This window comes from Breoghania sp. JC706, assembly GCF_037026715.1.
Lineage (GTDB): Bacteria > Pseudomonadota > Alphaproteobacteria > Rhizobiales > Stappiaceae > Breoghania.
Window position 1 is genome coordinate 1 of sequence record NZ_JBANCG010000003.1, and the last position, 230686, is coordinate 230686.

At 64.6% G+C, this 230686-nt stretch carries 186 protein-coding genes, 3 pseudogenes and 1 riboswitch (1 of these 190 cut by a window edge); of the genes and pseudogenes, 118 read left to right on the top strand and 71 right to left on the bottom strand.

Features of this window, described 5'->3' with window-relative positions; all coding sequences use genetic code 11:
- Positions 1-188: 188 nt before the first annotated feature.
- The 5 genes and pseudogenes from V2L18_RS06005 to V2L18_RS06025 form a co-directional block, all read right to left on the bottom strand.
- Positions 189-365, bottom strand: coding sequence for a hypothetical protein (locus V2L18_RS06005; protein ID WP_336177024.1), 177 nt, complete (start codon positions 363-365; stop codon positions 189-191).
- Positions 366-482: 117 nt separating this feature from the next.
- A pseudogene (locus V2L18_RS06010) lies at positions 483-1139 on the bottom strand (IS3 family transposase); the annotation flags it as partial.
- Entirely contained in the window at positions 1072-2541 is a 1470-nt protein-coding gene (locus V2L18_RS06015) for an MATE family efflux transporter (protein WP_336177026.1), read from the bottom strand. The pseudogene V2L18_RS06010 and the gene V2L18_RS06015, both read right to left, overlap by 68 nt.
- Before the next feature lie 74 nt (positions 2542-2615).
- Positions 2616-3431 carry an oxidoreductase gene (locus V2L18_RS06020; protein ID WP_336177027.1) on the bottom strand — a complete coding sequence of 272 codons (816 nt, stop codon included), beginning with the start codon at positions 3429-3431 and terminating at the stop codon, positions 2616-2618.
- Positions 3432-3833: 402 nt separating this feature from the next.
- Positions 3834-4439, bottom strand: a complete 606-nt coding sequence (locus tag V2L18_RS06025) for a TetR/AcrR family transcriptional regulator (RefSeq protein WP_336177029.1) — start codon at positions 4437-4439, stop codon at positions 3834-3836.
- Between the two features lie 84 nt (positions 4440-4523).
- Between V2L18_RS06025 and V2L18_RS06030 the strand changes: the two genes are divergently transcribed.
- From V2L18_RS06030 to V2L18_RS06075, 10 genes and pseudogenes are all read left to right on the top strand, one after another.
- Positions 4524-5633, top strand: coding sequence for an efflux RND transporter periplasmic adaptor subunit (locus tag V2L18_RS06030; protein WP_336177030.1), 1110 nt, complete (start codon positions 4524-4526; stop codon positions 5631-5633).
- Positions 5633-8695: pseudogene (locus V2L18_RS06035) on the top strand (efflux RND transporter permease subunit); the annotation flags it as partial. The gene V2L18_RS06030 and the pseudogene V2L18_RS06035, both read left to right, overlap by 1 nt.
- A 697-nt stretch (positions 8696-9392) precedes the next feature.
- The gene (locus tag V2L18_RS06040) at positions 9393-9992 is read left to right on the top strand and encodes a DUF2285 domain-containing protein (protein ID WP_336177031.1); all 600 of its coding nucleotides are present in this window, start codon (positions 9393-9395) and stop codon (positions 9990-9992) included.
- A gap of 63 nt (positions 9993-10055) precedes the next feature.
- Positions 10056-10577: a thermonuclease family protein gene (locus V2L18_RS06045; RefSeq protein ID WP_336177032.1), complete on the top strand. Its 522-nt coding sequence runs from the start codon at positions 10056-10058 to the stop codon at positions 10575-10577.
- Positions 10578-10904: 327 nt separating this feature from the next.
- Positions 10905-12992, top strand: a complete 2088-nt coding sequence (locus tag V2L18_RS06050) for a ParB N-terminal domain-containing protein (RefSeq protein WP_336177033.1) — start codon at positions 10905-10907, stop codon at positions 12990-12992.
- A gap of 110 nt (positions 12993-13102) precedes the next feature.
- Positions 13103-13720 carry a hypothetical protein gene (locus V2L18_RS06055; RefSeq protein WP_336177034.1) on the top strand — a complete coding sequence of 206 codons (618 nt, stop codon included), beginning with the start codon at positions 13103-13105 and terminating at the stop codon, positions 13718-13720.
- Positions 13717-13929 (top strand): DUF6117 family protein, encoded by a 213-nt coding sequence (locus V2L18_RS06060; protein WP_336177035.1) that lies wholly within the window; start codon positions 13717-13719, stop codon positions 13927-13929. Before V2L18_RS06055 ends, V2L18_RS06060 begins: the two co-directional genes overlap by 4 nt.
- Positions 13930-14017: 88 nt before the next feature.
- A complete protein-coding gene (locus V2L18_RS06065; protein WP_336177036.1) occupies positions 14018-18337 on the top strand; it encodes a strawberry notch family protein in 4320 nt (1439 codons plus the stop codon).
- A 3-nt stretch (positions 18338-18340) separates the two neighbouring features.
- Entirely contained in the window at positions 18341-19354 is a 1014-nt protein-coding gene (locus tag V2L18_RS06070; RefSeq protein ID WP_336177037.1) for a toprim domain-containing protein, read from the top strand.
- Positions 19355-19591: 237 nt separating this feature from the next.
- Positions 19592-20539 carry a DUF2493 domain-containing protein gene (locus V2L18_RS06075; protein ID WP_336177038.1) on the top strand — a complete coding sequence of 316 codons (948 nt, stop codon included), beginning with the start codon at positions 19592-19594 and terminating at the stop codon, positions 20537-20539.
- 81 nt (positions 20540-20620) lie between these two features.
- Here the strand turns inward: V2L18_RS06075 and V2L18_RS06080 are convergent, their stop codons facing one another.
- Together V2L18_RS06080 and V2L18_RS06085 are read right to left on the bottom strand one after the other, a co-directional pair.
- Positions 20621-21937 (bottom strand): hypothetical protein, encoded by a 1317-nt coding sequence (locus tag V2L18_RS06080; RefSeq protein WP_336177039.1) that lies wholly within the window; start codon positions 21935-21937, stop codon positions 20621-20623.
- Positions 21938-21992: 55 nt separating this feature from the next.
- The gene (locus tag V2L18_RS06085) at positions 21993-22526 is read right to left on the bottom strand and encodes a DUF6650 family protein (protein ID WP_336177041.1); all 534 of its coding nucleotides are present in this window, start codon (positions 22524-22526) and stop codon (positions 21993-21995) included.
- Between the two features lie 984 nt (positions 22527-23510).
- Between V2L18_RS06085 and V2L18_RS06090 the strand changes: the two genes are divergently transcribed.
- The 6 genes from V2L18_RS06090 (at position 23511) to rlxS (ending at position 28279) form a co-directional block, all read left to right on the top strand.
- The gene (locus tag V2L18_RS06090; RefSeq protein WP_336177043.1) at positions 23511-23849 is read left to right on the top strand and encodes a DUF736 domain-containing protein; all 339 of its coding nucleotides are present in this window, start codon (positions 23511-23513) and stop codon (positions 23847-23849) included.
- Between the two features lie 333 nt (positions 23850-24182).
- Entirely contained in the window at positions 24183-24395 is a 213-nt protein-coding gene (locus tag V2L18_RS06095) for a hypothetical protein (RefSeq protein ID WP_336177045.1), read from the top strand.
- A 164-nt stretch (positions 24396-24559) separates the two neighbouring features.
- Positions 24560-24799: a helix-turn-helix domain-containing protein gene (locus V2L18_RS06100; RefSeq protein ID WP_086466653.1), complete on the top strand. Its 240-nt coding sequence runs from the start codon at positions 24560-24562 to the stop codon at positions 24797-24799.
- On the top strand, positions 24796-25299 hold the full coding sequence (gene lepB, locus V2L18_RS06105) for a signal peptidase I (protein WP_336177048.1): 504 nt from the start codon (positions 24796-24798) through the stop codon (positions 25297-25299). Before V2L18_RS06100 ends, lepB begins: the two co-directional genes overlap by 4 nt.
- The gene (locus V2L18_RS06110) at positions 25287-25934 is read left to right on the top strand and encodes a lytic transglycosylase domain-containing protein (protein WP_336177049.1); all 648 of its coding nucleotides are present in this window, start codon (positions 25287-25289) and stop codon (positions 25932-25934) included. Before lepB ends, V2L18_RS06110 begins: the two co-directional genes overlap by 13 nt.
- 365 nt (positions 25935-26299) lie before the next feature.
- Positions 26300-28279: a relaxase/mobilization nuclease RlxS gene (gene rlxS, locus V2L18_RS06115; RefSeq protein ID WP_336177050.1), complete on the top strand. Its 1980-nt coding sequence runs from the start codon at positions 26300-26302 to the stop codon at positions 28277-28279.
- 11 nt (positions 28280-28290) lie between these two features.
- On the opposite strand, the gene V2L18_RS06120 is transcribed toward rlxS, so the two are convergent.
- Both V2L18_RS06120 and V2L18_RS06125 read right to left on the bottom strand, forming a co-directional pair.
- On the bottom strand, positions 28291-30342 hold the full coding sequence (locus tag V2L18_RS06120; RefSeq protein WP_336177052.1) for a UvrD-helicase domain-containing protein: 2052 nt from the start codon (positions 30340-30342) through the stop codon (positions 28291-28293).
- Positions 30335-32371, bottom strand: a complete 2037-nt coding sequence (locus V2L18_RS06125; RefSeq protein ID WP_336177053.1) for an AAA family ATPase — start codon at positions 32369-32371, stop codon at positions 30335-30337. The genes V2L18_RS06120 and V2L18_RS06125 overlap by 8 nt, the downstream gene beginning before the upstream one ends.
- Positions 32372-32504: 133 nt before the next feature.
- Here V2L18_RS06125 and V2L18_RS06130 point away from each other — a divergent pair, with 133 nt between their 5' ends.
- The 13 genes from V2L18_RS06130 to V2L18_RS06190 all read left to right on the top strand — a co-directional run bounded on the left by V2L18_RS06130 (position 32505) and on the right by V2L18_RS06190 (position 44769).
- Positions 32505-34541, top strand: a complete 2037-nt coding sequence (locus V2L18_RS06130; protein ID WP_336177054.1) for a conjugal transfer protein TraG — start codon at positions 32505-32507, stop codon at positions 34539-34541.
- Positions 34542-34657: 116 nt separating this feature from the next.
- The gene (locus tag V2L18_RS06135; RefSeq protein ID WP_336177055.1) at positions 34658-35059 is read left to right on the top strand and encodes a CopG family transcriptional regulator; all 402 of its coding nucleotides are present in this window, start codon (positions 34658-34660) and stop codon (positions 35057-35059) included.
- A complete protein-coding gene (trbB, locus tag V2L18_RS06140) occupies positions 35056-36021 on the top strand; it encodes a P-type conjugative transfer ATPase TrbB (RefSeq protein ID WP_336177056.1) in 966 nt (321 codons plus the stop codon). The genes V2L18_RS06135 and trbB overlap by 4 nt, the downstream gene beginning before the upstream one ends.
- Before the next feature lie 11 nt (positions 36022-36032).
- The gene (locus V2L18_RS06145) at positions 36033-36341 is read left to right on the top strand and encodes a TrbC/VirB2 family protein (protein WP_085126703.1); all 309 of its coding nucleotides are present in this window, start codon (positions 36033-36035) and stop codon (positions 36339-36341) included.
- On the top strand, positions 36341-36610 hold the full coding sequence (locus tag V2L18_RS06150) for a VirB3 family type IV secretion system protein (protein WP_336177058.1): 270 nt from the start codon (positions 36341-36343) through the stop codon (positions 36608-36610). Before V2L18_RS06145 ends, V2L18_RS06150 begins: the two co-directional genes overlap by 1 nt.
- Positions 36604-39087, top strand: coding sequence for a conjugal transfer protein TrbE (gene trbE / locus V2L18_RS06155; protein WP_336177059.1), 2484 nt, complete (start codon positions 36604-36606; stop codon positions 39085-39087). Before V2L18_RS06150 ends, trbE begins: the two co-directional genes overlap by 7 nt.
- Positions 39084-39797, top strand: coding sequence for a P-type conjugative transfer protein TrbJ (gene trbJ / locus V2L18_RS06160; protein WP_336177060.1), 714 nt, complete (start codon positions 39084-39086; stop codon positions 39795-39797). The genes trbE and trbJ overlap by 4 nt, the downstream gene beginning before the upstream one ends.
- Positions 39798-39818: 21 nt before the next feature.
- On the top strand, positions 39819-41162 hold the full coding sequence (trbL, locus tag V2L18_RS06165; protein ID WP_336177061.1) for a P-type conjugative transfer protein TrbL: 1344 nt from the start codon (positions 39819-39821) through the stop codon (positions 41160-41162).
- Between the two features lie 3 nt (positions 41163-41165).
- Positions 41166-41885 carry a conjugal transfer protein TrbF gene (gene trbF / locus V2L18_RS06170; protein WP_336177063.1) on the top strand — a complete coding sequence of 240 codons (720 nt, stop codon included), beginning with the start codon at positions 41166-41168 and terminating at the stop codon, positions 41883-41885.
- Positions 41882-42880, top strand: a complete 999-nt coding sequence (gene trbG / locus V2L18_RS06175) for a P-type conjugative transfer protein TrbG (protein WP_336177064.1) — start codon at positions 41882-41884, stop codon at positions 42878-42880. Before trbF ends, trbG begins: the two co-directional genes overlap by 4 nt.
- 12 nt (positions 42881-42892) lie before the next feature.
- Positions 42893-44113, top strand: a complete 1221-nt coding sequence (locus tag V2L18_RS06180; protein WP_336177066.1) for a TrbI/VirB10 family protein — start codon at positions 42893-42895, stop codon at positions 44111-44113.
- An 11-nt stretch (positions 44114-44124) separates the two neighbouring features.
- A complete protein-coding gene (locus V2L18_RS06185) occupies positions 44125-44448 on the top strand; it encodes a DUF2274 domain-containing protein (protein ID WP_336177068.1) in 324 nt (107 codons plus the stop codon).
- Between the two features lie 3 nt (positions 44449-44451).
- Positions 44452-44769 (top strand): DUF736 family protein, encoded by a 318-nt coding sequence (locus tag V2L18_RS06190; RefSeq protein ID WP_336177069.1) that lies wholly within the window; start codon positions 44452-44454, stop codon positions 44767-44769.
- Positions 44770-44925: 156 nt separating this feature from the next.
- On the opposite strand, the gene V2L18_RS06195 is transcribed toward V2L18_RS06190, so the two are convergent.
- On the bottom strand, positions 44926-45216 hold the full coding sequence (locus V2L18_RS06195; protein ID WP_336177071.1) for a helix-turn-helix domain-containing protein: 291 nt from the start codon (positions 45214-45216) through the stop codon (positions 44926-44928).
- A gap of 58 nt (positions 45217-45274) precedes the next feature.
- On the opposite strand from V2L18_RS06195, the gene V2L18_RS06200 reads away from it, so the two are divergent.
- The 7 genes from V2L18_RS06200 to V2L18_RS06230 all read left to right on the top strand — a co-directional run bounded on the left by V2L18_RS06200 (position 45275) and on the right by V2L18_RS06230 (position 52613).
- Positions 45275-46015, top strand: a complete 741-nt coding sequence (locus V2L18_RS06200; protein ID WP_336177072.1) for a hypothetical protein — start codon at positions 45275-45277, stop codon at positions 46013-46015.
- A 385-nt stretch (positions 46016-46400) separates the two neighbouring features.
- Entirely contained in the window at positions 46401-47627 is a 1227-nt protein-coding gene (locus V2L18_RS06205; RefSeq protein ID WP_336177074.1) for a PfkB family carbohydrate kinase, read from the top strand.
- Complete coding sequence (locus V2L18_RS06210; protein WP_336177075.1) at positions 47606-48244, top strand: 7-cyano-7-deazaguanine synthase; 639 nt, start codon at positions 47606-47608, stop codon at positions 48242-48244. Before V2L18_RS06205 ends, V2L18_RS06210 begins: the two co-directional genes overlap by 22 nt.
- A gap of 376 nt (positions 48245-48620) precedes the next feature.
- Positions 48621-49499: a type IV toxin-antitoxin system AbiEi family antitoxin domain-containing protein gene (locus tag V2L18_RS06215; protein WP_336177076.1), complete on the top strand. Its 879-nt coding sequence runs from the start codon at positions 48621-48623 to the stop codon at positions 49497-49499.
- The gene (locus V2L18_RS06220) at positions 49492-50406 is read left to right on the top strand and encodes a nucleotidyl transferase AbiEii/AbiGii toxin family protein (RefSeq protein WP_336177077.1); all 915 of its coding nucleotides are present in this window, start codon (positions 49492-49494) and stop codon (positions 50404-50406) included. The genes V2L18_RS06215 and V2L18_RS06220 overlap by 8 nt, the downstream gene beginning before the upstream one ends.
- Before the next feature lie 102 nt (positions 50407-50508).
- Positions 50509-50736, top strand: coding sequence for a hypothetical protein (locus V2L18_RS06225; RefSeq protein ID WP_336177078.1), 228 nt, complete (start codon positions 50509-50511; stop codon positions 50734-50736).
- A 29-nt stretch (positions 50737-50765) separates the two neighbouring features.
- Entirely contained in the window at positions 50766-52613 is a 1848-nt protein-coding gene (locus tag V2L18_RS06230) for a recombinase family protein (RefSeq protein ID WP_336177079.1), read from the top strand.
- Here the strand turns inward: V2L18_RS06230 and V2L18_RS06235 are convergent.
- The 10 genes and pseudogenes from V2L18_RS06235 to V2L18_RS06280 form a co-directional block, all read right to left on the bottom strand.
- A pseudogene (locus tag V2L18_RS06235) lies at positions 52570-53727 on the bottom strand (Zn-dependent hydrolase); the annotation flags it as partial. The gene V2L18_RS06230 and the pseudogene V2L18_RS06235 sit on opposite strands and share 44 nt — an antisense overlap.
- A gap of 98 nt (positions 53728-53825) precedes the next feature.
- The gene (locus V2L18_RS06240; protein ID WP_336177080.1) at positions 53826-54554 is read right to left on the bottom strand and encodes a GntR family transcriptional regulator; all 729 of its coding nucleotides are present in this window, start codon (positions 54552-54554) and stop codon (positions 53826-53828) included.
- A 34-nt stretch (positions 54555-54588) separates the two neighbouring features.
- Positions 54589-55902 carry an aspartate aminotransferase family protein gene (locus V2L18_RS06245; RefSeq protein WP_336177710.1) on the bottom strand — a complete coding sequence of 438 codons (1314 nt, stop codon included), beginning with the start codon at positions 55900-55902 and terminating at the stop codon, positions 54589-54591.
- Between the two features lie 29 nt (positions 55903-55931).
- Positions 55932-56948 carry a phosphotransferase gene (locus V2L18_RS06250; RefSeq protein ID WP_336177081.1) on the bottom strand — a complete coding sequence of 339 codons (1017 nt, stop codon included), beginning with the start codon at positions 56946-56948 and terminating at the stop codon, positions 55932-55934.
- 198 nt (positions 56949-57146) lie between these two features.
- On the bottom strand, positions 57147-58583 hold the full coding sequence (locus tag V2L18_RS06255) for an amidase (protein WP_336177082.1): 1437 nt from the start codon (positions 58581-58583) through the stop codon (positions 57147-57149).
- 19 nt (positions 58584-58602) lie between these two features.
- On the bottom strand, positions 58603-59949 hold the full coding sequence (locus V2L18_RS06260; RefSeq protein WP_336177083.1) for an aspartate aminotransferase family protein: 1347 nt from the start codon (positions 59947-59949) through the stop codon (positions 58603-58605).
- A 53-nt stretch (positions 59950-60002) separates the two neighbouring features.
- On the bottom strand, positions 60003-61697 hold the full coding sequence (locus tag V2L18_RS06265; RefSeq protein WP_336177084.1) for an ABC transporter ATP-binding protein: 1695 nt from the start codon (positions 61695-61697) through the stop codon (positions 60003-60005).
- 2 nt (positions 61698-61699) lie between these two features.
- Positions 61700-62539, bottom strand: a complete 840-nt coding sequence (locus V2L18_RS06270) for an ABC transporter permease (RefSeq protein ID WP_336177085.1) — start codon at positions 62537-62539, stop codon at positions 61700-61702.
- Positions 62536-63507: an ABC transporter permease gene (locus V2L18_RS06275; protein WP_336177087.1), complete on the bottom strand. Its 972-nt coding sequence runs from the start codon at positions 63505-63507 to the stop codon at positions 62536-62538. Before V2L18_RS06275 ends, V2L18_RS06270 begins: the two co-directional genes overlap by 4 nt.
- Before the next feature lie 66 nt (positions 63508-63573).
- Entirely contained in the window at positions 63574-65121 is a 1548-nt protein-coding gene (locus V2L18_RS06280; protein WP_336177088.1) for an ABC transporter substrate-binding protein, read from the bottom strand.
- Positions 65122-65324: 203 nt separating this feature from the next.
- Between V2L18_RS06280 and V2L18_RS06285 the strand changes: the two genes are divergently transcribed.
- The 13 genes from V2L18_RS06285 (at position 65325) to V2L18_RS06345 (ending at position 80494) form a co-directional block, all read left to right on the top strand.
- Positions 65325-66308: a glyoxylate/hydroxypyruvate reductase A gene (locus V2L18_RS06285; RefSeq protein ID WP_336177090.1), complete on the top strand. Its 984-nt coding sequence runs from the start codon at positions 65325-65327 to the stop codon at positions 66306-66308.
- 279 nt (positions 66309-66587) lie between these two features.
- On the top strand, positions 66588-67631 hold the full coding sequence (locus V2L18_RS06290; RefSeq protein WP_336177092.1) for a C4-dicarboxylate TRAP transporter substrate-binding protein: 1044 nt from the start codon (positions 66588-66590) through the stop codon (positions 67629-67631).
- A 201-nt stretch (positions 67632-67832) separates the two neighbouring features.
- The gene (locus V2L18_RS06295; protein WP_336177093.1) at positions 67833-68342 is read left to right on the top strand and encodes a TRAP transporter small permease; all 510 of its coding nucleotides are present in this window, start codon (positions 67833-67835) and stop codon (positions 68340-68342) included.
- Positions 68342-69679: a TRAP transporter large permease gene (locus V2L18_RS06300; protein ID WP_336177094.1), complete on the top strand. Its 1338-nt coding sequence runs from the start codon at positions 68342-68344 to the stop codon at positions 69677-69679. The genes V2L18_RS06295 and V2L18_RS06300 overlap by 1 nt, the downstream gene beginning before the upstream one ends.
- Before the next feature lie 7 nt (positions 69680-69686).
- Positions 69687-70502: an IclR family transcriptional regulator gene (locus V2L18_RS06305; RefSeq protein WP_336177095.1), complete on the top strand. Its 816-nt coding sequence runs from the start codon at positions 69687-69689 to the stop codon at positions 70500-70502.
- A 42-nt stretch (positions 70503-70544) separates the two neighbouring features.
- Positions 70545-72629 carry a 3-hydroxyacyl-CoA dehydrogenase NAD-binding domain-containing protein gene (locus V2L18_RS06310; RefSeq protein ID WP_336177096.1) on the top strand — a complete coding sequence of 695 codons (2085 nt, stop codon included), beginning with the start codon at positions 70545-70547 and terminating at the stop codon, positions 72627-72629.
- Complete coding sequence (locus V2L18_RS06315; protein ID WP_336177097.1) at positions 72626-73807, top strand: acetyl-CoA C-acyltransferase; 1182 nt, start codon at positions 72626-72628, stop codon at positions 73805-73807. The genes V2L18_RS06310 and V2L18_RS06315 overlap by 4 nt, the downstream gene beginning before the upstream one ends.
- Before the next feature lie 2 nt (positions 73808-73809).
- Entirely contained in the window at positions 73810-75006 is a 1197-nt protein-coding gene (locus V2L18_RS06320) for an acyl-CoA dehydrogenase family protein (RefSeq protein WP_336177098.1), read from the top strand.
- Position 75007: 1 nt separating this feature from the next.
- Complete coding sequence (locus V2L18_RS06325) at positions 75008-76120, top strand: acyl-CoA dehydrogenase (protein WP_336177099.1); 1113 nt, start codon at positions 75008-75010, stop codon at positions 76118-76120.
- Positions 76117-76536: a PaaI family thioesterase gene (locus V2L18_RS06330; RefSeq protein WP_336177101.1), complete on the top strand. Its 420-nt coding sequence runs from the start codon at positions 76117-76119 to the stop codon at positions 76534-76536. Before V2L18_RS06325 ends, V2L18_RS06330 begins: the two co-directional genes overlap by 4 nt.
- Positions 76537-76627: 91 nt before the next feature.
- Complete coding sequence (locus V2L18_RS06335) at positions 76628-78157, top strand: class I adenylate-forming enzyme family protein (protein WP_336177102.1); 1530 nt, start codon at positions 76628-76630, stop codon at positions 78155-78157.
- 250 nt (positions 78158-78407) lie between these two features.
- Entirely contained in the window at positions 78408-79409 is a 1002-nt protein-coding gene (gene dgcN, locus V2L18_RS06340) for an N-acetyltransferase DgcN (protein ID WP_336177103.1), read from the top strand.
- Positions 79410-79639: 230 nt separating this feature from the next.
- Positions 79640-80494, top strand: coding sequence for a D-amino-acid transaminase (locus V2L18_RS06345; protein ID WP_336177104.1), 855 nt, complete (start codon positions 79640-79642; stop codon positions 80492-80494).
- 42 nt (positions 80495-80536) lie between these two features.
- Here V2L18_RS06345 and V2L18_RS06350 read toward each other — a convergent pair whose 3' ends face one another.
- The 13 genes from V2L18_RS06350 to V2L18_RS06410 all read right to left on the bottom strand — a co-directional run bounded on the left by V2L18_RS06350 (position 80537) and on the right by V2L18_RS06410 (position 92965).
- A complete protein-coding gene (locus tag V2L18_RS06350; protein ID WP_336177105.1) occupies positions 80537-81436 on the bottom strand; it encodes a flagellin in 900 nt (299 codons plus the stop codon).
- An 11-nt stretch (positions 81437-81447) separates the two neighbouring features.
- Entirely contained in the window at positions 81448-82824 is a 1377-nt protein-coding gene (gene flgK / locus V2L18_RS06355) for a flagellar hook-associated protein FlgK (RefSeq protein WP_336177106.1), read from the bottom strand.
- Between the two features lie 40 nt (positions 82825-82864).
- Positions 82865-83353, bottom strand: a complete 489-nt coding sequence (locus V2L18_RS06360; RefSeq protein WP_336177107.1) for a hypothetical protein — start codon at positions 83351-83353, stop codon at positions 82865-82867.
- A gap of 11 nt (positions 83354-83364) precedes the next feature.
- Positions 83365-83625 carry a hypothetical protein gene (locus V2L18_RS06365; protein WP_336177108.1) on the bottom strand — a complete coding sequence of 87 codons (261 nt, stop codon included), beginning with the start codon at positions 83623-83625 and terminating at the stop codon, positions 83365-83367.
- A gap of 2 nt (positions 83626-83627) precedes the next feature.
- A complete protein-coding gene (flgE, locus tag V2L18_RS06370; RefSeq protein WP_336177109.1) occupies positions 83628-84887 on the bottom strand; it encodes a flagellar hook protein FlgE in 1260 nt (419 codons plus the stop codon).
- Between the two features lie 10 nt (positions 84888-84897).
- Positions 84898-85563, bottom strand: a complete 666-nt coding sequence (locus tag V2L18_RS06375; protein ID WP_336177110.1) for a FlgD immunoglobulin-like domain containing protein — start codon at positions 85561-85563, stop codon at positions 84898-84900.
- 186 nt (positions 85564-85749) lie between these two features.
- Positions 85750-86217, bottom strand: coding sequence for a periplasmic heavy metal sensor (locus V2L18_RS06380; RefSeq protein ID WP_336177111.1), 468 nt, complete (start codon positions 86215-86217; stop codon positions 85750-85752).
- Positions 86218-86237: 20 nt separating this feature from the next.
- Positions 86238-86777, bottom strand: coding sequence for a hypothetical protein (locus V2L18_RS06385; RefSeq protein ID WP_336177112.1), 540 nt, complete (start codon positions 86775-86777; stop codon positions 86238-86240).
- Between the two features lie 192 nt (positions 86778-86969).
- The gene (locus tag V2L18_RS06390) at positions 86970-87380 is read right to left on the bottom strand and encodes a flagellar export chaperone FliS (RefSeq protein ID WP_336177113.1); all 411 of its coding nucleotides are present in this window, start codon (positions 87378-87380) and stop codon (positions 86970-86972) included.
- Positions 87381-87382: 2 nt separating this feature from the next.
- On the bottom strand, positions 87383-89074 hold the full coding sequence (fliD, locus tag V2L18_RS06395; RefSeq protein ID WP_336177114.1) for a flagellar filament capping protein FliD: 1692 nt from the start codon (positions 89072-89074) through the stop codon (positions 87383-87385).
- A gap of 145 nt (positions 89075-89219) precedes the next feature.
- Positions 89220-90782: a flagellin gene (locus V2L18_RS06400; protein WP_336177115.1), complete on the bottom strand. Its 1563-nt coding sequence runs from the start codon at positions 90780-90782 to the stop codon at positions 89220-89222.
- Positions 90783-90941: 159 nt separating this feature from the next.
- Positions 90942-91664 carry an RNA polymerase sigma factor gene (locus V2L18_RS06405; RefSeq protein ID WP_336177116.1) on the bottom strand — a complete coding sequence of 241 codons (723 nt, stop codon included), beginning with the start codon at positions 91662-91664 and terminating at the stop codon, positions 90942-90944.
- Between the two features lie 260 nt (positions 91665-91924).
- Positions 91925-92965, bottom strand: a complete 1041-nt coding sequence (locus tag V2L18_RS06410; RefSeq protein ID WP_336177117.1) for an AraC family transcriptional regulator — start codon at positions 92963-92965, stop codon at positions 91925-91927.
- Between the two features lie 256 nt (positions 92966-93221).
- Here V2L18_RS06410 and V2L18_RS06415 point away from each other — a divergent pair, with 256 nt between their 5' ends.
- The 8 genes from V2L18_RS06415 to V2L18_RS06450 all read left to right on the top strand — a co-directional run bounded on the left by V2L18_RS06415 (position 93222) and on the right by V2L18_RS06450 (position 102819).
- Positions 93222-94646, top strand: a complete 1425-nt coding sequence (locus V2L18_RS06415) for a tryptophan 7-halogenase (RefSeq protein WP_336177118.1) — start codon at positions 93222-93224, stop codon at positions 94644-94646.
- Positions 94646-96220, top strand: a complete 1575-nt coding sequence (gene peaA, locus V2L18_RS06420) for a quinohemoprotein amine dehydrogenase subunit alpha (protein ID WP_336177119.1) — start codon at positions 94646-94648, stop codon at positions 96218-96220. The genes V2L18_RS06415 and peaA overlap by 1 nt, the downstream gene beginning before the upstream one ends.
- 11 nt (positions 96221-96231) lie before the next feature.
- Positions 96232-97668 carry a quinohemoprotein amine dehydrogenase maturation protein gene (gene peaB, locus V2L18_RS06425; protein ID WP_336177121.1) on the top strand — a complete coding sequence of 479 codons (1437 nt, stop codon included), beginning with the start codon at positions 96232-96234 and terminating at the stop codon, positions 97666-97668.
- Positions 97665-97997 carry a quinohemoprotein amine dehydrogenase subunit gamma gene (qhpC, locus tag V2L18_RS06430; RefSeq protein ID WP_336177122.1) on the top strand — a complete coding sequence of 111 codons (333 nt, stop codon included), beginning with the start codon at positions 97665-97667 and terminating at the stop codon, positions 97995-97997. The genes peaB and qhpC overlap by 4 nt, the downstream gene beginning before the upstream one ends.
- 34 nt (positions 97998-98031) lie before the next feature.
- Positions 98032-99138, top strand: a complete 1107-nt coding sequence (gene peaD / locus V2L18_RS06435; protein ID WP_336177124.1) for a quinohemoprotein amine dehydrogenase subunit beta — start codon at positions 98032-98034, stop codon at positions 99136-99138.
- 341 nt (positions 99139-99479) lie between these two features.
- Positions 99480-101270 carry an ABC transporter ATP-binding protein gene (locus V2L18_RS06440; protein ID WP_336177125.1) on the top strand — a complete coding sequence of 597 codons (1791 nt, stop codon included), beginning with the start codon at positions 99480-99482 and terminating at the stop codon, positions 101268-101270.
- Positions 101267-101959: a S8/S53 family peptidase gene (locus V2L18_RS06445; RefSeq protein ID WP_336177127.1), complete on the top strand. Its 693-nt coding sequence runs from the start codon at positions 101267-101269 to the stop codon at positions 101957-101959. Before V2L18_RS06440 ends, V2L18_RS06445 begins: the two co-directional genes overlap by 4 nt.
- Positions 101960-102015: 56 nt before the next feature.
- Entirely contained in the window at positions 102016-102819 is an 804-nt protein-coding gene (locus V2L18_RS06450; RefSeq protein WP_336177128.1) for a DUF72 domain-containing protein, read from the top strand.
- Between the two features lie 22 nt (positions 102820-102841).
- Here the strand turns inward: V2L18_RS06450 and V2L18_RS06455 are convergent, their stop codons facing one another.
- Positions 102842-103402, bottom strand: a complete 561-nt coding sequence (locus V2L18_RS06455) for a nuclear transport factor 2 family protein (protein ID WP_336177130.1) — start codon at positions 103400-103402, stop codon at positions 102842-102844.
- A gap of 138 nt (positions 103403-103540) precedes the next feature.
- On the opposite strand from V2L18_RS06455, the gene V2L18_RS06460 reads away from it, so the two are divergent.
- The 13 genes from V2L18_RS06460 to V2L18_RS06520 all read left to right on the top strand — a co-directional run bounded on the left by V2L18_RS06460 (position 103541) and on the right by V2L18_RS06520 (position 117893).
- On the top strand, positions 103541-104407 hold the full coding sequence (locus tag V2L18_RS06460; protein WP_336177132.1) for a GntR family transcriptional regulator: 867 nt from the start codon (positions 103541-103543) through the stop codon (positions 104405-104407).
- Positions 104408-104466: 59 nt separating this feature from the next.
- The gene (locus V2L18_RS06465; RefSeq protein ID WP_336177133.1) at positions 104467-105705 is read left to right on the top strand and encodes an ABC transporter substrate-binding protein; all 1239 of its coding nucleotides are present in this window, start codon (positions 104467-104469) and stop codon (positions 105703-105705) included.
- A gap of 40 nt (positions 105706-105745) precedes the next feature.
- Positions 105746-106693: a branched-chain amino acid ABC transporter permease gene (locus V2L18_RS06470; RefSeq protein WP_336177134.1), complete on the top strand. Its 948-nt coding sequence runs from the start codon at positions 105746-105748 to the stop codon at positions 106691-106693.
- A gap of 5 nt (positions 106694-106698) precedes the next feature.
- Complete coding sequence (locus V2L18_RS06475) at positions 106699-107676, top strand: branched-chain amino acid ABC transporter permease (RefSeq protein WP_336177135.1); 978 nt, start codon at positions 106699-106701, stop codon at positions 107674-107676.
- On the top strand, positions 107669-108427 hold the full coding sequence (locus tag V2L18_RS06480; protein WP_336177136.1) for an ABC transporter ATP-binding protein: 759 nt from the start codon (positions 107669-107671) through the stop codon (positions 108425-108427). Before V2L18_RS06475 ends, V2L18_RS06480 begins: the two co-directional genes overlap by 8 nt.
- Positions 108420-109136 carry an ABC transporter ATP-binding protein gene (locus V2L18_RS06485; RefSeq protein ID WP_336177137.1) on the top strand — a complete coding sequence of 239 codons (717 nt, stop codon included), beginning with the start codon at positions 108420-108422 and terminating at the stop codon, positions 109134-109136. The genes V2L18_RS06480 and V2L18_RS06485 overlap by 8 nt, the downstream gene beginning before the upstream one ends.
- A complete protein-coding gene (locus tag V2L18_RS06490; protein WP_336177138.1) occupies positions 109136-110425 on the top strand; it encodes a 3-isopropylmalate dehydratase large subunit in 1290 nt (429 codons plus the stop codon). The genes V2L18_RS06485 and V2L18_RS06490 overlap by 1 nt, the downstream gene beginning before the upstream one ends.
- Positions 110422-110904 carry a 3-isopropylmalate dehydratase gene (locus V2L18_RS06495; protein WP_336177140.1) on the top strand — a complete coding sequence of 161 codons (483 nt, stop codon included), beginning with the start codon at positions 110422-110424 and terminating at the stop codon, positions 110902-110904. The genes V2L18_RS06490 and V2L18_RS06495 overlap by 4 nt, the downstream gene beginning before the upstream one ends.
- A gap of 106 nt (positions 110905-111010) precedes the next feature.
- Positions 111011-111880 (top strand): isocitrate lyase/phosphoenolpyruvate mutase family protein, encoded by an 870-nt coding sequence (locus V2L18_RS06500; RefSeq protein ID WP_336177142.1) that lies wholly within the window; start codon positions 111011-111013, stop codon positions 111878-111880.
- A complete protein-coding gene (locus V2L18_RS06505) occupies positions 111877-113613 on the top strand; it encodes a hydantoinase B/oxoprolinase family protein (protein WP_336177143.1) in 1737 nt (578 codons plus the stop codon). Before V2L18_RS06500 ends, V2L18_RS06505 begins: the two co-directional genes overlap by 4 nt.
- Positions 113610-115658 (top strand): hydantoinase/oxoprolinase family protein, encoded by a 2049-nt coding sequence (locus V2L18_RS06510; protein ID WP_336177144.1) that lies wholly within the window; start codon positions 113610-113612, stop codon positions 115656-115658. Before V2L18_RS06505 ends, V2L18_RS06510 begins: the two co-directional genes overlap by 4 nt.
- Before the next feature lie 212 nt (positions 115659-115870).
- Entirely contained in the window at positions 115871-116485 is a 615-nt protein-coding gene (locus V2L18_RS06515) for a cysteine hydrolase (RefSeq protein WP_336177145.1), read from the top strand.
- 1 nt (position 116486) lies between these two features.
- Positions 116487-117893: an FAD-dependent oxidoreductase gene (locus V2L18_RS06520; RefSeq protein ID WP_336177146.1), complete on the top strand. Its 1407-nt coding sequence runs from the start codon at positions 116487-116489 to the stop codon at positions 117891-117893.
- Here the strand turns inward: V2L18_RS06520 and V2L18_RS06525 are convergent.
- Positions 117851-118564 carry a hypothetical protein gene (locus tag V2L18_RS06525; protein WP_336177147.1) on the bottom strand — a complete coding sequence of 238 codons (714 nt, stop codon included), beginning with the start codon at positions 118562-118564 and terminating at the stop codon, positions 117851-117853. The two genes, V2L18_RS06520 and V2L18_RS06525, sit on opposite strands and share 43 nt — an antisense overlap.
- 501 nt (positions 118565-119065) lie before the next feature.
- Between V2L18_RS06525 and V2L18_RS06530 the strand changes: the two genes are divergently transcribed.
- The 5 genes from V2L18_RS06530 (at position 119066) to V2L18_RS06550 (ending at position 126980) form a co-directional block, all read left to right on the top strand.
- On the top strand, positions 119066-120757 hold the full coding sequence (locus V2L18_RS06530) for a type I secretion system permease/ATPase (RefSeq protein WP_336177149.1): 1692 nt from the start codon (positions 119066-119068) through the stop codon (positions 120755-120757).
- 67 nt (positions 120758-120824) lie between these two features.
- Positions 120825-122144 (top strand): HlyD family type I secretion periplasmic adaptor subunit, encoded by a 1320-nt coding sequence (locus tag V2L18_RS06535; RefSeq protein WP_336177150.1) that lies wholly within the window; start codon positions 120825-120827, stop codon positions 122142-122144.
- Positions 122145-122589: 445 nt separating this feature from the next.
- Positions 122590-123606, top strand: coding sequence for a LysR family transcriptional regulator (locus tag V2L18_RS06540; protein WP_336177151.1), 1017 nt, complete (start codon positions 122590-122592; stop codon positions 123604-123606).
- A gap of 687 nt (positions 123607-124293) precedes the next feature.
- On the top strand, positions 124294-125538 hold the full coding sequence (locus V2L18_RS06545) for an MFS transporter (protein WP_336177152.1): 1245 nt from the start codon (positions 124294-124296) through the stop codon (positions 125536-125538).
- Between the two features lie 146 nt (positions 125539-125684).
- Positions 125685-126980, top strand: coding sequence for an MFS transporter (locus V2L18_RS06550; protein ID WP_336177153.1), 1296 nt, complete (start codon positions 125685-125687; stop codon positions 126978-126980).
- 485 nt (positions 126981-127465) lie between these two features.
- On the opposite strand, the gene V2L18_RS06555 is transcribed toward V2L18_RS06550, so the two are convergent.
- A complete protein-coding gene (locus V2L18_RS06555; protein ID WP_336177154.1) occupies positions 127466-128461 on the bottom strand; it encodes an enoyl-CoA hydratase/isomerase family protein in 996 nt (331 codons plus the stop codon).
- Between the two features lie 940 nt (positions 128462-129401).
- Between V2L18_RS06555 and V2L18_RS06560 the strand changes: the two genes are divergently transcribed.
- Positions 129402-130196, top strand: a complete 795-nt coding sequence (locus V2L18_RS06560) for a transporter (RefSeq protein WP_336177155.1) — start codon at positions 129402-129404, stop codon at positions 130194-130196.
- 415 nt (positions 130197-130611) lie between these two features.
- Here V2L18_RS06560 and V2L18_RS06565 read toward each other — a convergent pair whose 3' ends face one another.
- The 6 genes from V2L18_RS06565 to V2L18_RS06590 all read right to left on the bottom strand — a co-directional run bounded on the left by V2L18_RS06565 (position 130612) and on the right by V2L18_RS06590 (position 136985).
- Positions 130612-131256 carry a 3-oxoacid CoA-transferase subunit B gene (locus V2L18_RS06565; protein WP_336177156.1) on the bottom strand — a complete coding sequence of 215 codons (645 nt, stop codon included), beginning with the start codon at positions 131254-131256 and terminating at the stop codon, positions 130612-130614.
- A gap of 10 nt (positions 131257-131266) precedes the next feature.
- Positions 131267-131917, bottom strand: a complete 651-nt coding sequence (locus V2L18_RS06570) for a 3-oxoacid CoA-transferase subunit A (RefSeq protein WP_336177157.1) — start codon at positions 131915-131917, stop codon at positions 131267-131269.
- Positions 131918-131919: 2 nt separating this feature from the next.
- Complete coding sequence (locus V2L18_RS06575) at positions 131920-133086, bottom strand: thiolase family protein (protein WP_336177158.1); 1167 nt, start codon at positions 133084-133086, stop codon at positions 131920-131922.
- A gap of 39 nt (positions 133087-133125) precedes the next feature.
- Entirely contained in the window at positions 133126-133971 is an 846-nt protein-coding gene (locus tag V2L18_RS06580; protein WP_336177159.1) for a 3-keto-5-aminohexanoate cleavage protein, read from the bottom strand.
- A 737-nt stretch (positions 133972-134708) separates the two neighbouring features.
- Positions 134709-135722, bottom strand: a complete 1014-nt coding sequence (locus V2L18_RS06585; RefSeq protein WP_336177160.1) for a LysR family transcriptional regulator — start codon at positions 135720-135722, stop codon at positions 134709-134711.
- Positions 135723-136091: 369 nt separating this feature from the next.
- The gene (locus V2L18_RS06590) at positions 136092-136985 is read right to left on the bottom strand and encodes an alpha/beta hydrolase-fold protein (protein ID WP_336177161.1); all 894 of its coding nucleotides are present in this window, start codon (positions 136983-136985) and stop codon (positions 136092-136094) included.
- A 158-nt stretch (positions 136986-137143) separates the two neighbouring features.
- On the opposite strand from V2L18_RS06590, the gene V2L18_RS06595 reads away from it, so the two are divergent.
- Together V2L18_RS06595 and V2L18_RS06600 are read left to right on the top strand one after the other, a co-directional pair.
- Positions 137144-138229 carry an iron ABC transporter permease gene (locus V2L18_RS06595; protein WP_336177162.1) on the top strand — a complete coding sequence of 362 codons (1086 nt, stop codon included), beginning with the start codon at positions 137144-137146 and terminating at the stop codon, positions 138227-138229.
- A complete protein-coding gene (locus V2L18_RS06600; protein ID WP_336177163.1) occupies positions 138226-139008 on the top strand; it encodes an ABC transporter ATP-binding protein in 783 nt (260 codons plus the stop codon). The genes V2L18_RS06595 and V2L18_RS06600 overlap by 4 nt, the downstream gene beginning before the upstream one ends.
- Positions 139009-139253: 245 nt before the next feature.
- On the opposite strand, the gene V2L18_RS06605 is transcribed toward V2L18_RS06600, so the two are convergent.
- The 12 genes from V2L18_RS06605 to V2L18_RS06660 form a co-directional block, all read right to left on the bottom strand.
- Positions 139254-140033 carry a 2,3-dihydro-2,3-dihydroxybenzoate dehydrogenase gene (locus tag V2L18_RS06605; RefSeq protein ID WP_336177164.1) on the bottom strand — a complete coding sequence of 260 codons (780 nt, stop codon included), beginning with the start codon at positions 140031-140033 and terminating at the stop codon, positions 139254-139256.
- Positions 140026-143943 (bottom strand): amino acid adenylation domain-containing protein, encoded by a 3918-nt coding sequence (locus tag V2L18_RS06610; RefSeq protein ID WP_336177165.1) that lies wholly within the window; start codon positions 143941-143943, stop codon positions 140026-140028. Before V2L18_RS06610 ends, V2L18_RS06605 begins: the two co-directional genes overlap by 8 nt.
- A gap of 260 nt (positions 143944-144203) precedes the next feature.
- Complete coding sequence (locus V2L18_RS06615) at positions 144204-145097, bottom strand: isochorismatase family protein (RefSeq protein WP_336177166.1); 894 nt, start codon at positions 145095-145097, stop codon at positions 144204-144206.
- 4 nt (positions 145098-145101) lie between these two features.
- Entirely contained in the window at positions 145102-146739 is a 1638-nt protein-coding gene (locus tag V2L18_RS06620) for a (2,3-dihydroxybenzoyl)adenylate synthase (protein ID WP_336177167.1), read from the bottom strand.
- Positions 146736-147971 carry an isochorismate synthase gene (locus tag V2L18_RS06625; RefSeq protein ID WP_336177168.1) on the bottom strand — a complete coding sequence of 412 codons (1236 nt, stop codon included), beginning with the start codon at positions 147969-147971 and terminating at the stop codon, positions 146736-146738. The genes V2L18_RS06620 and V2L18_RS06625 overlap by 4 nt, the downstream gene beginning before the upstream one ends.
- A 65-nt stretch (positions 147972-148036) precedes the next feature.
- Positions 148037-149170, bottom strand: coding sequence for a YncE family protein (locus V2L18_RS06630; protein WP_336177169.1), 1134 nt, complete (start codon positions 149168-149170; stop codon positions 148037-148039).
- 53 nt (positions 149171-149223) lie between these two features.
- Positions 149224-150354 (bottom strand): ABC transporter substrate-binding protein, encoded by a 1131-nt coding sequence (locus tag V2L18_RS06635; protein WP_336177170.1) that lies wholly within the window; start codon positions 150352-150354, stop codon positions 149224-149226.
- A 318-nt stretch (positions 150355-150672) separates the two neighbouring features.
- Positions 150673-151335, bottom strand: coding sequence for a class I SAM-dependent methyltransferase (locus V2L18_RS06640; protein WP_336177171.1), 663 nt, complete (start codon positions 151333-151335; stop codon positions 150673-150675).
- Positions 151336-151397: 62 nt separating this feature from the next.
- A complete protein-coding gene (locus tag V2L18_RS06645) occupies positions 151398-153614 on the bottom strand; it encodes a TonB-dependent siderophore receptor (RefSeq protein WP_336177173.1) in 2217 nt (738 codons plus the stop codon).
- 212 nt (positions 153615-153826) lie between these two features.
- Positions 153827-154057, bottom strand: coding sequence for a DUF2188 domain-containing protein (locus V2L18_RS06650; RefSeq protein WP_336177174.1), 231 nt, complete (start codon positions 154055-154057; stop codon positions 153827-153829).
- 134 nt (positions 154058-154191) lie between these two features.
- Positions 154192-154905, bottom strand: a complete 714-nt coding sequence (locus V2L18_RS06655; protein WP_336177175.1) for an endonuclease/exonuclease/phosphatase family protein — start codon at positions 154903-154905, stop codon at positions 154192-154194.
- A complete protein-coding gene (locus V2L18_RS06660) occupies positions 154902-157094 on the bottom strand; it encodes a VTT domain-containing protein (protein ID WP_336177176.1) in 2193 nt (730 codons plus the stop codon). Before V2L18_RS06660 ends, V2L18_RS06655 begins: the two co-directional genes overlap by 4 nt.
- Before the next feature lie 314 nt (positions 157095-157408).
- Here V2L18_RS06660 and V2L18_RS06665 point away from each other — a divergent pair, with 314 nt between their 5' ends.
- Genes V2L18_RS06665 through V2L18_RS06675 form a run of 3 tightly spaced genes read left to right on the top strand, consistent with a single transcriptional unit; the run spans position 157409 to position 160663 of the window.
- Positions 157409-157909, top strand: coding sequence for a MarR family transcriptional regulator (locus V2L18_RS06665; protein WP_336177177.1), 501 nt, complete (start codon positions 157409-157411; stop codon positions 157907-157909).
- Complete coding sequence (locus V2L18_RS06670) at positions 157899-159548, top strand: MFS transporter (protein ID WP_336177178.1); 1650 nt, start codon at positions 157899-157901, stop codon at positions 159546-159548. The genes V2L18_RS06665 and V2L18_RS06670 overlap by 11 nt, the downstream gene beginning before the upstream one ends.
- A gap of 5 nt (positions 159549-159553) precedes the next feature.
- On the top strand, positions 159554-160663 hold the full coding sequence (locus V2L18_RS06675) for an HlyD family secretion protein (protein WP_336177179.1): 1110 nt from the start codon (positions 159554-159556) through the stop codon (positions 160661-160663).
- Between the two features lie 98 nt (positions 160664-160761).
- On the opposite strand, the gene V2L18_RS06680 is transcribed toward V2L18_RS06675, so the two are convergent.
- On the bottom strand, positions 160762-161325 hold the full coding sequence (locus tag V2L18_RS06680) for a type 1 glutamine amidotransferase domain-containing protein (RefSeq protein WP_336177181.1): 564 nt from the start codon (positions 161323-161325) through the stop codon (positions 160762-160764).
- Between the two features lie 189 nt (positions 161326-161514).
- Positions 161515-162447: a LysR family transcriptional regulator gene (locus V2L18_RS06685; protein WP_336177182.1), complete on the bottom strand. Its 933-nt coding sequence runs from the start codon at positions 162445-162447 to the stop codon at positions 161515-161517.
- Between the two features lie 218 nt (positions 162448-162665).
- Here V2L18_RS06685 and V2L18_RS06690 point away from each other — a divergent pair, with 218 nt between their 5' ends.
- From V2L18_RS06690 to V2L18_RS06715, 6 genes are all read left to right on the top strand, one after another.
- Positions 162666-164711: a hydantoinase/oxoprolinase family protein gene (locus tag V2L18_RS06690; protein WP_336177183.1), complete on the top strand. Its 2046-nt coding sequence runs from the start codon at positions 162666-162668 to the stop codon at positions 164709-164711.
- A gap of 27 nt (positions 164712-164738) precedes the next feature.
- Positions 164739-166454 carry a hydantoinase B/oxoprolinase family protein gene (locus V2L18_RS06695; RefSeq protein WP_336177184.1) on the top strand — a complete coding sequence of 572 codons (1716 nt, stop codon included), beginning with the start codon at positions 164739-164741 and terminating at the stop codon, positions 166452-166454.
- Between the two features lie 361 nt (positions 166455-166815).
- Positions 166816-167796, top strand: coding sequence for an ABC transporter substrate-binding protein (locus V2L18_RS06700; protein ID WP_336177185.1), 981 nt, complete (start codon positions 166816-166818; stop codon positions 167794-167796).
- Between the two features lie 180 nt (positions 167797-167976).
- On the top strand, positions 167977-168783 hold the full coding sequence (locus tag V2L18_RS06705; RefSeq protein WP_336177186.1) for an ABC transporter ATP-binding protein: 807 nt from the start codon (positions 167977-167979) through the stop codon (positions 168781-168783).
- Complete coding sequence (locus tag V2L18_RS06710) at positions 168783-169610, top strand: ABC transporter permease (RefSeq protein ID WP_336177187.1); 828 nt, start codon at positions 168783-168785, stop codon at positions 169608-169610. The genes V2L18_RS06705 and V2L18_RS06710 overlap by 1 nt, the downstream gene beginning before the upstream one ends.
- A complete protein-coding gene (locus V2L18_RS06715; protein WP_336177188.1) occupies positions 169607-170380 on the top strand; it encodes an ABC transporter permease in 774 nt (257 codons plus the stop codon). Before V2L18_RS06710 ends, V2L18_RS06715 begins: the two co-directional genes overlap by 4 nt.
- A gap of 253 nt (positions 170381-170633) precedes the next feature.
- On the opposite strand, the gene V2L18_RS06720 is transcribed toward V2L18_RS06715, so the two are convergent.
- The 7 genes from V2L18_RS06720 to glpD form a co-directional block, all read right to left on the bottom strand.
- A complete protein-coding gene (locus V2L18_RS06720) occupies positions 170634-172355 on the bottom strand; it encodes an ABC transporter substrate-binding protein (RefSeq protein WP_336177190.1) in 1722 nt (573 codons plus the stop codon).
- A gap of 87 nt (positions 172356-172442) precedes the next feature.
- Positions 172443-172715, bottom strand: a complete 273-nt coding sequence (locus V2L18_RS06725) for a DUF2160 domain-containing protein (RefSeq protein ID WP_336177192.1) — start codon at positions 172713-172715, stop codon at positions 172443-172445.
- A gap of 1 nt (position 172716) precedes the next feature.
- Positions 172717-173493, bottom strand: coding sequence for a carbohydrate ABC transporter permease (locus tag V2L18_RS06730; protein WP_336177712.1), 777 nt, complete (start codon positions 173491-173493; stop codon positions 172717-172719).
- Between the two features lie 71 nt (positions 173494-173564).
- Positions 173565-174440 carry a sugar ABC transporter permease gene (locus V2L18_RS06735; RefSeq protein WP_336177194.1) on the bottom strand — a complete coding sequence of 292 codons (876 nt, stop codon included), beginning with the start codon at positions 174438-174440 and terminating at the stop codon, positions 173565-173567.
- Positions 174440-175516: an ABC transporter ATP-binding protein gene (locus V2L18_RS06740; RefSeq protein WP_336177195.1), complete on the bottom strand. Its 1077-nt coding sequence runs from the start codon at positions 175514-175516 to the stop codon at positions 174440-174442. Before V2L18_RS06740 ends, V2L18_RS06735 begins: the two co-directional genes overlap by 1 nt.
- 21 nt (positions 175517-175537) lie before the next feature.
- Positions 175538-176626: an ABC transporter ATP-binding protein gene (locus V2L18_RS06745; protein ID WP_336177196.1), complete on the bottom strand. Its 1089-nt coding sequence runs from the start codon at positions 176624-176626 to the stop codon at positions 175538-175540.
- A gap of 94 nt (positions 176627-176720) precedes the next feature.
- Positions 176721-178286: a glycerol-3-phosphate dehydrogenase gene (gene glpD, locus V2L18_RS06750; protein WP_336177713.1), complete on the bottom strand. Its 1566-nt coding sequence runs from the start codon at positions 178284-178286 to the stop codon at positions 176721-176723.
- 425 nt (positions 178287-178711) lie between these two features.
- Between glpD and V2L18_RS06755 the strand changes: the two genes are divergently transcribed.
- On the top strand, positions 178712-179479 hold the full coding sequence (locus V2L18_RS06755; protein ID WP_336177198.1) for a DeoR/GlpR family DNA-binding transcription regulator: 768 nt from the start codon (positions 178712-178714) through the stop codon (positions 179477-179479).
- Positions 179480-179955: 476 nt separating this feature from the next.
- On the opposite strand, the gene yegS is transcribed toward V2L18_RS06755, so the two are convergent.
- Complete coding sequence (yegS, locus tag V2L18_RS06760; RefSeq protein WP_336177199.1) at positions 179956-180864, bottom strand: lipid kinase YegS; 909 nt, start codon at positions 180862-180864, stop codon at positions 179956-179958.
- Positions 180865-181063: 199 nt separating this feature from the next.
- Here yegS and V2L18_RS06765 point away from each other — a divergent pair, with 199 nt between their 5' ends.
- From V2L18_RS06765 to V2L18_RS06795, 7 genes are all read left to right on the top strand, one after another.
- Positions 181064-182143 carry a phosphotransferase family protein gene (locus tag V2L18_RS06765; RefSeq protein WP_336177200.1) on the top strand — a complete coding sequence of 360 codons (1080 nt, stop codon included), beginning with the start codon at positions 181064-181066 and terminating at the stop codon, positions 182141-182143.
- 12 nt (positions 182144-182155) lie between these two features.
- On the top strand, positions 182156-182923 hold the full coding sequence (locus V2L18_RS06770) for an SDR family NAD(P)-dependent oxidoreductase (RefSeq protein ID WP_336177202.1): 768 nt from the start codon (positions 182156-182158) through the stop codon (positions 182921-182923).
- Positions 182924-183459: 536 nt separating this feature from the next.
- Entirely contained in the window at positions 183460-184200 is a 741-nt protein-coding gene (gene otsB, locus V2L18_RS06775; RefSeq protein WP_336177204.1) for a trehalose-phosphatase, read from the top strand.
- Positions 184201-184321: 121 nt separating this feature from the next.
- The gene (locus tag V2L18_RS06780; protein ID WP_336177206.1) at positions 184322-186106 is read left to right on the top strand and encodes a glycoside hydrolase family 15 protein; all 1785 of its coding nucleotides are present in this window, start codon (positions 184322-184324) and stop codon (positions 186104-186106) included.
- Between the two features lie 275 nt (positions 186107-186381).
- Complete coding sequence (locus tag V2L18_RS06785) at positions 186382-187773, top strand: trehalose-6-phosphate synthase (protein ID WP_336177208.1); 1392 nt, start codon at positions 186382-186384, stop codon at positions 187771-187773.
- Between the two features lie 282 nt (positions 187774-188055).
- Complete coding sequence (locus V2L18_RS06790) at positions 188056-189435, top strand: DUF1800 domain-containing protein (protein ID WP_336177210.1); 1380 nt, start codon at positions 188056-188058, stop codon at positions 189433-189435.
- Between the two features lie 4 nt (positions 189436-189439).
- Positions 189440-190678, top strand: coding sequence for a DUF1501 domain-containing protein (locus V2L18_RS06795; protein ID WP_336177212.1), 1239 nt, complete (start codon positions 189440-189442; stop codon positions 190676-190678).
- Positions 190679-190954: 276 nt separating this feature from the next.
- Here V2L18_RS06795 and hppD read toward each other — a convergent pair whose 3' ends face one another.
- Positions 190955-192049, bottom strand: coding sequence for a 4-hydroxyphenylpyruvate dioxygenase (gene hppD / locus V2L18_RS06800; RefSeq protein WP_336177213.1), 1095 nt, complete (start codon positions 192047-192049; stop codon positions 190955-190957).
- A 208-nt stretch (positions 192050-192257) separates the two neighbouring features.
- Here hppD and V2L18_RS06805 point away from each other — a divergent pair, with 208 nt between their 5' ends.
- The 12 genes from V2L18_RS06805 to V2L18_RS06860 all read left to right on the top strand — a co-directional run bounded on the left by V2L18_RS06805 (position 192258) and on the right by V2L18_RS06860 (position 204312).
- Positions 192258-192725, top strand: coding sequence for an Lrp/AsnC family transcriptional regulator (locus tag V2L18_RS06805; RefSeq protein WP_336177215.1), 468 nt, complete (start codon positions 192258-192260; stop codon positions 192723-192725).
- A gap of 338 nt (positions 192726-193063) precedes the next feature.
- Positions 193064-193474 carry a hypothetical protein gene (locus V2L18_RS06810; protein WP_336177218.1) on the top strand — a complete coding sequence of 137 codons (411 nt, stop codon included), beginning with the start codon at positions 193064-193066 and terminating at the stop codon, positions 193472-193474.
- Between the two features lie 40 nt (positions 193475-193514).
- Positions 193515-194327 carry a molybdate ABC transporter substrate-binding protein gene (gene modA, locus V2L18_RS06815; protein ID WP_336177220.1) on the top strand — a complete coding sequence of 271 codons (813 nt, stop codon included), beginning with the start codon at positions 193515-193517 and terminating at the stop codon, positions 194325-194327.
- Positions 194328-194334: 7 nt separating this feature from the next.
- On the top strand, positions 194335-195030 hold the full coding sequence (modB, locus tag V2L18_RS06820; protein WP_336177221.1) for a molybdate ABC transporter permease subunit: 696 nt from the start codon (positions 194335-194337) through the stop codon (positions 195028-195030).
- Positions 195030-196148 (top strand): molybdenum ABC transporter ATP-binding protein, encoded by a 1119-nt coding sequence (modC, locus tag V2L18_RS06825; RefSeq protein ID WP_336177223.1) that lies wholly within the window; start codon positions 195030-195032, stop codon positions 196146-196148. Before modB ends, modC begins: the two co-directional genes overlap by 1 nt.
- 204 nt (positions 196149-196352) lie before the next feature.
- Entirely contained in the window at positions 196353-196946 is a 594-nt protein-coding gene (locus tag V2L18_RS06830) for a hypothetical protein (protein WP_336177225.1), read from the top strand.
- Positions 196933-198138 carry an ATP-binding protein gene (locus V2L18_RS06835; RefSeq protein WP_336177227.1) on the top strand — a complete coding sequence of 402 codons (1206 nt, stop codon included), beginning with the start codon at positions 196933-196935 and terminating at the stop codon, positions 198136-198138. The genes V2L18_RS06830 and V2L18_RS06835 overlap by 14 nt, the downstream gene beginning before the upstream one ends.
- A 265-nt stretch (positions 198139-198403) precedes the next feature.
- The gene (locus tag V2L18_RS06840) at positions 198404-199750 is read left to right on the top strand and encodes a sigma-54 dependent transcriptional regulator (protein ID WP_336177229.1); all 1347 of its coding nucleotides are present in this window, start codon (positions 198404-198406) and stop codon (positions 199748-199750) included.
- A 524-nt stretch (positions 199751-200274) separates the two neighbouring features.
- Positions 200275-201279: a DctP family TRAP transporter solute-binding subunit gene (locus V2L18_RS06845; RefSeq protein WP_336177231.1), complete on the top strand. Its 1005-nt coding sequence runs from the start codon at positions 200275-200277 to the stop codon at positions 201277-201279.
- Positions 201280-201580: 301 nt separating this feature from the next.
- On the top strand, positions 201581-202219 hold the full coding sequence (locus tag V2L18_RS06850; protein ID WP_336177714.1) for a TRAP transporter small permease: 639 nt from the start codon (positions 201581-201583) through the stop codon (positions 202217-202219).
- Positions 202220-202224: 5 nt separating this feature from the next.
- Positions 202225-203835 carry a TRAP transporter large permease gene (locus V2L18_RS06855; protein ID WP_336177232.1) on the top strand — a complete coding sequence of 537 codons (1611 nt, stop codon included), beginning with the start codon at positions 202225-202227 and terminating at the stop codon, positions 203833-203835.
- Between the two features lie 237 nt (positions 203836-204072).
- On the top strand, positions 204073-204312 hold the full coding sequence (locus V2L18_RS06860) for a hypothetical protein (RefSeq protein WP_336177234.1): 240 nt from the start codon (positions 204073-204075) through the stop codon (positions 204310-204312).
- 27 nt (positions 204313-204339) lie between these two features.
- Here V2L18_RS06860 and V2L18_RS06865 read toward each other — a convergent pair whose 3' ends face one another.
- Both V2L18_RS06865 and V2L18_RS06870 read right to left on the bottom strand, forming a co-directional pair.
- A complete protein-coding gene (locus tag V2L18_RS06865) occupies positions 204340-204822 on the bottom strand; it encodes a hypothetical protein (protein WP_336177236.1) in 483 nt (160 codons plus the stop codon).
- Positions 204822-207137 (bottom strand): MMPL family transporter, encoded by a 2316-nt coding sequence (locus V2L18_RS06870; protein ID WP_336177238.1) that lies wholly within the window; start codon positions 207135-207137, stop codon positions 204822-204824. Before V2L18_RS06870 ends, V2L18_RS06865 begins: the two co-directional genes overlap by 1 nt.
- Positions 207138-207654: 517 nt before the next feature.
- Here V2L18_RS06870 and V2L18_RS06875 point away from each other — a divergent pair.
- Positions 207655-207858, top strand: coding sequence for a cold-shock protein (locus tag V2L18_RS06875; RefSeq protein ID WP_336177240.1), 204 nt, complete (start codon positions 207655-207657; stop codon positions 207856-207858).
- Between the two features lie 447 nt (positions 207859-208305).
- Here the strand turns inward: V2L18_RS06875 and denD are convergent, their stop codons facing one another.
- Positions 208306-209289 (bottom strand): D-erythronate dehydrogenase, encoded by a 984-nt coding sequence (denD, locus tag V2L18_RS06880; protein WP_336177242.1) that lies wholly within the window; start codon positions 209287-209289, stop codon positions 208306-208308.
- 184 nt (positions 209290-209473) lie between these two features.
- Positions 209474-209718: riboswitch (cobalamin riboswitch) on the top strand.
- A gap of 60 nt (positions 209719-209778) precedes the next feature.
- Here denD and V2L18_RS06885 point away from each other — a divergent pair.
- Positions 209779-210483, top strand: a complete 705-nt coding sequence (locus V2L18_RS06885) for an energy-coupling factor ABC transporter permease (protein WP_336177244.1) — start codon at positions 209779-209781, stop codon at positions 210481-210483.
- Between the two features lie 170 nt (positions 210484-210653).
- Here V2L18_RS06885 and V2L18_RS06890 read toward each other — a convergent pair whose 3' ends face one another.
- Together V2L18_RS06890 and V2L18_RS06895 are read right to left on the bottom strand one after the other, a co-directional pair.
- Positions 210654-212480 carry an IlvD/Edd family dehydratase gene (locus V2L18_RS06890; RefSeq protein WP_336177246.1) on the bottom strand — a complete coding sequence of 609 codons (1827 nt, stop codon included), beginning with the start codon at positions 212478-212480 and terminating at the stop codon, positions 210654-210656.
- A gap of 909 nt (positions 212481-213389) precedes the next feature.
- Positions 213390-214157: a gamma-glutamyl-gamma-aminobutyrate hydrolase family protein gene (locus V2L18_RS06895; protein ID WP_336177248.1), complete on the bottom strand. Its 768-nt coding sequence runs from the start codon at positions 214155-214157 to the stop codon at positions 213390-213392.
- A gap of 237 nt (positions 214158-214394) precedes the next feature.
- Between V2L18_RS06895 and V2L18_RS06900 the strand changes: the two genes are divergently transcribed.
- The 7 genes from V2L18_RS06900 to V2L18_RS06930 all read left to right on the top strand — a co-directional run bounded on the left by V2L18_RS06900 (position 214395) and on the right by V2L18_RS06930 (position 225265).
- On the top strand, positions 214395-215495 hold the full coding sequence (locus V2L18_RS06900) for a TRAP transporter substrate-binding protein (RefSeq protein WP_336177250.1): 1101 nt from the start codon (positions 214395-214397) through the stop codon (positions 215493-215495).
- Positions 215496-216030: 535 nt separating this feature from the next.
- Positions 216031-217131: a TRAP transporter substrate-binding protein gene (locus V2L18_RS06905; RefSeq protein ID WP_336177252.1), complete on the top strand. Its 1101-nt coding sequence runs from the start codon at positions 216031-216033 to the stop codon at positions 217129-217131.
- Positions 217132-217614: 483 nt separating this feature from the next.
- Positions 217615-218715 carry a TRAP transporter substrate-binding protein gene (locus V2L18_RS06910; protein ID WP_336177254.1) on the top strand — a complete coding sequence of 367 codons (1101 nt, stop codon included), beginning with the start codon at positions 217615-217617 and terminating at the stop codon, positions 218713-218715.
- A 247-nt stretch (positions 218716-218962) separates the two neighbouring features.
- Positions 218963-219904 (top strand): TRAP transporter small permease subunit, encoded by a 942-nt coding sequence (locus V2L18_RS06915; RefSeq protein ID WP_336177255.1) that lies wholly within the window; start codon positions 218963-218965, stop codon positions 219902-219904.
- 56 nt (positions 219905-219960) lie between these two features.
- Positions 219961-222624: a TRAP transporter large permease subunit gene (locus V2L18_RS06920; protein ID WP_336177256.1), complete on the top strand. Its 2664-nt coding sequence runs from the start codon at positions 219961-219963 to the stop codon at positions 222622-222624.
- Between the two features lie 491 nt (positions 222625-223115).
- The gene (locus tag V2L18_RS06925) at positions 223116-223670 is read left to right on the top strand and encodes a TRAP transporter small permease subunit (RefSeq protein ID WP_336177258.1); all 555 of its coding nucleotides are present in this window, start codon (positions 223116-223118) and stop codon (positions 223668-223670) included.
- Positions 223670-225265, top strand: coding sequence for a TRAP transporter large permease subunit (locus V2L18_RS06930; protein ID WP_336177260.1), 1596 nt, complete (start codon positions 223670-223672; stop codon positions 225263-225265). The genes V2L18_RS06925 and V2L18_RS06930 overlap by 1 nt, the downstream gene beginning before the upstream one ends.
- 200 nt (positions 225266-225465) lie before the next feature.
- Here V2L18_RS06930 and V2L18_RS06935 read toward each other — a convergent pair whose 3' ends face one another.
- Complete coding sequence (locus V2L18_RS06935) at positions 225466-225645, bottom strand: hypothetical protein (protein WP_336177262.1); 180 nt, start codon at positions 225643-225645, stop codon at positions 225466-225468.
- Between the two features lie 385 nt (positions 225646-226030).
- Here V2L18_RS06935 and V2L18_RS06940 point away from each other — a divergent pair, with 385 nt between their 5' ends.
- Complete coding sequence (locus tag V2L18_RS06940) at positions 226031-229507, top strand: indolepyruvate ferredoxin oxidoreductase family protein (protein ID WP_336177715.1); 3477 nt, start codon at positions 226031-226033, stop codon at positions 229505-229507.
- A gap of 533 nt (positions 229508-230040) precedes the next feature.
- Positions 230041-230686, top strand: partial view of an AMP-binding protein gene (locus tag V2L18_RS06945; protein ID WP_336177263.1) — the 5' end (the start) only. It continues 1403 nt past the right edge of the window; 646 of the gene's 2049 nt are visible here — the first part of the coding sequence; its start codon is at positions 230041-230043; its stop codon lies off the right edge, out of view.

Sequence of the window (230686 nt, forward strand, 5' to 3'; positions counted from 1 at the left end):
CTTTTGTTATAACACCATAGAATGTGAGATATAACAATCACTTAGGCCGCCGAAAGGCGGCCTTTGCTGTTTTCTAGGTGCTTTCCGGCAGCCTCGACGTCGCTCCCGTCATAAGGATCCGCAAAAGTTCGGCGGTCCTGGATCTGACAAGCCATGCGGGTGGTCTCTATTCTTGACAGTTTGATCGATCACTCAGTCACCGCCCGGTTGCGGGCGATGACTTCATCATGGGTGAACTTGCCGCTCGCTGCCGTGGCTTCCTTGAGAACGCTGTCGCAATTGCCAGGCGCGCGCGTCCGGTTGGCCGATCGTAGCGCTGATTTTAATTCATCTGCCGTCAGTTTGACCTGCCACTGAACTTTCATCCAGCCGTAACCGGAGTCCTGTTGGTGTTTACGCCGATCGGCGCATGTTGAGCAAAGAGGTGGCCCCCATTGATTGGACAGTTTGGCGGCTTTGTTAAGCTGTTCCCGGTTTGATGATCATGCCGCCAGCGCCGTCTCCATCCCCCTGTCCGGGGCATGCCCCGGACAGGGGGATGGCGTGATCTGATGATAGGCCTCATCTGGCGTCTGTCCAGCCAGTGCCGAATGGGGCCGTCGCATGTTGTAATAGGTCATCCACCGGTTCAATCCCGCCCGGAGGTCCGATCCCGTTTCGAAGGCGTGGAGATAGACGCATTCGTATTTCACCGATCGCCAGAGCTTTTCGATGAACACATTGTCCATCCATCGGCCCCGGCCGTCCATGCTGATCTGGACCTTGGCGTCCAGAAGGACACCGGTGAACCGGGGGCTGGTAAACTGACTGCCCTGATCCGTGTTGAAAATCTCCGGTTTCCCAAAGCGGGTCAGGGCCTCTTCCAAGGCCTCGATATAGAAGTCCGCCTCCATGGTGTTGGATAGCCGCCAGGACAGGACTTTCCTGGTCGCCCAGTCCATGATCGTCACGAGGTACAGAAAACCCCGCCGCATTGGGATATAGGTGATGTCGGAGCACCAGACATGGTTGGGTCGGGTGATCTCCATGTCCTTCAACAGATAGGGATAGGTGGGATGGTCCGGAGGGGGATCACTGGTCCTCGGCTTCTGGTAAATGGCCGACAGCCCCATCTTCGCCATCAGGCGTGAAACCTGTTTGGGCGAGCGGCTTGTTTGCAGAGCGACGACCCCAAGAATTTAGTACGGCGGCGGCCGTGAGTGCGCCATAGACGACTGCCGCTAGGGCGACGATATGGAACAGAACCGAGAGGCTGGAACCGAACCAGTTAACCGCCGACCAGCCGAGGAAGGCCGCAATGATCATGCGCGCGGTACCTGCCAGGACGGGAAGCAGGACGTGTTTCGCTCCTTGGCTGGCAAAATAAAGCACCAAGCCCAATCCGACGGCGCCGTAAACCGGCGCGACATTCCGCAAATAGGTGGTACCCATCGCCAACACCTGAGGATCATCGCTGAACAGGCCGATCCAAATATGCGGGAAGACCAGGGCGGCGAGGCCGATGAGCTCAGTTACTCCAAAGGCAAGGATGGCTCCGATCCAGGCAATGTGGCGCGCCCGAACTATCTGCCCGGCCCCGATATTGATGCCGACCATGGTCACGACGGCGGTGCCGAGGCCGAAGAGAAGTGGAATCTGAATATAGTCGAGACGTGAGGCGATGCCGTATCCGGCGATGGCATCCGCGCCGAAGTGACCGACAGCGGCCGTCACGAAGATGACCGTAAGATTGACCTGAACCGCGCCGACCGCGGACAGGAAGCCTACGCCAAGGATTTCCTTGAATAGGTGCCCGCGGAGCGGAGTGATCTTGAGTCTCAGGGGACTGCGTGGTGATCGCAGATAGAATATAAAAGTAAGCGTGGCGACTACATAGTAGATGACTACCGCAGCCCCGCCCCCCGCGACACCGAGCCGTGGAAAGGGCCCCCAACCAAAGATCAGCACGGGAGACAAGGGGAGAAGGATCGCAGCGCTCGAGAGGACTACGAGCGCCGGCACGGTTACATTTCCAGCACCACGAAGGGCGGACGATAGCAAAGCCGTGATCCAGATTGGGATGGAGCCCGCGAACACGACACCTGAATAGATGAGCGCTGCCGTCAGCGTTGGCCCCGCTCCACCCATTGACCGATAGAGGATCGGGCTGCAAAGAATGGCTGCTGCCGTGAAGAGGAGCCCCAACGCGCAAGCGAGGACAATCGCATGCCAGACCATTCCATCGGCATCGGCATTGCGGCCGGCCCCGATAGCCCGCGCAACGGCTGAGGAAACGCCCCCGCCGATGCCACCGTTCGCCATCATCTGCATGAGCATCAGGATCGGGAATACCAATGTCACACCGGCGAGCGCATCCGTTCCAAGAAAACTGATGAAATAGGTCTCTGCCACCCCTACGAGCGTTTGGACAACGAGCACTATGATCGTCGGCAAGGCGAGACGAAGCATTGTTGGTATGATCGGCCCTGCGAGAATGCCGGGCAGGGCCCCGCGTACGGGTGTCGGGCCGATTGAGGCGGCCCGGCGGGAGACAGTGGTCATGGGGCTCTATCCTTCACAAGGCCAAATACCGACGAAGTCGTTTCCGAGGGAAGGACTACGACTTTGTGATTTGGTCAGGCCGGTAGCTGAAGCATCTTGCGAAGGCTCTTGTCGAAACCGGATTCAGGGACGAAGCGGCGCAGAATGCTGACTTTACGCGCCAGTTTTCCTGCCGGGTAGCGCAGTTTCGGTTTGGGATCTGTCGCTGCTTTCAGGATGGTTTCAGCAACGACTTCAGGTGCGTCGCCTTGCTTTATCGCTTCCGCCACAACACCGGTCATGCCCGCGCGCGCGGGCTCATAAGTCTCGAGCAATTGATCCGGCTTGACGAGATTTTCATCGAAAGCGGTGCGTGTGTAGGTCGGCTCGACAAGGGTGACGCGAATCCCGAGTGTGCGCAGCTCATGGTCAAGCGACTGGGAGTAACCTTCCACGGCATGTTTGGTTGCTCCATAGAGCGCGAAATAAGGAGCCGGAATGAAGCCATAGACCGAGCTCAGATTTATAATTCTGCCTTTCCCGTGGCGACGCATGACCGGCAACACCGCATTGGTCATACGGATAACGCCAAACACGTTGACGTCGAACAAGGCTCGAGCCTGCGCAAGCGAGGACTCCTCCGCACCGCCGAATAGGCCTACGCCGGCATTGTTGACTAGGAGGTCGATGCGTCCGGCCTCAGCCAGCACCTCCTCGACCAGCTTCGCCACGGACGTCTCATCGGTTACGTCGCAGGTCAACATAGCGACGCTGTCTGGTCCTGTGGACGCCGCGCGGCGGCTGGTCCCAAAGACGTGGTAACCCGCCGTCTGCAGAGCTTTGGCCGCAGCGTATCCGATACCGGAGGATGCTCCCGTCACAAGGGCGATGCCGAGATTGGTCTTTTTCATGGGGCTCACGTCTTTCTCTTGCTGGATTGTGTTTCGAAACAACGACGGCCGGTCGACGGCCACAGAACTCGGTGGATAGAACGAAAAAGATCACTGCCCAGGCGCTGGCACGTCGTTTCGGCGGTGAACGAACACGTCGGGGTCGTTGGAGATCGCGTTGTTTTCTCTATCAACCGGCTCTGGTTCGCGATGAAGTTGATCCTGTCGCCCGCGATCCGGACGTAGCCAGGAGTTCGACCTTGCCATTCTCCGGAGGAAGCAAAGCGATCGGCTGTATTTCCGCCATCAACGGGCGGCGAATGCTCCCGCCCCTAGCTTCGCAACAAGATCAAGCTCAGAAGTAGTCCGCAGATGCGGCGATCGACCCGGCGGGATTGCGAGCGCTCGTTGGCGAACTCATTGTCATTGGCGCAGTCCCTCATTTGCATCGTCCGACGGCGAGCACGCCAGGACACTTTCGGCAGCTGCCTGCAGGAACCGCCGCGACAGCCGTTCGTCGTTTACGGCGCGCGCGAGGAGCACCGCACCGACCATCGTCGAGAGAACAGTCATGGCCTTGCTGCCGGGCTCCTCGCTGTCGACCTCGTCAATCCAGCTGCCGAGCATCTCGAGATATTCCCTGATCCCGGCTTCGAATGACGCCTTCACGTCGGCGCCCTGCCGGGCTGCGTCGGAGCCGAGCGCAACGACCGGGCAACCGTCCATTCTTTCCGCGCAGTGCCCCATGCTGAGATAGAAGGCGACGATTGCGCCCAATGGGTCTTGCGGACTATCCGCGGCTGCAGCCAGCCATCGATGAAGGGCACTCTCCAATGCCCGCCGGGATGCGTGCGCCACCAGATCATTTTTCGATGCGAACTGCTTGTAGAACGCGCCCTGGGTCAGCCCGGCCCCTTCCATCAAGTCCTTGAGGCCAATGCCGTCAAAGCCGCGTTCCCGAAAAAGGCGACTTGCCACGTCGATCACGGCTTGGCGGTTCTCCTCGGCTTTAATGCGGCTCACGCGCATGGCTGATCTCCTTTTGGATTGCGTTCGTAATCTATATAGGCTATATAGAGGTCGAACGCAATCTATTTTGGACGAGGCTTTGGCATGAAAAAGAGACGCGTCGTTGTGCTGGGCGGCCTCCTGATCGCGGTGTCGGGGGCTGCTGCACTCGCCATATTTTCCATTTCCGCAAAGGAAGCGGCCGTGGCAAACGACCCAAGACTTGAGCCGTCGCTCGTCAAGCTGGTAAGCGCAATGCGGGTGACCGGATCCGAACGCAGCTTCACGGGCGTTGTCGGAGCAAGGGTTCAGAGCAATCTCGGCTTTCGTGTTCCTGGCAAGATCATGGAAAGGCTTGTGGATGTCGGACAGGAGGTCAATGCTGACCAGCCGCTGATGCGGATTGATGCGACCGACCTTCGGCTTGCGCTCACGGCGAAGCACAATGCCGTTGTCGCAGCGCGGGCTCAGGTCGTTCAGTTGGAACCTGATGAACGCAGATACGCCAGGTTGCTCCATGACGGCTGGGTTCCCAAACAACGCTGGGAGCAGGCGAAGGCGGCATTGGATACCGCCAAGGCGCAGCTCGCCGCCGCCGAGGCCGATGCGAGGGTCGCCGAGAACGAGGCGACCTACGCCGTCCTGGTGGCTGATGCGGACGGAACGGTGGTCGAGACGCTTGGTGAGCCGGGACAGGTCGTCTCCGCCGGCCAGACGGTGGTGCGGATCGCCCAGGCTGGCCCCCGCGAAGCGGTGGTCGCACTTCCTGAGACGATCCGGCCGGCGATTGGTTCGGTGGCTGAGGCCAGTGTGTATGGGGGAGGTGAGCATCGCTATATGGCGCATCTCCGGCAACTCTCGGACTCTGCCGATCCGCAGACCCGGACCTATGAGGCCCGCTACGTTCTCGACGGCGAGGCCGCGTCGGCTCCACTTGGAGCTACGGTGACCGTTCGGCTTGCCCGCCAGGCCAAACAGCCGGAAGTCCAGGTGCCGCTGGGTGCCGTGCTCGATGACGGCGAGAAGACCGGCGTCTGGGTCTGGAACAGCACCACCTCAACCGTGCACTTTAAACCTGTCAAACTGGTTCGCCTGAGCGGCGAAGCCGCTGTGATCTCTGGGCTGAGTTCGGGTGATCCGGTTGTTTCGCTCGGCGCTCATCTCCTGCAGGAAGGCGCTCGCGTGAGAACTGCGTCTGAAAGCGGCGGTAACTGATGAACCTCAATCTTTCTGCGATCGCAGTTCGAGAACGAGCTGTCACCCTGTTCTTCATCCTCCTGCTGGTGGCAGCTGGAGCTTACGCCTTCATCATGCTTGGACGGGCGGAGGACCCCAATTTCACCATCAAGACGCTGACGATCACGACGGCGTGGCCGGGTGCTACGGCGCGCGAGATGCAAGACCTTGTCGCCGAACCGCTAGAGAAACGGCTTCAGGAGTTGACTTGGTACGACCGGGTGGAGACAACCACACGGCCGGGTTATGCGTATATGACTGTTACGCTGAAGGACAGCACCCCGCCATCGGTCGTGCAAGAGGAGTTCTACCAAGCCCGCAAGAAGCTTGGAGACGAAGCACGTAACTTGCCGTCGGGCGTCTTCGGCCCCTTCGTCAATGACGAATACTCGGACGTCAGCTTCGCCCTTTACGCGCTCAAGGCGGAGGGCATGCCGATGCGTGAGTTGGTCCGGCAGGCAGAGGTGATCCGCCAGGACCTCCTGCACGTACCCGGTGTCAAGAAGATCAACATTCTCGGTGAACGTCCCGAGCAGATATTCGTCGAGTTCTCCTACGCCAGGCTGGCGACCCTCGGCGTGTCTGCGCAGGATATTTTCGCGGCCTTGCAGCGGCAAAACACCGTTACACCAGCCGGCTCGATCGATACCAGGGGACCGAGGGTCTTCATTCGAGTCGACGGCGCTTATGACAGCGTTCAGGCAATCGCCGATACGCCGATTGCTGCTCAGGGGCGGACGCTGAAACTTTCCGACATCGCCGAGGTGCGCCGCGGCTATGAAGACCCTCCCACCTACCTTATCCGCCGTCAGGGCGAGCCCACCATCATGCTCGCTGCAGTGATGCAGGAGGGCTGGGACGGTCTTGCACTTGGTAAGGCGCTGGAGGACAGGACGGCGGCCATTGCACGGACGTTGCCGCTCGGGATGACGCTCGACAAGGTGACCGACCAAGCTGTCAACATCACCTCGGCGGTCGATGAATTCATGATGAAATTCGCGATGGCGCTCGGCGTCGTGCTGCTGATCGCCCTAATTAGCATGGGCTGGCGTGTCGGCATCGTCGTGGCGGCCGCCGTCCCGCTGACGCTTGCAGTCGTGTTCCTCATTATGCTGGAGACCGGCCGGTTCTTCGACCGCATCACGCTCGGCGCTCTCATCCTGGCGCTCGGCCTGCTCGTGGACGACGCCATCATCGCCATTGAGGTGATGGTGGTGAAGATGGAAGAGGGCATGGACCGCATCAAGGCGGCGGCCTATGCGTGGAGCCATACCGCCGCGCCGATGCTGTCGGGTACGCTCGTGACGATCGCCGGCTTCCTGCCGGTGGGGTTCGCACGCTCGACTGCCGGCGAATACGCTGGCAACATCTTCTGGGTGGTGGGCTTCGCCCTCATCGTCTCCTGGCTTGTCGCCGTGATCTTCACGCCCTACCTGGGTGTCAAGATGCTGCCCGCGATCGAGCCGGTTGAGGGTGGTCACCAAGCTATCTACGATACGCCGAACTATCGGCGCCTGCGAAGGCTCATCGTCTTCGCCGTGCGTCACAAGTTCCTGACCTGCGCCATCGTGGGGATCGCCTTCGCGCTCGCTGTCGTCGGCATGAGCGGCGTCAAACAGCAGTTCTTCCCGACATCCGACCGTCCTGAAGTGCTGGTCGAGGTCCGGCTGCCGGAAGGCACCAGCATTGAGACGACCACCGCCACGGTCGAGAAACTCGAACATTGGCTGGAAGGTCAGCCCGAGGCCGAGATCGTCACGAGCTACGTTGGTCAGGGTGCCCCCCGCTTCTTCTTCGCAATGGCGCCGGAACTGCCTGATCCTGCCTTTGCCAAGATTGTCGTCTTGACCCCGGATGCCGAGGCGCGCGAGGCGTTGAAGCACCGGCTCCGGGAGGCGGTAGCACAGGGACTCACGCCTGAAGCTTACGTGCGCGTCGCGCAGCTTGTGTTTGGTCCATATACGCCGTTTCCGGTCGAATTCCGGATCATGGGGCCCGATCCCGAGCAACTCTACGGCATTTCCGAAAGGGCTCTCGACATCATGCGGGGCGTTCCGGACGTGCGCCAAGCCAACCGTGACTGGGGTAATCGCACGCCTGTACTTCGCTTCGTCCCCGATCAGGATCGCCTCAATCTCATTGGTCTCTCACAGGCGGAGGTGAGTCAGCAACTCCAGTTCCTCCTTACCGGTATTCCAGTTACTCAGGTCCGTGAGGACATTCGCAATGTTCCCGTCGTGGCGCGTAGCGCCGGTGGAGAACGGTTGGATCCGACGCGTCTGGCGGATTTCTCCCTTATGAGCCGGGATGGTCGCTCGATTCCGCTCGATCAGATTGGCCATTCTGAAATCCGTCTGGAAGAGCCGATCCTGAAACGCCGCGATCGAACGCCCGTCATCACGATCCGCTCGGATATCAACGAGGCGACCCAGCCGCCGGAGGTTTCCAAGGAGATCATGAAGGCACTTCAGCCGCTGATCGCGTCCCTTCCGGCCGGCTATCGCATCGAAACGGGTGGATCGATCGAGGAGGCCAGCAAGGCTAATACAGCGTTGGCACAGGTTTTCCCGGCCATGATCGCCGCCACGCTGATCGTCATCATGCTTCAGGTGCGGTCCTTCTCAATGATGGCCATGGTGATGTTGACGGCGCCGCTCGGTCTCGTCGGTGTCGTACCGGCGCTACTCATCTTCAACCAACCCTTTGGGTTCAACGCGATCCTGGGTCTGATCGGACTGGCAGGCATCCTGATGCGCAACACGCTCATCCTGACCGAGCAGATCAAGGAGAATCGGGCGGCTGGATTTGACGACTACCACGCCGTCATCGAGGCCACGGTGCAACGCACGAGGCCTGTGATCCTGACCGCACTTGCTGCCGTGCTTGCCTTCATCCCCCTCACGCACTCCGTTTTCTGGGGATCAATGGCCTATACCCTCATTGGTGGTACGGCGGCCGGAACCGTGTTGATTCTGTTGTTCCTTCCGGCACTCTATGCCACGTGGTTCCGGATTAAGCCAACCGTGAATGACATCCATGAGGGCTCGATGAATGAGCCGGAATTGCTGACGGCTGCTGCTGCCGGTCATGTTTCTATCGCCGGAAGAGATGGTTCAACTTCCCGCTCGCTGATGTCGCCCGAAGATCCGAAGCACAAGATGAATGACCCCAACGTTTATCGTTGAAGTCCATGCCGCCAAATTCGGTATGACCTATTCGATCAATCGCAAGGACTGGCATTGCGAACCAATGTCATGAAGAAAGAATAAAACGCTGTGAATTACATGGGATTATCGATGATTTTCGGTGAGAGGAAAGAAAAAACATAGGACGGAAGACCTTGATCACTTTAGGAGTCTTCCTGCAGATGATGTTGATTTGACGCAAGGTTGCTCGTTCCGTGCGCCGCGCTACGGTCCATTAAATGGCCACGCCGCGATTGTTGCGGCCAGATGGTCTCGCGGGAGGAGGAAAGCTCCATGTCCAAGGAGAAAACCGTCCCCGACATAGCTCCACGTGCCGGTCGACTCAATCCCGACAGTTACAGATCTTTAGGTGATCTGGATCGGGCCGGCTGGGCCTGGGAGTGGCTCAAACGTAATCCCGATTTCGCCACGGCCGCCGGTTGGCTTCCTCAGTTGCCGCCGCCAGGTCTTCCCTCCACTACCGAGCGTCGGCTGAAGGCCGCTCAACCTCGAATCCTCTGTATCCAAAATTCGGGGCCGTTCGAACGATGGGGTGTTCTCTTTCTCCACTGGCATTGCTCTGTCGGCTGCGGATGTCTTTTGGCTACCCGACCGCAATCCGTCTGTGCTCATCGTGGAAGCGCGGCCAATTGCACCCGGTCACGCCGACGCCTTCGACATTCGACGCCTTGCGTCAATGGCGACCGTGTTGTGTTGTGGCGGATTCGAGCACGTGCTTTTCAGCGATGGCTTGCGCCATCTCCAACTGATGGTAACGGCAGGCAGTGTTCTCGACGGCCCTGTGTGCTTCCGCTACTTGCTGTCGGGGCGCCAACAGATGGAGGCAAAGGTCCTGGCGCTGCAGCGGTTGTGTGGGCTTTGCCGCCTCGGCCGTCTACCGCGTGGCCTCTTTCCGCCGGAGCAGCGGGCTAGGCGGTGGGCAATGATGCTGCGCGCCTGGGACGGAGAAATGGCGGGCGCGAGCCGGCGGCAGATGGCGGCCACGATTTTCGGGGAGACAGCGGCGCAGGAGCTCTGGGAGTCCGGTTATCGCTCCCGCATGCAACGGCTTGTTCGCGAGGCAGAGCAGATGGTCAGCGGCGGCTACCTGGGACTTCTGGAGCGGTCAACGGAGGGAAAGGGAGGCTTCTGACGGGTGAAGGGTTGGAGCCGGCAAGAGAATTCCGACTCCCCCGCAGCCAGTGAGGAGACTTTCATGTTCCAGTTCGTTCGTCTGGCCGCCGTCATCGGCATTGTATTTTTCGCCTGCCTGTCCTTCTGGCCCGCGCTCGACGCAGAGCATTCCGGCCCGGTCAATGTGATCGACGCCGACACAATCGAAGTGGGCGGTGAGAAGCACCGCTTCTACGGCATTGATGCTGTAGAGATCGACCAGCGTTGCCGTCGTTGTGATAGCGCGGAATGGCCTTGCGGCAGAGAGGCTGCTGCTGCGCTCACCAAATTCCTGGAAGGCCGAAAAGTCAATTGCGAAGTCTGGCAGGGAACGACGCGCGATGCCCATGGCCGGTTCGTGTCTGTTTGCTACGCCGATGCCGACGATATCAATAGCTGGGTAGCGAAGAACGGCTGGGCGGTTGTCGATCGCGAAGCCAATCGTCTCTATAACTACACAAGCGACGAGGGCTCGGCCCGGTTTCTGCGTCGCGGCATCTGGGACGGAACCTTCGATCCATCTGCCGAATGGCGGCGTCAGCAGCAGGTGGGAAGGCGGCCGTGAATACTCTGTTTCCCCCGTCGGCCGGCGCATCCCCTATCAGGCTGCGAACGTTTTCGGTCAGCGCCAGCGTCCAATCCGTCGTCCTTGCGCTGATAGCCGCCTAAGGTGAAATCAGCCCGATGCTCGACGTCACATCTTCGCTGTTGGCGCCGAACCGGAACCTGAGCCATGAGATGCGTTCTCCTACGCTCAATTGGTTGCGGTCGCGCGCGCCTTCGCAACCTGGAGGAAGCGGCGGGGGCCTGAGAGGGAGAGGGAAGCGGGTGTCTTCGTGACGAGCTTGGTTGGGGAAAGACGGCTTTCTCCGGCTCGTCACGGAGAACCGACATGGCAAACCCCAGAAAAATCTCCCTCTCCCAGTCCCGGGACATTTCGTTCGACAAACTGGTGCTGTCGAGCCGCAACGTCCGGCGGGTGCGGGCTGGCGTATCGATCGAGGAACTGGCCGAGGACATCGTCCGGCGCACGCTGTTGCAATCCCTGAGCGTGCGGGCGGTGATCGGCGAGGACGGTCAGCCCACCGACAAATATGAGGTGCAGGCCGGCGGACGCCGCTACCGGGCGCTGGAGCTGCTGGTCAAGCAGAAGCGGCTGGCGAAGAATGCCCCGATCCCCTGCGTCGTGCGGGAGGACGGTATTCTGGAGGAGGATTCGCTGGCCGAAAACTGCCAGCGCGTATCGCTCCACCCGTTGGATCAATTCCGCGCCTTCCAGTCGCTCAAGGAGCAGGGCCTCGGCGAGGAAGAGATCGCCGCCCGCTTCTTTGTGACGCCGCAGATCGTCCGGCAGCGGCTGAAGCTGGCCAGCGTGTCGCCTAGGCTGCTGGAAGTCTATGCCGATGACGAGATGTCGTTGGAACAGCTCATGAGCTTCACGATTTCCGACGACCATGCCCGGCAGGAACAGGTCTGGGAGACCGTGCAGCGCGGCTACAACAAGGAGCCTTATTACATCCGCAAGCTGCTGACCGAGAACACGGTGCTGGCCTCAGACAAGCGCGCTCGCTTCGTCGGGCTCGCCGCCTATGAGGAAGCCGGCGGCATCGTGCTGCGCGACCTGTTCTCGCAGAATGACGAAGGCTGGCTGCAGGATGTGGCGTTGCTGGAGCAGCTTGTCACCGAGAAGCTCGTGGCCGAGGCCGAGTTGATCAAGGCCGAAGGCTGGAAGTGGATCGAGGTCGCTCCGGACTTCCCCTATGGTCACACCGCCGGCCTGCGTCGCGTCATGGGCGAAATGGAGCCGTTGTCCGACGAAGAGCATGCCCGCCGCGAAGCCCTGCGGTCGGAGTTCGAAGAAATCGAGCAGCGCTATTTCCAGGAAAGCGACGAGGATCTGCCCGAGGAGATCGACCGGCGTCTCGCCGAGATCGAGGCGGAGCTCGACGCCTTCGAGGAGCGGCCGGTCCGCTACGACCCCGAAGAGGTGGCGCGCGGCGGCTCCTTCGTCTCCATCGACAGCGACGGCCGGCTGAAGGTCGAGCGCGGCTATGTCCGGCCCGAGGATGAGGCGCCGGTCGCGGACGACGGGGGTGATGCTGGCGAAGCAAGAGGCAATGTCGATGCAGCATCACCAAATTCCGTCGAAGGCGCGCATTTCGCATCCAGTCAGAATCCGACGAACACGAGTTCCTCCGACGCCGACGCGGATGGTGAGGAAGACGGCCTGAAGCCGTTGTCCGAGCGCCTGGTCATGGAACTGACAGCGCACCGGACGCTCGCCCTGCGCGATGCATTGGCGGGCGATCCAGACATCGCCTTCCTCGCCGCGCTCCATGCCCTCGTGCTTCAGACCTTCTGGCGTTATCCGACCGTGAGTTGCCTGGAGATTCGCGCCGAAAGCCCGACGCCGACCGTTCAGGGGCCGGGACTGAAGGAATGCCCGTCGGCGAAGGCCATCGACGAGCGGCACGCGAATTGGGAGAAGCAGCTTCCTGACGAGCCGGAGCTGCTCTGGGAGTTCCTTTGCGATTTCGACCATGACAGCCGCATGGCGCTCTTCGCCCATTGCGTTTCGCTCACCGTCAACGCGATGCATGAGTCATGGAACCGGACCCAGGGACGCCGGCGTCACGCCGACCAGGTCGCCTGCGCGGTTTCACTCGACATGACTGCCGCCGGGTGGAAGCCGATGGCGGAGAACTACCTCAATCGCGTGCCGAAGGCCCGTATCCTCGAGGCGGTCACCGAGGCCAAGGGCGCCGGTATGGCGGAACTGATCGAAGGGCTGAAGAAGTCCGACATGGCCGAGCAGGCCGAGCGGCTTCTGGCCGATACCGGCTGGCTGCCCGAGCCGCTGCGCACGCCCGGCGTCGAGACAGCTTCGCATGCCGGTGAAGGCGCTGGGGCCGAGCCGGACGATCAGGCCCAGGGAGGGCCGGCTGCCGATCTGCCGGAGTTCCTCACCGCCGCTGAGTGATCGCTCCGGCTGTTCCCGTCCATCCCATCCACATGAAGCCCGGCCCCGCGCGGCGTCAGCCCGCGCAAGTCGAAAGACTGGCCGGGCTTCGCTTTTTCTGGAGACGTCACGTGCAACGCGAACGCATGATTTTCCGTAACGAACGCCCCGTCCACACGCCCTGGGGCGTCGCCGATTACGCCCGCGAATACGCCGAGGGCATCGTCTTCTACAGCACGCCGTCCCATGGCGGCTTCAAGCTTTCCGCCGAACGCCTGGCGCAGATGCATACCGCCCTGCGTGAAAAGGACGGGTGGTTCGAAGAGGATTGCGCCTGGGCCAAGGTCGCATTTGCTTTTCCCGAATGGTTCACCGATGCGCAGCACGAGGCCGCGATCCGGACACTGAAGGATTGGTGCCCGGATGAATATGAGGCGGTCACCGGCGAAGCCCTCGCCCCCGGCGAATCCCACATCAAGGACCAGCGCCTTTTCCACGAATGCCATGCGCAAGACTGGGTGGTGATCAGCGCCATCAGGTCGGACCAGCATCCCGGCATGGTCGAGTGCATCGCCACAATAGGCGGCCGATGCGGGCAATGGGGCAAGCCCGATTCCGCTGAGCGGCGCTATCTTGTGTCCAATCAGGAATACGACCAGCGCGGCAAATTCGGCTTCGTCATCGATCCCGATCGCCACGCACTCTGCGACGGCCCCTCAAACTTCCTCTCAGGGAGGGCGGCGTCATGATCCCCGACCACATCCGCGCCAATTTCCAGACCCTCATGCACGCCGCCGAGAACGGCGACCTGGCGCTGATGGAGTGCGCGGACGCCGAAACCGGCGCGCCGCGTTACGTCATATGCGCCGTCGGCCGCAACGGCGGCGAATACCTCTTCACGCCCTTCGGCCATCTGGCGGAGGGGAATCCCTACGAGGCTTACCACCGGCCAGAGTGAGAGCAGACCGGGAGGAGGGTGGGCCGGGAGCGGGCAAGAGAGAGCCTGCCCCGGCCTATTCCTGAAACCTCAATCCCGGAGCAATCTCATGAATCTGATGACGCCAGCGGCGGCGGTGACGGCCGCCGCACCCATCCGTACGCCCGAAGAAGAGGCCGCCTGCATCCTCAAGGCGGCGGAGCGCATTCTCACCGGTCTCGAACGCGGCATTTTCATTGAGGCCTGCGTCCTGCGGCAGGCGATGGAGAAGGCGTTCGGCGGTTCCGACGCCGAGGGCTTCTGGACCTGGAAAGCCGCATACGAAGCTTGCGAAGCCGCGCAGGTGCTGTTCCTCCGCAAATATGGTTGCGCCATGCGCGAGAAGGCGGGCTCACCCGTGGCGATGTTCGCCATGCTTTCCCGCATCGCCGGGCTTCTTCCCACCCACACCCGCCGCACGCAGGAGTCCGAGGAGTTCCAGCAGTTCAGCACCCCTATGCCGCTTGCCTATGTGGCCAGCATCGCGGCGGGCCTCACCGGCGATGATGCGGTGCTGGAGCCATCGGCCGGCACCGGGTTGCTCGCCGTCTTCGCCGAGATCATGAGCGCGCGGCTGGCGCTCAATGAGATCGCCGAGACGCGGGCCGCGCTTCTGCGGCGGCTGTTCCCGGACAGCCTGGTCAGCACCCATGATGCCGCCAGCATCGATGACCGGCTGGCGGACGATATCGCGCCGTCGGTCGTGCTGATGAACCCGCCTTTCTCGGCGGCGCTCCACGTGCAGGGGCGCGTCTCCGACGCGGACTTCCATCACGTGCGCTCGGCGTTGGCGCGCCTGCCCGAGGGCGGTCGCCTGGTCGCCATCACCGGGCACAATTTCCCCGTCGATAAGCTGAACGGCGCGGTGCGTTTCACCTGCGTTGTGGACGGCTCCGTCTATTACAAGCACGGGACCACCTTCGACACGCGCCTCACCGTCATCGACAAGTCGCTTGAATCGGCTTCGTCGCCGGTATTGCCGCGCGCGGAGAACGCCGCCGACTTGCTCGCCCGTGTCATCGAACATGTGCCGCCTCGCTTGGAGGTGTACGGTGAGATCGGGCTCGGTACAGCGGCGAAGCCCGCGGTTGTGCGCAAGGTCGCGCCAATCGCGCGCAGGCCGCAGCCCGTCATTTCTACGGCGCCCGATGCCGTCGAGCTCACCTATGAGCCCATCGAATGGAAGCCGGCCGAGGGCGCCGACCTGACCGACGCGCTCTACGAGGGCTACGCCTTGCAATCGATCCATATCCCAGGCGCCAAGCCGCATCCTACGAAGCTGGTGCAGTCGGCGGCTATGGCCTCGGTGGCGCCGCCGCACCCTTCCTATCGGCCGCATCTTCCGGTGAATATAATAAAGAGTAGCGTTCTCTCCGACGCTCAGCTTGAGAGCGTTATCTACGCCGGCGATGTGCATTCCGGGCATCTCGTGGGATCGTGGACGGTCGATGAGACCTTCGACAATATCCATGCCGCTACGGAAGGCGCCGAGAATGCCGTGCGTTTCCGCCGCGGCTGGTTCCTGGGCGACGGCACCGGCTGCGGCAAGGGCCGGCAGGTCGCGGGCATCATCCTCGACAACTGGATCAAGGGCCGCCGGAAAGCGCTGTGGATCTCGAAATCTGACAAGCTGATCGAGGACGCGCAGCGCGACTGGTCGGCGCTCGGCATGGAGCGCTTGCTGGTTCAGCCGCTGTCGCGTTTCAAGCAGGGAACGCCGATCCGGCTGACCGAAGGCATCCTCTTCGTCACATACGCCACCCTGCGTTCCGCCGAACGCGAAGGCAAAGCCTCGCGTCTTCAGCAGATCATTGAATGGCTGGGGGCTGACGCCGGCTCCCACGCCTGCGCGGGGGCAGGCTCGGCCGGGGAGAGCTTCGATGGCGTGATCGTCTTCGACGAAGCCCATGCGTTAGCGAACGCCGCCGGCGGCAAGGGCGAGCGCGGTGAGCAGCTCCCCTCGCAGCAGGGCCGCGCTGGGCTGCGCCTGCAGCGGGCGCTGCCGGACGCCCGCGTGGTCTACGTCTCCGCCACCGGCGCCACCGATGTGCGCAACCTCGCCTATGCCGAACGGCTCGGCCTGTGGGGCGGTGAGGATTTCCCGTTCGCCAATCGAGCCGAGTTCGTGCAGGCGGTCGAGGCCGGCGGGGTCGCGGCCATGGAGGTGATGAGCCGCGATATGAAGGCCCTCGGGCTCTACACGGCGCGTTCCCTTTCCTACGAGGGAGTCGAGGTCGACATCGGCGAGCACGATCTTAGCCCCGCGCAGGTCGCCATCTATGACGCCTATGCCGAAGCGTTCCAAGTGATACACCAGAACCTCAACGCCGCGCTCGAAGCGTCGAACATCACCGGATCGACCGGCACGCTCAACGGCCAGGCCAAATCCGCCGCCCGCTCGGCCTTCGAGTCGGCCAAGCAGCGGTTTTTCTCGCATCTCCTGACGGCCATGAAGTGCACGACGCTGATCAAAAGCGTCGAGGCGGATATGGAAGCCGGCCATGCTGCCGTGATCCAGCTCGTGTCCACCGGCGAGGCGGTGATGGAGCGCAAGCTCGCGGAAATCCCTGCCGAGGAATGGAGCGACCTGTCGGTCGATCTATCTCCTCGCGAGATCGTCGGCTCCTACCTGAGCCATGCCTTTCCCACCCAACTCTTCGAGCCCTATACCGACGAGGACGGCAATCTGCATTCCCACCCTGTCTTCGACGAATCCGGCAACCCGGTGCAATGCCGGGAGGCGGTCGCCGCGCGCGACCGCTTGATCGAGCAACTCGCTATGCTCGATCCGGTGCCCGGCGCGCTCGATCAGATTGTGCAGCATTTCGGAACGGATAAGGTCGCCGAGGTGACCGGCCGCTCGCGTCGGATCGTGCGCAACGGCGATCGCCTGTGCGTCGAGAACCGTCCGCCCTCGGCCAATCTCGGCGAGACGCAGGCGTTCATGGACGATGAGAAGCGCATCCTGGTCTTCTCCGACGCCGGCGGCACGGGCCGTTCGTACCATGCCGACCGGGGCGCGAAGAACCAGCGCCTGCGCGTCCACTACCTGCTCGAAGCCGGCTGGAAGGCCGACACCGCCATCCAGGGCCTCGGCCGCTCCAACCGCACCAATCAGGCGCAGCCGCCGCTGTTCCGCCCCATCGCCACGGACGTGAAGGCCGAGAAGCGCTTCCTCTCCACCATCGCGCGGCGGCTCGACACGTTGGGCGCAATCACCCGCGGGCAGCGTCAGACCGGCGGTCAGGGCCTGTTCCGAGCCGAGGACAACCTCGAAGGCGATCAGGCGCGGGCGGCGCTCAGGCAATTCTACATGCTGCTGGTGCAGGGCGGCATCGAGGGCTGCTCGCTCCAGCGGTTCGAGGAAGCCACGGGGTTGTCGCTCACCTTCGAGGGCGGGACACTGAAGGAGGACCTGCCGCCGATCACGACCTTCCTCAACCGCCTGCTGGCGCTACCCATCGCCCTGCAGAACACCGTGTTCACGGCCTTCGAAGAGCTTTTGAACGCTCGGATCGAAGCAGCCATTGCAGCGGGCATCCATGATGTCGGGCTGGAGACGATCCGCGCCGAAAGCCTGATCGTCACCGACCGGCGTACCGTCTGGCAGCATGACAGCGGAGCCGAGACGCGGCTGTTCACCGTCCAGCGGAAAGATCGCAATCAGCCGCTTTCCGTCGATGAAGCCTTAACGATCCGCGATGGCAAGCTCCTGGTCAATGAGCGCTCGGGCCGGGCTTCTGCCAAAACCTCCGCGCCGAGCCTGATGCACGACGATGGTAGCGTGGAACGCCGCGTGCGGCTGATCCGCCCCATGCAGCGCGACACGATGAGCGTCGATGACTTCGCCGCCACGCACTGGAAGGAGGCGGAGAGGGAAGAGTTTATCGCCGCATGGGAAAAGGAGATCGCCGGAATCCCGGAATTCTCGACGAGCACGTTCCACCTCGTCACCGGCCTCCTGCTGCCGATCTGGCGGCGTCTTCCGGAGACCAACGCCCGCGTCTATCGCCTCCAAACCGATGACGGCGAGCGCATCATCGGCCGCATGCTGTCGCCCGTCGAGGCGGAAGCGGTTTGCCGCAATCTCGGCATCGATGCGCCGCAGATGTCGGCGGCGGATGCCTGGGGCCTCGTCAACGACGGCAAGGTCACGGTGCATCTCGTCGACGGTCTCAGCCTGCGCCGCGTGCGGGTGATGAACGAACACCGCATCGAACTCACCGGCTTCACCTCCGGCATGGTCGATGCCTTGAAAGCGCGCGGTCTGTTCAGTGAGATCATCTCCTGGAAGCTGCGGCTGTTCGTGCCCGTGGGCGAATCCGGCAAGGCGATTTTCGAGAGTCTCACCGACCGTTGGCCGCTCACCGAAATCGTGGATCGGGGGTGACATATGTCCCGCGCCGCCGATCTGGCGCGCCGTCTCGGTGAACAGGCCGAGGCGGTGTGCCGCTATTACTTGCCGAACGGTCGCCGCCAGGGCCGATACTGGATCTGCGGCGATGTCATGGGAACGCCGGGGCGGAGTCTTTATGTCCGCCTTTCCGGCGAACGTGCCGGGAAGTTTTGCGATGCCGCTGATGGAACGCATGGCGATCTTCTTGACCTCATCGCCCTCAATCATGGCCTCGGCTTCCGTGCCGCGCTCGATGAAGCGCGGGGATTCCTAAGCCTCCCGGTTCCGCCGATCCGCCAGGTCGCCCCGCCCGCGCCGACGAACTCTTCCGAAGCGGCGCGGCGGCTCTTCGCCGCGTCGAAGCCCATCCGGGGCACGCTGGCGGACCGCTATCTCCAAAGCCGTGGCATCATTCTGCCTACGGACGTTTCCGTCCTGCGCTTTCATCCGCACTGCTTTCATCGCGGGCCGCAAGGCCGCGAGACATGGCCGGCGCTCATCGCCGCCGTCACCGATCTCGATGGCGCCATCACCGGTGCGCATCGCACCTGGCTTGATCCTGGCGGCGGCAAGGCGCCTCTCGATCAGCCCCGCCGCGCCATGGGGCATCTCGCCGGAAACGCGGTCCGGCTCGGCGTTGCCTCCGACGTCCTGACGGCGGCGGAAGGCATCGAAACGGCGCTGGCGCTCAAGACCGTGATGCCCGCCATGCCGATCGTCGCCGCACTCTCCGCCGCACACCTCGCTGCCCTGATCCTGCCGGCCGGGCTGCGCCGTCTCTATGTCGCCCGCGACAATGACAAGGCCGGACGTTTCGCACTGGAACGATTGCACGCCCGCTCCACAGCCGGCGACATCGACATCCGCGCGCTCGCCCCGAGGACGGAGGATTTCAACGCCGATCTCCTGACGCTCGGTTCAAACCGGCTCAGGGCGTGGCTCGCCGAGCTGCTCGCCCCGGACGATGTTCAGCGCTTCCTTGTCGCGGGCGGGCGGACACGATGCGTGTGAAGGTCGTCAGGGTCGGATGGCGATGGGCGAGCATTGGGCCGGCCTCCCGGTTCGGAAGGGGCCGCGCCACGGCCTTTCCAAGAAAGGGATCTGCCAGCGCCGGTCGGCTTTGCAACGGCCTGACGGCCGTCCTCCACTTCGTTGTGGCCCGGCGGGTGCAAAGCCGCCCCTTGGCGCTGGCGGGCGATCCCCGGAAAGGCCGCGACGGACGCGGCCTCGGAACCGGGAGACAGCCCCATGCTGCACAACCTCTTCACCGACGACGCGATCGAACCTCATCACGCGGCATCGCCAACCGCCCATGTCCTCGACGAAATGGCGCTTCACGGCACCCGTCCCGGCCCGGACGATCCGGAGCGCCTGACCATGCCCGAAGCCGACCGTGCCGAGCAGGAGATCGAGGCCGCCGCAGCCGCCCTCATTGCCCTCATGGCCGATACGGCGCTGAATGACGATCTCGATGACGTCCTCTGGGGCTTCGCCAATCTCTTCCACCGCCGCGTCGGCTGGCTCGACCGCTTGCTCGACGACAACGAGATGACGCAGCGGCGCTTGGCAAGCGAGCAGGACGGCTCGGAGGTCAAATCGGTCGAACTCGAGCGCCTGACTGCCCGCGGCGAGGCATTGCTCGACCGCCGCGCCGCCTTCGAGAACCTCCGCGACCTTGCCGCCACTCAATTCGAATCCGCGACCGGTTCCGCCTGGCGGCCCCGCACTGGCTCGATGACGAACCGGCGGACGATGACAGCGGCCATGATCGACAGCCGCGACTTCATCGCCGCCAAGCGGCGGGCCGAGACCGAACCGCTGCTGCCCACCGGTCCGCGCATCGCGTTCACCGGCGGCGTCGACTGCAATGATCACGCCCGCATCTGGGATGCCCTCGACAAGGCCCGCGCCAAGCATCCCGATATGGTGCTCATCCATGGCGGATCGCCGAAAGGCGCCGAAAAGATCGCCGCCTGCTGGGCTGGCAATCGCGGCGTGGCGCAGATCGTCTTCAAGCCTGATTGGACCCGCCATCAGAACGCAGCCCCCTTCAAGCGCAACGACCAAATGCTCGAAGCGCTCCCCATCGGCGTCATTGCCTTCCCCGGCTCGGGAATCTCGCAGAACCTCGCCGACAAGGCGCGGAAGATGGGGATCGCGGTATGGCGGTTCGACAAGGGCGAGGGTGGCGCGTGACGCGCCGCCCCATTTCTCATGCAAGTTTTTGTCCTTTGAATGCCCGCGCCGACAGGTCTGCTCCTGAGGGCCGAAACCAGCTCAGTTGCTCCGCAACCCTTCTTCCGGCGACCAAGTTCTATGTCCGACTATTCGCCGTGGCGGTGGGCTGCCCAGCAATGCCAGACCATCCCGATATAGAGCGTAGGCGTATCCAGATTCGGGCGAAACATCGCTCCCTTCGTCTCGATCCACGGCGAAACCGGCGTGTTCGATACGTGGAAGTTCGAGGACTGCTGGCGTGTTCTCTCGCCCGCTGCGGATGATGGCGCTTAGAGAGTTGAGAAACCGTTCAGCAGACTTTTCCTCCATGACGAACCATCCCGCAAAGCCATAGCCGCTTCGTCGTAGCAAGCGCCGTCGCCGGAAATGCTGCCACCATCTCGGATCATGCCAGAGGTCGTCCGGCCAGTGGGGATAGTCGTGGAATGGCCGGAGGGGTTCCGCGCTGGCGAGAAAAGTTCGACCCGCGTATGGAATTGCCAGGAAGCTCAGCGGTGAAGCGACATCGGGGCGCTCCCCTCCAGCGCGAACCCAATCGATCCAAGCCACAACGCTCGGCGCATCCACAAGAGAGAAATTGGCGCGATGCGTCGCGAGCGCGAGCGAGGTCGGCGTCGACTCCGGGCTCGAGCCTGGGGGCGGTTCCGTAGGAGGCGACCGCTTGCCACGCGGCTTGGAAATGCGCGTCTCGGCAGCATGCAGAAAGGCGCCCGCTGACCCTGGTCTTGAGCCGAACGCAATCGAGTAGCCGTGAATGACCTTGCCGTGGGGTGATTCTGCCGCCAGATGGGGCTTCACCTGCTTGCTGTACTTGCGCTTTGCCTGTCCGGTGATGGTCGCGGCCGAGACGTTGGCGGCGAACGATCCACGCGCTTCCGCCAGCACTACACCGCGATCCGTAACTGCACCATCTCCGTAGATGAAGTCGGCATGCGGGGCGAGTGCACTCGAAAGACAGGCAGCGTTGTCGCGCCATGTATAGCCGAGCGCATTCATGAGCAAATCGGTGACGCCAGCGCCGACGCGCCCGGCGAAGGCAGTACGTTCCGCATCGGCCAGCGAATTAATGTGCTGTGTGAGCGCGAATGCGGCGCCGTCTTCAATCAGCCATTCCACTTCAGTCAGGGCGCTGTCTCCCCACCGCGACAGCATTTCCGGCGGTGCATCCCGCAGCGTTGCTGTTCTTGCGATCGATGCCGCAAGAGCCGTCGGGCCGAAGGTCAGGGTCTTGCACATGCCGGGGGCATTGAAGCCCACGGAAATTGGGCTTGGGTTATTCCGATGGCGCGTGTGTCCCGTGATGCCGACCGATTTTTCGGATCGCCAGACCGCAGCGGAGGTCAAGACATCGCTCATGAGATGCTTCCGGCCGACAGCTTGCCCCGTCCGCTCCGCGTCTGTCGCAGCACCTTCATGATGCATCGTCTGCCGAAGGTAGGATCAATGCGAGTTCGCCCTCGATATCGATGCCATATTGATAGGCAAGCGCGGCGACATGGGTGCCAAATGTCGCCCGCAGTTCACCAAGAGCGACGAAAAATGGCGGGCTGCCTTCTTCGTCGCCGAAACGCCCTCTGCCATACCAGGGCGGCAGGTTGCGGAAATCCGGATGCGGCTCCTCGAGGAACTTTCGACAGGCGGCGCGCATAGCCCGGACGGAACCGGCGGCACGAGCGGTTTCAGGCAGTGCCTGCAATGTCTGTGTCAGCAGCTCGCGCATCTGCAGCACAGAAGCAGTCACTTGTGAGACGACTTCGAGATGGTGTGGGACGAAGAGAACGCGCCGGTCTTCCAGCGCGGTCAGCAACCCCCGGATAATCTCTCGTTCGTCAGCGGGAGGCGTCCACTGAACGCCAAAAAATGGCAGCGAGAACCCGGTTAATCGATGGGCCAGCGATTTCGCCGCTATCTTTCCCTTCTTCGTGATGTCATCCGATTTGCTCACGCCCAGGCCCCCAATTGTTCGACGGTTCTACAATAACCCAAGATTGAATCTACCATCGTTTGTGAAATTTGCGGCACATCAAACCAGCCGAGGGCATCAGAGAAACCTTTGTCGCGGCAACCGTAATCGGGTGAGAAGGGTGCCGGAAGATGTGGCGCCCGCGCGGGGACAAGCCCCGCGCGCCGGGCTCTCGTGAACCGAACCGCCTTCGGCGTTTCGGCCTTCGGCTTCGATCCCTGGCGCGAACGCCCGCTCCGCGGGCGGGTGGCGGTCCAACGACAGGCCAAGACGCGGCCCGCCGGACGCGATGGTGACGAGGCCTGGAGGGGAGAATGCGGCGTTGGCCATGGCTCCCGAGTGCAGGTTGGAATGCCATCCTTCCTGTATCTCCGGCTGCGATGGGCGTGCGTATGCGGTTGAAGAGGGGCGCGCACGCAGGCGGTCGGATTGGTCTCGCTGCCTGCGGCTACAGTGGCGCAGCGGCGCTAGTTTCATCGGTGCAGCAATGCCATCAACGGCGTGCAGTGGGAGCTTTGGACATGCCCGGGGCGCGGTCGAAGGCTGAAGAGTTGGCGGTTTTCGTGTCGTTGTAACCCCGGCCAATCCATCGTCCGATGCGGTGAACTGGCGGCGCGTAAGGCCATGGCGCTCCTTCGCCGGCTGTTCATCGAGGCAGTCACCATCCCTGCATGTCTCTCATCGCGTAAATCCCGCGCCGGTCCGTTCAACCCGCCGGCCGGGAAAATTTCCCCTGCCGCGAAAAGTGCTCCGCTGACGCTGCGCCCCTTCGGGTGACGGCGAAGCCGTCAACTTTTCCCGGCATTCCTCGCGCCCGCTTCGCTCCAAATTTTCCCTCCCGGCGGGTCCTCCACTTCGTTCCGGCCCTTCGCTCACGCTGCGGGTGAACCGGCCCGCCTATGCGGTCTTTCCGCTGGAGCCATCGCAGGGATGGTCCCTGCGACGAACAGCGAAAGGATCATCACCATGGCCATCACCCTCGGCGCGTTCACCAAGCAGAACGACGGCAGCTTCACCGGGACCCTCAAGACCCTCAACGTCACCGCCAACCTCGTCATCGTCCCCGTGGACAAGATGTCCGAAAACGCCCCCGACTATCGCGTCTATGCCGGCAACGGCCAGCGCTACGAGGTCGGCGCCGGCTGGAGCCAGGTCGCCAAGTCGAGCGGCGAGACCTACCTGAACCTCAAGATCGCCGCGCCGGAATTCGGCCCCAACTGGGTGCGCGCCCGTCTCGTCAAGCTGGAGACGCCGATGGAGGACGGCACCTCGCACCTCGCCCTGTGGGAGCCGCGCGAGCGCTGATCCCGCCCACTCCCGAAGATCCCGCCGGAGCGCATCCGGCGGGGCTTATCTTCATGCATTCCGCCGCGTTGGACCGCCGCAATCCAAACGGTGTCGGCGCTGGTCGCGCCGACGGGCTTTCCGTCTCGATCTTCCCATTCTGCCATCCGGCGCGACGAGCCTGTAAAGGATCGCGGGCACCCTCCAAAATACTCCGTTCCGCTGGCGCTCCACTCCGCATTTTGGCTCCTCCCGCGCCCGCTTCGCGGCGGCTTCGCCGTCCTTGACAGGCTCTATCCGGATGACCGGGGACCCCGTTCTCGACGGGAGAACGGCTCAATCAAGGAGGTTCCCATGTCCATCCAGATCAATTTCACCCACGACATCCGCGTTAAGTATCGCGGCCATTTCTACGCTGAGGACGAGCTGCGCGAGAGCATCTGGCTCGTCAATATGGAGCTGCGCAACGGCCTGCCGCAGCGCGAGCGCATCGAGGCCAAGCGGCAGATCGCGGAAATGGAAGCAGCGCTCAAGGCGCTTGTGACGGCCGAGAGAGCGGGGCGTTGAGCCCCGCTTTTCGCGGCGTTTTCGAGCCGGACGCCGCTTTCCTGTTCCTCATTGCCGAAGGGGGATCGTTTTCGGCACCCCCCGTTTTCCGATCCTGAGCAAGCGCGCTCCCCGCCGACATCCTTCGCCCATTCGCGTCGAACTTCGCCGAAAGGAGGCAAAGGATGATCGATCACACATCGAGAGCGGCCGAAGCCCGCAAAGGCTCGCCGTTCCTCTCCACGCGGGAGGCCGCATTCTATCTCGGCCTCTCCTTCCGCACCCTTGAAAAGATGCGCCTGACAGGCAACGGCCCGCGCTTCCGCAAGCATGGCCGCTTTGTCCGCTACCACATCGCCGACCTCGATTCCTGGTCGGAAGGACGGCGGCATTCCTCCACATCTGATGAGGGAGAACGCGGATGAAAAGGCCCGCTTTTCTTCCTCTCGCCGCCACGCTCGCGGGCATCGCGCTCGTCGGCTTCTCCGCCATCGCGCATCCCCAGCCACACGTTGTCTGGAACGCTTCCGCCAGCGTGGCCGTAGGTCTTTATCGCGTCATCTCCGGCGCGCCAGAACGCGGCGACTTCGTCCTCGTCCGCCTCCCGAAGTCCATCGAAAAGCTGGCCGCTATTCGCGGCTATCTGCCCGCCGGCGTGCCGCTCATCAAGCGCATTGCCGCCGTCGCCGGCGATGATGTTTGCGCCTTCGACGGGGCCATCATCGTCAATGGCGAAATCGTTGCCCGCCAGCGCAAGGTGGATCTGGCAGGACGTTCTCTGCCGCGCTGGAATGAATGCCGGGAACTTGTCCAGGGCGAATTCTTCCTCTTGGGCGACGCCCCGGACTCCTTCGACAGCCGCTATTTCGGGCCGGTGACGAGCGCCCGCGTGATCGGGAGGCTCGCCGCGCTATGGATCGACTGAGCCCCCTTATCTTCGCGGCGGCTGTTATCGTCACGCCCGCCGAGGCCGCCGCTGTCGACCAGTTTCAGGGGCACATTGTCGAAGCGTCGCAGCGTTTCGGCATTCCCGTCAGATGGATCGAGGTGGTCATCATGGCCGAGAGCAGCGGCGACCCGAAGGCCGTCTCACCCAAGGGCGCCATGGGCCTGATGCAGCTCATGCCGGAGACCTGGACCGAGTTGCGCGATCAGCATGATCTCGGCGCAGATCCCTTCGATCCGCGCATCAATATTCTCGCCGGCACCGCCTATCTCAAGGCCATGCAGGACCGCTTCGGCTATCCGGCGCTGTTCGCCGCCTACAACGCCGGACCGGGCCGCTACGAGGCCCATCTGCGGACCGGAAAGCCGCTTCCCGCCGAGACCCGCGACTATGTCGCGCGCATCACAGAGATGCTCGCGGGTGCGGCCCTTCTCGCTTCGGACGGAACGAATTTACTGCCAACCGACACGCAGAATCCCGATCAAATCGCCTCCGGGCATCGGCTCTTTTTTTCGCTCTCGCCTACGAGAAACGAGGCCGCAAGTCACGAAAATTCTATCCCGAATGGCGAGCTTTTCGTGCCGCTTTCAACGCGAAAATCGGATGAAAAATGAGGCGAGAAATGCGTCGCCGGAGTCCATTTCCCATACGTTTCTCGCTGCTTCGTTCGCCCGGCGGCAAGGTTTCGCCACTGCCGGGCTTTCTCGCTATCGGTCGATGTGATCGCAGATGATCGTGGATGGTCGCAGACAGACTGATGGGAGCCGCGTAAGGCAAGATGAAGCTCCGGCACCATCCGCGTTGTCGCGGATCGTAAGCCTTTGTCTGCACATCGGTTTTTCCGTAGGCGGATGGTGCTATGCACCTCCGCGGTGGTGCCATGGGAGCCGCAACGCCCCGGATTTCCTGGGGTCGATTGGCACCAACTTTCAGAGGCTCGTTTCGTCGCCATTTTATTGGGGCCTATGAGGAGCAGACAGTGTTCGACGACGACGATTTCAAACCCAAGCTCGGCAAGATCCGCTCGCGCGGCTCGAAGGGCGGCCGCAAGTTCCTGCATCAAGTTTTGGCTGCATCGAACCTTGCGCGTGGCGGGGCGGGCGGCGCACGTAAGTCACGCTTCACCGGCAGTCGCATCGGGCGCGGCGCAGGCGTCGGGCGCGTACTGGCGAACCGAGACCGTTACGCCGCCTTCCGCCAGCGCCGCGTCATCATCAAATCCCGCATCGTCAAGCTGGCCGGGAAGGGGATGGACGGGGCACGGGCGCATCTGCGCTATATCCAGCGGGACGGTGTGACCCGCGAGGGGGAACCGGGCGAGCTTTACGGCACCGAGCAGGACCGGGCGGACGGAAAAGCCTTCCTGGAGCGCTCGGAGGGCGACCGCCATCAGTTCCGCTTCATCGTCTCGGCCGAGGACGGCGCGGAATACGACGACCTCAAGCCGCTCGCCCGCCGCCTGATGACCCGCATGGAGGAAGATCTCGGTACCAAGCTCGATTGGGTGGCGGTCGATCATTACAACACCGGTCATCCGCACACGCATATCCTGGTGCGTGGTCGGGACGACCGCGGCAAGGATCTCATCATCGCCCGTGATTACATCACCACCGGCATGCGCGAGCGCGCAGCCGAGATCGTCAGCCTGGATTTCGGGCCGTGGTCGGATTTCGAGATCGAGGGCCGATTGCACCGCGAGGTCGAGCAGGAGCGCCTGACCAGTATCGATCGCCGCCTCATCCGCGACATGGACGATATTGATCTCATCGCCGCGACCGACCGCGACGCCTTCCAGCAGAGTCTGCGCGTGGGCCGGCTGCAGAAGCTGAAGCGGCTGGGCCTGGCCGAGGAACTTCGCCCCGGCCAATGGCGGCTGGAAGTGGGGCTGGAGGATACGCTCCGCCGCATGGGCGAGCGCGGCGACATCATCAAGACCATGCACCGCGAAATAGCCGGGCAAAACATCGCCCGCAGCCCCGGCGATTACGTGATCCTCGACCCAGGAGACCCGACCGCGAACCCCATCGTCGGGCGCGTGGTGGCGCGCGGGCTATCCGACGAACTCAAAGACCGCCACTATCTGATCGTCGACGGGGTGGATGGGCGGACCCATTACGTCGACATCGGCACGGGCGAGGCGACCGAGCCGACACCGGACGGCAGCATCGTGCGCGTGACACCGAAGAACATCGAGCCTCGGCGAGTGGACCGAACTGTCGCCGAGGTCGCCGCTGCCAACGACGGGCACTACACCATCGACCTGCACCTCGAGCACGATCCCCGCGCCACCGAGGAATACGCCGAGACCCATGTGCGGCGGCTCGAGGCCATCCGCCGCGCCACCGGTGGCGTTGCCCGCGAGCCCAACGGTACCTGGATCATCGAGCCCGATCATCTCAACCGAGTGGTGGAATACGAGCGGAGCCTGGCTCGCGCCGCGCCGATCATCGTCGAGAAGCTGTCCCATCTCACGCTCGACCAGCAGGTGGGCGCCGGCGGCGCCACCTGGCTCGACCGCGACCTCGTCTCGGATCATCCCGAGCCCAGCCGCGACTCCGGTTTCGGCCGGGAGGTACGTGAGGCCCAGGCGCGCCGCCGGCAATGGCTGATCGCCGAGGGCCTCGCTCATGAGGAACAGGATCGGATCGTCTATCGCGCCAACATGCTGGCGACCCTGCGTCGGCGCGAGCTTACCCGTGTTGCCGGTCAGCTCTCCAACCAGCTCGGGCTTTCCTATGTCGAGACCCGCTCAGGCGAGCCGGTGGAAGGGACGCTTCGCCGCTCTGTTGAACTCGCCAGCGGCAAATACGCCCTCGTCGAGAACAGCCGCGAATTCACCCTCGTGCCCTGGCGGCCTGTCCTTGAACGCCACATCGGCAAGCAGGTCTCCGGCGTCATGCGCGGCGACGACATCTCCTGGACCATCGGGCGGCAGCGCAGCGGGCCGAGCATCTCGTGAGATCTAGCCAGTCATTTGGGCTGCTTCGCTATGCCATCAACGATCTCAACCATCTGCCAACCACGGGCAGTCAAGGTCTCCTTATGCTGAGTGATGTCCTGGTCGTCGCCGAGCACGAAACGCGGCACGGCAAGGCAAACCAGATGGCTCGGGCGAGTCATGGCAACATATGTCTGCAACAGTCGGGTCCTGTCGCGTTTGCCAGCGCCCGTTCCATTGACGTTGTTCCCGAGAAGCCAAGGTAGCATGCGCGCAGATGAGTGGTCGTGCCAGTGAGTGCTGAGGATCAATGTTGCCAAATGGGTCTGGCCCTTCACTGAGTGAATTGACCCGAGCCGGATATCGACATGTCGACTTCCTTCCTCAACGCGGTAGACGTTCGGGCTGGTGTCGCTTGCGGAAATTGGGGCACCGCCGCCCGGCGCAGCAGGATCCGCCGACCATGCGAGAAAGGTGCCTGCGTTATCTTCAAAAACGTCCTCGTTACAAAGCGCTCGGCATATGCCGAGAATGTCGCCCTGCATACTGTCCCAACACTCCTGGGTCAGCGGTAGTCGGTCGATGATAAGCGCTTTGACCAAGCGGCGGTATGCTGCAAGTACGGTGCTATTGGCGACCAATGCGTCCGTGATCGTACGGTGCGTCCGTGCCTTCCGCTTGAGCTGTCCGGCATCTCCGATGCGGCCCGCGAGGCGAATAAGGCCCGATGCAAGCCTCTCTACCGCAGGCGCAAGGTCGCTCTCATTACGCACGGCGGCCCGAGCTGCACGTATGTATTGGACGAGGGAACTTGGATGGGGCTCCTTTCGGGAAATCTCGGCCGTGTAGCCGCTCCAATAATGCGGCACCGACTTGGGGAAGTGCTGATGCCCCGGTGTCACCTCTGATGCGCCCTGGTGAACAGCTCCCACGGCCGTGACGGGTCCCTTTGCCAAGTCGGCATCGTCAAAGGTCGCCAGGACATGCTTGCCGTAGGCATTGAGCACCCCAGCCGTGCCGGCGTCGGGAAAGACAAAGATGGTATGCCTGCATGCAGTCGGCGTCCCGCCGATTGCCTTTGGCCCAGCACCGCAAAGGCCGGTCGGACTGACTGGCATCACCGCAAATGGTGACGCCAGCACTGCGATTTCCGGGCCGAAGCGGTAGCTGTTGGGGATGCTCAGGTTGCGTGCGGCATCTGAATCAGGGAACGAGTCGCTCTCATCGGGCTCGGCTTCAGCGTCGTCGAAGATCGCCTGATTGGGATCGCCGACCCGCTGCACGACGATATCAGCCGACGTGCGGGGAAAGATGGCGTGCAACATTGCGCCCTGGAGCTCGAAGGTGTCCTGCATTTCGTCGAGAACGACGAGCGGGAACCGCCGCCTCAACCATGAGGCCACGTCAGGACAATCCTCCAGAAGCGCCCGCGCCCACACGAACATCTCATCGTAGCAGAAGTATCCCGCTTTCGCGGCGGTCTCGATGGCATGCTTCGCTAGACCAAAGCTCGGTGCCGTTGAGCCGGCCGGAAACGGCTTTCCGCCAAGATCGAAGGTCAAATCGCGCGCACAAATACGCAAACGATCGAAGCCGCTGTACTTCTGTGCCAGAAAGTTTTGTACCTTCCAGTAGTCCGAGTTAGAAAGGGTGCCGCGCCGATAAGCGGTGGTGACATCGTTATCGATGGTCGGCGAAGGATAACCGTTTGAATCGAGCCATGGCAGCGCCAAGAAACGGTTTACAAAGCCATGTATGGTATCGATGAAGTGCGGGTAGCCGAGCAATCTCTGACCAACGATGGTGCTGCCAAGCCGGCTCTGGATTTCCTCTCGTGCGACATTTGTGTGTGAGAGGACACAGATGCCTTTGGAGCGATGAGGCCACTTGCGCGCCAAAATGGCGAGCTTCGCGACGATCAGAGTTGTCTTGCCGCTTCCCGGGCAGGCGGATACGTCCAGGGTCGTGCGGGACCGAAGAAAAACACGGCGCGGCTCATCCAGCGCGTCCAGACCCATCAAGGCGCGAACCCACTCGATATCCTCCTCAGTGATCTCGGGAATCAGTGGCGAAGCGTCAGGCATTCCCGGCAGCCTCCTGTGGAGCCGGTGGCAGAGGTGGCGTTGCGCCACCCCTCACATGCACGATCGCCTCGACGATGTAGCGGGGGAGCTTAGCTTCAAATGCGGCCCTGTCGAATGCCGGGGTATCTCCCTGCTTGGATAGCATCTCAGCCAAATACTGTGCTGCTATGGCCTTGGAAGCACCGCCAGAATGGAAGATCTGATAGACCCGCGTGCCCAGTACCGTGTGGTCGCCATTGGCCGCGGTCTCAATTTCCTCGAAGGCAGCTCGGGCGGCCGCTTCGACATCAGCGCGTTGCTTCTTCTCCTCATTGAGCGGGTCATCGTTTAAAGCGAGGGACGCAGCCACGTAGACGTCCGCCGCAAGGCCGCAGAACGCGAGATCGTATTCCAGCGTCCAATAGTCGGCGACAAAGGTCTTTACTGATTGACCGTCAGCGGATTGCAGACGAGCGCGCCACTCTTGCAGCGCCTGTTCCTGAGTCTTACCATTCCCACCGAAGTCGCGCAGCGCTTTCCATCGGCGCTTAGAACTGGACCACTTCTCGTCATCGTCGCCGGAGACCAAGCCAAGGATGGTCGGGGCGCAGTCCGGCATGACATCCATGTCCGCTAGGCAAGCTACGGGAATGGACAGTACCGGCGCCTCATTAGACCGACGCTGAAAGATGCTGCTAAACCGCCTGAGTCCCCTGCCGCCGACATTGACGATGGAGATACCGTGTTCGGTGAGGTCAGTGCCTAGCAACTTAGCCAGGACAGGGAGAAGAATAGCCTCTGCGTCACCCTCCACGACAATGACACCATGGGCGAAAAACAGGTTGGCCTTCGTCACGTCGAGGAAGCGCTCTAAGAAGCGGTAGTCACCCTTGTCGAGCCTCGTATGGCCTTCCGTAAGAGGGAAGGCGCGGCCCCCATGCATGATCACGATGTTCTGGAGCGGGATCTTCGATGCAAGATTTGGACTATGGGTCGAGAGGATGACTTGGACGGGGTGCTGCGAGTCCTTAACCCTGCCTGCGGCAGCTTGCGTCAGAAATTCCATGAGCCGAAGCTGACGCTGTGGATGGAGGTGCGCTTCGGGTTCTTCGATCAGCAAGAGCGGCAGCCCTTCCGGCTCCCGGGCGAGAAGCAGGAGTTCGCAGGCCATGTACAGGAGATTGTTGGAGCCAAGTCCGTACCGTCCTCGCGGGCTTCCTGTCGTCGCTTCGAGCAGTCCCAGTTCCAGGCGTTCCAGAATCTGTCGGAGGCGCGCTTTGTCTGTTCCGCCCTCCATGAGATCGATCTTGCCGCGAAGGCTGTCTCCGGTGAGCGACAGCGAGGAGAGATACTGGGTGTTGATCGCTTTCTCGGCGCTGCCGATTCCCTTGTGCTTCTTCACGCTGTGGCGCAGGTAGTCCGACAGCCCAAGGAGACTCAGTTCGCCAACCGCAGCGGCATCTGCGGGTAAAGCGTCAACATCGAAGGAATCACCCAGTCCAATTTCTGGCACATTGGCGAGGATCTGGGACAGTCGGGAGCCTCGGCCTGGCGACATCTCCCGCTCGGCATCACGCAGCGGCCGGAGATAGGCACTCGCCAGCAGTTCACGAACGGAGGCTTCCAAAGCGGGTCCGGCACCGTCGATGCCGCTGCGAACTGAAACGTCGATCCATCGCCGGACACCCGGCGTGTCGCTGAGCCTCTTGGCCACCCAGTTTACCAAGAGGAAGACTTGCCCGCTTTCATAGGAGAGATACTCGGCGAAGGCGCCCTTTTCATCATCGTCGAGCCCGCTGATCTTACAGCGGATGAGTATGTCGGCTGCCTGAGTACCTGAAGGATCTATATGAAAATCCTCCGGTTGGACGCGGATGAATTCCTGGTCGCGAGTCAGTAAGGCATATCGAATAGCATCGACTATTGCCGATTTTCCGCTGTCATTCCGTCCTACTAGTGCTGTTACACCGTCGTTGAACACAATTTTAATTTTAGAATCACCGTCTCCAAATTGGCGAAAATTACGAATGACAAGCTCGGAGAGGTGCATGTTACTTCGACCTATTCAGGAAAAGCTGCGAAGTCCGTAGAGAGAAGTATCAAAGGGTATATAAAGGCTATAACAGATTTCGTCCCTTCGAGCGAAGCTCGTTCCGTGTGCCTCAAGCAGCGGAACGACGCCCATGAGCCCCACCAAGCTTCTGATCGGTCAGATCGCCTTTGTGTTCGCCATTGTCATTCTCGGCGTATGGGCGGCGACGCAGTGGTGTGCGGACATGCTGGGCTATCAGGCGCAGCTCGGCAGCCCCTGTTTCGTGCTGTTCGGCTGGCCGGTCTACGAGCCGTGGAAGCTGTTTCCGTGGTGGTACCACTACGAGGCCTATGCGCCGGAGGTATTCGACAAGGCCGGGATGCTGGCGGCGGGCAGCGGCTTCATGGGCTGTGCGGCGGCGATTATCGGCTCACTGTGGCGCGCGCGGCAGAGCCGGCTCGTCACCACTTACGGGTCGTCGCGCTGGGCCGTGAAGGGGGAGATCGAGAAAGCGGGACTGTTTCGTCCAGTGGGCGTGTTCCTCGGCCGGCTGAAGGACCAATACCTGCGCCATGACGGGCCGGAGCATGTCATGGCCTTCGCGCCGACGCGCTCGGGCAAGGGCGTCGGCCTCGTCGTCCCGACCCTTCTCACCTGGACCGGCTCTGCCGTCATCCACGACATCAAGGGCGAGAACTGGCAGCTTACCGCCGGTTGGCGCTCGAAGTTCTCGCATTGCCTCTTGTTCAACCCGACCGATCCGAGATCGGCGCGCTACAATCCGCTGCTGGAAGTGCGCAAGGGGCCGGACGAGGTGCGCGACGTCCAGAACATCGCCGATATCCTGGTCGATCCCGAGGGTGCGCTCGAGCGCCGGAACCATTGGGAAAAGACCAGTCACGCCTTGCTGGTCGGCGCCATCCTGCACGTGCTATATGCCGAGGAGGAGAAGACGCTGGCGCGCGTCGCCACCTTCCTGTCCGATCCGCGCCGGTCCTTCGCGGCAACGCTGCGGCGAATGATGGCGACCAACCATCTCGGCACGCCAGAAAACCCGAAAGTCCACCCCGTCGTGGCCTCGGCCGCGCGCGAGGTGCTGAACAAGTCGGAGAACGAGCGCTCGGGCGTACTCTCCACCGCAATGTCCTTCCTCGGCCTCTATCGCGACCCTACCGTCGCGGCGACAACCTCAGCCTGCGACTGGCGCATTGCCGATCTCATGGATGCCGAACATCCGGTCTCGCTCTATCTGGTCATTCCGCCGTCCGACATTTCCCGCACCAAGCCGCTGGTGCGATTGGTCCTGAACCAGATTGGCCGGCGGCTGACCGAACGACTTGAGGGTGATCCGAAGAAGACCCGCAGGCATCAGCTCATAATGATGCTCGACGAGTTTCCGGCGCTGGGGCGGCTCGACTTCTTCGAGACCGCGCTCGCCTTCATGGCCGGCTACGGCATCCGCGCCTATCTGATCGCACAGAGCCTCAATCAGATTTCCAAGGCGTATGGCGAGAACAATGCCATTCTCGACAACTGCCATGTTCGCATCGCCTTTTCGTCAAACGATGAGCGGACGGCGAAGCGCATCTCCGATGCCCTCGGCACAGCGACCGAACTGCGCGCCCAGCGCAACTATGCCGGCCACCGGCTGGCGCCGTGGCTGAGCCACGTCATGGTCAGCCGGCAGGAGACGGCGCGTCCGCTGCTTACGCCCGGCGAGGTGATGCAATTGCCGTCCGCGGACGAACTCGTACTGGTGTCCGGCCTGCCGCCGATTCGGGCGAAGAAGCTCCGCTATTACGAAGATCGCAATTTCACGCAGCGTGTTCTGTCGGCCCCACATCTTTCCGAAGATGGCTACGAGGATAAACCGGCACCGCGCGCCGACGACTGGAGCGGCCAAGTGCGCGATACCGACGACCGCCTGATGCCTTCCGACGAGGACGGTACCAGGCGCGGTTCCCTTGGCGAGGAAGGCGGGCTTCAGCAGCAGCGCCACCCGGGCTTGGCGGAGGAAGAGACCGCGAAGCCCGTCGACCCCGGGCAGCCGGATCTGCCGGGGCTCGATGTGGACGAGTCGGATGTCGTCGCCGACAAGCGCGCCCTGAATCGGCTGTCGAAACCGGCGCGCGTCTATGGCGTCAACGAAGCGCTGGGGCCGGAGAAAGATATCCTCGAAGGATTCTGATCCCGCGCAAGCATCCGCATGTGATCGCATTCCATCGTACATAAAGGCCGTAAGAGATTCCGGCGGATCCGGCGATCCTTGTCCTGACTTTTTCAAGACTGTCAGGGCAACACTGCATGAAGCCGCGCCACAACATCTACATCGACGAGGAGACGAGCGCCGAGTTGGAAGCGCTGGCGGCCAAGCCCGGCGCCTCCAAGTCGGCCATCATCACCGACGCGATCCGCCATTACATCCGTCACCGCGGTGCCCATGCGCTCGATGAGGCGTTGAGGATCCGCCTCGACCGGCTGACACGCGAGAACAACCTCATCCGGCGCGACATCGATGTCCTGACCGAGAGCCTCGCCTTCTTCGTGCGGCTCTATCTCACCTTCAACGCGCACACGCCGATCCCGGACAAGGCGACGCAGGCGGTCGCGCAGGAGCGTTACCAGAAATTCGTCGAGCAGGTCGGCCGCCAGATCGCCGGCGGCAAGCGCTCGCTCGGCCCTAGGGACGAGGAGGAAAACCCATGAGCACGACTGCCGAGGAACGCCGCCGCGCCATGCTGAAGACGGCGATGGGGCCGACGATTAACGAGGCCCTTGGCGATGCCGCCGTGATCGAGGTGATGGTCAACCCCGACGGCAGGCTCTGGATCGACCGTCTCGGCGAGGGACGCAGCGATGCCGGCCTGCGTGTTCACCCCTCCGAAACCGAGCGGATCATCCGCCTGGTCGCTTCCCATGTCCGCGCCGTGGTGCATGCGGACAATCCAATTGTCAGCGCCGAACTGCCATCGGGAGAGCGCTTCGAGGGCGTGCTGCCCCCGGTCGCATTGGCGCCGTGCTTCGCCATCCGCAAGCCCGCCGCGAAGATCTTCACCCTAGCCGACTACGTCCGTGCCCAGATCATGGTCCCGATCCAGGCCGAAGCCCTCAGGCAGGCGGTGCGGGAGCGGAAAAACATCCTGGTCGCCGGCGGCACCTCCTCGGGCAAGACCACACTCGCCAATGCGCTGCTGGCCGAGATCGCGAATTGCGACGAACGGGTCATCCTCATCGAGGATACGCGCGAGCTGCAATGCGCGGCGGCGGACTGTGTCGCGCTGCGCACACGGCAGGGCGTCGTCTCCCTGGCCGATCTCGTCCGCTCGACGATGCGCCTGCGCCCCGACCGGATCATCGTCGGCGAAGTTCGGGGCGCCGAAGCGCTCGACATGCTCAAGGCGTGGAACACCGGTCATCCCGGCGGCATCGCCACCGTGCATGCCAATTCCGCCCACGCCGCCCTCTACCGGATCGAGCAGCTCGTCCAGGAGAGTGTCACCGTCATCCCGCGTCGCCTGATCGCGGAGGCGATCGATCTCGTGGTGTTCATCGCCGGGCGCGGCTCATCCCGCCGCATCGAGACCATCGCCGAAGTCACCGGCCTCGACGCCAACGGCGATTACGCGGTGACCACGCTTTCCATGCCCCAACTGCAATCGCTCTCATGAAAGGACATCGCATGCGCAAAAAGCTCCGATTTCTGTCGGCTACCGCCCTCACGTTTCTGCTCACGGCCCCGGCCTATGCGGCGGGCTCCGGCATGCCGTGGGAAGAACCGCTCCAGCGCATCCTGGAATCGGTTCAGGGGCCGGTGGCCAAGATCGTCGCGGTGATCATCATCATAATCACCGGCCTGACGCTGGCCTTCGGCGAGACCTCGGGCGGCTTCCGGCGGCTGATCCAGATCGTCTTCGGCCTCAGCATCGCCTTCGCGGCGTCGAGCTTCTTCCTCTCCTTCTTCTCCTTCGGCGGCGGGGCGCTCGTCTGATGGATGCTGCTCGCCACATCGAGGGCTTCGAAATCCCGGTCCATCGCGCGCTGACCGAGCCGATCCTGCTCGGCGGCGCGCCGCGCGCGGTCGCCATCCTCAACGGCACGCTCGCGGCCGCCATCGGCCTCGGTCTCCAGCAGTGGATCGCCGGGCTCGGCCTGTTCGTCGCCGGGCACACCTTGGCGGTGTTTGCGGCCCGGCGCGATCCGGACTTCCTGCCGGTGCTCGCCCGCCACCTGCGTCAAAGGGGGTGGTGGCGATGCTGAATCTGGCCGAATATCGCAATGGGGCCGACCGGCTTGCCGATCTGCTGCCCTGGGCGGCGCTGATCGAGCCCGGCATAGTCCTCAACAAGGACGGCAGTTTCCAGCGCAGCTTCCGCTTTCGCGGCCCCGATCTCGAAAGCGCGACGGAGGCCGAACTGGTCGGGCTCTGCGCACGGGCCAACAATGCGCTGAAGCGCCTTGGCTCCGGCTGGGCGCTCTTCTTCGAGGCGGAGCGGCTTGAGGCGCAGGATTACCCGCGGTCCAATTTTCCGGACGCGGCTTCGTGGATCGTCGACGAGGAACGCCGCGCCGCCTTCGAGGAAGGCAGGCAAGGCCGTCACTTCGAGAGCCGCTATCACCTTACTCTTCTATGTATGCCGCCGCCCGACGCGCAGGCCCGCACCGAGAATGCGCTGCTGGATTCCGGCCGGAAGGGGGAAGGGGACGGCGGCGCCCGGAACTGGCGGCAGGAGCTGGCCCGGTTCCGGGACGAGACCGAGCGGGTTCTGGACTTGCTTAGCGGCTTCCTGCCCGAGATCCGCGCGCTCGACGATGCCGAGACGCTGACCTTTCTGCACGGGGTCATTTCGACGAAGCGCCATCTCGTCGCCGTGCCCGAAACGCCGATGTATCTCGACGGCGTGCTGGTCGACACGCCGCTGACCGGCGGCCTGGAGCCGATGCTCGGCGACTGGCATTTGCGGACGCTGACGATCCTCGGCTTTCCGAACGCGACCCGCCCCGGCATCCTCGATGCACTGAACCATCAGGATTTTGCCTATCGCTGGGGCACACGCTTCTTGCCCCTCGACAAGACCGTGGCGACGAAGGTGCTCACGCGGCTGCGCCGGCAGTGGTTCGCCAAACGCAAGTCGATCACCGCCATCCTGCGCGAGGTGCTGACCAACGAGCCTGCCGCACTGGTCGACAGCGACGCCGACAACAAGGCGCTCGATGCCGACGCCGCATTGCAGGCGCTCGGCAGTGATCATGTCGGTTTCGGTTATTTGACGACGAGCATCACCGTCTGGGACGAGGACCGGGAGGCAGCGGAGGAAAAGGCCCGCGCCGTCGAGCGCATCGTCAACGGCCTCGGCTTCACCTGCACTCGGGAAACGGTGAATGCCGTCGAAGCCTGGCTCGGTTCACTGCCGGGCCATGTCTACGCCAATGTCCGGCAGCCGCTCGTCCACACCCTGAACCTCGCCCATCTCATGCCGCTCTCGGCGGTGTGGGCCGGACCGGCGCACAACGCCCATCTCGCCAAGGTCACTCAGACAGAATGTCCGCCGCTACTCTATGCGGAAACCAGCGGCTCCACACCGTTCCGCCTCTCCACCCATGTGGGCGATGTGGGCCACATGCTGATCGTGGGTCCGACCGGCGCAGGCAAGTCGGTGCTCTTGTCGCTGATCGCACTGCAATTCCGGCGCTATGCCGGCTCTCAGGTCTACATCTTCGACAAGGGCAATTCGGCGCGCGCCGCCGTGCTCGCCATGGGTGGGGAGCATCATGCGCTCGGGGCCGCCGCTGATGACATCACGAACGCGCTCGCCTTCCAGCCGCTCCGCGACATCGACGATCCGGCGACGCGAAGCTGGGCGGCGGAATGGATCGGCGCGCTGCTCGCCCATGAGAATGTCACCGTTACCCCGGAAGTGAAGGAGGCCGTTTGGTCGGCGCTGGGCAACCTCGCCACCGCGCCGGCTGAGGAGCGCACGCTCACCGGCCTGTCCGTCCTCGTCCAGGCGAACGCACTGAAAGCGGCGCTCCAGACCTATACGCTCGACGGCCCCTTCGGCCGGCTGCTCGACGCCGCCGACGATCGGCTGGCGCTGTCCAACGTCCAGTGCTTCGAGACCGAGGAGCTGATGCATGAGGCCGGCGTCGTCCTGCCGGTGCTGACCTACCTCTTCCGCCGTCTGGAGGAGAGGTTCGACGGGCGTCCCACGCTGCTCATTCTCGACGAGGCCTGGGTCTATCTCGACAATCCGCTCTTCGCCGCCCGCATCCGCGAATGGCTGAAGGTCCTGCGCAAGAAGAGCGTGTCGGTGATCTTCGCGACGCAGTCGCTGGCGGACGTGGCCGACAGCTCCATCGCGCCCGCCATCATCGAGTCCTGCCCGCAGCGCATTTTTCTTCCCAACGACCGGGCCATCGAACCCCAGGCACGGGCGGCTTATGAGCGCTTCGGCCTCAACGAGCGGCAGATCGAACTGATCGCGCGGGCAACGCCAAAACGGCACTACTACCTGCAATCGCGCCGCGGCAACCGGCTGTTCGAGCTGGGCCTCGGCCCCGTGGCGCTGGCGCTCTGTGGCGCCTCCGATCCAGCCTCCCAGACCCTCATCGATACGATCCTGGACGAGCATGGCCGGGAGGCCTTCGCAGTCGAATTCCTGAAGGCGCGCGGCCTCGATTGGGCCGCTGACATCATCGGCCAGTTCTCTCCCCAAACACAGGAGCCAACACCATGAAACGCATGCCTCTCGCGGCGCTTGTCGCCGCATCTCTCGCTATCGGCCTGCCGCAGGCGGGCCATGCTGCCTGGCCGGTCTTCGATGCCACCAACTACGGTCAGAATGTCCTGCAGGCGGCGCGCGCCCTGGAGCAGATCAACAACCAGATCCAGCAGATCCAGAACCAGGCGGTCATGTTGCAGAACATGGCAAAGAACCTTCAGCGGCTGGACTTCTCCTCGCTCGGACAACTCCAGGGGGCGCTGAACCGCATCGACGGGCTGATGATGCAGGCCGACGGCCTCAGCTTCGACCTCAGCCAACTCGAAGGTCAGTGGCGGCAGCAATACCCCGATAGCTACGATGCTTCTATTGGTGTGAACGACATGGCGAACGCCGCGCGCGAGCGCTGGCAGAATGCCATGAACGCTTTCCGCCAAACCATGCGGGTGCAATCGCAGATCGTCGAGAATGTGCGCGCCGACGAAGGGCTGCTCACCGATCTCGTCAATCGAAGCCAGGGCGCCGTCGGGGCGCTGCAGGCGCAGCAGGCCGCCAACCAGCTCATTGCCCTCTCGGCCAAGCAGCAGATGCAGATCCAGACGCTGATGGCCGCCCATTACCGCGCCGAGGCCGAAGACGCCGCGCGCAAGGCGCAATCGGAAGAAGCGGCGCGCGAGACCACGCGCAGGTTCCTCGGGTCCGGCTCCGCCTATTCCGGGAACTGACGGGCGGGGAGGCGACGCGCGATGAATGATCTCGGCATTATCGACCGGTTCATGGAGACCTTCGGCCGCTATATCGACAGCGGCTTCGGGCTCCTATCGGGTGACGTCGCCTTCCTAACCACCATCCTGATCGGCATCGACATCACGCTGGCGGGCCTGTTCTGGGCGCTGGGTGGCGAGGACAACATCATCGGGCGCCTCATCCGGAAGGTGCTCTATGTAGGCGTCTTCGCGCTGATCCTCAACAACTTCCAGAACCTTGCCGAGATCATCTACAGATCCTTCTCCGGTCTCGGCATACAGGCCGCGCCCGGCACGCTCGCCGCCGACGATCTGCTCAAACCCGGCAAGATTGCCGCAACCGGCTATGAGGCGGCGTATCCGCTCATCGATCAGGTCGGCAATCTCGTCGGCTTCCCGGAAATCTTCGGCAACGCGCTCACTGTCTTCGTTCTCCTGCTGGCCTGGTTCCTCGTCCTCATCGCCTTCTTCATCCTGGCGATCCAGCTCTTCATCACGGTGCTCGAGTTCAAACTGACGACGCTCGCCGGCTTCGTCCTGGTGCCCTTCGCGCTCTGGAACAAGACGTCGTTCCTCGCCGAACGGGTTCTCGGCAACGTGATTTCCTCCGGCATCAAGGTGATGGTCCTCGCCGTCATCGTCGGCATCGGCTCGACACTGTTCGCCTCCTTCGCGGGCGGTCTTCAGGGTCAGGAACCGGACCTTGCCGCCGCCATGTCGCAGGTGCTGGGCGCCCTTGCGCTGCTCGGTCTCGGCATCTTCGGCCCCGGCATCGCTTCCGGCCTTGTTTCCGGCGCGCCACAGCTCGGCGCCGGTGCCGCCCTCGGTGCAACGGGCGCTGCAGTGGGCGCGACCATGCTCGCCGGTGGCGCGGCGCTTGCCGGCGCGCGCATGGCCGCTGGCGGCGGTCTTTCCGCCATCCGTGCGGGCACGGCGATGGGGGCTGCGGCATCCTCCGCCTACCAACTGGGGCAGGCGACCTCGGGTGCATCCGGCATGTCAGGCGTCGCGGCCGGTGTCGGTGGCATGACGCGCGCTGCCGGCGGAGCCGCCACAAACGCCGCACGCCAAGTCGCGGGTCGCGCCACCTCCTCTCTGAAAGAAAGCGCCGATGCCGGACGCCGTGGCGCCTGGACTGCCACCGGCGGCACGCCGACCGCCGCCATGTCGGAAGCAGCTGCCGCATCGGCGAGCGCCCCCGCCAACGCCGCGCCTGATTGGGCAAATCGCCTGCGCTCCGAGCAGACGGCGCGCGCCCATCGGCACACCGCCACCCAAGCCATCAAGGACGGTGACCGACCCGGCAACGGCGCCAATCCCTCCCTCAATGACAAGGACGACTGACCCATGTTCTTCCGACGACCGATTCAGCGATACGGCACGACGCCAGAGCCCGTCACTCCCTATCAGAAGGCCGCCCAGCTCTGGGACGAGCGCATCGGCTCCGCCCGCGTCCAGGCGAGAAACTGGCGGCTCATGGCCTTCGGCTGCTTGGCGCTTTCTGTCGGTCTTTCCGGCGGATTGCTCTGGCAGTCGCTGCAAAGCCGTGTCACGCCCTATGTGGTCGAGGTCGACAAGTTCGGCGAAACCCGCGCCGTCGCGCCGGCGATCCAGAATTACCAGCCGGCCGACGCCCAGATCGCCTGGCACCTCGCCCGCTTCATCACCAACGTCCGTTCGGTTTCCACCGATCCGGTGCTGGTGCGCCAGAACTGGCTTTCCGCATACGATTTCGCCACCGACCGCGCGGCGCTGTTCCTGAACGATCACGCCAAGAAGAATGATCCCTTTAGCGCGATCGGCACCCGCAGCGTCTCGGTCCAGGTGACGAGCGTGGTACGGGCCTCCGACGCCTCCTTCCAGGTCAAGTGGACCGAGCAGGTCTTCGAGCGCGGCAGCCTCGCCCGAACCGAACGCTGGACCGCGATCCTGACGGTCGTGATCCAGACCCCGCGTACCGCCGAGCAGCTCCGCAAGAACCCCCTCGGCGTCTTCGTCAACGCCATCGACTGGTCGCGCGAACTCGACGCCGCCGCGCCTTCATTGTCCAAGGAGTCCGTAGAATGAGAAGTCTGTTGGTCATATCCGTTTCGGCGCTGGCCTTGTCCGCCTGCGCCACAAAGCCTTTGCCGCCGGCGATCAGCTACGACTCCGACGACTTCAAGCCGGCCGTCATCGAAAGGGAACCGGCCGAGCCGGTGAAGATCGTCGAAGTGCCGAAGGTTCTGCCATTGCCGGGCCAGCTTCAGCCAGAGCCCGGCGAGGTGACCGAGGACAAGCGCCCGCCGACCCAGCGGGTCGAGGACGCCAATAAGGCGGCGACGCAGGAGCCGACGAAATACGGCTATGTCAACGCCATCCAGGTCTATCCCTATACGGAAGGGGCGCTCTATCGCCTTTATGCGGCGCCCGAGCGGGTGAGCGACATCGCCCTGCAGCCGGGCGAGAAACTCACTTCCGTCTCTGCCGGCGATACGGTGCGCTGGGTGATCGGCGACACCGTGAGCGGCACGGGCGACAGCGAGCGCACTCATGTGCTGGTCAAGCCCTTCGCGCCGGGCCTCAAGACCAATCTCGTCATCACCACCGACCGCCGCGCCTATCACCTGCAACTGGAGAGCACCGAGAAGACCGCCATGGCCGCGATCTCCTGGACCTATCCGTCCGATCAGCTTCTTGCCCTGCGCCGGCAGAACGCGGCCGCCGAGGCGGCCTTGCCGGTGGCTTCCAATGTCGCGCTCGAGAACATCCGCTTCCGGTACGCCATCACCGGCGACAACCCGCCCTGGAAACCGCTGCGCGCCTTCGACGACGGCCACAAGGTCTATATCGAGTTCCCCCGCCGCATCGACCAGGGCGAAGCGCCGCCGCTTTTCGTCGTCGGCGCCGACGGTGGCAGCGACCTCGTCAACTACCGCATGCGCGGCAACTACTACATCGTCGACCGCCTCTTCGCCGCCGCCGAGCTACGCCTCGGCGCCAAGCCGCAGCAGGTGGTGCGGATCTCCCGAACCGACGGGACACCACGGCGCACCGCGCTGTTTTCGCGCACGGGCCGGTAGGGGGGAGGGGCTATGACGGATACCGCCGCACCCACGCCAAAACCTTCCGGTTCGTCCAAGCGCGATCCCGGCAAGCTGGACCTGCGCGCTGCGCCGCGCCGTGTCGTGCGTTTCAGACGCGGTCTTGTCATCGGCGTGGCCGCGCTCGGCTCTGGCGCCATCCTCGGGGTGACCATGATAGCGCTGCAAGGCCCGGCCCTTCGCATTCAGGACCAGGCCGAGGAGCTCTACAACACCGAACGCAAACCGACCCCGGACGGCCTTGCCGCGCTGCCCGGCGATTACAGCCAGGTTAAGCCGGAAATGCCGCAACTCGGTCCGCCGCTGCCGGGCGATCTCGGCCGGCCGATCCTTGAACGCCAGCGGCAGCTTGGGATTGCGCAGGGAGGATCGGAATTGTCCGCCGAGGAGCAGCGCCTCGCCCAACAGGCCATTCAGGCGAAGGAGGCCGGCGTCTTCTTCCGTATCGAGAACCGGCCGCGGCAGGACGCGCCGGCAGTGACGGGCCAGTCCCAGCAAATGGCAGCGACGGAGACCGGTTCGCCCGATGCCAACCGCCTGGCGCTCGACCCGGAGCGCGACCAGAACAACCAGCAGCGCAAACTGGATTTTCTGAATCAGCGCGACGGCGGCGGCATCTACAATCCCCATGCTCTGCAGACGCCGGTCTCGCCCTATCAGGTGATGGCCGGCAGTGTGATCGCCGCGAGCCTGATCACCGGCATCAATTCCGACCTGCCGGGCCTCGTCGTCGCCCAGGTGACCGAGAACGTCTACGACACGGTGACCGGCCGCACGCTGCTCATCCCGCAGGGTTCGCGCCTGATCGGCACCTATGACAGCGTGATTGCCTTCGGCCAGTCCCGTGCGCTGCTTGTCTGGCAGCGCATCATCCTGCCCGACGGCTCCTCGATCGAGATCGACAATCTGCCCGCCACCGACACCGCCGGCTATGCCGGGCTCGAGGACGAGGTTGACTACCACACCTGGCGGCTCATCAAGGGCATCGCGCTCGCCACCCTGCTCGGCGTCGGCACGGAAACGAGCCTGGGCAGCGACGAGAGCGACCTGGTCCGGGCCATTCGCGAGTCCACTCAGCAGAACGTCAACCGGGCCGGCCAGCGCATCACCGAGAAGAACCTGAACATCCAGCCAACCATCACCGTCCGTCCCGGCTGGCCGCTCAGGATCGTCGTCCACAGGGACATCGTGTTGCGCCCCTACCAGGGCTGAAAGGACCGATCATGGCCAATTTGAAACTCGGAAAACTGCCCGACCGCACGCCGGCGAAGATCACCATCACCGTCGGCGCCGACCTCAATCAGGCGCTCCGGGACTATGCCGCCCTCTATCGCGCCACCTACGGTGAGGCCGAATCCGTCGCCGAGCTCATTCCCTTCATGCTGGAGGTCTTCCTCGACAGCGACCGCGCCTTCGCCAAGGCGCGCAAGGATGGGTTGCCGGAAACGGACACCGACAGACCGGCCCGCCGCGCCCGCTCGGCCCGCGCAGGCGATACCGAAGCGGCGTCGCCCGCTGTCTCATCCCCATCGCAGTTCGAGGAGTGACCCATGCAAATCGGCAGCTTCACTTTGTCCAATGACGGCGGCTGGACCGGTTCAATCCGCACGCTCACCATCGACGCCAAGGTTCGGCTCGTCCCCAATGACGACCGTACCCACGACAACGCCCCGGCATTCCGCGTCCTCGTCGGCAACGCCCGCATCGGTGACGCCTGGGATGCCCGGACGACGGGCGATCACCCGAAATACTATCTCCGCGTCCGTCTCGACGACCCGAGCCTTTCGGAGCCCTTCACCGCCGCCTTGTTCCCCTCCGAGGAGGGGGATCGGGCGCAACTCGTCTGGAACAGGCGGCGCGACGGATGAGTCGCTCTGATTTGCTCGATTCCGAAATCGTGCGCAAAAGACCTCAGATGGCGATGGCTTTCGCGAGCCCCCTGCGAAGGGCAGTCATACAAACGCTAGGATAAAGCAGCACGTTTCAATCCTGGATCATCTTGTGTGGTATGCATAAAAAATGCATTATAATTCGGCCACGATGCGGGCGATAAGCGCCTTGAGTTCGTCTGAGTGCGCAATGGCCGACACGATCTGGTCTTGGGCCTTTGCCGGAGGACGCTCGGTGTCTTCGATGAAAGCGGTGATGCGAGAAAACAGAGGTTTTCTAGGCCTCTGCCCGCCTTCTATGCGTGAAATGTTGAATTGCTTGGTGCCAAGGCGGTTGGCGAGCTCCGCCTGAGTCAGCCCAGCCTTCTGCCGCGCCCGCCTCAAACGCTTAGGATAATCGCCGCTGTTCCATTCGCTTGCACTCATAAAGAAAGCATATAATATGCGTAAATGCATTTGGCGAGATGAAATGTGTGAGCAGAGAGTGGAACACATCGCTCAGTACAGGCTGTTGGCATTGTCCCATCCTGATGAGGAGGTCATGCCGGGTATAAGGTTTGGCCGGGAGGACGAATTGCTCACGCCTGCGTATTGGGCCATGCGTTGCGTCACCGCAGACCCCACCGACATAGATTTCGTAAACCACCATGGCACCCTTGAGGAAGAAGTTGGGTTCTGCCTGCTGGGCGGCTTCGGTGTGACATTTGAGGTTGCCACCGCATTCTTCGAACGCTTGCGGATCAATGGCGTCTTCGAACCGGGCATTATCGTTTCAGAAACCGATCTCTTCGCTATGCTCGACGAACCTGCGGCGATCTGTGGGCGGCCCCACCGCTACCGGTTTCCAATGCAGCGGGCCCGCCGGGTTCACCGCGCAATGGCGGGTCTTGCGACGATGGAGTTCGATGAAGCCGACCCAATCAGGTTTCGGGACCAGATTCAGGGTTTAGAGGGTGTAGGACCAAAGACTGCCAGTTGGATTGCGCGGAATTGGCTGGACACCGATTCAATCGCGATTCTAGATATTCATGTTCTACGGGCAGGGTGGCTGCTCAATCTGTTTGATAGGGATTGCCGTCTGCCACGCGATTACGTTGATTTGGAGGAAAAATTTCTGAATTTTGCCAAAAACTTGCGTGTTCGAGCGTCGGTGCTCGATAGTGTTATGTGGTATGATATGCGCACTTTCGGATCGAATTTGGCGCGAGAGACACTGGCGGCGTGAGCAGCGCAACGAAAAGGCCTGGATGAAACTGTAGAGGCGAAACGATGGGCGGAAGCGGATCGAGTGGTGGATGGACGCCGTCGGGCTCAACAGGCAGCGGACCCGACCCGTGTGATCTGCGGTTCCAGACTGATCTTTTCGGGCCGGTGGCTTCGGTTGTCCAAGGACTCAGCGTGGGCGACCGCCTGTCGGTCCAGCTCATAACGCAAGGTCAATCTCAGAGCGTCGCCGCATTGACGCAATCGACGGGAGCGGTTGCGGGTACGATTACCGGAGCGCGCCAACTCGGCGCCCTGATCAATTGTCTTGCACAACATGCGTATGAAGCGGAGGTGACGGCGATTTCGGGATCGCGGGTGACCGTCGTCGTCGAGCGAGTCTAACGGTGATCGTTGCCGGGGGCTACTACCGCGAGATCTGCGTATCGCCACAGCACGACGAGTTATTTGGCTCCGGGGGACGTGCCGCGTTTGCCATCGCTTCCGCGGGCACCGACGTCGATTGGCATTACTATTGCCCCGAGCCCCAGCAACAGATCGTTCCGGTCGCTCTATCAAACCCGCACCTACGGCATCATCCTCATGCATCCGACATTCTGGTGTCCTTCACCTATTTCCATCCATTGTCGGAGCCTGAATATCGGCCGAGCGACCTGCCCAAATTCGACGACATCGTTGTGAAAGGGGCGAGCATTCTACGCTTCGGTTTCATGGAGGGTGACGCCATAGTCCATGGTGACAAGGTGGTGTTCGATCCTCAAAGTCCGAAGAAGCCGGTGTCTTTCAAAGCTAACGGGTCGACAGCGAAGTCCCTGGCAATCGTTTTAAACGCACAAGAAGTGCGGGTACTTGGTAAAGACGAGGACGAGTCAGAAGCCGTCCGAAATATTCAGCAATCGGAAGATGCTGCTGTTGTCCTCGTTAAGTCCGGCCCGCAAGGATGCAGGGTCTATGTCGATGGTGCGCTTCGAGGGACGGTACCGCCGTATCGCACTGATCGCGTATACAAGATTGGGTCCGGCGACATCTTCAGCGCCGCTTTTGCATTTCATTGGGGAGAGCAAGGGATGGCTCCCGACCAAGCAGCCGATGCGGCTTCCCGCTGCGTCGCGCGCTACTGCAGCAGCCGAGCGCCAAATGTCCGTCTTGACGACGAGACGAAGGGATTGGAGCCGATTGCGGTGAAAGATGAGAAGGCCAAGGTCTACATCGCCGGGCCGTTTTTCACCATGGCCGAGTTGTGGCTCGTGGAACAGGCGTGCCGCTCTCTCAATAGTCTCGGCGTCTCATTTTTCTCGCCATACCACGAGGCTGGACTTCTCCGTGACTATACGGACGACCAAGTGCATCAGAAGGAGATCGAACGGGTTGTCGAGACGGACCTCAAGGGTCTCAGCGAGTGTAAAGCGGTCTTCGCCATTCTTGATGGATGCGATCCCGGCACTGTCTTCGAGATCGGTTGGGCAGTGCGGCACAACATCCCTGTTATTGTGCTGTCGCAGAATCCGAAGCCGGCCGATCAGACTATGATTCGTGGCTCGAAGAACTGTTTGATCACTGACGATTTTGCGAGCGCGATCTATCGTGTCGCTTGGGCAGCCTGGTCGGCATGAGAGCGCTTCTTTTTTCGGGTGGCGTGGAGTCCACCTGCCTTGCGGTGATGACGAGACCCGATCTTGCTGTAACCATCGACTATGGGCAGGTCTGTGCGCCGGGCGAAATCCGTGCCGCCAAACACATTGCGTCTTTGATCGGCATGTCTCACAGAGTCATAGAAGTCTCGCTTGGCCATTTGGGATCCGGCGAGATGACCGGCGTTCCATCTGCCGCCGCAGGCCGGGTTCCCGAGCATTGGCCGTTCCGCAATCAGATGCTCCTCACCGTCGCAGCTATGGCGCTGGCGAACTGTGACTTACGGGAATTGATCATCGGGACGGTGCTCACGGATCGAGTGCACAATGACGGTACCCCCGATTTCTTGAGCGCCATGGAGCGTCTCCTCCAGACTCAGCTTGTTGATTTCAGGCTGAGCGCGCCGGCGTCGACCATCACGACCGATGATTTGGTCCGTAAATCAGGCGTGGATCGGAACGTACTGGGTTGGACATTTTCATGCCACCGAGCCGAAGTCGCCTGTGGCGCATGCCGAGGTTGCAACAAATCCTTGGAGCTGTTTACTCGTCTCGATCGTGAGGATGGTGCCGCATTTGCTACGAAAGACCTTGGCTGAATCTGAAGCGTCTTCGCGAACAGTCCTAGGTTGACGTTCCTATGCTTATGACTCTCGCTTCCTCTATTGGCGCCTCGCCAACGTCGGTAGGGGGCGCGAGCTTGCCAGAGCCCATCAGCCCCGCCCTGTTCCCATCCGACGAAGGCGACCGGGCGCAACTCGTATGGAACCACAGGCGCGATGGATGAGCGGCTTCGATGTGCTCGAGTTCGAAATTGTTCGCAAAAGGTCCGCATCGTTCATCGCAGTCGCACCCACCCCAGTCTGCAACAGGTCATTTCGAAATGATCCGTTTTTAATGGTTGTAAGCCATCGAAACTCGATAAATGGAAAGTCTGCATTGCGTTCGTTTTGATGGTATGTAAATTTGATGGTTATGAGCCATCAAAGAACACCAAGGCTGAAGCCCTTCCTGGAGCGGGTCCCCCCCGGCTTCTTCGTTGATGCAGCATGGCTGAAGCGCTTCGGGATCGATCCCAAGTCGATCCACGACTATGCCGAGAGGGGCTGGCTGGAGCGGGTGGTGCGCGGGGTCTACCGCCGCCCGCTGCCCCATGCCGATCAGGCAGGGCGCCCGCTTGTCCGACAGGAGACCGACTGGCAACTCCCGCTGCTGTCGATCCAATGGATCATGGAACATGACGTCCATCTGGGTGGCTTGAGCGCGCTCGGCTTCCATGGGCTCGCCCACTATCTGTCGCTTGGCGGCGGGGAGCGTGTCTATCTCTATGGCGAAGTTCCCTCCTGGCTGGCCCGCCTTCCGGGCAAGGCACAGTTCGTCGTTCGCTCGCGCGTCTTGTTCGGTGACGACCTTGCCGGCGTCGAGAATGCCGAGCACCAATTCGAGAGCGCGCCGGGGGTGGAGGCGGGACATGGCCCGACCGTGAGCCCCTGGCGCTGGCCGCTCAAGGTTTCGTCACCCGAGCGCGCCATCCTCGAAGCGCTCGACGAACTGCCAACCCACGCGACCTTCGACAATCTGGACATGATCTTTCAGGGTCTGACGAACTTGCGTCCCAAGCGCCTGATGACCCTGCTGCGCGCTTGCCGAAGCATCAAGGTCAAGCGCCTGTTTTTCGTGTTCGCCGACCGGCATGCCCATGCCTGGGTGAAGCATCTGGACAAGAGCGCCATCGATCTCGGATCCGGCCCGCGCGCGCTGGTGAAGGGCGGAAAACTGCACCCGGCCTACCGGATCTATGTGCCTGAGGCGCTTCTGCCTGCGGACATGGACGAGGACGTGAGCCATGCGTGAACGCTATGTCGAGCAGGTCCGCTTGCTGATGCGCCTCCTGCCGGCCATTGCGGCCGAGGAGGTCTTTGCGCTCAAAGGCGGCTCGGCCATCAATCTCTTCTACCGGGACATGCCGCGCCTGTCTGTCGATATCGATCTGACCTATGTGCCGATCGAGGATCGCGCCGTCTCTCTTCAGCATATCGATGCCACGCTCGACCGGATCATCGACTCATTCGGTCGCAGCAACAGGGATGTGCGGCTCCAGCGCATCGCCGGCGGCGGGAACTTGGAAACCCGCATCATGGCCTCGCGCGGTGCGGCGAGTGTGAAGATCGAGACCTCGCCTGTCATGCGCGGAACGGTGCTGTCGCCGGTGCCGATGAGGGTTTCGGACGCGGTGGAGGAGGCCTTTGGGTTCGCCGAGATGCCGGTGCTCGCCTTCGAGGACCTCTTTGCCGGCAAGCTGCATGCCGCCCTCGACCGCCAGCATCCGCGCGATCTCTACGATGTCCATCTGCTCTATGAGAATGAGGGGCTGACGGACGATTTGTTCCGGGTCTTCTTGGCCTATGTCTGCGCGTCAGGCCGTCCGCCGCATGAACTGCTGGCGCCACCGGCTATCCCGATAGAAGAACTGTACACGGAGGAATTCGTTGGGATGACGCGGGAAGAGATCGCGCTGTCCGATCTCGAAGCGGCGCGGACGCGCCTGATCGCAGATGTCCGAAGCCGTCTGACCGACAACACAGCGGCATTCCTGATGTCGCTTCATAACGCCGAACCGAATTTCGCTCTCATCGACCTGCCTCAGGCGGAACAGCTCCCCGCCGTCCAGTGGAAGCTTCTCAACCTGCGCAGGCTCAAGGCGGAAAACCCGGCCAAGCATGCCGAGCAGGGAGAAATGCTGAAGGCGCTGTTTGCCTAGAGGGGGCGTGGGCGAAGACCAGGGTATATAACGGCCATAAGAATTCGGCTGCTTTTGCGCGATCCTTATCCGGTATGCATCAATACCGGAAAGGTTCGGCCCATGAAGGAAAAGGAGGACCAGGCGACCGCGGTCATACCGCCCCCGGCGAACGATAACGGGCCAGAGCAAAGGGCGGGGGAAGAAGCGGAGCGGCACCTGGACACCATCGCGCGGGCCATCGGCCGCCATATTGCCCGCGAGCACATCAGGGCCTGGGAGCAGGAGCAGCGGAAGCGGGCAGCCAACGAAAACCGGCCAAAGGAAGAGGGGCGGGAACCGGACGGGTGAAATCCGCCCTTGAGAGAAAGGAAAGTCTTATGACCCGCGTCGCGCTATACGCCCGCTATTCCTCGGACAATCAGAGCGTTTCCTCCATCGAGGATCAGTTCCGCATTTGCCGGGAGCAGGCGGCGCGGGAGAAGTGGAAAGTGGTAGGGGCCTACAAGGACGCCGCCATTTCGGGCGCGAGCGTCACTCTGCGGCCGGGCATTCAGGCGCTCTTGCAGGACGCGCAGGCGGGCAAGTTCGAAGCCGTGCTGGCGGAGGCGCTGGACCGCATCAGCCGCGACCAGGCCGATGTCGCCATTCTCTACAAGCATTTCAAGTTTGCCGGAGTGACTCTCGTCACGCTTGCCGAGGGCGAGATCTCCGAGCTGCATGTCGGTCTCAAGGGCACCATGAACGCCCTGTTCCTGAAAGACCTCGCCGCCAAGACCCATCGCGGCCTGCGCGGTCGCGTCGAGAAGGGAAAGGCGGGCGGCGGCCTCTGCTACGGCTATGACGTCGTGAAGCGGCTCAACGGCGACGGCGAGCAGGTGCGCGGCGAACGGAAGATCAACGAGGCCGAGGCCGAGATCGTCCGCCGCATCTTTCGCGAATTCGCCGCCGGCAAGAGCCCCAAGGCTATCGCCGCCGATCTCAACCGCGATGGCATTCCCGGCCCAAACGGCAAGGCCTGGGGTGACACCACCATTCGCGGCCATGTCTGCCGGGGCACCGGCATCGTCAACAACGAGCTCTATGCCGGTGTGCTGGTCTGGAACCGGCTGCGTTACATCAAGAACCCGGCGACGGGAAAGCGCGTTTCGCGCGTCAATCCGGAGTCCGAATGGATCAGGACCGAGGTGCCGGACCTGCGCATCGTGGACGAAGATCTATGGCAGGCGGCGCGGCAGAGGCAGGAGGAAATCGCCAAGCAGTTCGAGAATGTCACCAAAGGCGTGCGCGCCTACCGTGCGAAACACGTCAACGAGCTGCGCCGTCCGGCCTTTCTGTTCTCGGGCCTGCTCAAATGCGGCTGCTGCGGCGGCAATTACGGCATCATCACCCGTGACCGCTATGGCTGTCTCAATCGTTATCGGCGGGGTACCTGCGACAACGGGCATACCATCCGTCGCGATGACATCGAGCAGCGCATTCTCTCCGGCCTAACTGAACGGCTGGTTTCGGCCGAGCGGGTCGCCAAGGCCGTGCGCGCCTATGCTGAAGCGCTCAACAGTCAGAACCGTGAACGCCGGGCGCAGGCGGAGCTTGACCGCAAGGCGCTGGAGAAGATTGAACGCGGCATCGTCGGCATCATGGCAGCGATCGAGGACGGCATGTATCAGCCGGCCATGAAGGATCGGATGGAAGAGCTGGAACGCCAGAAGGCGGATGTCCTGGCGCGCACAGAACAGGCGCCCGAGGATGTCCCGGACATTCACCCCAACATCGCCGAAATCTACAAGGCCAAGGTGACACAGTTGAGCGAGGCTCTGGCCGATCCCGAACTGCGCGATCAGGCCGCCGAGGCGTTCCGCGCGCTGGTCGACGAAGTGATGCTTGAGCCCGGCGACAAGCGCGGCGAGGTCAACGCCACCTTACGCGGTGAGGTGATGAACATCCTTGACATCGCTTCCGGGCGTAAAACCCGAAACAGATCCCAAGTTATAACAAAAGACGTTGCGTGCCCCCGCAACCAAATTATAAAAAAAGCCCCCAAGCAGAAATGCATGGGGGCTTCTTGCGTTAAACAATCCAGAAAAAAACCAAAATGTCCGCCTAGGCAGAGCCAGCTTCCTCCGCCGCGAGCCGAAGAAGCACATTGGCCCCCGCGGCCGCATGCTCAGGCGTGCACCATTCCTTCTCGCTGTGCGAGATCCCGTCCCGGCACGGCACAAAGATAAGCGCTGTAGGGCAAAGGCTGTGAAGGGAAAGCGCGTCGTGGGCGGTGAGCGTCGGCAATTCGCGGGCTCCGAGACCGAGTTCGTCGGCAATCGCCAGCACCTTCTGTCGCAGCGCGGGCGAAAATTCAAAGGCCTCGCGAAAATGGCGATGCTCAAGCTGCACCGTGAGGCCCGTTTCCGTCGCTATCTTTGAGGCCGCCTCCTCAATGCGTGTCATGATCCGTCGCCGCCCCTCTTCTTCCATGTGCACCACAGCATAGGCAAGTTCGGTGCGGTGCGGGATGTTCACCCGATTGTTTGGCCAATTGCTGATGGTGGAGGCGCTGACCATGCCGCCGGGCTCTTCCGCAGCACCGATCTCATCTATGGCGAGGATCAGCTTCGCAGCTCCGGCGAGCGCGTTGCGCCGCGCGGTCATCGGTGTCGTCTGTGTATGTCCGTTTTCACCTTTCACGGTTACATAGCCCGAACACATGAAAGAGGTGCGGCTGACGGCGGCGATCTGTTCGCCGGCGCGCTCCAGTTCCGGCCCTTGCTCAATATGGAGTTCCAGATACCTATGGACGGCCCTGCCGCCGGCCGCTACGGGCCCCGCCTGGCCCGTGCGGACAAGTTCCTGCGCGAGCACGGTGCCAGCTGGATCCGTGCGCGAGAGCGCTTCTTCGATGGGGAGTGTTCCGGCGAAAACGGCCGAACCCATGACGCCGGGCTGGAAACGGGCCCCTTCCTCGTTGGTCCAGTCAACGATCTCGATCGGATGGCGCGTGGCGATGCCGCCGGCGTTGAGGGCTCGCACGACCGCCAGCCCCGCCAACACGCCCAGAACACCGTCGAACTTCCCGCCCGGCATCTGCGTGTCGAGATGGCTGCCGATCATGACCGGAGCCAGTGTCGGATCGGTACCCTCGCGCCGGGCGAAAATGTTCCCGATGGCATCGGTTGTCACCGAGAGACCCGCCTCCTTGGCCCAAAAGCGGAAGAGCGCGCGCGCCTCGCGGTCCGCGTCGCCAAGCGCCGGACGGCAGGAGCCTCCGCCGTCGGTCCCGCCGATCGCCCCTATGGTCATCAGGTCCGACCACAGGCGTTCGGCATCGATATCGGGAAGGGGCGTCATGCTGGGATCCTCCAGGCAGGTCCGGACCGTTGGTCTAAGACGGGGCGGTGGGGACAGGATGGACAGGGCAAAAGGCGGGTGTGCGCAATGGCGCGCGATCACGGGAGCGGAATGAGCAGGCCTTCCAGATCGAGGTCGTCTTCCTGAAGCAGGACTTCCGGCGCGCTGGATTTCATGAAGTCGATGACGTGGGAAATGTCGTCCAGGTGCTTGCGCAGCAAAGCGTGCGCCCGGTCGCCGTCGTTGGATTTCAAAGCGTCGTAAAGGGCCCTGTGTTCCACCTCGATCTCCTGCGTCAGGCCGGTCTTGTCGAAGGCGCGGTAGCGCACGCGATCCAGTTGGCCGGTGGCGTTGTGAACGATCTGCCAGATGTCGGGAAAGCCCGCGACACGGCACATCAGCCGATGGAAATCGGTGTCGACCTGCAGCGCGCGGTCGTAGTCGCCGCGCCGGTTGGCATCCGCTTGCAGATAGAGCAGCAGCTCGAAATCCCGGTCGTAGTCCGGCGTATAGGCACGTGCGGCCAGCCGCACGATTCGGAACTCGATGCTGGATCGCACGAGGTGGCCCTGCAGCACGCCGCGCAACGATATCTTGCTCACGTAAGTGCCGCCGCCGGGGACGACGGTGAGCAGTCCCTCCTGGGCCAGCCGCAGCACCGCCTCTCTCAGCGGGGTGCGCGAGATGTCGAGTTGCGCACAGAGTTCCTTCTCCGCAAGAGTGGAGTCCGGCGGGAGTTTCATGGTGATCACGGCCTCGCGCAGGAAGTCGTAGGCGAGTTCGGCCTTCGGCTTGCCGCGTGCGGCGGTTGCGAACGTCCCCGTCATGTGTGGGTTCAGCGCTCCTTTCAGCATGGGCTCCTCACGGCAGATCCGACAGGACGGCGCCTAGAACATCCAGGAAATGGTCCGCATTCTCACGGGAGAACGGCAGCGGCGGGCGGATCTTGAGGATGTTGCCGGCCGGTCCGGAGGCGCTGATCAGAACCCCGCGTCGTCGCATCTCGTTGACGACATCGGAGGCGAGTGCACCGTCGGGCTCCCTGGTCGTCCGGTCCTTGACGAAATCCAGCGCGACGAAAAGCCCGCGGCCGCGCACGTCACCGATGCGCTCGTCGTTCTTCTGCAGAGCCCGCATTCCGGCAAGCATCGCCTCGCCCGACCGCTTCGCGTTGTCGATCAACTGCTCGTCCTCGATCACGGACAGCACCGCCGAGGCAGCTGCGATCGAAACGTGGTTCGCTCCGAACGTATTAAAATACCGGATCTTGCGGCCAAAATCCTCCTGGATGTCCGGCTTCATCACCGCTGCCGCGATGGGCATGCCGTTGCCCATCGGTTTGCCCATGACGGCGATGTCGGGAACGATGCCATGGCGCATGAAACCCCACATGCCGTCGCCGAGCCGTCCGAATCCGGGCTGCACCTCGTCGGCGATATAGAGTGCGCCGGCCGCACGCACGGCCGCTCGCGTCTCTTTCAGAAAGCCGGCCGGATCGCTGAAGATGCCGTCGGTGGAGAAGATGCTGTCGGCGATGAAGGCAGCCGGTTTGATGCCGCGCCGGGTGAGGAACGCGATTGCCGCGCGCACGTCGCGTGCCATCGCCGCGCCGATATCCGGCTCGCTCGAACGATAGCTGTCCGGGGCGGGTACGGTCACCACGTGCTGGCCGAGCGGCATGTTCTCACCGAGGGAAGGCGAGATCTCCGCGGCCGCGCGCGTCACGCCGTGATAGGCGTTCTCGGTGACGATGATGCCGGTGCCGCCGGTGGCAAAGCAGGCGATGCGCAGCGCCAGATCGACCGCTTCGCTGCCCGTGCAGGTGTACATGACGCGCGAAAGCTCGGCCGGGAACGTTGCGAGCAGCCGCTCCGAATAGTCCAGCAGCGCCGCGTCGAGATAGCGCGTGTGCGTGTTGAGCACGGTCGCCTGGCGGGCGATCGCCTCCGTCACACGCGGATTGCAATGGCCGACGCTGGGCACGTTGTTGTAGGCGTCCAGATAGGCCTTGCCGTCATGGTCGTAGAGCCACACGCCTTCGCCGCGCACTAGATGGAGGGGCTCCTTATAGAAAAGCCGATAGGACGGGCCGAGCAGCGCCTGGCGCCGTTCGACAAGGGCGCGTTCATGCTCGGGAAGGCTGGCAGCCGTCGCGGCGTCGAAACCGTTGATCATGGCCGATTGAGACTTGGTCATCATGGAGCTCATTCGAATATGGCGGCGCAGCGTGCGGTGAAGGCGGCTTGACCGAAATCGCGCATGCGGTTCAGGCTTCGGCGCACCAGACCGTGCTTGCGCAGAAGCCGCTCGGCCTGATCGGGGAAGAGGCTTGCCCGCCACGACGGGATGGCAAGCCGCATCACCAGTCGCGCCAGCATGCAGGGATAGAGGCTCTCGATCTCGGGCCGCGTCAGGGATGCGACGCCGGCGTACCCGTCGAACATATCGAACACCGCATCCACCGGCTCGCTCTCGTTATCGAGAATGTAGGTGGCGGCAACCGCCACGTCGAAGGCGCGCGGCGCGTGCACCATGTCGCCGAAATCGATGATTCCGCTCACCCGGTTCATGTCGGCGGGATCGATCAGGATGTTTTCGGAATTGAAGTCGTTGTGGATCACCTGTGCCGGCAACAGGGAAAGGCGCGGCAGGACCTGTTCTTCGAAAAGGTCCAAACAGTCTGCCAGCAGGGCCCGCTCGTCGCCGTCATCGAAACAGCCAAAGACCGCCCGCAATTCCGGCGAGTGGGTCATGTCCCATGTGATCTTGTGAGCGCTTGAGGGATGCTCGAAACTCGCCAGTGCCTGCTGCATCCGCGCAATCATGAGGCCGATATTGCGCCGCTGGGCTGCGGAGTGCCGGGCGGTGCTCAGTGCCTGGCCGGCCAGGAACGTCACCACCCGCACGGCCCGCGTGCCGCCATCGGGGGCGGGAATGCGGATATCGGGCGCGCCGTTCAGCGCAGGCACGATGCGCTGGACCGGAATGCCGGGATCGACCCGGGCCACGTGCAGCAGCGCTTGCGAATGCATGCTGGTCGTCGCGGGCAGTTCGCCCGGGTTCAGCACCTTCACCAGCACGGTCCGACCATCTTCGAGCGTTAGACGGTGGTTGGAGTCCTTTTCGCCCCACAGCCATTCCGCCTTGCCATGCAGCCCGAAATGCTCGCGGGCGAGTTCCTCGATCCCGGCGTCTGAGAGGACCGGCGAGGCTGTCTGCAATTCGGCTCCGAGGCCGGCGGAGGGAGAGGAAGGACTAATGCTTGCATCCATTGCGTTGAGAGCCTTGGCCCGTCGTCTTGGGTGTGGATTTCCGGGCCGGAGGCGGCTGCCGCCATCCTCCGGCCATCGAGGTTAAGTGTTCCGCTTTCAGGTGCGCAGCTTTACAGCCTGGCGCATCGTGCCGGAATACGATGCGCTCTACATTTCGCGCGGTTCGCCGATCCGGGGCTCCGGATGGGTCGCCTGATAGGCCGCGGCCATGGACAACAGTCGGGCGTCATGAAAACTCGGTCCGACGAACTGCAACCCGATGGGCAATCCATCCGCGTCGAAGCCGCAAGGCACCGTCGTGGCGGGCTGGCCGGTCAGGTTGAAGGGGTAGGTGAAGGGCGACCAGTCGGACCAGTCTCGCCCCTCGCCCCCGCCGGGAAAGTCCACGCCCGCCTCGAAGGCGGTCAGCGGCATGGTGGGCAAAACCAGAGCGTCGTAGCGCTGGAAGAACAGCTCCATGTGCACCGTCAGTTCGGCGCGCGCCTGACGCGCTGCGAGGTAGTCGAGCGCCGAATAGCTCGCCCCTTCCGCGCAGATCTTCAGAAGGCCGGGATCCATTTTCGCCTTCTGCTCATCGCTCGGATTGAACGCGGCAAGGGCCTTGGCCTGGGCGGCGTACCAGAGTGTCAGCAGCGTTTCCTGCGGGCAGGCAAAGCCCGGATCGACCTCTTCGATGGTGGCGCCCATGTCCGCCAGCCGCTTCACGGCGCGATCCACGGCTCTTGCGACCTCAGCGTCGACCTCGGCGTAGCCGAGCGTCCGGCTATAGGCGAGCTTCATGCCCTTCACGCCCGCACCTTCGCGGACCACCTTGCGCCAGTCCGGCACGGGGGAGGGGCAGTGGCCGTAGAGCGCGCGTGGCGACCAGCCGGTGGTGGCGTTGAGGAAGAGGGCTGCATCCTCCACCGTGCGCGTCAGAGGTCCGCGGTGCGCGAGTTCGAACAATGCGGAAGGCGCGTCGGCGGGGATCCAGCCGAAGGTCGGCTTGATGCCGAAGACGCCGCAGAATGCGGCCGGGATGCGGATCGAGCCGGCACCGTCGGAACCCTCGTGCAGCACACCCATGTTGAGCGCGGCGGCGACCGCCGCCCCACCCGAAGAGCCGCCGGATGCGCGGCCCGTGTGCCAGGGGTTGAGCGTGTTGCCGGTGGCGGGCCCGTGGGTCAGGCCCTTCCAGCCGAATTCCGGCGAGGTGGTGGTGCCGAGGATGGTCGCTCCTGCCGCCCGCAACCGTTCGACGATCTCGATCTCGCGGGTTGAAGGCTCCGTGCCGCCCAGGATGGAGCCGCGCCGCCAGGGAATGCCCTTGACGGCGGTCAGCTCCTTGATGGTGGTCGGCGCACCGTCGATCGGGCTCAGCGGTTCGCCCTTGCGCCAGCGCTCTTCAGAGGCCTTGGCCTCCGCGAGTGCCGCATCCGCCACCACATAGGCGAAGGCGTTGACGCTCGGGTTGAAGCGCTCGATGCGGTCGAGCGCAGTCCGGGTCGCCTCCACGGGGGAAGCCTCGCCGGAGGCAAAAAGCTCGGAAAGCTCGGCCGCCGACATCTCGCCGAGGTCGGTCTTGGTTCGTGTTGCAACACTCATGTTAGCTGTCTCCTCACCTTCAGTTCGCCGTGAGGTTGTCGAGTGCGCGGCCAACGGCTGCGAACATTTCGTCGATCTGTTCGCCGGTGATGATGAGCGGCGGGCAGAAGCAGATGGCTTCACCGATATTGCGGGTGATGACGCCTTCCGCCTCGCAGGCGAGCTGGAGAGCGGCGGCGGCGTCGCCGGGCTTGCCGTTGGCCAGCGGCTTCATTTCCAGCGCGCCGATCAGGCCGATGCCGCGCGAGGAATGCGCGAGCGGATGCTCGGCGAGTTTCGCAAGGCCGGAGAGGAACTTCTCTTCCAGCGCGGCGGCGTTGGCGACGAGCCCGCGCTCGATGATGATCTTGACATTGGCAAGGCCGACGGCCGTGGCGACCGGGTGGCCCGACGCGGTGAAGCCGTGGCCGAAGGAGCCGATGCGCTCCGATTCATCGGCGATCGGCTGGTAGAACTTGTCGTTCATCAGGATCGCGGAAAGCGGCAGGTAGGAAGAGGAAATCTGCTTGGAGAGGACCAGCACGTCCGGTTCGATGTTGAGGCGCTCGCAGGCGAACATGGTGCCGATACGTCCGAAGCCGCAGATCACCTCGTCGGCGACCAGCAGGATGTCGTTTTTCTTCAGGATCTTCTGTACGCCTTCCCAGTAGCCGGCGGGCGGAACCAGCACGCCGCCCGCGCCCATCACCGGCTCGCCCCAGAAGGCGGCGATGGTGTCGGCGCCCTCGCGCTCGATCAGATCCTCCAGATCCTTGAGCAGGCGGGCGGTGAACTGTTCCTCCGTCTCGCCGTCCTTGCCGTAATGGACATAGGAGGGGCAGGAGGTGTGGATCATGCGGTCGAGCGGCAGGTCGAAGCTTTCATGGTTGCGGGTGATGCCGGTGATCGAGCCCGCGGCAATCGTCACGCCATGATAGCCCTTCTCGCGACCGATGATCTTCTTCTTGTCCTTCTTGCCCAGCGCGTTCGAGCGATACCACACCATCTTGCAGGCAAGATCGTTGGCCTCCGACCCGGAGGAGGTGAAGTGCACCTTCGACATCGGCACCGGAGCCAGCTTGATCAGCAGTTCGGCCAGATCCACGGAGGGGCCGTGGGTCTTGTAGGCGAAGGTGTGGTAATAGGGCAGCTTCTCCATCTGCTGCTTGGCCACCTCGGCAAGGCTTTTCTCGCCGAAGCCGAGGGCAACCGACCACAGACCCGCCAGCGCCTCGATGTAGCGTTTGCCATTGTTGTCGGTGACGTAGATGCCTTCGCCGGATTCGATCACAAGACCGCCCTCGCGCTCGTATTTGCGCAGGTTCACGTTCTGGTGCATCTGGTAGGCGACGTCGCGGGCTTCCACAGAGTTCGGCATGACGGTCATGAATTTCTCTCCGCTTATTGGTTCGGCCTTGCGGCCGCAGACTTGTGTCAGGTTCAGGCAGATGTTGCGGCGGCCATGCGGGCTTCGGTCGCGCGTCCGGGAATGGCCTCGATGAGGTTGCGCGTATAGGCGTGCTGCGGGTTCTCGAAGATGGCCTTGGCGCTGCCCATCTCCACCGCCTCGCCCTTGCGCATGACGAGCACCCGGTCGCAGATGTTGGCCGCGACCCTGAGGTCGTGGGTGATGAAGACGAGCGACAGGTTGAGCGTCCGCTTCAGGTCCGCCAGCAGATCGAGCACCTGCGCCTGGATGGAGACATCGAGTGCCGAGACGGCCTCGTCCGCGACGATGATCTCAGGTTTCAGGGCAAGGGCACGGGCAATGCCGATGCGCTGGCGCTGGCCACCGGAGAATTCGTGCGGGAAACGATCCGCCGCCTTGCCGTCGAGGCCCACCAGCTCCAGCAGTCGTTCCGCTTCCTTGTGGGCGGAGGCCCGGTCCGTGCCGAAGGCGATGGGGCCAGAGGCGATGATGCGCCCCACCTTTTCGCGCGGGTTGAGCGAGGAATAGGGGTCCTGGAACACCATCTGGATGCGCTGACGCATGGCGCGCAGTGCCTCTCCCTTGAGCGTGGCGATATCCTCGCCATCAAGCAGAATGTGGCCGCTATTGGGATCCTGCAAGCGCACGAGGCAGCGCCCGACGGAGGATTTGCCTGATCCGCTTTCGCCAACGATCCCAAGCGTCTCGCCGCGCTCCAGCGAGAAGGAAACCTCCTTGACCGCATGGATCTGGCGCTGCTTGCCAAACAGGCCGCTGCCCAGGAAATAGGTCTTGGAGAGTTTTTCTACCTGCAGCAGGGGGCCGGTTTCGTGGCTTTCCAGCGTCGTCCGCGGTTCGGCCGTGCCGGTCGGAATGGCGGCGATGAGCTTGCGTGTGTAGGAATGGCCGGGCGACAGCAGCACCTCGTCCGCCGTTCCCTGTTCCACCACCTGTCCGTGCTGCATGACGGTCACCTGATCGGCGATTTCCGCCACCACGCCGAAATCGTGGGTGATGAACATCACGGCCATGTTGTGGGTGGCCTGCAGCCGGCGGATGAGCTCAAGAATCTGCGCCTGGGTGGTCACGTCGAGGGCTGTGGTCGGCTCGTCCGCAATCAGCACTTCCGGCTCCAGCGCCAGCGCCATGGCGATCATCACGCGCTGTCGCTGGCCGCCGGAAAGCTGAAACGGATAAGAACTTGCCGCCCGCGCCGGATCGGGCAGGCCAACCTCTTCAAGCAGTTCCAGCGCCCGCTGCCTGCGCTCCCAGGGCGTGAGCAGGCCATGTGCCTCGAACACCTCCTCGATCTGGGCGGAGACTTTCATCAGCGGATTGAGCGCCGTCATGGGCTCCTGGAAGATCATCGCCACGCGCCGTCCGCGGATGTCGTAGAGCGCATCTGCCGACAGATCGAGCAGGTTCTCCCCGTCCAGCAGAATGCGCCCCTGAGCGACGCGCACTGTCTCAGGCAGCAGGCCCATGAGCGCATTGGCGGACATCGACTTGCCCGAGCCGCTTTCGCCCACGATGCAGACGATCTCGCGCGGGTGGATGTCGATGCTGACGCGGTCGACGGCGAAGGCCCGGTCGGCACCTTCCGGCAGGGCGATGCTGAGCTTTTCGATACGCACGATGGGCGTGCCATCGGGACGTTTGAGACTGCCCGGATGGATCACCGGTCTTTCGCGGGAGGTGGTGTTCATGCCTACTTCCCCTTCCGGCTGAGGCGTGGATTGAGTGCGTCGTTCAGCCCTTCGCCGACCAGATTAAGTGCCAGAACGGTGAGCAGGATCGCAAGGCCGGGGAAGAAGCTGACCCACCAGGCCTGACGGATCACCGTGCGCCCGGCGCCGATGATGTAGCCCCAGGACATGACGTTGGCATCGCCCAGTCCCATGAAGGAAAGCGCACTTTCCACCAGGATCGCGGCCGCCACCATCATGGAGGCAAGCACGATGATCGGCGACAGCGTGTTGGGCAGGATCTGGCTCCAGATGATGGTTAAAGGCTTCTGCCCCGACAGCACTGCGGCATCGACGAAGTCGCGCGACTTGAGCGCCATCACCTCGCCGCGCAGCAGGCGTGCGACCGGTGGCCAGGACACGATGGCGATGGCAACCACGATGGAGGTGATGGAGGGCTGGAAGATCGCGACCAGCACGACGGCGAGCGCGAAGCTCGGCACGCTCTGGAAGAGTTCGGTGAAGCGCATAAGGACGTCATCGACGATGCCGCCGAAATATCCCGCTAGCGCCCCGATCGGTATGCCGATGAGAAGCGACACCACGGTGGAGACAAGCCCCACCAGCAGCGACACGTAGGCGCCATGGGCGAGGCCCGACGCGAGGTCCCGGCCCATCGTGTCGGTACCCAGGAAGTAGGTGGCGTTCTCGAACGGCGGCAAGAAGGGCCGCTGCACCATCGCCCAGGGCGATTTGGGGAAGAGGAATGGTGCCGCCACGGCGAGCAGGACGATCAGAAACAGGATCACGAGCCCGGCGACGGCGCCGCGATGTTTGGAGAAGCGTTTCCAGAAATCGGTCATGACGTCACCCGGATGCGCGGATCGACGAAGCGGTAGAGCACGTCCGTGATCAGGTTGAAGAAGAGGACCATCGCGGCGGAGACGATGAACACGCCGAGAAGCAGGTTGTAGTCGCGCTGCGAGAGGGCCTCGAACATGAGCCTGCCGATGCCGGGCCAGGCGAAGACGGTCTCGATCAGCACGGCGCCGCCCACCAGCTGGCCCGCCTGCAGGCCGGCCAGCGTGACCACCGGCAGCAACGCGTTGCGCAGCACATGCCGGCGCTGGATGACCCGCGGCCGCAGGCCCTTCGCCTTGGCCGTCTTGACGAAATCCATCTGCGAGACTTCCAGCATGGAAGCACGGGTCATGCGCACGTAGATGGCCATGAAGAAGAGCCCGAGCGTTGTGGCGGGGAGCACCAGGTGGCGGGCGATATCGAGCGCACGTGCAAAGCCCGCATAGCCGGCGCCCACGGTCTCGTAGCCGAAGCCGGGCAGCCAGCCGAGCTCGATGGAAAACAGCAGCACCGCCATCAGTGCCAGCCAGAAGAGCGGGGTCGCGTAGAAGATCAGGGCGAAAAGCGAAATCAGCGTGTCGGAGAGGCGGCCCTGACGCGCGGCTGCCATGGCACCGGCGAGGACACCGAGACCGAGCGAGATGGCGAAGGCGGTCAGCGACAGCAGCAGAGTGGCCGGCAGTCGTTCCATGATCAGGTCGAGGACGGGAAGCTGCTGGCGATAGGAATAGCCGAGGTCGAGCCGCACCACGTGGGAGACATAGATCCCCAGCTGGACGTAGAGCGGCTTGTCGAGGCCGAAGCGTTCGCGCAGCTGTTCCAGGAACTGCGGATCGGCATCGCCCGCTTCGCCTGCCATGACGGCGGCCGGATCGCCCGGTGCGGCATGGATGAGGAAGAAGTTCGAAACGGTAATAACGAGCAGGATGAAAACGGCACGCACCAGCCTGCCGGCGAGGAAACGGGTCATCTCGATCTCCGGATCACAGAGTCTGACGGAGGGAGAAGAGCGGGCGCGTGCCCGCTCTTCGTTGCGTCACTTCTTGATCCAGGCGTCGCGCAAGGAGTTCGGCAGGCCGGATGCGGTCGAGATCAGGTTTTCCACGTTGCACCGGTAGGTCGTGGGGAAACCCAGCTCCAGCAGCCATGCCACGGGCACATCCTCGCGCAGCTTGACCTGCACCTTGTCGTAAAGCTCCTGGCGTTTGGCTGCCGGGAAGGCAACGGCCGCCTCGTCGAAGAGCTTGTCGACCTCGGGGTTGGAATAGCCCTCGACATTGTTGAAGGGATTGCCCTTGGCGATCTGCGAGGACTTGTAGTTGCGGTCCACGCCGATGGCCGGGTCGCCGTTCTGGTAGAGGTAGGTGAAGGCGATGTCGTAGTCCCACTGCGACGTCTTCTGGTTCCAGCCGGCGACGTCGGTGGATTCGATCTCGACGGGAATGCCCACCTCGGCGAGGTTCTGCTTCACGGCCTCGGCCCAGCGCTGCCAGGTTTCGCCATAGGGCAGCGGCAGCAGTTTCAGCGGCTTGCCGTCATAGCCCATCTCCTTCAGCAGCGCCTTCGCCTTTGCCGGGTCATGCGGGTAGCTGGGCCCGACATCGTCATAGAAGGGCAGCTTGGACGAGATCGGTCCCGTGGCGACCTTGCCGTAGCCGTTCCACAGCACGTCCTTGGCGAAGTTGCGGTCGAGCGCAAACATCACCGCCTGGCGGAACTTCACGTTGTCCATGGGGGGCTTGCGGTTGTTGAGCCACAGCCAGGACAGCGGCGCGAAGTATTCCCAGCCCTTTTCCGTGGTGCAGGTGTTGTCGAGCTTGGACAGACGCGGAATGTCGAAATTCTCGACCGAGCCGCCCGGCAGCACGCTCACCTGGCCGGTTTCATAAGCCACCGCGCGCGAAGCCGCGTCCGGGATGACGTGATAGTAGAGCTCGTCGATATAAGGCTTGCCGGGGAGATAGTAGTCCTCGTTCTTCACCAGCTTGATGTAGCTGCCGCGCTTCCACTCGGCGAACTTGTAGGGGCCGGTGCCGATGGGCTTTTCGTTGGCCGGATTGGTCTGGTAGTCCGTGCCCTCGTAGATGTGCTTGGGCACGATGGGCATGGTGTAGAAGGCGAAGCCGCGGATGAAGGCCTCAAACGGCTCCTTCAGCGTGAAGACCACCGTGTGATCGTCAGGCGCTTCCACCTTGGCCACATGACTCATCAGGTTGCGATGGCGCGGTTGCAGCTTCATCAGGAAGTCTTCGACGGAGAACATCACGTCAGCCGATGTCATCGGCTTGCCGTCATGCCACTTCACGCCGTCCTGGAGGTGGAACGTGTAGGTCAGGCCGTCTTCAGAAATGTCCCAGGACTTTGCCAGCGAGGGCATCGGCTTTAGGTTTTCGTCGTAGCGCAGCAGGCTCTCGTAGATGTTGCCGCCCACCAGCAGCGCCGGGCCGTTGGTGGTGATGCCGATCATGACGCTGGGCGGTTCGGGCTGGACGATCAGGTCCAGTTTGCCGCCGCTCACGGGGTCCGCCAGGGCTGCGGAAACCGTGAGAGCAAGGGCGAATGGTATCGATAGCAGTCGTCGCATGCACTGTCCCTCGTGGCTCGGTAGGTGATTGTCATTGACGGCTGTTCTTGCTGACAGCTCGCGATATATCGATATATCGGTTACAGCTTGACGCCGGCTGTCCCGACCTGTCAAGCATGATGGGAAGATGAATCTGCCCACCAAATCATCTCGCCTAAAAAACGATCACTGTGACCAGAGAAAACCATCCGGCTGCCAAGCGAATGACCACAAAGACACCTCCGGCGACGGCTTCGTCACCTCTGAGCAAGGCGCCCTCGCGGCCCGTCGTTGCCCTGCTCAGCACGCATCTCGACATGGATTTCATGCGCGGACCGCTCCAGAAAAAGCTGCCCGAGGCCGAGATCCGCAAGTGGCCCGACGAGGATGTGAGCGATGCCGATTTCGCCGTGTGCTGGCGTCCGCCGCATGGGGTGATGGCTGGCATGCCGCGGCTGCGCCTGCTCCACAGCATCGCCGCCGGCGTCGACAACATCCTGGCCGACCCGGAGCTTCCCGACCTGCCGGTCTGTCGTGTGGTCGACGAGAATCATGCCCGCGGAATGGCGGAATACGTGCTGTGGTCGGTGCTCTACTTCCACCGGCGTTTCGATTCCGTTCTGCGCCGGCAGGCGGAGGGCGTCTGGGCGCCGCCGCGACAGCGTGCGGCCGGGGAGGTCACCGTCGGGATCATGGGCTGGGGCAATCTGGGGCGGTCCGTTGGCGGCGCCCTGCGTGCCTTCGGCTACAACGTTCGTGGCTGGGCGCGCACGCCGCGCGAGGTGCCGGACATTGAGTTCTTTGCCGGCGTGAGCGAGCGGGAGGCTTTCCTGAGGGGCACCGATATCCTGATCTGTCTGCTGCCGCTGACCGATGAGACCAACGGCATTCTCAATGCCGGGCTCTTCGCCAGCCTGCCGGAAGGCGCTGCCCTGGTGAATATCGGCCGCGGAGAGCAGCTGAACGAGGCGGATCTCCTGGCCGCTCTCGATGCGGGGCATCTGCGCGGGGCGGTGCTCGATGTGTTTGCGCAGGAGCCGCTTCCGCCGGAAAGCCCGCTTTGGGCTCACCCGCGGGTGGTCGTCACCCCGCACATCGCCTCCACAGCGGACCCCCGCACCATCGCCGATCAGATCAGTACCAACATTCGCCGCATCCTTGCCGGCGAGGCTCTCGTGAACGAGGTGGATCGCCGCCGCGGTTACTGATCGCGGGAACGACTGCCGACACTGCAAGCAGAATGCAAAACGGTTCGGCCCAGAAGGCTGGGCCGTTTTTTTGTTTTGGACCGGCCGCCGACGGACGGTGGCTGCAAGATCCGCAATCGTCAAACGGGCGTTGAAGCTATCCGTCCGCGTCCCCCCTGTCGCTCCCGTGGACCTGTCGCCCTCCCCCTCCTCGCAGGAAAGTTCTTGCGTCCCGGTCGCGATTTGAAACATAATAAGTGGAATAGAATTCCGCATAATGGAATTAACTCGGGAGGAAACATGAAGCCCTTGGCAATCGCGGCGCTTGCCGCGTTCATCGCATGCCCAACGCTGGCGCAGGCGGAAACGACGCTGATTCTTGGTGAGGCCGGTCCCAATCGCGGGGCCCGGGCCGAGGCGTTGAACTGGTTCGTCGACAAGACGACCGAGCTGTCCGGCGGCGATCTGAAGTTCGATGTCCAGTGGGGCGGGGCGCTGTTTGGGGCCGGTGCGGCGCTGAACGGTGTTGCCGACGGGGTCGCCGATCTCGGCACCGTCATCTCCGTCTATTTCCCGCAGGAAATGGTGGCCTACGGCATCGCCGACCTTCCGCTCAAGAACGACGATGCCTGGGCGGGCATGAAGGCGACCGACGAACTGATGCGCACCAACGAGGCGATCAAGGCGAACCTCGCGGACAAAAATCTCGTCTATATCGGGACGTTCACCACGTCCGCCGTTCACATCGGCTGCAAGGGCACGGCGATCCGGACCGCCACGGATATCAAGGGCCTCAAGGTGCGTGGCGTCGGTGCCTATGGCGATGCCTTCAAGGACCTCGGTGCGAACATCGTGCCGATGTCGGTCTATGACGCCTATCAGGGCCTCGACACGGGTCTTCTCGACTGCTCGCAGGGCTACAGCTATGCGACCGTCGCGCTGAAGCAGCACGAAGTCCTCACCAGCTACACGCTGCTGAACTGGGGGCAGGTGGGCGCGCTCGGTATCCTGATGAACAAGGATGTGTTCGACAGCCTGTCGGCGGAAAACCAGAAGGCGCTCATGACCGCCGGTGCCGGCCTTTCCGACGAGTTGGGTCGTCTCATCACGGCCGACAACGAGAAGGCCATCGAGACCATGCGGGCAGCTGGGGTCGAGATCATCGAACTTCCCGACGTGCAGCGCGAGATACTGATCAAGGCGGGCGAGAAATACGTCAATGCCTGGGTGGCGCGTGCGGATGCGGCCGGCCTCGACGGAGCGGGGCTCCTGAAGGAATACAAGGGCCTGCTCGCCAAGTACGAGGCCGAGCGCGACGAGAAGGGTTATCCCTGGACGCGCTAGCGGAATGGGGGCCGTTTCGCGGCGGCTCCCTCATTTCCCATCGGGCGTTCCTCTTGCCGCATGCGCCGCGAGCCCTCGCCGCGCCCGGCAAGCGGGCGCCGTCACTCTCCTGAACATCGGGCGGATGTCGTCGGCTCCTCAAGGGCCGGAACGGATCGACACGATCGCATCTGCCCGCCCGACCGCACCGAAGGTGTCGCCATGCTGCGCCGGATCGAGCTTCTGCTTGTCGATCTCTCCATTTTCTCAGTGCTTGCTCTCGGCGTGCTGATTACCGCCAACGTGCTGATGCGGGCCCTGTTCAATACGGGCCTGCCCGATTCAACCGTCATCGTCGCGGAGCTGATGGTGGCGGCCGTCGTCCTGCCGCTCGCCGCCACCACGGCCAAGCGCGCCCACATCGCCGTGGAGTTCATCTCCAACCAGCTGCCGCCCCGCGTCGCGGACGGGCTTGTCGTGTTCGGCTCGCTCTTCGGCCTGCTGGCGCTGGCGCCGCTGATCTGGGCGGGCTGGCGCGAAGCGATAGACGCCTTCGAGAAGGGCGCCTTCTTCTTCGGCGAACTGCATCTGCCGAAATGGCCGGGCCGGGCGATCTTCGTGATCGGCATGTCGTTCTGCTGGCTGCGGCTTCTCGTGATGGTCGTGCAGGACATCCGGACCATCGCCACCGGCGGCATCCTGCCGGTCAACGACACGGAGGAGGAAGTCTGATGGACGGAACCACCGTCGGGCTCATCGCCTTCGTCGCGCTGATCGTGCTTCTGGGATTGCGCGTTCCCATCGCCTTTGCGCTTGCCGGTGTCGCGACACTCGGCACCTTCGCCATCTTCGCCTTTCGCACCGGCGTGTTCATGCCGGAGCGCGCGATCCGGCCGACCACGAGCCTGGTCTTCTCCAACAGCTTCGATCTGATCCACAGCTATGACCTGTCCATGATCCCGCTCTTCGTGGCGCTCGGGCACCTTGCCTACAGGGCCGAGATCACCACCAAGATCTACCATGCGGCGCGGGTCTGGCTGGCGGCGATCCCGGGCGGGGTGGCAATGGCGTCGGTCGTCGGCTGCGGCGGTTTTTCCGCCATCACCGGCTCCTCCATCGCCTGCGCCTCGACCATGGGTCAGATCTGTGCGCCGGAAATGCTGCGCATGGGGTACGACAAGCGCCTGGCGACGGCGTCTGTCGCTGCTGGCGGAACGCTGGGAAGTCTCATTCCGCCCTCCGTACTCTTCATCATCTACGGTATCTTCACCGAGACCTCGATCTCCTCGCTGTTCCTGGCCGGCATCCTTCCGGGTTTCATCTCCCTCCTCGGCTTCGTTCTCGTCATCTGGATCTGGGTCAAGCGCGATCCTTCCGCCGCGCCGGTCAAGGACGGGGTGGTCTCCATGCGCGAGCGCTGGCATGCCGCGCTGGAAGCCTGGCCGGCGGTGCTGCTCTTCGTCATCATCGTGGGGGGGATCTACGGCGGCTTCTTCACCGCGACGGAGGCCGCGGCGGTGTGCGTCTCGGTCACGCTCGTCATCGGTTTCGCCCAGCGCCGGCTTGGCGTGCGCTCGGTGATCGAGGCGCTGCGCAAGACGGCGATCCAGACCACGTCCATCTTCATCATCGCGGCGAGCGCCAAGATCTTCGTCGCCTTCGTCGCACTGTCGGGCGTTGCCGGCGACATCGTCGGCGCGGTCCAGGCGATGGAGCTGAACGTGGTCATGCTGATGATCGCCATCGCGGCGATCTACCTGCTCCTCGGCATGTTCCTCGATCCGATCGGCATCATGGTGCTGACCCTGCCATTGCTGGTGCCGCTGGTGGAGGGCTACGGGCTGGATCTGATCTGGTTCGGCGTTGTGGTGATCAAGCTTTTGGAAATCGGGCTGATCACGCCGCCGGTCGGTCTCAACGTGTTCATCATCGGCTCCGTCGTCGGGCGCGAGGTCCCCATCGATCGCATCTTTGCGGGTATCGTGCGGTTCCTGGCCATCGACTTCATCGTTCTCGCGCTGATCATGGCCTTCCCGATCCTGTCGCTTCTGATCCCGAATTCGATGTGAGCCATCCATGAGCCAGCAACCCGACACCACAGACCGGCGCTTCGCCACGACCCTCGCCCGGGGGCTGATGGTCCTGCGTGCCTTCCGCGCGTCAGACGACGGTCTGGGAAACGCGGAGATCGCCGAACGAACCGGGATCCCCAAGAGCACGGTCTCGCGCCTGACCTTCACCCTGCAGACGCTGGGATACCTGACCCATGCGCGCCGGCACGACCGCTACCGCCCCGGGCCGGCGCTTCTGGCGCTCGGCAACGTGGCGCAGGCGTCCATTTCCTTCGTCGATCTGGCCGGGCCGATCATGCAGCGGCTGGCCGACGAGACGGGAACGCTTTCGCTTCTTCTCGTCCGCGATGAGATCAAGCTGCTGATCGTCAAGACCTGGCGCCCCAGGGGCGTGTCGTCGCTGTGGCTGGAAGTCGGCCACCGCATCCCGCTGCACGGCTCCTCCTCCGGCCATGCCCTGCTTGCTGCAATGCCGGACGACCTGTTCGAGCGGACGGTCGCCAACGCGGCGGGTGACCGCGGGCTGACGCCGGAACGGGCGGCCGAGGTGCGGCGCGAGTCCTACGACCAGCTCGTGGCGCGCGGCTTCTCCATCACCGCGCCCAGCGACTATTTCGCATCCAGCATCCATGCGGTTTCCAAGCCCTTCTTCAGCCGCGATCTCGCCGAGCCGGTGATCTTCACCAACGGTGCCTTGCCGCAGGATCTGAGCGTGGAACGCATGGAAAGGGAGGTCGGGCCGAAGCTGAACGAAGCCGTGAAGGAGCTTGAGCGGATGATGGGGCAACCGCCGTCGACCACGGTACGAAGCAATTGGTAGTCCTCCTGAGGGAGGGCCTGGGAAACGGGAAGACAGAGCCGAATGACGGACGTTGTACGATATGAACGCGATGGGGCAGTGGCGGTGATCACCGTTGCCAATCCCCCGGTGAACGCGCTTGGCCGGGCGGTCCGGCAGGGGCTGTGGTCGGCGATCGACCGCTTCGCCGAAGACGATGCGCAGATCGCGCTGATCGTGGGAGACGGCAAGCTGTTCATCGGCGGTGCCGACATCTCCGAATTCGGCAAGCCTCCGCTGGAACCCTTTCTGCCCGACGTCTGCACGCATATCGAGCGCGCGCCGAAGCCCGTGGTCGCGGCCATTCACGGCCCGGCGCTCGGCGGAGGATGCGAGGTCGCCCTGGGCGCGCATTACCGGCTGGCGATTGCCGGCGCCCGGTTCGGCTTTCCCGAGGTCAAGCTCGGGCTGATCCCCGGCGCCGGCGGCTCGCAGCGGCTGCCGCGCCTCGTCGGCGTTGCCGCATCGCTTGAGATTATTCCCGCGGGCGATCCGATCTCGGCGGAAAAGGCTCTGGAAATCGGGCTCGTCGACCGTGTCGCGGACGGAGGTCCGCGTTCCGCCGGCCTTGATTATGCCCGCGAGCTTCTGGCGCAGAACGCGCCGGTGCGCCGGGTCGGCGAGATGCCGCATCCCGCTGCCGACGAAGCGGCCTTTGCCGATGCGCGCGCGCAATGGACCCGGAAGGCCCGCGGCGAGATCGCGCCGCTAAAGGCCATCGACGCGGTTGAGTTGGCGACGCGCCTCGATCTTGATGAAGGCGTGGCACAAGAGCGCCGGCTGTTTCTGGAGCTGATGGAAACGCCGCAGCGCGCGGGCCTGATTCATGCCTTCTTCAACGACCGCAAGGTGTCCCGTCTGCCTGAGATCAAGGACGTTGCTCCGCGCTCCTTTGCGAAGGTGGGCATCATCGGCGGTGGCACCATGGGCGCCGGCATCGCGACCTCGTGCCTGCTCGCTGGTCTGACCGTCACGCTGGTGGAGCGCGACGAGGCGGCCGCCGACAAGGCCCGCGCGACGATCACCGGCAATCTGGATGTGGCGGTCAAGCGCGGCAAGCTTTCGCCGGAAAAACTCAGCCCCACGCTCGATGCTCTTTCGACAGTGACCGACTACGCGGCGCTTGCCGATGCGGATCTCGCGATCGAGGCGGTGTTTGAGGACATGGCCGTCAAGCGCGAGGTCTTCGGTCGGCTCGATGCGGTGATGAAGGCGGGCGCGGTGCTCGCCACCAACACCTCCTATCTTGACGTGAACGAGATCGCGGCGGCGACATCGCGCCCCGCCGACGTGATCGGGCTGCACTTCTTCTCGCCCGCCCACGTCATGAAGCTGCTGGAGGTCGTAGTCGCGGACGCAACGGCGCCGGACGTGACGGCGACCGCCTTTGCGCTTGCCCGGCGGCTCGGCAAGGTCGCGGTCCGCGCCGGCGTTTGCGACGGCTTCATCGGAAACCGGATCCTCTTCACCTATCGCGGTGCGGCCGACCGGATGATCCTGCAAGGCGCCTCGCCCTGGCAGATCGATGAGGCGATCAAGGCCTTCGGGCTGCCTATGGGGCCCTTCGAGATGGCGGATCTTGCCGGGCTCGACATCGGCTACATGACGCGCCAGCGCAAGGCCGCGACCCGCGATCCGCGCGATGTCGTGCCCACCTGGGCGGACGAGATGTACCACCGGGGCTGGCTCGGTCGGAAAACCGGCAAGGGCTTTTACCTCCACGAGGGCGGCAAGGCCGTTCCCAACAAGGATATCGAACCGCTGTTGGAGGCGGCGCGCGAGGGCCACGTGCAGCGCACCTTCGATGCGGCCGAGATCCAGCGCTTCTACATGGCCGCGATGGTGAACGAGGCGGCGAAGGTGGTCGAGGAGGGCATCGCGCAGCGCCCGCTCGATGTCGATGTGACGCTGCTCTACGGCTACGGCTTCCCGCGCTGGCGCGGTGGGCCGCTGCACTGGGCCGACAGCGAAGGCCTGCCGGCCCTCGTTTCCGACATGGAGACCTGGGCTGAGGCCGACCCGTATTTCTGGCAGGTCTCGCCGTTGCTGAAGCGGCTCGTGGCCGAGGGCCGCACCTTCGCCAGTCTCAACGAGGAGGAGGGGAAATGACGCGCGCCGTTATCGTTTCAACCGCACGCACCGCGATCGGCAAGGCCGCGCGCGGTGCTTTCAACCGGACCCACGGTGTCACGATGGCGGGCCACGTCGCCCGCCACGCGGTGGAGCGCAGCGCCATCGATCCGACGCTCATCGAGGATTCGATCTGGGGAACGGGCTATCCGGAACACGTGACCGGCGGCAATCTGGGGCGGCAGGTCGTGGTGCGGGCCGGGCTTCCGGTGTCAGTCGCCGGCACCACGGTCAACCGTTTCTGCGCGTCAGGACTGCAGGCCATCGCCATGGGCGGGCAGATGATCGCCGGCGAAGGGGCACGTGCGGTGCTGGTCGGCGGCGTGGAGAGCATTTCGCTGAACCAGCCGACTCCGCGCCATTCCCGCGAGGGCTGGATCGAGGCGAACAAGCCCGATCTCTACATGACCATGATCGATACGGCCGACCGGGTAGCCGCGCGCTACAACGTCAGCCGCGAGGCGCAGGACGAACTTTCGCTCGCCTCCCAGAAGCGCACCGCCGCGGCCCAGGCCGCGGGCGTTTTCGACAATGAGATCGTGCCGATCGACGTGGAAAAGGCCGTGACCGACAAGGCGACCGGCGAGACCTCGCTTCAGGCCGTCACGATCGCGCAGGACGAATGCAACCGTCCGTCCACCACGCTGGAGGGACTCGCGGGACTCCAGCCGGTGATGGGGGCAGACCGGTTTGTCACGGCGGGCAACGCCTCGCAGCTCTCCGACGGCGCGGCTGCGCTCGTCATGATGGACGAGGCGGAGGCGGCGAAGGCGAACATTGCGCCGCTTGGCCGCTATCTCGGCTTCGCGGCCGCCGGCTGCGAGCCGGACGAGATGGGCATCGGACCGGTCTTCGCCGTTCCGCGCCTGCTCGAACGTCACGGACTGACGATCGACGACATCGACCTGTGGGAGCTGAACGAAGCCTTCGCCAGCCAGGTCATCTATTGCCGTGACCGGCTCGGCATCGACGATCAGAAGCTGAACGTCAACGGCGGCTCCATCTCCATCGGCCACCCGTTCGGCATGACCGGTGCGCGCATGACGGGCCATCTCTTGCTGGAGGGGCGCCGCCGCAAGGCCAAGTACGGCGTCGTGACCATGTGCGTGGGCGGCGGGCAGGGTGCCGCCGGCCTTTTCGAAATTTTCGGAGACTGACGATGAACCTCAATTTCACCGCAGAGCAGGCGGCCTTTCGCGATGAGGTCCGCGCGTTTCTGGACGCCGAACTGCCCGCCCGCCTCGCCAACAAGGTGGCGCAGGGCAAGCGCCTTGCGAAGGCCGACTACGAGGAATGGCACGCGATCCTGAACGCGCGCGGCTGGCTTGGTGTCAACTGGCCGAAGGAATATGGCGGCACGGGCTGGGATGCCGTGGAACGCCATATCTTCGAAGAGGAGACCACGCGAGCCCATGCGCCCCGCATCCTGCCCTTCGGCCTCGCCATGCTCGGGCCCGTGCTGATGAAATTCGGCAATGAGGCGCAGAAGGCGCACTACCTGCCGCGTATTCTCAACGGCGACGACTGGTGGTGCCAGGGCTATTCGGAGCCGGGCGCCGGGTCCGATCTGGCGAACGTCCAGACCACGGCCGTGCGCGATGGCGACCACTACGTGGTCAACGGACAGAAGACCTGGACGACGCTCGGCCAGTACGCCAACAAGATCTTCTGTCTGGTGCGCACGTCCAAGGCCGGCAAGCCGCAGGAAGGCATCAGCCTTCTGCTGGTGGACATGGACACGCCGGGCGTGGAGGTTCGTCCGATCGTGCTGATCGACGGCGAGCCGGAGGTGAACGAGGTCTGGTTCAGCAATGTCCGCGTGCCGGCGGAAAATCTGGTCGGCGAGGAGAACAAGGGCTGGACCTACGCGAAGTACCTGCTCACCCACGAGCGCACGAATATCGCCGGTGTCGGTTTCGCGCGCGCCGGGCTCTCGGCCCTGAAGCGCATCGCCGGCGAGCAGATGGACGGCGGGCGTCCGCTGATCGACAACCCCTTCTTCGCTGCGAAGGTGGCGCAGGTCGAGATCGACCTGATGGCCATGGCCACGACGAACCTGCGCACGATCGCGGCCGCGCAATCCGGCCAGGCGCCGGGGGCGGAAAGCTCGATGCTGAAGATCAAGGGCACCGTCATCCGCCAGCAGATCAACGCGCTCGCCCGGCAGGCCGTCGGGCCCTACGCCGCGCCGTTCGTTTCCGAAGCGCTCGATGAGGGGGCGAATGTCGAGCCCGTCGGCCCGGCCTACGCCATGCCGGCGACGCAGGCCTATTTCAACAACCGCAAACTGTCGATCTATGGCGGCTCCAACGAAGTGCAGCGCCAGATCATTTCCAAGGCGATCCTGGAGCTCTGAGATGGATTTCAAACTGACTGAAGAGCGGCAGATGCTGCAGGACGGCATGCGGCGCTTGCTTGCAGACACGGTCACCCACGAAGGCATGATCGCGGCAAGTGAAACGCCGGCAGGCTATGATCCTGCGCTCTGGCAAGCGCTCACAGAAATGGGCGTGCCCGGCGCGATGTTTGCTGAAGAAGCCGGTGGCTTCGGCGGCATGGGCTTCGACATCATGGTCGTGAGCGAGGAACTGGGGCGGGCAGGTGCCGTGGTGCCGCTCATCGAGAGCGCCATCCTCGCCGGCGGCATTCTCGCGGATGCCGGCCGTTCGGCCGAGGTCGAGGAAATCATCGCCGGGCGGTGCTTCGCCTTCGCGCACGGCGAGCCGGCGTCGCGCTACGATCTTGCCCACGTCGAAACGCGGGCCGAGAAGACCGCCGACGGCTGGCGGCTCGCCGGTGCCAAGGCTGTTGTCCATCATGCGCCGGCCGCCGACATGTTGGTGGTTTCCGCCCGCACGTCGGGCGATGTCGACGACGAGGACGGCATATCCCTGTTCCTCGTGCCTGCCGATACGGCGGAGATGCGCGATTACCCGCTCTACGGCGGCGGCCGCGCGGCGGAAATCCGTCTTGACTGCACCGTCGCGTCGGACGCTCTCCTGGGAGAGGAAGGCAAGGCCTTCGCCCTGATCGAGCGGGCCAACGCGCGGGGCTGCGCCGCGCAATGCGCCGAGGCGCTGGGCCTGATGGAGACGATCAAGACGCTGACGGTCGATTACCTGCGCCAGCGCCGCCAGTTCGGCCAGCCTATCGGCAAGTTCCAGGCGTTGCAGCATCGCATGGCCGATGTCCTGATCGAGATCGAGCAGGCCAGAAGCGCGGTCATCAACCTGTGCGGGCATCTGGAGGCGTCGAGGGCAGAGCGCGAGCTGCAGGTCTGCGCCGCGAAGAACCTGATCGGCCGTGCCGGCAAGCTCGTGGCGGAGGAAGCCATTCAGATGCACGGCGGTATTGGCATGACGCAGGAATACGCGCTGGGGCATTTCGCCAAGCGGCTCACGATGACGGACCATCGCTTCGGCGATACCGACTATCACCTTGAGCGTTTCATCCGGCTGAGCGCCCGATGACCGAGATCATACGCGACGAGACCGGAACCCAGCGTACTCTGGGTTATGTCCTGGAAATCGGCCATGCGGATGGCGGCGCGCGCTGTCATCTCGACGTGGGCGAGGAGCACGCGAACCGCCACGGCGTGCTCCATGGCGGGATTGCGACCGCCATCCTCGACAACGCCATGGGTGCGACGTCGTCGCTCAGCGTGGATCCGCGTGGCAGGGAACCGTTCATGACGATCACCATGTCGACCCAGTTTCTGGCGCCTGCCTTAACCGGCAAGCGGGTGACCGCGCGAGGCCGCATCACCGGCGGCGGCCGTTCGCTTCTGTTTGTGGAAGGCGAACTGGTGGATGAGGATGACCGTCTGATCGCGACCGCCACGGGCGTCTTCAAACGCGCCCGCCGTGGTCAGGACGGTGTGGCATGAGATGCCCGGCCTTTTCCTGCCGGGCTCTCGCAACCGATCGAAGTCTTCGGATGTGGCCGAAGCGGCGCAGGATGCGTCGGGGAGGAAATCAATGACATTCACCCGTATCCACCAGCTTGCGGAACAGCACCTGGCGATTCGTCCCGATGCGCCCGCGATCAAGGATTGCGACGGCACCGTCTACAGCTGGGCGCGATACTGCGCGCTGATCGACGAGGCGGAAGCGTTGCTGCGCGCCAATGGCGCGGTTTCCGGCGAGCGCGTGCTCGTGGTGGGCGAAAACTGTCTTGCAATGCCGGTGCTGATGCTGGCCTGCTCGAGGATCGGCGCCTGGGCCGTGCCGGTCAACGCGCGCATGTCGGCGGGCGAGATCGCGCGCATTTCATCCCATGCCAACCCGGTCCTGACGCTCTTTACCTCGAACGTCTCCGCCGAGGCGCGCGCGCATGCAGGCGAGGCGGCGGCGATCGAGACGGGGTTCGGCGCATTGCAGATGTCGCAAGGCGTCAGCGATCCGGAGGTTGGCGGCGGGGCGGACACTGCCCCCGCCATCCTGCTCTATACGACCGGCACCACGGGTGATCCGAAGGGGGTCATGCTCAGCCACGGCAACCTTCTTTTTGCAGCGCGGATTTCCGCTGAATTGCGCGATCTCTGCCCGCGCGATCACGTCTACGGCGCCCTGCCGCTGACCCATGTGTTCGGCGTCGCCTCCATGCTGATGGCGTCCGCTCATGCCGGGGCGATGGTGGAGCTTGCCACGCGCTTTTCGCCGGTCAAACTGTTCGAGGCCCTGCGAAACGGCGCAACGGTTATGCCGGCGGTGCCGCAGATGCACGCCCTCCTCATGGCCCATGCGGAGGCGCAAGGACTGACGAAACTGGGCTCCACGACGCTGCGCTACGTCTCGTCGGGCGCCGCGCCGCTTGATCCGACCTGGAAACGCAAGGCCGAGGCCTTCTACGACCTGCCGCTGCAGAACGGCTACGGCATGACGGAAAGCACGGCCGGCATCAGCGGTACGCGCAACAGGATCGGCGATCCGGATATCAGCGTCGGCCCGCCGCTGCCGGGGGTGGAAGTGAAGCTCGATACGACCGGCGGAGAGGATCCGGGCGTCGGCGAAGTCCTGACGCGCGGCCCGCATGTTATGCTGGGGTATTTCCGCAATCCGGCCGCGACAGCGTCCGTGATGACGCCGGACGGCTTCCTGCGCACGGGCGATCTGGGGCGGTTTGACGACGAGGGCCGCCTGCACATCGTGGGGCGGGCGAAGGAGCTGATCATCCGCTCCGGCTTCAATGTCTATCCGCCGGAAGTCGAGGCGGCGCTCAACGACCATCCCGCCGTCATCCAGTCCGCCGTCGTCGGCCGGGCGGTCGATGGCGACGAGATGGTGCTGGCCTTCGTGCAGACCAACCCGGCCAGCGATGTCACGGAAGAGGATCTGCGCGCCTTCGCCGCCGAGCGGTTGACCGGCTACAAGCGTCCCTCGCGGATCTTCATCGTGCAGGCCCTGCCGGCGGCCGCCACCGGCAAGATCCTGAAGCACCAGCTTCTCGACCGTTTCGAGGATATCGTCGGTACGCAGGCGCTGGAGCTTCCCGGGCACGGTTCATGACCTGACCGCTTCGGCACTTCCTGAGGCTCAACGCAAAGGAACCCCCGGTCAGACGCGGCCGGGGGTTCCTTTGTTTGCGGTGCAGGTCAGTTGGGAACCGATTTCTCCAAAGGCCATCTTGTCCCTTTCGTTCGGCTTGGGCATTGTCTCACCATGTCGCGTTGCGAGGTTTGCGCCGAAAGGCCCTCGAATGGCGCGAAACCTGCATGCCGGCGCGTCGTCCGGTCTCCTCCAACAGAGCTCTTCTTCCATGATCGAAACTCCCTATCTGCTGTTCCTGGGCGATGCGCCCGATCCCCTTGCTGCGAAGGTTGCCCAGGGCATCAGGGACTGGCGCCCCGACCACGCGCTCGGGCAATTGCGGCTCGATGGCTGCAAGGCCGACATGCGCTTGCCGGACATGACGATCGCGGAGGCGGTGGCCGCCGGGGTGAAGACGCTGGTCATCGGTGTGGCGAACCGCGGCGGGGTGATCTCGCCCTCGTGGAAGTCGGTGCTTCTCGAGGCGCTCGACGCCGGTCTCGACATCGCTTCCGGGCTGCACAATCTTCTGCGCGACGAGGCTGATCTGGCGGAGAAGGCCAAAGCGCTCGGCCGCACGCTGCATGACGTGCGCGTGCCTTCCGTGCGCTACCCGATCGCCAACGGCAAGAAGCGGACCGGCAAGCGCGTTCTCGCGGTCGGGACGGACTGCTCGGTCGGCAAGATGTACACCGGACTGTGCATCGAAAAGGCGATGCACGCGCGCGGCCGCAAGGCGACCTTCCGCGCCACCGGCCAGACCGGCATCCTGATCACCGGCGACGGCGTGCCGCTCGATGCGGTGGTGGCGGACTTCATGGCCGGCTCGATCGAATACCTGACGCCGGACAACGAGCCCGACCACTGGGATGTCATCGAGGGACAGGGCAGCCTCTTCCATGCCTCCTATTCCGGCGTGACGATGGCGCTCATCCACGGCGGCCAGCCGGATGCGCTGGTTCTGTGCCACGAGCCGAACCGGCCGCACATGCGGGGTCTGCCGGAATACAAGCTGCCGAGCCTGGAGGATGTTCGCGACGTGGCGCTGCGTCTTGCGCGTGTCGTCAATCCGGCGTGTCAGGTGGTTGGCGTCTCGCTCAACACCTCCGCACTGTCCGATGATGCCGCACTCGCCCTGTGCAATGCCACCGAGGCGCGGCTCGGCCTGCCCACTGTCGACCCGTTCCGCCACGGTGCGGATCGGCTCGCCGAAGCGCTCGAAACTATTTGAAGCCACGGGGTGCTCCGGAACGCGGTTGGTGAAATGCGCTCGGATTGAAACCATCCGAGCGAAAGGAATATGGTTGAACAACCGGTTCCAGCCAGCCGATTCCGGCGCGATTTTCTGCCGCCTGCCAGGCTTGTCCGGGCGGCGTGCGCCAATGGCAGGCGGGACGTCTGCCCGCCTGCCTCGCGGAGCGCGATCGTCCTCCGCCTTCTCTTGATCCTTGAGGTTCCTGAATGCGTACGGTCTATGTGAATGGCAACTATGTGCCGGAAGACGAAGCCACCATTTCGGTCTTCGACCGCGGTTTCCTCTTCGCCGATGCCATCTATGAGGTGACGTCCGTCCTCGACGGAAAGCTCATCGATTTTTCCGGCCACATGGCACGGCTGCATCGCTCGCTCAGTGAACTCCGTATGTCCCTGCCTATGAAGGATGCGGACATGCTCGCCATTCACCGCGAACTGGTGAGCCGCAACGCCATCACGGAGGGGCTCGTCTACCTGCAGATTTCGCGCGGCGCCGCCGACCGCGACTTCCTCTTTCCCGGACCCGACGTGCCGCCGACCGTCGTCCTGTTCACGCAGGAAAAGAAGGTCGTCGACAGTCCGCTTGCAAGCCGTGGCCAGAAGATCATCACCGTGGACGATCTGCGCTGGCGGCGGTGCGACATCAAGACCGTGCAACTTCTTTGGGCCTCGCTGGTGAAGAATGAGGCCAAGGCGAAGGGCGCGGACGATGCCTGGATGGTGCGCGAGGGTCTGGTGACCGAAGGCTCGTCCAACAATGCCTATATCGTGACAGGCGACGGCACGATCGTGACACGCGACATCTCCAACGACATCCTGTCGGGGATCACGCGCACGGCCGTTTTGAAATGCGCGGAAGAGATCGGCGTCAAGGTCGAGGAGAGGGCCTTCACCGTGGCCGAGGCCAAGGCCGCCAGCGAGGCGTTCTCGACATCCGCGACCGGGTTCGTCAATCCGGTCGTGCAGATCGACGGTACGCCGGTCGGAGACGGCAAACCCGGGCCGGTCGCCAGGCGTTTGCGCGAGATCTACATCGAAACGGGCCGCGCCGCCGCCATCTGAGCGGCGCAGGCCGCATTTCGGCGGCGCGGGCCTTGCCGCGTCCTACAGATAGTCCAGCAGGCTGAGGCTGGAGAGCTTGCCGACCGCGGCATAGCTTGCCTCAAGTTGCGTCTCGTATTGTGCCACCGCAACGGCGACGCTTGCGAGATCGGCTGAGCGCGTGTCGTCGATCGATGTCTCGGTCAGAGCTATGAAATTTTCCTGCTCTGTTTGCGCGTTCTCCAGTGCAGAGGCCGACAGGCTGAGCCCGCTCTGGATAGCGATCACCGCATCCTGGGCGTCGACCAGCATTTCGGAAATGGCTGTCAGGTCGTCGCTTGTCAGTTCGTCCGCGTCGGCGATGTAGGACAGCGCGCGGATCGTCTGTTCGAAGGCGTCGTTATCGGCCGTGACACCGTAGGCGACCTTGCGATCCGATCCGACCTGCACGGTGATGATCGTGTCGTCGCCGGTGTAGTAGCTGGTGTCGGCCGTATCGAGATCGGATCCGCCGGTGTAGCTGTCGAGATCGACCGGTGCTTCCTGGGTGTTGCTGCCGGCGAAGAGATAGCGCCCTTCGTACTGCGTGTTGAGGAGCGACTCCACTTCCTCCAGAAGGCTCGCGGCGAGATCCTGCAGGGTATCGATGTCGGAGGTGTCGACGGAGGCTGCGGACACCTCGGTGCGGGCCTGGGTCAGGGCATCGACGATGCTTCCGGTCGCCGAGTACATCACCTCGACGCGGTTGGTCGCCTGTTCGGCGGCCGAGGAATAGGAGTTGGCGCGCGCCAGCGACACCTCAAGATCGACCAGCTTTCCCGCATCCGTGCCGAGCCCGCCGTAATCGGACGAGATGAGCCCGGAGGCTTCCTGCGTCTGCTTCTCCGCGAGCTTTGCCTGGGTGGTCAGGGCGTAGTTCAGCAGTGAGTTCGACAGGGCGAAGGTGGCGACACGCATGACCATTCTGCGTCTCCTTACGAAACCGCCGCGAGCAGCGCTTCGTACATTTCCTGGATCGTGCTGAGGAGCTGTGCGGACGCGGAATAGAGCGTCTCGAGTTCCGATATCCGCTCCGTTTCTTCATCGACGTTGACGCCGTAGAGCGAGGAAATGCTGTCCGAAACGGTCTCCAGCGCCGTGGTCGCGGTATCGAGCTTCGAATTGGCGCTGGTTGCCTGGGAGACCACGTTCGTGAGGATGTCGCTGGCGTAATCGGCAAACGTCGTGGTGGTCGCGCCAAGGTTGCCGGCGGCAGAGAAATCGGTGTCCCCCTGAACGACATCGAGCAGCGCCTGCGCGGTTTCCGCCTCGTCGCTCGTTCCGAGAATGCCAGTCGGAGTGGCGAGGATGGTGTCGCTGACCGCAATGTCGGAGGCGTCGGTGCCGGTGAGAAGATCCGGGCTGATGGCATTCAGTTCCTCGATCAGGCTGCTCGCCATTTCGTCGAGCGTGTCCTGGACGGCCGGCAGTGTCTCGTCGCGCAATGTCAGTAGCGCGCCGATCGTGCCGTTGCTGATGTCTTCGGTGATGTCCGAGCCATCGACGCTGACGCCGGAAAGACCGGAGGACGTGCCGTCGTAGCTCCTGTCCGATGTAACGATGCTGGAGGTGTCGAATTCCAGATAGTGGGCGGAGTTGCCGACGAGGACCTGGCCGGACGTGGTGTAGACCTTCATCGTGCCGTCGTCGGAGATGAAGCTGGTAACGCCGAGCTGCTCGGACAGCGTCACCAGGGCCTGGTTGCGCTGGTCTTCGAGATCGGCTGTCGACACGCCACGGGCGGAGGCCGCGAGGATCTGGTCGTTCAGGTCGGCGATCGTTGCAATGGCGTCGTTTGCCGTCGATACGGCATCGCCGATCGCGCTGTCGGCGTCCTCTCGCAAATCCTGCACGCTGGCGGACGTGCTGCGCAGCTGCGTGGCGAGGACGTCGAGTGCCGAGACCGCTGTCGCCGCGAGAGTGGTGCTCTCCGGGGTGTTGACCAGATCCGAAAGCGCCGTTTCCAGCGCGGCGACCTGGTTGGCGAGCGACGTGCCGGTTTCGTCGCTGTTGGACGTGGTTCCCAGTGCCGTCTGAAGCTGGTCGAGGTAGTCGGCCGTCGCCGTGGCCGCGGCCGCATCGGACGTGGCGTCGGCCAGATCGGAAATGAGAAGCTGGGAGACCTTCGACGTCAGCCCCGTGACCTCGACGCCGGTGCCGACGCCGGAGGTCGTGGCGGTGGAGACCGTCGCCTGTTTGCGCGTGTAGCCTTCGGTGTCCGCATTGGCGATGTTGGCAGCGGTTATGGCCAACTGCGACTGCGTTGCCGAAAGCGACCCGGTGGCGATGCTGCTTGCGACGTTCAGCGACATGTCTGCCTCTTCTCAGGCCCGGTTGAGCGTTCGGGTCGTTTCAGACTTCCACACCCGGACGCAGCGAGACCGGCCGGGCTGTATAGGACGGGCGCTCGTAACGCGCATTGCCGCCATAGGCGGACGGCCGCGTCGTCTCCTGCCGGATCGCCCGCATAATGGTTTCCACCCGGTGCCGACTTGCCGCGATGGCCTTTTCCAGACGCGTGCCGTTCTCGTAGAGGGCGGCATTCAGGGTACGGCCGCGCTCGAGCAGGGCGGAGGCGAGTTCCGGCGTGGCGGAAGAGACCATCGCCTGCTGCAGTCGCACGTTGCTGAACAGTGAGCGGAATTCGTCGGCCAGTTCGTGCTTGCGCTTGACCATGTCGCCGAGCGGTATCGGCATACCTTCCGCCAGGTGGCGGTTTTCCTGATCCATCAGTGCGAGCAGCGCATCGGCGAGCGAGATCATGTTTGTGATTGCCGTATCCACATCCTCCCGCGAGGGAGCGGGCGTTTCGGCAGGAGACGGGGGTTCGGAACCGCTCATCGGTCTTTCCTTCAGCGACGGGGATTGGCGGTCATGGCAGCCGTGCGGGCATAGGATCCGGCGGCGGCGGTAGCCGCGTGCAGGCGCCGGATATCCGTGCCGACTTCGGCCTTGCGTGCCTCGAGTGCCGGACGGAGGTCGGCCAGCGATTGACGCAGGACGAGAAGGGCGAGCCGACCCCCCGATCGCTCCTTGCCGTTGCGGATGGCATCGAGTTCAACCATTCGCTGGCGCAGGGATTCAAGCAGGGGGTCGCGCTCGCTCTTGATCATGATCAGCGCACCGCGCTCATCAGCGTGTCGAACATGTCGGCCGCCGTGGACATGATCTGCGAAGCGGCGGAATAGGCCTGCTGGGCCGACAGCATGCGGCTGAATTCCTCACTGGTATCGGTCGTGCTCGATTCCAGGTAGCCGCCGTTGATGGTGCCGGCGCTGCCCGTGCCGGCCTGCTGGATGATGCTGGTGCCCGAGGAATTCGTGGAGGCATAGACGCCGCCGCTCATCTCCTTCAGTCCGTTTTCGTTGCCGAAGGTGGCCACGGGGATCTTGTAGATCGTGCGGCTTTCGCCGTTGGTGTAGCTGGCGACGACAGAACCATCGTCTGCGATTTCGATGCCGGAGAGCGAGCCGTAGGCGAGGCCGTCCTGGCTGATGGAGTCGATCGTGATGCTCGGGTCGCTGGAATCGGAGGAGAGCTGGGTCAGCCCGTCAGACTTGCCTGCCGTGCCGAGGTTCAGCGTGATGGTGCTGTCGGCCGCTCCCGTCGACCAGTCCGAGACGGTGATCGTCGCTGGATCGGGGTTGGTGGAGGCAAGAGAGCCGTCCTCGTTGAAGGTGATTTCGATCGCCGTGGTGGAGGTGTCGCCGCCATCGACGCCGGTCGACGAGATCGTCGGGTCGGAGAAAGACATCTCCCAGGTGTTCTCGGCGGTCTTCTCCCAGGTCACCTCCATCGTGGAGCTTGTGCCCAGTGAATCGTAGATCTCCACGGTGGTGGTGAAGGTGTCTCCCACCTCGGCGTCGGCCGGCAGGTTCGCCTGCATGTCGATCTCGGTCGTGGCGCCGACGGAACTCTGGTAGGCATCGGTGTCGATCGCCACGAGCGAGCTTTCGCTCGTGCCGCCGATGATGTTGCCGTCCTCGTCGGTCTCCCAACCCATGAGGTAGTAGTCGCCGTTGACGAGGTACCCTTCGTTGTCGATCTCGAATTCGCCGTTGCGGGTGTAGTAGGACGAACCGCTGCCGTCGGTCGTGGTGGACACCACGAAATAGCCTTCGCCGTCGATCGCGAGATCCGTGTCGGAGGACGTCGCGGTCAGCAGACCTTGCGCGGAATTGTTCGACCGCGTGGAGCTGGTCACGCCACCGCTCGAACTCGCACCGGAACTTGCCACCAGGCTCTCGAACGAGGTCGAGTTGGCCTTGTAGGCAGTGGTTCCGGAATTGGCGAGGTTGTCGGCGATGTTGGAAAGCGCCTGGCTCTGGGCGTAGAGCGAAGAGACCGCCGAATTCAATGCACCTGCAATACTCACGGCCTGCTCCTTAGGACTGGATACTGAGGATGTTGTCGACCTGGATTTCGGCATCGCCGATCTGGAGAACGGTTTCTCCGGACGAGGAATCGATGCCTGTGACGATCCCGGTCACAGTGGTCGTGCCGTCGATGGCTTCGCCGTCGGCGTCTGTGGCACTGACCGAGATCGTGTAGGTGCCGCCGTCGGCGAGCTGGGTGCCGTCGGTCGTGGTTCCGTCCCAGGTGAAGGTGTGGGAGCCGCTGTCTGTCTCGCCGTCACCGGTCCATACGGTGTTGCCGTCGGAATCCGTGATCGTGATCGTCGTGCTCTCGGCGGCTGAATCGAGCGTGTAGCCCCAGGTAGCCGAGCCATCCTGCAGCGTCGTGGTGTTGCCGTAGGCCTCCACCGTGGTGCCCAGATAGCCGAGCCCGGATCCGGAGATCATGCTGCTGACAGAATCGACCAGCGTGCTCAGCTGGTCGCTGATCGAGTTCTGGGTGTCGTAGCTCGCATAGGAGACCATCCGATCGAGGTACGTATCGGTATCGGTCGGATCGAGCGGGTTCTGGCTCTGAAGCTGTTCGAGCATAAGCTCGAGAAAATCTTCACTTGATAGGCCAAGTGTCGAAGAGCTCGATGAGGAACTCGCCGTTGTGGTCGTCGCGCTGTAGCTGTTGACCGTCGAAATAGTCATTTCCGCACCGCCGATATTCGCTGTGACGAATTGGCGGGCGCTCGATCTTTTCGTGCGAGAGATCGGGCCGCCCGTTCTGTTTAAGAAACGGACGGCGAGCGGAGATCAGGCGAAGTAATTTTTAGAAATTACAAGGAAAATATTGCCGATGAAAAGATTTTACCTAGGCAAAAAATGTCATGTCTTTCACCGTGGGGGCGGACCCGGGGGGCCGAAGGGGCCATTCTCGATGATCCGGCCAACGGCGCGGCGGTCTTCCCGGCTGAGTTTCTGAAGTGCTTCCGAGGCGTTGCGAAGGGTCCACGTGTCGAGGTCGGCGCGCGCACCCGTCATGTCGCCGACGGCAGCGTCAAAAGCCTGCTTGTCGAATTCGGGCGCCTCAAGCGCCTCGATCATTTTTTCCCGGGCCTGGCGGGCACCCGACTCCATCTCCTGGAAATGCGGACGCGCGTTCTCGATCAGGGCATGGATCTGCGCATAGCCGTCCGCTGACAGCCGTTCCTTCATGACGCGGTCGATGCCTGCAAGCGGTTCGGGAGGTGGCGGCGGCCGGTAGAAGCTGCGGCTGGAAATCCACCCCGCGAGAAACAGGTTCAACGCGACAGAAACGAAAAGCAGGTTTGCAAGTAAAACGACGAGGCGTCGTCTTGTCATGATCAGTGTTCCGCCTCGGTTCAGGTGCGGTCGAGATAGGAGAACAGGGATGCCATCACATTGTAGGACGACGAATCAACGCCTTGTTCATTGAAGATGTAGCCGGCACCGAGGCCAGCTGCAAAACATATGGCAAGGGTCGCGACGGGCCTCACGAGGCTGCCGGATCCAAAAATGGGAGACAGCAACTCGCGATACCATCTCGCGGGCGCCTGGATCGATGAACGGGATGCGGCGGCAATGACCGGGGCCGCCCCGGGCGCACTCGGCGGCGCCGAGCGCGGTGCAGCAGAGTGCAGACCGGCGGGATTGACAGCAGCCGCAGGCGCGTTCGTCTCGGTCATCGCACGGGCGACGATCCGCCCGGCGAGGCCTGCCGGCGCCTTGACCGCGGGGGTGGCGGCGAACAGGCCGTCCAGGGCCTTCGCCTCTTCCAGAAGCCGGCGCGCTTCAGCGCTCTCCGTCAGGAGGGCCCGGGCCGCCGTGGCCACATCCTCCGGCCAGGTCGCGATCCGGGAACCGTCCTGGTCAAGCCGGTTTTCGAATTCCTCGAGATTCATGGGTTCCCTTGCACCAGCGCCAAATGAGCAGACAGAGCCTTTGTATCTGATAGATACAAACTACATCTCGGGCGAAAGTTAGTCCATGTCAGGGCAATAGCGACCATCGGAGCCAATTCGCATGAGCGAGCGTCGACGCTCGCCACATGCGTTCGGGCGCTCGATGGTCGGGAATCTCGAATGAGCCGCTTCTTATTCCGCCGCTTCTGCCGGCGTTCCACGCGGCAGCAGGGTCGTCATCGTCGCCCAGGCGTCGCGCAACTCGATCAGTCCCTCGCCGAGCCGGTGAAAACGCTCTGCCGCGTCGGGCTTTCCCACAGTCTGCGTCAGAGCCCGGATCACGCTGGAGTAGGTGTCCAGGAGTTGCCGCGCGATGTTGCCGCCCGCGTCCAAGTCGAGGGCCTGACGAAGCCCGCGCAGGATGCTCACCGCCCGGAGCATCTGCACCTGGGCTTCCTCGTAGTACTTATTCTCGGTCGCATCCGCTGCCCGTTGTGCGGCATTGATCGCCTCGTCATAGAGAAGGACGACAGCGGTGACGGGGGGGACGGTCGTCGTTGCCTTGCGGTAGGCCGAGATGGCCTGGTTCATCATGACGCTCATGGTCAGTCGTTCCCGAGATTAAGGATGGCTTCGATGTAATCGAGAGAAGATTCGGCTTCCTCGATCGCGGCCTGATAGGCGGCATAGCGCTCGGTCAGCATTTCCTCGTAAGTCTCCGCACGGTCGCGGATGTCGTCGGCCTTTTCCTCCAGATCCTCATTGGTCTCTGTCAGGCCTTCGATCAGGTCGGTGAGGGTACTGTCGTCCTCGTCGGCCACCGTGTCGGTGGTAACGAACAGGTTTTCCGCGATTCCGGAGGTGAAGGTAAGGTCCACGGTCTGGGATTCGTCTCCGGTGAAGACGAACGTGATGCCCTCGTATTCGGTGCCTTCCGCGCCGATGATGCGTGCGCCGTCCACGGTGAAGAGCGTGGTGTCGCCATTCACCGAGACCTCCGTGACATCTCCGTCCTCGCCCACCGTGATGTCGAGGGTGAGTTCGGAGGGCATGCTCGTATTGCGGCGCAGAAGCGAAATGTCGCTGGATGAACTGCTCATCTGGAAGGTGAGCAGGGACTCCACCATGTCCAGGTCGTCGAGCAGCGCACTGTTGAGCGTCGACTCGTCGTATTCCAGATAGTTGTTCTCGTCGTAGGACAGCCCGAGAAACGCCATCGATTCGCTGTCGATGATCGTCGACAGATCGTCGGCAATCGAGGAATTGGTGGAGCGCAGCGTCCCGTCCGCAAAGAGCGTCGCGTCGTCGGAAGCAGTGCCGGCGGAACTCACCTCCTGCTGGGTCAAGGCCCATTCGCGATAGGCGTTGTAGGCGTCCACCAGCGCGATGATCGCCTCCTTGATGGTGCTCACGTCGGATGAGACTTCCACCGAAATCGAAGCGTCTTCGCCGGTCTCCTGGTAGAGATTGAAGGTCACGCCATCGAGCACGTCGTCGATCGTGTTGCTGGAGCGTGTGATGGTGATGCCGTCGAGCGTGATGATGGCGTCCTGAGCGGCCTGGATCTCGTTGGCGTAGTCGCCGTTTTCGTCGGTGATGCCGAGCGCCTGGGCTATGTCGGTGCCATCGCCCGCCGTCATGACGATTTCCTGGCCCGTCTCCGTTCCCGAGAGGATGAGCTGATAGGTGTCGTCGGACACCTTGAGCACCGTGGCCTGCACGCCGGTCGTCTCGGATTGGTCGTTGATCGTGGAGGCGATCTCCGCGAGGGTCATGTCCTCGGTAATGTCGAACTCGACCGCTTCGCCGTCCTCCAGCCCGATCGTCAGGCTGCCTTCGAGGCCGAGTTCCTCGGTGCTCGATTCGTATTCCGAACTCGCAAGTTTCTCGACCTTGGCGAGTTGCAGGATCTGGAGATCGTAGGTGCCGACGTTCGTGTCGTCGTCCACGGTCACCACGACGGCGGACTCCGCGTCCACGTCGCCGACCGCGGTCAGATAGGCCTCGCGGTCCGCGAAGACGTCGTCATCGTCAAGGGTCGAACCCGTGGAGCCGCGCAGCGCCGTAGCCGCGTCGTTGATGTCCTGCAGGAGATCCTGCATTTCCTCGTAGGCGGCGATCTTCGTCTCGTTTTCGGTGATCTTGACGTCGATCGCGTCGGCCGGTGCGGTCTTGGCGGCGACCGCGACCTCGATCAGCGCGTCCCAATCGATGTCGGCAGCATCCGAAGAATAGGAATAGGTCGAACTCGAGACCGTCGTCGTGGTCGTCGAGGTTGTGCTGGAAACATCGCTCATGGCCGGGACCTCGCGTTATGCGAACCGGACCGCGCGGCAACGCATGGCCGCGCGGTCGGGGCTTTGTCTGGAGCGGCCGGGTCTTCCGGGACAGCGACGGTTTCGGGGCTGTCGGTATGTCCGTGGAAGACCCGGCCTCTTCTGCTTACTGCAGAAGCGACAGCAGGTTCTGCGGCATCTGGTTGGCCTGGGCGGCGGCGGCGACCGCGGCCTGGACCTTCACCGAAGACGCGGACAGAGACGCCTGCTCGGAGGCGATGTCGACATCGCTGATGGCCGATTCCGCGGCTTCCAGGTTTTCGATCGAGGTGTCGATCTGGGCGGAGCGGAATTCGAACCGGGACATGGTCGCACCCATCTCGGCACGGGCGTTGGAGACCGTATCGATCGCGGTGTCGAGGAGGGAAAGGGCCTCTTCGGCGCCGGCCTGGGTGGAGACGTCGAGATCGGCGATGCCCAGATCCGTCGACGTCAACGACTGGATGGTCAGCGTGATCGTGTCGGAGGCGTCGGAGCCGACGACGATGTCGGAACCGGTCGTGTCGGCGTCCGTCGCGGTCCCGGTGGCCGAAGCGGTGGCTGTGGTCAGGCCCAGATCGGAGAGGGCGAAGTCATCGGTGCCGTCAAGGCTGCCGGTGAGGTTGTCGATGGTGACCGTCGCCTTTTCGCCCGACGTGCGGCTGGTGAAGGTCAGTGCTCCGGTATCGGCGTCGAGGCTTGCGGTGACGTCGTAGTTGCCGTCCTCGATCAGCGCCGCATTGATGGAGCTGACAAGTTCGGAGGCCGAATAGCCGACATCCTCTCCTGTGTCGTTGGAAAGTGTCACGGTCGTGCCGTTGACGTCGAAGGAGACTTCCTGGCCGTCGGAGAGCGTCAGCGCATCGCTTGCCGAGTACGTTTCGGTGCCGTCGCTGTCGGTATCGGTGAGGCCGAGAGTCGTCAGATCCGCGGAAGTCAAGGTGGTGTTGCTGCCGCCGGCCGCGACGTTGTCTATCGTGATGTCGGAACCGTCGACGGCGGTCAGGGTCAGGCCCGAGCTGTCGACACTTGCCGTTACGCCCGTGGTTGTGCTCTGGGCATTGATCGCGTCGACGATCTCATCGGCCGAGATGGAGGTGCCCGTTGCCGTGAGGGATATGGTCGTGCCGTTGACGTCGAAGCTCAGGGTGTCGCCGGCGGTCGTGGCGATTGTGGAGGACGAGGTGAGCGAGCTTGTCGCCGTGGTGGCGCCAGACAGCGTCGAGGTGACTTCGGCCGCCGTCTTGACCGTGTCGTCGGAGAAGTCGGAGGTTCCGTCGAGCAGGGACTGGCCGTTGTAGCGGGTGGAGGTCGAGATGCCGTCGATTTCGTCCACGAGCTGGTCGAATTCCGCCTCGATGTAGGTGCGCTCCGTGTCCGTCACCGTGCCGGAGGCCGACTGTGAAGCCAGCGTCTTCATGCGCTCCAGGATGTCGGAGATGTTCGCGGCGCCGCCGTCGGCCGTCTGCAGGATCGAGATGCCGTGCGAGGCGTTGGTGGAGGCCTGCTCCAGAGCCGAGACGTCGGAGGAGATCTTGGTGGAGATCGCCAGGCCCGCGGCGTCGTCGGACGCCTTGGTGATGCGCGAACCGGAGGCGAGCTTTGCCAGCGATTCCGACTGGTCGGAGGAGTTGATGTTCAGGTAGCGGACCGCGGTATTTGCGGCGGTATTCGTCGAAATGACGGGCATGGTGTTCTCCTGATTTCTTCAAGATCAGCGCCCGCTGCCAGGCGCGACACTGACGCGCTTTCCTGCGCGCATGCCTCTACAACGGTGGCACAGGCGAAAATCAGGCGATTTGTTCTTCGATGTGCTGACTTTTTTCGTTAGCGGAACGTAAATCAAGAGTTAATCATTAGTAAACAGCGAGAGGACATCTCTCCCGCTGTTGCGCAGGATATGCTTGAGTTTCTGCCGTCCGCGCTTGAGGAGCGACTCCACCGCGAAGATCGTCGTGTTCATGACCTCCGCGATCTCCGCATTGCTCAACGCTTCGGTGTAGGAAAGAACCAGGGCGACGCGCTGCTGTTCCGGGAGGCGCTCCATGGCGACGGCGAGCTGCTCGGTTGCCTCGTCGCGCAGCAGGCTCTGCATCTGGTCGCAATGGTCGTCCGCCACCTCCGGCAGCACGTCCATCGCCTCAACTTTCGGCTTGCGCAGCATGTCGATGCAGCGATTGGTGACGACACGGTACAGCCAGGTCGAGAACTTCGCCTTGCCCGGCTGCCATTCGCCGCGACGTGTCCAGACCTGAAGAAAGGCGTCCTGAACGACATCCTCCGCGTCGGCAGGCGAGCGCAGGATGCGCAAGGCGACGGCATACCCTCTGTCGACGTGACGCTCCACGAGCAGCCTGAAGGCCGCTTCGTCGCCAGAGCCGATGAGGCGCAGCAGCTCATCATCGCTTGCCGCCTGCATATCGCGTTCCGTTTTCTTCGCCCGATCATGGGCGACCGGCTTGTCCATCTCTATGGCCGGACATTCGGCCAGTTCAGAGGTTGCCGTCGCGAAGGCCATATTCAGGATCTCCCCGCCTGCCGCAGTCTCCACCGACACTTCAGTGGAGTTCATCTCTGAAACGGGCGCAGGATAGAAATCAGGCTGTAAAAATTCGGTATCGGAAGATTTTTATTGAAAATATATTAGGAATAATCTGCCTATTGCTAGGAAAAAATTGCCTATCTATAATATATGCAAGAATACGAGAAAGTATATTTCTGATTTCTCCTAGAATTTTGTATTGACCGTAGCGACGGGGCGCACGGCAAATTTCGCCTGCCGCACGCCTGACCCCGGGCGAAAATAAACGAAAAATAATCTGCGGCCACCCCTCAGAGGGGATTTGCAGGATCTTGCGAGGGGAGCTGAAAAAGCCGCCTGTAGCGTTTTGGCGTCAGGCCGGTGCGACGCTTGAAGGCGCGTTCGAAGGCCGTCTGGTCGGAATAGCCGAGCTCGAAGGCGATTTCCGCGAGCGTGTGGGAGGACGCGGCCAGAGCCTGTCGTGCCACGCGGAAGCGGCAGTCCTCCAGAAGGGCGGAAAAGCGCGTTCCCTCCGAAAAAAGGCGGCGGTGAAGGCTGCGTCGGGAAAGGCCGAGGTCCCGCGATATCGTCTCCTGATCGGCGGCGCCGGTCCCCAGACCCGCATAGATCGCCATGCGCGTGCGTTCGGTGAGCGAGGTCGTACGGGTCGTGTCGGCGAGACGGCGCGTGAGATTCTCGAGGCATCTGCGGTGAAGGCCGCCGTCATGGCGCGTCATCGGGGCATTGAGGACGCTTTCGGGAAAACTTAGGGCGTTGGTTTCCGCCTCGAAGACGCAGAGGCAGCCCGTTGCCTCGCCCCAGGCGGAGAGCGTGCGGGCGGTTGCATGCTCAAAGCAGACGAGATCAGGCGTCCAGTCCGGGCCGGCACCGCGGCGGATGAGTTCCCGCAATACGGAGAGCGTGAATTCCGCATCCTGCCGGCGTGGCCATATGTCGGGATTGAGGATGCGGTAGCTGAGCGTCGCCATGCCGTCTTCGACCTCAAGCTGCATCTCGGTTTCCGACTGCACGAAGCGGATGAAGCGCACGAAGGTCCGCAGCGCCGCGCCAACCGTCGGCGCGCTGACCAGCGCCTCGCCGAGATCGCCAAGGTCCGCGAAATCGAAATGGCGGCCCGACTGCCAGCCGATCCCGGGCTGGGCCAGGGCTGAGGCACCGTCCTCGTAGATCGCGACGAAGGAGGACAGGGGGATCTCGGTTCGCCGGTTTTGCCACGCGCAAACCGGCACTCCGCTGCGGCGGCCGAAATCAGCGGGTTCGAGGCCCCGCTCGTCCAGCAGGCTCTGCAATCCGCTCAACGCGCCTGAGACGATGGTCGCTCCCCCCGGCATGGCGTCTTCCCTATCGGGCTGCTTCCGCAACGGCTACACTGCCGTGTCGCTGCTGCGGGAAGTGGCATGGCGAAATACAGAGCAAAGCAAAACTTAACGTAGCGCGCAATCTGCCGCCGCGCGTTTTTGTCCCTGCGTCAAATTGGCCGAAAATGTCGAGAAGCCGCCTGCGCATCTGCCCTTAGATGGCGGATGGAGAAAGAACTCCGGCCCGAAACCGTGAAAACACGGGCGGCACCGGAGGAGGGAACAGGCTTTGACGACTTTCCACGAGGTGGCCGTCGTCGGTGGAGGCCCCGCCGGCGCGTTCGCGGCCTGGCAGCTTGCGCGCGCCGGTATCGGCGTGGCGCTGATTGATCCGCAGGGCACGGATATCGCTGCCGGCCAGCCGGAGCACCGGGCTCAGACGCGGCTCGAAGGGCTTGGCGATCGCGTGGCGCATCTGCTGGCCGCGAAGGGGCTTGGCCGGGTGCTGGAGGCGGCGACGGCCCCTGTCCGGCGCTCGTTGCGCTGGGCAGGTCTCGCCCAAAGCGCCAATCGCGAAAGGCTGGTGGACCGGCATCTGTTCGACGCCCTTCTGCGGCACGAAGCGGTTGCGGCCGGAGCGGTCTTCCATCGCGACCGGCTGGCGGGCACATCGGTCCTTGCGGTTCGCGAAGGCGTGCGGCTCTCGCTTGCCAGCGGCAAACAAGTTTGCGCCCGGCTGATGATCGATGCGCGCGGCCGGCAGGCCCGTGCCGGGCGGCGGCTGATGGGGCCGCAGACCCTATCCATCGCCGGCTTCGTGACGGGCGGCCGCCCCACGCTGAACGATGCGGTCGGTTCCGACGAGGCGACCGCTCATGTGGAGGCGACGCCCCAGGGGTGGGTTTGGGACGTCACGCATCCCCGTCTCGGCCGGTGGGTCCAGATTTCCATCGATGCGGGAGATCTCCAAGGTGCCGGGCAGGCCGGGCTTGCGGAGCGTTTCCGGCGCTTTCATTCCCAGGAACAGTTCGAAGGCCGATACGAAGCCGGCCGATACGAGGGCTGCGTCATCGACGGGCCGCTGCGGGCGCGAAACTGCGGGCTCGTCCTGTCCGCAGGCAGCCTGACGCCGCCGGTCATCCCCATCGGGGACGCCGCCGTCGCAATCGATCCGCTGTCCGGTCACGGCCAGTTCTGGGCGCTTTCCTCCGCACTTTCCGCGCTGCCGATTGTGGCGCAGTTGCTTGACGACAGGCAGGACGAAAGCGGGCTTGCCCGGCGTTTCTTCGAGGACCGCGTGGTCGGCACCTTCTGGCGGCAGGCGCGCGTGGGGCGCGATTTCTATCGCCTCGAGCGGGACCTCGCGGAGCATCCGTACTGGGCCGCGCGCGCCGGCTGGCCGGATGCCGAGCCGTCCCATCCGCAGGTAGCTGCCGCCCGGCTGGAGCGCCGCGTCGTCGTGGAGTCCGGCCGGCTTTGCGAGCGCGAGGTGCTGGTGACGCCGATGGATCCCGACGGTGTCGCCTTCGTCGCGGGCATCGCGGTCGGCGATCTGGTGCGCGCCGGCAGCGCGGGGGAGGGCGTGACCCTTCGCCCCGAGGCCGCGCGCGCGCCGCAGCCCGTCATCGGCTGGCTGGAGAGCCGGGGGCTCAGCCCCGCGTCCAACGAGATAACCACAAGCACAAGAAGCACCACCACGAGGGAAACCGCATGATGAAACGACTTCGAGCCGGCCTGCCGGCCGGTGCCGTGGGGTTGATGCTGATGATGCCGGGCGCCGCCCTGGCTCAGGCGGATGCTCCCGATCCCGCAACCCTTCTCGCCGATACCTGTGGTGCCTGCCATGCGGCGGATGCCTCCGGCGCGCTTTCGCGCATCAACGGCCAGCGCAAGACGCCGGAAGGCTGGCTGATGACCATCGTGCGCATGCGCCTCTTCCACGGCATGGTCATCGATCCCGCCACGCAGGCGACGCTGGTGCACTATCTCGCCGATACGCAAGGGCTCGCACCCTCGGAAGCCGAGGACTTCCGCTACATTCTGGAGCGCGAGCCGGCGGTGGTGGAAAAGGTCGAGGCGCCGCTTGCGGAGATGTGCGCGCGCTGTCATTCGGCCGCCCGCATCGGCCTGCAACGGCGCACGCGGGAGGAATGGAACCTCCACATCGATTTCCATGTCGGGCAATGGCCGACGCTGGAATACCAGGCGCTGGCTCGCGACCGCGACTGGCTGAAGATCGCACGCGAAGAGGTCGTGCCGCTGCTGGCGGAAAAATACCCCTTCAAGGCGGATGCCTGGGACGCCTGGAAGGATGCGGCAAAGCCCAAAGCCACGGGCGGCTGGGTCTTCACCACGCGCCTGCCGGAAAAGGGTGAGGCCTATGGCAAGCTGGAGGTTTCCGGTTCCGCGCAGCCCTTTACCGTCTCCGGCACACTGAAGACGGCGGAGGGTGAGGAAATGCCGGTTTCCGGCAAGCTCAACGTCTACACGGGCTACGAATGGCGCGCGAACCTCACCATCGGCGATACGGTCTATCGTCAGGTGCTGGCGATCTCGCCGGACGGCACGACACTCACCGGCCGGCAGTTCCTGCATGACGAGGACAGCCTCGGCGGGGCGTTCAAGGCGGTGAAGGTCGGCAGCGGCGCGCTCATCGCAGGCACGGTTCCCTCCACATTGCCTGCGGGATCCGAGGCGCGCGTCCAGATCGTCGGGGCGGGGCTTGAAAGCGCATCGCTTTCCGGCGCGCTGGAGGCCTCGGGTGGTACGGCCAACGATTACGGCGTGGCGCTCGATGTGGCGCCGGCCGCCGACACGGATGGCGCGGTCAGCGTGGCCGCGGGCGATGCCGGGCTCGAAGGCGTACTTTCCGTCTACAGCCACATCGATAGCCTGAAGGTCGAACCCGCCTTCGCCATTTCCCGCGTCGGCGGGGACGGCGGATCGGCGCCTCGGGTCAAGGCGCGGTTTGCGGCCATCGGCTTCTGGAACGGACCGGACGGAAAGCCCGGCACGGAGGATGACGTTCGCATCGGCGAAGTGCCGGCGTCTTGGTCGGTCGCGCCCTTCAACGAGGAAGCAGAAAAGCTTGAGGACGTGAAATACGCCGGCGACATGAATGCCGATCTCGGCATCTTCACGCCGTCTGTCGCCGGCCCCAACCCGGAGCGACCGTTTTCCACCAACAACGCGGGCAATCTGGAAGTGCTGGCGACGAGCGGCGAGGTGTCCGGCGAGGGACAGCTCATCGTCACCGTCCAGCGCTGGAACGATCCGCCGATCCACTGAGGGAGCGAGCCATGGGATATCTCCACTATCAGCCGCAGAACGCGCATCGCGTGGCGGTCGACGGGCGCAACCTGCTGTTCCACGTGCCCACCACCTCGCTGTTCGAGATCGACCGGCTCGATCATGACGTGCTCGATCTCTTTGCCGACCGGGTGCGGATCAGCGAGCAGGACGTGCGCGACCGCTTCGAGGGTCGTGTCGATCCCGCAACCCTGACGGAGCGCATCCGTGCGCTTCTCGATCTCGATATCGTCACCGACGGAGGGCCGGCGAAGGCCGAACGACCGCCGATCCATATCGAGAACTTCCCGCTCACCACGGTGGTGCTCAACGTCAACACCGGCTGCAATCTCTCCTGCACCTATTGCTACAAGGAGGATCTCGATACGCCCTCGAAGGGCCGACGGATGGCGTTGGAGACGGCGAAGGCCTCGATCGAGATGCTGCTGAAGGAAAGCCCCTACCGCGACAGCTACAACGTGGTGTTCTTCGGCGGCGAGCCGCTTTCCAATCTCCCGCTTATCCGCGAGGTGGTCGAATTTGCGGAGCGGAGCTTCGGGGAGCTTGGCAAACGGGTCGATTTCACGCTGACGACCAACGCGACGTTGCTTACCGAGGAAATCGTCGACTGGCTCAACGCCCACCGCTTCGGCCTCACCGTCTCCATGGACGGGCCGAAGGCGCTGCACGACAAGAACCGCAAGACGGTCGGCGGCAAGGGCACCTATGACGTGGTGGCGGCCAAGTCCCGCATGCTGTTGGAGCGCTATACCTCGCGTCCCGTCGGCGGCAGGGTGACGCTCACCCACGGCGTGACGGCGGTCTGTGAGATCTGGGACCACCTGAAGAACGACATCGGCTTTCACGAGGTCGGCTTCTCGCCGGTGACCTCCGGGCCGATCGCGCCGTTCAACCTGACGGGCGATGAACTCGTCACCGTCTTCGACGAAATGAAGCGGCTCGGCCGGCACTACCGCGACGAGGCGCTCCAGGGCCGCAACATCGGCTTTTCCAACATGCACCAGCTCATGAGCGATCTCTACGAGGGCCGTTCCAAGGCGCTGCCCTGCGGGGCGGGGCTCGGTATGCTGGCGGTCGATCACGAGGGCGGGCTCAATCTCTGCCACCGCTTCACCGGCTCCGACATGGAGACCTACGGCACGGTCGAAAGCGGCATCGAGAAGGAAAGGCTCGCCCGTTTCATCGAGGACAGGGCCGACCGCACGGAAAAGGGCTGCGCCACCTGCCGTATCCGCAACATCTGCGCGGGCGGCTGCTACCACGAGAGCTATGCCCATTATTCCGATCCGATGAAACCGACCTACCACTACTGCGACCTGATGCGCGACTGGGTCGATTTCGGCATCGAAGTCTACGGCGATCTCATCGCGAAGGCCCCCGCCTTCTTCACCGATCACATCATGCCCCGGAGGGCCTACGGCAAATGAGACACCTGAAGCCGCTCAACCAGAAGGCCGAACGCGTCGTGAGCGCGGTCGCGCAAGACAACATGGACGAGGTCCGCGCCATGCAGACCATCGTCGCCGGTTGCGCCTCGACGCTCGATCCGGGCTGGGAGGTCGATCCCTTCGGCGGGGTCGCGGCGCTGTGCCAGCCGATGGAGGCCGATCTCTACGGCTGCTCCGATCCGTGCTGGTGGCCGGCGCAGGTGCCCGACACCATCAACTCCTACAAGGACTGGAACGGCGATGCCGATAACGCGGCCAAGGACTGGCGCTCGCTCGGCACTGTCTTTCCCTCCGACAGCGAAACCTGAAGCGACGGCCGTCGCCACCTACAGGAGCAAACGCATGCGAAAGCGCATTGTAACCTTCGGGGCAAGGTTCGGGCTGGCCGGCCTTCTCGCCCTCGCCGGGGGGCTTGCCGCGTCCGCCAAGGACATGATCGTCACCATGGCCAAGCCCGATCAGCTTTACGTGATCGACGCGAAGGCCCGCACGGTCGACAAGGCCTGCACGCTCGACTTCAACATCATCCCCGGCGTCATCGCCATGTCGCCGGACAATACGATCGCCTACGTGCTCGGCAACCGCTGGGAGGATGTCTTCGGCATCGATCTTTCAACCTGCGAGACCGTGTTCTCCGCCCACCAGTCGGACGGGGAGGTGCGCCGAAAGTCGATCGCCTCGCTCGCCGTCTCCAAGGACGGAAAGCATGTCTTTACGGTGCGCAACCCGGTGAAGCTGCTGGCCGACCGCTATCAGGTGATGGAACCGGAATTCGCGGTCTACGATACGTCGTCGGGGCTCAATGCCGAGCCGGTGAAGACATCTCCCGCCCCTCGCCGCATGACGGTGATGGCTACGGGGGAGGACGGAACCGTCTATGCGGCGGGCCGCGAGATCTACGCGATCGACCCGGACACGGGCGAATTCACGATCAAGATCGCCAACAGGTCGTGGGACCGGCCGACCTATTCGGGACCTGACGTGCTGGCCTTCTGGCCGATCGGCACGCAGGCGAACGAGTTCCTGTTGCTCTATTCCGCAGCGAAGTTCACTGACGCCACCAAGTCGGAAATGGCCGATTTCGTCTGGGGTTACGAGAGCGTGGACCTTGCGACGGGCAAGAGCGAGATCGAGGATTTCGCGTCGTTTGAGGTGATCATGTTCTCCGCCGTGCGCGATCCCAACGACAAGTCGAAGCTCTACGGCGTCTACACGCAGCTCTCCAAGTACGACGTGGCGAAAAAGGAGCTGATCAAGCGGGTGGACCTGCCGCATACCTACTACTGCGTGAACATCTCGTCCGACGGCAAGGAAATCTATGTCGGCGGCACCAACGACGACATCGGCGTCTACGACGCGGAAACGCTGGAACGCCTCGGCGAAATCCGCCTGCCCTCGGGCGGTGACATGGCCGCCGGCACCATGCACGTGGTCAGGATGGGGAGTTAGGGGGGCGCTTCACGACTGCGAACTCAGCTGCGGGACCTGCCGCCGGCACGATCCGTCCCCCTCCCCCTTGAGGGGAGGGGTTAGGGGTGGGGGTAGGCGACTTGCTCCGAACCTGCCGCCTTACCCCCACCCGAACGCCCGAAGCGGTCGTTCGACCTCCCCTCAAGGGGGAGGTGAGCCGTGGGGCTGACTTCGTTTCTGCATCAGCATGCACGGAAGGCGCCGCGACGCTCGGAGCGAGCGCCTTGCGTCCCCCTCCCCCTTGAGGGGAGGGGCCAGGGGTGGGGGTAGGCGGCTCGCTCCGAACCTGCCATCCTTCAAACACAAACCGACGAGGCCGAATGACGAACGCCATCCCCGCCACGTCCGAACCCGATGCCGCCGCGGCCCGAGGGTCGCGGCTTTCGCTTGGGCGCCGTCTGCTTGGCCGCCTTTTCGGGGCCCGCGAGGCGACGTGGCTGGCGCCGCTTCTTGCGCCCTATCGCTTGCCGCTCGGTGCGCTGCTCGCGCTGTCGCTTATCTCCGCCGGTGCCGCGCTTGTTCCGCCATGGCTGACGAAACTTGTCATCGATCACGGGTTGATGGCGGGCGACAAGGCCGCGCTCGTCTTCTATGTCGGCCTGATGTTTGCCGTGGGTCTGGGCGCGCTGGCGCTGGGTGCCGTCAATTCGCTCGTGCATCTGCGGTTCTCGGTCCGGCTTCTCGCCGATCTGAGGCGGGCGGCGGTGGCCCGCATCCTCGCCCAGTCCCCGCGCTGGCAGGCGCGGCAGAAGATCGGCGAGCTGATGAGTCGGCTCGACGGCGATGCCGGCGAAGTCCAGCAATTTGCCTTCGCGGCGCTTGTCACCGGAGCGGGAAGCCTGCTGCGGCTGGCCGGCGGGCTCGTCATGCTGTTCGTGCTCGCCCCGAAGCTTGCCATGCTGGCCTTGGCACTCGCCCCGATCGAACTCGTGTTCTTCGCCAAGGCCCGGCCGATCACGCACGCGCGTGCCCGCGACGTGCGCGCCGCGCGCGGCGTTCTTGCTGCCGGACTTGCCGAAACCATTACCGGGCTCGGCGCGCTCAGGGCGCTCGATGCCACGCGCTCCGCCGCAGCCATGATCGAGGAACGCCAGCAAGGGCTGGTGCGTGCGCTGATGAGCGCGCAGATGTGGGGGGAGGCGACCCGCGCCGTGCCGATGGTGCTGACCGCGATCGTGCGCGGGGCGGTGTTTCTCGTCGGCGGGCTCGCCGTCATCGACGGCACCATGCCGCTCGGTTCGCTGATTGCATTCACCGCCTATCTCGGCTTTCTGATCGGGCCGATGCAGTCGCTGATCTCGCTGTGGCACGGCCAGGCGCGGATGAAGGCGGCGCTCGACAGGCTCGACGAGATCATGAGCGCAGCGCCCGATGTGCGGGATCCGGCCCGCCCGCTTCCGCTTCCCGCAGGCGGGGGCGCGATCCGGATCGAGGCGGTCGCCTGTGGCCCCGCCGCCTCGCCGATCCTGGCCGGGGTCGATCTCGACATCGAGGCCGGGGCCAAGGTGCGCCTCGATGGACCCTCGGGCATTGGCAAATCGTCGCTGTTGTCGCTTCTGCAACGCCATGATGACCCCTTCGGTGGTAGAATCTGCCTCGACGGCATTTGCCTGCGCGACTTGAGCCTCCAGGATCTGCGCTCCGCCGTCGTGCTGGTGCCGCAAAAGGGTCACGTCTTCTCCGGAACGCTCGCGCAGAACCTGCGCCTGGGTCTCCCGGAAGCGAGCGAGGAGGCCATGATGGACACGTTGCGGCTGGTCGAACTGGAAGAGCGGTTCTTCGATCCCGAAGGTCTGTCGGGCGGAGACGGGGGCGCTGCCCGCGGCCTCGATACGCCGCTGGGAGAAGGCGGGCTCGATCTCTCGGGCGGCGAACGCCAGCGGGTGTGCCTTGCCCGTGCGTTGCTCCGGCCTTTCCGCGTTCTCATTCTCGACGAGAGCCTGTCGGAAGTGGATGGCGAACGTGTCGGCCGCATCATGGCGCGCATCGACGCGCGCTTTGCTGGCAGGACGCGCATCGTCGTCACCCATGGGGAGCCCTCGCGATACGGCGCCTTCGACGAGGTCGTCGATCTCGCCGCCTTCGCGACGGCGAAAGGAGGTGCGTCATGATCCGGGTCGCTCTTCTTGACGGCGCGCTGCCGTCCGCCTTTCCCGATCTTGCCGCCCAGCGGCGCTTTGCGAAGGCCGATGGGGCGATGTCGGCGTCCGTCCACGCGCTGGCCATGGCGACGACCATCCACCGGCACGCGCCGCATGTGAACTTCGTCAACGGGATCATCTTCCCCGGGCGGCTGGTGACGTCGGTCGCCGTCCTGTGCGATGCACTGGAGTGGATCGGGCAGGACCCGCCGGAGATCGTCCATTGCTCCTTCGGGCTCGTGCGTGCCTCGCTGGAACTGGAAATGCGGGTCCGCGCGCTGGAAAAGGCCGGCTCGCTGATCGTCGCCTCGGCGCCCGCGCGCGGCGAGCCGGTCTATCCGGCCACCCTTGAGGGCGTGGTCTCCGTGCAGGGCGATGCACGCTGCAAGCCGGAGGACGTGGCGCGGCTCGACCTGCCGGGTGCGATATTCGGGGCCTGCGTCCTCTCGCCCGAGGCGCCGGACATTCGCGGCGCAAGCATCGCGGCGGCTCATGTCTGCGGCATGCTTGCCGCCGACTGGGCGGGCGGAGCGGCGGAAACCCTGCGTGTCTTCGCGCATCGGACCCGCTATCACGGATGCGAGCGGCGGATCGGGCAGGCGGTCCCGACGGGGTCTCGCTGGAAAACGGGTGGCCGGCCGGGCGTTCCGCAGGCATGATCTGCCAGCGGCGCCTCGCGGTGCCGCGCGTATCAGGCAGAAGGAACGGCGCGCGCATGACGAACGGCAATGAGGGCGACATCCGGATCGGCATCGGCGGCTGGACCTACGAGCCGTGGCGCGGTGTGTTCTATCCCGAAAAGCTCGCTCAGAAGCGCGAACTCGAATATGCCGCGCAGCATCTCACCTCCATCGAGATCAACGGCACCTATTACGGCAGCCAGAAGCCGGCGAGCTTCATCAAGTGGCGCGAGGAAACGCCGGAGAACTTCGTCTTCTCCGCCAAGGCGCCGCGTTTCGCCACCAACCGGCGGGTGCTGGCCGAGGCCGCGCCGTCGATCGAGAAGTTCTTTTCAAGCGGGATCATGGAGCTTGGCGACAAGCTCGGCCCCATCAACTGGCAGTTCATGAAGACCAAGAAGTTCGACGCGGACGACTTCGAGGCCTTCCTGAAGCTGCTGCCGAAAACGGTCGAGGGGCGCGAGATCCGGCATGTGGTGGAAGTGCGCCACGACAGCTTCTGCGCACCCGATTTCGTGGCGCTGGTGCGCGACTACGGCGTTGGCGTGGTGGTCGCGGCGGATTCGGAATTTCCTCAGATCGCCGATATCACCGCCCCGTTCGTCTATGCCCGGCTGATGGGCACACGCGAGGAGCATGAGGCGGGCTACGCACCGAGTGATCTCGATGCGTGGGCGAAGCGCGCCGGGACATGGGCAAGAGGCGAGGTGCCGGAGGGGCTTGCGACGTTCGCGGAGCCCGTGCCGAGCGCGCCTCGTGATGTCTATCTCTATGTGATTTCCGGCCACAAGGTGGCAAACCCGGCCGCCGCGATGGAACTGATCCGGCGAATGGGGTGAGGCGGACGCAGGAGAGGCGCCGCTATCCCCTCGTTGCTTCCGCCAGATCGTTCCATACCTGCTGATCCGTCAGCTTGCCGTCCTCCACCGTGAACCGGTCGATGAAGCGGATGCCGGAAAAGGGCGTGCCGTCGGGCCATTCGCCCGCAAGCGTGCCCCGGCAATAGACCGTCACGCCGCTTTCGCCGAAGGCCTCCTCGAAGTCCTCGTAGGTCTTGGTCACGAAGCGGTAGCGCGACTTTGCCCACTCCACGAGCTCCTGCGGCCGCGAGAATGTCGCCCCGCCCGGGAAGGTCATGCGGAAGCCGTCCGCCAGATGCGCGCTTGCGCCCTCAAGATCGCGGCTCTCCATCTTCGCCAGGTAATCGCGCACGATATCGACCGGTGCTGGCAGCGGGGCGCCGGGCGTGCGGGCAACGCGACCGCGCATGTAGCTTGCCGGCTTCACCTCCTCGATGGCGACGGTGATCCCGTTAAGCGGAGCCGCGATCGTGGCGCGGACCGCATCGGTCAGCCGCGTGGCAAGGCGGCGGCGGGTGTCGTCGTCATAACCCTCGATCAGTGTCATCCGGATAATCGGCATGCGGTGCGCTCCATTTTCGCGGGGTTCCGGCAGGTCGTGCGTGTTTTTACGTCGGGTCGCGCGGAATTATCTTGACATAATGGTATAAACATAATCCATTAGATCACGAAACGGCAGCGGGGTTCGAGGGTGTCGGGCATGCGGCAATCGGATGACGGGACGGAGACCGGCGGCGCGGATCGTCAGCCGGCGGGCAAGGGTCGCTCGGTCGGCCTGCTCTCCACCCAGTCGCGCGTGCCGCTCTACCACCAGATCTTCCTCATCCTGCGCAATCGCATCTACGGCGGCGAGATCATGCCCGGCAATCTGGTGCCGGGCGAGCAGGAGCTGGCGGCCGAGTTCGAGGTGTCGCGGATCACCGCCAAGCGCGCGCTCAACGAGCTGGCGGATGCCGGGCTGGTGGTGCGCGAGCGTGGACGCGGAACGCGGGTCATCCATCGCCCGCCGGTGCCCGCCGTCGCGTCTTCCATCGAAGGCTGGCTTGAGAACATCACGCTGATGGGAACCGCCACGGAAGCGCGGGTTCTCGAATTCGATCACGTCCATGCCAACGAGGACGTGGCGCACGCGCTGGAGATCGAGGCCGGTTCCGACGTGCAGCGCGCGGTGCGCGTGCGTACGCTCGACGGTGAGCCGATGTCCTATCTGATCACATACGTGCCCGGCGATATCGGCCGGCAGTTCGATCGCGATGATCTCGACCGGTCTCCGCTGCTCAGACTTCTGGAAATGGCGGGCATCGAGGTGGCCTCCGCGCGCCAGCAGATTTCCGCCATCGTCGCCGATACGGCCGTGGCCAACGCTCTTTCCATTCAGGCCGGTTCGCCGTTGCTGGAGGTTCTGCGCGTGGTGCGCGACGCCTCCGGGCGGCCGGTCGAATACCTCCGGGTTCTCTACCGCCCGGACGTCTACCGCTTCGACATGTCCATGCGCCGCGTGCGCGAAAAAGAAGGCATGCGCTGGGCGACAACCACACCGTCTCCGGTCCCGGCCGGCGACGCATAAAAATCATAGGGAACACCGGGAGACATCGGGCCATCAAGGTCGCATTTCGGGAGGTCAGCATGACTGACAGCAAGGGTAAGCGTAACGGCGGCCTCGGTCGTCGCGAATTTCTGGCGACCGGCGCGGCGGCGCTCGGTCTCGGCGTTACGGGCTTTCCGGCGGTGCTGCGCGCGCAGCCGGCATCGGTCAAGGTGGGGCTGATCCACCCCGTTTCGGGCTTCATCGCGTTTTCCGGCACCCAGTGCCGCGCGGGCGCCGAGATGGCGATCGCCGACATCAATGCCGCCGGCGGCATCAAGTCGCTTGGCGGCGCGAAGCTGGAGGCCATGCTCGGCGACAGCCAGGGCAAGCCGGAAGTCGGTGCCTCGGAAGTCTCCAAGATGGTCGAGGGCGGGGTGCACGGCATCGTTGCCGGCTATTCCTCGGCGATCTCTCTTGCCACCTCGCAGGAAGCGGCCAAGTCGATGACGCCGCATATCGTCGACGTCGGCGTGTCCGACCAGATCGTCGATCGTGGTCTCAAGAACACGTTCCGCTTCGCGCCGGGCTACGGCACCATCGCCAAGTTCGCGGTCGACAACCTCGCCGGCATCAACCAGATGTCCGACGACAAGGCCAAGACGGCGATGATCATCCACGAGGAGTCGCTGTTCGGTACCGGCACCGCCAACCTTCTGCAGAAGAAGCTGCCGGAGATCGGCATCGAGGTGCTCGATGTCATCAAGCACGCCAATCCGACGCGCGACTTCACCAACATCGTGCTGCAGATCAAGTCCAAGAAGCCGGACCTGATCATCCCGGCCAACTACTACAACGAATACGTGCTGCTTGCCCGCACCATGCGCCAGCAGCAGGTCAAGGCGAAGGGCATCTATTCGGTGCTCGGCGGCGCGGCCTCCAACTACAAGTTCGTCAACGAGTTCCCCGAAGCCGCGCAGGGCATCATGGATTGCAACCACTGGTTCAATCCGAAGTCCGAGATCGCGCTCCAGCGCAAGGCGGCGGCGGAAGCCAAGGGGCTCGTCTACACCTACGAGGTGTTCCTCGCCTACAATGCCGTCGTGGCGCTGGCCGACGGGTTCGAGCGTGCCGGCTCAACCGAGCATGACGCCGTCAACGAGGCGCTCGCCGCCTCAACGCTCGACATGTCCTACATGCCCTACGGTCCGACCAAGATGATCAACGGTCAGAACGTCGGCGCCCGGCCGGTCAATACCCAGGTTCTCGACGGCAAGATCGAGGTGATCTTCCCGCAGGCGTTCGCGTCGGCGAAACCCGTCTTCCCGATGAACTCGTAAAGCCCGGCGGACGCGGGACAACGGACCCAACAAAGAAGACGTGGTCCCCATTCACCTGAAGCCGGACGGCGGAATGCCGCCGTCCGGCGCCTTTTCCCAATTCATCGTGAGTGCCATGCCTGACCTGGCGATCATCATTCCTTCGGTCCTCAACGGACTGACCACGGGCGCGCTCTATGCGCTGGTGGCGCTCGGGCTCACCCTGATCTACGGGGTGCTGCACATCATCAACTTCGCCCACGGGGCGTTGCTGATGCTCGGGCTTTACGCGGTCTACTATCTCAACACGCGTTTCGGCATCGATCCGTACGTCTGCCTGCTGATCGTTCCGCCCGTCATGTTCGCGCTCGGCTATGTCTTGCAGCGTGGCATCATCGGGCGAGCGAGCCACGGCCGCGACGAAAACATCCTGCTCGTCACGCTCGGGCTCTCCATCGTGATCGAGAACCTCGCGCTGTTCTTCTTCAAGTCCGACACGCGCATCATCGACACGCCTTATTCCTTCGAGGTCATTCAGATCCTCGGCGCCTTCGTTCCGGAACCGAAGGTCTTCGCCTTCCTCGGCGCCTTCGTCACGGCGGGGCTTCTTTGGGCGCTGATGACGTTTACCGATCTCGGCCGCGCCATCCGTGCGCTCGCCAAGGAACGCAAGGGCGCGACGCTCGTCGGCATCAATGCCGATCACGTCTACGCCATGAGCTTCGGCCTCGGCATCGCCTGCCTCGGCGTAGCCGCCTGTCTGTTGCTGCCGAGCTACTATGTCAGCCCGCAGGTCGGGCAGGGCTTCGTCCTGATCGCCTTCACCATCGTGGTGCTCGGCGGCATGGGCTCCTTCGTGGGCGCCCTCATCGGCGGGCTCTTCATCGGCGTCGTGGAGGCGCTGAGCGGCCTGTTCCTGGGCGAAAGCCTCGGGCAGATCGGCATCTTCGCGATCTTCATCCTCGTGCTCATCTTCCGCCCGACCGGGCTTCTCGGACACAAGGTGTGACGGCGATGCGAACCCTCATCATTCTCGCCGCCGTCTTTGCCGCGCTCGCTCTGGTGCCGCTTTTCGTCGTCTCCGACGTCTGGCTCAACATCGCGATCATGGTGCTTTATTCCGCGCTACTCGGTCAGGCCTGGAACATGCTCGGCGGCTATGGCGGCCAGTTCTCCTTCGGCCACGCCGCCTTCTTCGGGACGGGTGCCTACACGGTCGCGGTCCTTCAGGTGCAGTACGGCATCAACCCGTGGGTCGGGCTCTTTGCGGGTGGACTGGCCGCGGTCGTTGTCGCGGCGATCATCGGCTATTCCACGTTTCGCTACGGCCTCAAGGGCTCCTACTTTGCGCTGGTGACGCTGGCCTTCGCGGAGGTGCTGCGCATCCTGTCGAATTCGGTGCCCATCACGGGCGCGGGCGTCGGCCTGCTGATCCCGCTCCAGGTCGCCCCGTCCAATCTGCAGTTCGCCGACAAGGGAAGCTATTACTGGCTCGTCTGGGCGATGGCGCTCGCGGCCTTTCTGGTCGCCTGGTGGATCGGCAACTCCCGCTTCGGCGCGCAGCTGATGGCGGTACGCGACAACGAGGACGCGGCCCGTGCGCTCGGCGTGCGCGCCTATTCCGTCAAGCTGCGCGCGATCATGCTGTCGGGCTTCTTCTCCGGCCTCGGCGGCGTCTTCTACGCGCAATATTTCCTCTACCTCGATCCGCACATCGCCTATGGCGCGTCGGTCTCCATCGAAAGCCTGCTGGTGCCGATCATCGGCGGCATCGGCACGCTGTTCGGCCCGCTGCTTGGCGCCATCGTGCTGCATGCGATCTCCGAATTCTCGCGCGATCTCATCGGCGATATCCCCGGCATCAGCCTGGTTCTCTACGGCACGCTCCTCGTCGTCATGGTGCTGTTCCTGCCGCGCGGGCTCGCCGGATTGTTGATCCGCCGCAAGGCCGCGCCGCAAACCCCGAAAAAGACGGAGGCCGAACATGCCTGAGGCGATGCTCGAGGTCTCCGGGATCTGCAAGACCTTCGGCGGCGTGCGCGCCTCGCGCAACGTGTCGCTGTCGGTGCCGGAAGGCAAAATCACCTCGCTGATCGGCCCGAACGGCGCCGGCAAGACCACGCTGTTCGCCCAGATCACCGGCTTCCTCAAGCCCGATTCCGGCTCCATCCGGTTCCTGGGCGAGGACATCACCGGCGCCTCGCCCGAGGATATCGCGCAAGCCGGCATGATCCGCACCTTTCAGGTGGTGAAGCCGTTCGCCGGCCAGACTGTGCGCGACAACATCGCGGTCGGCGCGCATCTTCGCATCCGCTCCCGCCGCGACGCGCTCGCCAAGGCGGAGGAAGTGGCGAGCGAGGTCGGCCTCGGCGACCGACTCGATCAGGACGCCTCCTCGCTCACGGTCGCCGGTCGCAAGCGGCTGGAGGTGGCCCGCGCGCTTGCCACCGAGCCAAAGCTGATCCTCTTCGACGAGGTGCTGGCCGGTCTCAACCCGTCCGAAATCCGCGATGTCATTCCCGTCATCCGGGCGGTGAAGGATCGCGGCATCACCATTCTCCTGATCGAGCACGTCATGCAGGCCGTGATGAGCCTTTCCGAATACACCTGGGTGCTCAATCAGGGCGGGCTGATCGCCGAAGGCGAGCCTCGGTCCGTGGTCTCGGACCCTCACGTGATCGAGGCCTATCTCGGCAAGGGCATGGCGCAGCGCATCGCCGCCCGGGAGAAGACCGATGCCTGACAAGCTTCTCGAAATATCGGGCCTTCGCGGCGGCTATGGCGCGGTGGAGGTCCTGCGCGGCGTAGACCTGGACATCGCCAAGGGCGAGATCGTGGCGCTGCTCGGCTCCAATGGCGTCGGCAAGACCACGCTTTCCTCCATCCTCACTGGCCTCGTGCCCTGCTGGGACGGCACGATCCGCTTCAAGGGACGCGAGATCCAGAAACTGTCGCCGCGCGCGATCATCGACATGGGGCTCATACATGTTCCTGAAGGCCGGCACATCTTCCCCAACCTGAGCGTTCGCGAAAACCTGGAACTCGGCTCCTACCGGCGCGGCCGGGCCAACCGGGCGAAGAACATGGAGCATGTCGTCTCCGTCTTCCCGCGTCTGTCGGAACGCTTCGATCAGAAGGCCGGCACGCTGTCGGGCGGCGAGCAGCAGATGCTGGCCATCGGCCGCGGCATGATGGCGGAGCCGGAGCTTCTCATTCTGGATGAGCCGTCCATCGGCCTCTCGCCGCTGCTGGTGGAGGAGATGTTCGAGCTGATCACCACGCTCAACGGGGAGGGGCTGACCATTCTCCTCGTCGAACAGAACGTGCTGCAATCCATGGAGATCGCGAGCCGCGCCTTCGTCATCGAAAACGGATTGATCACGCTTTCCGGTACGCCGGCGGAGCTGATGGACGATCCGGAGCTGCAGCGCTCCTATCTGGGGCTTGTGTGATGGCCAAGAAACCAGCAACGACGCTCGCCCAGAAGATCATCGCGCGCGCGGCCGGACGGGAAGCCGTCGCGCCCGGCGAGGTGGTCACGGTCAATGTCGATCTGGCGATGATCCACGATTCCGGCGGCCCGCGCCGGGTGGAACCGATCCTGCAGGATCTCGGCGTCGGCCTGTGGGATGCCGGCAAGGTCGTGCTGATCTCCGATCATTTCGTCCCCGGCGATACGGACGAGGGCGCGCGCATTCTTGAGCTCACCCGCCAGTGGGCGCAAAAGCGCAAGGTCGCCTTCCATGACGGCCTCGGCATCTGCCACGTGGTGTTGCCGGAAAGCGGGCGGCTGAGGCCCGGCATGCTGGTGGTGGGTGGCGACAGTCATTCGCCGACCGGCGGGGCCTTCGGCGCCTACATGTTCGGCATCGGCGCGACCGAGATGGCGGGCGTTCTGGCGACCGGCGAGATCTGGCTGAAGGTGCCGGAAACGATCCTCGTGGAATGGCGCAATCGCCTTCAGCCGGGCGTTCTCGCCAAGGACATCATGCTGGCGCTGTGCGGAAAGCTCGGCATGGACGGCGGGCAGTATCAGGCCGTGCAATATGCCGGCGAGGCGATCCGCGCGCTTTCCATGCAGGAGCGGATGACGCTGTCGAACATGGCCGCCGAACTCGGTGCGCAGGCCGGTCTCATCGAGCCCGACGAGACGACGGCCGCTTTCCTCGCATCGGTCGGCGGGGATGCGGGCGACTGGCAAGGGCTGAAAACCGATCCGGGCGCGGAGCTTCTCGCCCATCACGTTTTTGACGCGGCAAAGCTTGAGCCGCAGGCGGCCGCGCCCCATTCGCCGGCCAACGCCGCGCCCGTCACCGAGATTTCCGAAACGCCCATCGAGGTCGCCTATATCGGCGCCTGCACCGGGGCGAAGTACGAGGACCTGAAAGGTGCGGCCGCGATCCTCAAGGGGCGAAAGCTCGCCCCGGGCGTCGCGCTCTCCGTCGCGCCCGCCTCGCGCATGGATCAGGACCGCGCGGAAGCGGAAGGCATCATGGCCGTCTTCGAGGCGGCGGGCGCGAAGATCCTGCCCAACGCCTGCGGCATCTGCGCGGGCTACGGCACCGAACGCCTCGGCGAGGACGTCGTCGCGATTTCGTCGACCGCGCGCAACTTCAAGGGTCGTATGGGGGCTGCGTCCTCCAAGGTCTGGCTCGGCTCGCCGCTCACCGTCGCGGCCTCGGCCATCGTCGGGCGCATCGCAGATCCGCGACCTTTCCTCGATGAAGGAGCGGAAGCATGAGCGGGCGCGTCTTTCTCTTCGGCAACGACATCGACACCGACCAGCTGGCGCCCGGCGAATACATGAAGGGCGGCATCGAGGCGATCGCCGCCCATTGCCTGGAAGGCATCCGGCCGGAGTTTGCGAAGACAGTGAAGCCCGGCGACGTGGTCGTGGCGGGCACGAATTTCGGCATGGGCTCCTCGCGCGAGCAGGCGGCCGAAGCGCTGAAGCGGCTCGGCGTCGCCGGTGTCGTCGCCCGTTCCTTTGCCGGCATCTTCTATCGCAACGCCATCAATCTCGGCCTGCCCGTCATGATCGCGGAAGATCTGTCGGGCGTGGAGGATGGTGCGGTGGCCGATCTCGACATCGAGGCCGGAGAACTCCGGCTTTCCGGAAAAGCGGTTCCGCTGGAGCCCTTGCCCGAAAATCTGAAGGCCATGCTCGCCGATGGCGGGCTCGTGCCGCACCTGAAGAAGCGCTTCGCAGCGACAGCCTGATCGCGGCGCCGATCGCGCGTGAAATCCGGGCCGGGAGAACCGGCTCTAATAGTGGAAGACGATCGGCCGTTCCTCTCCGCGGACCGATCCAACAGGAGGCAGGCTCATGAGCCTCAAACGTCGGCTGAGCGAGGAGAAAATCCTGCTCGCCCCCGGGGTCTACGACGCCCTGACCGGTCTGATCGCCGAACAGGCGGGGGCGGAAGCGGTCTATCTCTCCGGCGCGTCGATCGCCTACACCCGCTTCGGCCGTTCCGATATCGGGCTCGTCTCGATGGCGGAGGTCGCCGACACGATCGCGGCCGTGCGCGACCGGATTTCCGTGCCGCTCGTCGTCGATGCAGACAACGGCTTCGGCAACGCGCTCAACGTCCAGCGCACGGTGCGTGTCTTCGAGCGCATGGGCGCCAACGCGCTGCAGCTTGAGGACCAGACGCTTCCCAAGCGTTGCGGTCATCTGGACGGCAAGTCGGTGATCCCGGTCGCCGAGATGGCTGGCAAGATCCGTGCGGCGTGCGATGCGCGCGCCTCGGAGGAAACGCTGATCATCGGTCGCACCGACGCCATCGCGGTGGAAGGCTTCGAAGCCGCTGTCGAGCGCGCCGAGGCTTATGTTGAGGCCGGTGCCGACATGCTGTTCATCGAGGCGCCGCAGTCGATGGCCGAGATCGAGGAGATCCTGAAGCGCTTCAAGGGTCGCGTGCCGCTGATGGCCAACATGGTGGAGGGCGGCAAGACACCGATCGTCAACGCCGCGGATCTGGAACGGCTCGGCTTCTCCTTCGTGATCTTTCCCGGCGGGATCGTCAGGGCGCTGGCCGTCACCGCGCGCGACTACTACGCCAACCTGGTCGCAAACGGCTCCAACGAGAAATTCCGCGACCGGATGTTCGATTTCGCCGGTCTGAACGAGGTCATCGGCACGGCCGACCTGCTCGCCACCGGCAGGCGCTACGACGGAGAGGGCGCGCAATGAGTATCGATCCCGTTACCCTTGCCATCCTCAAGGGCCGGCTGGAGCAGATCGCCGACGAGATGGACGCGACGCTGTTCCGCTCCGCCTTCAACCCGATCATCGCGGAAGCGCACGATGCCTCTCACGGCATCTATGACGCGGCGACCGGCGAGACGCTGGTGCAGGGCAAGTCCGGCCTGCCGATCTTCGTCGGTGTGATGGCGTTTGCCGTCAAGGCCGTCATCGACAAGGCCGCGAAGCAGGGCGGCGTCCACGAGGGCGACGTCTGGATCTTCAACGATCCGTACGAGGGCGGCACGCACCTGTCCGACTTCCGGCTCGTGAAGCCGGTCTTCCGCGATGGCAAGCTCTTCTGCTTCCTTGCCTCCGTCGGTCACTGGCACGACGTCGGCGGCAACGTGCCGGGCAACTACAACCCGGCGGCGACCGAGTGCTTCCAGGAAGGCATGCTGATCCCGCCGGTCAAGCTCTATGACCGGGGCGAGTTCCGGCAGGACGTGGTCGATATCCTGTCGGCCAACTCCCGCCTGCCGCTGTCGCTCTACGGCGATCTGAACGGCCAGATCAACGCGCTGAACCTCGGCGAGAAGCGCATGGCCGATCTTCTCGACGAATACACAGATGCCACCGTCGCGGAATGCCTGGTGGAACTGAAGGCCCGCGCCGCGCAGATGATGCGGGCGCAGATCGCCAGCCTTCCCACCGGCACCGTGTCGGCCGAGGACTTCCTCGACAATGACGGCAATTCCGACGCGCCGCTGAAGATCGCGCTCGATCTCACCATCGACGGGGAGCGCATGGTGATGGACTTCTCGCGCTCCTCGCCGGCCTGCATGGGGCCGGTGAACATCTCGCGTGCCACCACCATCGCCGCCTGCTACGTCGCGCTGAAGCACGTCTTCGGCGACGTGCCGGCCAATGCCGGCGTGCTGGAGCCGGTCGATTTCGTCATCGACGAAGGTTCGCTTCTGTCCGTCAAGGCCCCCAAGCCGGTGGGTGGCTACACCGAGACGATCATGCGGCTTATCGATGTGGTCTTCGAGGCGATCGCGCAGCTTGCGCCGCAAGACGCCATGGCGCCGGCCTACGGCACCATCAACGCGCTTTCGCTCGCCGGTCACCGCGAGGACGGCCGGCGTTGGGTGATGTTCTCCTTCTTCGGCGGCGGCCACGGCGCGCACGGGGCGGGCGACGGTCTCAACCACGGCAACGCGCCGATCTCCACCGCGACCATCCCGCCGCTGGAAATTCTGGAAGCCGCCTATCCGGTGCGTTTTACGCAATGGTCGCTGAGGCCGGATTCAGGCGGCGCCGGGCAATATCGCGGCGGGCTCGGCGCCACGTACGAGATCGAGCTTCTGGAAAAGCACGCCGACGTGTTCCTGTTCGGCGAGCGCGGCAAGTTCGCGCCTCCCGGCATCCTTGGCGGCGGGCCGGGTGCGAAGAATGCCTTCCATTATCAGCAGAGCGACGGCGAACACGTCCCGCCGATGGTCTCGAAAATCGTCGGTATCGGCATCGATCGCGGCCAGCGGGTGCGCCTCGACAGCCCCGGCGGCGGCGGCTACGGCGATGCCCATGACCGGGACCCGCAAGCCGTGGCCCGCGATGTTCGCCTCGGCTTCGTCTCGCGCGACCGGGCTGAAGCCGACTATGCCGTCGTGCTGACGGCCGACGGCTCGGTCGATCTCGCTGCCACCCAGTCCCTGCGTACCCAGGAGGCTGCCCAATGAGCGGTCCCTCTTATGTGATCGGCGTCGATGTCGGCGGCACGTTCACCGATGTGTTCATTCTGGACGAGACCACCGGCGAGGTGGTGATCACCAAGATCCCGTCCACCCGCGGCGACCAGTCGAAGGGCTTCGTGGAAGGCATCGGCCGCAAGGTCGACGATTTCTCCGCCATCTCCACCGTCGTTCACGGCACCACGGTCGGCACCAACGCGCTTCTTGAGCGCAAAGGGGCCCGCACCGGCATCATCACCACGGAAGGCTTCCGCGACGTTCTGGAAATGCGCCGCCGCGACCGGCCGACGACGTGGGGCCTCAAGGGCGCGTTCACGCCGGTGGTGGAGCGTCCAGACCGCGTGGAGGTGTCGGAACGCGTCCTTGCCGACGGATCGGTGCTTCAGGTCGTGGACGAGGACCATGTGAAGGCGCAGGCGAAAGCACTGGCCGACGCCGGCTGCGAGGCGGTCTGCGTCTTCTTCATCAACGGCTATGCGAACAACGACAACGAGCGCCGGGCGGTCGAAGCCGTGCGGTCGGTCTGGCCGAATTCTTATGTCACGGCGGCAACGGAAATCCTGCCCGAGATCCGCGAGTTCGAGCGGCTGTCGACGGCGACCCTCAACGCCTATCTGCAGCCCGTCGTCTCCTCCTATCTCGACCGGCTGGAGAAGGGGCTTGCGGCCGAGGGCTTTGCCGGCGACATCCTGATCGTGCAGTCGAACGGCGGCGTCATGTCGGTGGAGACGGCGAAGGAGTATCCGGTGCGCACCGCGCTCTCGGGACCGGCCGCCGGCGTCATCGCCGCGACCGCCATCGCCGAGGCCGCGGGTTTTGAGAACATCATCACCTGCGACATGGGCGGCACGTCCTTCGACGTCTCGCTGATCGCCGGCGGCGAGGCGGCGCTTGCTGCCCAGACCTCAATCGAATTCGGAATGGTCGTCAGAACGCCGATGATCGAGATCACGACCATTGGTGCTGGTGGCGGGTCCATCGCCTCGGTCGACAAGTCCGGCCTTCTGCAAGTTGGCCCCGAATCCGCCGGCTCCGATCCCGGCCCGGTGTGCTACGGGCTCGGCAACGACCGCCCGACCGTGACGGACGCCAACGTCGTGCTCGGCCGCATCAACCCGGACCGGCCCATCGGCGGCAAGCTTTCCCGGCTCGACATCGACGCCTCGCGCGCCGCGATCGAGACGCACATCGCCAAGCCTCTCGGCCTCGGCATCGAGGAGGCGGCGGAAGCGATCCTGAAGCTCGCCAACGCCAAGATGGCTGGCGCTATCCGCCTTGTCTCGATTGAAAAAGGCCACGATCCGGCGAAGTTCTCCGCTATGCCGTTCGGCGGCGGCGGATCGCTGCACACCGGCGCGCTCATCAAGGAGGTGGGGCTGGCGTCCGCGCTCGTGCCGCGGTTCCCGGGTGTCACCTCGGCCTTGGGCTGCGTCGTCGCGGACATGCGCCACGACAGGGTGCAGACGGTCAACCGCACATTGGACGAGATCGACGCCGAGGCCCTCGGCCGCGACATGAAGGCGGTGGCGGACGAGACCGAGACTCTGCTTCGGAACGCGGGCATCGCGTTTTCGTCTATCGATCGGCTCTACGAGTTCGACATGCTCTATGTCGGTCAGACGCACACGGTTTCGGTCTCCCTCGACATGCCCACCGGCGGGCTTTCGCGCGAGGCGATCCGCGAGGCGTTCGAGGCGGCCTACCGCGAGGCCTACGGCCGGCTTCTCGACGGCATTCCGATGCGGGTGATGAACTACCGCATCGCCGTCATCGGGCGCCGCCCGCAACTCGACATGGGCGTCTTCGCTCCCGTCGATGGCAAGCCGGCGAAAGATTGCCGGATCGGCACGCGGCAGGTCTATGTCGACGGCGCCTTCCACGAGGCGGGCGTCTACGAGCGGCTTCAGCTGGAAGTTGGCGCGATCATCGAGGGGCCGGCGCTGCTGGAACAGGCGGACACCACGATCTTCGTCGATCCGGGGCTGATCGCGAAGGTAGATCAATTCGGCAATCTGGTGATCAAGGCGGAGTAGGCGCGCGAGCCGGGAGATCCCAACCCCCACCCGAACGACCGAAGCGGTCGTTCGACCTCCCCTCAAGGGGGAGGTGGGCGCAAGAGTTGGCTGCATCCGTCCCCCTCCCCCTTGAGGGGAGGGGTTAGGGGTGGGGGTAACGACGTTTCCGCAATCTCCGAACTGGTCTTTTCGACTGCAGAGAGCCAACACGCTCAAACGGGAACAAATCCATGTCCCTTGAAAATCTTGAACCCGCCCGAACCGGCCTCGTCATCGTCGATCTTCAGAACGACTTCGTTCACAGCCAAGGCGCCTATGCGCGCGGCGGGGCGACGTCCGACATGATCGCGGCGCTGCCGGCACGCGTGAAGCCGGTGGCTGATGCCCTTCGCGCAAAAGGCGGATGGGTCATCTCCACCCAGTTCACGCTGGTGCCGGGCAAGGACGGCGAGCCCTTCATCTCTCCGCATCTGAAGGAGCTGCGCCCCTTTCTGAGGAAGGGCGACTTCTGTCCGGGGGCGTGGGGGCACCAGCTTCTCGATGAACTCCAGCCGGCCGATCTCTCTGTCGAAAAGGTCGCCTATTCCGCCTTCTACATGTCGCGGCTTGAATGGGTCTTGAAGAAGGCCGGCATCGACACGCTGATCTTCTGCGGCATCGTCACCAACGGCGGCGTCGCCTCCACCCTGCGTGATGCGCATGTGCGCGACTTTTCGACCGCGATCCTCACCGACGGCTGCGGCGCGTTCAAGCAGGCGACGCACGAGGCGGCGATCGCGGATCTTTCCACCATCGCGAAGCCCATGACCTGCGCCGAGGCCGTGGCACTCATCGAAAGCCGCTGACATGAACCCGCGCATCTCCCGCGAAACGCCGCCGCGCCTCGATGTGGAAACCGACGTGCTCGTCGTCGGGGCGGGTGCCTGCGGTCTGGTCGCAGCCTTGAGGGCGCGCGATGCCGGCGCCGACGTGATCGTGGTCGAACGCGATGCCTCGCCCTCCGGCTCCACCTCGATGTCCTCAGGCTTCGTGCCCGCGCCCGCCACCCGGTTCCAGCAGGCGATCGGCGTCGCGGACGACACGCCGGAGCGCTTTGCCGCCGACATCATGGCGAAATCAAAGGGCCAGTCGGAGGCGGGCCTTGCGGGTCTTGCGGCGAAAACCATCGGTCCGGCGCTGGAATGGCTTGTCGATGCACACGGTCTGGAATGGATCGTGCTCGACGATTTCCTCTATCCCGGCCACACCCGCCACCGCATGCATGCCGTTCCGGAGAAGACCGGCGAGGCTCTGCTTGCCCGCCTGCTGGCTGCCGTCGAAGCCGCTGGAATTCCGGTCGTGACGGAGGCGCGCGCCACGACGCTCTTTGCTAATGAGGAAAACGGCATCGAGGCGGTGGAGATCACGCGGCCCGATGGGGCGAGCGAAATCATCGGCTGCAATGCGCTGGTGCTCGCCTGCAATGGCTTTGGCGGCAACCGCGAGCTCGTCGCAAAATTCATTCCGGAAATCGCCGGTGGGCTCTATTACGGCCACGAGGGCAACGAGGGCGATGCGATGCTGTGGGGCGAGCAGTTGGGCGCCCGGCTGCAGCACCTTTCCGGCTATCAGGGGCATGGCTCGCTCGCCCATCCGCACGGGATCCTGATCTCCTGGGGGCTGATGATGGAGGGCGGCTTCCAGGTGAACAGCGAAGGCCGCCGCTTTTCCAACGAGCACGGCGGCTATTCGGAACAGGCGGTCAACGTGCTGGCCCAGCCCGGCGGCATCGCCTGGAACGTCTACGACGACCGCATTCACCGTTTCGCACTCGGCTTTCCCGACTATTGCGATGCGGTCGATGCCGGCGCGATCCGCGAGGGCGAAAACGTCGCCGAACTCGCCGCCGTAACCGGTCTGCCGGCGGATGCTCTTGCCGAAACCTTCGATGCGGTCGCGCGCTTCCAGCGTGGCGAGGTGGTGGATCCCTTCGGGCGCGACTTCACGGGCAAGCCTGCGCTCGCGGCACCCTTTTATGCGGTGAAGGTCACGGGCGCGCTGTTTCATACCCAGGGCGGTCTGATGATCGACGACGAGGCCCGCGTGCTCGACACTGAAGGCCACGCATTCGCGAACCTCTTCGCAGGCGGTGGGGCCGCCTGCGGCGTGTCGGGGCCTGAGGTTTCGGGCTATCTGTCGGGCAACGGTCTTCTGACGGCGATTGCCTTCGGTTATCTCGCGGGAAATTCGGCTGCGGCGAAGAAGGCGTTGTAGATCGCATCCATGTTCGCGCGCGTCAGGGCATGCAGCGCAAGGCCGGCCGCCGGATCGCACCGTCGGCTGGAGCCGGCCAGCGCGTGGAACAGGTTGACGGCGACCGCACCGGCGCACGGGTCGGCGTCGATCAGGATCGAGGCCTCCGCCACCACCGCGCCATTGCCCGACCAGGACTGCGACAGCCCGGCGATCTTCTGGTCGCCCACCGCCACATCGAAGCGGCCGGGGCAGAAGGCGCGGCCGACCTCACCGATGACACTGGAAACGCCCAGGCTCGCCAGCGCCATCTGGATGAGGTTGGCAAGGCCCCAGTGAAGAGCGTCGAGGCTCAGGTCCGGATCGCCCTGCTCGCCGATCACGGAGATCTGCAGGGTGCCGGGGCCGACCGGCCATGCCCCGCCTCCGCCCTTGCGCGCCACCACCGGCCAGCCGTCGTGTTCCAGACGCTGACGGGCCATTTCAAATCCCGGCAGCCGTGTCTCCTCGGCGGCGACGGACAGCGCCCGCGATGCCCGCCAGAAAACGATAGCCGGCGGTCGCCGTCCACCCGCGACATCCCCCGCAAGCGCTTCGATGGTGCGGAAACGCTTTTGCGCATCCACAGGCTCAAGGAGCGTCAGGACGGAACTGTCTGTTTCGGAGGCGAGGGCGGCGGACGAGTGGGTCATTGGTCATCGCTACCGGCAAGGGCCGGTCTCTTTGCTGATTGACGAAAACACGAATTCCGGCGCCGGGGTTTTCGTTGCAACGGTACCCGCAAACGATACCTGCCAACGGTGCCCCGAAACGTCGTGATCGTTGTTTCGTGCCATAGCAGATTCGTCCGGGGGCAAACCCGCTGCGCCGACAGGCAAATTGTCGTTCCCCTGCGGGGGCGTAGCGTCTTCGGGATATTGTGCGTCCCACGCGGGCAGCAAAAAACGGGGGATGAATGTGCAGACGCGCGGGCATGGCACGCCGTGAGCGCGCTGCGGTTGCACCGGGCAGCGTCCGCGCTCGCAGCCAACCCCCAAAAGTCGCTTCCTCCTCGTCAGAAACGATTTATCTTGTGCTGATACGATGGGAAACAATCCGGGGCCGTCGCGCCATCGGCGGGGTGTTGCAGTCGAAACTGAAGGATGCGGATGAGCGCAGGTCGAGCTTTTGGAACGGCCCGGTCGGACAATCCCTTGCGGGAGGCTTTGTCCGCCCTGCGCGGCGCCTTTGCCGGAGTGGGCGTGTTCTCGCTCGCCATCAATCTCCTGATGCTGACTGGCCCGCTGTTCATGCTGCAGGTCTATGACCGGGTGCTGACCAGCCGGTCCGTGCCGACCCTCGTCGCCCTTTCGGTGCTGATCTGCGGGCTGTTTCTGTTTCTGGGTGTGTTCGAGGCGATCCGCACCCGGGTTCTGTCGCGGGCCGGCTACTGGCTCGACGACCGGCTCGGTGCCCTGAATTTCCAGACATATGTCGCCCGCGGCATCTCGGGTAAAAGTCCCACTGGCCGGCCGATCCAGGATCTGTCCGTGTTGCGCTCGTTTCTCGGCAGTCCGGGCCTTGTCGGCCTGTTCGATCTGCCGTGGATGCCGCTCTACCTGGCGATCGTCTTTCTCATCCATCCGCTTCTGGGTCTTCTGGCGCTCGCCGGCGCGGTCTTCGTCGCGATCCTCGCGCTCGCCAACGAATTCCTGACGCGCAAGCCGCTCGCCCAGGCGATGGCGCTTGAGGTGAGCGAGGGAAATTTCGCCGACCAGAGCCGCCGCAACGCGGAAACGATCCTGCCGATGGGGATGCTCGGCCACATCGGCAGGCAATGGCAGGAAATCCATGTGCAGGGCATGGAGCGCGCGCAGGCGGGGACTGAGCGGGCGGAGGTTTTTGCCGCGACGTCCAAGGCCAGTCGTCTTCTGCTGCAATCGGCCATCCTCGGCCTGGGGGCTTGGCTGGCGATCCTTCAGGAAATCACGCCCGGCATGATTGTCGCCACCTCGATCATTTCCGGGCGGGCGCTTGCGCCGGTCGATCAGGTCATCGGCCAGTGGCGGTCGATCCTGCGCGCGCGCCAGAGCTACGGCCGCCTGAAGGCGCATCTGGCCGGCGCAGCGCCGCGCGAGGCGCCGATACAATTGCCGGAGCCCCAGGGCCACCTGCAGGTGCGCATCGCCAACCAGTTCGTGCCGCTTTCCTCAGGTGCGGCGGTGGAGGCGGGCAACCGGCGCCGGGTCATCCTCGCGCAGGTGAATTTCGATCTGGAGCCCGGCGACGGGCTCGGCGTGATCGGGCCGTCCGCGTCCGGCAAGTCGACGCTGGCGCGGCTCCTGGTGGGGGCATGGGTGCCGGATGCGGGAACCGTGCGCCTCGATGGCGCCTCGCTCGATCAATGGGACCGCGAGGCGCTCGGCCGTCATATCGGTTACCTGCCGCAGGCGGTGGAACTGCTGCCGGGCACGATCCGGCAGAACATCGCCCGCTTCGATGCGGCCGCGGAGGACGCGGAGATCGTGCGCGCTGCACAGATCGCAGGCGTCCACGACATGATCCTCAGACTTCCCGACGGCTACGCGACCATGGTCGGAGACCGCACGGGGCCGCTTTCGGGTGGTCAAATCCAGCGCATCGGCCTTGCGCGTGCGCTTTACGGCCGGCCGCGACTGGTGGTGCTCGACGAGCCCAACGCCAATCTCGATGCCGACGGCGACGCGGCGCTCACGGCGGCGATCGAGGCGATGCGCGCGGACGGGGCGGCGGTCGTCGTCATGGCGCATCGGCCCTCGGCCATCGCCGCGGTCAACAAGGTGATGATGCTGGCCGGCGGCACGATGAAGGAATTCGGCAACAAGGCGGACGTGTTGCGCAAGGTCACGCGCATGGCCGCCGGTTGAACCATCGGCCCTACACGCCGCCGAAACAGGCCCTCGCAGGGGCTCGCAGACAGAGCCGGAGAAAGATATGGCACACGAGAACGGCCGACGGCCCGTTCGCACGGGCTACCGGATGGTGATGGTCACCGGTCTTGCCGCCGCGCTTCTGCTTTTTGGCGGCGGCTTCGGCTGGATGGCGGTCGCCCAGCTCTCCGGCGCGGTGGTTGCCAACGGCACGGTCATCGTGCGCGGCAAGCCGAAGTCGATCCAGCATCTGGATGGCGGCATCATCGAGGAGATCGCGGTCGACAACGGTGACCTGGTCAAGGCGGGCGATGTCCTGGTGCGCCTCGACGAGACGCTGCTGCGCGCCAATCTGGAGATCTACCGCAATCGCCTGCGCGAGGCCTCGGCCCAGCGCGCGCGGCTGGAGGCGGAGCGGGACGGGCTCGACGAGATTGTCTTCGACGATGCGTTTTATCGGACCTATGGCCTGGGGGATCCGGCAAACGACGTTCACCGGCGCGGCCAGAGCAAGCTGTTTGCGGCCCGCCGCGTCACGCGTACCGGCGAGATCGAGCAGCAGCGGGAAAAGATCAACCAGTACGGCAACCAGATCGCCGGGGTGAGGGGCCAGATCGCGGCCAAGCAGGAACAACTTGCCCTCATCGAGGAGGAGCTCGCGGGCCTGCGCACGCTGGAGGCGCAGGGACACACGTCGAAAACGCGCGTGATGGCGCAGGCGCGCGCCCGCGCCGCGCTGATCGGACAGCTTTCCGAGCACACGGCCGATCTTGCGCGCATCGACAATTCCATCCGCGAAACCGAGATCTCGATCCTGCAGATCGAGCGGGGCTTCCGCGAAGAGGTTCTGTCCGACCTGCGCGAGGCATCCTCCAAGGTGGACGATCTCGTCCAGCAGATCGTCGCCACCAGCAAGCAGATCGAGCGGGTCGATATCCGTGCGCCCATCGACGGCATCGTGCATGAACTCAACGTGCACACGATCGGCGGGGTCGTGCCGCCCGGCGGCACCTTGATGCAGATCATCCCGGTCAGCGAGGGGCTGGAGGTGGAGGTTTCAGTCCAGCCCCGGTTCATAGACCAGCTTCACCCGGGCCAGAAGGCGACGATCCGTTTTCCCGCCTTCAACCAGCGCACGACGCCGGAAATCTTCGGGCAGGTCGCGGTGATCTCGCCTTCCAGCGTCGTCGACGAAAAGACCGGGGCCACCTTCTATCGGGTCGAGATCACGATTTCCGAGACCCAGCTGGCGCGGCTCGGGAGCCTGCAGCTGGTGCCCGGCATGCCGGCGGAAGCCTTTGTGGAAACCCGGCCGCGCACGGTGCTGAGCTATCTCTTCAAGCCGCTCGCCGACCAGTTCAACCGCGCGCTTCGCGAAGAATAGGCGCAGTGCAAAGCCTGAGGTCTGGGAACGTGGCGGCGCCACGCAGGCATCCGGCCGGCCCCAATCCACCGGCTCCGCCGTCAGCTTCCGCCTTCACCGCCGTCCGGAAGGCCTGCCTGCAAGATCCGGGCTGCGTCGGATGAAACGTCACTTTAGATGAACTCTTGTCTTCCGCCCGTCGGTTGTTCGGAGCCGCTTTGTGAGATGTGCCTGTTCTCTGAAATGACCTTGCGATAAATTTTGTCTTTTTCCAGTAGGTGTGGCGAAATTTACAGAAATTTTGATGGTCTTTATTCGTCCCCGCGGACCGCGACTTAAAGGTCGCACTAGGCTCGTGTTCAATTCACGCCGCATCTGTGTTTATATCCGCTCGCAACTGAGACATACGCAAGTATGAACATCGATAGCTTCGGCTTCGCAATGCTGGCGAGGGGAGATCGGCTCTATGGAATTGAGACTGTTCCGCGAGTTCGAGGTTCTGGCCGAACACCTGAATTTCAGTCGGGCGGCCGAGCAGTTGAACATGACCCAGCCGGTGCTCAGCCGTCACATCAAGTATCTTGAGGAGCAGTTTCAGGTCCGCTTGCTCAACAGGAACACCCACAAGGTGGAACTGACGCTCGCCGGCAGGCTCATGCTGGAGGAAGCCAAGAAAATAATCGCCCAGTTCGACTCCCTGACACTCGCTGTGCGCGCGGCGAAGGGACTGGGCAACGGCAAGCTCTCCGTCCTCTATCTCGGCGAGGCGACGCGCAGCTTCCTGTCCTCGTTCCTGGGGACGTTCCGCAAGGCTTACGGCGAGATCGCCGTGGAATGCTGTGACAGTGAACTCGACGCTGTTCCCGAGGCGATCAGGAAGCATACCTGCGATCTGGCGTTCGTCATCCGGCCTCACGGTGTAAAGGAGAGCATCGCCTCCGTAAGGCATCTTCATTTGTTCGAGGACCGCATGTGCATCGCGGTCAACAAGAAGCACCCTCTGGCGCGCCACGCCAGCGTGTCCATCCATGAAGTGGCGAAATGGCCCGTGATCGCGACCAGTCGCGAAATCGCACCGCGTTCGGGCGAATGCAACGCCCACTTTCTGGAGCGCTACGGCTACAAGGACAGGATCGAGATCGAGTGCCCCAATCTGAAGACCTGTTGCTTCTATCAAGATATCCATGAAGACGCGGTCGTCGTTCTGCCGCGGCATTGCTCCGACCTGATGTCGCCCAACTCCACGCTGGTGTGGCTCGATGAGGCAGACTGCAAGTTTGACATCGACCTGATCTGGGAACGGGACAACCGGAACCCGTGTATCGACGTGTTCGTCAAGGAGTTCCGGGAATTCGCACAGCAGCACAGCCTCGCTCCGCGGGGCGAATTTCCCGCCGGACGGGCGCTTGTCCTTCACGGGGCCTTCCCGTCCGGGGGCATCGTGCCCATGCGCGGGGCCAACACGCTTGTCGGGCGCGCCTGATAGCATCCAGGTGGCCGGCTGGGGCGCATCCGTTTCGGCAAAGAACGCTCCGCGCACTGTCTTGTCCGCAGCGCCGCCATGATCGGCATGGAACAGAGACACTTGTCCGATTTGGCGTTTTTCTCAGGGGTTCCGCCCCGTCCTCGGTGCACCGCTATGTTGTATTCGGTTATGTCCAGTGTGAATATCCATTTTTGGAAAAAGAATTACCGCCGAAATAACGCGCATATATAATAAAAAATAAGAAAAGGCGAATCCGGAATATCTAATACAGAGGCGCGCCATGGGTTGTCCGGTCTGTTCTTGAAGTTGCCTCGTTGAAGCTTCCGGTATTCTCGAAAAGGCTGGTTTGCGCTGTATGCGCGCTCCCGCGGATATGGAGGAAGGACAAGCTGTCATCGTGGTCGCTGCCGGTCCTCGGATCGCAGCCCGTGAGGCCACCCGTTTCGCATGCCTTGCATCGGGTGGAACCTTACCGATGCGGAACGGCCGCGGCGTCGAACAGCGCAGGAGCGCAGCCCGGCATTCCCCCGAACGCCCGCCTGTTTCCGGCGCCGCCAGAGGCGATGTGCGTCGTTCGCGAAAGGGGCCACTTCTTCGTACCAATAATAAAAATGGGCCGCAAAGATGGAAACGCAGGTAAATGTGGCAAGTGCCTCGAATTGTCCCGTTGCCGGAGAAATGCCGGTGGACAGGAAGAGCAATTTCGGTGGCCGAGGATGGACGATCGTTTTCATCGAGGCGGCGCTGCTATGGATAAGCAGCGGCTCCGTCGTTCATGGCATGAACATCATATTGCCGGCGCTGTCGGGGGCATTCGGGCTTGACCACACGGTCCTGCTGGCGTTGGCGACGCCTGCCACGTGGGCGTCCATCGTGGCAGGCTACGTGGGTGCGTATGTGTGCGAAAGGCGCGGTGCGAAGTTCCTCATCCTGACGAGCCTGTGCGTCGGCGGCGTGAGCTTCGGTCTGCTCGGCACCTGGACGACGACCACCGGCTTCTTCGTCCTCTTCTCTATTATCTGCTTCTTCGACACGTGCTTTGCCTATATCGGCGGACCGGCGCTGCTCGCCACCTGGTTTCCCCGCAAGAAGGGGCTGGCGCTGGGGTGGGCCACCATGGGGCAGACCTTTTCCACCGCTACCTACGTGCCCTACCTCGCCTTCATGTTCGCGACCTTCGGCGTGGCGCGCGGGTTCTGGGGCATTACCGCGCTGATGGCGGTGATGTTCGTCGTCGTCCTGTTCTTCGTGCGGGACAAGCCGGAAGACTTCGGGTGCGCGCCGGACAATCTGCTGATGAGCGCGGAGGAACTGGAGGAGAGCCGGCGCGAACAGGAAACCTACACCGCCGAATTCACCACATGGCAATTGCTGAAGATGAAGGACGTCTGGTTCATGGGCCTTGCCTTCGGCGGCGTCTACGTGGTGGTCGTCGGGCTGCTCAGCCAGTTCGTCCCGCGCATGATGGCGACGGGCATCGATCAGGAAACCGCGATCATCTACATGTCGATCGCGGCGATGGTCGGCGTTCCCGGCGCCTACCTGTGGGGGTGGCTGAGCCAGCGCATCGGGGTCAAGTGGTGCTCCATCGCCTATCTCTCCTGGTACGCCATCGCCCTTGTTCTCAACATCGTCGCGATGAACGAGGTCACCCTGTGGATCTCCCTGCTGATGATCGGTGAGGCGCTCGGCGGGGCCACCAATCTCTCGATGTCGATCGTTGCGGAGAAGTTTCCCCGGCAAGCCTTCGTCAAGGCCTGGGGCGTGGTCCAGCCGATCCAGTCGATCATCCGCAGTTGCGCCTTCGCCATCCTTGCCTTCGGACTGACCTATCTCGGCGGGTTCTCTGGCGCCTACGCCGTCCTGCTGGCCATCGCGATCGTGTCGATCATCCTGATCTGGCTGGTCGATCTCGAACCGACGACCTGAACGCCTTTTGTTTCAATCACCAAGCGGCTTTTGCCCGCGCACCCGAGGTGCGCGGACGCCCGGAGTGCGACCTCAATCCGGGCTTTGGAAGGCCTGACCGTTCAGCACGTAGCACCTTCAGAGGTGCCGATTATTGGAGAACGTCGATGACAGACGAGGCAAGTACACTTTCCGGGGGCGTTCCGGAAAAGCGTGCGGTCGACACCAAGAGCAACTTCGGTTTCTGGGGGTGGTCGATCGTCATTATCGAGGCATTCATGCTGTGGGGCAGCGCGGGCGTGCAGGTCCACGGTCTCAACATCATGGTGCCGACATTGTCGGAGCATTTCGGCATTCCGCGCACGACGCTGCTGTTCTGGGCGACGCCCGCCTCCTGGGGCTCGGTCATCGCCGGCTTCGTCTGCGCCATGATCGCAGACAAGTTCGGCGCGAAGATCACCATCGTCATGAGCCTGATCATGTGCGCCCTGTGCTTCGGCATGCTGGGCACGTGGGGCACGGTGCCGGGCTTCGTGATCCTGTTCTTCGGCGTGTGCTTCTTCGGTTCAGGCTATGCCTATGTGGGCGGCTTTGCGCTGATCGCCAACTGGTTCCCGGGAAAGAAGAACCTGGCGCTGGGCTGGGTCACCATGGGGCAGACCTTCTCAACGGTGGTCTTTGTGCCGCTGCTGGCGTTCCTGTTCGCCAATATCGGCGTGCAGGCCGGTTTCTGGGCGATCTCGGCGCTTCTCGGCGTGCAGCTCGTCATCGTGCTCGCGATGGTCAAGAACACGCCGGAAGAACGCGGGATGACCCCGGACAACATGCCGGTCGTGGCGCCGGCGTCCGACGGCGGCAGCGGAGTTGCGGAAAGCAAGGCCTGTCCCTTTACCATGGGCCAGCTTTTGAAGATGAAGGACGTCTGGTTCATCGCGCTCGGGTCGGGCGGCATTTTCGTGATGCTGGTCGGCGTTCTCAGCCAGTTCGTTCCGCGGCTGATGACGCTTGGCTATTCGCTCGACAAGGCGATCCTCTATCTCTCCGTTTCCGCCCTTATCGGCGTTCCCGGTGCCTACATGTGGGGCTGGATCGGCCAGAAGTTCGGCACCAAGAACGGGCTCCTGTTCTACACCCTGTGGTGGCTGGTGGCCGTCATCCTCAACATGTTCGAACTGAGCCCGGTGGTTCTCTATCTCTCGCTCGGCATGCTGGGTCTCAGCTTCGGCGGGGCGAGCAACCTGACCACGGCAATTGTCGCGGAGAAGTTCCCGCGGGCGGCCTTCGTCCGGGCTTTTGCCCTCATTCAGCCGATCCAGGGCATCCTCCGGTGCTGCTCCTTCGCCATTCTGGCCTTCGGGCTCACCTATCTCGGCGGATACATCGGCGCCTATGCGTGCCTTGCGGCCGTGGGCGTCGTCACCCTGGTGCTGTTCTGGATCATGGATCCGACCCCGGTGGCCTGATCCCCGGAAGGTCCGGTTCGCGCCGGGCCTTTCCCCATCGGTCCTGCGGACCGATCCCTCCGATCCGACAAAGACCGCTTCCCGGCCGGACCTCGTGTCCGGCCGAATGCGTTTGCAGAGGCGGAATGTGCTCAAGGTATTGGTCTGGAGCGATTTCTCGTCGTTCAGAGGGTTCCGTCTGGACGGAGAGCGCTCGAGACGATGCGCTGCTCCCGGCACAGGGAGGGGGCTTGCGGTCGCCCGCCGTAAAGAGGCCGCTGTCGGCTAAATCCGGACCGCGCCTTGACGCATATTCCGCCGCTTCCTCCGCCCTCATCGCCTGGCGCAGTCCCGGTGATCCATGGCCGTCGGATCGGGCACCGGCCTCTTTGCGCTTCGGCGGCGGCTTCGTCCAGGCAGAAAAAAGGCCGGCACGCCTTTGATGCGTGCCGGCCCTTCTGTTTGCACGAAAGGATGGAGAGGGCGCGTCCTCTCCGCGCCTGTCGTTACTTGATTTCGTCTTCTTCCTGACCGCCGCCGATGCGGGGCCGGACGACCTTGCCCTTCTTCTCGGCAGCCAGAACGAGCGCGGCTTCTTCCTTGGCCCAGTCCCAGTAGCCGATCTCGTGCGGGGAATGCTCGGTCGCGGTGACGAACATCTCCGTGGAGAAGGCATTGCGCAGCTCGTTGGCGATGTCTTCCTTCCAGGGCTTGCGGATCTGCTGGGTGGTGATGCGGCGCGTGACGCGCGTGCCGAGGCTCATGATGAGTTCGGCGATCTCGTGGGCGCGCGTGTAGCAGGCTTCCGTATCCGTGCAGATCTCGTTGACCATGCCGAGCTGCAGCGCCTTGCGGGCGGTGATGATCTCGCCGGTGAGCTCCGCATAGGCATAGCGCTTGCGGCCCATCAGCTCGCGCCACGCGATCTGGACGCCGTCGCCGGGCACCATGTTGACACGGTAGTGCATCTCGGTCGTCCAGGCGTCCTCGGTGCACAGCGTGATGTCGGAGAACAGCACGAGATCGGAGTGGAAGGCGCCGCCGTTCCATACGCCGATGGTCGGAACCTCGATGTCGAAGACCTGGCCTTCGATGTCATTGGTACCGTCATAGTACTGGTACTCGTACATCTTCCAGGCTTCCTGCGGGGCCGAGGCGAACTCGGTGGAAGGCAGCCACTCGCCGTTCTTGCCGACGCGGCCGATGCCCTTGAAGAGATCGGGGCCCGTGCCGCCGAGGATGATGACCTCGTTGTCCGGATCCCGGCCGGCCCAATCGAAGAAGTAGTGCAGACCCTGGTGCAGCGGCGCGCCCCACTGGATCGGACCGCCATTGGTGTGCATGCGGGCTTCCAGAATGCCGTTCGTGCGCTTCATCTGGAAGCAATGCTTCAGGCGCTCGGAATATTCCTCGAAAGGCATGTGCGGAATGGTGCCCAGTTCTTCGTGGGACATTTCCTTCCGCTTGCCGGCGTCGGATTCGAAATTGGCCTTGATCGCCATATTGTACTCCTTTTCAAGCACACCTCGCGAGATAACCTCAACGACATGCGCCATCCGCAATTGGCTTCTCTTTTTTGCGATAAGCGATCGTCTTCGCGGCTTATATACTTTTGCGAATTGATGCTTATTCGAGTGAATAGCTATCACCGTCGATCTGTTTGAGAGAAATTCTGTTTCTATATTTCGATTATGCCATCCACGCATAAGCTGAAAGACGGAGCCTGCCAGGGCATGAAAGAAGCGGCGTGCGCCTCCCGCGCAATGCCGCCGGCAAGGCAAGGGACCGGGCGCGTGTTGTCGCGAAGCGAACGAGCGTGGTTTGCGAGACGGATCCGGATCCCATCCGTGGTTATTCGCTGTCAGCATTAGCAAAATACGGAAATAGTATTAGCCATAATATATTTCATTGTTACGATGTCATTTGCGAACTGTATCCGCAGTAAATTCTCTTACTGAATCGTAATTTATTACGTTAATATCAATATTCTCATTTTACTATATCTGATTTATGATTATTTCTTGAATAATATTGTCTGTAAAGAGCCGAAGTGGGGAGAAATGGAGGCGATTCGACGTAATGGCGAATATTTCTTTCGGTCGAAAGCACGCGAATACAGTGGTGCGACGCGATGGATAACGGCGTTTGCACATGTGCGTTCTTTCGTCCGCAAGCGTTTTTCGCAGGAACGGAGCAAGGGGCCCGCGAGAGAACCGGTCGCAACGACAAAAGACGCGGACCGATAACTGGTCAGTCGGGAAGGCTCGGAGCCCCGAGGCGTTCGCGATCCAGAAATCCAATCCTTCATAGGTGACCAACCTCCAGTAGAGAGTGCAAGTGAACATGCAAAATCTCAGGGTGTTCGGCGTATATGCGTGCCTGGCGGCGGGCGCTGCGCTGCTTCCGATGTCCTCGGCGAATGCTGCGGAACGATTGACCCCGATGCAGCCCGGCGCTTCGACCGGCAACCCGGCGGCGGCCCTGCCGCCCGACGGGCTCTATTTCTCGGTCGACACGTTCGTCAACAACGGGTCTCTCCGGGGCGACGACGGCAAGAGACTGAAGCCGGCCGGCCGGTCGATCAACACGATGAATATCGGCGTGACGCCGACCTTGTTGTGGGTTCCCGGCTGGGAGGTGCTCGGCGCGCGCTACGGCATGGCGGTCACCCAGCCGTATCAGCACACCGAGACCACGGGCTCCGAAGTCACCGATGCGCTGTTCAACCTGATCCTGACGCCGGCCATCCTTTCGTGGGACCTTGGAAACGGCCTGTTCGTCGGCGCCGGCATGAACATCTATGCGAAGACTGGTGATTTTGACCGCTACGCCAACGAATTCTGGACGTTCGAGCCGAACCTGGCCGTCAGCTACCTCGGCAACGGCTGGAACCTCACGCTGAACAACACCTTCGATTTCAACACCAAGAACGAGGCGACGGACTACCAGACCGGCAGCTTCTATTATCTGGACGCAACGGCGACCAAGCGGTTCGGCCGCTGGCAGGTCGGCGCCGTCGCCAATTACACCCAGCAGCTGGAGAAGGACGAGCAGTACGGCGTGAAGCTCGACGACTCGCAAGTCATGCATGTCATGGCCGGGCCGTACCTCAGCTACGACTTCGACAAGTTCACCGTGTCGGCCCGCTATCTCCAGAACATTCACACAGAAAACGACATGGGCGTTTCCTTCTTCCATATCGGTGTGGGCGTTCCGCTCTATCGTCCGGGCAAGTAGGCGCCTTTCGGGGCAACGGGATATCGCAAAGAGGGAACAACCTGCGGGCCGCCGCCTTCGAAAGGAGGCGGCGGCCCGTATTCTTGTCGCTTGCCGGCTTGTTTGGGGCGCTCTGCCCGCGGCGCGGTGCCCGTCCGCTGCCACGGGCGTTCTCGCATCCCGGTTTTATGGCCCGGTTTCATGGAGGGCCGTCGCGCCCAATGGTCGTCTCTGCGCACGACACGAAGACGGAAACGCCACCGACGCGGTTTTCGGAACCGGGCCGGTGGCGTCTGCCAAGAGGCAAAGGCCAGCAATGGAAGCGGGGACGTTCGCGACGGGCCCGTCCCTTCTTGCGCACGCCCGCGTCAGTCCGGGCGCGATCGTTGCAGGTGCGGTTCCCGGCGTTTCCGCGAGGAACCGCGCCCGATCTCCGTCACTCGGCCATCACGCCGAGCTCGCCCGCGATGATGAGCGTGGGTTCCACCTGCTTCTGGATGTCCTCTGGCGTGAGCCCCTGCAGCACCTCGCGCAGCAGCAGGCCTTCCGGCACCACGTCGATCACGCACTGGTCGGTGACGATATGGCTCACGCACTCCCGGCCGGTGAGCGGGAAGACGCATTCGTTGAGGATCTTCGGATCGCCGTTCTTGGAAACCAGATCCATCGTGACGATGACCTGCCGGGCGCCGTTGACGAGATCCATCGCGCCGCCCATGCCCACCGTCTTGCCGGGCAGGGCCCAGTTGGCGAGATCGCCCTTGACGGAAACCTGCAGTCCGCCGAGCACGGTTGCCGCCAGACGTCCGGAACGCACGATGGCGAAGGATTCGGCGCTGTCGAAGGCGCATGCGCCGGGCACCGGTACGAACCGCATGGCGTTGGCATTCGAAAAGCTCTCGACGTTCTGCAATCCCTTGGAGGCGGCGCCGACGCCTATGAGGCCGTTCTCCGTGTGCAGCATGACGCCTTCCGGCGCGTAGTTGCCGCAAAGGCTCGGAATGCCGATGCCGAGGTTGATGAGGTCGCCGGGCTTGAAGTACTCCGCGACGCGCTTGGCCATCCTGTTACGCTTGTCCATCTGGCTTCCCCTACCTCGCAAGGATCATGTCGACGAAGACGCCCGGCGTGACGATATGGTCGAGACCGACCTCGTCGAGTTCGACCATCATGTCGGCCTCCACGATCGTCAGGTCCGCACATCTGGCGACGAGCGGATTGAAGTTGCGCGACGTGCCGCGATACGTGAGGTTTCCCAGAGGATCCGCGGTTCTCGCTCGCACGAGGGCGATCTCCGCGCGCAGCGCCGGCTCCAGCAGATACTTCTCGCCATTGACCTCGATGACTTGCTTGCCTTCCTCGGCGATCGTGCCGAGGCCGGTCTTGGTCAGCACGCCGCCAAGGCCCGAGCCACCGCAGCGAAGCCGCTCGGCGAAGCTGCCCTGCGGGATCAGCGTGACGTCGATCTTGCCGGCCTCCTTCAGCGGCACCGTCTCGGTGTTCATTCCGATGTGGGAGCAATACACCTTGTCGATGCGACCCTCGTGCACAAGGCGGCCGATCGTCAGGTTGGCGTCGCCGGTGTCGTTGGACACCAGCGTCAGGTGGCGGGCGCCGCTATCGATGACGCATTCGATGAGTTCGTTCGGCGTGCCATGATTGGCAAAACCGCCGATCGCGATCGTCTGGCCGTCCTTGAACAGCGCCACGATCTCTTCACGTGCGCGGAGTTTTCCCAGCATGTTCAATCCCTCGTAAGAAGCACGGCCACGCCTTGGCCGCCGCCGACGCAGAAGGTGATGACGGCGTTGCGAAGATCGGACCGGTGCATTTCGTAGACGGTCTTGGCGGTCAGGATGGCGCCCGTGCCGGCGAGCGGGTGGCCGAGCGCAAGGGCGCCGCCGTTCGGGTTGACCTTGTCGAGCGGCAGCTTGAGATCGCGGATGCAGGCGAGCGACTGCGAGGCGAAGGCCTCGTTGAGCTCCCACAGGTCGATGTCGGAGACGGCGAGCTTTTCGCGCGCCATCAGCTTGCCGACGGCGGCGATGGGACCGACGCCCATGATGTTGGGATCCACGCCTGCCGCCACATAGCTGCGGAACACCGCCAGGATCGGCAGGCCTTCCGCCTCGGCCATCTTGCGTTCCATGATGACCATGGCGCCGCCGCCATCGCTCATCGGCGAGGAGTTGCCCGCCGTGACGATGCCGTCGGCGATGAAGCAGGGCTTGAGCGCGGCCAGCGTGTCCGCGGTGCAGTCGGGCCGGACGGATTCGTCACGGTTGATCATCACGCTGCCCTTGCGGCCCTTGACCTCGATTGGCACGATCTGTTCGTCGAAGAGGCCGGCATCCCACGCCTTGGTGGCGCGGGCGTGCGACAGGGCGGAAAACTCGTCGAGCTCGCGGCGGGTGAAGCCGTACTTCTTCGCGACGTTTTCCGCCGTGATGCCCATGGTGACATGGCCGATGCGGTCGGGCGCGGTGTGGATGTCGACGAATTTCGGCGGGGCGACGGAATAGGCCGTCTCGCACTTCTCCAGCGCGTAGGGGCGCCGGGAGTCGCTTTCCACGCCGCCGGCGACGATAACGTCGGCAAAGCCGGCCATGATCTGCATGGCGCCGAAGGCAAGGGCGTTCAGCGAGGCCGCGCACTGGCGGTCGAGCGTGATGCCGGGCACGGAGATCGGCAGGCCGGCCTCAAGCGCGACCATGCGGCCCATGTTGTTGATGTCGTAGTTCATCAGGTTGCCGAAGATGACGTCTTCGATCCGGGCAGGATCGATCTTCGCGCGTGCAACCGCCTCCTTGACCGCGGCAGCGCCGAGGATGTGTGCCGGCACCGGCGCGAACTGGCCGCGGCAGCGGCCGACCGGGGTGCGGACGGAGGATACGATGACGGCTTCTCTCATCGAGAAAACTCCAGAAAATTCAATGCAAGGACGGGGAAGTCAGCGAACGAGCGGCTTGATGCCCAGGATTTCGCGTGCCTGCGCCGGGCTGGCGGGTTCCTTGCCGAAGAGCCGGATTGCGTCGGCGGCCCGTTCAACCAGCTGCAGGTTGGTAGCCTTCACGCCCTTGGAGAAATAGACGTTGTCCTCCAGGCCAACGCGGATGTTGCCGCCAAGCGCCAACGCGGCGTACATGATCGGCAGGTGGTCCTTGCCGATGCCGAAGGCCGACCAGGTCGAGCCGGCCGGCAGCTTCGACTTGAGGTAGAGCAGGTTCTCCACGGTGGCCGGCATGCCGCCGAGCACGCCCAGGCAAAACTGGTAGTGGCCGGGAATGGAAAGCTTGCCTTCCTTCATGAAATAGCCGGCGACGCCGAGCATGCCGGAATCGAAGATCTCGATCTCCGGCTTGATGCCTCGGTTCATCAGCACCTGGCCGAGCTCGCCGAGGAATTTCGGAGAGTTGGTGAAGACGCCGCCCGGCATCCAGTTGAAGGAGCCTGCGTCGTAGGAGGCCATCTCGATCCCGTCGAGCGTCGCGACATGCTCCATGCGCTGCGCGTCGGTGGCGCGGTTGTCGCCGGACGTGGTGCAGTTGATGATCACGTCGCAGTCCTCGTGAGCGCGGATCAGGCGGATCGTTTCCTTGAACTTCGCCGGGTCCATCGTGCCGATGCCGTTGTCGTCACGCATGTGCAGGTGCACGACTGCAGCCCCCGCCTTCCAGCAGGCATAAACGTCCCGGGCGATTTCTTCGGGCGTCAGCGGAATGTTTTCGTTGATGTCCTTGGGCGTCACGGCGCCGGTCAGGGCGGCGGAGATGATGACCTTGTTTTCGACAGTCATGGTTTCCTCGATATTGGTGTCGTGGGATCTCGATTTCGCGCGGTCTTGGCGTCACGCGGTCCGCTCTTGGCGCGGATCCGGGGCCGCTTGATCGGTTCGACGTTGCGCCAGGCGGCTGGCGGGGCGGGCAAGCTGCGCGAATTGCTGTGGTCGGTCCGAAGAGAGCGCCTGCGCGTTCTGTCGCCGGCAGCGCCGCGCATGGGTCCGTCGTACTGCCCCGCAGGCAGCGCCCCAGGAACAGGCTCCTTTTCCCGACACGCCTCCATGCCGCGCTGCTCGACTTTGCGGCTCCTGCAAGTTTTTCGTGAAAAACGAGTAAGAGCTTTATTTTACAGGCTGGATCTGGTTCTTGTGATGTTTCCGTAAGTCTTTATTCAAAGAACAGGGTTCTTTATGCATGATAGATACGAAATCTGACTACGGTAATTCTTTTTCCGTAAATGGATATGCTCGCAGGGCATAACAGGATGCGTGCGAATCCAGCTATGCCGTGGCGTGCCGGAGCGCCGGACCGTCGTCGTCTTGCGGGCGCCGTACGAGATCGCAACGATCAGGCCAAGGTGCGGCTGTTCGCAAGAGAGGTGGCCGCAAGCGGGAGGCGGGTTTGGGGAATGGGTGCATGGAGCCGCTTAGAATACGGGCATGCCAGCGCATCCCGCCCGGGGCGGCTCGAACACGGTGCGTCGGAGGCTGGGGCCTGTCGCGACTTCATCAGGCGGAGGGTGTTCCGGCCGGTATTAGGCGCGCCCGGCTGCGACGTTGAAACGGCGCGGGGGCTGGGGTGCAGGCAGATGGGCTTCGCCGGACCCGAGCGGTGCGCCGGTCGGCGCCGGGTTCTGAGCGGCGAAGTCATGGTCTTCTGAGAATTCGCGGAATTCCCTGACGAATATGTCGATGCAGGGATTGCGGTTCTCCCGTCCCCAGATCAACTCGATGTCGAATTTGCAGTCCGTCTCGACAAGCGACACCATCGTCGTGTCTTTCGACAGGAGTTCCCGGCGATGCAGGGGAAGAAGAGCGACGGCTTCTTCGTGAATGTCGAGATAGAAGCAGCAGGTTTCCAGGTTCGGGCATTCGACCGCATACGTGCCCTTGAACCCGTAACGCTCGAGGAAGTAGGCGTTGCACTCGCCCGACCGCGGCGCGATCTCGCGTGACGTTCCGATGATCGGCCATTCCATCGCTTCGCGGATCGAGACGCTGGATCGGCCGGCGAGCGGATGCTTCCTGTTGACTGCGATGTACAAGGGATCTTCGAACAGCGGGAGACTGTGCACCGCCGGAATGCTTTCCTTCACGCCGTGCGGCCGCACGACAAAGGCCAGATCGCAGGTGTGTTTCCTGATCGCCTCAGGTACGGCATCGAGCTGGCTGTCGCAGCACTCGACCGTTATATCGGGAGAGGTCTTGCGGAATGTTCCCAGAAAGAGCGAGAGGAAGCTGCGCGTCGCCTCGCCGAGATAGAGGACGGAGAGTTTGCCGTTGCCCAGTCCCTTGACCGCACGCACCGCCTGGCTGGAGGCTTCGAACTGGGCGATGATCTTCCTCGCCTCCTCCTGCATGATCCTGCCGGCGAGCGTCAGTTCCACCTTGTGGGTGTTCCTGTTGAGCAGGCGGACCTGAAACTGCTCCTCAAGGTACTTGATGTGACGGCTGAGCACCGGCTGGGTCATGTTCAACTGCTCGGCCGCCCGACTGAAATTCAGGTGTTCGGCCAGAACCTCGAACTCGCGGAACAGTCTCAATTCCATAGAGCCGCTCTCCCCACGTCGCAGCTGCCAGGGCGCGAATCCCTTCAAGGCGCGCCGGATCCTCCAATCCGCGCCGATTTAAGCACATTGTCGATCTGGTGTGCCAATTAATTCAATGCGGCAAGGGCTTTTACTTCTTTGGACAAGATTGATGGTCTCATGTTGCGTAATAGTTTTTGTGCATTGGCGAAAACTAATCGGTCGATTTCTAATTCTTTTAGATATCTCCGAGGCGGGGGTGGTCCCGCGATTGTCTTGAGATGTCAGATCCGGATGCATGGAAGCTGACGTAGGGAAAGTGGCGAGGCGTTGCGCCCCACCGTGCCTGCGACTCTTTGGGCGCGTCCGTCGGTAGCGTCCCGCGCGCCGTCACCCAGCCACGACGGGTCGGAGCACGAAGCGGAAGGCCTTGCTGATGGCCGGTGCCAGAACGGTCGCATGATCCTCGCCCTCAAGGAGGGTCAGGCTCACCTCGGCTTGCGGATAGGTATCGGCGATGACCGGCACCACCTCGCTCGGGTTGTGGCACATCCGCCGCCGCAGCTTGCGGGTCCGGAAGATCTCGCGGTCGGGGTGGGCGAGATGCCAGGGGGCGATATCCTCTTCAAGTCGGCCGGCGAGCAGCATGACCCGGAGCCCCGCCTCGGGCAGGCGGGCGGCGGGGGCGGCCTTGCGCGCCGCGTATTTCTCAAGAAGCGTTTCCCTGTTCCACCACAGCGACGGGCTGACGGCGATCCAGCCGTGGAAAAGCTCCGGCCGCCCGGCCAGAAGCTCCAGCGCGAAGCCGCCGCCCAGCGAATGGCCGAACAGGATCTGCCGCGCCGGATTTATGGCCCGCATCCGCGCGATCAGCGGCTTCAGATCATCCTCGATGAAAGCGGCGAAGGCGTCCGCGCCCCCGACCGGAACCTCCGCGCGCACGTCGGGATCCGTTGACGGCCCGGAGGTGAAATCCAGCATGCGCCGGTTCACTTCGAAATCGGCGGTGCCCGGATAGCCGATGCCGACGATGACGGCCGGATCGATATTGGTGTAGCGGACCCGCTGGTTCACCCGCCGCATGCTTTCGCAGAGCATCGCGAAATCCGCATTGGCATCAAGCAGGTAGATGATGGGATAGCCTCCCTCGGGAGCCGGTGCTGTCGGCGTCGACAGGAACACACGGTAAGGCGCTCCGGTGGCGCTCGCCGTCACGTCGAAGGTTTCCGCGCCTTCCACCGTCACCGGTTTCGTTTGCGGCAGACTTTCAGCGGCGGCTTCCATGATCTCTCCGAATTGCGGCGTTGCTCTTTTGGCGCGGGCACCATAACGATCCGCCCGATGTCGCGCCATAAAACTTGACTGTAAATATCATCTATTGCATCACCGGCACGAGCGGACCGGGCCCTTTCCCGGGAACACATTTTCGCGAAAGGTGCGGGATGACGAGCCGCGAGCTGCCGGGAAACCCTGAGGAGGGAGCGGGGAATGCCCGCGCCCTGATCGCCGGCTACGACACCCGCATCAAGCGCCGTCTGTTCATTCTCGCCGCGCTCGCGTTCGCGCTTTTGGCCGCCTTCGTGCTCGATCTCGTCACCGGTCCGTCGAGCATGAGCATGGGGCATGCGCTGAAGGGCCTTTTCGGGTTGGCCGATCTGTCGCTGCCCCAGCGCATCATCATCTTCGATGTCCGCGTGCCGGCGGCGCTCACCGCCATTCTCGTCGGCGCCGCCCTGTCGCTGGCCGGCGCGGAAATGCAGACCGTCTTGAACAATCCGCTGGCGAGCCCGTTCACGCTCGGGGTGTCGTCGGCCGCCTCGCTGGGGGCGGCGCTGGCTCTGGTGCTCGGTCTCGGCATTCCCGGCGTGCCGCCCGACTGGATCGTCTCCGGCAACGCCTTCGTGTTCGCCTTCGCCTCGGTGCTGCTCTTGCAGGGCATGGCACGGGCGCGCGGTGCGGGCGTTGAAACGCTGGTGCTCGTGGGCATCGCCATGGTCTTCACGTTCAACGCGCTGGTGGCATTGGTGCAGTTCGTCGCCAGTCAGGACGCGTTGCAGCAGCTCGTCTTCTGGACCATGGGAAGCCTCGGCCGGGCAAGCTGGGACAAGCTGGCGATCCTTGCGCTCCTTCTGATCATCCTGCTGCCGCTGTCCTTGAGGGATGCGTGGAAGCTGACCGCGCTCCGGCTCGGCGAGGACCGGGCGCGCAGCTTCGGCATCAACGTCGTGCGCCTGCGCTTCGTCTCGCTGCTACGCGTCAGCCTGCTGGCCGGCACTTCGGTCGCCTTCGTCGGAACCATTGGCTTCATCGGGCTCGTCGGCCCGCACATCGCGCGGCTCCTGGTGGGCGAGGATCATCGCTTCTTCCTGCCGACCGCCGTTCTCACCGGAGCGCTTTTGATGTCGCTCGCCTCCGCCCTCTCCAAGGTGCTGGCCACCGGTGTCGTGCTTCCCGTCGGCATCATGACGGCGCTGATCGGCGTGCCGTTCTTCGTTTTCCTCATATTTACGAGCCGCGAGCGCGCATGAGCCCCTCCCGCCTGACGATCCACGGCCTTTGCGCCGGCTATCGCCGCCGTCGCATCATCGAAGCCTTGAGCGTTCCGACGATCGAAGGCGGCTCGGTCACGGCCCTGCTCGGCCCGAATGCGGCGGGCAAGACGACGCTTCTGCGCGCGCTCGCGGGGCTGCTGCCGATGACGGGCGGGCTCGATCTTTGCGGCGAAGATCTGACAAGGCTCTCGGCGTCCGAACGTGCCTCGCGCGTCACCTACATGCCGCAGAGCCTGCCGCAGCGCGTGGCGCTCACGGTGTTCGAGGCGGTGCTGGCCGCGCTCAGGGCGTCCCCGCTTGCCGGAATGTCGCCCGAGGACGCACGCGCTGAGGCGATGCGGGCGCTCGACCGGCTCGGCATCGCCGATCTCGCACTGTCCTCGCTGGATGAGCTTTCCGGCGGCCAGCGCCAGCTCGCGAGCCTGGCGCAAGCCATCGTGCGTTCGCCGCAGGTCCTGCTGCTCGATGAGCCCACCAGCGCGCTCGATCTCAAGCACCAGCACAAGGTCATGGCGCTGGTGGAGGAGGTCGCGCGCGAACGCGGCATCGTTGCCATCATCGTGCTGCACGACATCGCGCTCGCCTGCCGCTGGTGCAAACGGGTGATGGTGTTCTCGAAAGGCACAGTGGTCGCCGACGGCACGCCGGAGGAGGCGGTGACGCCCGGGGTGCTGGCCGATGTCTATGGTGTTTCGGCACGCGTTGAACGCTGCTCGCGCGGGTTCCTGCAGGTGAGCGTCGACGGGCCGGCTTGAGGGGGGAGGCAGCGGTTTGCCATGAGTTCACGGCTTGCTCCCCTCTCCCCCCTTGCGGGGGAGATGTCACGCCTTCACGTGACAGAGGGGGGTAAGGCCGCTTGTTCCGAACCTGCCGCTTTACCCCCCTCTGTCGGCTGGCGCCGACATCTCCCCCACAAGGGGGGAGAGGGGAGCAAGCGGTGGGCTCACGGCTTTGCATTGACCTTCTGGCCGTCGCGTCCTGACAGTCGGGTAAATTCCCCTCACGCCCTCAGCGTCGCGCCGCCGTCCACGTAGAGGTCGGCCATGGTGATGTGCCCGGCGCGTGCCGACAGCAGGAACACCACGGCCTCCGCGATATCCTCCGGCGTCGCGATCTTTCGAAGCGGGATGCCGGTCTTGTAGACCTGCGGCTGGCCCGCGATCACGGCTTCCGCGCCGCTCTCGTCGGCCCACATGCCCGTCTGCATAGGCGTCAGCGTGGAGCCGGGCGCAACCACGTTGCAGCGGATGCCGTATTCGGCCAACTCCAGCCCGAGGCAGCGGGTGAACATGGTGGCCGCCGCCTTGGAGGCCGCATAAGCCGCCATGGAGTGGCGGGGGATGCCGGCGGCGTTTGAACTCACGGTCACGATATCGCCCTTGCGGCGCGGGCTCATCACTCGTGCAAGCGCGCGCGACACATGGAAAACACCGCCCGTGTTGACCGCGAAGACCCGCTGCCAGTCCTTATCTTCCGTTTCCATGATCGACGTGGTGGAAAGGATGCCTGCGACGTTGACGCCGATGGAGACCGGCCCGATGTCGCTTTCAATGCGCGCGACCAGCGCATCGACGGCGGCGCTGTCGGTAACGTCCAGATCGACATTGGTGATCCGCGCCCCGTTGCAGTCTATCGCGAAATCCACCGCCGGGGCGGCCTCAATGTCGGCGGCGACGACGCGCACGCCTTCCTCAACCAGAAGCCGCACCACGGCAGCACCTATGCCGCCGCGCGCACCCGTCACCAGCGCCACGCGCCCCTTCAGTCCGTTCTCACGCATCGCTTGTCTCCGCGTCCTCGCGTTCTGCCCGTTCAAGCCGCGCTTTCAGTTCCGGCGCTATGATCGCGGTTGCCTGCGGGCCGGTCAGGTAGCCGTGCAGCGACGACACGTCGATGATGTCGAGCCCGTCCGCGTAAGGCGTCCAGCTCTGCGGCGAGAGCCCGCTCGTCCCATGGTCGAGGGCCGCCCGGAAATGGGTGAGCCGGCCGGAAAACCGGTCATGATGATGGCCGCGCACCAGCCGGTTGTTGGTCGAAACCACGCGCATTACCCCATCGAGCGCCTCGTCCGGCAACTGCCCGAGCGGGCTTTCGCTCGCTTTCAGAAAATCCATCACGGCCGGGCGTGTCAGCGCGAGGCCGTTCGCCACAAGCTGATCCGGATCGTGGCCGGCGATGGCGAGCAGCGCCTTCAGTTCCGCCCCCGGCCCCGGATCGGGTTCGTCGCGCCAGCAGTCGCACGGATAGGCATCGAGAAGGGCGACGACGCCCAGCCGCGCGCCGCGCCGTTGCAGGCTTGCCGCCACGGCCTGCGCGAGAATGCCGCCGACGGACCAGCCGGCGATGTGGATCGGCCCGGCGGGCGCGTGTTGCAGGATCTGATCGGCATAGTCCTGCGCCATGGCGGCGAGGCTCACCGGCGCCGGGCAATCGGGCGAAAGCGCACGCGCCTGAAGCGCCAGAACCGGACGGCCGAGCGCGCGGGCGAGCCCGCCATAACACCACGAGATGCCGCCGGCCGGATGGATGACGAAGACGGGCAGGCCGTCGCCCTCGGTGAGCCTGATCAGCGGTTCCAGTCCGCTCACCCGTTCCTCTGCGGCATCGATCACGGCGGCGAGCCTTGCCACGCTCGCATTGGCGAAAAGCGCGCCGAGCCCCGGATCGCGGCCGAATTCCTCGCGGATGCGGCGCATCAGGTCCACCGCCAGCAGCGAGTGGCCGCCGAGCGCGAAGAAATCGCCATCGGCGGCCGGGGGCTCCTTCAGTTTCAGGACGTCGGCGAACAGCGTCGCGAGGCGTATTTCCGTCTCCGTCTCCGCCGCCCGGCCCTGAGCCGCCGCGATATCGGGGGCGGGCAGGGCGGCGCGGTCAAGCTTGCCGTTCGCCGTCACCGGCAGGGCGTCGAGCGCGATGAAGGCCGCGGGCACCATGTAGTCGGGAACGAGTGCGGCGACATGGGCCGCGAGCCCGTCCTCGTCGTAGCTTTCGCCCGGCACCACATAGGCGAGGATGCGCGGGCCGAGGCCATTCTGGTCGCTCGCGATAATGCCTGCCTGACGCACAAGGCCCGAGCCCGTCACCGCCGCCTCGATCTCGTCGAGCTCGATGCGCAGACCCCGGATCTTCACCTGGTGATCGATCCGGCCGAGGAACACGACCGCCCCGTCGTGCCGCCGGCGGGCAACGTCGCCGGTCTTGTAGAGCCGTTCGCCGGCCTGGTTCGGATTGTCGATGAAGCGTTCGGCGGTCAGGTCCGGCCGCCCGAGATAGCCGCGCGCAAGCTGGCGGCCGGCGAGATAGAGATCGCCGACGACGCCCGGCGGCACGGGCCGCATGCGCGCATCGAGCACATGAAGCGCGGTGTTCCACACCGGCCAGCCGATGGGCACGGGCCGAGAGGGATCATCGGGCGCCGCCGGCCAGTAGCTGACATCGACAGCGGCCTCCGTCGGTCCGTAGAGATTGTGCAATTCGCCAGAGATGGTCTTGTGGAACCGGTCGCGCAGGTCCGCCGTCAGTTCCTCGCCGGAGCAGAAGACACGCGCGATCTCAAGCCCCTTTGCCGACGGCTCCGCCAGGAACGCCCCCAGCATGGAGGGGACGAAATGGCAGGTGGTGATCCGCTCCGTGCGCAGGATTTCGGCAAGCGCGCGCGGGTCCTTGTGAGCGTCCGGCGGAGCGACGACCAAGGTTGCGCCGGAGAGGAACGCCAGGAAAAATTCCCAGACCGAGACGTCGAATGTCATCGGCGTCTTCTGGAGGATGCGGTCGGCTGGGGAAAAGCGGTAGTGCGTTCGCATCCATTCCAGACGGTTGACGATGGCGCGGTGCTCGACCACGACGCCCTTCGGCTCGCCGGTGGAGCCCGACGTGTAGATCACGTAAGCCGGATTGTCGGGCGCCGCGTCTGCGGCATTGTCCGGCGCTGCCTCTGTTTCTTGAGGCCACTCCTCGGGTGGCAGGATCAGGGAGGCTGGCAACCCGGTATCGGCAAGCGCGAGCGTTGCCACGGGCCCAGCGGAGGCGAAGATGCGCTTGAGCCGTTCCGCCGGATGTGTCGTGTCGACAGGCATGTAGGCGGCACCGGAACGCAGGATCGCGATCAGCCCGACGATCAGCTCGACGGAGCGCGGCAGGGCGACGGCGACGATCTTCTCCGGACCCGCGCCGATCGCGCCCAGCTTGCAGGCGAGGGCCGCGGAGCGGGCGTCCAGTTCTGCGTAACTGATCGATGTGCCGGCAAAGGAAACGGCGACTGCCTCGGGCGTTTCGGCAAGACGGCGCTCGATGAGCTTCGTGAGCGTCGTCTCCTCGATGGTGTGGGCCGTGGCATTGAGGCGCTCGAGCCAGCGGGCTTCCGCCGTGCTCACCGTCGCCACCTCTGCGAGCCTTTCCGCATCCGCTGCCCTTATCAGGAAATCCTCGAGGCGCGGGGCATGGGCGGAGATGTCCGCCTCGTCGTAAAGCGCCGGGTTGGTCTCGATCTCCAGCCGCATGCGCCCGGTCGCCGGATCGCCGCGCAGCGAGATCGTCAGGTCTTCCACCGGGCCGGTGCCGAGGATGACGAGTTCCGAGATGAGCCCGGCGAACTGCGGCGTCTCGTCGAAGGGCAGGATGTTGACGAGCGGTCCGTGCAAGCGTCGGCCGGTGCCGACGAGGCGCAGGTCGCGGGCGATCTGTTCGCCGCGATAGCGTCCGTGCCGCCGCCCCTTCATCATGCGCTTGGCCGCATCGTTCAGCACATCGGCAAGCGGTGCGCCCTCGTCCAAGCGCAAGCGCAGCGGCAGCACGTTCATCACCATGGAGGCGGCGCGCGCGGCTTTCGTGCCGAAGCGGCCCATGTGAGGGACGCCGAGCACCACCTCGTCCGCCCCGATGTGGCGCGCGCAATAGGCGCCGATGAGCGCGGTCGCGGCATCGGGCCACGGCAGTTGCGCACGTTTCGACAGCCGCATCAGCGCATCGGGCAGCGCGCCATCGAGATCGCGCGACAGGCGATGGATGTGCGGCGAGGCGGCGACATTGGCGCCCGCGAGACTTGCAGCCTCGATGCCCGCCATCTCGTCCGCCCAGTAGGCGCGGTCCTTCGCATGGCGCTCTGACGCCCGATAGTCGGCATCTTCCTGCAGCACGGCGGAAAACGGGCTGAGCGGCGCGCCCGGTTCGCGCCCGGCCACGAGCGCGGAATAAAGATCGGCGATCCGGTCGCACAGCGTCATCGTACCGACGCCGTCGATGGCGATATGGTGGATGCGCTGGTACCAGAAATGACGGTCCGGCCCGACCTTCGCGAGGACCTGGCGGGCAAGCGGATCGCGGGTCGGGTCCAGCGGGGTCGCCATGTCGGCCCGGGCGAGCGCGATCGCTGCGGCCTCCGGGGCCGGCTCAGCCGTCATGTCGAGGCACTCGAGGGCGGGCAGGCGGTTCGGATCGATCTCCAGCGTGTCGTCGCCCCTCTCGTCGGGCTGGATGCGGATCGCCAGCGTCTCCGCCTCGCGCTGGGCCTGCATCATCGCCTGTGCGAAGGCGGCGGCATCGAGCGGGCCATCGAGGATGATGAGATGGCCGGTATTGAAGGTCGGATTGTCCGCATCGATGCGCTGGGCGAACCACATGCCGCGCTGCGCCTCGGTGAGCGGATGGCGTGCCGACGCCTCGGGCTGCGCCGTCACTGCTGTCGCCGTCATGGTTTCGGGCCTCTCCCTCGTGAGCCTCGATCAGGTAGTCGATGTGCCGCGCGCCTCCGGTTCGGCGCGTAAGATGGGGCTCGGAATTTGAAGCTTGTCACTTCCGCGAAGGCGGGAATCCAGAAACCACTGGGTCGGGTTTCTGTGCCGGGAGCCTCCGACCGCACGGGATACTGGATCCCCGCCTTCGCGGGGATGACAACCGAGCGTGGTGCCGGCGTCGTGCCCATCCCCTGCGGATGCTACCTCGACGCATCCCCTCAGGCCGCCATCTTCGGCAGTCGCCGTTCCACCGCGGCCCACCAGCTCGAAAGCGTCGGATCTTGCGCGAATTCGGCGAAGTCGAGATCGAGCCCCAGGTCGCGCCAGCCGGTCACCAGCGTCATCGCGCGCATGGAATCGAGCCCGAGGTCGATCAGGTTGTCGTCGTCCGCGATTTCGTCAGGATCCTCGTGGATCATCGCGGCGATGTCGGCGCGCATGCGCTCCCGCGTCAGCACGTCACCGAGAGCGGGGGCAGCGCCCAGCGCCGCCAGCATCGCCTCCGTTGTCATCGCCACGCCGCAGCGCCCGGCGACCCAGCGCAGTGCCATGTCATGCTCGGCGCGCGAGAAATCGGCCATCGCGTCGGCGACGACGAAGGTCTCGAAATCGCGCTGGAAGGCTTCCGACGCCGTCATCAGGCAGCCGATATGGGCGTAGATGCCGGTGACGATCAGCTGGTCGCGGCCGCGCACCCGCATCAACGGCTCGAGGTTCGAGCGCTGGAAGGCGGAATAACGGTGTTTCACCAGCACGCGCTCGCCGGCCTTGGGGCGAAGCTCGTCGATGATCGCCGTCTCGCCGGGATCGTTCGACATGCCCGGACCCCACAAGTCGGCCTGCAGGCCACGGTCGCGGCGATCCTGATCGCCGGTCTGGGCGGTGTAAAAGACGGGTATCTCGAGCGCGCGGGCGTGCTCGATCAGCCGCGCCATGTTGGCGATGGCGGGTGCGATAGGTGCCTCGCTGCGGTCGAAGGCGCGCACGAAATAGGTCTGCATGTCGTGGACGAGCAGCGCCGCACGCCCCGGCTCCACCCGCCACGGTCCACGCGGCTCGGGTATATCGCCCGCCGCGGGCAGTTCATAGCTTGCGATCCTGGGAAGACCCATCGGTTCAAACTCCCTGCTTGTCACGTTGTGCTTCCAGGAACTCCGCCCGCAGCCGGGCGCGCAGTTCCTTGCGGCTGACCTTGCCGACCGCCGTCGTCTCGAAACGCTCGACGAACACGATCTGGTCGGGAACCTTGAAGTCGGCGAGCCCCCGGGTGCGCATGAAGGCCTTGATCGCGGCGCTTCTCGGCTTTTCGCCGCGTGGGATAATGAAGGCGCAACTGCGCTCGCCGAGATAATCGTCGGGAATGGAGACGACGGCCGCGTCGAAGACGTTCTCGTGGGCGAGAAGATGGTCCTCGATCTCTTCGGCCGAAATCTTCTCGCCGGCGCGGTTGATGTGATCGCCGGCGCGCCCCTGCACGACGAGATTGCCGTCGGCCCGGCGCACCACGATGTCGCCGGTGCGGTAGTAGCCATCGGGGGTGAAGGCGCGCTGGTTGGCGGCCGGCGCGTTGTGATAGCCGCGAATGGTGTAGGGCCCGCGCGTCAAGAGATGCCCGGGCGTGCCATCGGGGGCGGGGACGCCGCGATCGTCCAGCACCAGCACCTCGTCGTCGGGGCTGATGGGTCGGCCTTGCGTCTCCACGATCACCTCTTCCGGATCGTCGAGCCGGGTGTAATTGACGAGCCCTTCGGCCATGCCGAAGACCTGCTGGAGCGTGCAGCCGAGCACCGGCCTGATGCGCCGCGCGATCTCGGGCATCAGCTTCGCCCCGCCAACATGCAGCACCTGCAACGATGAGAGGTCGCAAGCCGTCGCCTCCGCCGCCTGGAGCCACAGGAGCGCCAGCGGCGGCACGAGGCCCGTCACCGTCACGCCCTCGCGCTCGATCAGCGGAAAGGCGCGCTCTGGCGAGGGCGAGGGGCTCATGACGACGCGCGCACCGACGTAAAGTGCGCCGAAGAAGCCGGGCGAACTCATGGGGAAATTGTGCGCGGCCGGCAGAGCCACCATCAGCACGTTCGCCTCGTCAAGACCGCAGATCTCTGCGCTCGCGCGGAAGGAATAGATATAGTCGTCATGCGTGCGCGGGATGAGCTTCGAAAGCCCCGTCGTGCCGCCGGAAATCTGCATGAAGGCGACATCGGAAGACGCGGCATCCTCCGCTGGCAAGAGGTCCGGGGCGGCCTTGAAGCCATCAAGGGCAACGAATTCCTCCGCCGCGCCGACGACGACCACGTGGCGCAATGCCGGCACCTCGGCCTGCACGGCTCGTGCAAGGGCGCGGTAGTCGAACGCGTCCCAGCGGTCCTTGATGACGTAGGCGGCGGCTTCCGCCGTTTGTGCGAAGTGGCGGATCTCCGTCAGCCGGTGGGCGGGCAGGGCGAAGACGGGGATGAGCCTTGCGCGAAAGAGCCCGAAGACGACCGACAGGAATTCCGCGATGTTGGGAAGCTGGACCACGACGCGGTCGCCGGGTTGAAGGCCCAGAGCGAGGAAGCCCGCCGCGATTGTTTCGGCGCGCGCCCGGAGCTCGCCATAGCTCCAGCGCGTGTACTCGTCGACAACCGCGATACGGTCAGGATGCATCGCGGCGCGGCGGTTCAGAAACGACGTGAACGTCTCGCCGGTCCAATAGCCCTTCTCGCGGTAGCGGCGGGCGAACTCCTCCGGCCAGATCTGCGTCGCGGGGGTCATATCGCCATGTCTCCCTCTCCGCGTCCCGGTTCCGCGATGCCGAGCGCGGCGAGCATCGCCTTGAATTTTACCGATGTCTCGTTGGTTTCCGAGGCCGGATCGGAACCAGGCACGATGCCGGCGCCCGCATAGAGCCGGGCCGTGCGGCCGGAGATTTCCGCGCAGCGGATGGAGACCGACCAGCGCCCATCGCCGGCCGCGTTGCACCACCCCACGGCGCCTGCGTAGAAGTCGCGGTCGTAGCCCTCCAGCCTGTCTATGGCGGCAGCCGCCTTCGCGCGCGGTTCCCCGCAGACGGCGGGCGTGGGGTGAAGGGCGGCGACGATATCGGCCGACGAGATCGCCGCGTCCTTCAGCCGGCCCTCGATGCGCGTGCCCAGGTGCCAGAGGCTTGCGGTCGCACGCAAACACGTGCCTTCCGGGGTTGAAAGATCGCGGCAGAAGGGCGCGAGCGTATCGAGGATCGCCTCCACCACCAGCGCATGCTCGCGGTGGTCCTTGTCGGACGCCATCAACGCCTTCGCCGAGGCCTCGTCGTCGCCCGTGTCGGCACGTCGCGGAGCGGAGCCGGCGAGCGGGTGGGAAAGGACGCGCAGGCCCCGCTTTTCGACCAGCAGCTCCGGCGTCGCGCCGATCAGCGTACGCGATGCGCCATTACGCTCGGGCAGGGGCGTTGCGAAGGTGGTGATGCTGGTGTCGCCGGCAAGGCGCGCGAACAGGGCGCGCAGGTCGAAGGAATGCTCCGCGGCGACAACGAGGCTGCGTGACAGCACGATCTTGCGCAAGGCCCCGGCGGAGGAGGCGATGACCTCCAGTCCGGCATCGACCGAACGGGCATAGCCGTCGGCATCCGGTTCGCCGGCGATCACGCACCGGCCGGCGGATTGGGGAGCCCGATCGCGCACCGCGGAGAGTTCCAGCACGTCGTGCGGATCGAAACGGCCCTGGATGCGCATTACCTGGCGCGGCTGGACGAGATGGGCGCTCGCCTCACGGGCAAACGGCACGGCGCCGAGCAGCAGGTCGGGTCCTTCGGCCTGTTCCTCGAAGAAGCGGGCCGTGCGCGCGCCCAGCGTCTCCAGCGGCCCCTGCGGGAGCACCGCGCGTTCGCCGTGGCCGATCACCGTCTCGGTGGTTCCCACGAGCGCGAAGGGCAGGGGGTGGCCCGGCGCATCGGCGGGCGTTGCGTCGTTGAAACCGCGCCAGAAGGGTTGGGTTGCCATGGTCGTCATTCCCGCATCTTGAAACGACGACCGCGGGCGGCGTCCCTTGAGGACCCACCCACGGTGTCGGGGCCTCAGGGTCGGATGAGCGAAACCGTGTCGCCGTTGGGATCTTCCACCGGCGGAGCGTCGCGCGGGCGCGGCGTCGTCTTGTTGGTGACGTAGACGCGGCCGGATTTGCGGTCGACGGCGACGGTGTTGGGCGCGCTGCCGGTCTCAAGGCTGGCGAGAACCTTCAGCGTTTCCGCATCGATGACGCTCACCGTTCCCGCGCCGCGATTGGCGACGTAGATGTGGCTATCGTCGAAATTGACGCCGAGCGCGCCGTCACCCGTCTTCACCGTGTCGAGGAGCTTGCCGTTGTCGGCATCGAGCACGGTCATCGTGCCGGACTTCTGGTTGGTGACGTAGAGCCGGCCGCGCTTCGCGTCATAGGCGACGTTGGTCGGGAATTCGCCTCCGGAGGCGTAGCGCGCCGCAACCGCGCCCGTTTCCGTGTCGAGTGCGATCACCTCGTTCGAATAGAGAAGCGTGGTGAAGAGCCGGTGGTTCGCCGGGTCGAGCGCCAGCCCAGTCGCGCCGGGATCGAGATCGTCGAAGGTCGTTACCAGCGTGTTGGCCGCGCCGTCGATCACCCAGATCGCGCTCTTGTCCTCCTTGCGGCCGACGACCGTCGCGTAGATCCGGTTCGATGCCTCATCGACCGCGATCTCGCGCAGGTGCGCCTTGTTGCCGGTGGCGATCGGCTTGATCAGTTCGCCGGCTTTCGCGTCCACCGCCGCGACCGCGCCAAGCCGCGTGCCGGTGGCATAGAGCGTGTTTGTCTTCGTGTTGAGCGTGATGCCGAAGGCCGGTACCTCGGCCATGTCGATCGTGCTCGTGATCTCCAGTGTTTCAGGATCGAGCACGAGGATCTTCGAGTTGTGCTTGCCGCGCTCGCCGGCGGTGGCGACATAGACCGGGCCGTCCGGGGCGACGGTGAGTTCGTAGACGTTGGTCCCGGCGGGCACGGTCTTGACCACAGCGGGGGCCGCGTCGGCGGCGGAGGCCAGCAATGCCAGCGCGCCGACGAGGGCAAGCGGGCGGAGGACGTCCTTCAGAATGCCGAGCCCCGGATTGCCGCCCTCGGCGTCGGGGCCGGCTGCGTTCGGGGCCGTTGCCATCGTCGTGGACGGCGGGGGCGTGTCGGCGGAAAGTGGCGTCCGCATCGGGTACTCCTGTCAGATATCACGGGCGGCGGCGCGGTTCGGGAGGGCTTGCGCTACTCGCTCCAGTAGACGCCTTCCAGCGGAACGCTGAGGAGGCGCGCATTCATCGCGTCGCGGGTCTTTGCGACGTCGATGTCGGAAAAGAGATCGGGGTGGATCCACTTCGCCAGCAGCTCGATCGTCAGCACGTCGAGGGGCGAGGAAAAAAGCTGGTGGGAGAGCGCATGGACGTTGCCGGCCGTCACCGCCGGCAGCTCGGAAAAACCGGTGCGCGCCAGCACTTTGGCGAGCGTTTCGGCGGTGCGTTCGGGATCATAGTCGGGGCCGACCAGCACACCGGCGCGCTTTTCCATGTAGGCGCCGCCGGTGGCGATGTAGATTTCCGGCTTCGCCTCGATGACGTATTCCAGGCTGATCTTGCCGAACGCGCGGTCGATCACGTCGGCGCCGATGTTGTGGCCTCCGGCGAAATCGATCATCGCGCCGATGCTGCCCGTGCCCGGCGAATTGCAGCAGTCGGTGGAGGTGGAGGCGTGCGCCTCCAGAAACACCTTCGGCCGTCCCGCGTCCGGGCGGCTTGCGAGCCGTTCGGCGATTGCGCGGTAGCGTTCCTGCCGGAAGGCGACGGCGGCTTTGGCCCGCGCCTCGTTGCCGGTGAGCGTGCCCAGCATCAGCAGCGTCTTGTCGACGTTCTCAAGCGGGTCGGCGACGTTGTCGGCTATGGCGACGGGAATGCCGGCGGCCTCGATCAACTCGATCTCGCGCGCCGACGGCTTCGACATGAGCGAGAAGACGGCAAGGTCCGGTTCGGCCGCCAGTACCTGTTCCACCGACAGCGTGCGTGATGAACTCGCCGTGTGTTTCAGCGTCTCGATTTGCGGGAAGCGCTGCCTGAAGCGGGCGTAGATTTCCTCGCCCAGCCGGTTGCTGTCATGCGGCCAGGCGACGACGAGCGAAACCGGATCGTCGCAAAGCATGGCGAGGTCGAGGAAGTAGCGCCCGTCGTCGATGAGGATGCGATGTGCGGGCGCTTCCAGACGGATCGTGCGCCCGGTGACGTCGGTCGCGACGATCTCGGCCTTGGCAGGTGCGGCTGCTGCGAGCAGCGCGGACGCGAGCAGGAACAGGGCTGAAAGGCCGGCCGTCCGCCCTCTTTCCGCAAAACGCGGACGTGCAAGGCGCATGCGCATCATCATTCCTCGTCTCTAAAACTTGACTTTTTAACTCATGAATATGAACATTCTAATCGCGCTTCCGCATTGTGCTGTCAAGCGTGCAATGCGGTTTTGGAAAGTTTTTCTCCTTCAGGAAGCCGTAAGAGTGCAAAAATTGTTTAGAAATATTCAAATATATATGGGTCAACAAACGAAATTTGACTTATTGTCATTCCAGTAATTGACGGAAATCCGCCAATTACTGGAATTGAAATATGAGAGCTTCACCAGAAATTGGCATAATTTAGGCATTTCAGAAATCGAATACACGAAATTGAGCGCGCGCGATCAGCGCCGCCGCAGAAACGTCATGCCGTCGCCGAACGGGATGAGCGACATGTCCACCCGCTCATCGTCGCGGATCTTGATGTTGAGCTGGCGCAGGGCGACGGTCTCGGGCCGGTTGTCGTCGGCATCCGCCACCGAGCGTCCCCAGAACATGTTGTCGAAGACGATCAGCCCGCCGGGGCGCACCAGCTTCAGGCAGCGCTCGTAATAGGCGTCGTAATCGTTCTTGTCGGCGTCGATGAAGGCGAGATCGAAGGTATCCGCCTCGCCGTTCGCGATGAGCCGGTCAAGGGTCGCGACCGCCTCGCCGAGCTGGAGATTTATCTTGTCGGAAAGGCCGGCGCGCGCCCAGTAGCGTCGCGCGATGGCGGTATATTCCTCCGACATGTCGCAGGCGACGACCTCGCCGCCCTCCGGCAGGGCGGCGGCGACCGAGAGCGCGCTGTAGCCGGTGAAGGTGCCGACCTCCAGCGTCCGCTTCGCGCCGATGAGCTTTGCCAGCAGCGCCAGGAATTCGCCGCAGGCCGGCGAGACCATCATCATGCCGTTGGCCATCGCCATCGTCTCGGCGCGCAGGTCCTTCTGGATCTGCGTCTGGCGGGTGCCGGTGTCGATGACGTACTGGCGGATCTCCATGTCGGAGACCTTCTTTTCCTTCTGCACGATGGATCGTTCCTTCTCAAATAGAGGAAAGCCCCGCCCGGATGCGCGGGCGGGGCGTGAAATCACCACTTGTACTTGAGCGAGGCGAGGAAGGTGCGGCCGGTGCCGTAGAAGCAGGCGTTGTCGGCCGAGCACGAGGAGACGTATTCGGTGTCGAACACGTTCTGCACGTTGAAGCGGAAGGTCGTGCCTTCGAGCTGGTCGTCGAGCTTGCCGAGATCGTAGTCGAGGGCAGCGTCGAACAGGGTGAAGTCCTTCACCTTCACGGTGTTTTCGTCGTTGGCCCAGCTCTCGCCGGTGTAGCGCACGCCTGCGCCGAGACCGAGGCCTTCGACCGCGCCCGACTGGAACGTGTAGTGCGCCCAGACCGAGGCGATGTGCTGCGGGATGGTCGCGGGCGTGTTGCCGACATTCGTCGTGGTAACAAGATCCTTCCTTATCTCGGCGTCGACGAAAGTGTACGAGCCGACAAGATCCCAGCCATTGTCGAAGCTCGCCTTGCCGGTGACCTCGATGCCGCGGGAATTTACCCGGCCGATCTTTCTGTAGTAACCGCTGTTTGATGTGTCGGAGGTGACCGCGTTGTTCTGGGTCAGGTCGAAGGCGGAGACCATGAGGAAACTGTCGTAGCCTGCAGGCTGATACTTGACGCCGATCTCGTACTGCCTGCCGGTGACCGGGTCGAGCGCGACATTCCCGACGGCAACGCCCGCCGGCACTTCGAAGGAGGTGGCGTAGCTAACATAGGGCGCGAAGCCGCTGTCAAACAGATAGGCCGCGCCGGTGCGCCAGGTGAAGGCGGTGCCCTGCTGGTTATCTGTCTTGAGATCGCCGCTGGCGATGGTCAGCGTCTCGGTCTTCTGTGAATACCAGTCGAACCGGCCGCCCAGCGTCAGGGCCAGCTTGCCGATGCGCGCCTGCTCCTGCAGGTAGGTGCCCGCCTGCTGGGTGTGCTGATCGGCGTCCGTCAGGAAGGCCGGGGTGGCGATGGTGCCGGAATAGTCGGGGTTGAAAATGTCGATGCTGCTGGCGCTGCCGCCGCCAAACAGGCGGTTCGCCTCCGACCACTGGTAGTCGAAGCCGCCGAGCAGCTTGTGCTCCACCTTGCCGGTCACGAAATCGGCCTCCAGCTGGTTGTCGACGGCCAGCGTGTGCAGTTCTTCGTCGACGGCAGAGGCCCGCCGGCCAAGCGCTGTGCCGGTGATGCTGACCGGCGCGACGCCCCTGAACTCGGTCTCCATGTAGGAGTAGCGCAGGTTCTGGCGGAAGGTGAAGACGTCGTCGAACTGATGTTCGAACTCGTAGCCGATCCGCATGCTGTCGCGCTCGAACTTGTCGAAGTCCGGATCGACGATGTTGAAGTCGTAGGGAATGAACACTCCCCCGGCGGCGGCGTAGACCGTGCCGGCTGCCGGCAGGCGCGAGGGGTAGTAGCTCTCCGGCTCGTGCGTCACGTTGGCGAGCAGCGTGATCTTCGTGTCGTCGCTCGGAAGCCATGTGAAGGACGGCGAGATCGAATAGCGCTGGCTGTTCATGTCGTCCATGTCGGACTGCTTGAAGTAGCCAAAGCCCGAGACCCGGTAGAGGAATGTCTCCGCGTCATTGACCGGGCCGGAGGTGTCGAAGGCGCCGGTCACGCCCCAGGGATAGCCGACGGCAAGTTCCACCTCGTGCTGCGTCTCCTTGGTCGGACGCTTGGAGACGAGGTTGACGAGCCCGCCCGGGTTGACCGCGCCGTAGAGCACGGAGGCCGGGCCGCGGAAGATCTCGATGCGCTCCAGCTCGCGCACGTCCACGGTGGGCTGGGCGAACGAGATGCCCTTCTGCATGCGCAAGCCGTCGAGATACTGCACGAAGCTCTGATAGCCGCCGAAGCCGCGCATCGGCACGATGTCGTAACGGTCCTGCGCGCGGATGTCGGCGGCGACGCCCGCAGAGTAGCGCAGCGCTTCCTGCACCGTCTGCGCGCCCTGCTGTTCCACCTGCTCCTTGGTCACGACGGAAACCGAGGCCGGCGTTTCCAGGATCGACGTGTTGGTCTTGGTGCCCGACGTGCTGCGCGAGGCGACAAGACCGTCCACAGGCCCTTTCGGATCTTCCGCGCTGTCCGCCTCCACGACGATCGTTTTCAGTTCGACCGTTCCGGCGCTCTGCGCGTAGGCGATGCGGGGAGATGCTGCCAGAGCCGAAAGAGCGGCGATGCCGACGAGCCCCGTCGTCGACAGGATGCTCCGTCGCCTGGCGAAACGACGGCGGTGGAAGTTGCGGACCATGGACATTGTTACCTCGCTGTCCCGAAGATCACGTCTCCGTTATCGAGGCTCATTAGCATAACTTGAGTCATAAACTCAATTTTATGCCTCTGCAAAAGTTGCAGTGTGTCCACAGGGCAACAGCATCCGCCGCGGCGTTCCGGAAGATCGTTTGAAAGCAGTGGCTTGAAGCCGGTCCGCAGGCCGCTCGCGCGCTTTGCCCGCGGCCCCGCCTTCGCTCAATCGTTGTCGCCGCCGGTATGGCCCCGCTGAACCGCGGAGACGGGATCGCTCGCGGGAAAGGTGCCGCGCAGGCCCTCGTCAAGCTCGCCATCCAGGACCGCCTGTTCCTCGGCGGCGGCCTTGCCTGCCGCCACGGCGTCCTCGCGGGTGCCGAAACTCTGGGATATCCGGCCGGCGACCACATAGGCCCAGCCGTCGTCGCGGTGAACGATGTCGATCGGTTTCATGGGGTCTCTCCTTTGCGTTTCCATTCGGTTTGCCCGAATGTTGTCTTGGGGAAACGCACCGCGTCCCGGCTTGTTCCGGGTAGTCATGATTCGCTGGCGTATGAGAAAAGCCGGTGCCGCCGGTAGCCACTGGCTTAAGTCGTCGCGCGGATATCGGCGATGACGGGCAGGTGGTCGGAAGACCCGCGTGCCTCGGCGTCGGTCCACGCGCTGACGAGGTTTCGAGGCGTCCGGCAGTAGATGCGGTCGAGCCGCAGGAGCGGAAAGCGCGCGGGGAAGGTCTTGACCATCGTGCGCACCGGCAGGACCTCGCGCATCGCCCTGCGCACCGCGCCGACCGTGAACCAGTCGTTGAAATCGCCGAGCGCCACGGTCGTGAGCCCGCGCGGATTGCCGGCGAGTGTCGCGAGCTTGCGGGCCTGCATGCGCCGCTCCGCGAGCTTCAGTCCCAGATGGGCGGAAATCAGGTGCAGCGCGCCGCCCGGGCTTTCCACGATCGCATCGATGGCCGAGCGCGGTTCGCGGCCGGCGAAGGAAAGATCGTGCAGAACGCTGTCGCGGATCGGCCAGCGGCTCAGGATCGCATGCCCGTAATAGTGGCCGTCGGGCGCTTCGATCGTGCGCGCCTCGCGCCAGTGGCCGCGTTCTTCGTGCAACTCCTTCAGCGGTGCGAGGCAGTCGATGCCCCGGCCGCGCGTGTCGATCTCCTGAAGCGCCACGATGTCGGGATCGTGCCGGCGGATGAGGCTGGCGATGCGCTCAAGGTCGAATTGTCCGTCCGGGCCGATGCCGCCATGGATGTTCCAGGTCATCAGCCGCACGATCCCGCCCTTGCGTGCCTCGCTCACGAACGCGCCTTGCGGTAACGGCGCACGAGAAACTGCAGCGCGAACAGGAACCCGCCCCACAGCACCACCAGCCCGGCGAAGACCGCCACGCGGCCGAGCGTCGGTTCGTTCACCAGCAGTGTCACCTGCCGGGCGAGAAGCGTCATGGTCAAGAGCCCAGGCGCGAGGCCGAGCAGCGTGCCGAAACAGTAGTCGGCAAAGCGCACCTGCACCGCGCCGGCGACGAGGTTCACCAGCGTGAAGGGGGCGATCGGCACGAGGCGGATGCCGGCGACCGCAAGCACCCCGTGGTCCGACATGCCATGCCGGATCCGGCTGATGCGCGGCCCGACGACCCGGCGCAGCGAGCGCTGGCCGATTCTCAGCCCGATCAGATAGGTGACGATGGCAGACAGCATGGCACCGGCTGTGGCCAGAAGCATGCCGAGCCAGCCGCCGAAGACCGCGACGGTCGCCAGGATCAGCACGGTGACGGGAAAGGCCACGAGCCCGCCTGCGATGAAGGCGGCGATGACGATGGCCGGTGCCCAGGGATGCTGCGCGATGCCCTGGAAGAGCTGGCCGAGCTTTTCCGGATCGGCGACCGGTGAATGGCGCCAGGCGAGGACGGCGAGCCCGACGACGGCGACCGCGATGGCCGCGCGCAGGATCGTTGGCCACCAGCGCGGATCGGGCGCGACCTCGGCGGCCGCGTTGAGATCGTAGAGCGGTTCCGGCGGATCGCCGATCTGGCGCAGTGACAGCGGCACGTCGACCTTCTCGTCCGCCACCGGCACCAGCGTGCGCCGCGTCTCGGGCAGTGCGTCGAGCGCGGCAAAGACCGAGCCGTCCGCCTCCTCGATCGCCTCCTGCAATGCCTCCGGTTCGATGCCGACATGCTCGCCCAGGAGCCGGTTGCGGACATGGGCTATGGCAGCGCGTTCCGTCGCGTCCGCCGCCTCCAGCGTCAGATCGCATTCGCTGTCGAAACCGATCGACCGGTTGCACAGGTTGGCGGAGCCGATCCTGAGCCAGCCGTCGTCGATCACCATCACCTTGGCATGCACCATGATCGGAACCGTGACGCCGTCGTCGCTCGCCTGCGGGTAGACGAGACGCACGCGGTCTTCCACGCCGGCGTTGCGCAGCACCTGCATGAAGCGCTGCCGGCCGTCGAGCATCGAGGCCTTGGCGAGCCATTCGGGGTAGGTTTCGGGCACGACGATGACGGCCTCGAGCGCCGGCTTCTCCTTCAGCCGCCGTGCGAGGGTGTCGGCGAGCGTGAGGGCGGTGAGGAACTGGTTCTCGATATAGAGAATGCGCTCCGCCCGGCCGACCATGTCGTACCAGAGCTTCTCCACCTCGGTGACGGCGGGCGTGCCGTCATGGGCGGGGTAGGTGCGCGAGATGCCGATCCGCGCGTCGGTGAAGGCGTGGGAAAGGCCCTCGGGCCACGGGTCGGCAGCGTCCCGCGCGTCGATCCCCGCGGGTTCCAGCTTCTCGTCGGTGGCGATCCGCCAGCGCTCGCGTACCAGATCGCCGAGTGCGGCGGCGGCCGCACCGTCCACCGCCATCTGCACGTCGTGAAACGGGCCGTAGGTGCTGCCGGTGGGGTCCACCCGGCGCGGATCCTCGGCCTTGTGAACGGAATTGTCCCAGCGCCTGCGGGTGAGGTCGAGGCCGCCGGAAAAGGCGATGCGGTCGTCGATGACGACGATCTTCTGGTGCTGCGAGGCGCCGAGCGGGATCTCGTCGTCAAGGCACAGCTCGATGCGTGCCGGGGTCGACCAGAACAGCCGCAGTCGTGGCGCCAGCTCCCGCTCAAGCGAGAACAGCATCGAATAATCCCACAGCAGCAGGCGGATGTGCAGGTCCTCGTTGCGGTTGACGAGCTCGGTCAGGAAGGCGGCAAAGGTCTCCGGCAGATCGTCGTCGACCGTGCCGTCGGGGCCGACGAGGCGCATGCGGCTTTCGATGTCCCAGCCGACGATGGTGATCGAGCGGCGCGCCTTCGCCATCGCCTTGCGCAGCGCGCCGAAATAGGCGCCCGCGTCGATCAGCGGCGCCGCGCGCGGAGCGGTCTCCACGCGCCAGACATTGCGGCCGGGCGCGAATACGCTATCGCCCTGCCGGTCATCCGAAGACCCGGCAGGCGCCCGGCCGTCGTCCTGCGCAATGACGTCCTGCGAACCGATGGGCCCGTCGTTCATGAACATTGTGCCCCCAAGGCATACCCCCAATCGGGTTGTGGTCGTGCGCGCGAGCGATGCCATGCTCGTTCAGCGGATCTGATCTGCGAAAAGACAACGTCGGGTGGCGGGGCGGGTTCCCATGAAGATATCAACCATATGAAATATATAGGAAAACAAATGATGGTTGGATCGTGGCGGCTCGCATTCCGGCACCGTTTCGTCGGCGCATGTCGGGTGGCGCCGGGTTGAACCAAAACGCAGCGCATGCTATTTAAATGTCGATTTACATAGCCTGCTATTTATATGCGGGCGAAGCGATCCGGAAAAATGACATGGCTGCCCACCCCCCGAGCGTTTCCTCGGAGTTCCTGGAAGCGTTGACCAAACTCAGCCGCAAGATCCGCACCCTGTTCAACGCGCGGGTGACCGCGCACGGGCTGACCTATCCGCGTGCGCGGGTGCTGATCCGGCTGGCGCGCAAGTCGGGCGTCACGCAGCGTGAGCTTGCCTGCGAGCTGGAGCTGGAGCAGCCGACGCTGGTGCGCATCCTCGACCGGATGGAGGCGCTCGACCTCATCACCCGCGAGCCCGACCCGGCCGACCGACGGGCAAAGCACATCGTGCTCACCGCGCACGGGCGCGAGCAGGCCGATCTGGTCCAGCGTCTCGGCGAGGAAGTCCGCAGCGAGGTCTTCCGCAATGTGGATGAGGCGGACCTGCGCTGCGCGATCGCGCTTTTCGACAGGATCGAGGCGGAGATCTGCGCCGGCGGGGGCGAGGCCGAAACAACGAAGCTCGGAACGCGGAAGACCGGAGGGCGCGATGGCCGATGAGGAACCCGCGCGGGGTGCGGCGCATCCGGCTGCGGCTTCCCATCAGCCTGCCGCCGCCCCGCCTCCACCGCCGCATTCGACCGGCCTGCTTCTCACCTACATGACCGTCGGTACGCTTGTCGCCATCACGCAGGGGCTCGGCATGAGCTTCGTGTCCGTCAATGTCCTCCAGCTTGCGGGGGAATACGGCGCGACGACGAACGAGGCGATCTGGCTTTTGGCCGTCTACATGGCGCCGAACGTCAGTCTGACGCTGCTTTTGCTGAAGCTGCGCTCGCAATTCGGGCTGCGCCGCTTCGCCGAGATCGCGATCATCGTCTTCGTGATCACGAGCCTGGTGCAGCTGTGGGCGACAGACTTCCAGACCGCGCTTGTGGTGCGCTTCTTTTCCGGTATCGCCGCCTCACCGATGTCATCGCTCGCCATTCTCTACATCCTCGACGGGTTGCCGCGGGAAAAGAAGCTGACGGTCGGCATGCCGGTGGCGATGACCGTCATCGTGATGGGCACGCCGATCGCGGGCCTGATCTCGCCCACTCTGCTGCACCTTGGAGGGGCGGAGGCTCTGTTCGCCTTCGAGGCGGGGCTGGCGCTGATCGCGCTCGGCATGATCATCCGGTTGCCGCTGCTGGCACCGACCCTGACGTTGAGCCCCATCACCCGGATGGACCTCGTCACCTATCTCTTTCTCGCCGTCGGTCTCGGCGCGCTGGCCATCGTCACGGTCACCGGCCGTTACTACTGGTGGTTCGAGGCGCCGTGGATCGGCGAGCTGATCGTGCTTGCCATCGTCTGCCTGACGATGGCCGCTGCGATCGAGCTCAATCGCGATGAACCGCTGCTCGATGTGCGCTGGCTGACCTCGAAGGAGATCGTCCACTTCACCGGCAGCCTGCTGCTGTTCCGCCTGCTCCTGTCGGAGCAGTCGACCGGCACGCGCCAGTTCTTCACCCAGCTCGGGCTCCTGAACGAACAGCTCTCGGGCTTCTACTGGATCGTTCTCCTGAGCGGCGTTCTGTCGGGCTTCGTCTGCTCCAGGCTGATCCAGCCGGGCAAGGTCGCCGGCATTCACCTTCTCTCGCTGATCCTGCTGGCCATCGGCACGGGGCTCGATTCCCAGGCCACCGCCGACACCCGGCCGGAGCAGATGTATCTCTCGCAGCTGCTGGTGGGTATGGCGAGCGGCCTGTTCCTGCCGCCGGCCATGGCCTTCGGCTTCATCGCGGCGCTCAAGAAGGGTCCGAACTATCTCCTGTCCTTCGTCATCGTGTTCCTGACCACCCAGCGTCTCGGCGCTTTGTTCGGCAGCGCCGTCTTCGGCACTTTCGTGACCTGGCGCGAACAGTTCCATTCCGCCCATCTGGCGAGCCGTCTGGTGCCCTCCGACCCGCAGGTCGCAGCCCGCATCGGCCAGCTCGCCGCGTCCTACAAGGGCGTCCTCACCGATGCCGTCCAGCTCAAGGCGGAAGGCGCCGTCCTTCTCGCCGCGCAGGTGCGCAAGCAGGCCTATGTGCTGGCCTACACGGACGCCTTTTTCGTCACCTCGGCGATCGCGACGGTCGCCGTCATCGTCCTTCTTCTCTACCTGGCCTGGCGCGCGCTCCACCAAGCGGTGAGCCCCGCGCCGGCGGAAAGCTGACCATCATGGCCATCAAGTCCCTTTTGCCCTCGGCTGTCACCTCCCTTGCGATCGTTGCCGGCGCCGCCGGGGTTTCGCTGGTGCTCTACTCCTGGAATCTGCCGCCCTTTCACGGCTCGCTGGAGACGACCAACGACGCCTACATTCGCGGCGCGGTCACCACCATCGCGCCGCAGCTTGCCGGCAATATCGTTCAGGTGCCCGTCCGGGACTTCCAGCACGTCAGCCAGGGCGATTTGCTGTTCAAGATCGACGACCGCATCTATGCCCTGCAGCTCGCGCAGGCGAAGGCGACGCTGGCAGCGAAGACGGCGGCGCTCGCCAAGTCCGCAAGGCAGCGCATGTCTGCCCGGGCTCAGGTGGAGGCGAGCGAGGCGCAGCTGGAAAGCGCCGAGGCGGCGCTGACGCAGGCGGTCTCAAGCTGGCAGCGCACGCAGGCCCTGCAGAGGAAGGGCTTTTCCGCCAATTCCGATGCCGACAAGAGCCGGGCCGCCCACGACCAGGCCGCCGCGGCCGTGCGCCAGGCGCGCGCCGCGCTCACCGTGGCGAAGCAGAACCTGCAGGCGACGGAGGCCGACCGGGATCAGCTCAAGGCAGAGGTCGAGGGCGCAGGGGCCGCTGTCCGCCTCGCCGAGATCAATCTGCAGAATACCCGCATCATCGCTCCGCGCGACGGCACGCTCGGCCAGATCGGCGCCCGCGTCGGGCAATACGTCTCCGCCGGCAGCTCGCTCACCTCGCTCGTTTCCGACACGATCTGGATGGTCGCGAACTACAAGGAAACCCAGCTTCCCGGCATGAAGGTCGGCCAGAAGGTGACCTTTACCGTCGATGCGCTCGACGGCGAGGTCTTTCATGGTCGCATTGAGCGCTTCTCGCCCGCCACGGGTTCGGAATTCAGCGTGATCAAGTCCGACAACGCGACCGGCAACTTCACCAAGATCGCGCAGCGCCTGCCCGTGCGCATCGCCATCGATGCGGGCCAGCCCGACACGGGGCGGCTGGTGCCCGGCATGTCGGTCGAGGTCAGTGTCAATGTTGCCACCGCACCGCTGCCGCCAGCCGCCGCGCTCGCCGAGGCGGAGCCGCAGAAAAGCCGCGTGGCGCTGCCTTAAGCCCAAAAATGCGCAAAGCGCCGGAGGCGGTCCGCCCCCGGCGCTTTTTCGTGTGACCGTGTTCGCGGTGTCTCCGGACGCGCGGCGCGCCCGTCCGCTCACGCAACCTTGCGTCGTTCGTGGCGGCCTTCGCGGACTTCCTCGATGATCTTGCCGACGAAGGCATCCAGATCATCCGGCTTGCGGCTGGTGACGATGCCACCGTCGGCGACCACTTCGCGGTCCACCCATTTGCCGCCGGCATTGATGACATCCGTGCGGATCGAGGGGTAGGAAGTCACCTCCCGGCCGCGCACGGCATCGGCTTCCACCAGCAGCCAGGGGCCATGGCAGACCGCGGCCACGACCTTGCCGGAGGCGAGGAAGCGCTTCACCAGCGCCATCGTGTCCGCATCGACCCGCAACAGGTCGGGGTTGATCTGGCCGCCGGGAATGACCAGCGCGTCGTAGTCTTCCTCGCGCGCGTCGGCGATCCTGCGGTTCGCGGGAACCGTGTCGCACCAGTCGGTGCCCTTCCAGCCCCGGATCTCCTTGCCGTCGAGGCTCGCCACGTCGACCGTGGCGCCGGCCTCGCGCAGCTTGTCGCGCGGAACCTCAAGCTCGCTCTGTTCGAAGCCGTTGGTGGCGATGATCAGGATGCGGGACGCATTGATATCGGTCATGGCTTTTCACTCCGGGTTGGCCGGACCCTGCGCGCTGCCGGTCGTGCCGGCATCGTCGTCGGGCCGTGGCGCATGTGTTCGTATTTCGTCGCCCGCTTCCCGACGTGGCGTCCGTGCGCGGGCCGACATGCCTTCAACGGACTTGCCCCACCTCGCGTTCCCCAATGAAGAGGATCCAGGCGTCAGGCGTCAGGCGTCAGGCGTCAGGCTTCGGGCGTGGGGCGAGGGCGCGAAGGCGGCGAGATGGTCGCTCAGGTCGCGCATGGGGCGGGTTAAGGGGCGGCGCGCGGCGGTCAGCACGCGGATTTCGAAGAACAGATCCGGCACCGCCACGTCGAGCGCGACCAGCCGGCCCGCGGCCAGATCTCCGGCGACGGAGGCTTCCGTCGAGCAGGCGATACCGACGCCGGCAATCACCAGTTCGCGCAGAAACTGGTATTCGGTCGCCTGGGCCACCAGCTTGAGGTCGCGGATGCCGACGCCGGCGAGCAGGCGCGATACGGATTTTCCGAAGACCGAGCCGGGCGGTGCGCTGACGAAGCCGTGGCGCGCCACGGCTTCGGGCCGGATGCGCCGCTTTCGGGCCAGCGGATGATCCGGCGCCGCGATGAGCCGGAGCTTCTGGGCGCCGATCACGCGGGAATCGAGGCCGCGTATCTCCTCGTTCACCTGCACGCAGCCGACATCGGCTATGCTCTCGCGCAGGTCTTGGACCACTTCCTCGTGCTTGCCGACCCTGACCACCAGTTGCAGGTCGGGCCGGGCGAGGGCGAAGCTCGTCAGCGCATCCTTCAACGCGAAATTGGCGAGGCCGCGCTGGATGGAAATCACCAGCCGGTCACTCGTCTCGCCGCGCATGTTGATGATGTCGGCGCGCATGTCGTCGACCTCGGCCAGCATTTCGCGCGCATGTTCGCTGACCGAGCGGCCGAGTTCCGTCAACAGCGGACGGCTGCCGCGCCGACGTTCGAAGACCGCGCCGCCAACACGTTCTTCCAGCGCCCTTATGTGGGCGGAGACGGAGGGCTGGGCGATATTCAGCAATTCAGCGGCGCGGGAAAAGCTTCCCGTGTCCACAATCGCGAGGAATACCTCAAGGCGACGCAGAGAAACATTTATCATACCTATATCCTATAGTCTATAATTTATTAAAGATAGAGCCTCTGAACCCGTTGCTTGCCAATATGCCGCAGTGTCATTCTTGCGCAACTGGAATCAAAGGCATGATCCAAAGCCGGATTCGACCGTTCGTTTCTTTTGCGTCTGAGTTTTTGAAAAAATCTATGTTTGGCGGCTGAAGTCTGCTGGTCTGCCGCTGCGAGAGAAAAGGCAGTCATCCTGTGAACATCGTCGGTGTCGATATTGGCGGAACGTTTACCGATCTCGTCGGATACGTGGACGGCGCGCTCGTAACGTCCAAGACGTCGACGACGCCGGCCGATCCCACCCGTGCCATTGCGCGCAGCCTCGAGCTCGCCGCCTGTGTGCCGGGGCAGATCGACGAGATCCTGCACGGCTCGACCATCGCCATCAACACGGTTCTGGAGCGCAAGGGCGCGCGTACCGCGCTCATCACCACCGAGGGCTTCCGGGACGTCTACGCCATCGGTCGGTCCAACCGGATCGATGCCTTCAACCTGTTCTTCGAGCGTCCCCAGCCGCTGGTGGAGCGCGCCTTCACCTTCGAGATCCGCGAACGCATGCTGGCCGACGGCACGGAGCTGGAGCCGGTGGACGCGCAGGCGATGGAGCGGATTCTGGCGGCGATCGATGCCGCGGGCTGCGAGGCGGTCGCGGTCTGTCTGCTTCATGCCTACGCCAATCCGGCGCACGAAAGGCAGATCGGCGCGTTCCTTCGCGAGCGCCGGCCGGACCTCTTCGTCTCTCTCTCGCACGAGATCCTGCGCGAATACCGGGAATACGAGCGCACCTCGACCACCGTGCTGAACGCCTTCGTCGGCCCCCGTGTCGGCGGCTATCTCGGCCGGCTGGAACATTATCTGGGCGGGGCGGACTTCAACGGCCGTGTCCAGATCATGCGCTCCAACGGCGGGGTGATGTCGCTGCGCCATGCGCGCGAGCAACCCGTCACGATGATGGAATCCGGTCCCGTCGCCGGCATGATCGGCGCCGGCCGGCTGGCGAGCCTGCTCGGCCTGCCGCGCGCCGTCGGCTTCGACATGGGCGGAACGACCGCCAAGTCGAGCCTGATCACCGACGGCGCGCCGGCAATCGAGACCGGCTATGTCATCGGCGACAGGGCCACCGGCCAGCCGATGCAGCTTCCCGTGGTCGATATCGTTGAAATCGGGGCTGGCGGCGGTTCCATCGCCTGGGTCGATCGGCAGGGCGGGCTGCATGTCGGTCCGCAGTCGGTCGGCGCCGATCCGGGGCCGGCCTGCTACGGCAAGGGCTCGGGGCTCGCGGTCGTCACCGACGCGGACCTGCTGCTCGGCCGCATCAATCCCGCCCGGTTCCTTGGCGGCGACATCCAGATCGATCCGCCTGCCGCGCGTACCGCGATGCGCCGCTCGGTCGCCGAACCGCTGGGCCTCTCGCTGATGGAGGCGGCCCGCGGCATCGTCCGCATCGCCGATGCGGCCATGTCGCTCTCCGTGCGTTCGGTCTCGCTTCATCGCGGCGTCGATCCGCGTGATACCGCGCTCATTGCCTTCGGCGGGGCGGGGCCGCTGCATGCGATGTCGATCGCCCGGGAATTGTCGATACCGCAGGTTGTCGTGCCGAAACTTCCGGGGGCCTTTTCCGCCTACGGCATGCTGATGGCCTCCTGGCGGCAGGATTTCGTGCAGACGCTGATCGGCCGCGTCGGCGAACTGGACGAGGCCCATGTGGCCGCCGTCTTCGCCGAGCTTGCCGAGGTCGGCCGCGCGCAGCTTGGGCGCGACCACCAGGCCACGGCCGATTTCCGCTTCTATGCGGACCTGCGTTATGTCGGCCAGGAATACGCCATCTCCATTCCCGTGGAGGAGCCGCGTCAGCTTTCCGTCGATCCCGCCGCCCTGAAGGCGCGGTTCGATCGCGAGCATGCCCGCCGCTATGCCCAGTCCGCGCCCGACGAGACGATGGAGATCGTCTCGCTGCGCCTCGTGGTCTCCGCCACGCGCGACGACACGCTCGCCGAACGCTGGCTCAGCGAACCGTTCGTCGCCGAAGGCGACGCCAGCGCCGGCCGGCGCGATGTCGTCTTCGACGATCCCCGTACCCCGATCTCCACGCCCATCCTGTGGCGCCCGGCACTGAAGGCCGGAACGCGCATCGAAGGCCCCGCGGTGATCGAGGAAGAGAATGCCACGACGTTGATCCACCCGGGGGATGAGGCGGTCGTCACCGACGCCGGCCACCTGGTGGTCAAGGTCGCGGTCTGAAATGCCCAAGGCCCCATGGACCAGAGAGTGAAGAAACACCCGGTCGATCCGATCACCGTCGAGGTGGTCCGCAATGCCATCGTCGCCTATGCCGACGAAATGGCCGACGTTCTTTCCAAGTCGGCCTACAACATGATGATCTATGAGGTGCGCGACTATTGTTGCGGTCTCCTGGATACGCAAGGTCGCATGATCGCGCAAAATCGCGGCGGCCTGCCGATCTTCCTCGCCGACTTGGGCGTGGCGGTGAAGGACGGCATCAAGCGCTACGGTCTCGATGGCTTTGCCGCAGGCGATGTCGTGGTCATGAACCACGGCACCGTCTGCGGCCAGCACCTGAACAACGTGGTCGTCTATGCGCCCTGCTTTTCGGAGGGCGAACTGGTCGGCTTTGCCGCCACCCGCGCGCACTGGGTGGATATCGGCGGGTCGCGCCGCGGCTTCAGCTACAACGCGACGTCGGACATCTATGCCGAAGGGCTGCAACTGCGCTCGCTCAAGATCATGCGGGCGGGCAAGCCCGACGAGACCCTGATGCAGATCCTGCGCGACAACATCCGAGAGGCCGACGCGGCCCTTGGCGACCTGCGCGCCCAGACGGCGGCCTGCCAGGTTGGCGCGAAGCGGTTCGCCGACCTGATCGCGCGCTATTCGCGAGACTGCGTGGAGGATTGCGTGGCGACAGTCTGGGAACAGGCCGACAGGGCCGTGCGCCGGGTCGTCGCCGCCATTCCGGACGGTCATTACGAGGCGGAGAGCCTGCTCGACAATGACGGCTTCAACCTCGACCGGCCGCTCCGGGTCAAGGTCGCCGTCGATGTTGCCGGCGAGGACATGACGATCGACCTGTCGGAGATGAACCCGCAGGTGGAATCCTCGGTGAACAGCGGCCGTTCCGGCGGCATCGCCTGCGCGCGCGTCGCCTTCAAGGCGCTCACCTCGCCCGATCTCGACGTCAACGAGGGCTGCTTTCGCGCGCTCGACGTGGTGCTGCCGGACGGCACCATGCTGTCGGCGCGCCCGCCGGCCGCGCTCGGCCAGTGGTCGATCGTCATGCCGACGGTCGTCGATACCATCCTCAAGGCGCTGGCGCCCGCCGTGCCCGACCGCATTCCCGCAGCCCACAAGGGCGATCTCGGCGGCTGCACGTTCCACGGCGTCAGCGAAGACGGCACGCCGTTCATGCTGATGAACATTTTCGGCGGCGGCTGGGGCGGGCGGCCGCACGGCGACGGCGCATCCGCCTCCATGTCGGTGTGTCAGGGCGACGTGCGCAACACGCCGGTGGAGCTGCAGGAGATCAAGTATCCCTTCATCATCGAGCGGCACGCGTTGCGGCCGGATTCCGCCGGTGCGGGAAAGTATCGCGGCGGTTTCGGGGTGGAGCTCAGCTACCGCTGCCTGTGCCGGTGTCGCGGCAATATCGGCTTCGACCGCACCCTGACGCCGCCGTGGGGGCTGGCCGGCGGGCATGACGGGGTGGCGGGCGTGGCCGTCATCGAGCGGGCCGACGGAAGGGTGGAGCGCGTCTTCAAGGCGACCGGCCTCGCCTTCGAACCCGGCGACCGCATCACCTTCATGACGGCCGGCGGCGGGGGATACGGCGATCCCCGCCTGCGCGATCCCGATCTGGTAGAGGCCGATCTTGAAAACGGCCTCATCACGGAGGAGGCGGCCCGGCGCGATTATGGCGTGCGGAAAGCCGACCGGTCCGCCGCTCTTCGCGGTGCTGCGGCCGAATAGGGCCGCGCCGCCGCTTTGCCGGATGCGCGTGTCCCGTCATCCGGGTGCAATTTTAAAGTGTGCTGAGGAGTGCGGTGGCCGGTTCTCGTGTGTGTGCGCGCCGTCGGCGAGCACCTTCGATCCGAAAAAATGTGCTTTCCGGTCGGGTTGGCCGTCCGGCGGGGGTGCAAGTCGTCTTCCGTTGGGGCACCATGGGTGCGCGGTGTCCGGTTGTGGCGGACTTATGTGCCCCGCCGACAGCGCGGCCGGAGACGGCCGGCGCCCGCAAAGGGGGAACAACGAGACAGGGAGGATCCCGCAAGGCGGGGCGCAACGCCCGAAATGGCTTCGTTTAGTTCGTTTGTTTCGGAGGACTATTGAAATGCAGAGATTGATGAGCGCCCTCGTCTGCGGGCTTGCCCTGCTGGTGGCGGCGACCGCCACCCAGGCGGCGCCGGAAAAGAAAGAGATCGTCGTCGGGTTGCCGGTGATGTCGGCAACGTTCCTGCCGCTCTTTCTGGCCGACGAGAAGGGCTACTTCGCCGAAGAGGGCATCAAGACCGACATCGTGGCCTTTCGCGGCGGCACCGACATGGTGCGCGGCATGATCGCGGGAAGCGTCGACATCGGGACGACCGCGCTCGCCGGCGTCAGCGTCGGCATCAAGGCCGGCCAGCCGATCAAGGTTTTCTATGGCGGCTTCAACATGGCGCTGTTCGAGTGGTACGCCGTCAAGGGCATCACCACGATCGAGGAGACGAAGGGCAAGCGCTTCGGCGTCACCAGCCTCGGCTCGTCTACCGACTTTCTCACCCGTTATGCTCTCAAGTCCAATGGCATCGATCCGCAAAAGGATGTTCAGATCATCGCGGCCGGCGGTTCCGGCGACCGGCTGCCGGCGATGGAGACCGGCCAGCTGGAGGTCAACATCCTGGCCCCGCCGTTCACCTTCGAGGCGGCGGACCTCGGCTACAACCGCATCCTGACCCAGAAGAGCCTCGCGCCCGACTTCCCCTTCCACGTCTTCTTCGCGACGGACGATTTCCGCGCCAAGAACCCGGAGACGATCCGCGCCTTCCTGCGCGGCCTGGTCAGGGGCATCCGCACCGCCAAGGCCGATCGGGCCGGTTCCATCGCGCTGCTTGTGGAGCGTGCCGGTCTCAAGGAGGACTACGCGGGCCGCGCCTACGACGCCTTCATCGACAGCATCTACGAGGATGGCCGCATGCCGTCGGAGGCCGGCATGAAGGCGTTCTGGGAAATGGGCATCATGGGTGGCGCCTACAAGGAAGCGTGGCCGGAGGCGAAGTACCTCGACCGCACTTTCATCGACAGCTACGCGGAGTGGAAGCCCGGAACCTGAAGGCCGATACGCGGGCCCGATGCTTCAGGCGGGCCGCCGATCCATCGGCCGAGCCTGTCGCGGGCGGGGCGGCGCACGCGCCGTCCCGCGTTATCCTGCCGTCGCCCGGGGCGGCGGCTGGCCGGTTCCCGGCCCCCGGGGCGGGGCCAGCCCAAGCGCAGATCCGGACAGAGGATCGGCATGAGCCATATCGAATATCGACACCTTTCCGTCACCTATCGCCGTCCGAAGACGGACGAGGCCTTCCTCGCCATAGACCGCATCAGCCTCGCCGTCGAACGCGGCTCCTTCGTCGCCGTCGTCGGGTCTTCGGGCTGCGGCAAGAGCACGTTGCTGCTCGCCGCCGCCGGTCTCGTGGCGCCGGCATCCGGCTCGGTGGCCATCGGCGGGGCGCCGGTGAGCGGGCCCGGCACGGAGGCGGCGGCCCGCTCCGCCATGGTCTTTCAGGATGCCTCGCTGCTGCCGTGGCGCACGGTTCTCGGCAATGTCCGCTTCGGGCTGGAGATGCGGCGCTGGAGCCGCGACGATCTCACCGAACGCGCGTTGCGCTACATCCATATGGTGGGGCTCGCCGATTTCGCCGACTATCACCCGCACCAGCTCTCCGGCGGCATGCGCCAGCGCGTCAACATCGCCCGGGCGCTCGCCGTCGAGCCGGAGGTGCTGCTGATGGACGAGCCTTTCGGAGCGCTCGACGCGCAGACGCGCGAGGTGATGGGCAACGAGCTGCTGCGCCTCTGGGAGCGCGACCGCAAGACCGCGCTCTTCGTCACCCACGATATCGACGAGGCCATCTTTCTCGCCGACAAGGTGGTGGTGATGGGGCGCGATCCCGGCTGCATCAAGGACGTGCTGACGGTCGACCTGCCGCGTCCGCGCACCCCCGATGTGCTCGACAGCGCGGCCTTCGTCGCCCTTCGCCGCCGGCTTCGCGAGAGCCTCGCCGAGGACATGGCCGCCCTGCGGCTGGTCACAGAGGTGGCCTGATGAGCCTGTCGCTCGACAAGCCGGAACGGTTGTTGCGGCGCGGGGCCGGTCCCGGCGCGCGCCTGCGCTGGCCGTTCCGGCGTTCCACCACCATTTCGCTTCTCTCGGTGCTCGTCTTCCTCGCGCTGTGGCAGATGGTGCCGGCGCTGGGGCTGATGAATGTCCGCTACACCTCGCAGCCCTCCGAGGTCGCCACCGCCTTTGTCGAGATGCTGGGCGAGGCGCCCTTCTATGGTCATGCGTGGGTGTCGTTGCGGGAGTTCGTGCTCGGCTTTGCCCTGGCGCTCGCTCTCGCCGTACCGTGCGGCGTCGCGCTCGGCACTTCGCGCTACGTGCGGCTTGTCGTCGATCCGCCGCTGATGGCGCTCTACATCGCTCCGCCGCTGGTGCTGCTGCCGATCCTCACCATCTGGCTCGGCATCGACATGGCCTCGAAGGTCGCCGTGGTGTTTCTCGGCGCGTTCTTTCCCGTGGCCGTCAACACCGCGGCGGGCATGCGCGAGGCCGATCCGCGGCTTGTGCGCGCCGCGCGCAGCTTCGGCGCGGGCAGGCTGGCGGTCTTTTCCCGGGTGCTGGTGCCCGGCGCGCTGCCCTCCATCCTCATGGGCGTGCGGCTCGCGGTCGGGCGCGGGGTGCTGAGCGTGGTGGTGGCCGAGCTCTTCGTCGCGCGCGCCGGCATCGGCCATCTTCTGCATGTCTACGGCTCGGCGCTGCGCATGGACCGGCTGCTCGTCTGCGCGCTCGTGGTCTCCGCCTTCGGCTATGGCCTGACCCAGGTCGTCCGCCGCCTGGAGGAGCGGGTCGCAATCTGGAGGGCGGATTCGTGATCGCGCTCTATCGTCGTTTCGAGGCCGTCATCATCGGCACCGCATCGTTTCTCGCGATCGCGGTCGTCTGGCAATACGCGGTGGATGCCGGCCACATCGATCCGTTCTTCGTCTCCACGCCGCTGGCGGTTGCCGGAGAGGCGATGGCGGAGGCCGCCGACGGCACGCTGCTGGTCAACCTTCTGGCGACGCTTCATGCCTTTTCGCTGGCGCTCGGGCTCGGCGCGGTCGCGGGCATTGGTCTCGGCATGCTCGCTGGCTGGTTCCCGGACGTGGAGGCCGCGCTCGATCCGTTCATCTGGTTCAAGTATTCCGCGCCCACAATCGCCTTCTATCCGATCTTCATCGCCTATCTCGGCTACGGTCTGCCGACGGTGGTGACGGTCGGCTTCCTGTTCGCGCTGACGCCGATCTATGCCAACACGCTTGCCGGCATCCGCGCCGTCGATCGCGACCTGCTGCGCGTGGCGCTCAGCTTCGGCGCGCGTCCGCTTGACGTGTTTGTGCGCGTGGCGCTGCCGGGCTCGGTGCCGATGTTGGTGGCCGGTTTCCGCCTCGGCGTCGGCCGCGCGCTCACCGGCGTGGTGGTGGCGGAACTGTTCGGCTCCACCGCCGGGCTCGGCTACTCGATCTCGCAGAACGCCCAGCTCATGCGGACGACGCCGATGATGGTCTCCATCGTCGCCATCGTGCTGATCGGCGTGGTGCTGACGCAGGCGCTGAGCTTCGTGGAACGGTGGACGGATGCGTGGCGGGTGGATGCGGAGTGAGGGAAGCCAGAGGCTTGTCGTCTGGCACCCCTCTCCCCCCTTGCGGGGGAGATGTCGGCGTCAGCCGACAGAGGGGGGTAAGGCGGCAGGTTCGGAACAAGCGGCTCTACCCCCCTCTGTCACGCGAAGGCGTGACATCTCCCCCTCAAGGGGGGAGAGAGGAGCCAGCGGCTCTTGCTCGGCATGACCTCAGATACGAAAAACGCCGGGGCCCGTCGGGACCCCGGCGTTCATTCTCGTTGTCCGTTCCGACCTACTGCCAGGACTTGATCAGTTCGTCGTAGGAGACGGTCTTCGGCTCCTCGTCCTCGTTGTCCAGCTTCGGCTTCGGCGCGCCTTCCGCCTTCAGCCATTCGGCCGGATCCTTCGGCTCGTTCATGTGCGGGCCGAGATCGCCCTGAACGCCGGCGCGTTCAAGCCGCTCCATCACTTTTTCCTGAGCGGCGCAGAGCGCGTCCAGCGCCTCCTGCGGGGTTTTCGCGCCCGACATGGCGTCGCCGATGTTCTGCCACCACAGCTGCGCGAGCTTCGGATAGTCCGGCACGTTGGTGCCCGTCGGCGACCATTGCACACGGGCCGGCGAACGGTAGAACTCGACGAGGCCGCCGAGCTGCGGCGCGCGCTCGGTGAAGGACTTGTCCTGGATGGTGCTCTCGCGGATGAAGGTCAGGCCGACGTGGGACTTCTTCACGTCCACCGTCTTCGACGTCACGAACTGCGCGTAGAGCCAGGCCGCCTTGGCGCGGTCGACCGGCGTCGACTTCATCAGCGTCCAGGAACCGGCGTCCTGATAGCCGATCTTGGTGCCTTCCGACCAGTAGACGCCGTGCGGGGAGGGAGCCATGCGCCACTTCGGCGTGCCGTCCTCGTTCATCACCGGCAGGCCCGGCTTCACCATGTCGGCGGTAAACGCGGTGTACCAGAACATCTGCTGGGCGACCTCGCCCTGCGCGGGCACGGGGCCGGCCTCGGAGAAGGTCATGCCGGCGGCGGCCGGCGGCGAATACTTCTGCAGCCACTCGATGGCCTTGGTCACGGCATAGACGGCAGCCGGCGAGTTGGTCGCTCCGCCGCGCGCCATGCACGAGCCCACGGGCTGCGACTTGTCGTTGACCCGGATGCCCCATTCGTCGACCGGCAGACCGTTCGGCTCACCCTTGTCGCCCATGCCGGCCATGGACATCCACGCATCGGTGTAGCGCCAGCCGAGCGAGGGGTCCTTCTTGCCGTAGTCCATGTTGCCATAGACCTTGGTCGGCCCGCCCGCATAGGACATGTCGCGGCCGGTGAAGAACTCGGCGATATCCTCGTAGGCCGACCAGTTGACCGGCACGCCCAGGTCGTAGCCGTACTTCTCCTTGAAGTCGGCCTTGGTCTTCTCGTCGTTGAACCAGTCGTAGCGGAACCAGTAGAGGTTCGCGAACTGCTGGTCGGGCAGCTGGTAGACCTTGCCGTCCGGCCCGGTGGTGAACTTGATGCCGATGAAGTCGTCGAGATCGAGGTTCGGGTTGGTGACGTCCGCGCCCTCGTCGGCCATCCAGTCGGTCAGGTTGCGCGCCTGCTGGTAGCGCCAGTGCGTGCCGATCAGGTCCGAGTCGTTGATGTAGGCATCGTAGATGTTCTGGCCCGACTGCATCTGCGTCTGCAGCTTCTCCACCACATCGCCTTCGCCGATCAGGTCGTGGGTGATCTTGATGCCGGTGATGGCGGTAAACGCCGGGGCGAGCACCTTGGATTCGTACTCATGCGTGGTGATCGTCTCCGACACGACCTTGATGTCCATGCCGGCAAAGGGCTTGGCGGCGTCGATGAACCACTGCATCTCCGCCTCCTGGTCGGCGCGCGAGAGCGACGACAGGTCGCCGATCTCGGTGTCGAGGAACTGTTTCGCTTCCTCCATGCCAGCCCAGGCGGGGCTCGCCATCAGGCCCGCCAGAAGCGCGAGCGCCGTCGTTCGTCTCAAGTTGTGTTGCATCGGATCCTCCCAGATCAAGAAGCGTGATTTGCGTTAAAGCCGCGCGGCCCCGCTCCCCCGGGCCGCATGGCATTCCTCTCCGTCTCTCTAGACCCAGCGGAAAACAGCCGCCGCATAGACCAGACAGACAATCAGTGCGCCCCACTGGGGCAGGCCGGCGAGCGCGAGCCAGGCGAGATTGATGAAGGCCGCGCCCAGAAGCGTGATGAAAAGCCGGTCGCCGCGCGTCGTCGCGATCCGCAGCACGCCCACGCGCGGCGCCTCGGGAAAGCGGATCGCCAGCACGGAGAAGACGATCAGCAGACTTGCGATGACGGCAAAGAAGATCGCCGTCGGCGTGGTCCAGGCCATCCAGTCCATGTCACACCCTCCCCAATGCAAAGCCCTTGGCGATGTAGTTGCGCACGAAATAGATGACGAGCGCGCCGGGCACGATGGTCAGAACGCCGGCCGCCGCCAGCACGCCCCAGTCGAGCCCGGAGGCCGATACCGTGCGCGTCATGGTGGCGGCGATCGGCTTGGCGTTGACGGAGGTCAGCGTGCGCGAGAGCAGAAGCTCCACCCAACTGAACATGAAGCAGAAGAAGGCCGCGACGCCGATGCCCGAGGCGATCAGCGGCATGAAGATGCGCACGAAGAAGCGCGGGAACGAATAGCCGTCGATATAGGCGGTCTCGTCGATCTCCTTCGGCACGCCGCGCATGAAGCCTTCCAGAATCCACACCGCCAGCGGCACGTTGAAGAGGCAATGGGCCAAGGCCACCGCGATGTGCGTGTCGAAGAGCCCGATAGAGGAATAGAGCTGGAAGAAGGGCAGGGCGAAGACCGCCGGCGGCGCCATGCGGTTGGTGAGCAGCCAGAAGAACAGGTGCTTGTCGCCCATGAAGGAATAGCGCGAGAACGCATAGGCCGCCGGCAGCGCCACGGTGACCGAGATCACCATGTTCATCACCACATAGATCATCGAGTTGACGTAGCCCATGTACCAGGAGGGATCGGTCAGGATGGTCAGGTAGTTCTCGAACGTCACCTCGCGCGGCCACAGCGAGAAGGTGGACAGGATCTCCTGGTTGGTCTTCAGGCTCATGTTGACGAGCCAGTAGATCGGCGTGAGCAGGAACACGAGATAGAGGATCATCACCACGGCCGAGCCGTTGACGCGGGGGATCGCGAAGGAACGCGCGGGCGTGGTGGAATGGGTCGCCTCGCTCATCGGTGGCCCTCCTGCCGGTCGAGATTGGTCATGACGGTGTAGAACACCCACGAGATGAGCAGGATCACCAGGAAGTACATGATCGAGAAGGCGGCCGCCGGCCCGAGATCGAACTGGCCGAGCGCCATCTTGACGAGATCGATGGAGAGGAAGGTCGTGGCGTTGCCCGGTCCGCCGCCGGTGACCACGAAGGGTTCGGTGTAGATCATGAATGAATCCATGAACCGGAGCAGGATCGCGATCATCAGCACGCCGCTCATCTTCGGCAGCTCGATGTAGCGGAACACCGCCCAGCGGCTCGCCTGATCGATCTTGGCCGCCTGATAGTAGGCGTCGGGGATCGACTGAAGCCCGGCATAGGCGAGAAGCGCGACCAGCGACGTCCAGTGCCAGACGTCCATGACGATGACGGTCGCCCAGGCGGCCACGGTTTCCTGGGTGTAGTTGTAGTCGATGCCAAGGGCCGCGAGCGTGTATCCGAGAAGCCCGATATCGACCCGGCCGAAGATCTGCCAGATGGTGCCCACCACGTTCCACGGAATGAGCAGCGGCAGCGCCATCAGCACGAGGCACGTGGAGGCCCAGACCCCGCGCTTGGGCATGCTGAGCGCCACGAGGATACCGAGCGGCACCTCGATCGCCAGAATGGTGGCAGAGAAGACCAACTGCCGCCACAGCGCGTTCCACATCCGCTCGGAGTTGAGCATCTCGCGGAACCATTCCAGCCCCGCCCAGAAGAACTGGTTGTTGCCGAAAGTGTCCTGCACGGAATAGTTGACCACCGTCATCAGCGGGATGACGGCGGAGAAGGCCACCAGCGCCAGAACCGGCAGCACCAGGAACCAGGCCTTCTGGTTGGTCGTCTTTTCCATCACGCGGCCTCCCCGCTCACGCGCCAGTCGTCCGCATAGACGTTGATGCGCTCCGCATCGAAGGTGACGCGGGTCATGTCCGCGCCGATTTCGGCGTCCTCGGGCGCGATGATGTTGATGTCGTGGCCGAAGGCCTCGGCCCGCACGATCTTGTGACGGCCGACATCCTCCACCCGGGCGATGCGCACGGGCAGGCCCTCGTTCGCCGAAAGCCTGGAATATTCCGGCCGGATGCCGATCGTGACGTCGCCGGAAAGCGGGCCGTAGCGATTGCCGAGCGGTACGGTGGAGCCGTTGATCACGGCACGGTCGCCCTCGATCGTCGCCGGCAGGATGTTCATGCCGGGCGAGCCGATGAAATAGCCGACGAAGGTGTGCGCGGGCGCCTCGAACAGCTCTTCCGGCGTGCCGATCTGCACCACCCGGCCGTCATACATCACCACCACCTTGTCGGCGAAGGTCAGCGCCTCGGTCTGGTCGTGGGTGACGTAGATCATGGTGTGGCCGAACTCGCGGTGGAGCGATTTCAGCTGCGTCCTCAGCTCCCACTTCATGTGCGGATCGATGACGGTGAGCGGTTCGTCGAACAGAAGCGCGTTGACGTCCTCCCGCACCATGCCGCGCCCGAGCGAGATCTTCTGCTTGGCGTCGGCGGTGAGCCCGCGCGCCTTGCGGTCAAGCTCTGCCTCCATGCCGATGATGCGGCCGATCGCCTGCACGCGGGCGGCGACGTAGGCCGCGTCCGCGCCGCGATTTTTCAAGGGAAAGGCGAGGTTCTGGCGCACCGTCATGGTGTCGTAGACGACGGGGAACTGGAACACCTGCGCGATGTTGCGCGCGGTCGTCGGCTGGTCGGTCACGTCGTGTCCGTCGAACAGCACGCGGCCGGAGCTCGGGCGCAGGAGGCCCGAAATGATGTTGAGAAGGGTGGTCTTGCCGCAGCCGGACGAACCCAGCAGCGCATAGGCCTCGCCGTCCCCCCATTCGTGGTTCATTTCCTTCAGCGCGTAATCGTCCTCACCCCTGGGATTGGCGAGGTAGGAATGCGCCAGATGATCGAGCGTGATGCGGGCCATGTTCTTTCCTCCCCCCCCCCCTCAGGCGGCCATCGCGTAGGCCGCCGGCACCACCAGCCGGCCGTCCTCGGCGAAGACGTAGACATGCGATGGGTCGAGAAAGACCTCCAACTGCCGCCCGTGCTCCAGATCGTGGACGCCGTGGACGACGCCCACCCATTTCTCGCCGTGATGCTCCAGATGGAGGAAGGTCTCCGACCCGGTGATCTCGGTGACGTCGATTGTTGGGGTGAAGGTCATCGCGCCCGCCGTGTGGCGGATCACCTCCAGGTGGTTCGGCCGGAAGCCCGCCACGTAGCGCCCGTCGGCGATCTCCTTGAGCTTTCCCGCGGCTGCGACCGACTGTCCGCCGCCGAAGAGCAGGCGGTTGCCGGTCTTGGCGATCTTGAGGAAATTCATCGGCGGATCGGAGAAAACGCGCGCCGTCGTCGCATCCACCGGCCGGCGATAGACTTCCGGCGTCGGCCCGAACTGGGTGATGCGGCCTTCCCACAGCGTGGCGGTATTGCCGCCCAGAAGCAGCGCCTCCTCCGGCTCGGTGGTGGCATAGACGAAGATCGCGCCCGAGGCCTCGAAGATCTTCGGGATCTCCACGCGCAGTTCCTCGCGCAGCTTGTAGTCGAGATTGGCGAGCGGCTCGTCGAGCAGCACCAGACCCGCATTCTTGACGAGCGCACGCGCCAGCGCGCAGCGTTGCTGCTGGCCGCCGGAAAGCTCCAGCGGCTTGCGCTCCAGCATCGCGCCCAGCTTCATCAGTTCCGCCGCCTCGCGCACCCGACGGTCGATCTCGTCCGCCTTCAGCCGGGCAAGGCGCAGCGGGCTTGCGATGTTCTCGTAGACCGACATGGAGGGGTAGTTGATGAACTGCTGGTAGACCATGGCGATGCCACGGTCCTGCACGCGCTTGGCCGTGACGTCCTTGCCCTCCCACAGCACGCGGCCGCTCGTCGGCCTGTCAAGGCCCGCCATCAGACGCATCAGTGACGTCTTGCCCGAAAGCGTCGGCCCCAGCAGCACGTTCATCGTGCCCCGTTGCAACGCGATCGTGGTCGGATGGATATGCGTGAGCGCACCCACCGTCCTGGTGACGGCTTCCAGAGCCAGTGTCATTGATCCTCCCAGTACCCTCCGGCCCGCGCGTGCGGACCCTTGCGGGACCTCCTCCCGCAGCCTTCTTGCGAAGGACGTTTATTCGGCGGCTTACCTATTCAGCCGCTTTCCGGGCCTTTCCCTCCCGGTGGCGCCGCATCCAGGCGTCCAGGTCCGCGATTTCGTCCGCGCTCATGCGCAAGCCCAGCTTCGAACGGCGCCAGACGACGTCCCCGGCGGTTCGGGCGAATTCGCGTTCCATCAGCCACATGACCTCCCTTTGCGTCAGCGTGGCTGCGAACGATTGCCCCAGATCGGCGTAAGCCCTTGCATCTCCTAACATGTCGAAGGCGTCCGTGCCGTATGCTCGCACAAGGCGGCGGACATGGAAACCATCCAGAAACGGGTAGCTTTCGGCAAGTCGATGTTCCAGAGCGGCGACGCCGTCCACCGGAAAATCGCCGCCCGGAAGCGCCGCGCCCGCCGTCCAGGCCGGACCGAGACCGGCGAACCACGGCGCGATCTTCTCAAGCGCGCTTTCAGCCAGCCGCCGGTAGGTGGTGATCTTGCCGCCGAAGACGTTGAGGATCGGCGCGCCGCCTTGCGCGTCCACCTTCAGCGTGTAGTCGCGCGTCGCCGCGGTGGCGGAGCTGGCGCCGTCGTCATAGAGCGGGCGCACGCCCGAATAGGTCCACACGATGTCGTCGCGGGTGATCGGTTGCGCGAAATAGGAGGAGGCGAAGTCGCACAGATACTGCTGCTCCTCCACCGTGCATTCCGGCTTCACCGACGGGTCCGGGTGGTCCGCATCCGTTGTGCCGATCAGGGTGAAATCGGTCTCGTAGGGAATGGCGAAAATGATGCGCCCGTCGGTGCCCTGCAGGAAGTAGCACTTGTCGTGATCGTAGAGCCGGCGGGTGACGATGTGGCTGCCACGCACCAGCCGCACGTTCTCCCGCGTCTCCAGATGCACCTTCGAATGCAGGATGTCGCCGACCCAGGGGCCGGCGGCGTTGATCAGGCAGCGGGCGCGCAGGGTCGCGCGGGCGCCGGTCTCCGTATCCTCAAGCGTGATCCGCCATTCCTCGGCCCGGCGCTCGGTGGCGACGACCCTCGTGCCGACCATGATCTCGGCGCCGCGCTCCGCCGCATCGCGGGCGTTGAGCACGACGAGGCGGGAATCCTCCACCCAGCAGTCGGAATATTCGAACGCTTTCGAAAAACGTGGCTGCAGCGGCGCGCCTTCCGGGCTCGTGCGCAGATCGAGCGTCGCGGTCGGCGGCAGGATCTTGCGGCCGCCCAGGTGATCGTAGAGCCACAGGCCAAAGCGGATCATCCAGGCCGGCCGGCGGCCCTTCAGCCACGGCATGGCCAGATGCAGCAGCCGGGCGGCCGGCGTGTCGGTGTCGAAGCGCATGTCGGAGCCGTAGGGCAGCACGAAGCGCATCGGCCAGCTGATGTGCGGCATGGCGGTGAGCAGCGTCTCCCGCTCGATCAGCGCCTCGCGCACCAGCCGCAGTTCGAAATATTCCAGATAGCGCAGCCCGCCGTGAAAGAGCTTGGTGGAGGCGGACGAGGTCGCGGAGGCGAGGTCGTGCATCTCGGCGAGCGCGACGGAAAGCCCGCGACCGGCCGCATCGCGCGCGATGCCGCATCCATTGATGCCGCCACCAATGATCATCAGATCGTAGAGAGGGCCTGTTTCGGCACCTTGCGACACGGCGAGCGTTTCCCTGATTTTTGCGAACTGAGGTTCGTTATTGAGGCTGACGTTACGAAAAAACAACATAAATGAATAGAGGTGATTTTCGGAAATGTTGTTTTTGGGGCTCGGAACGAACGTCATTCCACGCGGTCATCTCTCGTCCGTCATCCCCCGGCGCAGTCCGGGGGATCCAGCACCTTCATTGACCCGCCGTTGCCGGTAGTGGATTGCCCGGACGAAGCCGGGCAATGACGGCGGAGGGAGCGCGGCCAGAGGTGCGCATATGCGAAAACGACCGCCTCCGCTCAAATACTGCCCACGGCCACAATTCGCGCATTTTCGAAAATTTGCGCTCATGCCGCGATCGGGCTAAGCAGGGCGACCGATGCGAGGAGGCCCGCATGTCGATCAGTTTCCGGCAGAACGAGATCCTGGAGATCGCCCGGCGCGAGGGGCGGGTGACGGTGGAAGGGCTGGCGGATCATTTCGCCGTCACCCAGCAGACCATCCGCCGCGATCTCGGCGAGCTTGCCGATACCGGCCGGCTGGAGCGGGTGCATGGCGGCGCGATGCTGCCGTCCGGCACCACCAATATCGGCTACGAGGACCGGCGCGGCCTCTTCGAGCGCGAAAAGGCGCGCATCGCGGCGGTGTGCGCGGAGGAAATTCCCGAGGACGTGTCCGTCTTCCTCAACATCGGCACCAGCACGGAGGCCGTGGCGCGCCGTCTCGTGCACCACCGCAACCTGCTGGTGGTCACCAACAACATCAACGTCGCCAACATTCTGGCGGTCAATCCCGACTGCCAGGTGATCGTCACCGGCGGCACGCTCCGGCGCTCCGACGGCGGACTTATCGGCGATCTCGCCACCCAGACCATCCTGCAGTTCAAGTTCGATCTCGCGGTGGTCGGCTGCTCGGCGATCGATCTCGACGGCGACATGCTCGATTTCGACATTCAGGAGGTGAACGTCTCGCGCTCGATCATCCGGCAGGCGCGCAAGACCTTCCTCGTCGCCGATCATTCAAAGTTCCAGCGCACCGCGCCCGGCCGCATCGCCTCGCTTGCCGAGATCGACGCCTTCTTCACCGACCGCCCGATCGCGGAGACTTTGAGCGCGCGCTGCGCCGACTGGGGCACGCGGGTGGTGGTGGCGGAAGCGGAGTGAGGCGGGCGGAGAGGGGGAAAGTGGAGAGCGAAGAACAAGCGGCCCACCCTTCGAGACGGCCTTGTCAGGCCTCCTCAAAGTCTGGCGTGTAAGCGGTCCCGGGTTACGTGCACCTGAACTATCCCCGTCATTGCCGGCTCCGACCGGCAATCCATGCCGTGATGTGTCGGCACGGTGTATTGGCGAATTCTACTGCTATTCCAACCTTTTCCCGCGTGGATGTTTCACGGCATGGATCCCGGCTCGGAGGCCGGGATGACGGGGGGAGAAATAGAGATACATAACCGGCTACCATTTTCGGGGCAGCCTCTCAGGATGACGTTTTCGTGTTGCTCATGGCCCGTAGCTTGTTGCCTGTTCTCCAAAAAAACAGCAACGCGAAAACCTCATCCTGAGGAGGTCGCAAAGCGACCGTCTCGAATGATAGGCCACAGGCACCCTGCACGCGCCCTATAGGCATCCCACGCGCCTCGCTCTCACGGCAGGTGAAACCGGATCGCTTTGGGCTCCATGCTCAGCCGGACGCGCCGTGCCTCAAGCCTCTCGCCGTCGAGGCTGACCGGCACGGGCTCGTCCGTTTCGATCTCGAAGCGTTCGGCGCGGGCGCGGATGACGCTGTCGGGTTCCAGTCCCACCGCCATCGGCAGCGACGAGATGAGCCCGGCGAGAACGTCGCCGTCGGGGGCCTCGATGATGGTCACGTCGAGCGCGCCGTCGTCGAGGAGGGCGAGCGGGCAGAGCTCCACGCCACCGCCGGCGCGCCGGCCGTTGCCCGCCGCAAGGGCTGCGAAACTGCCGGTCCATGAGAAATCCGGTCCCGTCACCCGGCCCCGCCACGGCGTCACCTCGCCGATGCGGCCGAGCGCGGAAAGAAGGTAGGCTGCACCGCCCAGCCGTTCCTTCAGCTGCGGGTCGGCCTCGGAAGTGACGCGCGGGCCGAAGCCGGCGGTCAGCATGTTGACGAACCAGCGCGGAGCGTCGCCGTCGATGTCGACGAGACCGACGTCGATGGCGCGCGCCGTGGTGCCGATCGCCACCTCCAGCGCGCCCAGCGGATCAAGCGGAATGCCGGCGTTGCGGGCAAAGTCGTTGGCGGTGCCGAGCGGCAGCAGCGCGAAGGAGCAGGGGGGCTTGCTGTCCGCCTCCAGCGCGCCGCGCACCACCGCGTTCAGCGTGCCGTCGCCGCCTCCGGCGATGATCGTGTCGCCCTCCACGCAGTCGCGAACCGTTTCGCCTGCAAAGCGTTCGGCGTCGCCCGGGCCCTCGGTCATCTTCACGTCGAGCCGGTGGCCGGCGTCGCGCACGGCGGCGATCGCGTCCCGCACGCGCGCGTTCCCGGACGCCTTGCCGTTGAGGATGAGGGTAAGACGTCCAGGTTCTGACATGTGCGGTCCGGTTTCCTTGTCGAAGGGGCAGGCCTTTTTGAAAACGCCCTTGGCGGAAAAGCGGTTCCCGCCCTACTGTGACCGATGGTCGGCGCAGGGCAAGACGAAAGTCGCTCAGGTCGCGCGGCCCGGTCCGCGAGTGCCTTGGGAGGGGCGCTCGCGCGGCGAGGGACCTTGAGGACGGATCTTGGGAGGATCAATGACAGATGCCCTGGAAAGGGGAGCGGAAACGCTCGCCCCCGAAGCGCATGGCCCAGAAGCGCTCGACCTTGAACGGCTACGATCTTGGCTGGAGGCCCATGTCGCGGGTTTTCGCGGGCCCGTACGAGCGGAGAAGTTCGCCGGCGGCCAGTCGAACCCGACCTACCGGCTCGATGCGGAGAGCGGCACCTATGTCCTGCGCCGCAAGCCGGCCGGCACGCTTTTGAAATCCGCCCATGCGGTCGATCGCGAATACAGGGTGATGCGGGCGCTCGAAGGCACCGACGTTCCCGTCGCCGCGCCGCTCGCCCTTTGCGAGGACGAGAGCGTCATCGGTTCGATGTTCTATGTCATGTCCTTCCGAAAGGGCCGCGTCTTCTGGGATCCGGCGCTGCCCGAACTGTCGCCCGAGGAGCGCGGCGCGGTCTATGACGAAATGAATCGCGTGCTGGCCGCACTTCATTCGCTCGACCCGCAAGCGCTGGGGCTTGGCGATTTCGGAAAGCCCGGAAGCTACTTCGCCCGCCAGGTCTCGCGCTGGTCGCGCCAGTATCGCGACAGCGAGACCGAAACGCTCGCCGACATGGACGCGCTGATCGCCTGGGTGGAGGAAAACGTGCCGGAGGATGACGGCCGGGTCGCCCTCGTCCACGGCGACTACCGCATCGACAACCTGATCTTCGCCCCCGATGCGCCGCGCGTCATCGCGCTGGTGGACTGGGAACTGGCGACGCTCGGCCATCCCCATTCCGATCTCGCCTACCAGTGCATGCAATGGCGGCTGCCGCACGAGGGGGGCTTGCGCGGTCTTGCCGGGCTCGACCGCGCAGCCCTCGGCATTCCGGGCGAGGAGGCCTATGTGGCGCGTTATTGCGAACGGCGCGGGCTTTCGGGCATCGACCACTGGACCTTCTGTCTCGCCTTCTCCTTCTTCCGCATCGCCGCCATCTTGCAGGGGGTGAAGAAGCGCGCACTTGATGGCACCGGCTCCAATCCCGAGCAGGGGCTGAAAATGGGCCCGCTCATTCCGGTCATTGCGCGCACCGCGCTCGATCTCATCGCCGACGATGGACGCTGAGGGGGCACGCTGATGGGGGGAGACAACAAGGTCGTGCTGCTGACCGGTGCGGCGGGCGGCATCGGCCGGGCGGCGGCACTGAAATTCGCCGCGCAGGGCGCAGCCCTCGCGCTCACCGACATCGACGATGCCGGGCTTGAGGAAACCGCCCGACTTGCGGGCGAGGCGGGCGCCGAGGTCTGGACGCATCGTTGCGACATCACGGCGGAGGCCGATGTCGCGGCCCTCGTCTCCGGGGCGGTTTCGCGCTTCGGCCGGCTCGATATCGCCGTCAACAATGCCGGTCTCGCCCACAGACCGGCACGCATCACCGATCTCGATCTCGACACCTTCCAGCGCATGCTCGCGGTCAACCTGACCGGAACCTTCCTGTGCCTGAGGGCGGAGGCGGCCGTCATGCGTGCGCAAGGCTACGGCGCGATCCTCAACGTCGCCTCGCTCGCCGGGCTCGTCGGCGCGCCGCTTCTGGGGGCCTACGCGGCGGCCAAGCACGGGGTGGTCGGGCTCACGAAAACGGCGGCTGCCGAATGTGCGCGCTCGTCCGTAAGGGTCAACGCGCTCTGCCCATCCTTTGCCGACACGGGTATGGTCGCAGGGATTGCGGCCGGCATGCGCGGCGGCGAGCACGAGGCGATTTCCCGTCTGCTGACCGGCATTCCGATGGGGCGTCTGGCGAGCCCCGGCGAAGTGGCGGATGCCATCGTGTGGATCACCAGCGACGCCAACAGCTTCATGACCGGGCAGGCGGTCGCCATCGACGGCGGCGCATCCGCGGTGTAGGACGCGCCTTGGAATAGTTCATGCCTGAAGGTAAGCGTATCGCTTGTATTGGTGCTGCGGCCCATCCTTCGAGACGGCCCTTCAGGCCTCCTCAGGATGACGTTGAGTGTGTTGCTCTTTCGAGGGAACCCTCCACATACACAACGTCATCCTGAGGAGCCCGCGTGAGCGGGCGTCTCGAAGGATGGGCAGCTTGCTTGCGTCCAGCCATGAACCGCCCTGGAGCAACCTGCGGTCCGGTGGACGCGCGATGCGCCGGGCAGGCTTGGTGCGGAACGCTTTACCGCTTCCGGCGTTGAGGGGACGAACAGATGCCGGCGTCCGGCCGGCCCTTTGTCCCCCCGCCGCCGCTTCGGGCCATCCGTTCCGGTTTCTTTTGTGAGGTCACGCTCTAGATTGTCGTTCGCGGATGCAGTATTGCGGTCCTGTCCTCGCTCCGCCGTGGCGCTCCGCTTGCCGGACCGCACGCCCCTGTGCCGGAACCGCTCGCATCTTGCGGCACCGGGTAGAACCAGACCGAGCTTCAGGCCATCCCCATGACACCACCGCCTCCCCTGACCGACCGTCATGCGCTGTTCCTCGATTTCGACGGAACGCTGGTCGATATCGCCGAAACGCCGGAGGGCATCCAGGTGCCCGAAGGCCTGCCGAAACTGCTCGAACGCGTCGCCGGACGCCTCGACGGCGCGCTGGCCGTCGTCTCCGGCCGGCCGCTCAGCGATATCGATGAACTGCTGAGCCCGCTCCGGCTTCCCTCCGCCGGGCTGCACGGGCTGGAACACCGCTCGGCCATCGGTGCCGCGGTGGAGCGCGTGCCGCCGCCGCCCGAACTCGACATCCTGCGCCGCCGCATCAATGAGGCCGGCATCATAGGCGATGGCGTGCGGCTGGAGGACAAGGGCCCTGCACTCGCCATCCATTACCGCCGCGCGCCCGAACGCGGGGACGATCTCGCCGCCGCCCTGACGGCGGCCTGCGCCGATCTTGCCGGCCTCCACATGCTTCACGGCAAGATGGTGCTGGAAATCAAGGCGCAAGGCCACGACAAGGGCGTCGCCGTGACCTCCTTCCTGAACGCGCCGCCCTTTGCCGACCGCGTGCCGGTCTTTGTCGGCGACGACGTCACCGACGAAGACGGCTTCCGCGCGGCGATCGCGGCGGGCGGCTTCGGCATCAAGGTGGGGGCGGGCGAAACGGCGGCCGCGCACCGTCTGGCCGATGTCGCCGCCGTCCACCACTGGCTCGACGCCTTCGTCGCCGCTCCGGCCTGCGCTTGAGGTCGCCGGGCCGGCGGCTCCCGTCCGGTCCTCCCGTTCTCCATCCGGCCTGAAGCTTGCAAGGGCCGGCAGACGGTTTCCGTCGAACCGTCCGACACGATCCAGCACGAGGTGATATTCCGTGAGTTCGCTCGACCTTGCCATGATCGGCAATTGCTCGCTTGCCGCCCTCATCGACAAGAATGCGCGCATCGTCTGGTGCTGCCTGCCGCGTTTCGACGGGGATCCCGTCTTCCATTCGCTGCTGGGCGCCAGAAGCGGCGATCCGGCCGATGGCGCCTTTTCCATCGAACTGCACGATCATGTGCGCTCCGAACAGGAATACGTGCCCAACACGGCCATCGTGCGAACGCGGCTCTATGCCTCCGATGGCGCCGCGGTGGAAATCACCGATTTCGCCCCGCGGTTTTACAAGTCCAACCGGGGATTCCGTCCCAATGCCATCGCGCGCCGGGTGAAGCCGCTTTCGGGCCGGCCCCGGGTCACCTTCCGCGTGCGCCCGGGTTTCGACTACGGCGCCGCCACGCCGGAGATTACGGCAGGCTCCAACCACATCCGCTATGTCGGGCCGGATCAGGTGCTGCGCATGACGACCAATGCGCCGATCACCTACATCCGCCACGAGACGACGTTCATCCTGGAGCGCTCGCTGTCGTTCTATTTCGGGCCGGACGAGTCGCTCACCGATCATCCCGATACGCTGTGCCGGGCCTTCGAGGAGCAGACGGAAACCTACTGGAAGCACTGGACGCGCCGGCTCGGCGTGCCGCTTGAATGGCAGGAGGCGGTGATCCGCGCCGCCATTACCCTGAAGCTGTGCACCAACGAGGAGACCGGCGCCATCGTCGCCGCCGTCACCACCTCCGTGCCGGAGGCCGCCAACACGGAGCGCAACTGGGACTACCGCTTCTGCTGGCTGCGCGACGCGTTCTTCGTCGTGCGCGCGCTCAACTCTCTGTCGGAAATGGAGACGATGGAGAATTACCTGCGCTATCTCAACAATATCGCCGCGGTAATGAACGGCGATCACCTGCAGCCGGTCTTCGGCATCGGGCTGGAGAAGGATCTCGTCGAGCGCGTGGTCGATCTGCCCGGCTATCGCGGCATGGGGCCGGTCAGGGTCGGCAATCAGGCCTACGAACACTTCCAGCACGATGTCTACGGCAATGTCGTGGTGGGCGCGGCGCAGGCGTTCTTCGACGAGCGGCTGCTGCACACGTTCGGTGCGGATGAGTTCCGCTTCCTGGAGGCGGTCGGCGAACGGGCCTATGCGCTGCACGCGAGCCCGGATGCGGGCATGTGGGAATTGAGGACCCGCGCGCGCGTCCATACCTCCTCGTCGCTGATGTGCTGGGCGGCCTGCGACCGGCTCGCCAAGATCGCGCACAAGCTGAAACTCGACGAGAGGGCTGCCTACTGGCGGGGCCGTGCGGACGAGATCCACGCCACGATCTGCAAGCGGGCATGGAACCAGGAGCTCAATTCGTTCGTTGAGAGTTTCGAGGGCAAGGACATGGATGCCGGGCTGCTGCTGATGGCGGAAGTCGGTTTCCTGCCCGCCTCGGACCCTCGCTTCGTCGCGACCGTCGACCGTATCGGACAACGGCTGCGCCGGGGAAACCATCTGTTCCGCTACAATGCCGCCGACGATTTCGGCACGCCGGAGAACGCATTCAATATTTGCACGTTCTGGTACATCGATGCTCTGGCCAGGATCGGACGGAAGGACGAGGCACGCGAGATTTATGAAACAATGTTGGCGTGTCGCAATCATGTCGGGCTGCTATCCGAAGATATCGACACGGGGAGCGGCGAATTATGGGGCAACTTCCCTCAGACATATTCGATGGTTGGAATCATAAATGGCGCCATGCGTCTGAGCGCGGGGTGGGAAACCGCGATCTGACGAGCGACGCCCTTGGTCCGGACAGCGCCCAGCGCAGGCCGCCGACCGGCCACGTGGCATCCGCAAAACTGGCCGGATCTGTTATGCTGGGACCCGGGCCGGTGCCATCCGGCAGGCAGAAGGTTCGCGGCAGGGAGGCCTTGCGGGAGGAAATCTCAGAAGAGGAACTGGATGAGGATTTCGACGGGGCTCTGGATGAAACCGGAGCCGACATCGAGACCACGACACGGCGGCTCGGCATGCCGCCTGCTTATGGAGGATGGGAAAACAGAACGATGGCGAGACTTGTCGTAGTTTCTAACCGGGTCGGTCCGCTCAAGGATTCCCGAAAGGCAGGCGGGCTTGCTGTCGGACTTGTCGATGCCCTGAAGAAGGATGGCGGGCTCTGGTTCGGCTGGAGCGGGCGCATTTCCGAAGAAGGCACGTTCGGGCCGCTGCAGGTGGAAAGCACGCGGCGCGTGGAGACCGCCACCATCGATCTGAACCAGGCCGACTACGATGGCTACTATGCCGGCTACGCCAACAAGTCGCTCTGGCCCGTCCTGCACTACCGTCTCGACCTCGCCGTTTTCGAACGCACCTACGAGCTGGTCTATCGCCGCGTCAACGACCGGTTCGCCACGCGGCTGAAATCGCTGCTTCGCGACGACGACGTCATCTGGGTGCACGACTATCATTTCATTCCGCTCGGGCGGTCGCTGCGCAACATGGAGGTCGACAATCCGATCGGCTTCTTCCTGCACGTGCCGTTCCCAGGGCCCGATTTCCTGACCGCCCTTCCCAATTCGCACCAGCTTGTGCGCGATCTCTTCGCCTATGACGTGATCGGCTTCCAGACCCAGCGCGACGTGGAGAATTTCCGCGCCTTCGCGGAACTGGAGCTGGGCGGCAGCGTCGGCGAGGACGGCTCGGTGACCGCGTTCGGACGCACGGTCAAGGCAAGGGCCTATCCGATCGGCATCGACACCGAGGGGTTCGCCCAGTACGCCCAGACGGCGGAGGCACAGCGCCACTACCAGCGGCTGATGACCTCGCTCAACGGGCGCACCCAGATCATCGGCGTGGACCGGCTCGACTATTCCAAGGGCCTGCCGGAACGCCTGCATGCGTTCGAGCGGCTTCTGGAGAACTACCCGGAACATCGCGGCAACGTTTCGCTGATGCAGGTGGCGCCGCTGTCGCGCTCCGATCTCGATGCCTATGACAAGATCCGCCGCGAGCTGGAATCCGTCTCCGGTCACATCAACGCGCGTTTCGCCGACATGGGCTGGACGCCGATCCACTGCATGTTCCGCTCCTTCACGCGCCGGGCGCTGGCGGGCATCTATCGCGGCTCCGCGATCGGTCTCATCACGCCGCTGCGCGATGGCATGAACCTCGTCGCCAAGGAATACGTGGCGGCGCAAGACCCCGAGGATCCGGGGGTTCTCGTCCTCTCACGTTTCGCCGGCGCCGCGCACGAGATGTCCGAGGCGCTGATCGTCAATCCCTACAACCGGGAGCATGTGGCGGAGATGATCCAGACGGCGCTGCGCATGAGCCTGCAGGAGCGCAAGGAACGCTGGAACGCGCTGTTCAAGAAGCTCAGCGAGAACGATTCCCACCACTGGGCACAGTCGATCATTGCTGATCTGCGACAGGTACATCGGGCCTCGCTGGCGGCGTAAGCAGGCGGAGGATGCCTTTTCCGGCCATTCTTTCAGGTCTCTCCGCCGTTATCCCCCGGCGCAGTCCGGGGGACCCATGATCTTGCGAGGGCATCGTGGAGCCGGGGTGGATTGCCCGGACTTTGCCGGGCAATGACGAACGAGAGACCGGCGTGCGAGAAACAAGACGCGGGCGAGCGCCCTTCGCGCAATCGCCCGTTTGCCGTCCTCAAATCGCCGCACGGCGTGGCGATCATGCCGGCCAGCGAAATCCGCATTCACGGCATGCGAGGATGAAGCCCGATGAGCCGCGACTATCAGGCGTTTCTGGCGACCAAGCGCTTCGGCTACGGCGCGCGACCCGGCGACATCGCCGCCGCCCTGCCGGACCCGGTGGCCAGCGTGCTCGCCCAGCTCGACGGTTTCGATCCCGATGCCGGGCCGCGCGATGATCTCCCCGATCAGGTGGAGGCCACGCGCCGTTTCTTCGCGTTTCGCGATGCGCGGGGGGAATTCCGCAAGACCACGGAACTGAAGGGCCCGGCGCGCGATGCGCGCGAGAAGGAACTCTTCGGCGTCAATCCCATCTACACCATCTACGGCGCGGAGGTGCTGGCGCGCGCCCGGCGGGCGGCCTCCAGCGACCGGCCTTTCGTCGAGCGGCTGGTCGCCTTCTGGTCGAACCATTTCTGCGTCGCCATCGATTCAGATTCCATCGTGCGGCTTCTCGCCGGCAACTACGAGCGCGAGGCGATCCGGCCGCATGTGCTGGGCCGTTTTGAGGACATGCTTCTCGCCACCCGGCGCCATCCGGCCATGCTCGCCTATCTCGACAACGACAAGTCCGTCGGCCCGAATTCGAGTTTCGGCAAGCGTACGGGCAAGGGGCTCAACGAGAATCTGGCGCGCGAGACGATGGAGCTGCACACGCTCGGCGTCGATGGCGGCTACGATCAGGGCGACGTCATCGAGCTGTCGAAGATTCTCACCGGCTGGAGCTACGAGGGGGCGCGCAGCGACGAGCCGGGCCGCTTCCGCTTCTATGCCAACACCCATGAGCCGGGCATCCGCTCGCTTCTGGGCAAATCCTATCCGCCGCAGGGCGAGGAACAGGGCATCGCCGCGCTCGCCGATCTCGCCCGCCATCCCGCCACGGGGCGGTTTCTCGCCACGAAAATGGTCCGTCATTTCCTGGGCCGCGTGCCCGAGGGCGGCCTGATCGACCGGCTCGCCGCCACCTATGCCGGCTCCAACGGCGATCTCGGCGCCCTGAGCCGCGCGCTCGTCAGGTCGCCGGAAATGTGGGAGCCGGCGCGTGCTGTCTTCATTTCCCCATTCGAGTTTCTGACCGCCACCACGCGGGCCACCGGTCTCGACCTCAATGAGACCGAAGTCGCCCGCGTGCTGCGCATCTTCGGGCAGGTCACCTGGCAGCCGCCGTCGCCCGCCGGCTGGCCGGACGAGCCCGAGGCGTGGCTTGCCCCCGATGCGTTGATGGAACGGCTCGATTGGGCGCAACGGGTCGCGCATCTGGTGCCCGTGCCCGACGATGTCGATGCCTTTGCGGCTGATATTCTCGGCCCCGCCTACGATGGCGACACGCGGCTTGCGGCCACCCGCGCGGAGACGCGCCAGCAGGCGCTGGCCATGCTCATGATGAGCCCCGGGATGCAGAGGAGATAGGCCGATGGACGTCTGCGATTATTCCCGACGCCAGTTCATGGTCGGCACGGCGGGGCTCGTCGCCTGGGCCTACCAGACCCGCATTGCGGCGGCCGCGCCCGGGCGCGATCCGCGCCTGCTCGTGGTCAACCTGCGCGGCGGCATGGACGGGCTCGGCGCCGTCGCCCCCGTTGGCGATCCCGACTATCAGCGGCTGCGCGGCGAGGCGGTTCTGTCTGCCGACGATCCCGCCCGCGGCCTGCCGCTCGACGATCTGTTCGTGCTGCATCCGGCGCTGCCGACCCTTCACCGGCTCTATCGCGACGGTCATGCGCTGATCGCCCATGCGGTGGCCACTCCCTATCGCGACCGCTCGCATTTCGATGCGCAGGACGTTCTGGAAACGGGTGCGGCGGCGGTCGGCCAGTTGCATACCGGCTGGCTCAACCGCGCGCTTTCCGCCCTGCCGCCCGGCGAGGCGATCGGCGCTGCGGGCGCGCCCGCGCTTTCCATCGGCGCGCAGGTGCCGCTGATCCTGCGCGGGCAGGCGGAGGTGATGTCGTGGATGCCGCCGGGCTTTGCCGCCGCCGACGGCGATTTGCGTGCGCGCCTTCTCGATCTCTATCGCCACACCGATCCGGGCCTTCTCGCCACCTTTGAGGCGGCGCTCGACCTCGACCGCGCGACCGGCGGCGAAATGGCAGTGGTGAAGGAGATCCGGGCGGAGACGCCGGACCTCAAGGGTCCGGAGATGCTGGCACGGACGACGGCGCGCACGGTCGGCAAGCTGATGGTGGAGCCTGGCGGGCCGCGCATCGGTTCGATGGAAATTCTCGGCTGGGACACCCACGTCGACGGCGAACCGTTCGACGCGCGCTTCGTGCGCCAGATGGCGCGGCTCGACCGGGTGATCGCCGATCTCAGCGCCAATCTCGCCCCCGTGTGGGACCAGACGGTGGTCTGCCTGATGACCGAGTTCGGTCGCACCGTCCGCTATAACGGCGCCGGCACCGATCACGGCGTCGGCACCGTGGCGATTCTCCTCGGTGGCGCGGTCTCCGGCGGCCGCGTTCTGGCCGACTGGCCGGGGCTTTCGGAGGCTGCCCTCTTCGAAAACCGCGACCTCAGGCCGACGATCGACGTGCGCCGGCTCTTCAAGGGCGTGCTCGCCGACCACCTGGGCCTTGGCGAGCGGGTTCTGGCGGAGACCGTGTTTCCCGACAGCGCCGAGGCAAGGCCGGTTCGGGGATTGTTGCGGGGGTAGGGGGGTGGTTCGCCAGTCTCTTGAATTACCTCTCCCATGGGGAGAGGTCGGGCCGAAGGCCCGGGTGAGGGGATGGAATGTTGCCGTATCCATGATGGCCGGACACCCCTCACCCTAACCCTCTCCCCATGGGGGAGGGGACTTGCTTTTTGCCGGATGCGACCGGCCTGCCCGACATGCGATCCCACGCCCCACAAACAGCGAAAGGGGCGCTCCCGCGTGGGATCGCCCCTTTCCCTCCTCCCCAGGGTCGGCCGTCCGCCGCCCTCCGGGTCTCTATTCGGCCGCGTCCGCCTTGATCACGCCGCGGCGGATCTGGTCTTCCTCGATGCTCTCGAACAGCGCGCGGAAGTTGCCCTCGCCGAAGCCGTCGTCACCCTTTCGCTGGATGAACTCGAAGAAGATCGGCCCGATCACGGTTTTGGAGAAGATCTGCAAGAGGATCCGCGTCATGCCGCCGTCGATCAGGATGCCATGTTTCTTCATCCGCTCCACCGGCTCGTCGTGGCCGTGGACGCGCTCGAAGCTCTTTTCGTAATAGACCTCCGGCGGGCCCGGCATGAACTTCAGGCCGTTGTCGGCGAGCCGGTCGGTCGCGTCATAGATCGCATCGGTGCCGACGGCGATGTGCTGGATGCCCTCGCCCTTGTATTTCTTCAGGTATTCGACGATCTGGCTGGTTTCGTCCTTGGACTCGTTCAGCGGAATGCGGATCTTGCCGCAGGGCGAGGTGATCGCCCGGCTGACGAGCCCGGTGATGCGGCCGTCGATGTCGAAATAGTGGATCTGCCGGAAACCGAAGAGATCGCGGTAGAAGTCCCACCACTTGTCCATGTTGCCGCGGAAGACATTGTGGGTGAGGTGGTCGAGATAATAGAAGCCGACGCCCTCGGGACGCGGGTCGCGTTCGCCGAGCCACTCGAATTCCGCGTCATAGGCGGAGCCCTTTTCGCCGTAGCGCTCGATGAAATAGATCAGCGAGCCGCCGATACCGACGATGGCCGGCACGTCGAGCGCCTTGTCGTCGCCCTCGTAGGGCTCAGCGCCTTTCGAAACCGCATGCTCGAAGGCGTGCTTCGCATCGACCACGCGCCATGCCATGGAAGGCGCGCAGGGGCCGTGCTCGCCGACAAAGCGCATGGCATGCGAGCCCGGCTCGGCGTTCACAAGGTAGTTGATGTCGCCCTGCCGGTAGACGGTGATCGCCCTGGAGCGGTGCTTTGCCACCGGTTCGTAGCCCATGCGGCGGAAAAGGGCGTCGAGCTTTTCCGGCTCCGCGCTGGCAAATTCCACGAACTCGAAGCCGTCGGTGCCGGCGGGGTTCTGTTCGCTGATCTTCGCCGGCGGTGCGTCGTGCGGAAACGGTCCCATCGTGTCTTCCTCCTGTCCGCCGGCCGTGCCTTCGCGCGAAGGGCCTGTTTCAGGGCCTTGTCGCAGGGCTCCGTCCCTGGCCGGCGCCGCTTGCGCGGCAATGTCAATGCGACCATTTTGCGCGCTTTGCGCCGCAATTTGCATGCATTCGCGCGACTGACGTCGCGGTCTGTGCACAAATCGTGCGTCATATGCTAGTATTGCGCACATGATCACACTCGATGCCTTCGATATCCGTCTTCTGGCGCTTCTCCAGCGCGATGCCGGGCTCACCAATCAGGAGATCGGCGCGCGGATCGCGCTGTCGGCCTCGCAGGTCTCGCGCCGCCGTGCGCGGCTGGAGGCGGACGGTGTCATCCGCCGCGTGCGGGCGGAATTGTCGAGAGATGCGCTGGGCCTGCAGGTGACGGCCTTCGTCGGCGTCACGCTCAACGCGCACAGCCGCGCCAACTCGCGCCGCTTCCGCGATCTCGTCAACGCGATGGAGAGCGTGCAGGAGGCGCACGCGCTGACCGGCGAGATGGATTATCTGATCAAGATCACGGTCGCGGACCTGAGAACGCTGGCGCGCGTCATCAACGACGACCTGCTGGCGCACGACGCGGTGCAGAACGTCCATTCCTCCGTCGTGCTGGAGACGTTGAGGGATGACAACCAGTTGCCGATCGGCGGGTAGGGGAGAGAAGGAGAAGGGAATGGAGCGGCTTCGCCGCGCTTGTTGCGCTGGATTCCGGGTCTGGCCATGCAGCTTCGCTGCAGACCGCCCGGAATGAGGGAGTATGTGGTTGGCTTGAAGCTTTCCACACCCTCCCTCATTCCGGACAAGTGAGGCGAAGCCGAACGCCGATCCGGAATCCAGCGCAACAAGCGCGGCAAAGCCGCTCCATACATTTCTGCCCTTCTCCTTTCTGTCCCTCTCCTTTCTGTCCCTCTCCCTCTCTTCTCCACACCCCACTCTTCGCCCCCTCCATTATGTCCCTTGACCCCGCCGCCCCCGCACCCGACCCTGCCCGCATGACAGACTTTCCCAAATCCCGCATCCGTCTCATACTCGCGCCCGGCGTCGCGCTCGGTCCCGGCAAGGCGGACCTTCTGGAAGGCATCCGGGATACCGGGTCCATCCGGGCCGCCGGCAACCGCCAGTCGATGAGCTACAAGCGCGCCTGGAACCTCGTCGGCGAGATGAACCGCATCTTCCGCACGCCGCTTGTCGAAACGGAAAAGGGCGGCTCGAAGGGCGGCGGTGCGCGGCTGACGGAGGCCGGGGAAGCCGTTCTCTCCCACTTTCGCGGCATGGAAAGGGTGCTCCGTGAGGCCGCCGCGGCCGACATCGCCGCCCTGCAAGCGATGGTGGAACCGGGTGCGGCCACACTTCGCACGCGCGACAGCGATTCCGCGCTTGAGGATCCCAAAGACGGCGTATAGGGTTCGATATGTTCCGTCGAACATATCGCAAGGATTTGCCATGAAACCCGCCCAGTCCGCCTCCGGAGCCTCCTTCACCTCCAGAGTGCTTCGCCGCGCCGCCGGCGTCGCGGTCGCAACCGGCCTCGCCGTGGCGGCCACGCTCGGCTCCGCCCAGGCGGCCGAAAAGCTGACCGTCTTCGCCGCCGCCAGCATGAAGGATGCGCTTGAGGGGATCGGCGCCGCCTACACGAAGGAAAACGGCACCGAGGTCGTCTTCTCCTTCGCCTCCTCTTCCGCCATCGCCCGTCAGGTGGAAGCCGGCGCGCCGGCCGACGTCTATATCTCCGCCGACGTGAAGTGGATGGACTATCTGAAGAAGGCCGACGCCATCGACCCCGCGACGATCCGCAACGTCGCCGCCAACACGCTGGTTGTCGTCGCGCCGAAGGCCGACGCCAAGCCGCTCGAGCTCACCAAGGACGCGCTGCTTGAACGCATCGGTGAGGGCCGGCTCGCCATCGGCACGCCGGAATCGGTGCCCGCCGGGCGCTATGGCAAGGCCTCGCTCACCAAGCTCGGCCTGTGGGATGCGGTGGAGGGCAAGCTCGCGCCGATGGAGAACGTCCGCGTGACGCTCGCCGCCGTCGCCCGTGGCGAGGCCCCGCTCGGCATCGTCTACGGATCGGACGCCGCCATCCAGCCGGATGTCGCGGTGGTCGCCACCTTCCCCGATGACAGCCATGCCCCGATCGTCTATCCCGGGGCGGTGACCACGGTCGCAAAGCCCGGTGCGATCGGGTTCCTCGACTATCTTTCCACGCCGGAGGCGCGCGGGATCTTCGCCAAGGTCGGCTTCCAGCCCGTTGATTGAACTATCGATGCAGCCACTGTCCCCTGCAGAGATCGAGGCCGTCGTCCTGACCTTCAAGGTCGGCGGCCTCGCCCTTCTGGTAAGCCTGCCGCTTGCGATCCTCGCTGCCTATGCGCTGGCGCGCTGGCGCTTTCCCGGCCATGCGCTGTTCGATGCGCTCATCCACATGCCGCTGGTGCTGCCGCCGGTCGTCACCGGCTACATCCTGCTCATCCTGTTCGGACGGCACGGGCCCATCGGCGGCTTCCTGCACGATGCCCTCGGCATCACGCTCGCCTTCCGCTGGACCGGTGCGGCGCTCGCCGCCGGCGTCATGGCCTTCCCGCTGATGGTGCGGCCGATCCGGCTCGCCATCGAGGCGGTCGATCCCAAGCTCGAACAGGCCGCCGAAACGCTCGGCGCGCGCCGCATCGTCACCTTCTTCATCGTGACCCTGCCGCTGGCGCTGCCCGGCATCATCGCCGCAGCCCTGATGGGCTTTGCCAAGGCGATGGGCGAATTCGGCGCCACCATCACCTTTGTTTCCAACATTCCCGGCGAGACCCGCACCCTGTCGCTGGCGCTCTACACCTTCACCCAGTCGCCAGACGGCGATCTCGCCGCCCTGCGTCTCGCCATCACCGCCGCCGTCATCGCCTTCGGCGCGGTGTTCGCCTCCGAATTCGTGTCGCGCCGGCTCGCCCGCCGGCTGGGAGGTGGCTGATGCTCTCCGTCGATATCGAAGCGCAACTCGGCACATTCCGGCTTGCTGCGTCGTTCGAAAGCGCCGCCGGCGTGACCGCGCTGTTCGGCCGTTCCGGCGCCGGCAAGACCTCGCTCGTGCACATGATCGCGGGCCTGTCGCGGCCCTCACGCGGCCGCATCGCGGTCGACGACATGGTGCTTTACGATTCGGAACGGAAGATCGATCTTTCCACCCGCGAGCGCCGCATCGGCCATGTCTTTCAGGAGGCGCGGCTGTTTCCGCACCTCACCGTGCGCCGCAATCTCACCTTCTCGCACTGGGCGGGCGGGCGCCGAGCCTCCATGCCGTTCGACGAGGTGGTGGAGCTTCTGGGCATCGGCCAGCTGCTCGATCGCCGGCCCGCCAAGCTGTCGGGCGGCGAGCGCCAGCGCGTCGCCATCGGCCGCGCGCTCCTGTCGGGGCCGCGCATGCTGCTGATGGACGAACCGCTCGCCTCGCTCGATCAGGCCCGCAAGGGCGAGATCCTGCCCTATCTCGACCGTCTGCGGCGTGAGGCGGCAATCCCGATCGTCTACGTCTCCCATTCGATGGAGGAGGTCGCGCGGCTTGCCGAAACGCTGGTGATCATCTCCGACGGCAAGGTGGAGGCGGTCGGTCCCATCGGCGAGGTGATGACCCGGCTCGATCTCGGCCCGGCCACAGGGCGCGAACATGCCGGCGCCGTGCTCGCGGGCAAGGTCGCCTCGATCGATCGGACATGGGGGTTGACCCACATCGCGGTTGAGGGCCAGTCGATCGAGGTTCCGGCCGTGCGCGCCGGGGTGGGCGAGGAGCTGCGCCTGCACCTGCGCGCCCGTGACATCGCACTGGCACTCGAAGTGCCAGGCGGGCTTTCCATCCGCAACGCGCTGCCGGTCACGGTGCTGGAGGTCACGCACGAGGACGGTCCCTACGCGGAGGTCGCCTGCGCGCTCGGCAAACAGCGCCTGCGCGCCCGCATCACCCGCGCCTCGCTGATCGCGCTGGATCTGAAACCCGGCCAGCACATCTTCGCGCTGATCAAGAGCGTGGCGGTGGACAGGCCGCTCGCCTCCCGCGAGACCGGGCGCGACCGGGACGGTTACATGTCGCGCTAGGGGGCGCAACACGAAGGCCCGCAATGAAGCAATGACGGAGCCGCCCGACGTCGGTCAAACACGGGCGGTTGCGTTGCGAAGGGGAGCCTTTCCTCCCTGCGACTGGGCTCCCGCCGCCGTCAACCCGGGCACGGCGACGGGAGCCCGCTTGCGCGGGTCGGTGCCGTCTCTTCCTTCGCCCGCTTTTCCGCTATCATCCGCCCCATGAACACTTCGCTTCGCGCCCGCCGGACCCTGGCGGGGATCCTGGCCGCATGTCTTCTTGGCGGCGCGCTCGCCGCCTGGGTCACGGCCCGGGTGAGCGAGAGGCTTATGCTCGACGAGATCGGGCTTCGCGCCGCCGCCTCGCTCGACCTTCAGGCCGCCACTCTGGAAAGCCTGCTGGACAAGTACCGCATCCTGCCGCCCATCCTGTCGCGGCGGCCGGACGTGGTCGCCCTGTCTCGGGCGCGCGACACGGAAACCGCGCACCGGATCGCGGCCACCGCTGCCGGCATGACGGGGGCGGAGGAAATCCGCTTTCTCGCCGAGGACGGCAGCCTGATCGGCTCCTCCGACATAGATGCGGTGGGCACCGCGCTCGATACCGAGATCCGCCAGGCGGTGGAACAGGCGCGCGAGGGCCGGCTCGGCCGCCAGCTTCTGGTCACGGCACCCGGCAAGCTACATCTTCGCCTCCGCCGTCAGGTCCGGTGCCGGGGCCGAGGACAAGATCGTCGGCGTCGTCGCCGCGCGGGTCGATCTCGGCCGCATCGAGCAGGCCTGGGCGCTGTCGCGCGATCCGGTGCTGGCACTTGATGGCGCCGGCCGCATCGTCGCGACCAACCGGCCGCGCTGGCGCGGTCGCTGGCTCTCGCCGGAGGACCGGACGGATCTGCAGAGCCTGCACGCGCGCACCGAGATGCGCGGCGAGCATCTGCTCGTCTCGCTGCCGGCGGCGGAGGGGCGCAGGCTCTATCTGAAGGCGGCCAAGAACCTGCCGGTGCTCGACTGGTCGGTCGCCGTGTTCTTCGATGCGAGCGCGGTGACCCGGCAGGCCGCCACCGCCGCGCTCATCGCCATCCTGCTGACGCTGATCGTCACCGGCCTCGCTTGGATCGTGGCGGAGCGGCGGTTGCGGCTTCAGGCGCGGCTGCGCGGCGAGCGGGCGGCCGCACTCCGTCTGGAGCGGCGCGTACGCGACCGTACCCGCGATCTCACCCGCGCCAATCAACGCCTCGGCGAGGAGGTGCGCGAGCGTGAGGCGGCGGAGGCGGAACTTCGCCGCACGCAGGACGAACTCGTCCAGACCGCCAAGCTCGCCACGCTCGGCCAGATGTCGGCAGCACTCAGCCACGAATTCAATCAGCCGCTCGCCGTCATCCGCTCCCAGGCCGACAATGCGGAGCTGCTGGTCCAGCGCGGCCGCTGTGCGGAGGCTGGCGAAAGCCTGCGCAAGATCGCCGCCATGGTCGATCGCATGGCGACGATCTCGCGCACGCTGAAGGGATTTGCCCGCAAGCCCGGCACGCAGACGCAGCCGGTGCCGGTCGGCCCGGTCATCGACGAGGCGCTGATGCTGCTCTCCCCGCGCATCAAGCGCAGCCAGGCGCAGATATCGTTCGAACGCCCGCCGCGCGAGCTTGCGGTCGCGGCGGATGCGGTGCTGCTGGAACAGGTGGTGATGAACCTTCTCGTCAACGCGCTCGATGCGGTTGGCGAGGAGGGCGGCGAAATCCGCATCACCACGGAAACGTGCGGGGGCGGGGAGGTGCTGATCCGCGTCATCGACGATGGTCCCGGCATCGACGCCGAGGCGCGCGGGCACATCTTCGATCCGTTCTTCACCACCAAGGACGTGGGCGAGGGGCTCGGCCTCGGCCTCTCCATCGCCGACAAGATCGTCCGCGACTTCGGCGGTCAGCTTGTTCTGGAGGAAAGCCTTGAGGGCGGAGCCGGCTCCGTCTTCGCCGTGCATCTGCCGCAGGCGGAACTGGCGGTCGCCGGGTGAGGGAAGGGAAGCGGCGCGGAAAGTCGGCGTGTTCGTTCGCAAATTCCGCCTGCCCACCGGTGTCATCTTCCCGCCGGCCCCTCCGTCGTCATTGCCCGGCGGTAGTCCGGGCAATCCACTGTGGGCTGCGCCGGGTGATGGCGATGGAGAGATCGTACAAGGCAGGATGAAGGGGCTGGCGCGCCGCCCCGCAACGCCGGCTTCAAACGGCACGCGAACCGGTCTACACCGAACAGGAAACTTTCACCTTTCCGGGACATTCGAAATGGACCAGTCGACCGTGCTCTTCGTCGATGACGAGACCGACCTGCGCGAGGCGCTGGCGCAGGGGCTGGAGCTTGCCGGGCACCGGGTGGAGGCCTACCCCAATGCCGAGGGCGTGCTCGACCGCGTCTCGCGCGATTTCTACGGCGTGCTCGTCACCGATATCCGTATGCCGAAGATGGACGGCCTGGCACTGATGAAGGCCGCCTTCGACATCGACACCGCCTTTTCCGTCATCCTGATCACCGGCCACGGCGACGTGCCGCTGGCGGTGGAGGCGATGCGGGCCGGCGCCTATGATTTCATCGAGAAGCCGTTTCCCGTCGCCCGGCTCGCCAACGTGGTGGAACGGGCCTTGGAAAAGCGCCGGCTGGTGCTGGAAAACCGGGTCTTGCGCGAACAGCTCGGCGATACCGCCGGGCTCGCGGCGCGTCTCGTCGGACGTTCGCCCGCCATCGAGCGGCTGAGATCCGCCGTTCAGGCGCTTGCCGCGACCGATGCCGACGTGCTGATCCTGGGCGAGACCGGGTCCGGCAAGGAAGTGGTGGCGCGCGCACTGCACGAGGAGGGCGTGCGCAAGGACGGCCCCTTCGTCGCCCTCAATTGCGGCGCACTGCCGGCCGAGATCATTGAATCTGAGCTTTTCGGCCACGAGCAGGGGGCGTTTACCGGTGCCTCGCGCCAGCGCATCGGCAAGCTGGAACACGCCGACGGCGGCACGGTGTTTCTCGACGAGATCGAATCCATGCCGCTGGAGCTGCAGGTCAAGCTGTTGCGCGTCATCGAGAACCGCACCATCGAGCGGCTCGGCTCCAACAAGACCATCGAACTTGACGTGCGCTTCGTCGCCGCCACCAAGGTGGACCTGGAAAAGGAAAGCGCGGCCGGGCGCTTCCGCCGCGATCTCTATTACCGTCTCAACGTGGTGAGCCTCGACATTCCCCCCTTGCGCGACAGGCGCGAGGACATTCCGCTGCTGTTCCATCATCTGGCGCGCGAGGCGCGGGCCCGCTACCGGCGCGAGATCCCGGACCTGACGCCGGAGGTGATGGCCAACCTGATGGCGCGCGAATGGCCCGGCAACGTGCGCGAACTGAGAAACGTCGCCGACCGCTTCGTGCTCGGCGTCGACAAGATCACCAGCGGGTCGGAGACCGGCGAGGAAAGCGTCGGCACGCCGCTTTCGGTGCGCGTGGGCAAGTACGAGCGGGCGCTGATTTCGGCGGAGCTTCGCCGTCAGGAGGGGTCCATCAAGGCGACCTACGAGGCGCTCGGCCTGTCGCGCAAGGCGCTCTACGAGAAGATGAAGAAGTACGGGCTGGAGAAGGAAGAGGCGACGCAGGACTGAGGGCGGAAGGGAAGAGGGAAAGGAAGAAAATGAGAAGGAGCGGCTTCGCCGCACTTGTTGCGCTGGATTCCGGGTCTGGCCATGCAGCTTCGCTGCAGACCGCCCGGAATGACGGCGTGTGTGGCGGGCTTTAAGCCAACCCCAAGCTCCTCATTCCGGACAAGTGAGGCGATAGCCGAGCGCCGATCCGGAATCCAGCGACCAAGCGCGCCGCAGGCGCCCCATTGCCCTTCACCCTTCACCCTTCACCCTTCACCCTTCACCCTTCACCCTTCACCCTTCACCCTTCACCTTCCCTTCCTCCCGCTCCCGCCCTGCGGCAATGTGTCGAATCCGACCCATCGTCGCTGCGACAATGTTTCCATTCACGCCCATGGCGGCCCTCCGGGTTTCCGACAGGACTCGCTAAAGTGCCACATTTGCGCCATTCTTGTGGCAGTTCCCGCCGCTGGCACGGCGGTTGCTAATGATATCGGGCTTCGCCGGATTTCGCCGGCAGCCCAATCATGTCTGGGAGGACATTCATGAAAAAGTTCGTTCTGGCGGCCGCCGCGGCTGCCACTTTCGCCTTTGTTGCTCCGGCGCTTGCCGCCGATGAATGCGACGACGGCGAAATGGTCATCAAGTTCAGCCACGTCGTTGCCGCCACGGGGCACCCGAAGGGCGATGCCGCCACGCTGCTGGCCGAGCGCGTCAACAAGGAGATGAACGGCATCGCCTGCATGCAGGTGTTCCCGAACTCGCAGCTCTTCGACGACGACAAGGTGATGGAGGCCCTGCTTCTGGGCGATGTGCAGCTCGCGGCCCCCTCGCTGTCGAAATTCGAGGCCTACACCAAGAAGTTCCGCCTGTTCGATCTGCCGTTCGTGTTCAACAATCTCGATGCGGTCATGCGCTTCGGCAATTCCGACAAGGGCAAGGAACTGCTGACCTCGATCTCCGATGTCGGCTATGTGGGTCTCGGCTACTGGCTGTCGGGCATGAAGCAGTTTTCGGCCAACAAGCCGCTGCTGGTGCCGTCTGACGCCAAGGGCCTGAAGTTCCGCGTGCAGACCTCCGACGTCTCCGTCGCGATGATCGAGGCGATGGGCGCCAATGCCCAGAAGCTCGCCTTCAAGGAAGTCTACGGTGCGCTGCAGACCGGCGTCGTCGACGGGCAGGAGAACTCCTGGTCCAACATCTACACCCAGAAGTTCTTCGAGGTGCAGGACGGCATCACCGAGACCAACCACGCGGCGCTGGCCTACCTGCTGGTGACGTCGGACGAGTGGCTGAACGGGCTTGAGCCGGACGTGCGCGACCAGTTCCTGAAGATCGTCGGCGAAGTCACCGACGAGGCCAACGCCAATGTCGGCAAGCAGGAAGCGGCCAACCGGCAGAACATCATCGATGCCGGCTCCACGATCCGGGAACTGACGCCGGAACAGCGCCAGCAGTGGGTCGATACGATGAAGCCCGTCTGGGACAAGTTCAAGGACGACATCGGTCAGGACGTGATCGACGCGGCGCTGGCGTCGAACAACAACTGACGCGCGCCTTTTCGCGAACCAGAGAAAGGGGAGGGGCCGGCAGCCTCTCCCCCGACCGTCCGACAAGAACGAAATGCCCCGGGACGCACAACCGCGGGGCAGCCGGCCGACGGCTTTTTGCCGTTGGTGCCGTGCGGGGGAAGCCGTGACTTCGAAACTCTCAACCATCGTCGCCGCCGCCGTGCTGGCGTTTCTGGCGATATACCTGGGTGCGGAAGCGCGCACCGTGGCGCAGGCGCTGGGCTTCACGTGGAAGCACGCGGAACTCGTCATGCGCATCCTCGCGCTCGTGGCTCTCGTCATGACGATCCACGTCATCGAGGTGCAATGGCCCGAGGTCATCGCCCATTTCGAGGAGATCGTGCTCGCGCTTCTGCTGGCGCTCATGACGCTGGTCTCCTTTACCCAGGTCGTGGCGCGCTACGGCTTCAACACCGGCTGGGGCGGGGCGCTGGAATTCACCCGGCTGCTGTTTGCCTGGATGATCCTGTTCGGCATGAACTACGGCGTGAAGATCGGCTCGCATCTCGGCGTCGATGCCGGTATCCGGCTGTTTCCGCCCAAGATCTTCCGCGTGCTCGCGGTCTTCGGCGCGCTGTGCGGCGTGCTTTACGCGGCGATCCTGATTTCGGCCGACTGGCTTCAGATCTTCGGCATCCAGACCCGCGGCGGCGCCATCGCCTACTGGACGCTCAATTTCCGCACCGGCATCGGCCTCGACGACCTGCGCTATCCCGACATCATCCAGCACCTGTTCGGCACCAAGGAGCGCGTGCAGCGCTGGATCGTCTATCTGGTGCTGCCCACCGGGCTCGCCTTCTTCGCCTTCCGCTGCCTGCAGGCTGCCATCGCCATCATCAAGGGCGAGCGGGAAATGATGATTGCGGCGCATGAGGCCGAAGACCTCGTGGCCGAGAACAAAGACGCGTTGAAGGACTGAGCACCATGGAAGCCGCAGCTCTTTTCGTCATGGTGCTGACGTTCCTGTTCCTGGGCGTCCCCATCTCCATCTCGCTGGGCCTGTCCAGCGTCCTCGCCATCGCGCTGTTCTCCAACGATTCCATGTCGTCGGTGGCGCAGCAGCTGTTCACCGCCTCGCAGAACTACACCCTGCTGGCGATCCCCTACTTCATTCTCGCCTCCGCCTTCATGTCGACCGGCGGCGTGGCGCGGCGCATCATCCGCTTCGCGGTGGCCGCCGTGGGGCACGTGCGCGGCGGCCTCGCCATTGCGGCGGTGTTCTCGTGCATGCTGTTTGCGGCCCTTTCCGGCTCCTCGCCGGCGACCGTGGTCGCCATCGGCACCATCGCCATCGCCGGCATGCGCGAGGTCGGCTACACCAAGGACTTCGCCGCCGGCGTCATCGCCAATGCGGGCACGCTCGGCATTCTTATTCCGCCCTCCATCGTCATGGTGGTCTATGCGGCGGCGACGGATGTATCGGTCGGGCGCATGTTCCTGGCCGGCGTCATCCCGGGCATCGTTGCGGGCCTTATGCTGATGGTGGCGATCTACATCAACGCCCGGCGCAAGAACATGCCCAAGCAGCCTTTCGTCGGCGTGCACGAGATGCTGGTCGCCGGGCGCGATGCGGGCTGGGGCCTTTTTCTGATCATCATCATCCTGGGCGGCATCTACGGCGGCGTCTTCACGCCGACGGAAGCGGCCGCGGTGGCCGCCGTCTATTCCTTCGTGGTCGCCGTCTTCATCTATCGCGACATGGGCCCGCTGAAGGACGTGCCGTGGGTGACGGAAGAGGACGGGCCCAACGCGCGCGTCGGCTTTTCCGCCGCCATCTATGCGCTGGCGCTTCTGTTCATCTGGCTGATCCTGTCGTTCTTCTTCCTCGGCGATCTCGGGCTGGAGACGCGCTTCTGGGCGGGCGTCGTGCTGGCGCTGGCCGTGTTCGGCTATTATCCGGTGCTCCGGTCCGACCGGCGCACGGCAAGCATCGGCGTGGCCTACTGGCGCTCGCTCCGGATCTGGCGGCGCAACCTGTGGCATATTCTCGTCGCGTTCATCCCCGCCTTCTACAACGCGGAAACGCGCAAGGTGATGATCGATGCCGCGCGCACGACGATCATGCTGATGTTCATCATCGTCAACGCGCTGCTGTTCGCCCACGTGCTGACCTCGGAACGCATCCCGCAGGCGATCACCGACTGGATGCTGGGCGCCGGCTTCGACTGGTTCACCTTCCTGATCGCGATCAACCTGCTGCTGCTGCTCGGCGGTCAGTTCATGGAACCCTCGGGCCTCCTGCTGATCGTGGCGCCCGTGGTCTTCCCGATCGCCATGCAGCTCGGCGTCGATCCGGTCCATCTGGGCATCATCATGGTGGTGAACATGGAGATCGGCATGATCACGCCGCCGATCGGGCTCAACCTGTTCGTGACATCGGGCATAACGGGAATGTCGCTCGTGCAGGTCGTGCGCGCATCCGCGCCCTTCGTGGCGATCCTGTTCCTGTTCCTGATCCTGGTGACCTACTTCGAACCGCTGTCGACCTTCCTGCCCTACGCGCTGATGGGGCCGGAAATCGTGATGCAGAAGTAGGGAGGGGGCAGAGGCAAGGTGATCGGTGCGCCCTTTTCGGGCGCGCTGATGTCTGACGGTTCATTTCAGGCGCAAGCGGCCGTATCCGCCCCTCCCCCATAGGGAGAGGTGATCTCCCCACTGACTGCTTCCGTCAAACCATGAACCGCTCTGGAAAGCCATCACCCGCCGGCCTACAATCTCGCCATGCCGTATGCCCGCAGATTAATTCTTCACGTTCCGGTATCGGATGAGACTTTGCTCTACGGCTTTGTCGAGCAATGCCTGCGCGATGACGTGTCGCTTGTAGCAGTGGTGGGACCAGGCTGCGCTAGGGTTGAAGACATTATCGACGAGATCGTCGTCAGTGACGGCAGCGACGCGAAACGCTTCCTATGCACGACGTCTCACCCGGATGAGCCGTTCGAGGATGTATTGAACATGGCAAAGGCTTGGGAGCCTGAGCACGGGCAGGCTGTCGAAGAGGTCAGGCTGTAAGAGGCTGCGCGGCGATGAGTTTGCGCCCTACCGCTCGAACACGATCCGGCTCAACTCCCCGGTGCCGTCGGTGCTGGTCAGCACCAGTTCGTCTGAGCCCTTTTCCCACGAGAGCTTTCCGGAAACCGGCTTGCGGCCTTCCTTTGCCGGGAACGTGAAGCTGATGGCGATTTCCTTGCCGCGCGTGCGGCCCGTCACCGGGGCAATCGCGCTGCTCGTCGGGCTGTACCAGCGTCCGGTGAAGCGCCCGCCCGCCTCGTCGATATAGCCCTTCACGGGAAAATTCGTGCCCGAGGCCGCGCACTTGCCCTCGATGGACAGGCGCGGCGCCTCGAAATCGGACGCGATCCGGCAGCGCACGATCTGCTTTGCCTCCTCGCTTCCCCGCTTGACCCAGCCCTTGCCGGACCAGCGGCCGGCGGCGGTGTCGAGCGCGGGGTCGGCGGCGGCCGGGAAGGCGACCAGCAGGCCAAGCGTTGCGGCGAGGGCGAAGGTCAGGCGTCTTTCCATCATGTCTCGGCAAACCATTTCGGGCGTCGGAACCATTTCAGGCGCAGGATGGCAGGCAGCAGCAGCAGATCCGCCACAAGCGCCACGAAGAACGTCAGGATCAGCATGATGCCGAACAGCCTGACGGTCGAGAACGCGCTCGTCAGCGTCACCATCACGCCCGCCGCGATCAGCACCGTGGTGATGATCATGACGCGGCCGGTCTGGCCGATCGCCACCCGTAGCGCTTCGTCAACGTCCAGACCGATGGAGCGTTCCAGCCGGTAGCGGTTGGCGAAGTGGATGGAATCGTCCACCGCGATGCCGAAGGCCACGGTGAGCGCCAGCACGGCTGTGGGATTGACTTGCCCGTTGTTGACGACGTGAAGGGCCGCAGCCGCCAGCACCAGCGGCAGGACGTTGGGAAACAGCAGGGCAGGGGCCAGCATCGGCCAGCGGAAGGCAGCCGCCACCACGATCACCGCCACGATGCAGGCGCCCATCAGGCCTTCGGCCAGCTGACGGATCATCGGCAGCGCGTTGTGGCGCAGCACCGCGGGAAAGCCGTAGACGCGTTCCGCTCCCGCCGCCTTTGCCGCCTCCGTGATGGCGTCCTGAAGGCGCAGCGAGGTGTGATCGCGCATGGGTTCGGGCACGAACACGATCACATGCGCGGTGTTGCCGTCGGGCGAGAGCAGCTGTGCGCGCTGGGTGGCGTCGAGTTTCGCCAGTTCCTCTTCCGTTGGCGCCCGGTCCGGCTCGCCCAGCCAGCGCGCGGCGGTGACAACGGAGAGCACCGAATAGTCGGGTGCCGCGGTCTCCACGCTTTCCACCAGGTGCTTCATCCGCGCCCAGCCCTTTTTCGTTTCAAGCGCGTTGTCGCCGGAGACATCGAGGTCGATCCACAGCCGGAAATAGCCGCCAAAAGCCTTCTCGATGCGGTCGTTGGCGAGCCTGACGTCGCTCGTCTCCGGCATGTTCTGGAAGAGCGGGAACCACATCTCGGTGCGCGAGACGGAATAAAGTCCGCCAGCCATGACCACGACGGCGAGCGCGATGACGAGCCGCGAGCGCCCGAGCGCCCAGCGCTCGAAGAAAGCGGGCACCGGCGCGCGCATGAGAAGGCTGCGCTTGTTTTCCGCCGGTGGCTTGCAGAACGGCGCGATCAGCGTGAAGCCGACCAGCACCACCATGAAGGACGCCATGACGCCGGCCGCCCCCAGGATCGCCAGTTCGCGTAAAGGGACGTTGGATGTGGCGCCGATGGCGCCGAAGCCGATGGCGGTGGTCAGTGCCGTCAGCGCGCAGGCCGGCCCGACGTCGGAAATCGTCTGCGTCAGCCGTTCGCGCCGGGTTCCCTCGGTTTCCACCAGATAGTGCATGGTCAGGTGGATGCTGTCGGCGATGCCGAGCACCAGCACCAGGATCGGCACCACGTTCGACAGTACGGTGACGGGAAAGCCGAAGGCGACGAAAAGCGCCAGCGACACGCCCGCGCCGACCAGCGCAGGGGCGACAACGACCAGCGTCGTACGGATCGTGCCGAAGATCAGGAAGGCGAGGATGATGGCGATGACGCAGCCCGCCCCGTTCAGCCGGATCAGATCGGACTTGATCGCGCCGGCGATGTCGAAGGCGATGGCGTCGACGCCGGTCAGCTCGTAAGCGAGGCCGGTCTTTGTGAACTCCTTGGAAAGTGCGCGGATATCGTCGAGTTTCGCACGCAGCGCGCCGCGCTTCATGGAGCCGTCGAGCGCGACGAAGATGAGCGCGCTTTTCATGTCCGCGGAAATCAGCGGGCGGATATCGGGATCGCTCGCGCGGTAGGCGGCAAGGCGTGCGGCGATATCGGCGTCCTTGATGTCGAAGGGAAAGACGGCCTCGCCCGGATGGTCGGCATCGGCGGTGGAGAAGCGCATGGAGAAGGGCGAGAGCACGAATTCGGCGCGGTCGAGAAGCTGCAGCTCCAGCGAGAAGTCGCGCATGGCGGAAAAGTCGGCGGCGGTGAAGGGATGGTCGCTTTCCGCAAGCACCACGACGTTGCGCCCGCTCGTCAGCGATTCCGAGGTTTCCGCGCGCGAGGCGAAGACCCGCTGGAGATTGTCGTCGAAATGGAGCTTCGGGATCGCCAGCGAGGAGACGACGATCACCACGACGAGCAGCAGCGCGGCAATCGCGGGGTGGCGGGCCGCGAAATGGCCCGGCAGATCCAGCCCGAAGCCTGAAAAGGTGCTGGTCGGACGGCGTCCGGCGGCGGCCTTCAGGTCAGGCGTGTCTATCGATGCCGGATCGGTCGGCGTGCCGGCCGTGCGGTCTTCCTCTGTTCGCTCCCCCACTAGATCGACCCCGGCATCGCTGAGCGCGCGGGTAGCGTTTCGAGCGTGCCGGGGCTGGCAAAGCCCGGAAGTTTCGGCCTGTCGATCATGTGCGGTTCCGTCCTGTTCCCTCGTTGCGCATCATGCACGCCAGCCGGGCGGCGAAAAAGCGGCAGCGGACCCATTTTTTCGCATTTCTCCCATGGCGTTCATTGCGCACGGAAAACACCGTTCTTGAATTGTCATCGTCCATGCACCATCTTTTAACCACACCGGTCCACCATTCTGAATGAACTGAGACCGAAAAGTCTCGCTCCGGCGCGGAACGTGCCGGCTGAGAAAAAGAAGAAAGAGCCGGCGCGAAAGTCGGGATGGCCAGGCGACCACGTCAAGACGGCGACGTCGCGGCCCCCAAATCACGCACGGCCCGGATGGTTTCCTTCCGGCGGATCTTTTTGAAGACCGCAAGTGTTGCACAAGCTGGACGCGCAATGATGCGCTCCGGCCTCGATATTTCATGGAATAAGGAAAAACAAACATGGAAAACGGAAATGTGAAGTGGTTCGACCCGCGCAAGGGTTTCGGGTTCATCGAGCCCGACCATGGCGGAAACGACGTCTTCGTCCATATGAACGCGGTCAAGGCGGCGGGCCTTAACTTGCTGAAGGAAGGCCAGGTGGTCTTCTACGAGCTGGTCCACGCCGGCGACCGCAACGAGGCGCGCGACCTCGCCGTCGTGTAAAGCGCCCGAAACGCCGCGCCGGCGGGCAAGACAATTGCCTGTGCCGGCCCGAACACATCGTTTCCTGCCCGATCCCGCCGCGGCGCATGCCCGCCGGCGGGATTTTGCCATGGGGCTTTGGGGGTGAGGGGCTTTTTCGTGGCTCATCCTTCGAGACGCGCTCTCGCGGGCGCTCATCAGAGTCTGGCTTGAAAGTGGCAGTTGGTTCTTCGCCGCGAAGTCTACGCCCTTTCATACCCCTCCATCGTCATTGCCCGGACTTCGCCGGGCAATGACGATGGAGAGGTATGCGCGTAAGAGGTTGAAGGCGCGCAACCCGATGCCATTTTCGGGTCGGGCTCTCAGGAGGCCGCAGGCCGTCTCGAAGGATGAGCCGCAATAAAGAAACCCACCCCTAAAATCCTCTTCAAATCCCCCCCCCCAAAAAAAAGCCCGCGCCGTCCGGCACTAAAGCCTGATCCCCTCCTCGGCCGCGTAAGTCTGCACGATCTCGGCGAAATTCGCGTCCGGCGTGAAGCCCAGGCTGCGCGCGCGAAATGTGTTGAAGTCGCGCGGCCAGCCCGCGACGATGGCGGCGATGCGTTCGTCCGGCACGTGGCGGATGAGCTTCACCCGCTGCTGGCCGGCCAGATCGCGCAGGGTGTCGATCTGCTCCTGAACGCTCACCGAAATTCCCGGCATCGTGATGTTGCGCCGTCCCTGCAGGCGCTCGGTGTCCATGGTTGCGGCATGTTCGAGAAAGCCGACCGCGGCGCGCGGGCTGGCCATCCAGTGGCGAACCTCGGTTGATACCGGCAGGATCGCCACATCGCCGTTCAGCGGCTCCCGGATGATGGAGGAAAAGAAGCCCGAGGCCGCCCTGTTGGGTTTTCCGGGTCTGACCACGATGGTTGGAAGTCTCAGACCCACCGCGTCCACGAACCCCTTTCGCGAATAGTCGGCGAGCAGCAGTTCGCAGATCGCCTTCTGCGTGCCGTAGGAGGTGAGCGGGGTCAGGTGGTGTTCGTCGGGAATGCGGTCGGGGAAGGGGGCGCCGAAGACCGCGATTGAAGAGGCAAAGACCAGCCGCGGGGCGTGGCCCGTATCCCGCAACGCCTCCAGAAGCCGCAGCGTGCCCTCCAGATTGACCCGGTAGCCGGTGTCGAAATCGTCCTCCGCCTCGCCGGAGACGATGGCCGCCAGATGCACGACGATGTCGGGCTTCAGCCCGGCGAGCCGTTCGGCCGTTTCCGGATCGGAAATGTCGGCGGCAAGCGTCTGGACGGAAAGAGCAGCGGGGATGTCGCCGGCCGCGGGAGCGGCGGGCTCGATGATGTCGGCGAGCGTCAGCCGGTCGACCGACTGCCCGCCGATGGTTCCGTTTTCCGCAATGCGCGCGGCCAGCCGGGCGCCGATCATGCCGGCGGCTCCCAGGATGAGAACATGGTTCATAGAGCGCCCTCCTCACGGCTCCATGCCCGCCCGGTCATCTTCCCCGAAGCCCGACTATGCGGGCGCGCGGGGGAGGTGGCAAGAGCGGGCCGCGAAGGCCCGCATTTGCACGCCGCGCACCGGTCGCTGGCGCTTGGCGCGACGTGGCCTTCGCCTACAGGATTTCCCTGAGGCTCGAATCCGGTCTAGTATGGGGTATTCGGGTTCCATGCGGGCAAAGCCCGCGGGATTAAATGGGAACACGGTAAGGCTGACCCAATCGGGGGCCCGATCCGTGACTGCCCTCGCAACTGTGAACGCGGAGCCGGCTCCTGTCATCCGTCGGGCGACAAGCCCGACAGGAGAAGCCACTGGGTATCGATCCCGGGAAGGCGGAGATCCGGCGTTGAGGCGTGAGTCAGGAGACCTGCCCGGACAATGGCCTCAACAGGCGTTGCCGCTTGCCGGCGCGCCACGGACCCGCACGAAGGGTGCGGGGAAAGGAACGACATGCATATCGAACCGGGCGTCGTCGACGGCGCCAAGATCGGCTTGAGCTACGCCACCGGCGTCGGCGCCATCGGGCTTGCCGGCAAGATGGCGCTCGACACCATCCGTGAAACCGGCCGCGGCATCGGGCAGATCGGCGGCGCCTCGGCGCTTGCCGCGCGCACGGTCATCACCACCGCGCTGGTGTTCTGCTTCTTCCAGGTACTGCCGCATCATCCCGTCGGCGTTTCCGAGGTACATCTCATCCTCGGCTCCACGCTCTTCCTGATCTTCGGCGCGGGGCCGGCGAGCCTCGGGCTGGCGCTCGGCCTGCTCATCCAGGGCGTGTTCTTCGCGCCGTTCGACCTGCCGCAATACGGCATGAACGTCACGACGCTGATCGTGCCGCTTTACGCGATGAGCTTCCTGGCCCGGCGCATCATCCCGGCCGCCACCGCCTACAAGGACGTGAAGTATTCCCAGGCGCTGGCGCTTTCGACCGCCTATCAGGGCGGCATCGTCTGCTGGGTCGGCTTCTGGGCGCTCTACGGCCAGGGCTTCGGCGCGGAAAACATGGCCAATGTCGCCTCCTTCGGGGCGGCCTACATGACGGTCATCATCGTGGAACCGCTGGTCGATCTCGCCGTGCTGGCGGGCGCCAAGGCGCTCGACAGGCTGTCGGGCTCCGGTCTCGTGCAGGCCCGGCTCTATCAGCCGGCGGCATAACCGGGCGGCGGGACGCCTGCCGCGACATTTGCCATGGCAAAAAAAAAGGGGGCCGTCCGGTTGCGGGCGGCCCTTTTTGTTTGGGAGGGGCGCATGCGCATGCCGCTTGTTCCCCTCTCCCCCACAAGGGGGGAGAGGGAAGCAATCTGCTTGCTTCACCGTGCGACCCTTCAGTGATTGTCGCGCGGCACGCCCGGAATGCCGTGACTGCCGACAGCCGGTGCGGAATTCCCGACGTCCCGGTAGTTCACCGCCGGCCGCAAGACCATGCCCTTGTCGAACTGTTCGACGAGGCCGCGCTGGATCTCCTGCCAGGGCGTCTGGTTCGGCGCGTAGGCGAAGCCGCCCGCTTCCTCCAGCGCCCTGCGGCGGTCGGCAAGCTCGGCGTCGTCGATGAGGATGTCCGCCGTACAGGCGTTGAGGTCGATGCGCACGCGGTCGCCGGTCTTCAGGAGCGCGAGCCCGCCGCCGGCGGCCGCCTCCGGTGCCGCGTTGAGGATGGAAGGCGAGCCGGAGGTGCCCGACTGCCGGCCGTCGCCGATGCAGGGAAGCGCGGTGATGCCGCGCTTGATGAGGGCGGCCGGCGGCTGCATGTTGACGACTTCCGCCCCGCCCGGATAGCCGATCGGCCCCGTGCCGCGAATGAACAGCATCGAATGCTCGTCGATGTCGAGCGCGGGATCCTCGATCCGGTCGTGGTAGTCCTCCGGACCCTCGAAGACGACGGCGCGGCCCTCGAAAGCGTTCGGGTCGTCCGGGTTTTCCAGATAGCGGGCGCGGAATTCCGGGGTGATAACGCTGGTCTTCATGATCGCGCTGTCGAAGAGATTGCCCTTCAGGTTGACGAAGCCCGCATCCTTCATCAGCGGGTCGGAAACCGGCCGGATCACCCTTGTGTCGAGGTTCTCGACGCCCTCGCAATTCTCGCCGATCGGCTTGCCGTTCGCCGTGATCGCGCCCGGGTGCGGCAGCATCCCCGCCTTCATCAGTTCCGCGATCACCGCCGGCACGCCGCCGGCATGGTGGTAGTCCTCGCCCAGATATTCGCCCGCAGGCTGCATGTTGACCAGAAGCGGCACGTGGTGGCCGATCTTCTGCCAGTCGTCGTTCTCCAGCGGCACGCCGAGATGCCGGGCGATGGCATTGAGGTGGATCGGCGCGTTGGTCGACCCGCCGATGGCGGAGTTGACCACGATGGCGTTTTCGAAGGCGGCGCGCGTCATGATGTCGGAAGGCTTCAGGTCCTCGTGCACCATGTCGACGATGCGCCGGCCGGTCAGATAGGACATCTGCCCGCGCTCGCGGTAGGGCGCGGGAATGGCGGCGGAACCGGGCAACTGCATGCCAAGCGCCTCGGCCAGCGAATTCATCGTCGTCGCCGTTCCCATGGTGTTGCAGTAGCCCACCGACGGCGCGGAGGAGGCGACGAGGTCGGCAAAGCCGCCGACATCGATCTCGCCGGCCGCCAGCAGCTCGCGCGCCTTCCACACGATGGTGCCCGAGCCCGTGCGCTGGCCCTTGTACCAGCCGTTCAGCATCGGCCCGACGGAAAGCGCGATCGCCGGAATGTTGACGGTCGCCGCCGCCATCAGGCAGGCGGGGGTTGTCTTGTCGCAGCCGATGGTGAGCACGACGCCGTCGATCGGGTAGCCGTAGAGCAGTTCCACGAGGCCCAGATAGGCGAGGTTGCGGTCGAGCGTCGCCGTCGGGCGCTTGCCGGTTTCCTGGATCGGGTGGACGGGAAACTCGAAGGGAATGCCGCCGGCCTCGCGGATGCCGTCGCGCACGCGCTTGGCGAGTTCCAGGTGATGGCGGTTGCAGGGCGAAAGGTCCGAGCCGGTCTGGGCGATGCCGATGATCGGCTTGCCCGACTGCAGCTCCTCGCGCGTCAGTCCGAAATTCAGGTAGCGCTCCAGATAGAGCGCGGTCATCGCCGGATTGTCGGGATTGTCGAACCAGGCTCTCGAGCGCAACATCCGGCGTTTGTCGTCAGTCATTCCCGTTTCTCTCCCTCGCACGTCGTGGCGCGGCGCTTGAAGCGCCATCATCGGTGCAACACTAATGCGTGCGGGGAAAAAAAATAGCCCGGCAGAGGTGGAGTTTCCTGTCCTCAAAGCCTGACCCGAAAATGGTAGTCGGTTCGTCGCCCCGAATTCTACGCGCCTTCATACCTCTCCATCGTCATCACCCGGCGAAGTCCGGGTGATCCAGCGCGTGCCCCGAATACTGCGGCTGAAGGTGGATTGCCCGGACTTCGCCGGGCAATGACGGCGGAGGGGCATGAGGGGAATAGCCGAAAGCGCGTAGCCCGATACCATTTCCGGGCCGGGCTCTTAGGACGCGGGGGAACCTCCGCGTCGCTCCATCCTCCCGGGACACAACACCTTCGCGGGGATGACGTCGAAGGTGGAAGGCGGTTTGGAGGAAACAGCCTCCTCACCGCACGCCCCATGCCTCGCGTTCGATCTCTGCAGCGTCATCCCGGTTCTGCGAGACGTTACCCAACGGGGCCTATTCGTTGTGGCAGTCGGGACAACAGTAGTAACAGCCATCAATGTTGGGAGCCATTGCAGGATATTGCCGCCGCGCTGCCGCGATTGCGTCTCGACAATTGGAATAGGTTCCCACCTGGAGCCGATTTTCAGGCTTCGGAAATCGAATGCAAGCTCCCGAATCTTCGTTGTGCAACTCGTAGTTCGATCCGCTCGACGAGTCCTGCTTATTCTTGTTTAAGATATATTTCGGCATTTGAGTTTCCTCTCTCTTTTGCAAATTACATATTGCATATTGAATATAATAATGACAATATAACGCAACGTAATTACCCTGCCCCCCCTGCCCGGGGGCGCCTTTCTAATGGACGGACAGTGCGTTCTTTCTCCCGTCCTATTCCGCCGATTTCTTCCTCAACCTTCCCGCCGGCTCTGCCAGTCCCGCATCGCCTGGCCGAAGGCAGCGAAAATCCGCTTCGAGGTCTCGTCCGAGGCGACCCAGTATTCCGGGTGCCATTGCACGGCCAGCGTCCAGCCCTTCGCCCCGTCCGGGTGGGCGGCCTCGATGGTGCCGTCGGCGGCCAGCGCATCGGCGAGAAGGCCCGGCGCCAGCGCATCCACCGCCTGGCGGTGCAGCGAGTTCACCCGCGTCGTTCCGCCGTCCGGGCCGGCGCCGAGCGCGTCGGCGAGGCAGCTTCCCGGTTCCACCGTGATCTCGTGGGCAAGGCCGTAGCGCTCGTCCTGATTGTCGGATTGCGCCGCGCGGTGGTCCTGACGGCCCGGCAGGGTCTGGATCTCGGTGGCCAGCGTGCCGCCCAGCGCCACGTTCATTTCCTGCATGCCGCGGCAGATCGCCAGAAGCGGAATGCCGAGCTCCAGCGCCCGGCGCACCAGCGGCAGGGTGGTGGCGTCGCGCTGCGTGTCGTAGGGTCCGTTCGCCTCGCTCGCCACCCCGCCATAAAGCGCGGGGTGAACGTTGCTGCGCGATCCCGTCAGCATTACCCCGTCGACGCGGGCGAGCACCGCATCGAGATCGATCGCCGGCCCGAGCGAGGGCAGGATCAGCGGAACGGCATCCGAACCGGCTATCAACGCTTCCAGGTAAGTTGCCGCAGCGGCGTGCCAGACATGCCCGTCGGCCGGGCGGACGTCGGCTGAAACGAGAGCGATCGGTCGTGTCATCGTCTTTCTATATCCTTCGCAAACACCCGTATAATATGACTATTTGCGTACAGGGTTCCACATAGAAACGGCAATTTAACTTGTAAATCTATGGGGTGTGCGTCTTATTATCTTGTTTGACGGGCCCCGCTCTGGCGGGGCCGGGCATCGCTGTTCCGGCTGGGACCCGGAGCGTGTGGTGCTGTCGCAGGCGCGGCACGTGCGTGTCGCGCGCTTTTTACTCGGGAGGAATACAGGATGGATCGTCGTTCGTTCTTGAAGAACGCCAGCATCGGTGCGACCGCCGCCGCGGCCACCACGCTCGCCGCGCCCGCGGTCCGGGCCCAGACCACCACCGAAATGGTCATCGTCTCCACGTGGCCGCGCGACTTTCCCGGCGTGGGCACGTCGGCGCAGCGCCTTGCCAAACGGATCAGCGAGCTCACCGAAGGTCGCATCGCCACGCAATATTATGCCGCCGGCGAGCGCGTCGGCGCCTTCGACAGCTTCGATGAGGTCGCCTCCGGCAACGCGCAGGCCTATCTCGGCGCCGACTATTACTGGAAAGGCAAAAATCCGGCCTGGGCGTTTTTCACCGCCGTACCGTTCGGCCTGACCTATACCGAGATCGACGCCTGGATGAAGTTCGGCGGCGGACAGGCTCTGTGGGACGAACTGGGCGATGAATTCGGCCTCAAGTGCATGGCGGCCGGCAACACCGGCAGCCAGATGGGCGGTTGGTTCAACAAGGAAGTGAACACGGCCGACGACCTGAAGGGTCTGAAGATGCGCATGCCGGGGCTTGGCGGCGACGTCCTTGCCAAGCTCGGCGCCTCTCCTGTCTCGCTGCCCGGCGGCCAGATCTACGAAAACCTCGTCTCCGGCGCCATTGACGCCACCGAGTGGATCGGCCCGTGGAACGACTATTACCTGAAGCTCTACGAAGCCGCGAAATACTACTATTACCCGGGCTTCCACGAGCCGGGCTCGCAGCTTTCGCTTGGCATGAACAAGTCCTGGTACTCCAAGCTGCCGGACATCGACAAGCAGATCATCGAAGCCGCCTGCATGGAGGAAAACGGCAAGCAGATGGCGGAGACCAACTGGAACAACGGCATCTTCCTCGACAAGCTGACCAACGAACATGGCGTGAAGCTGCGCAAGTTCTCCGACGAGATCTATGACGCGTTCGGCAAGGCCTCGGACGAGGTGTTCCAGGAAGCGATCGAGACCAACGACATCACCAAGCGCACCTATGAGAGCTTCGTGGCGGCGCGGTCCAATGTGGGGCGCTGGATGCTGCTGGCCGACACCGGATACACCGAGATGCGCAACCGCGTGCTCGGCATCTCCGTCTGATTTCCCGCCGCCGCGGGTCTTCGGACAAGGCAGGCGGCGGAGCCGGGCTCCCGGGAGGGAGAGCGATGGGGGCGATGCGGGAAACCGCATCGCCCTTTCCCGTTTCGGGCTTTCCTTCGGGGTGATTCCCGCATCGTCAGTCGTTTTCTCCACAGGCTTCATCCGGCTTCGTCGCGACGAAACCCGTGTCCACCCCGCCCGCCCCCCACCCCGGCCCCCACCCCGATACCCGCCCAGCAGTTGCCCGATACCTGCCCTGTTCCCCACGCCGGCGCGCGCGAGGCTCTCGTAACGGCTCCAAGGCAAGCATGCGAATTTGCCATGTATAGCGAAATATAATGTCGAAACGACGTAGCAGATGCGACAAATCTTCCGATTGTACGACGCAATGTGAGTTTTTCTTGTGCGGCGGCAGCGCCTGCGCAATATAGCGATTTCCGGGCCTTACGTGTCCGGTTCGCATGCCTCGTTTCGCTGGGGCACGTGTAACGAGCGTTGCGTCATAAGCCTACGCAATAATTGGGAGGAATGTATTATGGATCGTCGCTCATTTCTGAAGAAGGCGGGTGTCGGAACCGCGGCCACGGCCACCGCGGCGCTTGCCGCACCTGCGGTGCGGGCGCAGACCACCACGGACATGGTGATCGTCGCGACCTGGCCGCGCGATTTTCCGGGCCCCGGCACCGGCAGCCAGCGGCTCGCCAAGCGCATTGCCGACCTTTCCGAAGGCCGCATCAACGTGCAGTACTTCGCCGCCGGCGAGCGCGTCGGCGCCTTCGACGTGTTCGACGAGGTGGCGTCCGGCAACGCGCAGGCCTATTGCTCGGCCGACTACTACTTCAAGGGCAAGGATCCCGGCTTCTCCTACTACACCTCCGTTCCCTTCGGCCTCACCTACGCGGAGATGGACGCGTGGATGAAATTCGGCGGCGGCCAGGAGCTTTGGGACGAACTGGCCGACGGCTATGGCCTCAAGCCGTTTGCGGCCGGCAACACCGCCACCCAGATGGCCGGCTGGTACAACAAGGAAATCAACTCCGTCGACGATCTGCGCGGCCTCAAGATGCGTATTCCGGGCCTCGGCGGCGACATCATGTCGAAGCTCGGCGTCGCGCCCGTCTCGCTGCCGGCCAGCCAGAGCTACGAGGCGCTGGTCGCAGGCACCATCGACGCGGCCGAATGGATCGGCCCGTGGAACGACTATTTCCTGAAGTATTACGAGGTCGCGAAGTACTACTATTATCCGGGCCTGCACGAAGCCGCCTCGCAGCTTTCGATGAGCGTCAACAAGTCGTGGTTCTCCGGCCTGCCGAAGATCGACCAGGAGATCATCAGAGCCTCCTGCATGGTGGAGAACGCCATGATGACGGCCGAGTTCAACCACAACAGCGGCCTCTACCTCGACAAGCTGATCAACGAGCACGGCGTGAAGCTGCGCCGCTTCCCCGACGAGGTGCTGGACGAAATGGGCGTGGCCGCGGAAGCGGTGTTCCAGACCACCATCGAGCATTCCGACCTCACGCGCCGCATCCACGAGAGCTTCCTCAAGGCGCGGGCCGATCTGGGTCGCTGGATGCTGCTGGCCGATACCGGCTACACCGAGCAGCGCAACCGGGTGCTCGGCATCACGGTCTGATCGGCAAGACGGCTGCCGCCTGCCGTCGTTTCGGCGGGCGGCGTGGCGTCGCCATCCGGCGGTTTCCGGCCGCTTAGCGGAAACTCGACCGGATGATCAAATACGTCAGCAGTCCTTGCCTTTTCGTATGACGCTACGTAAACATACGCCTCCGCCCGGCGGGATTCGTCGGGCGGGGCCGGAATATCCGCTCGTCAGGGTAATTCGGTTCCGCGCGTTCCGATACCGGAAAGCAAAGGTGTACTTATCGCGGTCCGGGTCCTCGTATTCGTCTGCACAAAAATGCGCCAGATAATATCGTATTCATAACTCGTGGCCGTATGCGAGACTTTGGCTTGTATACTGTCAGGACATGCGCTTTATATCAGAGCCGGGACCCTGAGGAGGGGAACGGCGCGCTTCAAACCGGGCGGGGAGGCCGGGAGAGGCGCCGTTGAATGCGCGACTTGCCGGACGCGCACATTCAGTTTGGGAGGTTTTTTCATGAATCGTCGCTCGTTTTTGAAGAATGCCAGCATTGGTGCGACGGCCGCTGCGGCCACCACGCTCGCCGCGCCCGCGGTCCGGGCGCAGAACGTCACCGACATGGTCATCGTTTCCACCTGGCCGCGGGACTTTCCCGGCCTCGGCTCGTCCGCGCAGCGGTTGGCCGCGCGCATCGGCGAGCTGTCGGAGGGGCGTCTCGCCGTCCAGTATTTCGCGGCCGGCGAGCGCGTCGGCGCCTTCGACAGCTTCGATGAAGTGGCTTCCGGAAACGCCCAGGCCTATATCGGCGCCGAATATTACTGGAAGGGCAAGCACCCCGCCTTTGCCTATTTCGCTTCCGTGCCGTTCGGGCTGACCTATCCGGAAATGGACGCCTGGATGAAGTTCGGCGGCGGCCAGGATCTGTGGGACGAACTGTCCGACGGCTTCGGCATCCAGGCGTTCTCCGCCGGCAATACCGGCGTGCAGATGGGCGGCTGGTTCAACAAGGAAATCGAGACGGCCGATGATCTGAAGGGCCTGAAGATGCGCATGCCGGGTCTCGGCGGCGACGTTCTGGCCAAGCTCGGCGCCTCGCCGGTCTCGCTGCCCGGCGGTCAGATCTACGAAAATCTCGTCTCCGGCGCCATCGATGCGACCGAGTGGGTGGGGCCCTGGAACGATTACTTCCTGAAGCTCTACGAGGCGGCGCAATACTACTACTACCCCGGCATGCACGAGCCCGGCCTGCAACTGGCGCTGGGGACCAACAAGTCGTGGTACTCCGGCCTGTCGAAAATCGACCAGCAGATCATCAAGGCCGCGTGCATGGAGGAAAACGCCATGCAGGCCGCCGAGACGAACCAGAACAACGGCACCTACCTCGACAAGCTCATCAACGAGCACGGCGTGAAGCTCAGGAAGTTCTCCAACGAGATCTACGACGCCTTCGGCGAGGCCTCCGAGGCGGTGTTCGCCGAAACGGTGGAGCATTCCGATCTCGCCAGGCGCACGCACGAGAGCTTCGCCAAGGCGCGCTCCGATCTCGGCCGCTGGATGCTTCTGGCCGATACCGGCTACACCGAGCAGCGCAACCGCGTGCTCGGCATCACCGTGTGATCGCAGGCGATGCAAACCCGCGGGCGGCCCCACCGGCCGCCTGCGGACGTTGCAGGCCTGAGCGAATGTCCATGGTTCCGCTGTTCCATGGTTCCGCGTCGTCGGGATGCTGCGTCACCAAGGTTTCGATAGGCGGCGGGTGCGGCGATATCGTCGCGCCGCCGCAACACTGATCGAGGCAAAGATCGCGATACCGCTCGCAACAGCAGCCCGGCTCGGACCGGGCGCCAGGTCGAACGAGAACATTATGATTTTCCGTCTCTTCGGCTGGTCGGTTCTGGCCGTCCTCGCCGCCTATCTCCTCAACGACTACCTGACCTACTGGCAGGGCATGCCGGGCCCTGCGGCGTTCGGCTCGGGCGATCCGCTGGCGCTGCTGCAGGCCGGCATTTACGTGGTGGCGATCGGCCTCGGCGCCGCCTACGTGCTCAGCCACAAGGAGACGCCGCTGCGCGCCGATTCCCGGCGGATCTCCGACATCAACGCCTTCCTCATCCGCGCCGCATTCTGGATGGTGGTCACGGTCGGGCTCGCCGATATGGTGATCTCGTTCCTGCGGGTGGAAGGGTTTCTGGAGGCGCTCGTCGGTCATCAGATCGCCGGCGATCTCGGCCGTTCGCAATGGCGCGGGCCCTATGTCCACATGCCGCTGATCGGGCTCTCGATCGTGCTGGCCGCCTTCACGCGCACGCTGGGCTTTCCCTGGCTGGCGCTGCTCGTCGTCGCGGCGGAGCTGATGATCGTGATCTTCCGCTTCGTGTTTTCCTACGAGCAGGCCTTCATGGCCGATCTGGTGCGCTTCTGGTACGCGGCGCTGTTCCTGTTCGCCTCCGCCTACACGCTGAAGGAGGAGGGGCACGTGCGCGTCGACGTGTTCTACACGAACTTCTCCGTGCGCACGAAAGGCTACGTCAACGCCTTCGGTTCGGTGGTCTTCGGCATCGCGCTGTGCTGGGTGATCCTGGTGGTCGGCATGGGCGGCAAGTCCAACATCATCAACTCGCCGCTCCTGTCGTTCGAGACGACCCAGGCCGGCTTCGGGCTCTACGTGAAGTATCTGATGGCCGGCTTCCTCGCCATCTTCGCCACGTCGATGATGATCCAGTTCGTCAGCTATTTCCTCGACGCGGTGGCCGATATCCGCGGCGAGCCGGGCGGGCGCGACCACGACGTCCACGCCATCCAGTAGCCAGCCAGAAAGCCGGGCGCCAGCCCGTCCGGCACGTCCTGCCCAGAGAGATTTTCATGGAACTCTTCTTCCTTCTCTTTCTCATCCTGATGATGGCTCTGACGCTCGGTTCCGGCTTTCCGGTGGCCTTCGCGCTGCCCGGTTCGGCCATCGTCACCATCGCGATCGCCGCCACCGCCGGCTGGCTGTTCGCCGGCAGCACGGATGCCTATTTCGCTCTTGGCGGGCCCTCGCAGTGGCTTTCGGCCGGCGTCACGAATTTCCGCGGCGTCTACTGGGAGGCGGAGCGCGACACGCTGATCGCCATTCCGCTCTTCGTCTTCATGGGCATCATGCTGCAGCGCTCCAAGATCGCGGAGGACCTGCTCGTCACCATGGCGACGCTGTTCGGCCCGGTGCCCGGTGGCCTGGGCATCTCCGTCGTCTTCGTCGGCGCGCTGCTGGCGGCCACCACCGGCATCGTCGGCGCCACTGTGGTGGCGATGGGCCTGATCTCGCTGCCGGCCATGCTGCGCTCCAACTATTCCGTGCCGCTCGCCACCGGAACCATCGCCGCATCGGGCACGCTCGGCCAGATCATCCCGCCCTCCATCGTTCTCATCATCCTGGCCGACCAGCTCGCGAGCGCGGTCGATCAGGCCGGTACGTTGCGCCAGCAGCTCTACAAGGCCTCGACCGGCGAGCTCTCCATGCCGTCCGATTTCGGCGTGGTCTCCACCTCGGCCGGCGAAATGTTCCTCGGCGCCTTCATTCCCGGTCTTCTGCTGGTCGGGCTCTACATGCTGTTCATCCTCGGCTTCGCCATTGCCAAGCCGCATCTGGCACCGTCGGTCCACACCGGCGAGAAGATCACCGGCGCTTTTCTGGCCAAGGTCGCGATGACGCTGATCCCGCCGCTGGCGCTGATCTTCCTGGTGCTGGGCTCGATCATCGCGGGCGTGGCCACCGTCAACCAGGCTGGCGCCATCGGGGCGGCCGGCGCCATGGTGATGGCCGGCTACCGGTTGCGCGACGGCGAGAAGGGAGCCTACCGGCCGGCGACGATCACGGTCATCGCGCTCATCGCCCTTGCCGTGGTGATCGGCTTCCATTCGGTCAACATTAAGAACATCCAGACCAGCGCCGACATGCTGGCGCTGGTGGTGGCCGGCATCGCGGTGTCGCTGCTGCTGATCTCGATCCTGTGGAGCGGCTGGCGCACCATCAAGTTCGAGGACACGCTCAAGGGCGTGATGATCGAGACGGCGAAGACGTCCTCGCTCGTCTTCATCATCCTGATCGGCGCAGCCATGCTGACGGCGGCCTTCCGGGCGTTCGGCGGCGAGGAGCTGGTGCGCGAGTTCCTGCAAGGCCTGCCCGGCGGCTTCTGGATGCAGTTCTTCATCGTTATGATGGTGATCTTCCTCCTCGGCTTCTTCCTCGATTTCATCGAGATCGCCGTGGTCGTGGTTCCCATCGTGGCGCCGATCCTGCTCGCCGATCCCGGCGCCAACGTCACCGCCGTGTGGCTGGGCGTGATGATCGGCCTCAACATCCAGACCTCGTTCCTCACCCCGCCCTTCGGCTTCGCGCTGTTCTATCTGCGCGGCGTCGCCCCGCCCACGGTGCGCACGATCTCCATCTACAAGGGCGTCGTCGCCTTCATCGGCTTGCAGATCCTGGCACTCGTTATCGTCGGCTTCTATCCGGCGCTGGTGAACTACCTGCCGAACCGCGTCTCGCTGATGTCGGAAACGGCGCCGCCGCCCAAGAACCCGCGCCTGCAATATTGCCTGGAGGAGTGGGACCGCGAGCAGTTCGCCGAAAACGGCGACCAGATCCGCGCGGCCATCGAGAAGGCGCGGGGGCTCGACCTTTCCGCCCTGCCGAAAGACCTCCGCGACGATCTTTCCGAGGCGATCGGCAAGGCCGGCGAGGCGATGCCGGCGATGGAGGCGATCGTCGCGGCCGAGAACGCGGTCGATCAGGCCGCCGTCGCCTACCGGCCGCTGCACGACGAGGTGCGCGCGATCGAACGCGACATTCGCCGCCTCGACACGCGGATCGACGATCAGGAACTGATCGTGCGCCGATCCGGGCCTACCGGCATCTACTCCGAGGCCGCCGGCGAGCGGGCGGCCGCGAAGATAGAGACGCTGAAGGCCCAGCGGGCGGAGCTTCAGGCGCAAATTCCGGCCGAATGGAAGGAGAAGCATGCCGCCTTCTCCAAGATCCAGCGCGCGGAAAACGTCGCCCGGCTGACCTTCCGCCGCACGACCGATCAGGCCTACGAGCCCTTGCAGGAGGTGCTGAAGGTGCTGCGCGACGCGGATGCCTATGCCGCGCTCGCCGACGATCTCAAGACGCTGGAGCCGAAGCTCGACGAACTCGATCCGCAGGCCTACGTCGACTACGTGGAGGGGATCCGCTCGCGCGTCAGTGACGTGGAGGGGGCTTCGGACGTGCGCTCCGGCATCAACGACGTGCGCAAGGCGATGCGGTCGAAGACGCCTGACAAGGACGCTGCGCGGGCCGCGATCGCGAAGACGATGGCGACCTTCGAGGCCGGGCTTTCGTGGCGCGAGCAGGCGGTGAAGACGCTGCTGCCGGAGCTTGCCGCCTATGAGGCGGCGATCCGCGACACGATCGGCCTGCGCGCCCAGCCGCGCCTGCCGCGCGAACAGGCACTCTTCGTCGCCGCCTGCTCGTCGGGTCACCGAGACGTGTCGCTGAGCTTCTGATCAGGCGCGTCACCTGCGGGCCCTCGGCCCTGACCACACGAACGAAACCGGGATCCGTGCCGCGATGGAACGGATCCCGGTTTCTGCGTTTCAGGAACGTTCGCGGCTGGACAGGAGCAAGTCGCCCGTCCTTCGAGACAACCGCTTCGCGGTCTCCTTGGTGTCTGGTCCGGGAGTGGTACTATAATACGAAAATTCTGCACTGGTAGGCGTCTGCCCACGTAGAGAACCACAGGCACCATTGTCATCCCCGCGCAGGCGGGGATCCAGTAACCACAAGATTTTCTTAGGGAATTGAACATCAGCCCTCACACGGGGCTGGATTCCCGCCTTCGCGGGAATGGCGGTCAGAGGACGAAGCCCGAACCAGACATCCCCGGCCTCGCGGAAGCGCGCCGGCCGGCGCGTCAGCGCGGGCTTTCGCTGCGTGAACGTTTTCATTTCGCCCCGTCAATGCTATGCGAACGCGACGTTCATACGGGATTCTTCCAATGCTCACCGTCGCCGCCGCCATCGACCGCTTCAACTGCGCCATCGGGCGTGCCATTTCGTGGGCGATGCCGGCGATGGTGGTCATCCAGGTCGCCGTCGTGCTGATGCGCTACGTCTTCGGGATCGGCTCGATCTGGATGCAGGAATCCATTGTTTACCTGCATGCCGCAACGTTCCTGCTGGCCGGCGCCTACACGCTCGCCGTCGATGCGCATGTGCGCGTCGACATTCTCTATCGCGAGGCGCGGCCGCGGGTGAGGGCGGCTGTCGACACGTTCGGCACGCTGTTCTTTCTCCTGCCGATGTGCGCCGTCATCCTGTGGGTCTCGAGCCCCTATGTCGCCCGCTCGTGGTCGATCCTTGAAGGCTCGCGCGAGACTTCCGGCATCCAGGGCATCTACCTTCTGAAGACGCTGATCCTCGTCTTCGCCGGGCTGATGGCGCTGCAAGGCGCAGGCATCGTGCTCAAGGGCCTCGCCGCGCTGGCCGGCCGGCCGGCCGCGCTTCGCCGCTTCACCCGCGAGGCGGGCGCCGACGGCGAGAGGGTCGCGTGATGCTGTTTGGTTTCAATCCGGCCGATCTTCTCCATTCGCTCGACATCGCCATGTTCGCGGTCGCCTGCGTTTTGCTGATGACGGGCTACCCGGTCGCCTTCACGCTTGCCGGCGTCGCGCTCATCTTCGCGCTGCTCGGCCATTTCGCCGGCGCCTCGCTGTCGCTGGCCGCCCTTCCCTCGCGCATCTTCGGGCAGATGACCAACGAGGTGCTGGTCGCCGTCCCGCTCTTCATCTTCATGGGTGTGGTGCTGGAGCGTTCGCGCGTCGCCGAGGATCTGCTGGAATCGATGGGCCGTCTGTTCGGGCGCATGAATGGCGGGCTGGCGCTCGCGGTCACGCTGGTCGGCGCGCTGCTGGCGGCCTCCACCGGCATCGTCGGCGCAACCGTCGTCACCATGGGGCTGATGTCGCTGCCGACCATGCTCCGGAACGGCTATTCGCCGGCGCTCGCGTGCGGCGGCATCGCAGCGGCCGGCACGCTCGGCCAGATCATCCCGCCCTCCATCGTTCTCGTCATCCTCGGCGACCAGCTCTCCACGGCCTACCAGAAGGCGCAGATGGAGATGGGCAATTTCGCGCCCGACACCGTTTCCGTCGGCGATCTCTTCGCCGGCGCCCTGCTGCCGGGGCTGATGCTCGTCGGTCTCTACATCGCCTGGCAGATGGTGGTGGCCCTGATCCGGCCGAAGGCCGCGCCCGCCATGGCGGAGGCCGGTGCGGACATGCCGAAGGGCGAAATCCTCGCAGCGCTGATGCCGCCGGTGATCCTCATTGTCGCCGTGCTGGGCTCGATCCTCGCCGGCATCGCCACGCCGACGGAGGCCGCCGGCGTCGGGGCGGCCGGTGCGTTGCTACTCGCCGGCAACCGGCTCACCACGGGGGCGAGCCGCGCCGTGCAGATCGCGTTCGTCTCGCTCATCGGCCTGCTGGTGCTCACCGCGTTCATGGATCTCAGGCCCATGCGCGACGAGATCCCTGCCGTTGATCTCGCCGGCATCGTGCTGGCGGCGGCACTTTCGCTCGCCTTCGCCGCAAGCTTCCTGCTGGTGCTGACGCGGCTCACCCGTGCCGGCATTCTGGGCGATGTCTCGCGCCAGAGCGCGCGCATCACCTCGATGGTCTTCGCCATCGTCATCGGGGCGAGCTTCTTTTCCCTCGTCTTCCGCGATCTCGGCGGCGAGGAACTGGTGAAGTCGGCGCTGTCGGATCTTCCCGGCGGCACGCTCGGTGCCGTCATCGCCGTCATGGCGGTGATGTTCGTCCTCGGCTTCTTTCTCGATTTCCTGGAGATCGTCTTCGTCGTCGTGCCGCTGGTGGCGCCGGTCCTTTTGAAGATGGAGATGCCCGGCGGCGCGCCGATGAGCCCGGTCTGGCTGGCCGTTATGATGGCGGTCAACCTGCAGACCTCGTTCCTCACCCCGCCCTTCGGCTTCGCGCTGTTTTATCTGCGCGGCGTGGCGCCCGACAGCGTGCGCACCTCGGCGATCTACAAGGGCATCATCCCTTACGTGATCCTGCAGGTTGCGGCGCTGGCGCTGATCTGGTTCGCGCCCCAGGTCGCGACGTGGCTGCCGACGGTCATTTACGGGTAGTGAGGGGGCATTTACGGGTAGTGAGGGGGCGCGACGCAAGCGGCCAATCCTTCGAGACGCGCTCTGTCGAGCGCTCCTCAGGATGACGTTGTGTCTCTTGATGTTTTCTTCAAGACCAACCCCACGATAACGTCATCCTGAGGAGGCCGCAGGCCGTCTCGAAGGATGGGCGACTTGCTCCCATCCCCTTGTGAATCGCCCTAGATCCCCCGCGCCCAGCACCCCACGGCCAGGATGACGTAACCGATGGTCACCATCCACAAAGGCGCGATCGGCAGGATGAAGACCGTTGTCACCGCGTCGAGGAGACCGATGACGGCGAAAACCAGCGAAACCAGAAAAATCGTCCGGCTCGGCGCGTGAATGTGAATACGTCTCATGAATTGGCCCCTTGCTTGCTGTGCCGCGACGTTGCGGATTCAGCCCTTCCGCGCGCATGAAGACTTGCCGGCTTCTGCCGCGCTATCAGAAAACGCACCGTCCATCATTTGGTTCGATTGGCGCACACGCGGCCACAATTCCCGATAAACCGTTTGACGCGCCGCCGTTTCCTCGGCCAAGTTATCGACACCTACGGACGGACGGCCATTCCCCATGGCCCGGCCCGCCCCGCGGGAGCGAATGTGGCAATCTCCTTGTCCTTGCGGCAAGGAACGACCCTGACGGCGCTGCCTGTCCCCGAAGTCGCGGCCTTGACCGGCGACCTTGACTGGCGACACGGCGCACACGCCCCGCGACATGCTCGAAATCGAAATGGGAGACGACATGAGCCTGAAGCCGGTGCGCCTCGACGACAAGTACGATCTCGGTGTCGACCGGGTCTTCGTTTCGGGAACCCAGGCGCTCGTCCGGCTCACGCTGATGCAAAAGGCGCTGGACGAGGCGGCGGGGCTTGTGACCGGCGGCTACATCACCGGCTATCGCGGCTCGCCGCTCGGCGGGCTCGACCAGCAGTTCGCCCGCGCGAAGAAGGTTCTGGCGCCGCGCGACATCCATTTCCAGCCCGCCATCAACGAGGATCTGGCCGCCACCGCACTTTGGGGCACGCAGCAGGTCGCCATGCGCGGGGAGGGTCGCGTTCAGGGCGTCTTCGGCATCTGGTACGGCAAGGGGCCGGGGGTGGACCGCTCCGGCGATGCCTTCCGCCATGCCAATCTCGCGGGTACCAGCCCGCACGGCGGCGTGCTGGCGCTGATGGGCGACGATCACACCTGCGAAAGCTCCACCACCGCGCACCAGTCGGAATACGCCTTCGTCGATGCGATGATCCCGATCCTCAATCCCGCCGGCGTGCAGGAGATGCTGGATTTCGGCCTGCACGGCTTTGCGCTGTCGCGTTTCGCCGGCGTGTGGGCCGGCATGAAATGCGTCAAGGACAACGTGGAATCGACCGCCTCCATCGATGCCTCGCTCGCCCGCTTCGCACCGCACCTGCCCGGTTTCGCGTTTCCCCAGGGCGGACCGCATATCCGGGTTTCCGATCCGCCGCTTGCCCAGGAAGAACGCCTGCACGAGGTGAAGCTGCCGGCAGCGCTTGCCTATCTGGCCGTAAACGGGCTCGACCGGATTGTCCATTCCGGCGGCCGCAGCCCCCGCATCGGCATCGTCTCCACGGGAAAGAGCTGGCTCGACGTTCTCCAGGCGCTCGACAGTCTCGGCCTCGACGAGGTCAAATGCGCCGATTTCGGCGTCCGGCTCTACAAGGTCGGCTGCTCCTGGCCGCTGGAGCCGCAAGGCATTCGCCGCTTTGCGGACGGGCTTGAGGAAATCGTCGTCGTTGAGGAAAAGCGCGGCCTGATCGAGAGCCAGATGCGCGAGATCCTCTATGGCCGCGCCCATGCGCCCGTCATCGTGGGAAAACGCGACGAGGCCGGCGACTGGCTCTTCCCCGCCAAGGCCGCGCTCGATGCCAACGACATCGCCGTCGCGCTCGGCGAACGGATCTCGAAATTCGCGCCGAACGAGGCGCTTGTCGGCCGCTCGCGCCGGCTGGCCGAGGCCCAGGCCGCGCTGAAACGCACCGAGGACGTCGCCGTCCGCACGCCCTATTTCTGCGCCGGTTGTCCGCACAATTCCTCCACCCACGTGCCGGAGGGTTCGCGCGCCTATGCCGGCATCGGCTGCCATTTCATGGCGCAATGGATGGACCGCAACACCGAAGGCTACACCCAGATGGGCGGCGAGGGCGTCAACTGGGTGGGCGAGGCGCCGTTTTCCACGCGCGGCCACGTCTTCCAGAACCTCGGCGACGGCACCTACAACCATTCCGGCTATCTGGCGATCCGCGCGGCGGCGGCGGCGAAGGTCAACGTCACCTACAAGATCCTCTACAACGACGCGGTCGCCATGACCGGCGGCCAGCCGCACGATGGCGGGCTGACCGTGCCGCAGATCGCGGCGCAGGTGGCAGCGGAAGGGGCGAGGCGCATCGCCATCGTCACCGACGAGCCCGGCAAATATCCCCCCTCCACCGGCTGGCCGATGGGCACCACGATCCATCACCGCGACGAGCTTCTGGACGTCGAGCGCGAGCTTTCGGATGTCGAGGGCCTGTCGCTGCTGATCTACGACCAGACATGTGCCGCCGAAAAGCGCCGCCGCCGCAAGCGCGGCACCTTTCCCGATCCCGACCGCCGCGTCGTCATCAACGAGCTCGTCTGCGAGGGCTGCGGCGATTGCGGGGTGAAGTCGAACTGCGTCGCCATCCAGCCGCTTGAAACCGAATTCGGCCGCAAGCGGCAGATCGACCAGTCGAGCTGCAACAAGGACTTTTCGTGCCTGAAGGGCTTCTGCCCGAGCTTCGTCACCGTGGAAGGGGCGGAGCTGCGCAAGAAGCCAGTGGGGCAGGAAGAGACGGGCGGGCCGGACGTTTCCGCGCTCAAGGCGCCGGACCTGCCGGAGCTTGACGGGGCCTATGGCATCCTCCTGACCGGCGTCGGCGGCACGGGTGTCGTCACGGTCGGTGCGGTGCTCGGCATGGCCGCGCATCTGGAAGGCAAGGGCATCGGCATCATCGACATGGCCGGCCTTGCGCAAAAGGGCGGGGCGGTGACAAGCCACATCCGCATCGCACCCGGTCCCGACGACATCCACTCCATCCGCGTCGGCGCCGGTGCGGCCGATCTCGTCATCGGCTGCGACATGGTGGTGGCGGGCTCGGCGAAGGTGCTGTCGGCGGCCGATCCGGCGCGTTCCACCATCGTCGTCAACACCCAGCTCACCTATCCCGGCGCGTTTACCCACGATGCCGATTTCACGCTGCCTTCGCGCCGCCTCGTGCAGGCGATCGGCGAGCGGGCCCGGCCGGGCCGCTCCGGTTTCGTGGACGCGACGCGGATTGCCACCGCGCTGATGGGCGATGCGATTGCCGCCAACATGTTCATGCTGGGCTATGCCTTCCAGATGGGGGCGGTGCCGCTTTCGGGCGAGGCCATCGAAGAGGCGATCGCGATGAACGGCGTGGCGGTCGCCATGAACCGCGACGCCTTCCGCTGGGGCCGGCTTGCGGCGGATGATCTTGCAAGCGTCGAGGCGCTCACCGCGCGTCCCGCCGAGGCTCGGGGGCATCGCCGGCTTTCGGAAAGCCTGGAGGAGATGATCAAGCGGCGCACGCGCTTCCTGGTCGACTATCAAGATGCGGCCTATGCGCAAGGCTTCGCCGACCGTTTGGCGAAGCTGCGGCAGGCGGAGGCGCGTGTTGCGCCCGGCTCCACCGCGCTTGCCGAGACGGTTGCGCGCAACCTCTTCAAGGTGATGGCGATCAAGGACGAATACGAGGTCGCGCGGCTCTATACCGACGGCAGTTTCCAGCGCCAGATGGAGGCGCAATTCTCGAACTGGAAGAAGCTCCGCTTCCATCTCGCTCCGCCGATTTTCGGCGGCGAGGACGCGAAGACCGGCGAGGCGGCAAAGCACACCTACGGGCCGTGGATGATGCCGGTGCTGCGCGTGCTGGCGAAGCTTCGCCGCATCCGCGGCACCATGGTCGATCCGTTCGCGCGGCTTGCCGACCGCAGGCAGGAACGCGCGCTTCGCGACGACTACATGATGGTGATCGACGAGATCACCGGCGCGCTGGAGCCGGCCAACCATGGTGCCGCCATCGCGCTTGCCGCCTGGCCCGACACCATCCGCGGCTACGGCCACATTCGCCGCGAGGCGATCGAGGCGGCCCGGCCAAGGCGTGAGGCTCTGGTGCAGGCATTCCGGGCGAACGAGCCGGTGAGGGTGGCGGCGGAGTAGGGAAGGGACGGGAAACGGAGCGGCTTTGCCGCGCTTGTTGCGCTGGGTTCCGGATCGGCGCTCGGTTTCGCCTCGCTTGTCCGGAATGAGGAGCTTGGGGTTGGCTTGAAACCCGCCACACACGCCCTCATTCCGGGCGGTATGCAGCGAAGCTGCATGGCCAGACCCGGAATCCAGCGCGACAAGCGCGGCGAAGCCGCTTCAGCTTCCTTTTCCTTCTTTCCCCCGCGTGCCTCCGCCTCGCGCGGCCCCCGCGCTTTCCTCCCGCATTCGTATATCCGCACTATCGCCAGTATAGATAAAAGGTCAGTCATGCTTACCAAAGCACAGCGTGGTGCTGTGCCGCATCATAATGCCGCGTTGCAGCAATATACGCGATCATGCCCAAAGGGGATGCATTCGCCTTAATTAACATCTATCTCCGTAAGAAGGGGTTGATATTCCGGATCATCTCCGATCTTATTCCCTCACAAACAAGACAAATAACCCGCACATAAAAATCACCTTCCGCGGGGAACAATGTGAGGAAACGCATGACGGAAGCGGTTACGGCCGCGGCCGGGCGGACGGGTGTTCCGAAAAACGGGGGTTCGGAACCGCTCGCGCCCGGCGCTACCGTTTCGGGGGACGACACGTTCCCGAAACTTCTGCTGCGCAATGCGCGGCTTCGCGGGCGGCGTCCGGCCGTTCGCCGGAAGGATCTCGGCATCTGGCAGACCTGGACGTGGGAGGACGTGCGCGACGAGGTGCGCGACTTCGCCATCGGGTTGTCGGGGCTGGGCTTCAAGCCCGGAGACAAGCTCGCCATCGTCGGCTCCAACCGGCCCCGGCTCTACTGGGCCATGGTCGCGGCGCAGTCGCTGGGCGGGGTGCCGGTGCCGGTCTATTCCGACAGCGTCGCCGACGAAATGGCCTTCGTGCTGGAGCACGCCGAGGTCCGCTTCGCCATGGTCGAGGACCAGGAGCAGGTCGACAAGCTGCTCTCCATCGCCGACCGGCTGCCGAAGCTGGAGGAGATCGTCTACGACGAGACCCGGGGCCTGCGCGACTACGATCATTCCCACCTGCATTCGTTCGAGACAGTCGCTGCCGCCGGGCGCGACCAGCGGTTTGCCAATGCAAACGCGGAAGGCGACTGGATGGCCCGGCTGGCTGAGGGCAAGGGATCCGATCTCGCCA

Bases quoted from the DNA above. Each gene is read 5' to 3' on its own strand.
- V2L18_RS06005 (WP_336177024.1), bottom strand. From the start codon at position 365: ATGAAAGTTCAGTGGCAGGTCAAACTGACGGCAGATGAATTAAAATCA.
- V2L18_RS06015 (WP_336177026.1), bottom strand. From the start codon at position 2,541: ATGACCACTGTCTCCCGCCGGGCCGCCTCAATCGGCCCGACACCCGTA.
- V2L18_RS06020 (WP_336177027.1), bottom strand. From the start codon at position 3,431: ATGAAAAAGACCAATCTCGGCATCGCCCTTGTGACGGGAGCATCCTCC.
- V2L18_RS06025 (WP_336177029.1), bottom strand. From the start codon at position 4,439: ATGCGCGTGAGCCGCATTAAAGCCGAGGAGAACCGCCAAGCCGTGATC.
- V2L18_RS06030 (WP_336177030.1), top strand. From the start codon at position 4,524: ATGAAAAAGAGACGCGTCGTTGTGCTGGGCGGCCTCCTGATCGCGGTG.
- V2L18_RS06045 (WP_336177032.1), top strand. From the start codon at position 10,056: ATGTTCCAGTTCGTTCGTCTGGCCGCCGTCATCGGCATTGTATTTTTC.
- V2L18_RS06050 (WP_336177033.1), top strand. From the start codon at position 10,905: ATGGCAAACCCCAGAAAAATCTCCCTCTCCCAGTCCCGGGACATTTCG.
- V2L18_RS06060 (WP_336177035.1), top strand. From the start codon at position 13,717: ATGATCCCCGACCACATCCGCGCCAATTTCCAGACCCTCATGCACGCC.
- V2L18_RS06065 (WP_336177036.1), top strand. From the start codon at position 14,018: ATGAATCTGATGACGCCAGCGGCGGCGGTGACGGCCGCCGCACCCATC.
- V2L18_RS06070 (WP_336177037.1), top strand. From the start codon at position 18,341: ATGTCCCGCGCCGCCGATCTGGCGCGCCGTCTCGGTGAACAGGCCGAG.
- V2L18_RS06075 (WP_336177038.1), top strand. From the start codon at position 19,592: ATGCTGCACAACCTCTTCACCGACGACGCGATCGAACCTCATCACGCG.
- V2L18_RS06080 (WP_336177039.1), bottom strand. From the start codon at position 21,937: ATGAGCGATGTCTTGACCTCCGCTGCGGTCTGGCGATCCGAAAAATCG.
- V2L18_RS06090 (WP_336177043.1), top strand. From the start codon at position 23,511: ATGGCCATCACCCTCGGCGCGTTCACCAAGCAGAACGACGGCAGCTTC.
- V2L18_RS06095 (WP_336177045.1), top strand. From the start codon at position 24,183: ATGTCCATCCAGATCAATTTCACCCACGACATCCGCGTTAAGTATCGC.
- V2L18_RS06100 (WP_086466653.1), top strand. From the start codon at position 24,560: ATGATCGATCACACATCGAGAGCGGCCGAAGCCCGCAAAGGCTCGCCG.
- lepB (WP_336177048.1), top strand. From the start codon at position 24,796: ATGAAAAGGCCCGCTTTTCTTCCTCTCGCCGCCACGCTCGCGGGCATC.
- V2L18_RS06110 (WP_336177049.1), top strand. From the start codon at position 25,287: ATGGATCGACTGAGCCCCCTTATCTTCGCGGCGGCTGTTATCGTCACG.
- V2L18_RS06120 (WP_336177052.1), bottom strand. From the start codon at position 30,342: ATGCCTGACGCTTCGCCACTGATTCCCGAGATCACTGAGGAGGATATC.
- V2L18_RS06125 (WP_336177053.1), bottom strand. From the start codon at position 32,371: ATGCACCTCTCCGAGCTTGTCATTCGTAATTTTCGCCAATTTGGAGAC.
- V2L18_RS06130 (WP_336177054.1), top strand. From the start codon at position 32,505: ATGAGCCCCACCAAGCTTCTGATCGGTCAGATCGCCTTTGTGTTCGCC.
- V2L18_RS06135 (WP_336177055.1), top strand. From the start codon at position 34,658: ATGAAGCCGCGCCACAACATCTACATCGACGAGGAGACGAGCGCCGAG.
- trbB (WP_336177056.1), top strand. From the start codon at position 35,056: ATGAGCACGACTGCCGAGGAACGCCGCCGCGCCATGCTGAAGACGGCG.
- V2L18_RS06145 (WP_085126703.1), top strand. From the start codon at position 36,033: ATGCGCAAAAAGCTCCGATTTCTGTCGGCTACCGCCCTCACGTTTCTG.
- V2L18_RS06150 (WP_336177058.1), top strand. From the start codon at position 36,341: ATGGATGCTGCTCGCCACATCGAGGGCTTCGAAATCCCGGTCCATCGC.
- trbE (WP_336177059.1), top strand. From the start codon at position 36,604: ATGCTGAATCTGGCCGAATATCGCAATGGGGCCGACCGGCTTGCCGAT.
- trbJ (WP_336177060.1), top strand. From the start codon at position 39,084: ATGAAACGCATGCCTCTCGCGGCGCTTGTCGCCGCATCTCTCGCTATC.
- trbL (WP_336177061.1), top strand. From the start codon at position 39,819: ATGAATGATCTCGGCATTATCGACCGGTTCATGGAGACCTTCGGCCGC.
- trbF (WP_336177063.1), top strand. From the start codon at position 41,166: ATGTTCTTCCGACGACCGATTCAGCGATACGGCACGACGCCAGAGCCC.
- trbG (WP_336177064.1), top strand. From the start codon at position 41,882: ATGAGAAGTCTGTTGGTCATATCCGTTTCGGCGCTGGCCTTGTCCGCC.
- V2L18_RS06180 (WP_336177066.1), top strand. From the start codon at position 42,893: ATGACGGATACCGCCGCACCCACGCCAAAACCTTCCGGTTCGTCCAAG.
- V2L18_RS06185 (WP_336177068.1), top strand. From the start codon at position 44,125: ATGGCCAATTTGAAACTCGGAAAACTGCCCGACCGCACGCCGGCGAAG.
- V2L18_RS06190 (WP_336177069.1), top strand. From the start codon at position 44,452: ATGCAAATCGGCAGCTTCACTTTGTCCAATGACGGCGGCTGGACCGGT.
- V2L18_RS06195 (WP_336177071.1), bottom strand. From the start codon at position 45,216: ATGAGTGCAAGCGAATGGAACAGCGGCGATTATCCTAAGCGTTTGAGG.
- V2L18_RS06215 (WP_336177076.1), top strand. From the start codon at position 48,621: ATGAGCCATCAAAGAACACCAAGGCTGAAGCCCTTCCTGGAGCGGGTC.
- V2L18_RS06220 (WP_336177077.1), top strand. From the start codon at position 49,492: ATGCGTGAACGCTATGTCGAGCAGGTCCGCTTGCTGATGCGCCTCCTG.
- V2L18_RS06225 (WP_336177078.1), top strand. From the start codon at position 50,509: ATGAAGGAAAAGGAGGACCAGGCGACCGCGGTCATACCGCCCCCGGCG.
- V2L18_RS06230 (WP_336177079.1), top strand. From the start codon at position 50,766: ATGACCCGCGTCGCGCTATACGCCCGCTATTCCTCGGACAATCAGAGC.
- V2L18_RS06240 (WP_336177080.1), bottom strand. From the start codon at position 54,554: ATGACGGGGACGTTCGCAACCGCCGCACGCGGCAAGCCGAAGGCCGAA.
- V2L18_RS06245 (WP_336177710.1), bottom strand. From the start codon at position 55,902: ATGATCAACGGTTTCGACGCCGCGACGGCTGCCAGCCTTCCCGAGCAT.
- V2L18_RS06255 (WP_336177082.1), bottom strand. From the start codon at position 58,583: ATGAGTGTTGCAACACGAACCAAGACCGACCTCGGCGAGATGTCGGCG.
- V2L18_RS06260 (WP_336177083.1), bottom strand. From the start codon at position 59,949: ATGACCGTCATGCCGAACTCTGTGGAAGCCCGCGACGTCGCCTACCAG.
- V2L18_RS06265 (WP_336177084.1), bottom strand. From the start codon at position 61,697: ATGAACACCACCTCCCGCGAAAGACCGGTGATCCATCCGGGCAGTCTC.
- V2L18_RS06270 (WP_336177085.1), bottom strand. From the start codon at position 62,539: ATGACCGATTTCTGGAAACGCTTCTCCAAACATCGCGGCGCCGTCGCC.
- V2L18_RS06275 (WP_336177087.1), bottom strand. From the start codon at position 63,507: ATGACCCGTTTCCTCGCCGGCAGGCTGGTGCGTGCCGTTTTCATCCTG.
- V2L18_RS06280 (WP_336177088.1), bottom strand. From the start codon at position 65,121: ATGCGACGACTGCTATCGATACCATTCGCCCTTGCTCTCACGGTTTCC.
- V2L18_RS06285 (WP_336177090.1), top strand. From the start codon at position 65,325: ATGACCACAAAGACACCTCCGGCGACGGCTTCGTCACCTCTGAGCAAG.
- V2L18_RS06290 (WP_336177092.1), top strand. From the start codon at position 66,588: ATGAAGCCCTTGGCAATCGCGGCGCTTGCCGCGTTCATCGCATGCCCA.
- V2L18_RS06295 (WP_336177093.1), top strand. From the start codon at position 67,833: ATGCTGCGCCGGATCGAGCTTCTGCTTGTCGATCTCTCCATTTTCTCA.
- V2L18_RS06300 (WP_336177094.1), top strand. From the start codon at position 68,342: ATGGACGGAACCACCGTCGGGCTCATCGCCTTCGTCGCGCTGATCGTG.
- V2L18_RS06305 (WP_336177095.1), top strand. From the start codon at position 69,687: ATGAGCCAGCAACCCGACACCACAGACCGGCGCTTCGCCACGACCCTC.
- V2L18_RS06310 (WP_336177096.1), top strand. From the start codon at position 70,545: ATGACGGACGTTGTACGATATGAACGCGATGGGGCAGTGGCGGTGATC.
- V2L18_RS06315 (WP_336177097.1), top strand. From the start codon at position 72,626: ATGACGCGCGCCGTTATCGTTTCAACCGCACGCACCGCGATCGGCAAG.
- V2L18_RS06320 (WP_336177098.1), top strand. From the start codon at position 73,810: ATGAACCTCAATTTCACCGCAGAGCAGGCGGCCTTTCGCGATGAGGTC.
- V2L18_RS06325 (WP_336177099.1), top strand. From the start codon at position 75,008: ATGGATTTCAAACTGACTGAAGAGCGGCAGATGCTGCAGGACGGCATG.
- V2L18_RS06330 (WP_336177101.1), top strand. From the start codon at position 76,117: ATGACCGAGATCATACGCGACGAGACCGGAACCCAGCGTACTCTGGGT.
- V2L18_RS06335 (WP_336177102.1), top strand. From the start codon at position 76,628: ATGACATTCACCCGTATCCACCAGCTTGCGGAACAGCACCTGGCGATT.
- dgcN (WP_336177103.1), top strand. From the start codon at position 78,408: ATGATCGAAACTCCCTATCTGCTGTTCCTGGGCGATGCGCCCGATCCC.
- V2L18_RS06345 (WP_336177104.1), top strand. From the start codon at position 79,640: ATGCGTACGGTCTATGTGAATGGCAACTATGTGCCGGAAGACGAAGCC.
- V2L18_RS06350 (WP_336177105.1), bottom strand. From the start codon at position 81,436: ATGGTCATGCGTGTCGCCACCTTCGCCCTGTCGAACTCACTGCTGAAC.
- flgK (WP_336177106.1), bottom strand. From the start codon at position 82,824: ATGTCGCTGAACGTCGCAAGCAGCATCGCCACCGGGTCGCTTTCGGCA.
- V2L18_RS06360 (WP_336177107.1), bottom strand. From the start codon at position 83,353: ATGAGCGGTTCCGAACCCCCGTCTCCTGCCGAAACGCCCGCTCCCTCG.
- V2L18_RS06365 (WP_336177108.1), bottom strand. From the start codon at position 83,625: ATGATCAAGAGCGAGCGCGACCCCCTGCTTGAATCCCTGCGCCAGCGA.
- V2L18_RS06375 (WP_336177110.1), bottom strand. From the start codon at position 85,563: ATGACTATTTCGACGGTCAACAGCTACAGCGCGACGACCACAACGGCG.
- V2L18_RS06380 (WP_336177111.1), bottom strand. From the start codon at position 86,217: ATGACAAGACGACGCCTCGTCGTTTTACTTGCAAACCTGCTTTTCGTT.
- V2L18_RS06385 (WP_336177112.1), bottom strand. From the start codon at position 86,777: ATGAATCTCGAGGAATTCGAAAACCGGCTTGACCAGGACGGTTCCCGG.
- V2L18_RS06390 (WP_336177113.1), bottom strand. From the start codon at position 87,380: ATGAGCGTCATGATGAACCAGGCCATCTCGGCCTACCGCAAGGCAACG.
- fliD (WP_336177114.1), bottom strand. From the start codon at position 89,074: ATGAGCGATGTTTCCAGCACAACCTCGACGACCACGACGACGGTCTCG.
- V2L18_RS06400 (WP_336177115.1), bottom strand. From the start codon at position 90,782: ATGCCCGTCATTTCGACGAATACCGCCGCAAATACCGCGGTCCGCTAC.
- V2L18_RS06405 (WP_336177116.1), bottom strand. From the start codon at position 91,664: ATGAACTCCACTGAAGTGTCGGTGGAGACTGCGGCAGGCGGGGAGATC.
- V2L18_RS06410 (WP_336177117.1), bottom strand. From the start codon at position 92,965: ATGCCGGGGGGAGCGACCATCGTCTCAGGCGCGTTGAGCGGATTGCAG.
- peaA (WP_336177119.1), top strand. From the start codon at position 94,646: ATGAAACGACTTCGAGCCGGCCTGCCGGCCGGTGCCGTGGGGTTGATG.
- peaB (WP_336177121.1), top strand. From the start codon at position 96,232: ATGGGATATCTCCACTATCAGCCGCAGAACGCGCATCGCGTGGCGGTC.
- qhpC (WP_336177122.1), top strand. From the start codon at position 97,665: ATGAGACACCTGAAGCCGCTCAACCAGAAGGCCGAACGCGTCGTGAGC.
- peaD (WP_336177124.1), top strand. From the start codon at position 98,032: ATGCGAAAGCGCATTGTAACCTTCGGGGCAAGGTTCGGGCTGGCCGGC.
- V2L18_RS06440 (WP_336177125.1), top strand. From the start codon at position 99,480: ATGACGAACGCCATCCCCGCCACGTCCGAACCCGATGCCGCCGCGGCC.
- V2L18_RS06445 (WP_336177127.1), top strand. From the start codon at position 101,267: ATGATCCGGGTCGCTCTTCTTGACGGCGCGCTGCCGTCCGCCTTTCCC.
- V2L18_RS06450 (WP_336177128.1), top strand. From the start codon at position 102,016: ATGACGAACGGCAATGAGGGCGACATCCGGATCGGCATCGGCGGCTGG.
- V2L18_RS06455 (WP_336177130.1), bottom strand. From the start codon at position 103,402: ATGCCGATTATCCGGATGACACTGATCGAGGGTTATGACGACGACACC.
- V2L18_RS06460 (WP_336177132.1), top strand. From the start codon at position 103,541: ATGCGGCAATCGGATGACGGGACGGAGACCGGCGGCGCGGATCGTCAG.
- V2L18_RS06465 (WP_336177133.1), top strand. From the start codon at position 104,467: ATGACTGACAGCAAGGGTAAGCGTAACGGCGGCCTCGGTCGTCGCGAA.
- V2L18_RS06475 (WP_336177135.1), top strand. From the start codon at position 106,699: ATGCGAACCCTCATCATTCTCGCCGCCGTCTTTGCCGCGCTCGCTCTG.
- V2L18_RS06480 (WP_336177136.1), top strand. From the start codon at position 107,669: ATGCCTGAGGCGATGCTCGAGGTCTCCGGGATCTGCAAGACCTTCGGC.
- V2L18_RS06485 (WP_336177137.1), top strand. From the start codon at position 108,420: ATGCCTGACAAGCTTCTCGAAATATCGGGCCTTCGCGGCGGCTATGGC.
- V2L18_RS06490 (WP_336177138.1), top strand. From the start codon at position 109,136: ATGGCCAAGAAACCAGCAACGACGCTCGCCCAGAAGATCATCGCGCGC.
- V2L18_RS06495 (WP_336177140.1), top strand. From the start codon at position 110,422: ATGAGCGGGCGCGTCTTTCTCTTCGGCAACGACATCGACACCGACCAG.
- V2L18_RS06500 (WP_336177142.1), top strand. From the start codon at position 111,011: ATGAGCCTCAAACGTCGGCTGAGCGAGGAGAAAATCCTGCTCGCCCCC.
- V2L18_RS06505 (WP_336177143.1), top strand. From the start codon at position 111,877: ATGAGTATCGATCCCGTTACCCTTGCCATCCTCAAGGGCCGGCTGGAG.
- V2L18_RS06510 (WP_336177144.1), top strand. From the start codon at position 113,610: ATGAGCGGTCCCTCTTATGTGATCGGCGTCGATGTCGGCGGCACGTTC.
- V2L18_RS06515 (WP_336177145.1), top strand. From the start codon at position 115,871: ATGTCCCTTGAAAATCTTGAACCCGCCCGAACCGGCCTCGTCATCGTC.
- V2L18_RS06520 (WP_336177146.1), top strand. From the start codon at position 116,487: ATGAACCCGCGCATCTCCCGCGAAACGCCGCCGCGCCTCGATGTGGAA.
- V2L18_RS06525 (WP_336177147.1), bottom strand. From the start codon at position 118,564: ATGACCCACTCGTCCGCCGCCCTCGCCTCCGAAACAGACAGTTCCGTC.
- V2L18_RS06535 (WP_336177150.1), top strand. From the start codon at position 120,825: ATGGCACACGAGAACGGCCGACGGCCCGTTCGCACGGGCTACCGGATG.
- V2L18_RS06540 (WP_336177151.1), top strand. From the start codon at position 122,590: ATGGAATTGAGACTGTTCCGCGAGTTCGAGGTTCTGGCCGAACACCTG.
- V2L18_RS06550 (WP_336177153.1), top strand. From the start codon at position 125,685: ATGACAGACGAGGCAAGTACACTTTCCGGGGGCGTTCCGGAAAAGCGT.
- V2L18_RS06555 (WP_336177154.1), bottom strand. From the start codon at position 128,461: ATGGCGATCAAGGCCAATTTCGAATCCGACGCCGGCAAGCGGAAGGAA.
- V2L18_RS06560 (WP_336177155.1), top strand. From the start codon at position 129,402: ATGCAGCCCGGCGCTTCGACCGGCAACCCGGCGGCGGCCCTGCCGCCC.
- V2L18_RS06565 (WP_336177156.1), bottom strand. From the start codon at position 131,256: ATGGACAAGCGTAACAGGATGGCCAAGCGCGTCGCGGAGTACTTCAAG.
- V2L18_RS06570 (WP_336177157.1), bottom strand. From the start codon at position 131,917: ATGCTGGGAAAACTCCGCGCACGTGAAGAGATCGTGGCGCTGTTCAAG.
- V2L18_RS06575 (WP_336177158.1), bottom strand. From the start codon at position 133,086: ATGAGAGAAGCCGTCATCGTATCCTCCGTCCGCACCCCGGTCGGCCGC.
- V2L18_RS06580 (WP_336177159.1), bottom strand. From the start codon at position 133,971: ATGACTGTCGAAAACAAGGTCATCATCTCCGCCGCCCTGACCGGCGCC.
- V2L18_RS06585 (WP_336177160.1), bottom strand. From the start codon at position 135,722: ATGGAATTGAGACTGTTCCGCGAGTTCGAGGTTCTGGCCGAACACCTG.
- V2L18_RS06590 (WP_336177161.1), bottom strand. From the start codon at position 136,985: ATGGAAGCCGCCGCTGAAAGTCTGCCGCAAACGAAACCGGTGACGGTG.
- V2L18_RS06595 (WP_336177162.1), top strand. From the start codon at position 137,144: ATGACGAGCCGCGAGCTGCCGGGAAACCCTGAGGAGGGAGCGGGGAAT.
- V2L18_RS06600 (WP_336177163.1), top strand. From the start codon at position 138,226: ATGAGCCCCTCCCGCCTGACGATCCACGGCCTTTGCGCCGGCTATCGC.
- V2L18_RS06605 (WP_336177164.1), bottom strand. From the start codon at position 140,033: ATGCGTGAGAACGGACTGAAGGGGCGCGTGGCGCTGGTGACGGGTGCG.
- V2L18_RS06610 (WP_336177165.1), bottom strand. From the start codon at position 143,943: ATGACGGCGACAGCAGTGACGGCGCAGCCCGAGGCGTCGGCACGCCAT.
- V2L18_RS06615 (WP_336177166.1), bottom strand. From the start codon at position 145,097: ATGGGTCTTCCCAGGATCGCAAGCTATGAACTGCCCGCGGCGGGCGAT.
- V2L18_RS06620 (WP_336177167.1), bottom strand. From the start codon at position 146,739: ATGACCCCCGCGACGCAGATCTGGCCGGAGGAGTTCGCCCGCCGCTAC.
- V2L18_RS06625 (WP_336177168.1), bottom strand. From the start codon at position 147,971: ATGACGACCATGGCAACCCAACCCTTCTGGCGCGGTTTCAACGACGCA.
- V2L18_RS06630 (WP_336177169.1), bottom strand. From the start codon at position 149,170: ATGCGGACGCCACTTTCCGCCGACACGCCCCCGCCGTCCACGACGATG.
- V2L18_RS06635 (WP_336177170.1), bottom strand. From the start codon at position 150,354: ATGCGCCTTGCACGTCCGCGTTTTGCGGAAAGAGGGCGGACGGCCGGC.
- V2L18_RS06645 (WP_336177173.1), bottom strand. From the start codon at position 153,614: ATGTCCATGGTCCGCAACTTCCACCGCCGTCGTTTCGCCAGGCGACGG.
- V2L18_RS06650 (WP_336177174.1), bottom strand. From the start codon at position 154,057: ATGAAACCGATCGACATCGTTCACCGCGACGACGGCTGGGCCTATGTG.
- V2L18_RS06660 (WP_336177176.1), bottom strand. From the start codon at position 157,094: ATGAACGACGGGCCCATCGGTTCGCAGGACGTCATTGCGCAGGACGAC.
- V2L18_RS06665 (WP_336177177.1), top strand. From the start codon at position 157,409: ATGGCTGCCCACCCCCCGAGCGTTTCCTCGGAGTTCCTGGAAGCGTTG.
- V2L18_RS06670 (WP_336177178.1), top strand. From the start codon at position 157,899: ATGGCCGATGAGGAACCCGCGCGGGGTGCGGCGCATCCGGCTGCGGCT.
- V2L18_RS06675 (WP_336177179.1), top strand. From the start codon at position 159,554: ATGGCCATCAAGTCCCTTTTGCCCTCGGCTGTCACCTCCCTTGCGATC.
- V2L18_RS06680 (WP_336177181.1), bottom strand. From the start codon at position 161,325: ATGACCGATATCAATGCGTCCCGCATCCTGATCATCGCCACCAACGGC.
- V2L18_RS06685 (WP_336177182.1), bottom strand. From the start codon at position 162,447: ATGATAAATGTTTCTCTGCGTCGCCTTGAGGTATTCCTCGCGATTGTG.
- V2L18_RS06700 (WP_336177185.1), top strand. From the start codon at position 166,816: ATGCAGAGATTGATGAGCGCCCTCGTCTGCGGGCTTGCCCTGCTGGTG.
- V2L18_RS06705 (WP_336177186.1), top strand. From the start codon at position 167,977: ATGAGCCATATCGAATATCGACACCTTTCCGTCACCTATCGCCGTCCG.
- V2L18_RS06710 (WP_336177187.1), top strand. From the start codon at position 168,783: ATGAGCCTGTCGCTCGACAAGCCGGAACGGTTGTTGCGGCGCGGGGCC.
- V2L18_RS06720 (WP_336177190.1), bottom strand. From the start codon at position 172,355: ATGCAACACAACTTGAGACGAACGACGGCGCTCGCGCTTCTGGCGGGC.
- V2L18_RS06725 (WP_336177192.1), bottom strand. From the start codon at position 172,715: ATGGACTGGATGGCCTGGACCACGCCGACGGCGATCTTCTTTGCCGTC.
- V2L18_RS06730 (WP_336177712.1), bottom strand. From the start codon at position 173,493: ATGATCCTCTATCTCGTGTTCCTGCTCACGCCGATCTACTGGCTCGTC.
- V2L18_RS06735 (WP_336177194.1), bottom strand. From the start codon at position 174,440: ATGGAAAAGACGACCAACCAGAAGGCCTGGTTCCTGGTGCTGCCGGTT.
- V2L18_RS06740 (WP_336177195.1), bottom strand. From the start codon at position 175,516: ATGGCCCGCATCACGCTCGATCATCTGGCGCATTCCTACCTCGCCAAT.
- V2L18_RS06745 (WP_336177196.1), bottom strand. From the start codon at position 176,626: ATGACACTGGCTCTGGAAGCCGTCACCAGGACGGTGGGTGCGCTCACG.
- glpD (WP_336177713.1), bottom strand. From the start codon at position 178,286: ATGATCATTGGTGGCGGCATCAATGGATGCGGCATCGCGCGCGATGCG.
- V2L18_RS06755 (WP_336177198.1), top strand. From the start codon at position 178,712: ATGTCGATCAGTTTCCGGCAGAACGAGATCCTGGAGATCGCCCGGCGC.
- yegS (WP_336177199.1), bottom strand. From the start codon at position 180,864: ATGTCAGAACCTGGACGTCTTACCCTCATCCTCAACGGCAAGGCGTCC.
- V2L18_RS06765 (WP_336177200.1), top strand. From the start codon at position 181,064: ATGACAGATGCCCTGGAAAGGGGAGCGGAAACGCTCGCCCCCGAAGCG.
- V2L18_RS06770 (WP_336177202.1), top strand. From the start codon at position 182,156: ATGGGGGGAGACAACAAGGTCGTGCTGCTGACCGGTGCGGCGGGCGGC.
- otsB (WP_336177204.1), top strand. From the start codon at position 183,460: ATGACACCACCGCCTCCCCTGACCGACCGTCATGCGCTGTTCCTCGAT.
- V2L18_RS06785 (WP_336177208.1), top strand. From the start codon at position 186,382: ATGGCGAGACTTGTCGTAGTTTCTAACCGGGTCGGTCCGCTCAAGGAT.
- V2L18_RS06790 (WP_336177210.1), top strand. From the start codon at position 188,056: ATGAGCCGCGACTATCAGGCGTTTCTGGCGACCAAGCGCTTCGGCTAC.
- V2L18_RS06795 (WP_336177212.1), top strand. From the start codon at position 189,440: ATGGACGTCTGCGATTATTCCCGACGCCAGTTCATGGTCGGCACGGCG.
- hppD (WP_336177213.1), bottom strand. From the start codon at position 192,049: ATGGGACCGTTTCCGCACGACGCACCGCCGGCGAAGATCAGCGAACAG.
- V2L18_RS06805 (WP_336177215.1), top strand. From the start codon at position 192,258: ATGATCACACTCGATGCCTTCGATATCCGTCTTCTGGCGCTTCTCCAG.
- V2L18_RS06810 (WP_336177218.1), top strand. From the start codon at position 193,064: ATGACAGACTTTCCCAAATCCCGCATCCGTCTCATACTCGCGCCCGGC.
- modA (WP_336177220.1), top strand. From the start codon at position 193,515: ATGAAACCCGCCCAGTCCGCCTCCGGAGCCTCCTTCACCTCCAGAGTG.
- modB (WP_336177221.1), top strand. From the start codon at position 194,335: ATGCAGCCACTGTCCCCTGCAGAGATCGAGGCCGTCGTCCTGACCTTC.
- modC (WP_336177223.1), top strand. From the start codon at position 195,030: ATGCTCTCCGTCGATATCGAAGCGCAACTCGGCACATTCCGGCTTGCT.
- V2L18_RS06830 (WP_336177225.1), top strand. From the start codon at position 196,353: ATGAACACTTCGCTTCGCGCCCGCCGGACCCTGGCGGGGATCCTGGCC.
- V2L18_RS06840 (WP_336177229.1), top strand. From the start codon at position 198,404: ATGGACCAGTCGACCGTGCTCTTCGTCGATGACGAGACCGACCTGCGC.
- V2L18_RS06845 (WP_336177231.1), top strand. From the start codon at position 200,275: ATGAAAAAGTTCGTTCTGGCGGCCGCCGCGGCTGCCACTTTCGCCTTT.
- V2L18_RS06850 (WP_336177714.1), top strand. From the start codon at position 201,581: ATGACGATCCACGTCATCGAGGTGCAATGGCCCGAGGTCATCGCCCAT.
- V2L18_RS06855 (WP_336177232.1), top strand. From the start codon at position 202,225: ATGGAAGCCGCAGCTCTTTTCGTCATGGTGCTGACGTTCCTGTTCCTG.
- V2L18_RS06865 (WP_336177236.1), bottom strand. From the start codon at position 204,822: ATGGAAAGACGCCTGACCTTCGCCCTCGCCGCAACGCTTGGCCTGCTG.
- V2L18_RS06875 (WP_336177240.1), top strand. From the start codon at position 207,655: ATGGAAAACGGAAATGTGAAGTGGTTCGACCCGCGCAAGGGTTTCGGG.
- denD (WP_336177242.1), bottom strand. From the start codon at position 209,289: ATGAACCATGTTCTCATCCTGGGAGCCGCCGGCATGATCGGCGCCCGG.
- V2L18_RS06885 (WP_336177244.1), top strand. From the start codon at position 209,779: ATGCATATCGAACCGGGCGTCGTCGACGGCGCCAAGATCGGCTTGAGC.
- V2L18_RS06890 (WP_336177246.1), bottom strand. From the start codon at position 212,480: ATGACTGACGACAAACGCCGGATGTTGCGCTCGAGAGCCTGGTTCGAC.
- V2L18_RS06895 (WP_336177248.1), bottom strand. From the start codon at position 214,157: ATGACACGACCGATCGCTCTCGTTTCAGCCGACGTCCGCCCGGCCGAC.
- V2L18_RS06900 (WP_336177250.1), top strand. From the start codon at position 214,395: ATGGATCGTCGTTCGTTCTTGAAGAACGCCAGCATCGGTGCGACCGCC.
- V2L18_RS06905 (WP_336177252.1), top strand. From the start codon at position 216,031: ATGGATCGTCGCTCATTTCTGAAGAAGGCGGGTGTCGGAACCGCGGCC.
- V2L18_RS06910 (WP_336177254.1), top strand. From the start codon at position 217,615: ATGAATCGTCGCTCGTTTTTGAAGAATGCCAGCATTGGTGCGACGGCC.
- V2L18_RS06915 (WP_336177255.1), top strand. From the start codon at position 218,963: ATGATTTTCCGTCTCTTCGGCTGGTCGGTTCTGGCCGTCCTCGCCGCC.
- V2L18_RS06920 (WP_336177256.1), top strand. From the start codon at position 219,961: ATGGAACTCTTCTTCCTTCTCTTTCTCATCCTGATGATGGCTCTGACG.
- V2L18_RS06925 (WP_336177258.1), top strand. From the start codon at position 223,116: ATGCTCACCGTCGCCGCCGCCATCGACCGCTTCAACTGCGCCATCGGG.
- V2L18_RS06930 (WP_336177260.1), top strand. From the start codon at position 223,670: ATGCTGTTTGGTTTCAATCCGGCCGATCTTCTCCATTCGCTCGACATC.
- V2L18_RS06935 (WP_336177262.1), bottom strand. From the start codon at position 225,645: ATGAGACGTATTCACATTCACGCGCCGAGCCGGACGATTTTTCTGGTT.
- V2L18_RS06940 (WP_336177715.1), top strand. From the start codon at position 226,031: ATGAGCCTGAAGCCGGTGCGCCTCGACGACAAGTACGATCTCGGTGTC.